The following is a 230,686-nucleotide window of genomic DNA, read 5'->3' on the forward strand; positions in this document are numbered from 1 at the left end:
TTTCCGTGGGCACAACCTCAGCTATCTATAGAAGCGAAGAGCACTTCTATAGAGGATCTTCGGTTTGTGCTGTTCCCACTGGAGTGTCAACCATTTGCTACCTTCGCTGGATAGCGTATCTCTGTTTTAAACAGGTGACAATATCACTTTTTATTGAATCTAAAGCATATTCTAGTTACGCTTTAATTACAAATAATAGTGCATTTTACACAATTTCTATTCACGGACTAAAACTAGCGGATCAAGCGAAATGGGCGATATCCTCGAAAATAATAATATTTTCTTCGTGCGATGTTTCGCTGTCGTAGCATTCCTTGTCCTGTAGGAACAGCACGTGCCTACGGAAAGGGAGACCATTTTGCTTGAGAAGCGAGGCGAAAGTTCTGTTAGATGCCCATTTATATAAAGATCGTTACGACAGAGTCTATGGTTATTCACTAATAAACAATTTTTAAAATTGTGTCAAGCTTTATAAGGAACACACGCTACACTCATAAAAGCCAATGTTTAGCGCTTATTTTTTAAGTGAGAAAGTTGCGTTACTTTTTAACGTATTATGCTCAAATGTCTGAAAGTGATGTTATACGAACGTACGATTGTGTGATAAACTAGAGTAAAGATTTTTTGGCAAAATGTTAGGGAGAGATGATGATGATTGCATACATAAATGGTAAACTAGATACGGTGACTGAAACCACTGCTATTGTTGAAGCGAACGGGGTAGGCTATGAGATTATTTGTGCCAATCCGTTTAAGTTTCAAGATCAGTTAGGTGAGCAGGTGCGTATTTATACGTATCACTACATAAGAGAAGATGCGCAAACTTTATTTGGTTTTTCAAAAGTAGATGAAAAATCCTTATTTGCACGGATTTTAAATGTTTCTGGAATTGGACCCAAAGGTGCTTTATCAATTGTCGCAACTGCTGGTGTACAAGATTTTGTTGTAGCGATTGAAGAGGAAGACGAAAAATTCTTAACGAGCTTTCCTGGTGTAGGAAAAAAGACTGCACGCCAAATGATATTAGACCTTAAAGGAAAGTTAACAATAGAATTTGATGTATCTGCTCAGTCATCTGATCCTAAAACTGTTAAGGTTACAACGGATCAAATAAAAGCACTAGATGAAACGACTGAAGTTCTGAAATCACTAGGATACTCTGATCGAGAAATTAAACAAATTACGCCAAGTTTAAAAGAAGAGGCTTCTAAAAATACGGATGAATTAGTGCGAAAAGGTTTAGCACTACTTATGCAGAATTAATGGGGTGAGAAAATGGAAGAACGTATGATTTCAAGTGAAATACATGAGGAAGACACATCCATCGAATTAAGTCTGCGACCCTCCACATTAGCTCAGTATATTGGCCAACATAAAGCGAAGGAAAACTTAGCCATTTTTATTGAAGCGGCGCGATTACGTAATGAACCTTTGGACCATGTTTTATTATATGGCCCACCAGGATTAGGGAAAACAACGATGGCTTCGATTATTGCAAATGAAATGGGTGTACAATTTCGGACAACTTCTGGGCCAGCAATTGAACGTGCAGGTGATCTAGCTGCAATTTTATCCTCGTTAGAAACTGGGGATGTTCTATTTATTGATGAGATTCATCGTTTACCACGGGCTGTTGAAGAGATACTATATCCAGCGATGGAGGACTTTTGTTTAGATATTGTTATAGGTACAGGTTCTACGGCTCGTTCTGTTCGTTTAGAACTGCCACCATTTACGTTAGTAGGTGCAACAACACGAGCTGGGCTATTAACTGCCCCATTACGTGATCGTTTTGGTGTATTAAGTCGTTTAGAATTTTATGAAACGAATGATTTATGTGAAATTGTTGAGCGAACTGCTTCGATTTTTGAAGTAACAATTGAAAAACAGTCAGCATTAGAGATTGCAAGAAGATCTCGTGGAACGCCGCGAATTGCTAATCGATTGTTAAAGCGGGTGCGTGATATATCTCAAGTTCGTGGAGAATCTGCAATTAGTTTAGCAATAACAAAAGAAGCATTAAAGATGTTGCAGGTTGATCAATCTGGGTTAGATCACATTGATCACAAACTATTAATCGCTATAATTGATTCTTTCCAGGGTGGTCCAGTTGGAATAGATACATTAGCAGCAACAGTTGGAGAGGAATCGCAGACGATTGAAGATGTCTATGAACCATTTTTATTGCAGATGGGCTTTATTCAACGTACACCAAGAGGACGTCTTGCGACACCAAAAGCGTATCAGCATGTTAATCGTGAGGTGCCAAAACCTTGACCGATTTCGGTAAAATGCTTATTGTTATAGGGGTTGCATTAATAATAGTTGGGGTTTTTTCAGGTTTCTTTGGTAAACTACCTGGTGATATTAGCTTTAAGAAAGGTAATTTTTCATTTCACTTCCCAATTGTGACATCTATTATGGTTAGTGTGATTTTGTCGGTTATTTTATTTATTATCAGTAAGTTTCGTTAAGGAGTGCAACATGGAGATAAAAGATTTTGATTTCAATTTACCAGAAGAATTAATAGCACAAACACCATTGAAAGATCGTACGTCATCTCGATTATTAATAATGAATCGAAAAGATCGAAAAATGGAACATAAAAAGTTTGTTGATGTACTAGATTATTTAAATACGGGCGATTGTTTAGTATTAAATGATACAAAAGTACTGCCAGCGCGTTTATTTGGCAGTAAAATTGAAACTGGTGCAAAGATAGAAGTACTATTGCTTCATCAACAAGAGGAAGAAGATGTTTGGGAAGTATTAGTTAAACCAGGGAAAAAGGTCAAAATAGGAACTGAAATAAGTTTTGGAAGTGGGAAATTAACTTGTGTCTGCCTTGATGTAAAAGAGCATGGTGGTCGTATTGTGAAGTTTAACTATCAAGGCATTTTTTTAGAAGTATTAAATGAACTTGGAGAAATGCCACTTCCTCCATATATCAAAGAACAATTACCTGATCAAGACCGCTATCAAACGGTATATGCGCGCGAGCAAGGATCTGCGGCTGCGCCAACAGCTGGCCTGCACTTTACGGAAGATCTTTTAGAAAAAATTAAAGCAAAAGGTATTACGGTTGCTTTCTTAACGTTACATGTTGGTTTGGGTACATTTCGTCCAGTAAGTGTTGATACGGTTGAAGAGCATGATATGCATGCTGAATTTTATCAGATGTCACAAGAAACAGCTGATACGATTAACAATACGAAAAATAATGGTGGTAAAGTAATAGCAGTAGGAACGACATCTACCAGGACGTTAGAAACGATCGCACGCGATTATAACGGTAAACTAGTTGCTGCTAATGGTTGGACGGATATCTTTATTTATCCACCGTACAAATTTCGCGTAGTTGATGGTTTAATTACTAATTTCCATTTGCCAAAATCAACACTTGTTATGTTAGTTAGTGCTTTAGCAGATAGAGATTTTGTATTAGAAGCATATAACGAAGCAGTACGTGAAAAATATCGCTTTTTTAGTTTTGGCGATGCAATGTTAATTCTTTAAATTTTACAACTAGAAAGGAAAAATACAAAACATGGCAGCAATCACATATGAATTAATTAAAACGTGTAAACAAACTGGGGCTAGACTAGGTAAGGTCCATACACCACATGGTTCTTTTGATACACCGATGTTTATGCCAGTCGGCACATTAGCAACTGTTAAGACGATGAGTCCTGAAGAATTAGAAGAGATAGGTTCAAAAATAATACTATCAAACACCTATCATTTATGGCTTCGACCTGGTGAAGATATTATTAAAGAAGCTGGAGGCTTGCATAAATTCATGAATTGGGATAAGGCGATTTTAACCGATTCAGGAGGTTTTCAAGTTTTTAGTTTAAGCGATTTACGTGATATAGAAGAAAAAGGTGTCCATTTCCGCAATCACATTAGTGGAGAGAAATTGTTTCTGTCACCAGAAAAAGCAATGGATATCCAAAATTCCTTAGGTGCGGATATTATGATGGCTTTTGATGAATGTCCACCATATCCAGCAGAACATAAATATATGAAAGATTCAGTGGAACGAACGAGTAGATGGGCCGAGCGATGTCTGGAGGCACATAACCGTCCTGGAGATCAAGGTTTATTTGGTATTATTCAAGGAGGCGAGTATGAGGACCTTCGCCGTTTAAGTGCTAACGACTTAACATCACTTGACTTTCCAGGTTACGCAATTGGTGGACTTTCGGTTGGTGAACCGAAAGATGTGATGAATCGTGTTTTAGACTTCACGACTCCGATGCTGCCAACTGAAAAGCCACGTTATTTGATGGGTGTAGGATCGCCTGATTCTTTAATTGATGGTGCAATTCGAGGAATTGACATGTTTGATTGTGTTTTGCCAACGCGAATCGCTCGTAATGGTACGTGCATGACATCAGAAGGACGAGTTGTTATTCGCAATGCAAAATACGCACGTGATTTCTCGCCAATTGATCCAAATTGTAAGTGTAATACTTGCCGAAACTACTCACGTGCTTATATTCGTCATCTTGTAAAAGCAAATGAAACTTTCGGTTTTAGACTTACTACTTATCATAACCTGTATTTTCTGTTAAACTTAATGGAGCAAGTCCGCGAAGCGATAAAAGAAGATCGTCTTGGTGATTTCAAAGAGAAATTCTTTGAAGATTATGGTTATAATAAACCAAATGCTAAAAACTTTTAAGAAGGAGGGGAATAGATTGGATATAATTGCAACGGTATTTCCATTTATATTGATGTTTGTGATTTTTTATTTTCTTTTGATTCGTCCGCAACAAAAACGACAAAAGAAAGTAAAACAAATGCAAAGCGATCTACAAAAGGGAGACAAAATTATCACGATTGGTGGCATGCACGGTACAGTGTTTGCAATCGATGAAGATACGGTTGTTCTTGAAGTAGATGGAACGAAGCTTACATATGATCGTTCGTCTGTTAGAGATGTAGTCTCACAGATAGAAGCTTAATAATAAAATGCAATAGATTAACGAATAAAGAGGACATGCACAAAGTGCTGTCCTCTTTATTTTTTATTAATTCAACTTTCACAGAGTAAATTTGGCAAATAAGTCTTGCAATCTAAAGTTGACTTAGGCTCTTTTCATAATCATCATTGCGTTTTATCTAACGAACGTGATGGAAAATGGATTCCCTTTCCGGCACAGCCACGTATGTAGCGAGACAGTCTTTTAAAGGGGGTGTCTACTAAAAGATTGTTGTTTATTAGAGACACCCATACACTCCACCATAACGTACTCGCTCCTCAAGTAAAATTGGCTCCCTTTCCACAGGCACGGCTTCAGCTAACTCGGAAGCAAAAAAACGCTTCCGAGTGGATCTTCAGACCATGCTGTTCCTGTAGGACAAGGAAAGCTTCGACAGCGATACATCGTACGAGAAATTGTTTTTTATTTTCGAGGATGTCGCCAATTTCACTTGATACACTAGTTTAGTACACAGTAACATAAAAAGAGCGTAAATTAATTACATGAGACACAGCTATACTCCAAACTTAAAATAGCTAATGATTAGACTTATTTTTTTGGTGAGAAATTTAATTTACTAAGCTTTACGATACATATTAACTCCGAAAATTGCCCCAACTAAACCTGTTACTAAAAACCCAGTATGATAGAAAATCTGTGATAAAGAAAAAACAGTTTGAAGTCCTAAGTATTGGTATAAGAAAATAAATAAAGAAAATCCAAGGCTAGTAAGAATACCAATTAGCCATCCTTTCTCCCCAGCTTTTAACCCAGCAACCCAACCACCAGCAAATAATGCAAGAAAGCTAATAATCGTTGTTGTCCCACTTAGTGTAGATGCTCCCAAAGAAGTAAATCGCAGTAATAAAGATAAAATAAGACTTGCTAATAATAGGATAGCTAATATGACAATCCAGCCATGTAACAGTGCCTTAAACCTTGTATTTACCATAAGTGTCCCTCCTTCGCTTGTCCAAAATTACGTGTTAGTTAAATCTATGCAATAGTTACTAAAAAAGACTTAAATATTTCCGTTTTCTCAGCATATATTGATAGAAAAGCTCTATGTATTAGACAGGTTAAATTACCCTTGGAAAGGGGACAAGCAATGGCTTTTACAATAGCAATTATCATTTTTATCATATGCTACCTATTTATCATTTCGGAAAAAGTTAATCAAGCGTTAATAGCCCTCTCAGGCGGCGTTTTGTTATTGCTTACAAAGGTATATTCATGGGAGGATGCATTCACCAATTACATTGATTGGAATACAATTGCGTTGCTTTTTTCAATGATGGTCTTAGTTTCAGTAACGAAGAAAACGGGATTGTTTACTTATATTGCAATCATATTTGCACAGAAAGTAAATGGTGCTCCAATACCGTTGTTAATAGGGACTGCTGTCTTAACTGCCTTAGGCTCTGCATTACTTGATAATGTAACGACAGTGCTGTTATTTGTTCCAATAATTTTAACATTAACAAAGCTGTTAGAGTTACCGACCTTCCCTTATTTATTAACGATTATTTTGAGTTCTAATATAGGAGGAACGGCTACACTAATTGGAGATCCACCAAATATTATGATTGGTCAGGCAGTTGAACATTTTACGTTTTTATCATTCATTACTAATTTAGGGCCTGTTGTTATTATTTTATTTGTCTGTATGGTTGCGTTTGTTGTGGTGCGATTTAGAAAAGAGTTAATCATGCAACCACATTTAGTAGACAATTTACTAAAAATTAACGCAACTACATACATTAAAAAAAGTCCCATGCTGTATCAATCTATTTCTGTACTTGGTATAACAATTCTCGGATTTCTACTTCATCCAGTATTTCATATTGATCTAACGACTGTTGCAGTTTTTGGTGCCCTACTTTTACTGATGTTAACCGAAAAAGAACTAGAAACAGAAAAAGTATTTCAAGAGATTGAGTGGATTACTTTATTCTTTTTTATTGGATTGTTCATGCTAGTTGGTGGTCTTGAAGAAGTAGGTGCTATTGATGAATTAGCACGATATATTATTTGGGTAACGGAGGGTGACCTGCCTTTAACGGCTATTATACTGCTATGGATATCAGGTTTAATCTCTCAAATTATTAATAACATTCCATTTGTGGCTGCGATGATACCAGTTATTGAAGAGTTTCAAGCGTATGGCATGACAAACGTTGATCCATTATGGTGGTCGCTAGCACTAGGCGCATGTCTAGGTGGTAATGGTACATTAATTGGTGCATCGGCTAATGTTGTCGTAGCTGGATTAGCTGAGGGTGAGGGTGAAAGTATATCCTTTATGCGTTATTTAAAGTATGGTGTACCGTTTGTTTTATTTTCAATGCTTATATCTACACTATATATATATTTACGTTATTTGCGTCCTTTTATCGATTCTTTTTTGTTAGGATAATAACTAGGAAAAAGGTGATATTAAAAGGGGGAATAGACCATCAAGTGAGGACGTGATAATGGTGGAATTTGAGTTAGGAACCTTAATGTTTCGAACATTCTTTATGTATATCGTAGTTGTCATTATCTTCCGTTTGATGGGTAAACGTGAAATTGGTGAGCTAAGTATATTGGATATTGTTGTGTTTATTATGGTGGCAGAAATGGCGGTATTAACAGTCGAGGATACTGATAGGATGTTGGTTGAAGCTTTAATTCCAATGGTGCTTTTATTATTTATTCAACGAACTGTTGCATGGCTATCATTAAAAAACAAACATTTCAGGGATTGGTTTGAAGGGAAAGCCTCTGTAATTATTTCACGTGGCAAAGTGGATGAATATGAAATGAAGAAAAATCGTTATACTTTTGATGATTTATTACAACAACTGAGAGAGAATGGAACGAAGAGTATTCAGGATGTTGCATTTGCAATTTTAGAACCATCAGGTAAATTGTCCATTTTTGAGCATCCGAATCAAGAAGAGGAAAATGGTTTTGTTGTACCGCTTATCATGGATGGTGATATTTTACTAGAAGAATTAGAGAAAATAGATCAAAATGAAGCTTGGCTTATAGCGAAACTAAAACAAAAAGGATATTCTGATATAAAGCAGATATCCTTTTGTTCTTTAGATCAATCAGGCAACTGGTTTGTAGATATTAAAAATGAATATACTAAGAGATAAAACGATTAATAAAGGGGATTTGAGCTAATTCGTCTTTTGTAATAAATCGTAATAAAAAAAGTAAACCAATATATACAACCATAATTGAAAACAAGATAAATAATAATGGGAGCAAGGTAGTTTCGTATCCTGTAAAAACTTGTTTGAAAATAGTTGCTGTGAGCCAAGTTAATCCTAATAAAGCAAACATTTTAAATAGATCAGCTTTAGGAATGCTAAATTGAATTACTTTATATAATGTCGCTAGGTGTAAGAAGGTACCTAGCACAACTCCTACGGTCATCGCGATCGCTGCCCCCATAATACCAAATGCTGGATTTGTTGTTAACATAATTAATATAACAAATTTCACACCTGTACTGATTATATTATTCCACATCGCTTTTTGAGCAAAGTCTAATGCTTGCAAGGTAGCGTTCAATGGAAATTGAATGTATAAAAATAAAAAGAAAGGCGCCATTAGAATTAGAAATCCGCTAGCATTCGTTGACCCGTACATAAAATGTAATATAGGTGAAGCGAACATAGTTAATATAATTGTTGCTATTGCACCGGAAGCAAAGGAAATTCGGATTGCTTGGTGGATGCGATAATGCACTAGGGAATGATTATGTTTTGCTTCTGCTTCACTGATATTTGGAATTAAAGCAACAGCTAATGAATGTGTAATAAAAGTAGGTAAAAATAACAGTGGAATAGCGTAACCAGTTAATGCGCCATATTGTTTGGTTGCTGCGATAGTCCCAATACCTGCAATTGCTAAACTTTGCGATACTAAGATGGGTTCTAAAAAATTTGAGATTGAACCAACTAACCGACTTCCTGTACTAGGTAACGCAATTGATAATAAAGATTTTAATGTATCTTTCCCTGAAGTGATATAGGAAAAAGTAGCATGATGTAACGTGATTCGCTTGTGTCTACGAAACATTCGTAACATGAACATAAGTGAAATGAATTCCCCAATTATGACTGAAATCATGGCCCCACAAGCAGCGAACTCAATGCCATATGGAAGTAATAATCTTATGAAAAATGCAACACAAGAAATACGAATTACCTGTTCAATAACTTGTGCATAACTTTGTGGTTTCATATTTTGCCTTCCTTGAAAATAACCCCGAATAACAGATGAAATTGCACTAATAGGCACCATTGGCGTAATAGCTAGTAACGGATATAATGTTCTTGGGTCTGTTAAAAAGTACTTTGAAATAATGGGTGCACTAATAATCATCCCTATTGTAAAAAATATACTCAATGTACCAGTAATAACGAGTGATATTATAAGGATTTTTTTAATTTGTTTTGTGTTATTATTTGCTTCCGCTTCCGCTACTCGTTTGGAAATTGCGATAGGTAGTCCAAACTGTGATAAAGTATAGATGAGAAACAAGGTTGGTAAGGCCATATTGTAAAGCCCAATACCTTCTTCACCCATTAGCCTAGCTACAACAATTCGATTAACAAAACCTAGTAATCGAGTGATTAGTCCTGCTACTATTAAAATAAGTGTACCTTGTAAAAATGTTTGTTTTGTCATTAGTGACAATCCTACCTTCTCAAAAAAATGAAATTCCTATACAATAATGTATATGCAGGTAGATTGGTCAAGCATGACAAGCAGTTAGATAAATTCCTTAGGAGGTTTTATACATGGCGTTAGTAAAACAAGTAGAAGACTGGAAAAGCTCAATTTTAATGGTCTTAGACAGTAAAGTAGAAGAATTAATTTTAATGGACTATGATAATGCGACGCGAGAAATTGTTTGGAATTGCTTAGTAGAAAAAGTTTGGAAAGGTAATCCTGAAAAACGGTTGTTTCAAATTGTAGAAGATATTTTACATTTAAGTGCGAGTAAATATATGAGTTATTTAACAATGCAATCCTATCAAAATGAAGATTTGATGGCTTCTATCACTGCAATAAGTGAAATGAATGAAGTGAAATAATCAATTATTTAGCGATTTTCGGATTGACATTAGGTGTTCTTCGTTTCATAATATTTTGGTAGTATAGTTTTAAATATATAAATGTAATAGAGTTTAAATGAGTTACGCTATTCTTTCATAAAGTAGTCTTACATAGTTTTTTTAAAAAGAAAGAATAGGGTAGAGGAGGCGCAATTGTCTATGGTAAAACGAGGCAGAATTATTGCCTTTTTTCTGATCGTCTTAGTGTTAGCAGGTACAATTGGGACGACAATAACAGGTGTTACGAAAGATATAAAGTTAGGTTTAGATCTGCAAGGTGGGGTTGAAATTCTTTACGATGTTGAGGCACTCGATGGTGGGGATATAGACACGGCTGATCTTGAAGCCACTGTTGAATCATTGCGTCAACGTGTCGATGTGTTAGGTGTAAGTGAGCCTAATTTCAATATTGAAGAGCCAAATCGGATAAGAGTTCAATTAGCTGGGATCGAAAACGAAGATGAAGCACGTGAATTACTATCCACTTCTGCCCAATTGTCGTTTCGAGATGTCAATGATGTAGAGTATTTAAATGGATCAGACATTGTTGAAGGTAGTGCGAAACAAGATTTCGATGCCACGACAAATCAACCGATTGTAACCGTCCAATTTAAAGATGCTTCCGCATTTGCAGCGGTAACGAGTGAAATTTCTCAAATGTCAGATAATCGTTTAGCAATTTGGATGGATTTTGAAGAAGGCGATTCATTTGAGGAAGAGTCTCAAAAGACAGACCATAAATATATCTCTGCTCCGGCTGTCAGCTATACGATTGATCAACCAAATGTACAAATCGATGGTAGTTTTACAGTTGAATCTGCTAAACAACTTGCAGATATTCTAAATGCTGGCTCACTACCCGTAAAATTAACGGAAGAATATACAACATCTGTAGGTGCTCAATTTGGTTTGCAAGCACTAGATAAAACAATCTTTGCAGGTATGCTCGGGATTGCATCTATCTTTCTATTCATGCTTGTTTATTATCGCTTCCCAGGCTTTATAGCTGTTGTAACATTGAGTATATATATTTATTTAGTATTACTCGTATTTGAATTAATGAATGGTGTATTAACGTTACCTGGTATTGCTGCCTTGATACTCGGGGTAGGTATGGCAGTAGACGCTAACATCATTACCTATGAACGAATGAAAGAAGAATTAAAGCAAGGTAAGTCTATAGGTGCTGCATTTAAATCGGCAAATAGTAATTCACTTTCAACTATTTTTGATGCGAATATTACGACTTTAATTGCAGCAACAGTCCTATTTACATTTGGTACAAGCTCTGTAAAAGGGTTTGCGACTTTATTAATAGTAAGTATAATCTTAAGCTTTATCACTGCAGTTTTTGGTGCGCGATTCTTCTTAGGTCTATGGGTTAAGAGTAAGTTCTTGAATAAGCGTCAAGGCTGGTTTGGTGTTAAGAAATCTGAAATAAAAGACATAGCTGATACAAGCGAAGTGGAGCCGAAAGTTTTTGGTCGTCAAATTGATTTCGTGAAGCATCGCAAAAAGTTTTTTGCGCTCTCAGGTATTTTAGTTATAACTGGTATCGCATGTTTAAGTATTTTTGGATTAAACCTTGGAATTGATTTCGAAAGTGGTTCACGTGTTGAAATTAATGTAGGTGAACCAATTACAATTGAGCAAATTGAACAAGACTTTGAAGCAATTGGAATAGAACCAGAAAACGTTGTTTTATCTGGTAATGCTAATGATATTGCTGTCGCACGTTTTGATACTAAATTGGAACAAGAGACAGTAGCTGACGTTCGAACATACTTTAATGAGACATATGGTTCTGATCCGAATGTAAGTACTGTATCACCTGTTGTAGGTCAAGAATTGGCTAAAAATGCCGTTTTAGCAGTCATAATTGCTTCAATTGGTATCATTATTTATGTAACGATTCGTTTTGAATTTTATTTCGCATTAACAGCGATTCTAGCTCTACTACATGATGCTTTCTTTATACTCGCATTATTCAGTATTACTCAACTAGAATTTGATATAACGATTATTGCTGCAATACTAACGATAGTCGGTTATTCAATTAATGATACAATCGTTACATTTGACCGAATTAGAGAAAATCTTAAAGTGAAGAAGAGAGTACGATCATTTGACGAATTAGCTGAGATCGTCAATAGGAGTTTAATGCAAACATTGGGTAGAAGTATAAATACCGTACTGACTGTTATTATAGCTGCTGTTTTCCTATATATTTTCGGTGCAACTTCGATTACCAACTTCTCATTTGCACTCGTTGTTGGTTTAATCGCTGGTACGTATTCATCACTATTTATTGCCGCTCAAGTATGGTTAATATGGCGTGGTAAGAACATAAAAGAAAACCCAATTGTATATACTGAGAAGAAAAGAAATGATGGTCCACAGGTTTAATAAGTATAGCTCTTCCTAATAAGGAAGAGCTATTTTCAGTACGTTTTATATGTATCAATTTAGGGAAATATACTACTAATTAAATAGAATGAGGTGATAACATGAAAGGACAAACGCATATTATTTTGGCACTTATTTTCGCACTTATTGTTGCTGTTTTTGCAGTTATTAATGTTGCTCCTGTTGAAGTGGATTATCTATTTGGCACTGGACATGCACCATTAGTACTTGTCATTTTGGTATCCGTTTTAATGGGTGGTTTAATTACAAGTGCATTTGGTGTTTTTCGACTAATAAAATATCAAAAACAAGTTCGTTCACTCGAAAAAGAAATTGCAAGTTACAAGACTATTGAGAAAGAAAATGATACGTCCACATTAGATGAGAAAAATGAAGATCAAGATGAAATTAATAACACAATTAACACTTCTAAGGAATAATAAGAAGTAATTGTATTTGAACCCCCTGGCATACTCTTGTATAATAAGTGAGTCAGGGGTGAATTAATGTTACAGAGTCAATCAAAATGGAATTTTACATATAAACAACAGGTTGCAATGTCTGAGGAACTTGCATCATTAAATGTGTCACCTATGATCAAAGGAATGTTAGCTAAACGAGATATTTCTACGAAAGAAGAAGCGGAAGCATTCTTAAATCCAGATTTGAAGCATTTATATGATCCTAGTTTATTAAACGATATTGAAAAAACAAAAATACGCATTGATCAAGCAATTGATCAAGGAGAAAGTATTTTAGTTTTTGGCGATTATGATGCTGATGGTGTAAGTGCTACAGCTGTATTAATTGAGGCATTGCGTGAGGCGGGAGCAATGTGTGATTATTATATTCCGAATCGGTTTACAGAGGGTTATGGACCTAATGAACAGGCTTTTAGAGATGCGAAAGAACAAGGTTTTCAACTTATTATTACCGTGGATACTGGAATTGCAGCAATAGAACCAGCCGCTGTGGCGAAAGAAATTGGGATTGATTTAATTATTACGGATCACCATGAAGTGCAGGAATCACTTCCAGAAGCATATGCGATTGTACATCCTAAATGCTCTGAAAATTACCCATTTAAAGAATTAGCTGGCGTAGGTGTTGCATTTAAATTAGCGGAACATTTATTGGGGTATTTTCCAACACAACTTTTAGACCTCGTTGTGATTGGAACAATTGCAGATTTAGTGCCACTAGTAGATGAAAATCGTATTCTGGCTTATCACGGTCTAAAAGCAATTAGTCAATCAAATCGTCCTGGTATTCAGGCTTTAAAACAAATGTGTAGTATACAAGGTGATATGACGGAAGAGGATATTGGCTTTCTAATTGGCCCTCGAATAAATGCTGTTGGTCGTTTACAAACAGCTTATCCTGCAGTTGAATTGTTAGTGACTGAAGACCAGGCAGAAGCAGAAGAAATTGCAACACAAATTAACGAACTAAATCAAGAGCGGCAACAAATTGTTAAAGAAATTGCCAAAGAAGCAATATTAATGGTTGAAGCTACACCAAATGAGAATAAAAACGTTATTGTTGTTGCGAAAGAAGGATGGAATCAAGGTGTTCTGGGTATTGTAGCCTCGAAACTAGTTCGCACATATCAGCGACCTGCGATTGTATTAACGATTCAACCAGAAGAAGGTTATGCAAAAGGTTCTGCTCGTAGTATTCAAGCATTTAATTTATTTGAAAACGGCATGCGAATAAAGGATCAATTTCTACGGTTTGGTGGACATTCTCAAGCAGCAGGTATGACTCTTTTAAAAGAGAATGTTGATGTCATACGAAATTCACTTAATCAGTTAGCAGAGGAACAACTGCAACCTGAAGATTATAAAGAACAATTAGATATAGAAGACTCTATTGAAATTAATGCAATAGATCTCGAGCTAATTAATGAGTTAAATAAAATAGCGCCATTCGGTATGGCTAATCCAAAGCCATTATTCCATTTGAAGGCTAAACCTGTTGAATTGCGACAAATTGGAAGTGACCAAAATCATTTAAAAGTTTCATTTCGTTCGGATGCTGTTCAATTGGCTGTGATTGGTTTTGGAATGGGTGAATTGTACCCTTCTATTTCAGAACATAGTGAAATAGAAACAGTAGGTTTTTTACAAATAAATGAGTGGAATGGTAAAAAAAGCCCACAACTCATGCTGAAAGACCTGGCAGTAAATGAATGGCAATTATTTGATTATCGTGGTTCCAAATTATGGCCAAAAAAATTGGAACATTTAGATGTCAATCAAACACTTACACTCTCCTTTACTACAAAAGTATCGGAACAGAAAGTTGTAGGAACATATAGCACATTTGAAGAGTTGAGCATACTTGTTGAACAACAAGGTGTGAAAAACTTTAAAAATTTAATTTTATTAGACTTACCAAATCAATTAGATCAATTAGAAGAGGTATTTGCACTTCTTTCACCACAAAATATCTTTGCCTGTTACCATATTGAAGAAGAACATTTTTTACAGTCGTTTCCAACTCGTGAGGACTTTAAATGGTTTTATGGGATGTTAGTAAAAAGGGGCCAATTTAATACAAAGAATGAAATAAATATGTTGAGTAAAAGTAAGGGTTGGAAAATAAATAAAATAGAGTTTATTATAAAGGTGTTTTCTGAGCTAGACTTTGTTAAAATATCAGATGGTGTAATTTATCCTAATAAGCAAGTTGAAAAACGAGATTTAACTGAATCAAATGCTTATCAACAATCAATTAGACAAGCTGAGATGGAAAAAGTATTATACTATTCTAGTTATCGTGAATTAAAGACATGGATGGACAGTCAAATGGAGCAAAATAGCTCCGTTGAGGAGGAAGTAACATATGAATTATAAAGATTATATTACAGTGGTAGATGATTGGCCAAAAGAAGGCGTGCGTTTTAAGGATATTACAACCTTAATGGATAATGGCAAAGCATATAAAGCTGCGGTTGATGAAATCGTTGCTTACGCTAATAAAAAAGATATTGATATAATCGTTGGTCCTGAAGCTAGAGGGTTTATCGTGGGTTGTCCTGTAGCCTATGCTTTAGAGATTGGATTTGCACCGGTTAGAAAAGAAGGTAAATTACCACGTGAAGTAATTAAAGTAAATTATGGTTTAGAATATGGTGAAAATGTACTAACACTTCATAAAGATGCAATCAAACCGGGTCAACGTATACTAATAACAGATGACTTATTAGCTACTGGTGGAACGATTGATGCAACGATTAAGTTGGTAGAACAATTAGGTGGTATCGTAGTCGGATGTGCTTTCCTAATAGAACTAACATACTTAAACGGTCGAGATAAACTAGAGGGTTATGATATACTAACTCTAATGGAATATTAGGGAAGAGTAAGGAATCTACATCATAATATTGTTGTGACGACACATTTTCAATTGAAGCTGTGTGCCATAGCTGAAGCCGTGCCTGTGGAAAGGGAGCCAATTTCACTTGAGAAGCGAGTACGTTACAAAAGCAACAATTTTTTATAAGAAAGGGGTGCCTAATTGGAGGTACTCCTTATTTTCCTAATTAGATGCATAATTTGTTTTATTTTGTCAATTTCATGTTTAAAAAAGTGTCAATGCGAGAGAATTAGGTTAAGGGATTTGAAAACCTTGTATCATTTGGACAAATCTTTTATTATACTATAATAAAGCTTCATGATTTTCGTTCTTATATATTTATATGGAAAATGTCATACTAAATGAACAGAGGCATAAGAGGGTAAAGGTGATAAAATGTCGAAAGAGAATATTTTGACAGCGCAAGATGTAATTGAAAAAGCTGCTCAATATCTTTCAGGTAAAGAGCTTGATTTTATTAGGCGTGCATATGAATATGCTAAAAAGGCACATGAGAACCAATTTAGGAAATCAGGCGAACCATATATTATCCACCCAGTTCAAGTGGCTGGAATTTTAGTTCACTTAGAACTAGATCCCGAAACGATTGCTGGTGGTTTTTTACATGATGTCGTGGAAGATACAGACATAACGATAGAAATGTTGCAAGAAAACTTTAATAATGAAGTTGCAATGTTAGTAGATGGTGTTACAAAATTAGGTAAAATTAAATACAAATCAAAAGAGGCACAGCAAGCAGAAAATCACCGCAAGATGTTCATTGCGATGGCAAAAGATATTCGTGTTATTTTGATAAAATTAGCTGATCGTTTGCATAATATGCGCACTTTAAAACACTTACCTCCCGAGAAACAAAGACGGATTTCAAATGAAACGCTGGAAATCTTCGCACCATTAGCACATCGATTAGGTATATCTGCTATAAAATGGGAACTGGAAGATACAGCTTTGCGCTATTTAAATCCTCAACAGTATTATCGTATTGTCAATTTGATGAAACAAAAGCGACAAGAACGTGAATTTTATATTGAAGAAGTTATGACAGAAGTGCAAAATCAATTAGTTGATATAAGTATTAAAGCTGAATTTTCTGGAAGACCAAAACATTTATATAGTATTTATCGTAAAATGGTATTACAAAATAAACAATTTAATGAGATTTATGATTTACTTGCAGTTCGAATAATTGTCGAGAGTATTAAAGATTGTTATGCCGTTTTAGGAATTATTCACACGTGTTGGAAACCTATGCCAGGGCGTTTTAAAGACTATATCGCTATGCCAAAACCTAATTTATATCAGTCATTACACACAACAGTGATTGGTCCTAAAGGCGCACCGCTAGAAGTGCAAATTCGAACAAAAGAAATGCATGAGATAGCTGAATATGGGATTGCAGCACATTGGGCTTATAAAGAGGGGAAACAAGTAGAGCAAACAAAAGGTAATTCAGAGAAGAAATTAGCTTGGTTTAGAGAGATTTTAGAGTGGCAAACAGAAACACATGATGCAGAAGAATTTATGGAATCACTAAAGGTCGATCTCTTCTCTGATATGGTATATGTTTTTACTCCAAAAGGAGATGTTATTGAACTGCCTGCTGGTTCGGTTCCCATTGATTTTTCCTATAAAATCCATACAGAAGTTGGAAACCAAACGATTGGTGCCCGGATAAACGGAAAAATGGAGCCATTAGATTATCAACTCAAGAATGGAGACATTGTTGAAGTCATCACATCAAAAAATTCATATGGCCCGTCACGTGATTGGGTGAAGATGGCACAAACATCTCAAGCTAAAAACAGAATTAAACAATTTTTCAAGAAACAACAACGAGATGAAAATGTAGTAAAAGGAAAAGAAATGGTTGATAAAGAAGTAAAAGCAACTGGTTTTGCTCTTAAAGATGCCATTACAACAGACAACTTAACTAGAGTTGCAGAACGTTTTAATTTTATAAGTATTGAAGATATGTACGCAGCTGTAGGATACCAAGGAATAACGGCTGCTCAAATTGCAACTCGTTTAACAGAAAAGTTGCGAAAAGAAGAACAAAATCAGGAGTTAGAGCAAATTTTAGAGGGTGCACAGAAAAAAACTGTAAAACAAAAAACTTCTCGTAAAAAAGACTCTGGTGTAAAAGTAGAAGGTATCGATAACTTATTAATACGACTATCAAAATGTTGTAATCCTGTACCAGGCGATAAGATTGTTGGATTTGTTACTAAAGGTCGTGGTGTTTCTGTGCATCGTGTGGATTGTCCTAATATTAAGACAGAGTTAACTGATGAACGTTTACTTTATGTAGAATGGGAAGATAGTAACACGGATATAAAACAATATCACGTTGATTTAGAAATAACTGGGTATGATCGTCGTGGTTTGTTAAATGACGTTTTACAGTCCGTAAACGAAATGCGAACAAATATTACTGCGGTGAACGGAAAGTCTGATCGAAATAAAATGGCAGTGATTCATTTAACTATTTTAATTCATAACTTAGGACATTTACGTAAAATTGTTGATCGATTGAAACAAATAAAAGACGTATATACAGTAGAACGTGTATTGCAATAGTAGTTTTAAAGGAGATATTTTTAATGAAGGCTGTTATTCAAAGGGTCAATCATGCAAACGTATCGGTAAAAGATGAACGAGTTGGAGAAATTGGACGAGGTTTAATGGTCTTACTTGGTGTCACGCACGAGGATACGTTAAAAGATGCAGATTACCTTGTTCAAAAAATTATTCACTTGCGTATTTTTGAAGATGATTCAGAAAAAATGAATCTCTCTGTAAAAGATGTAGAGGGAAGTATATTATCTGTTTCGCAGTTTACCTTATACGGAGATTGTCGAAAAGGTAGAAGACCCAATTTTATGAAAGCGGCTAAACCTGATTACGCAAAAGAGTGTTATGATTATTTTAATCAATCTATTGAAGAAGCTGGAATTCATTTAGAAAGTGGTTTATTTGGTGCCATGATGGATATAGAATTAGTTAATAGTGGTCCTGTTACACTTATATTAGATAGTAAAGAATAAATATAGTAAAAAAGTAGATCTTCCATCAGGAAAAATCTACTTTTTTTGTTTATTCATTAAATGAGTAATATCTTTGCAAACCAGCGATAATACCCTGTGCGATTTTCTTCTGGTAAGAAAGTGTTTGTATTTTTGATTCTTCTTCAACGTTTGATATGAATCCTAATTCCAACAGTAGTGAAGGACGATGATTTGTACGAATTACTTGATAGTCTCCATAATCAACTTGACGATCTTCTGCTACTAATGATTTTAATAATTCTTCATGCACTACATTAGCTAAAGCTTCATCACTATCGTTATAATAGTACGTGCTTATTCCGGCAGCATTTGGATATTGTGGTGTGCTATTATAATGTAAACTTAGAAACATGTCCGCATTCCAATAATTAGAAAAAGCTGCTCTACTTGTAAGTGTGTAATAATGATCATCATCACGCGTTAAATAAACAGTTGCTCCAAGTTGTTCTAGATAGGACTTCACCATTTCAACTGTACGTAACGTGTAATTTTTTTCGTAATTACCACCTGCACCAATTGCTCCAACATCCCTACCCCCATGGCCAGCATCTAGTACAATCACTTTATTTTGGAAAACCGAAGTTACATCTTTTTGAATTGGTGTGACATTTCCAACAACCCATGAAGGAACATAACCGGTTGTGTTATCCCACTCTATCTCAAACCAATCATTCTCGGATCGGATTGCGGAAATCTTTTCACCTTTAGCTAGTGTTGTGAGAATGTCTCCACTAGTAGATGGTTGACTACGAACGTTGGTTACTTGAAATTTTGTCATCAGATTGTTAAAAGTATTCTGCTCTTCAGGAACGCTTGCTGTATTTTCCTCTGTCGTTTCTGTTTCTTCTAGTTGATCAGATTCTTCATCCGTTTCCGATTCAGATAATAGGCTAACATATTCTGCTGAAACCCAAACTGTTTCAGAATTATATGAAAGTGCTATCCACTCTGATTGTTCTTCAATAACTTGGAAGATTTCTCCCGTGTTAACTTGTCCAACTATATCATAGTCTTCGCCAGGTCCACTTCTTAAATTTAGTCCATCAGCCGCAATCTTTACTTCTTGTGCATAGACTATAGATGAACTGGATAGACTAAAAATAAGAAGAAGGAAGAAGAAAAATATATGTTTTTGTCGTAGACGCATGGTGTACCTCCAAAAGTTTGTTAAAAGAATATATTGATAAACGCTATTGCAATTATAATAGAACAACTCTAAAATTACCATAAGGGAGTTAAACTTCATGCGAGTTAATGATAATCAGTCTACTAAATACAATAATGGACTGTTAAATGTGGATTTTCATCGGTTTATTGAACTTGACTCTGTAAGCAATAGTTTAGAAATTGCAGAGGAGTTAGGTATTTCATTAGATGATGTTAAAAAATTAAAAAGAAAATTAAATCGTTCTTGACAAGATAGCTTAGAAACAGTAATATTATAAACAATTCTTACAATTCGTGCGCGTTTATAAAGTGTTATATCCAATGAGGGAAAAAGTAGTTAAGAAATGCGACAAAAGAGAGTGATTCTCCTAGGCTGAAAGGGAATCCGGTTTAGCAACTTAACGAAAGACATTCCTTAGGATTTGTATTGAAAGCGAAGTAAATACAAACGTAGACAGGCGTTAACTGTTTCGAGTGGAAATGTGATGTATTACATTTCAACTAGGGTGGTAACACGGGTTAAACTCTCGTCCCTTCTTTATTGGAGGGACGGGAGTTTATTTATGTTTGAAAATAAGTAATGATTAACAGGGGGTTAAACAAATGATGAATGCGCCAAGAGGAACACAAGATTTATTACCAGGTGTAACCGAACAATGGCAATATGTTGAAGAGAAATTCAAGGAACTTTGTCGTACATATAATTATAAAGAAATTCGCACGCCGATATTTGAACACACAGAATTATTTCAACGGGGTGTTGGTGATACAACCGATATTGTGCAAAAAGAAATGTACACATTTCAAGACCGAGGAGATCGTAGTCTTACACTTAGACCAGAAGGAACCGCATCAGTTGTCAGAGCTTTTGTCCAACATAAATTATTTGGACATGCAACACAGCCGACAAAATTATTTTATGCAGGACCAATGTTCCGTTATGAACGACCACAACAAGGAAGAATGAGACAATTTGTTCAATTTGGTGTAGAAGCACTAGGAAGTGCAAATCCAGCAATTGATGCGGAAGTAATTTCACTTGCAATGTCTGTATATCAACAATTAGGATTACGTTCTTTACGATTGGTTATTAATAGTCTAGGAGATAATGAAAGTAGAACGAGTCATCGTAATGCTTTAATTGAGCACTTTGAACCACATAAAGAAGAGCTTTGTAATGATTGCCAATTACGATTAGAGAAAAATCCATTACGCGTTTTAGATTGTAAAAAGGATAAAGATCATCCGTCGATGGCAACAGCGCCATCTATATTAGATTACTTAAATGATGCATCACGTGATTATTTTGAACAGGTAAAGCAATTTTTAGATCAAATGAATATTGCCTATGTAGTAGATAAAAACTTAGTTAGAGGTTTAGATTATTATAATCATACTGCATTTGAAATTATGAGTGATGCCGATGGTTTTGGAGCAATTACAACCTTATCGGGTGGTGGCCGTTATAACGGTTTAGTCGAAGATTTAGGTGGGCCAGAAACACCTGGTATCGGTTTCGCGTTGAGTGTTGAGCGTTTATTAATGGCTCTTGAAGCAGAAAAACAAAGCTTGCCAATTGATACTAACCTAGAATGTTATGTTGTAACAATGGGTGAAAAGGCAGATCAAAGGGCAACTGGTTTAGTATATGAAATGAGACAAGCTGGGATCCAAGTGGACAAGGATTATCAATCGAAAAAAATGAAAGGTCAATTTAAAACAGCTGATCGTCTGAAAACAAAGTATGTATTAGTATTAGGTGATAATGAATTAGCTGAGAATAATATTAATGTCAAAGATATGACAACAGGTGAACAAGAGACAGTGAAGCTTGATAACGTGATTACACATATACAACAACTAATTACTGGGGGGAAAGTATAATGCAACAGGAGAGACAATTAGCAGGTACGATACGAACAACAGATGTTGGTTCAACGGTATGTCTAAAAGGTTGGGTTCAAAAACGTCGTGATCTTGGTGGGTTAATATTTATTGATTTCCGTGATCGTTCGGGAATAGTACAGATTGTATTTAACCCAACTGTATCTGAACAAGCTTTAACTGTCGCGGAATCAGTTCGAAGTGAATACGTATTAGAGGTTCATGGTGAAGTTGTCGAGCGTGAGGCATCGACGATAAATGATAAATTAAAAACTGGAAAAATCGAAATATTAGTTAATAAAGTGACTATTTTAAATGAATCCAAAAACCCGCCATTTTCCGTTCATGATGATAAAGAAATTGCGGAAGAATTGCGTTTGAAATATCGTTATCTTGATTTGCGCAGAGAATCAATGCAGCAAACATTTCGTCTTCGCCACCAAGCGACGCAAGTTATTCGTCAATTTTTAAATGATGAACAATACTTGGAGATGGAAACACCGATGCTTACAAAGAGTACTCCAGAGGGTGCAAGAGATTATCTCGTACCTAGTCGTGTACATCCAGGGCATTTTTATGCATTACCACAGTCACCACAATTATTCAAACAATTGCTAATGGTAGCAGGGTTTGAACGTTATTTCCAATTTGCGCGCTGTTTCCGTGATGAAGACTTACGTGCAGATCGTCAACCAGAATTCACCCAAATTGATATTGAAACATCATTTATGTCTAGTGATGAAATCATGGAGATGACAGAAAGAATGATGCTAAAATTAATGAAAGAAGTAAAAGGCGTCGATTTGACTTTACCTTTACCTCGAATCCGGTATGAAGAAGCGATGGAACGTTATGGTTCAGATAAACCAGATACACGTTTTGATATGGAACTAGTCGATCTATCTGATTTAGTCAAAACATCTGGGTTTAAGGTATTTGAAGGTGCAATTTCTTCAGGTGGTAAAGTGAGTGCGATTAATGTCAAAGGGCGTGCAAAAGATTATTCTCGTAAGGACATTGATAAATTAACGGATTTCGTTAAGATTTATGGTGCAAAGGGTTTGGCTTGGTTGAAGATAGAAGACAATGTCTTTAAAGGACCAATTGCTAAATTCTTTTCTGAAGCAGAACAAAGCGAGCTAATGGATAGACTTCAGGCAGATAACGATGATTTACTACTTTTTGTTGCGGATAAAAAGGCTATTGTCTATGATAGTCTAGGTGCGCTTCGTATGAAATTAGCAAAGGAATTACAATTGATTGATGAGAACCAGTTTAATTTCTTGTGGGTAACAGATTGGCCATTATTAGAATATGATGAAGCTGCTGGACGTTACTCCGCGGCACATCATCCTTTTACAATGCCTTTTATAGAAGATATTGATAAAATAGAAACGAATCCAGAGCAAGTAAAAGCGCAAGCTTATGATTTAGTGTTAAATGGTTTTGAGTTAGGTGGAGGATCATTACGTATTCATAAGAGAGACATACAAGATAAAATGTTTAAAGTACTAGGTTTCTCGAAAGAAGAGGCTGAATCACAATTTTCTTTCCTTTTAGAAGCACTAGAGTATGGTACTCCACCACATGGTGGTATTGCTTTAGGTTTTGACCGTATTATCATGCTTTTAGCAGGTAAAAACAATTTACGTGATACGATTCTATTTCCTAAAACTGCATCTGCTTCTGACTTATTAACAGATGCCCCTGGTAGTGTTAGCCAAGCACAGCTAGATGAGTTGCAATTACAATTGCAGAAAAAAGCAGAGACAACTAAAAAATAAATTGGAAGAAACTACTTGTTAAAATGCTTGAAATATACTGCTTTTTATGCTAATATATATTTATAAGTTAATAAATAATAAGTAAAAAATGATAGTAATAATCCTGATGTGTTCGTTGAATTATTAATGTTTTGACCGAACATTTATAATTACGGGAGCCGATCGTTTTTATATGGCGTACATGCCTTTTAACTAAAGGACGTATAAGATATAAAACATGGCACCCACCTGCAAATAGGCGGGCTCAAAACTTTTTACAAAGACGGCACAATCGGGATTAAACTATCATACATAAATTAAAAGCATCCTTACCTTCATTAATTGGAGGAGGATGCTTTTTTGTTATCGAGCAACTTGTTCTAAATTACCGTTTTTCTCCATTCTGAATGCTGGAGATGCATTGTCATTTTTATCATCAAACACAACCATTTTTCGTGCTCTGTCCATGATTTGTAAGAAAGCTTGATAATCTGCTTGTACAGTTTCCAATTGTTTTCCTAATAGTTTTACTTCTTTTTGTAGTTGTTGGTTCTCGTTTGATAAATTAGTATTTTCTTCTTGTAGTTTTGCTTCATTATGTTTTGCTCGATTGGAGTAATCAACACTCTTTTTCAATGATCTTAAATAACGAATAACACTATCTAAATCGATTGTCTCTGACTCTCTTGCATAAGAAAAATTCGGCTCTTCCATTGTTGGCTCTGTAATTGATGTGTTGGTTTCCTCTAATGGTATGCTTTCATTCTTCCAAAGCATAGAATGAGTAGGTTGTTTCTGCTCTGTTGCATATTGACGTTTTTTTTCTTTTCTTTGTCTTTTTGCAATTGCAACAGCTTGATCATAACGCTGACGAACTTCTGCATTCCAGCGAAATCCGCAAGCAGCAGATGTGCGATTTAATCTATCTCCTACTTCTTCAAATGCATTTAATTGTGTGCTACCTTCTCGAATATGACGTAAAACGGTTTCTGCGAGTAGCAAATCATCTTCGTGTGACCACGCATCTTGTCTAACTTTTGCCAATTCAATTCACTCCTTTTGATTCGATACTATCTAGTAAATTTGCTTATAAAACTAGTGCTAAAACTAGTTATTTAACTACTAAAAGTGCTTGTTAATAAGAGATCCATATAAAATGGATACTAGTTAAATGCACATTTATAAAGCTGTTTTTACTAGTATGTTCGATTCGGAATAGAATTATACAAGTTATCCTTTTAATTTATCATAGATTTGTTTCAGTGCTCGTTCAAATTTGCTTGTTTGTTTCGGTTGATAATATCTTTTATTCTTAATTTTATCTGGTAGATATTGTTGCTTTACCCAGCCACTTTCATATTGGTGTGGATATTTGTAGTCGACTCCACGACCCAATGTTTTTGCTCCTTGATAATGTGCATCTTTTAAATGATCTGGTATATCACCAGTATCACTATTTCGGATATCTGCCAAAGCTTGATCAAGTGCGGAATAAGCGGAATTTGATTTAGGTGAGAGACAGAGCTCAACTATCGCTACAGATAAAGGAATACGAGCTTCTGGAAATCCTACACGCTCAGCTGCTTGAACAGCAGCTAGTGCTCTAGGGCCAGCTTGCGGGTTAGCAATTCCTATGTCTTCATACGCACAAATAATCATTCTACGGGCGATGCTCTCCAAATCTCCAGCTTCTATTAATCTGCCTAAATAGTGAAGTGCGGCATTGACATCACTACCTCGAATTGATTTTTGGAAAGCTGATAAAACATCATAATGTGCATCACCGTTTTTATCATGAGAGAAACTTTTCTTTTGCATACATGCTTCAGCAACTTCTAATGTTATATCAATAATTTGATCTTTATTAACTGGCGTTGAGTAGGCAGCTAATTCAAGCCCATTTAATGCTGCTCGTAAGTCACCATTTGCTGATTGAGCAAAATGATCAAGGGCTTCGTCTGTAATATCAATTTGCATTGATCCAATTCCGTCCTCTGCGTCACCAAGTGCACGGGTTATGGCTTTTTTAACATCTATTGGTTCTAACTTGGATAATTCAAACAAGTGAACGCGACTTCGAATTGCTGGATTTATTGAATGGTATGGATTGCTTGTTGTACAACCAATTAAAGTAATTAAATTACTTTCTAGATGAGGTAATAGGAAATCTTGTTTCGCTTTATCTAAACGATGTACTTCATCTAAAATTAAAACAAGTTGGCCCGACATTTTAGCTTCCTCAACGGCAATTTCCATGTCTTTTTTTTTATCAATAACTGCGTTTAATACTTTAAAACGAAGGTTCAAACTTTTTGCTAAAGCCATTGCCATCGATGTTTTTCCAGTTCCAGGTGGGCCGAATAGAATCATCGATGATAATCTGTTTGCTTCAATCATCCGCTGAATCATTTTCCCTTTTCCGACTAAATCGGTTTGTCCGATGATGTCATCTATGTGTTTCGGTCGCATACGGAATGCGAGCGGTTGTTTTGCCATTGATGTTAACTCCTTTAATGGATTTAAATACTTGACTTCTTAACTAATAATCGATAGAATTATTTTTTGTTTTCAAACTGTCTATTTAAGAGGGTATCATATTTTCTCTAGCGTACTGATAACGTTTGAAAAATGCAAGGAATATGTCATTCGTGCTATACTAATCTCATAATAGAAGATAAAAAGAATTTTATTTAATAAAAGAATTAATGATGCTATATGCTATCTATGGATAAGTTTTTAGAGTTATTGTTAGTTTGTAAATAGGGAGTGTAAAATATGAAAATTTCGACTAAGGGTCGCTACGGTTTAACAATCATGATCGAGCTAGCCAAAAGGGTTGGAGAAGGTCCAGTTTCTTTAAAAACAATTGCAAATGAAAATAGTCTGTCAGAGCATTATTTAGAACAATTAGTACCACCTTTACGAAATGCAGGTTTAGTAAAGAGTGTTCGTGGTGCATATGGTGGTTATTTACTTGCAAAAGAAGCAAAAGAAATAACAGCTGGAGATATTATTCGTATTTTAGAAGGACCGATTACACCTGTAGAAGGTATAGAAGATGAAGAGCCTGCAAAGCAAGCCTTGTGGATACGTGTTAGAGATGCTGTTAAAGATGTATTAGATACTACTACATTAGAAGATTTGCGAAAACATGGCGATGACGATAGCCACGAACCGCATATGTTTTATATATAAATGACTCGACGTTCTCACCAAAAAAATAAATGATACTCGTTGACTGTTTTACGTTTGAAGCATAGCTGTTTTATTGCTTGAAAGACTTTAAAAAAGCCTGCTTCTAAAAGATTGACGTTTTAAGACTTATTTGCCAGTTTAAACTATAGATAAGGAAAGAAGGCAGACTAATGGATGCAATTTACTTGGATCACGCAGCGACTTCTCCTGTACACCCAGATGTGATACAAGCGATGCTTCCTGTGATGGAACAGACATTTGGAAATCCATCAAGTATTCATCAATTTGGACGAAAGGCTAGACAATTACTAGATGAAGCTAGAAATACAGCAGCACAAAGTATTCAAGCTTCAGAAAAAAACATTATTTTCACAAGTGGTGGAACAGAAGCTGATAATTTAGCTTTACTTGGAACTGCATGGGCAAATAAAGATAAAGGCAAACATATTATTACAACAAAAATAGAGCATCATGCTAATTTGCACGCAGCTGAATCACTAGAAAAACAGGGATTTCATGTCACTTATTTACCTGTGCAACAAACAGGACAAGTAGCGATTGAAGACTTACGTGCTGCTTTAACAGATCAAACCATTTTAGTGTCTATCATGATGGTAAACAATGAGACAGGAGTCATTCAGCCTATTCGCGAGATTGGTGAGATTCTCAAGGAGCATCAAGCTTATTTTCATACTGATGCAGTCCAAGCCTATGGTATTTGTGATATTGATGTGAACGAATTAGGTGTGGATTTGTTAACTGTTTCATCACACAAGGTAAATGGACCTAAAGGTACCGGTTTTCTTTATATAAAAGATGGTGTACGAATAAAAACAATGCAATTTGGAGGCGAACAAGAACGGAAACGTCGACCAGGAACTGAGAATGTCACAAATATTGTTGGTTTTCAAAAAGCAATAGAGTTAATTATTCAAGATAAAAAGCAACGACTGGATGATTATCAAGCTTATAAAGAAACGCTTTTGGGAATGTTAGAAAAAGAAAAAGTACATTATTCTATTAATGGTGAAAATACAGTGACAGTCCCAACAATTGTAAATATAAGCTTTCCAGGAGCTAATGTGGAGTCTTTATTGATGAACTTTGATTTAGCAGGAATTGCGGCTTCGAGTGGTAGTGCTTGTACAGCAGGATCTGTAGAACCTTCGCATGTGTTAGCTGCAATGTATGGTAATGAAGATGAGCGAACAGTAAATTCTATTCGATTTAGCTTTGGTTTAGCTAACGACAAGGAACAAATTGAAGAAGCTGCTACTAAAATAGCAGCTATTGTAAATCGAGTTGTATCATAAAATTAGTAAGGTGGTGAAAGAAATGGAAGATAATAAAAATACACGTGTTGTAGTAGGCATGAGTGGCGGAGTAGATTCATCCGTTACAGCACTTTTACTAAAAGAACAAGGCTATGATGTAGTAGGTATTTTCATGAAAAACTGGGACGATACCGATGAATTTGGTGTTTGCACGGCAACAGAAGATTTCAATGATGTTATTCGTGTCTGTAATCAACTGGATATTCCATATTATGGTGTTAATTTTGAAAAACAATACTGGGATAAAGTATTTACTTACTTCCTAGACGAATATAAAGCTGGACGCACACCAAATCCAGATGTAATGTGTAATAAAGAAATTAAATTTAAAGCATTTCTTGAACACGCGTTATCTCTAGGTGCTGATTATGTGGCAACTGGACATTATGCGCAAGTGAGTAAAGACGGTGATCGAATCGAAATGTTACGTGGTGTTGATTCAAATAAAGATCAAACCTATTTCTTAAATCAATTATCTGCAGATGTTTTAGAGAAAGTAATGTTCCCACTAGGTCACTTACCGAAAAAAGAAGTACGTCGTATTGCAAAAGAGCATGACCTTGCAACAGCAACTAAAAAAGATAGTACGGGTATTTGTTTTATTGGAGAACGAAACTTCAAAGAATTCTTGAGTGAATATTTGCCAGCACAACCAGGATTTATGCGTACCATGAATGGTGTGAATCAAGGGAAACATGAGGGCTTGATGTATTACACTATTGGGCAACGACAAGGATTAGGAATAGGTGGCCCTGGTGGCCCATGGTTTGTAGTCGGAAAAGACCTTAAAGAAAATGTCTTATTTGTAGAGCAAGGGTATGAAAATGATTACCTTTATTCAGATGGATTAGTCGCAACTGACTTAAATTGGATTAATGAAACACCGAAAGAAGCGTTTACTTGTACAGCAAAATTCCGTTATCGTCAAGATGATAGTAAAGTAACGGTAATTCCATTGGCTGATAATAAAGTACGTGTCGTTTTTGATCAAAAAGAACGTGCAATTACGCCTGGACAAGCTGTTGTATTCTATGATGGTGAGGTTTGTCTTGGTGGCGGAACCATTGATGAAATTTTTAAAGATGAAGTAATGTTAGATTACGTTGGCTAATAATTTAAAATACAGAACAGATTAACATTCCTCTGTTCTGTATTTTTCTGTATAATAAAGATAGAGAGAGGGTTTAAATATGGAAGAAACAAATAAGGGTATCCAGTTTATGCAAGAAGGAAAATTTGAAGAAGCAGCTAGTTGTTTTAATAAAGTGATTGAAGAAGCACCGGAAGATCCAGTAGGGTATATCAATTTTGGTAACTTACTATTACATATGAATGATAATGAGAGAGCGGAGCGCTTTTTCGTTAAAGCTATTACATTAGATGAAAAAGCGGGAACTGCATATTATGGTCTTGGTAATCTCTATTTTGAACAAGAGGATCTTAAACGCGCACAAATGAATTATCAAAAGGCAATTGATAGTGGATTAGAAGAAGCTGATGTATATTTCATGCAAGGTTTAACGCTTCAACAACAAGAACATGACAAACTATCACTCGTCTACTTCCAACGGGCGAAAGAATTAAATCCAATAGATGAAGCAATTTTATTTCAATATGGATTAACCTTAGCTCAAACAGATCAATTAGCACTAGCAAAAAGTATGTTTGAAGCGGTATTAGAACTTGATCAGACACATAGTGATGCACATTATAATTTAGGGGTTGCAATTTTATTTGAAGACAAGCCTGAAGAAGCGTTAGTGCACTTATCTAAAGCAGTTGAACTACAACCAGATCATATCTTAGCAATAGATGCTAAATCCAAAGTAGAAATGTTAATCGAACAATCGAATCAATAAATAGCAGAGGGGTATTTTAGTAATGGAGGACAATAACAATAAAGTGGAAGAGAATTATATAAAAGGGGAACTAATTCATATGATTTTCACTAATCATAAAGAACACTTTTCCATTGCTAAAATTAAAGTGCTCCAGACTAATGAAGAGTTCTCTGAAAAAGAGGTTGTCATAAAAGGCTATTTTAATCAACTGAACATGGGTGAACCATATGTCTTTCGTGGGGATTTTATTAAACATAAAAAATTCGGTCTACAGTATCAAGTAGTGCATTACGAACGTTATATTCCAGACACGGAAGAAGGATTAGTTGCTTATTTATCAAGTGAATTATTTCACGGAGTCGGTAAAAAAACGGCCGAACGGATCGTTAAAAAACTTGGTGAAACAGCTGTCTCTAAAATATTGAAAGATCCTAGTCTATTAGATGATATTCGAGGCTTAACGAAGGTTAGAGCAGAGGGACTACATCAAAAATTACAAGAACATCAAGGGTTTGAACACGTTGTTGTTCGCCTCTCTAAATATGGGTTTGGATTAAAAATGGCTCAAAAAATATATCAAGCGTACAAAGATGAAGCGATAAACATTTTAGAATCAAATCCTTATCAATATGTTTTTGATATTGATGGCGTTGGTTTTCAACGTGCAGATGAAGTAGCGAAACAACATAACATTGAAATGAATCATCCGAGTAGAATTCAGGCAGGTTGCATGTTTTGTTTACAAGATTCAACACAGAATGGACATGTTTATCTTCCAATTGGAGAATTAATCGAAGAAGCAAGTCGGTTAATACAAGCGCAACGTTACCAGATAAGTGAAGCGGAAATTCGGACGGAAATTCAAGCTTTAAACGAAGAAAAACAATTAATATTGGAAGAAAATGAAAAAGTATTTCTACCAATTTTATATTATGCTGAAGCAGGATTTACAACGCAACTAAATCGAGTTCTTGAACAAGAAATAGAAGATGAAGTTGTGGAAGCAGAATTATTAAAAATTGTTGGTCAAATTGAAGAAGATGAAGTATTAAGTTATGGCATAGAACAATTTGATGCCATTAAACAAGCTTTAACTGAAAAAGTGATGATTCTTACAGGTGGACCAGGTACGGGTAAAACGACAGTAATTAAAGGTATTATTAAGTCATATGAACAGTTATATGATTTGTCTGCCGATATCGGTAAATATGATAATAAAGCAGATTTCCCATTTGTATTAACAGCTCCAACTGGAAGGGCTGCAAAAAGGATGAATGAATCTACAGGTTTACCCGCTGTTACAATTCATCGATTACTCGGCTGGGATGGAAATGAATCGTTTGAAAAAGACGAAGATAATCAACTTAATGGTAAATTGTTAGTAATTGATGAGTTTTCGATGGTTGATGTCTTTTTAGCCAATCAATTATTTAAAGCAATACCCAAAGCGATGCAAGTGTTAATAGTCGGCGATGAAGATCAATTACCATCAGTAGGTCCAGGACAAGTATTAGCAGACCTACTTGCAAGTGAATTGGTACCTGCAGTTAAATTGGAAGAAGTTTACCGGCAAAAAGAAGGTTCAAAAATTATTCAACTAGCACATGAAATGAAACAAAAAAAATTAACGAAAGATTCACTTCAAAAAGCAAGTGATTTTAACTTTATTGCTTGTAATGAAGGACACGTAGTAGATGTTGTGAAACAAATTGTGACAAAAGCGCATGAAAAGGGTGTTGACCTTAAAGATATTCAGGTACTGGCTCCAATGTATCGATCTCAGGCAGGCATACATCAGTTAAATGAGGAAATTCAAAAATTAGTAAATCCTAAAAGAAAAGATCGGCGTGAGTTAAGAGCAAAAGATGTTACCTTTCGTACTGGAGACAAAGTTATTCAATTGGTTAACCAGGCTGAAGACGGTGTCTTTAATGGAGATATTGGTGAAATAACAGCTATTTTTCAAGAAGATGAAAATGTAGACCAAGTTGAACAAGTAGTCGTCTCATTTGATGAAAAAGATGTCGTTTATGAACGGAAAGATTTATTAAATTTAATGCATGCTTATTGTATTTCAATCCATAAGTCGCAAGGTAGTGAGTTTCCTATTGTTATATTACCTGTTGTTCCAGGTTACCGTCGAATGCTTCGTAAGAATTTATTATACACGGCATTAACGCGTGCGAAACAGTCTCTAATAATTTGTGGTGACAAACAAGCTTTTCTTTATGGTGTGCAAGAAGAAGATACAAACAAACGATATACAACTTTAACTAGTAAATTAAAGCTTATGATAGACCAAGATCAAAAGCTTCAAACAGATACCGAGAATGAAGAGGAAAGTGCTATATCCCCTTATGATTTCTTATAAATAAAATAGAAGACACACCATACAAATCGCTGTATGGTGTGTTTTTATGTTTAAAAGATTGTAACTCAACTTTCCCCTCAAAAATATAAGCGCTAATCGTTGCCTATATTAAGTTTAGCGTATAGCGTTACATTGCTTGAAAGTCTTTAAAAAAGCCCACTTTCTAATAGGTAGTCGCTTATTAGAAAACAACTATAAACTCCGACGTAAACTTTCTTATTTCGCTAGGTCAGCAAATGGTCTCGCTTTCCGTGGGAACAGCACGGACTGAAGATCCACTTAGTAAAGCGACTTTTGCTTTACTAAGTTAGCTGAAGTCGTGCCCACGGAAAGCGAAGTATATTTCCAGAGCGGTATGTCGCACTATCATTATCTATCACATTCGTAAAATGGCTCGCAATAATACTTACGAAAGGAGCACGAAGTCAACTTTAATTTTGGATTGTGAGACTTCTCAAGTTTACCAAGACTTAAATGCCTGTTCCACTCTGAAAAAGTTGAGATTGTAATAATGCTAGTTGAATAAATCACAAATAAAGTGGAAAGAATAGCAGTAACGGTTTATTAGTCAAAAGGAGCGCGGAATAAATGTATTGTCCAAATTGTAAGGGAAAAAACATTGGAAAAATAGGTAATCAACATTATTATTGTTGGAATTGTTTTATTGAACTTACCGTAATGGAAGGTGTTTTTAATATGCATGAAGTCGAGGAGGATGGTTCACTTAGTTCACTTGATGACCTTTTTACGGAGGAAGATAGGAAAACACAATGGTAAACCAATCTCGTTACCCTTTATTAAGGAGATAAATTACGAATGTTCGATCAAAAAAAAGCAATAAAATGGCTCTATCGGATTGTATTTGGTATCTTATTACTCCTGTTCTTCTATTTAATGCTCAAACTATATCCATTCTATCATTCTGTTTTAGTTAGTCTATTGCATATAAGTACACCATTTATAATAGCAAGTATTGTTGCTTTTTTGTTACACCCACTTGTTGAGAAAATACACGCATATCACATACCACGTTGGTTGGCTATCACACTTATCTATCTTCTATTTATCACTAGCTTAGGGTATATTGCATATCATATATTCCCAGCATTTGTATTGCAATTAAAAGATTTACAAAAGAATTTACCTGAATTTATTCATACATATCGTACAACGATTTATCAATTTTATGAAAGTACATCCTTTTTACCAGAAGCATTTCACGATCGGATGGATATGTTTTTTAATCAATTAGAAGAATTTATAACAGGATATGTAACATCTCTCTTAAAAAAAGCTACCAAGATAATGGATTTATTTATTATAATCGCTGTTATTCCAGTCTTGGTATTTTATATGTTAAAAGACTATAAGTTAATAAAAACTGCTACGGTTAAATTGATTCCTGCTAGGTATCGAGAAGATAGTAAAGTTTTAGGTCCTGCGATTAATAAAACGATAGGTGCTTATATTAGAGGACAGTTGCTTGTTTGTTTATTTGTTGGGTTAACAACCTATATTATTTTTCTTATTATAGATATGAATTATCCCATTATATTAGCAAGCTTGATGGGGATAACCAATATCATACCTTACTTCGGTCCTATCATTGGCGCCGTACCAGCGGTAATTCTTGCTTTTACTATGTCTATGAAGCAAGTCATCTATGTCATATTAGGAGTGATTGTTGTCCAACTGATAGAAGGAAATCTACTTTCTCCTTATATTGTTGGTAAGAGTGTTCATCTACATCCGATAATTATAATTTTCGCCTTACTAGTAGGCGGAGAAGTAGCGGGAATAATTGGGATGATTGTGGCTATTCCTTTTGTAACAGTTCTCAAAGTTATTGTTAAGCATATGAAGGAGTTTAGATCTACGGATTGACATATGTTTAATTATTATCTATAATATGCTAGCAAGTAACATGACGTAAATCGTAGAAGATCATTAGTATGTGGCAGACCCATTAAAAGAGAGGAATTTCCTTAGGCTGTAAGAAATTCTAAATGAAGGGCTACAGAAGCTAGTTCAGAGAGCAGTTAATACCTGTCGGTCACACACCGTTATCGTGCTCAAGATGATGAACGTATAGTAGTTCATAATCAGGGTGGTACCGCGATATTCAGCTCTCGTCCCTGCAATTTTTTTGCAGAGACGGGAGCTTTTAGTTTTTTTTTTAGGATACATAGTTAGCTCAAGGAGGTTATTTAATTGAAAACACTAACATCAGCACAAGTCAGACAATTGTTTTTAGATTTTTATGAAGAAAAAGGTCATACGGTGGAGCCTAGTGCATCACTAGTGCCTAAGGAAGATCCAACTTTATTATGGATTAATAGTGGCGTTGCAACATTGAAGAAATATTTTGATGGTCGAGTTATTCCAGATAACCCTAGAATTGTTAACGCACAAAAATCAATTCGGACAAATGATATTGAAAATGTTGGTTTTACAGCACGTCATCACACTTTCTTTGAAATGCTTGGTAACTTTTCAATCGGAAATTACTTTAAACAAGAAGCAATAGAATGGGCATGGGAATTTTTAACGAGTGATAAGTGGATTGGTTTTGATCCTGAAAAATTAGCAGTTACAGTGCACCCTGAAGATGATGAAGCATATGATCTATGGAAAAATAATATCAAACTACCAGAAGAACGTATTATTCGATTAGAAGAGAATTTTTGGGATATCGGTGAAGGTCCAAGTGGTCCTAACACGGAAATATTTTATGATCGTGGTGCAGCTTATGGTAATGATTCAACTGACCCAGAACTATATCCTGGTGGAGAGAATGATCGCTATTTAGAAATATGGAATCTTGTCTTTTCACAATTTAATCACAATCCAGATGATACGTATACACCTTTACCAAAGAAAAACATTGATACAGGTATGGGATTAGAACGTATGGTATGTGTCATTCAAGATGCACCAACTAATTTTGAAACGGATTTATTTTTACCTATTATCAAAAAAGTAGAACAACTGGCTACAGTTAAATATGGCAAAGATGAGTCTATGGATGTTGCCTATAAAGTTATTGCTGATCATATACGTACGGTTACATTTGCAATTGCTGACGGTGCATTACCTTCGAATGAAGGAAGAGGCTATGTATTGAGAAGATTGTTGCGCAGGGCAGTTCGTTTTGCGAAACAGATTGGCATAGAGAAACCATTTATGTATCAATTAGTTGGAACCGTTGGAGAAATTATGCAAGCATTTTACTCCAACGTACAAAGTAAACAAGCATTTATTGAAAATGTTGTAAAAACAGAAGAAGAGCGTTTTCATGAAACATTACATGAAGGTTTGGCAATTCTAGAGAATATTATTGAACTAGAGAAAGGACAAGGAAGCAAAGTCTTTCCTGGAACAGAAGTATTTAGATTGTATGACACATATGGATTTCCAAAAGAGTTAACAGAGGAATATGTAAATGAATTAGGATTTACCATTGATGAAGCAGGTTTTAAAGAAGAAATGGACAAGCAAAGAAGTCGTGCACGTAATGCAAGACAAAAAGTCGATTCGATGCAGGTACAAGATAGTGTATTTAGTGAACTTTCAGCAGAAAGTATTTTTGTTGGTTATGATCATCAAAAAGTAGACACTGTTATTTCAACTATCATCGAGAATAAAGAAGTTGTCACGCAATCAAGTGAGAAAGAAGTATATCTTCTGTTGGATCAAACGCCTTTTTATGCTGAAAGTGGTGGACAAATAGCAGATGTAGGTTGGCTTTATACGGAACAAGCAGAAGCAAAAGTGGAAGGTGTTCAAAAAGCTCCTAAAGGGCAACATTTACATCGAGTAACAGTTACAAAAGGTGTTTTAAGCAGTGGTGACATTGTTAAAGCGATTGTAGATAAACAATCGCGTTCGTCAATCATTAAAAATCATACGGCTACACACCTGTTACATCAGGCTTTAAAAGATGTTCTTGGTGACCATGTTAATCAAGCTGGATCATTAGTTGATACCGATCGTTTACGATTTGATTTTTCACATTTCAGTACAATAACAGATCAAGAAATCGAACAGATTGAAACGATTGTTAATCAAAAAATCTGGGATTCTATACCCGTCTCAATTAAGAGTTATCCAATTGCAGAGGCTAAAGAAATGGGTGCAATGGCCTTATTTGGCGAAAAATATGGTGATATCGTTCGAGTTGTGAAAATTGGTGACTTTAGCATAGAACTTTGTGGAGGAATACATGTCTTAAACACTTCTGAAATAGGTTTGTTTAAACTTACAACAGAAACAGGAATTGGAGCAGGCACACGAAGAATTGAAGCAACAACAGGAAAAGGTGCTTATTCGCATGTTACAAATCAACAACACCATCTTCAAGAAGCGGCTAGCTTATTGAAAGTTTCATTAGATCAAGTACCAAAACGGATTGATGGTTTATTTCAAGAAATTAAAGAGTTACAAAAGGATAAGGATTCTTTAAGTCAAAAGTTATCTAATATCGAGGCGGCATCTATTCTTGATGAAGTTGAACAAGTAAATGGCGTATCATACCTAGTTAAACAAGTGGATGTTTCAGATATCAATCAGTTACGTAGTATGGTAGACGAATTAAAACAAAAGCTTGATTCAGGTATCATATTGTTAGGCGCTGTAAATAATGGAAAAGTACAATTGGCAGCAGGTGTGACGAAGGATCTGATTGACCGTGGTTATCATGCTGGGAAGTTAATTAAAGAAACTGCAACTCGTTGTGGCGGAGGCGGAGGCGGTCGCCCTGACATGGCCCAGGCCGGAGGAAAGAATCCTGAGCAACTGAGTGAGGCATTGGTATATGCTAAACAATATATTTCTTCAATCGAATAGATTGTAATTTTTGGTATAAAAACGATATAATAGAGAAAAGATTAAACAAAGTATGGTATGATGTTTGTGTTTACAATAATATGTAATAGAAAGATTTATAGTGACTGTTTCATTTGAAGAAATGATTAGCTACAAAAAAATGGACACGATAAAAAGGCGGGGTGTTATGTATGGACTCAATGGATAAAACCATGAAATTCAATTTTTCAGAAGAACCCTTAGAAGAGAATGTTAACGAAGTATTATTTACTGTCTATGAGGCATTAAAAGAAAAAGGTTATAATCCAATTAATCAAATCGTTGGCTATTTACTTTCTGGCGATCCGGCGTACATTCCGAGGTATAAAGATGCACGTAATCTAATTAGAAGAATTGAAAGAGACGAACTAATTGAAGAATTAGTAAAGTACTACTTAGTTCAGCACAAAGAGGAGTAACATGAGAAAATTGGGATTAGATGTTGGTTCTAAAACGATCGGTATTGCAGTAAGTGACGCCTTTGGGTGGACAGCCCAAGGTATCACTACATTGTACTGGGATGAGTTAGATTTCAAAACAGTAGAAAAACAGCTTGCAGATCTTATTAAAGAACATAACATAACAGAAGTAATTGTCGGATTACCAAAAAATATGAATGGCTCAATAGGTGAACGTGGAGAAGCTTGTCAACGTTTAGCCTCTTTCATAGAAGAAACGTTTCAGTTAAAAACTTTTATGTGGGATGAACGTTTAACGACAATGGCAGCAGAACGTGTTTTAATTGAAGCTGATATGAGTAGAAAAAAAAGAAAAAAAGTAATTGATAAAATGGCTGCAGTCATGATTCTGCAAGGGTATTTAGACGCCCATCAATAATTGGAGGTATAAAAATGGCATTAGAAGAAAAAGAAAGAATTATAATTCCAGATGAGAAAGGTGAAGAACATTTATTTGAGGTGCTTTTCACGTTTGATGTTGAGGAGAACAAACAATCATATATAGCGGTAGTCCCAGTGAATGAAAATGATGATGATGCCGAAGATGAAGAAGTAGAAGTATTCGCTTTTCGTTATGAAGATAAAAATAATGAAGATGATCTGGCATTATTTCAAATCGAAAGTGATGAAGAATGGGAAATGGTTGAAGAAATGCTTAATACACTTACAGACGATGAGGAATAAGTTTCGATTTGTTAAGGTTAAGCTAGTAGTGTTAATATAATAAAAACAGAAGGAACAAGTTCCTTCTGTTTTTGTGTGTAGTGAACTTTATTTGAAAATAAAATGGAAATAGTGTAGTTATTTGTAGTATAATGTACCGGATGAAAGGGGGATTTGAAGATGTCCACATCTGATAACGAAGAGAAAAAGAAACACACATTAAAAGAAAATCAGCATACACAAGCAAACATAGATGAAGCATTAACAAAAGCTAATAAATCGCGCAGAGAGCGTTTTATTCAAAGATGTCAAGAAGCTAGTTTAGTAAGAAAGATTGTAGCAACGATACTTGTCTTAGTGATAATTTTCTTAGTTGTAGGAGGAATAACTGGATACATATACGTGAGGGATGGACTTGCGCCAGCAGACACAAGTGATGAAACAGTAAAATCTGTTGAGATTCCGTTAGGATCATCACCATCTCAAATAGCAAATGTATTAGAAGAAGAGGGTATTGTTAATAATGCATTAATTTATCGATTTTACGTAAAATTTAATAATGCTGCAGATTTCCAAGCTGGTGAATATCAGTTGTCTCCGTCTATGACATTAGCCCAAGTTACAGAGAAATTACAAACGGGTAATATCATGCAAGAGGCCGTTATTAATGTAACAATTCCAGAAGGTAAAAGTATTGATGAAATAGCAACATTATACGAAAAAAATGCTGGGGTTGATGCAGATGAATTTATTGAAAAAATGCAAGATGAAGATTATATTAGACAGCTAATACAAACATATCCATCGATTTTATCAGAAGATATATTAGACTCTGAAATTCGATATCCATTAGAGGGTTATTTATTTGCTGCAACATATCCATTTTATACAGAAGATCCTTCTATAGACAACATTATAAAAACAATGTTAGAAAAAACGGAACAAGTAGTACTAATGTATCAATCACAGATCAATGAAATGGAAGATTTTTCGATGCACGAAGTTATTACATTAGCATCACTAGTAGAGAAAGAAGCGCGTACAGAAGAAGAGCGTAAAAAAATTGCTGGAGTATTTTATAATCGTCTAGAAAAAGACATGAGGCTAGAAACAGATCCAACTGTCTTGTATGCATTAGGAACACATAAAGACCGTGTTTTATTTGAAGATTTGGAAGTCGAATCACCTTATAATACCTATCGGATAGATGGTTTACCTGTGGGACCTATTTCTAGTTTTGGTGAAAGCTCATTACAAGCAGTAATAGAACCTGAGGTCACAGATTTCTTATTCTTTGTAGCTGATCCAGACGGTGAAATTTATTATGCTGAAACATTTGAAAGACATAAAGAATTAGCAAAAGAACATTTAGACCGAGATCTATAGCTTTAAATGGCGTTAACTGCTTGAGGATTTCTCTAAGTTAGACTATTTTAGATGAGTAAAGGTGGATTTACATTAAATGGATTATGACACGGAGCAATATTTATCCAGTTTACTTGAACCAAAAACGGACTGGGTAAAAAAGCTAGAGATCTATGCTAGTGATAACCATGTTCCGATTATGGAACCTATGGGTATAGCTTTTTTAAAGCAAATCATTCGAATGAAAAAGCCCAGTAAAATACTTGAAATAGGTACAGCAATAGGATACTCTGCTTTGCAAATGGCAAGTGCATATCCTAGTACTACTATTGTTACCATAGAGCGAGATCTACCAAGATATCAAGAAGCAATTGGTAATATTTCAAACTATAGTGATACGAGAACAATTGATTTAGTATACGGTGATGCGCTTGAAATTAGTGGTGAAATAGAAGAAAAAGGAAAGTTTGATCTCTTATTTATCGATGCGGCGAAAGGGCAATATCAACGGTTTTTCGAATTGTATGCGCCTTTTTTAAATCAAGATGGCATTATTATATCTGACAATGTTTTATTTAAAGGAATGGTTGCTAGTGAGAGCAGTCAAAATAAAAGACAACAACGTATTGCAACAAAAATTCGAAGTTATAATGAATGGTTAGTTAACATGCCAACTTACCATACTACAATTGTTCCTATTGGTGATGGAATTGCAATAACAACAAAAAAACAACAAGATATTAAAGGGGATAGTTAAGGTATGAATAATGAAAAACCTATCGTAATAGGTGTAGCGGGTGGATCTGGTTCTGGAAAAACATCTGTAACCCGTTCGATTTGCAAACGTTTTGCGGATAAGACGATTTTAGTTATTGAGCAAGATTATTATTATAAGGATCAATCGCATCTACCCTTTGAAGAACGTTTAGAAACAAATTATGATCACCCACTTGCATTTGATAATGATCTTCTAATCAAACATTTACAACAATTATTAAAACATAATGCTGTGGACAAGCCGATTTACGATTATAAACAACATACGCGTTCTGATCAAGTAGTTTCAGTTGAATCTAAAGAAGTAATTATTTTAGAAGGAATACTTATCTTAGAAGATCCTCGATTATTAGATTTAATGGATATAAAAGTATATGTTGATACCGATGCTGATGTACGAATTATAAGAAGAATGCTCCGTGACATAAAAGAACGTGGTCGTACGATAGATTCTGTCATCGATCAGTATATTAATGTAGTCAGACCGATGCATTTGCAATTTGTTGAACCAACAAAACGCTATGCAGACATTATTATTCCAGAGGGTGGCGAGAATCTTGTTGCGATTGATTTAATGGCGACCAAGATACAAACGATATTGGCTCGTAAGATCGATTAAATTAACCTCTTTAAAAGTTTCATAAGAAATGTATTGAAATATTGCAAAAAATCTGCCATAGTATTGGTTAGTAGTTTTTATTAAACGTTTACTTACGTGTTAAGTTGACATATTCAAGCTACTTGAAGAATAAATATCAATAAGTAATTTGCTATTTAAAAAGGTTTGGAATTAAAAGGAGTGTTTAGAATGGCTGTAGAGAAAAGCTATTATATGACGCAAGAGGGAAAAGAGAAATTAGAAAACGAATTACAAGTGTTAAAAACAGAAAAACGTCAAGAAATTGTTGAACGAATAAAAGAAGCGCGCGATTTTGGAGATCTTTCTGAAAACTCTGAGTATGATGCAGCAAAAGATGAGCAAGCTTTTGTAGAAGCACGTATCGGACATGTTGAGAATATGATTCGACATGCTGTGATTATAGAAAATGATAACCAAAATCCAAATGTTGTTTCACTAGGAAAGACGGTTACGTTTCAAGAATTACCAAATGGTGATGAAGAGACATATACAATTGTTGGTAGTGCTGAGGCTGATCCATTTGAAGGTAAAATATCAAATGATTCACCAATAGCTAAAAGTCTGCTAGGGCATGAAATCGGCGAATCATTAGCTGTTTCTACACCTGCTGGCGATATGAAAGTGAAAATAATAAGCGTTAAATAAGCGAACGACATAATGAATAAGATTTAAGGTCTAGAAGAATAAATAAAAATGTTTCATGCTACTTATTGGCGTGAAACATTTTTTGATAATGGCTTTTTTCGCAAACATTTTTGCATATCAATATACGTAATCGAGAGAAACTCTGTCGTGAGTGTCTTACAACTTTAGACACGCTATGGTAGCAAATGGTCTCCCTTTCCGTGGGCACAACCTAGCTATGCTTTAATTACAAATAATAGAGCATTTTACACATTTTTTTAATTCACGGACTAAAACTAGCGGATCAAGCGAAAGTTCTGTTAGATGCCCATTTATATAAAGATCGTTAAGACAGTGTCCATGGTAATTAAGTCATAACCAACAATCTTTTAGAAAACAGCCGTTTAAAATGGGATTTGATTGCATCACTAGAACATAGTATTAATATAAGGTAAAAAGGGGAGGAACCTACATGTCAGAAGATTTGGATCAATACAGTCGCTTAAATAGATTTGAGAAAAGACGTAAAAATACAAAATGGTTGTCCTATCTTGCTATATTAGGTGTAGTACTCACTATAAGTTTTATTGCGATTATTGTGTTTTCTGGTGGGGATGATAATAATCCAGAAGATACAGTAGCGGATGCAGAGACAACTGAAGATAATGTAACTTCTGAAGCAGATACACAAGAAGCGGCACAAGATCAAGAAGATGAGGAAGCAACCGCTACTGAGCCTGATACTTCAGAGGAAGACCAAATGGAACTAGACGCCGATGTAACAGAAGATGTTAAATTGGAAGAAATAGAATCAGATGGGGAGAATGTGATAAATGCATTTACAGGCAATTGGCAACCCATTCCGACTAATCAAGAAGAACCACATGAAATTGTCTGGGAGAAAAATTCTGAGGATTGGGAAGAAATGATGGCTGCAGCTGGATTAGCCACTGGTCTAACAACTGAGGATATGATTTATTTATGGGTCGCAGGAAATGGTGAACAACAGGTGATTGCAACCTTTTCAAATAGTGAAGAGTCTGAACATTATCGTGTCTTTATAGCGTGGATTGAAAATCAAGGTTGGAAACCAATGCAAGTAGAAGTATTAAACGAAAATGACCAAAAGTATCGTTTTACAAGTTAGAATTAATAGGTACTATCGAAGGAGTGATTGAATATGGTTATAGGGATTATAGGAGCAATGGATCAAGAAATAGATTTATTAAAAAACAGTATGACGATTGTTGAAAAAGAAGAAAAGATAGCAAATTGTTTATTTATTAAAGGTACGCTTGAAGGGAAAAGTGTTGTTGTTCTCCAATCTGGAATAGGAAAAGTGAATGCAGCGATGGCAACGACAATATTACATGAACGCTATCAACCAACCCACATTATAAATACGGGGTCTGCTGGTGGCTTTGATACAGATTTGGATGTTGGTGATCTAGTAATTGGGAATGAGGTAACACACCACGATGTTGACGTTACAGCATTCCAATATGCATATGGACAAGTACCTGGTTTACCAGCAACCTACCATGCTGATCGTTTTTTAATAGAGAAAGTTGAAAAAGCAATGAAACAAATTAGTCATGTAAAAGGTAAACGAGGTCTAATTGGAACAGGAGATTCCTTTATGCAAGATCCAATACGTGTTGGATTGGTTAGAGAAAAATTTCCTTTGTTGATTGCGGCTGAAATGGAAGCAGCAGCGATTGCACAAGTATGTTTCCAATATGATACGCCTTTCGTAATAATAAGAGCTTTATCTGATATTGCCGGTAAAGAATCAGCTGTATCATTTGATGCGTTTTTGGAAAAAGCAGCAAAACACGCTTCGCAATTAATAATGGAAGTTGTTCGAGATATCTAATCATTCCCATGAATTACTAGGCCTTCTACCGCCAAATGCATGTTATTATCAACGTACATTATAGGTGAAGGAGAGACCAAAATGGGGAATGATACAAAAATTATAGATTTTCAACGGTTTTTATTTATTTTACTAATTCTTAGTAGTTATCTATATGCAGGTCTCGTAATAGAGGCATATGTACGACAACAAACAGATCACTTAACATTCTTAAGCATTTTAATTCTTGTATGCTTAGGTGGTGCTTTGTGGTTTCAAATTCTAATTGTGAAAGCTAGGAATGAACAGTAAAAATAGCACTCATATGAGTGCTATTTTACCTTTCCTTTTTATAATATTCATGGAAAACTTTCATTAACGCGCGTTTTTCAATTCGCGATACATAACTTCGTGATATATTTAATTTCTTAGCAATTTCTCTTTGCGTTAATTCATCTTCTTTACTTAAACCATAGCGACTTGTAATAACTTGCTTTTCTCGATTATCTAATATATTTAAGTATTGTTGAATTTTAGCGACTTCCATGTTTAATTGTATAAATTCTACAATATCATCATTTTCAGCTTGTAATATATCAATCAAACTGATCTCATTACCTTCTTTATCTTGCCCGATTGGATCCTGTAATGAAACGTCCTTTTTAGTCTTTTTCAATGCTCTTAAATGCATCAAGATTTCATTTTCAATACAACGTGCAGCATAGGTTGCTAACTTAGTGCCCTTATCCATTGAGAAACTTTCTACTCCCTTAATCAATCCAATGGTACCAATTGAAATTAAATCCTCATTATCCTCACCTGTATTTTCAAATTTCTTAACAATGTGTGCTACCAAACGTAAATTATGTTCGATTAGCATGTTTCTTGCATCTTCATCTCCTTCAAGCATTTTTTTGATTTGAATGGCTTCTTCTTTAGAGTTTAGTGGTTGTGGGAAAGCGTGGTTTTTTACATAAGATACAAAAAAAAGTGCATCCTTCATTATTAAAGCAAGCGCACTTAAAATCGTTGACAAGTATATGCACCTCCATAGCGTTTGGGCTTCTGCCTATATCTTAATCTATGAAGGAAGCATTATAATAGTGTCTGTCCTATATAAATTGCCTACTTAATAATGTAGAATAAGTAAATGTATGTTCTACTTATTAATTGGCAAAGTAATGAATGTAATTAGCGAGTGATCTACGTTCAATTTCTTGCTCAATTAAGCGTATAAATTCTGGACTTAGGTTTAATTCATATGCCTTATAATACGACTCAATTAATAAATCATCTGATAGGTGTTTCATCTTTAGCCCCTCCTAAAGTATTGGATATCCAATATTAAGTCGATTTTTGTATTTCATGAGGAAGAAGTTTAATAATACTTTAACAAATTAAAATGCTTGGTACAAGCGGATAGTTATCTACATAGCCTGTAGATAACTTGTTAGCAATGTGAGAAAAACGTTGAAAAAAGTTGGATTCTAGCTATTTAGTGTGTGCATAAAGTTATCCACAGTTGAAAAAAAGACATTAATTTGTCGAACGATTTATGGGGATTTAAGGGGTTGGAAAGCATATACATATAATTTTATTGCGATTTTCCTAGAATAGTTTTGAAAGAACGTGATAAATTGTTTATGATGAGTAAGTGGAATAGAAAGGTAAATGTAAATTGAGGTGGCAAATAACGTGTTAAAAAATTTTTTACCAAATCAACATGTACAAAATATTTTTGAAATAACTCCAGCCTTACTAAAAGAAAAAGGGATTTCCGGTATTATTACAGATTTAGATAATACCTTAGTGGCTTGGGATGTAGCAGATGCAACACCTGAAATTATCAAGTGGTTTCAAGGAATGGAAGAGAATGATATTAACGTAATGATTATTTCAAATAATAAGGAAGAAAGAGTTCGGATATTTTCTGAGCCTTTAAAAAGACCATTTGTATATAGTGCCAGAAAGCCTATGAAACGTGCTTTTAAAAAAGCTGCCAAGCAGTTAGGTTTGAAAAAAGAAGAAGTTGTGGTAATTGGCGATCAGTTAATGACTGATATACTGGGTGGGAATAGTGCAGGTTTTTATACAATTCTTGTTGTTCCTATTGTGGAAACGGATGGTATGTTAACACGTATTAATCGACAAATGGAACGAAGAATATTAAGTTGGATGCGAAAGAAAGGGATGGTCTCGTGGAAGGAATAGATACAGAACAATTAGATAATGTTTGTCAAGGGTGTGGTGCGCCAATTCAAACTATAAATGAGAACGAAGCGGGTTATGTTCCGCAGTCCGCTTTGGAAAATGATACGATAGTTTGCAAACGTTGCTTCAGGTTGAAACACTATAATGAAGTACAAGACGTTTCGTATACGGATCAAGACTTTGTAGATATGATAAGTCAAATTAGTAAAACAAAAGGATTAATTGTTAAACTGGTTGACGTATTCGACTTTAATGGAAGTTTTATTAAAAGTCTGCAACGTTTGACAGGTGATAATCCGATTATTTTAATAGGAAATAAAGTTGATCTACTACCAAAATCGACTAATATTAGTAAGTTAAGACAATGGATGAAGAAGTCAGCTGCAGATTTGGGACTTGTCGTGCAGGATGTATTTTTAATTTCAGCTTCATCAGGGCAAGGGATGGAACAAGTTAAAAATGCAATTGAATCATACCGAAAAAAACAAGATGTATATGTGGTTGGTAGTACAAATGTTGGGAAATCAACATTTATCAATCGACTAATAAATGAGTCAACTGGTACGAAAGATGCAATAACAACCTCGTATTTTCCTGGGACAACGCTTGGTTTTATTGAAATCCCTTTAGATGATTCAACAGCGTTGTATGACACGCCTGGTGTAATCAATAGAAAACAGCTATCACATTATATGTCTGAATCGGATCTAAAGACAATTACACCAACTAAAGAAATTAAGCCGCGCGTTTATCAGTTAAAAGAAGGACAAACACTATATGTAGGTGGGCTAGCACGATTTGATTTTGTAAAGGGAGAGAAGCAATCATTTGTCTGTTATTTCGCGAACCAATTAACAATTCATCGGACAAAATTAGATAACGCAGATAACCTTTATGAAAAACATCTAGGAGAAATGTTAACACCACCAAGTAAAGAAAGCGTAGAAGAATATCCGCCTTTAAAAGAGCAATCTTTTAAAGTGAAAGATAATAAAACGGATATTGTTTTTCCTGGATTAGGTTGGATTACAGTTACGGGAAATGGAAGTCATGCAACCATAAGTGCACATTCCCCAGACATCATGCCTGTTTCACGTAGAGAGGCACTTATATAGACATTTAGCTTGAAGAAAAGGGGGAGTATGATGAAACTAGGCTTAATTGGTTATCCCATCAAGCATTCTTTATCACCTTGGATCCATCAACAGTTTCTTCAGCAAATAGATAGAAACGGTACGTATGTAATATATGAGACAAAGAGCGAGCAGTTTCAAGAAACGATAAAGAAGATTCAAGAAGATAAGTTGGATGGTTTTAATGTTACCGTTCCGTATAAGCAAACAATTATGACGTATTTAGATGAATTAGACCCCTATGCAGCTGAAATTGGTGCAGTAAATACGGTGGTAATTCAAAATGGTAAATGGATTGGTTATAATACAGATGGAACAGGATATCTTACAGCAATAGAATCACAATTTCCGCGGCTCTTTAATGGGGAGAAGCGTGTTCTTATATTGGGCGCTGGCGGTGCGGCAAGAGGCATATTTTATGCCTTAAGCAGAGCTTCTTTTCACACTGTTGATATTGCCAACCGTACGATAGAAAAAGCGACAGACTTGCTTCCTTTGAATATAACGGATAAAGTAAACTCACGTGCGTTAAGCTTTCAAGAAGCAGAGGAATCTGTACAAGATTACAATTTAATCATCCAAACAACATCTGTTGGAATGAAACCGGCAGTAAAAGAACAAATTATTTCATTGCAGTATGTAAATAAGGATACTGTTGTTAGTGATATTGTTTATCAACCATTAATGACACAATTTCTATCAGAGGCATACCAAATAGGCGCTTCTATCCATCAAGGACATACGATGCTGTTATATCAAGCGAAATTAGCTTTTCAATTATGGAGCGAAAGAGAAGTAACGATTGAGCCTTTACTGACAGGGCTAGAAGACATTTTAAAAGGGAATGAATAACTATGTTAACAGGTAAACAAAAAAGATCTTTACGAGCAAAGGCAAATCCACTACGTGCAATATTCCAAGTGGGAAAAACAGGTGTAAATGAGAACATGATTGTGCAAGTAAATGAAGCATTAGAAAAACGAGAGTTAATAAAAGTAAGTATTCTGCAGAATTGTTCAGAAGATAAAGATGTTGTTGCAGATCAACTTGTTCAAGGTACAGAAGCAGAACTTGTACAAGTGATCGGAAACAATATTGTATTGTACAAAGAATCAGTAGAAAATAAACAGATTGAACTTCCGTAAGGAGAACAAAATGAAAAAAGTAGGCCTTTTAGGTGGAACGTTTGATCCGCCGCATATCGGACATTTGATGATAGCTGAAGAAGCATATACACAGTTAGCACTGGATGAAATTTGGTTTATTCCTTCTTATGAACCGCCACATAAAGAGAAGACAACGACAGATGTATCGCAACGAATTAATATGGTCGAAGAAGCAATTGCAGATAACGATCATTTTTTCCTCGATACGATTGAAGTTGATCGTTTAGGAAAGTCCTACACATTTGACACAATAAAATTGTTGAATGAAAAATATTCAGACATTATGTTTTATTTTATTATTGGCGCGGATATGGTGGAATATTTACCGAAATGGTATCGTATTGATGAGTTAATGGGATTAATTCAATTTGTCGGGGTAAAACGACCTGATTATGTTTTGAAAACAGATTTTCCGATAATTGGATTAAATATTCCGATTATGGATATATCATCAACAATGATTCGTGAAAGAGTAAAAAAAGATCAATCAATTAAATACTTAGTGACCCCAAGCGTGTTACGTGTTATAAAGGAGTTTCATTTGTATGAATCGAACTGAAAGTTTACAAATAGTAAAATCGCATTTAAAGTTACCAAGGTATGAGCATACTATTCGTGTAGCCGATACTGCGATTGCTTTAGCTAAACACTATGGACAGCCAGTTGATAAAATTGAACTTGCTGCAATCTTTCATGATTACGCAAAATATCGTGATCTTGATGAAATGAAGCGATGGATCGAAACGTCAACAACATTGCCAAAAGATTTATTGGAGCATCATACAGAATTATGGCATGGTCCGGTAGGTGCTTTATTAGTAGAGCGTGAAGTTGGGGTAACAGATCGTACTATTTTACAGGCTATTCATTGGCACACAACAGGTAAGGCATTTATGAGTACAATGGAAAAAATTATTTTTTTAGCGGATTATATTGAACCAGGTAGAAAATTTCCTGGAGTTGAAGCGGTTCGTGAACAAGCAAAACAGAATTTAGATTATGCGCTTTTCCTAGCTTTGAAAAATACGATACAACACTTAATAACACATAATCAAAAGATTTATCCAGATACGATTCATGCGTACAATTATCTAAATAGCAAAAATAAACTGGGGGATTAAACTTAATGAATACTGAACAACTAGCACAATTAGCAGCACAAGCTTGTGACGACAAACGAGGTAATGATATTGTTTTATTAAATATGCAACAAGTTTCATCAATGGCGGATTATTTCTTGATCTGTGATGCGAGTAATGAAAGACAAGTACAATCAATTGCAAGAGAAATTAAAGAAAAAGCCGAAGAATTAGAAATTAGTGTAAAACGAATGGAAGGGTTTGACCAAGCCCGATGGATTCTAGTTGATTTAGGAGACGTTGTCTGTCATATTTTCCATAGTGATGAGCGCAACTATTATAACCTTGAGCGACTTTGGGGTGACGCACCACTTGTAGAGACACATCTTACAAAAGAGGGATAAGTAATGTCTTATAATAAAATGTCATATGTATATGACCTGTTAATGGAAGATGCCCCTTATGATGCGTGGCATGCATTTACGACGTATGCATTAAAAAAGTATGGAACGAAAACAAAAAGAATAATTGACTTAGGTTGTGGAACCGGGCAAATTACTTGTCTTCTTTCACAATCTGGTTATGATTTAGTAGGTGTCGATTTAGCCGCTGATATGCTAAGTCATGCCGAGCAAAGAGCAAGTGCAAATAATTTAGATATCCAATGGATTGAACAAGATTTGCGTTCATTGGACGGTTTAAGTCAATTTGATGCCGCTGTTAGCTATTGTGATGTTATTAACTACATCACAACAGAGGAAGAACTAGGGCAAGTGTTCTCCAATGTTGAAGAACTATTGGAACCAAATGGTTTGTTTTTATTCGATGTCCACGCATTGGGATATGTAGAGTCTGAATTAAAAGATCAAGTTTTTTCTGAAATGTATGAAGATATGGGCTATGTTTGGTTCTGTGAGCCAGGTGAACAAATTGGTGAAGTTTTTCATAATCTAACCTTTTTTGTTCAAGATCAAACACAATATGACCGTTTTGATGAAATACATCACCAACGGACTTTTCCGATTCCTACATATGAAAAGTTATTAAAAGAAAGCGGATTTGAAATAAGAGGTTTATATGCTGATTTTGGTTTCGATCCAATTTCAAAAGAAAAGATTGAAGATCAACAACGAATCTTTTTTGTATGCCAAAAGTAGAGAAATTAAAACGCTTATTCATTTTAATAGAATGAATAAACGTTTTTTTTGTTTTTTAATAAAATTGCAGGATAAACAAATCTTTTGTCGAAAATAGGAGTGTGATTTATTTTTAATCAGAATTCCCTCTGTGTTCGATCCCTGTTTATATCTCACTCAAAAAGGAGTTGGAAAATGGTTTATTGGTTAAAAAACAATTGGCTAATTGCCTCTATCATTATTGGTGTAATAGGCTTTGGTTTATGGGAAATAATCGATTCTGTTCAAAAGACTAACACGATCATAAGTACGGCTAAGACGGACTCCGAAATTGAGCCAGAAGCGGAAATAGATATACTCCCCCAGCATACTGAGGAATCCACAAAGCAATTTGTAGATGTAAAAGGAGAAGTGAAGAAACCTGATATGTATGAAATTACTGGAGATAAACGTGTGAAAGAAGTAATTGAAATGGCAGGTGGGTTTACTGACCAAGCTGACATAGAGCAAGTGAACTTAGCCCAAAAAGTAGTGGATGAGATGGTTATAATTGTTCCGAAAATTGGGGAAGAGATAGATTCTATACTAACAACTACAAATGAAACTACTTCATCTAAAATTCCTCTTAATACAGCTACTAAAGAAGAAATTGAAACCCTCCCGGGCATTGGTGGAGTTAAGGCAGATGCAATCTTGCAGTATCGAGAAGAAAATGGTGCTTTTAAATCGATTGAGGATTTACAAGCTATATCTGGAATCGGAGCTAAAACAATTGAAAAACTTGAGGAATTTATTCGAATTCCATAAGTTATTGACGAATGTTCATTTGTTGGATAAACTTTAGAAAAATAAGTGAGTGAGGTATAAATTAATGGAAAGAATTTCATGGGATCAGTATTTTATGGCACAAAGTCACTTAATTGCTTTGCGTAGCACGTGTGAGAGGTTGATGGTAGGAGCAACTATTGTTCGAGATAAACGAATTATTGCAGCTGGATATAACGGTAGCGTTTCAGGAAGTACCCATTGTATAGACGAAGGCTGTTATGTCATTGACGGACATTGCGTACGTACGATTCATGCAGAAATAAACGGATTATTACAGTGTGCAAAATTCGGGGTAGCCACAGATGGTGCTGAAATGTATGTAACGCATTTTCCTTGCTTACAATGTTGTAAGTCCATTATTCAAGGTGGAATTAAGTCTGTTTACTATGCAACAGATTATAAAAATCATCCCTATGCAATTGATCTCTTTCGTGATGCGGGAGTTCATGTTGAAAAGGTTGTATTGGAACAGGTCTCAATTGATCTGGTACCTGGAGAGTAAGTAAATATAAATAGAAAAGAGGGGATCAACTTGTGCGTGGAAAATGGCATCTGATTGCAGTCAGTGCAATCATTGGAATAATTGCGATCACACTTCGATTGCTGTTCCTATATGGTATATTCTTTCTATGGTTATATCTATTGTACAGGAACAAAAGGTTAAGAATTGTACATGTTTTGATCATGTGTAGCACATGTTTCATTTTCTCTTTTTACTATTATCCTGTGAATCAAACTAATATCTCAAGTAATGCAATACTTGATTTCACAGGAACTATTGTCTCAGAGATAGAAACAAAAGCATTAAAAACCTCATTTGTCTTTCGTGATGATCTAACAGATCAAGATCTTCTTGTCACATACTTTAATAATGAAAAGACATCAGTTCACCCTACAACTTGGAAAACTGGTGCCACTTGTCAATTACAAGGATCACCAGAAATACCTCCAGCCAGTAAAAACCCAGGACAATTTAATTATCAAGAGTATCTATATAAACAAAAAATTAACTATTTGATAACGATAGAGCAAAGCAATCTAAATTGTACAGGTTCCTCATTTAAAGACAGACTTTTCACAATTAGAAAAAACATCATAGTTCAAATTGAAGAAAACACAAGCGATTTTACAAGCGGATGGCTCCAAGCGTTATTATTAGGGCAAGACGCGTTGATTGAAGAAAAGACTATAAACGTATTCCAACGATGGGGTTTGTCCCACCTGTTAGCTATATCGGGCTTACATGTAGGTTTAATTAGTGGCTTTGTTTATTTTATCCTGATTAAGACTGGTATGATTACAAAAGAGAAAGCATTTTATCTATTGCTAGCTTTATTGATGGTCTATCCTTTCATTAGTGGAGGAGCACCATCAGTATGGCGAGCAGTATGGATGACGATATTGGGATTCATTATGTTAAAAAATAAGTTTAAAGTAGGATTAATTGATAGTTTAAGTTTTGTTTTCTTTATTTGTGTGGTACTAGATAAACAAATTATTTATCAATTAGGTTTTCAATTTTCTTTTCTTGTAACGCTATCATTGCTATTGTCTAAACATTTGATAACTAGAAGTAACGGAAAAGTAGACCTGTTATTTCGAATTAGTTTTATTAGTTTAGTTAGTGTTTTGCCAATTCAGATAGCTCATTTTTACTTTTTTAACCCATTATCATTGCTACTGAATAGTGTAGTCGTCCCATACTTCTCAGTTGTAGTTATGCCTATTTTATTCCTTATCCTTCTTTCGCTCTATTTCTTTCCGTTTTTGACTACGCTTATCGACTTGCTATTTATGCATGTTCATCAATTTGCTTTATCAATAATAGACTGGATTGATCAAAAAAGTTATTATCCATGGATTGTCGGTGAATTTCCAGTATATTATTTTATTCCCTACTATTTTGGATTACTTTTCTTGTTTATTGCACTAGATAATAAAAAGAAAAGAATCGCCACTTTAAACGGGATCGCTTTAATTTGCTTGATTATTTGGATATCTTGTCGCCCATATATGAATGCAAACGGAACAGTTACGATGCTTGATGTCGGTCAAGGTGATGCAATTATTATTGAATTACCTTATCGAAAAGGAGTAATACTCATAGATGCTGCTGGAACGATGGAAAATGATTTTAAATCGCCATCTGATCGCACGTATCAGCAAGTCATCAAACCATACTTGTACAGCAGAGGTATTGGAAGCATTGATTTAGTTGTACTATCTCATGCTGATCATGATCATATAGGAAGTTTACCTTACTTATTAGATGAATTCCGAGTCCAACAAGTTTTGACAAGTACTTATTTTACCCCTCCTGAGGAATTAGCTAGTGTGTTAAAAAAGGAAGAAATTAATTGGAGTTATATTAACAGTGGTGAGCACTTTATGATTGATCGCCAGCAATTTTATGTGATGCATCCTCAAGTAAATCAGCAATCAAAAAATGATAATTCATTAGTTATTGCATCTGAAATTGGATCTTTAATGTGGCTATTCACTGGTGATATTGGTGAGGATGTAGAAAACATACTCACTAAAAATTATCCGAATGTTAAAGTAGATGTTCTTAAAGTTGCACATCACGGAAGTCTATCCTCAACCTCTACCAACTTTTTACGAACTGTCCGTCCTCAAATTGCATTACTATCGGTTGGAGAAAATAACCGATATAACCATCCACATCAAGATGTTTTAGAACGCTTAACAAAAGAGAAGGTAATAATATACCGAACGGATAAACAAGGAGCGATAGAATATACGTATAAAAATAATGGAGATAGAGGAACATTTTCATCATTCTTACCATAATATATCTTAGGTTCTAACAAATAGAAACGGATGCTTGTTGATTTATTTTGCTATAAAGCAGTGCTTGTGCGTTTTTGTTATGCGTAAATCTTAATAATCTAATTGCTGCCATTTTGATTTAAGACAATTTCCTTTGTTAGCAACAGTTTACATGCCTAGTTTTTAATCATTGGGTCAATCTATACTTGAAAACATCGTTTTAAAGCAGCTGCCTAGGACTGTTTTTAAAACGTTCATATAGATTGCGGAGGGAGTGATGTTCATCGCTTCCTCCTTTTTTCTGAATTTATCGCTTGTTTTCCTTAGCTATTCGCTTTAGGATATAGATATATACTCAACCTTCTCACCCAGAAAATAAGTGCGATCATTGACTGTTCTAGGTTTAACACATAGCTGTTATATTAATTGACAGTCTTTTAAATAGGTCTGCTCGCTAAGAGATTTTGTTTTATTACGAAATAGCTATATATGCTGCCTTAACACATTCGCTATGGAAGCAAATGGCTTCCCTTTCCTTGGGCACAGGAGTGTCATCCACTTGCTTCCTTCGCTAGTTTGAGGATCGAATTGTAATGTAAGATAGAAACATGTGATATGCCTGTCTTTCTTTTCTAAACGTGATTTTTAACGTGCGAAAGAATGCAGTCTCTATGCTAGCGATGGAAATATGCGTAGACTCCAGTGGGAACAGCACGGGCTGAAGATCCACTTAGTAAAGCGATTTATGCTTTACTAAGTTAGCTGAAGCCGTGCCCACGGAAAGCGAAGTATATTTACAGAGCGAGAGCGTTATGTCACATTATCTATCATGTTCGTAAATGTATCGCAATGATGCTTAGGAACGGATCTCAAATTTAATTTCATTTTTGGAGTGGGAGACTTCCTAGTTGTACCATGACTTAAATGCCTGTTTCACTCTGCGAATGTTGAGTATATATAACAATTTAGAGTTATCGGAGTGTGAAAAAGTGGATTATTTTAAAGCAATAGAAACGATAAAAAAAGAGAAATTGCAATCTTTATATGTTTTATATGGGACGGAATCATTCTTGATTGAAGCAATTAATAAGCAGTTAATTTCTGTCGGTTTAGCACCTGAAGATAAAGAATCTAATATAATTCGTTATGACTTAGAAGAAACGACAATCCAAGAGGTAGTAATGGACGCAGAAACATATCCATTTTTTGGAGGAAGAAAAATAATTTTTGCTTATAATCCATTGTTTTTAACGGCTAAGCAAGATAAATCAAATGTAGATCATAATTTAGAAAGTTTACAACAGTATATTGAGCAACCTGTAGATTATTCTACGCTTGTTTTAATTGCACCTTATGAAAAATTAGATGAGCGAAAAAAATTAATAAAATTGTTAAAGAAACAAGCTACAATGGTAGATTGTGAAGAAATAAAAGCTTGGAATGTGGATCGATGGATTGATCATATGGCTAAAACGCTCCATATTAAATTAGAAAAGCCGGTTTATGAATTAATTGTTCGAGAAACAGGGACCAACTTATTAATGTTACAAAAAGAATTAGAGAAATTAGCAATGTATGTTGGTATGAATGGGACAGTAACTGAAACTATTGCAGAAGATTTAGTAGCACATCAAGCAAATACATCAGGATTAAAATTAGTTGATGCAGTAATAGCTAAAGATTTAAACAAAGCGATTCAAATTTTTAAAGATTTAGAAAGAATGAATGAGGAAGTTATTGCGCTAGTTGCTTTATTAGCTTCACAGTTTCGAACACTTTATCATGTTAAAGTTTTAGTGCAAAAAGGCTATGGTCAAAAACAAATGGCCCAATACTTAAAAATACATCCTTATGTCGTAAAGATGTCGATGGAAAGAGAAAAAAAATTCTCACAAAAGATGCTGGAATTTATAATTGACGCATGTGCAACAACAGATGCCCAGATTAAGCAAGGTAAGATTGATAAATCATTAGCGTTTGAATTGTTACTTTACCAATTAATTCAACAAAAGACTAAACAAACTATAAAAACGAATTAAAAAAGCGATCCTTGTTTTAAAAGGGTCGCTTTTTTTGTTGGTCATAAAAAGTAATTAAGCACTAAGCTCATTTACTTTTTTAGTAAGACGTGATTTTTGACGATTACCATTATTTTTATGGACAATGCCTTTTTGAACTGCTTTGTCAATTTTTTTAACTGCACTTTGTAAAGCTGTTTTTGCACTTTCTACATTCTTTTCTGCAACGAAGTTTTCTACTCGTTTAATGTTAGAGCGCATTTCAGTTTTAATTGGTGCATTATGCGCGCGTTTATCATTATTCAAACGTACACGTTTAATTGCTGATTTAATATTAGCCATGATTTCACCTCCAGGTTTTGAGATCCACTATAAATTACTATGGAACAAGAGACATTGTACCAAAGCGCGAGAGATTTTTCAATATAAATATCTAGGATGATGTGATTACGTATTTTTTTTAATGGCTCTGGCAAGTCTATATAGAAAAGGATGGTGAAGAAAATGACGCAATCTCAGGATTGGAAACCTTCTATAAGAACTGACTTAGCGGTAGAAGCAAAGGATATGTATGTAGAAGAGGAAAATGACAAAGAAAAGAAAATTGAAGGTGTGATAATTAAGGAACACAAAGAAAAAGATACACTTGTTACTTATGTGCAAATAGATAAAGCAGGTGCTGAAAAAATTCATAAAAAGGCAGGTAACTATATTACCATTCATACAGAAGGTGTGAAACGGCAAGATAGTCATCTGCAAGAAGAAGCAGCGCAGGTTCTAGCGACGGAGTTATTAAAACTATTAGAACAAACGAACCTTAAAGAGGATGCGACCTGTTTAATTGTAGGATTAGGAAATGGTAATGTAACCCCGGATGCACTTGGACCAATGACGGTAGAGAAGTCGCTTATCACAAGTCATTTATTTGAGCTTCATCCTGAAACTGTAGCAGAGGGGTATCGTTCTGTCTCTTCATTAACTCCAGGTGTAATGGGAGTTACCGGTATTGAAACAAGTGACATTATTGTGGGTATCATTGATAAAATAAAACCAGATTTCGTTATTGCGATTGACGCATTGGCATCACGTTCCATCGAACGCGTTAACGCAACAATTCAAATTTCAGACTCTGGAATTCATCCAGGTTCTGGGGTAGGGAACAAGAGAAAAGAGCTAAGTAAAGAGACATTAGGAATTCCGGTTATAGCTATAGGTGTTCCAACAGTAGTTGATGCTGTAACAATTACGAGTGATACGATTGATTATATGTTAAAACATTTTGGCAGAGAATGGGCTGAAAAAGACAGACCATCCAAAAGTCTTACACCTGCAAATATGAATTTTGGAAACCGGACATTATCTGAAAAAGACATGCCAAAACTAGAAAAAAGAAAAGCGATGTTTGGAATGATAGGCGGACTAAATGAAGAAGAAAAACGCACCTTAATTCAAGAAGTTTTGACACCACTTGGACATAATTTAATGGTTACGCCAAAGGAAGTAGATGGCTATATGAAAGATATGGCACATTTATTAGCATCGGGCATTAATGCAGCATTGCATCAAACTGTAACGATAAGCAATTCTGGTTCCTATACACGTTAATAGAAATGAAATTGGTTCTACTCTCTTAGTATCTATCATAAGTATCTAGTAAACCTGATAGAGAATTAGGAGAGGGAACTATGACTCATATAAAAATAAAATGGAATAACGTACGTAATGCTTTTGTTCAGTATATTAGAAATGGTTCAATTTGGATTGTAATTCTTATCGTCTTGTTTGTTTCGATCGGTTTATTTACAACCGCAAAACCAGCATATCGGATATCATCCACGCTTTTAACATCATGGACAAGCCAAATTAATGGTTCATCATTTCTGTATTTATTGGGGATGGAAAATCAACAATTTATAGATGCCTATCCTTCTGATGTAGAACCAATTAAGTGGAATGATTTTTTATTTGAATTAACAACAAATATAAAACCAAATGATGTAAGAAGTCTATTAGGAAGAGAGTTGCCAGGCTTTTATGCCTTTGATCGAAAAATTATTATTGCGGGTGAAGGAACGGATTATACTGATTTACCAATTGAATCATCTTCACCGCTAGATGTGGTTCTAGAAGAAAGAGATGCAACAATGGATGAAGAAATTCCTAAAAATGAACAAACAGAAGAAGAGCAGAATGAACAAACAATAGAAGGTGAAAAAGTTGTTTTTGTTTATAACACGCATAATCGGGAATCATTTTTACCTCATTTGGATGGTGTGGACGATCCTAACAATGCTTTTCATGATGAAGTAAATATTACAAAAGTAAGTGATCGTTTAGCGGAAAGTTTAGAGGCAAAAGGAATTGGTGCACAAGTTGATCACACGGATTTTATGTCGGTACTAAATAAAAATGATTGGGAATATTGGCAATCTTATGAAGCGTCTAAACCGATTGTAGAAGAAGCATTAGCAGGTAACAAGCAAATTGAATATGTATTTGATTTGCATCGTGATAGTCGAAGAAAAGATGATACGTCAACAACAATAGATGGAGAAACATATGCGAATCTCTTTTTTGTAATTGGTTCAGATTACAGTGGCAATGAAGATAATGTAGCGCTAGCGACAAAACTACATGAGCAACTGGAGGCTACATATCCTGGCTTAAGTAGAGGAGTCACAGAACAAGGTGGAACTGGGAGAAACGGTATTTATAATCAAAATTTAGCGGATAATGCAATTTTAATTGAAGTTGGAGGCGTTGATAATACGATGGAAGAGTTGTACCGTTCAGCCGATGCATTAGCCGATGTCTTTAGTACCTATTATTGGGATACAAATGCTGATGAAGTTAGTAAAAAAACTAATTAATATTATTTTTTACGTAAAGGGGATGTAAACTGATGCGCAAATTGATAGGATTCTTATTGTTGCTTGTTTTTTTCTTATCAGGAATGATTTTGGGAGCACAACAGCCGCATGATGAAATGGTAAATCAAACACAAACAGCTAAAGATGCAGCAGTGATTACTACCATGGCTGACACAGAAATGCCATTACCACAAAACAATACGGAAGTCGTGGATGTTACAACCGAAGACCAGGAAGAACAACCAACTAATATGACGTATCAAGCCGCACAGTCGATAGAAAAGGCTAGCGTCTGGTTTTACAATCAAGTAATTGATGTTGCATATAGTATATCTCAAGTTTTCATTTGAATCACTTGCATGTAGAATTTTGATGAAAACAATTGAATGATTTATCTATCACTGCTATAATCAACCCTAGTATTGTTGCCTGAAAATAGGAGTGAGTGTACATTGTCGAAAGCAAGAGATCAAAAACGTGTAAGAAATTTTTCTATCATTGCACATATCGATCATGGGAAATCAACATTAGCTGATCGAATACTAGAAAAAACAAAAGCATTATCTCAACGTGAAATGAAAGAACAATTTTTAGATGCAATGGATTTAGAGCGTGAACGTGGAATTACAATAAAATTAAATGCAGTACAATTACATTATGAACAAGAAAATGGTGATGAATATTTATTTCATCTGATTGATACACCAGGACATGTCGATTTTACATATGAGGTGTCACGCAGTTTAGCAGCATGTGAAGGTGCAATTCTGGTTGTTGATGCTGCACAGGGTATTGAAGCACAAACATTAGCTAATGTCTATTTAGCAATGGATAATGATTTAGAAATTATTCCAGTAATTAATAAAATTGACTTACCTAGTGCTGACCCGGAACGAGTTAAACAAGAGATTACTGATGTGCTTGGCATTGATGGTAATGAAGCAATACTTGCGAGCGCTAAGTCAGGGATTGGTATCGATGAAATCTTGGAACGAATAGTAGAGAAGATTCCAGCACCAAGTGGAAATGCCGATGAGCCATTAAAAGCATTAATCTTTGACTCATTATATGATTCTTATCGTGGTGTTATCGCGTATGTATGTATTAAAGAGGGTTCAGTTAAAGTAGGCGACACCATTAAAATGATGGCAAATGGAAAAGAATTTGAAGTCAATGATGTAGGTGTGTTTACACCTAAACCAGTTTCTCAAAATGAACTTTCAGTTGGTGATGTTGGATACTTAACGGCATCGATGAAAGAGGTAGGAGACTCACAGGTTGGTGATACGATTACACTTGCTAATAATCCAGCTGAAGTCGCGTTACCTGGTTATCGTCGCTTAAATCCTATGGTGTTTTGTGGATTGTATCCAGTAGAATCTAACAATTATAATGATCTTAGAGAAGCGTTGGAGCGATTAGAATTAAATGATGCATCGTTACAATATGATCCGGAAACCTCGCAAGCATTAGGGTTTGGATTCCGAGCTGGTTTTTTAGGATTATTACACATGGAGATTGTTCAAGAGCGTATCGAACGAGAGTTTAACATTGATCTAATTACAACTGCACCAAGTGTTATTTATCAGGTGCTTTTAAATGATGATACAGAAGCTTCAATTGATAACCCATCAATTATGCCAGATCCACAATCTGTTAAGGAAATACGTGAACCATTTGTAAAGGCGACAGTAATGGTACCCAATGATTACGTTGGTACAGTAATGGAATTATGCCAGAAAAAACGTGGAGACTTTCTTGATATGGAATATCTAGATGATAACCGTGTTAATGTGGTATATGAAATTCCTTTATCCGAAATCGTTTATGACTTTTTCGATTCTTTAAAATCTCAAACAAAAGGTTATGCCTCTTTTGATTATGAGATGATTGGGTATAAAGTATCTAATCTTGTGAAGATGGATATCTGGTTAAATGGTGAAACAATTGATGCACTTTCGTTTATTGTTCATAGAGATTTCTCATTTAATCGAGGAAAGCAAATAGTAGAGAAATTAAAAAAACTAATACCAAGGCAGCAATTTGAAGTGCCAATACAGGCAGCGATAGGAAACAAAATTGTTTCGAGATCTACGATTAAAGCAATGCGTAAAAATGTCCTATCAAAGTGTTACGGTGGAGATATATCGCGTAAAAGAAAATTATTAGAGAAACAAAAAGAAGGTAAAAAGCGCATGAAAATGGTTGGCTCTGTAGAAGTGCCACAAGAAGCATTTATGGCTGTTTTACGTATGGATGAAGATAATTAAAACAAACCCTTGTCATTAATGTGACAAGGGTTTCTAGTTACTATTATCACATCGAATAAGAAGGGGAGAAAGTTAATGGTATCATCGGTATATATCCACATTCCATTTTGTGAAAAGATCTGTCACTATTGTGACTTCACAAAATTCTTTTATGACAAAAAAATGGCGGATGATTATTTAATAGCTTTAGATAAAGAAATGGCGGCTTATATAAAGGAACCTAGGCAAAAGATGAAGACAATATTTGTTGGTGGGGGAACTCCAACTGCTCTTAACACAAATCAATTGAAAGTATTACTTACATCTATTAGTAAATACTTTGAAGTGGAAAGTGTAGAAGAATATACGTTTGAAGCAAATCCGGGTGATTTAGACGAAGAAAAAATAAAGTTGTTAAAAGCATATGGGGTAAATCGAATATCCATGGGAGCACAAGTCTTTGATGATGAACTACTAGAACAATTAGGTAGACTTCATCGCGTTAAAGATGTTTATCAAAATATAGATGCACTTAAAAAACATGGTATTACAAATATAAGTATAGATTTAATTTACAGTCTACCAACACAAACAATGGCAGGATTTGAAAAAACAGTGCAAGAAGCTTTAGCATTTGATTTGCCACATTACTCTTCTTATTCGCTTCAAATTGAACCGAAGACCGTTTTTTATCAACGTTATAAAAAAGGGAAATTAAAAAGACAACCGGAAGAAACAGAAGCGGATATGTATGAACATTTGATTTCACAGATGGAGAAGCATGGTAAAAATCAATATGAAATTAGTAATTTTGCAATTCCTGGCTATGAAAGTAAACATAATTTAACCTATTGGAATAATGATTACTATTTTGGTTTTGGAGCAGGTGCTCATGGGTATTTACCAGGGGAGCGTATTGTTAACTTACGTCCTTTTCCTGCATACTTTAAAAAAGCGAATGAAAACGAATTTCCAGTGCTTCACAGAGAACCAATTGGATTGAAAGAGCAGATCGAAGAAGAGATGTTTTTAGGATTACGCAAACGATCCGGTGTCTCAAAAATTAGCTTTACTGAAAAATATAATCTAGGGATAAATGATTTATATCGTGATGAGTTAGCGCAATTAAAAGCGAAAGAGTGGATAGAAGAAGTGGGAGATCAAGTGAGATTAACACAAATGGGCCAATTATTTGGTAATGAAGTGTTTCAAGAATTCTTACTAGAACAGGAGAAATTCAAGCGAATGCTTCCTGCCAAGTAGGAAGTAATATTTAAAATTTATAAGCATTCATATTGACATTTCCCCCAGCATTTGATAATTTAATAATAGATTTAGCACTCAAGTGCTAAGAGTGCTAACAGAGGTGATCATCGATGTTATCAAAAAGACAATTATTAATTTTACAAGTTATTATTGATGAATTCATCCACACAGCACAACCTATTGGATCTCGAGCTATTTCAAAAATGGAAGAGATAACATATAGTCCAGCAACTATCCGAAATGACATGGCGGATTTAGAAGAATTGGGTTTTATTGAAAAGACCCATTCTTCTTCTGGTAGAGTGCCGTCAGAAAAAGGATATCGTTTTTATGTCGATCATTTATTATCGCCATTTCATTTATCGAAAAGTGACAGAAGTGTTATTTCTCATGCTTTTGCAGAGGAAATGGTTGAATTTGAACAGGTTGTACAAAAATCAGCAAAAGTGCTTTCGGAGTTAACCAATTATACATCCATTATTTTAGGACCCAAGGTATATGAAACAACCTTAAAGCAACTACAAATTATCCATTTGTCATCTAATGTGGCGGTTGCTATTCTAGTCACAAACACGGGTCACGTTGAGCATCGGTCTTTTACGATACCAACGGAAATTAAGCCTAGTGAATTAGAAAAATTGGTCAATATATTAAATGACAGATTAAAAAACGTTCCAATTATTCATCTTTACGAGAAGTTACAATTAGAGTTGCTAAACGTTCTTGATAAGTATATGGATGATTTCGATTCAGCTTTTCAATATTTGAGGGCGGCATTATTTGATGAACAACCTGTTAAACTTTACGTGGGTGGTATCACAAACATTTTGTTACAACCAGAATTTAGGGATGTAGATAAAATCCACTCTTTATATTCGGTCATGGAACAGGAGGATATCATCGCTAATGTTTTACGTTCCAATAAAAACGGAATTCATGTTTCTATTGGACAGGAGAACAAGATGGATGAAATGCAGGACTGTAGTTTGATTACTGCAACCTATACATTAGCTGGAGAACAAATAGGAACAATTGCTTTGTTGGGACCAACTAGGATGGAGTATTCTCGTGTTATTTCACTATTAAATAGTTTATCTAGCCGAATGTCGAGCACATTTCATTCTTGGTTCTAAGTGGAAGTGTATTTTTATCTTAATAAAGATGATACTAATTAGGATCAAGTAATGGAGAAAAGTGCCTTTACTTGTTGATTCTTGGTTGATTAAAATTGAAACCTTAAACTTTATTTCCATGTTTATTCATGATATAGTCAACAAGGTTTCATTTTCAAATGAAATATTAGAGGAGGTGACCATAATGGAAGAGAATAAACAAACAGAAAAACAAGAAGATGACGTAATTGAAAATGCTGATCAAGAAATAATTGATGAAGTAAACCAACCTGATGCTGAAGAAGCAACAAATGAACTAGAGGTCTTACAAAGGGAAAAAGATGAGGTTTATCAAAGGTTATTAAGAGTACAAGCAGAATATGATAACTTCCGTAGACGTACCCAAAAGGAAAAAGAAGCGGATCGTAAATATAGATCGCAATCATTGATTACAGACTTATTACCGATTGTAGACAATTTCGAAAGAGCAATACAAGCGGAAGTGAATAACGAAGCTGCTAAGCAGTTCGTTGATGGAATAAAGATGGTCTATCGTCAATTAAATGATGCTTTGGAAAAAGAGGGCGTTGAAGTTATTGCAACAGTTGGCGAAACATTTGATCCACACTTGCATCAAGGTGTTGTTCAAGTGGAAGATGATCAATATGAATCAAACGTTGTTGTGGAAGAGTTACAAAAGGGATACAAATTAAAAGATCGGATTATTCGTCCGGCAATGGTAAAAGTGAATCAATAATTACATAAGTATTAGAGGAGGAAATAACCATGGGAAAAATTATTGGAATTGATTTAGGTACAACAAATTCATGTGTTGCAGTAATGGAAGGTGGAGAAGCAAAAGTTATCCCGAATCCTGAGGGTAACCGTACAACTCCATCAGTTGTAGCATTTAAAAATGGTGAACGTCAAGTAGGTGAAGTAGCAAAACGACAAGCAATTACGAATCCAAACACGATTCAGTCAGTTAAACGTCACATGGGTACGGATTATAAAGTTGAAGTTGATGGAAAAGAACACACACCTCAAGAAATTTCAGCAATAATCTTACAGTATATTAAGTCATATGCAGAAGATTATCTTGGAGAAACAGTTGAAAAAGCGGTTATTACTGTTCCAGCATATTTTAATGATGCTGAACGTCAAGCAACAAAAGATGCTGGTAAAATAGCAGGTCTTGAAGTAGAACGTATTATTAATGAGCCAACTGCAGCAGCATTATCTTATGGTATCGATAAGTCTGATCAAGATCAGACAGTTCTTGTATACGATCTAGGTGGAGGTACATTTGACGTATCTATTCTAGATATTGGAGAAGGTACATTTGAAGTTGTTGCAACAGCTGGAGATAACCGTCTTGGTGGAGATGATTTTGACGAAGTAGTTATTGATCACTTAGTTGCAGAGTTCAAAAAAGAAAATGGTATTGACCTTTCTAAAGATAAAATGGCTTTACAACGTTTGAAAGATGCTGCTGAAAAAGCTAAAAAAGACTTATCTGGTGTTTCTCAAACGCAAATTTCTTTACCATTTATTACTGCGGGTGAAGCTGGCCCATTACACTTAGAAATGAATTTAACGCGAGCAAAATTCGATGATTTATCATCTGGTCTTGTAGAGCGTACAATGGGACCAACGCGTAAAGCACTTAAAGATGCTGGAATGAAAGCAAGTGAAATCAACAAAGTTATCTTAGTTGGTGGTTCAACACGTATTCCAGCAGTACAAGAGGCAATTAAAAAAGAAACTGGTCAAGATCCATCTAAAGGTGTAAATCCAGATGAAGTAGTTGCATTAGGTGCAGCAATTCAAGCAGGTGTCTTACAAGGTGATGTCAAAGATGTTGTTCTTCTTGATGTTACACCACTATCTTTAGGTATTGAAACAATGGGTAGCGTTACGACTAAATTAATTGAGCGTAATACAACGATTCCTACAAGTCATTCGCAAGTATTCTCAACAGCTGCTGATAACCAAACTGCAGTAGATATTCACGTCCTTCAAGGTGAACGTGAAATGGCTGGCGATAATAAAACACTTGGTCGTTTTCAATTAACAGATATTCCACCAGCACAACGTGGTGTACCACAAATTGAAGTTTCATTTGATATCGATGCGAATGGTATTGTAAACGTGCGTGCCAAAGATTTAGGTACAAATAAAGAACATTCCATTACAATTAAATCTTCATCTGGTCTATCTGATGAGGAAGTTGAACAAATGGTTAGAGATGCAGAAGATAATGCAGAAGATGATAAAAAACGTCGTGAAGAAGTTGAACTTCGTAACGAAGCTGATCAGCTAGTATTCCAAACAGATAAAACAATCAAAGATCTTGGTGATAAAGTATCTGATGAAGAAAAAGAAAAGGCTGAAACAGCTAAAGATGAATTAAAAACTGCATTAGAAGCAGATGATCTAGAAGAAATTAAAACGAAGAAAGATGCATTGGAAGAACAAGTTCAAGCACTTTCTGTTAAATTATATGAGCAAGCTCAAGCAGATGCAGAAGCAGCTCAAGGTGAAGGATCTACTGAGGACGATGTTGTAGATGCTGATTATGAAGAAGTTAATGATGAAGACAAAGATAAAGATGAGGAAGATAAAAATAAATAAGAAACAGATAAGCTAGTAAATGGAAAAGTCAAAGTCAGGTTTTACTTGACTTTGACTTTTCCTCTATATATCCCATGTTAGGAAAATACAGCTATATTGGTACGAAAACAGGTAATAAAAGCTGTGATTTATAAGGGAATACTATTTGCTCTCATAAGAGCATCAATGTTATGATAAAATCTATGCAAAGAAGAGTCGGGAGAGTGATCAGTCAGTGAGTAAAAGAGATTATTATGACGTATTAGGTATCTCAAAAGGTGCTTCAAAAGAAGAGATTAAGAAAGCCTATAGAAAATTAGCACGTAGCTATCATCCAGATGTAAATAAAGAAGAGGGTGCTGCGGATAAGTTTAAAGAAGCTAAAGAAGCTTATGAAGTGTTAAGTAATGAACAAAAACGCGGACAATATGATCAATTTGGTCATACAGGACCTCAAAGTCAAGGATTTGGTGGCGGTGCCGAAGACTTCGGTGGATTTGGTGATATCTTTGATATGTTTTTTGGTGGTGGCGGACGCAGACGTGATCCGAACGCACCAAGACAAGGTTCTGACTTGCAATACACAATGATTTTGGAATTTGAAGAAGCAATTTTCGGTAAAGAAACAGATGTTGAAATTCCAAGAGAGGAAGATTGTGACACGTGTGACGGATCAGGTGCGAAGCCAGGAACTAAGGTGAAAACTTGTTCACACTGTAATGGTTCAGGTCAATTGAATGTTGAACAAAACACACCATTTGGTCGTGTAGTTAATAAACGTGTTTGTAATCAATGTAATGGAACCGGAAAAATAATTCCTGAAAAATGTAAAACATGTAGTGGAGATGGAAAAGTAAAAAATCGTAAAAAAATTCACATCAGCATTCCAGGTGGTATTGATGAGGGGCAACAAATACGTATTTCTGGTCAAGGTGAGCCAGGAGTAAATGGTGGACCTGCAGGTGATCTATACGTTGTTGTACAAGTTAGAAATCATGAATTCTATAAAAGAGATGGAGATCATATCTTTTGTGAGATGCCAATAACTTTTGCTCAAGCAGCACTAGGTGATGAAATTGAAATCCCTACTGTACATGGAAAAGTTAAACTAAAGGTTCCAGCTGGAACACAAACTGGAAAAACATTCCGTCTTAAAGGTAAAGGAGCACCAAATGTCCGAGGGTATGGTCATGGAGATCAACATGTTCAGATGCGCGTAATTACACCTACAAACTTAACGGAGCAACAAAAAGAATTATTGCGTGAATTAAATGAAGCAAGTGGAGATCAACCGGCAGATGAACACGATGATTCATTTTTCCAACGTGTAAAAAGAGCATTTAAGGGCGAATAATACGTATTATGCTTTAAGAATGTTGCGTGTTTGTTAAAAAATCACAAGAAAAGAGTTGATTTTTTGAAGTGGTCTGAATTGTGTATCCATACAACAAATGAAGCAATCGAACCGATTTCAAATATTTTTCATGAAGCAGGTGCTAGTGGCGTAGTTATTGAGGATTCTGAGGACCTGATGAAGGAGAGAAATACGGATTTAGGCGAAATGTATGAACTTAATCCAGATGACTTTCCAAAGGAAGGTGTTATGTTAAAAGCTTACCTTCCTTTTAATAGCTTCTTAGGTGAAACTGTTGCTGAAATTAAAGAGGCAATCAATAATCTATTGATATACAATATTGATTTAGGTTCAAATCATATAACCATGAGTCAAGTAAATGAAGAAGATTGGGCAACTGCTTGGAAGAAGTATTACAAGCCTGTCAAAATTTCTGAAAAGATAACGATAACCCCTACTTGGGAAGATTATAAAGCCGTTTCTACTGATGAAATTATTATAGAATTAGATCCAGGTATGGCATTTGGAACTGGTACACATCCTACAACAGTATTAAGTATTCAAGCATTAGAAAGACATGTGAAGAAAGACAATCTAGTGTTAGATGTCGGTACCGGTTCCGGTGTACTAAGTATTGCAGCGATATTACTTGGAGCAAAACACGTATACGCTTATGATCTAGATGATGTCGCGGTAAAAGTTGCTATCATTAATGCTAAAATTAATAAGGTAGAACATGCTATTGAAGCGAAGCAAAATAATTTATTGGATAATGTTTCACATCAACCGGATATTATTGTCTCTAATATTTTAGCGGAAATTATTATGCGTTTTGAAAAAAAGGCTTATGAAGTTTTAAAGCCAGGAGGAATTTTTATAACTTCTGGAATTATTCAAACAAAAAAACAAGATGTGAAACAAGCCTTACTAGAAGCTGGATTTGAAATCATTGAGATGAATCAAATGGAAGATTGGATTTCAATCATAGCTAAGAAATAGGAAGAGAGCAGGAACATCATATGCAACGTTATTTTGTAACAGCCTCTGGATGGTCAGATGCACATGTAACCATAACAGATGACGCTATCCATCATATTACACGTGTGATGCGTATGGAGATTGGTGATAAGATAATTTGTAACCATTCTGAAGGAAAAGCTGCTATATGTGTAATTAAAACAATATCAGAAGAAAGAATAGTTACTGAGATTGTAGAATGGCAGAACCAAACGGTTGAGTTACCTGTACGTGTTACAATTGCACAGGGCCTACCTAAGGGTGATAAGCTTGAATTAATCTTACAGAAGGGAACTGAGCTTGGCGCAGCAGCGTTCATTCCCTTACAAGCAGAACGTTCAATCGTAAAATGGGACAATAAGAAGGCAAATAAAAAAAATGAACGTTTTAAAAAGATTATAAAGGAAGCTAGTGAACAATCTCATCGTACCTTATTACCTAAGATGGAAAAGGTAGCATCATTACAAGATGTCATTTTGATGAGCGCTAGTTTTGAACATAAACTTGTTGCTTATGAAGAAACAGCTAGGGATTTACCTACAAATAAACTTAGTCATTTTTTAAACCAGATGGCACCATCAGATCAGGTCTTGTTATGTATTGGTCCTGAAGGTGGATTTTCCCAAAAGGAAATAAATGAGCTTCATAATGCTGATTTCCAATCGATTCGACTTGGTCCCCGAATACTACGAACAGAGACTGCAGCACTATACGCTTTAGCGAGCATATCGTATCATTTTGAAGAATTATGATAATAATTACATTCGAAATTTTACTGAAATGTCTACATATTTTCTGCAAGATAAACAGCCTGGCAATTTGTCAGGCTGTTTATTGTTGATTTATTAAGAAAAATTTAAACTATCTAGCAACGTACTTTTCGAATAAAGGAATAAAAGGAAGGACAATAAGAACTGAAAATAGATTGAACAAGACAGATATATGAGCTAATTGCATACTACTTTCATTTGCTAATTGAAGTGCGATTAAGTTGATTAATGGTAATAAAGGTATCGCAATTACAACAGTTATTAAGTTAAATGCTGTATGTGTTAATGCTACAAGTTTTGCTTCTCTTTTTGCTCCGATAGTAGCAATTAGTGACGTAATGCATGTCCCGATATTCGAACCTAATATGATTGCAATTGCGCTAGATAGTGACAAGAGTTGTTGTTCCATCATACTCAGTGTTAATCCAAATGTAGCACTTGAAGATTGAATAATACCACTGATAACAGTCCCAATTACGATACCAATACTAGGAGTTGTATCTGTTAAACTAAGTCCTGCTAGTAATAGATGGTTAGTAGCGACTAATGTTGCTAAAGATTCAAAGCCATCTAAAGAAACGAAAATTGTTGATAGGCCCACAAGGATGCAACCTGAATAGAAGATGTTTTTTTGTGGGAATAAAAGCATGAATACGCCAATAACTAACCAAATTAAAAATGGAAAAGCGTCTCCAAAGACAAGAATTTCTCCAGTTATTGTTGTTCCAATGTTCGCACCAAGAATGATACCGATTGTTTGTCGAAAACTAATTGCCCCAATCGTTACAAAACTGATCGTTATGACTAATACTACAGAACTGCTTTGCAAAAAAAATGTCGCTATCATACCTATTAAAATACTTCCAAAAATATTTTGGGTACCTTTCGTAAGCCAAGCCTCTATTTTTGAGCTCATAAAGAAAGTTAAACCAGTTTGTAACAGGCGCATCCCCATGTAAAACAAGAGTAGAAAGACAGATAACAAAGATAATAATCCCATAATGCAGTCACCTCTAATCTACTATATGGACAAGATGATTTTAACATGCTTCTTACAATTAATTTATTATTTTAAAAAACAAAAGTTGACCTAGAAAAATCCTTATATTATAATACGTGTAAGGCATATGTGAGAACATATGTCGCATTAAACTGTTGAATGCTTCGGAGGGAGGGAAATTAGCATGTCAAATACAACTCGCGTTCGTAAAAACGAGTCTCTTGAAGATGCTCTTCGTCGCTTTAAACGCAGTGTATCAAAATCTGGTACAATGTCAGAATATCGTAAGCGTGAATTTTATGAGAAGCCTAGTGTTCGTCGCAAGAAAAAATCTGAGGCGGCTAGAAAGCGTAAGTAATCTTTGATTGCAAGTAGGGAATGAAAAAGGATTTTTCTTTTGATTTGCCTTTAAAAGAGGGTGTAGAAACGAATGTTATTAACAGAACGTCTCAACCAAGATATGAAAATAGCAATGAAAAGTAGAGATAAAGTTACACTAAGCGTTATTCGCATGGTGAAAGCATCTTTACAGAATGAAGCAATTAAACTTGGGAAAGACATGTTAACAGATGAAGAGGAATTAACCATCTTATCTAGAGAGTTAAAGCAAAGAAATGATTCCCTCCATGAATTTAAAGAAGCTGGAAGAATGGACCTTGTAGAAAAGTTGGAAGTTGAATTAGATGTTTTACAAGTATATATGCCTGAACAGCTATCGAATGAAGAGCTTGAAGAAATCGTTTTGCAAACCATAAAAGAAGTGAATGCTTCTTCAAAAAAAGAAATGGGTAAAGTGATGGGTGCGCTTATGCCGAAAGTAAAAGGTAAAGCAGATGGCACAGAAGTACAGAAATTAGTGCAAAAACACTTAACATAATTACACATTTTGTGATTTTGTGAAGATTTTATAAAGCAAATAATCCCCTATCCGTTTAGTCGTGATAGGGGATTATTTTTATTTTAAATGTTATACTATGTAAAGGCTGTCAAGGACATAAGTTCAAATCGTTAATTCTAATAGAAATACAAATCATTGATTAACAACTTTTTGAAACTTAAGTGTCGCCTAATTCGTATACATAAGTGTGAAGAAAGGGGGGATTTAAGTGAGTGTAGTTAAAACTGTTAGATATAGTATTCTAATTAGTTTACTGTTTTTTATTGTAGGAGCCTTACATACACAAGTTGTAAGTGCAGAAGAAGATGGAGATGGCAAACTGGTTTATGTTATTCCAATTGAAGCTGAAGTAGAGCGTGGTTTGGAAGCGTTCTTACTACGGACGACAACTGAAGCAATTGAAGCTGAAGCGGATCATATTATTTTTGAACTCAACACACCAGGTGGGCGTGTAGATGCTGCAACTAATATAGGTGAAATATTACAAGATTTAGAGATTGAAACAACTTCATTTATAACAGTTCAGGCATTATCAGCAGGTTCTTATATTGCACTCAACACGGATAACATTTATATGAAGCCTCAAGCAACTATGGGAGCTAGTGGCGTGATTAATTCTGATGGGTCTGAAGCTGCCGAAAAAGCGCAGTCAGCATGGTTTGAGTCTATGACTAGTGCTGCAGAATCAAAAGGAAGAGATCCACTCTATGCACAAGCTATGGCAGACAAAGAAATCGAGTTGCCAGAATATAATGCGCCAGCAGGTACTTACTTAACTTTAAGCCCCTCTGACTCAGTAGAAGTTGGCTATGCAGAAGCGGTTGTTAACCACCGTACGGAACTTTTAAGTCAATTAGGTTTATCGAATGCGACAATAGTTGAAATGGAAGTAACTTTTTCTGAAGGAGTGGCCCGATTTCTAACAAATTCAGCAGTTGTACCTATATTACTCTCGCTTGCAAGTATTGGACTAATTGTTGAGTTATTTTCTCCAGGATTTGGTATACCAGGTTCGATAGGTGTTACGTCTCTAATTTTATTTTTCTATGGACACGTAGTGGCTGGATTTGCTGGATATGAAGCGATCATATTATTAATATTAGGTATGGTATTAATTTTTGCGGAAATATTCGTTCCAGGTGGAGTAATTGGATTTCTCGGGGTTGGTGCAGTTGTGGGCTCTTTATACATGTCGACGGATAACGTAGCTCATATGAGTATGAGTATAGTGATTGCATTGGTAGTTGCAATTATTACTGCAACTGTATTGATTAAAACGATAGGTTTAGAAAAAGGATTCTTACGAAAGATAATATTGAATGATGCGACTACTACTGAAAAGGGGTATGTGTCCACTGTTACTAAACTAGAGTTAATTGGTATGGAAGGTACAACAGTGACACCTCTTCGTCCTGCTGGTACAGCACTGATCGGGAACGAACGACTAGATGTTGTATCAGAAGGTGGCTATATCGAAAGTCAACAAAAAGTAAAGGTAGTTACATCAGAGGGTTCAAGAATTGTTGTTAGACAGGTTTAATACAACAAATAATAGGAGGAAGATTATATGTTTATTTTAGGAAGTACAACTTTGGATTCATTGGGTCAATTTGTCCCATTAATCATTATCGGAATTATTATAATTGCAGTAGTGATTCTTTTTACATTTATTCCGGTAATGTTATGGGTAAGTGCGTTAGCTGCTGGTGTTAAAGTAGGTATATTCACACTAATTGGTATGCGTTTACGTCGCGTGGTTCCAGCGCGTGTCATTAATCCATTGATTAAAGCGCATAAGGCTGGTATTAATGTAGATACAAATCAGTTAGAAAGTCATTACTTAGCTGGTGGTAATGTCGACCGTGTAGTTAATGCATTAATTGCTGCACAACGAGCAAATATACCACTTGAATTTGAACGTGCCGCAGCGATTGATTTAGCAGGTCGTGACGTACTAGAAGCAGTTCAGATGAGTGTTAATCCAAAAGTAATAGAAACACCATTTATTGCAGGTATTTCGATGGATGGTATTGAAGTGAAAGCAAAAGCAAGAATAACTGTTCGAGCAAATATTGATCGCCTTGTTGGTGGTGCTGGTGAAGAAACAATTATTGCGCGCGTAGGTGAAGGTATTGTAAGTACGATTGGTAGTTCAGCAAGCCATAGTAAAGTACTAGAAAATCCTGATTCAATCTCTCAAAATGTTTTATCAAAAGGTCTAGATGCAGGTACAGCATTTGAAATACTCTCTATTGATATAGCAGATATTGATATTGGTAAAAACATTGGTGCGATGTTGCAAACAGACCAAGCAGAGGCTGATAAACACATTGCACAGGCTAAAGCAGAAGAACGTCGTGCGATGGCTGTTGCAGAGGAACAAGAAATGTTAGCTCGTGTCCAAGAGATGCGTGCAAAAGTTGTGGAAGCGGAAGCAGATGTTCCACTTGCATTAGCTGAAGCATTACGTTCTGGAAACATGGGTGTAATGGATTACATGAATTACAAAAATATAGACGCAGATACAGATATGCGCGATTCTATTGGTAAATTATCGAAGGATGATTCAGATTCAGAAGAACTATAAGTATCTATTTTGAAAGGAGAGGTCTCATGGATGGCATTTTACCCTTTCTTATGATGTTATTTGCAATTGGTGGAGGTCTAATAAGTTTATTTGGTAAAGATAAAGAAGAAAATAAACCTGTTAGAAGAGCGGAAACAGCGAAACCTATTGCACGTAACGAAGAACGACAAACTTCTAATAAACAAACAACTGCTATGGAGGATTATTCTAATAGTAAACAGGAGCAGTTGGAAAAGTTAAAGTCTAACTTAGATGTTGATCCTAATTTATATAACAAAAATGGAGATGCTAGTGGTAATTCTTTACAAGAAGTAGTGAGATTAGATAAGAAAAGCACACCAAAGAAAAAAAGATCGACAAGAATCTCATTAACAAGAAGTATTTCTAGACAAGGTTTAGCAGAAAGTATTGTTATGGCAGAAGTTCTAGGTGCACCAAGATCTAAAAAGCCGTATCAAAATAAATCATATGTGCGTAATCAAAAGTAAATCGCACTATAAAGAAGAAAAGCCTCACCTTTAAAGGTGAGGCTTTTCTTTGTTCTGATATGATTTCCAACTTCATATGTTTATAGAGGAGGAGGGTGTTTTAATGAATGAGTGGCAGAAACGTGTTGGGAATTGGTTGAGTAATCATCTGCAACTCCCTTCTGATGTTGTATTGGAATTACCTAGAATTACTACAATTGGTCAATTTCATGCTTATGTAGAGAACCATCGTGGTTTAATCGTTTTTACGGATCGGGAATTACAACTAAAGTTGAAAAAAGGGGCTTTAAAAATAACGGGGAGTAAGCTTGTGATTAAAACACTACTACCAGAAGAAATCTTAATAGAAGGCACTATAGATGCAATTATGTTTGTAGAATATAAAGATGAAAATATGAAGTGAAGTTGGAAGTTTTAATTGGGAGGAGAAAAAATGAAACAGGAACAAGGTACTTGGATTCGTGGATATTTAACCATTTATGTAATTGGCAGTAGACCAGAACTTTTCTTAGATTTGTGTGCAAGGAATGAAGTTTATGTTTGGGATATACATAGAATTGACGATCAAACATGTGTTGCTAACGTATTCCTAAAAGATATTTTAAAAATAAAGCATATAAGGAAAAAAACACGATATAAGGTGCAGTTCATAAAAAAAACCGGTCTTCCATTCACTTGGAAGAAACTTAAAAATAGAAAAGCACTTCTATTTGGTTTAATTTTAAGTATTCTTTTTGTATTTTTCCTATCTAATATGGTATGGAAAATTGAAATTGAAGGTGTCAGGCCTGAGATAGAAAAACAAATTAGAACTTCACTTAGATCGAACGGTGTTTATCCTGGTGTGTTGAAATTTTCAGTGGATTCACCAAGCAAGTTGCAACGTTTGGTTTTAGACAACAATCCAGAACTATTGTGGGTTGGTGTCAAAGAAAAGGGGACAACCTACACGTTAGAGGGTGTTGAAAAAACAACTGTGTCTGAACAAGAAGTAAAAAGTCCTAGTAATATTGTTGCGAACAAAAACGGGGTAATTGTTGATATGTATGTATCAAAAGGGAAACCTCTTGTTAAAATAAATGATTTTGTTGAAAAAGGCGACATACTAGTAGCAGGAGACTTAACAACTTTAGATGCTGTAGATGAAGAGAAAGAAGGTGAAGAAAGTGATAAGGAAGGGAAATATCGTATTGCAGCAGAAGCAGAAGTATATGCAAATACATGGTATGAATCGACTATCACGGTACCAATGGATGTTACTTACCAATCCATAACAGGTGAAGTAAATAATAAATATTATCTTGGTGGAAATAACAAGAAGCTTCCAATATGGGGTTTTTTCCAAAAAGAGTACCAAAACTCACAAGTTGAAGAACAACAAAATTCTATTTACTTTTTTCAATGGGAATTACCAATTTATTTATACAAAAAAGAAGTATATCAAGTTGAAGAAGTTGTGGAAAAGAGATCAGTAAAGCAAGCAAGGGAATTAGGAATTAGACAGGCCAAAATTGATTTACAAGAAACAGTAGGACAAGCTGCAGAAATAACAACTGAAAAAATTTTGCATGAAGCTTCCGAGAATGGTAAAGTAAAATTAGAGCTATACTTTACTGTTAAAGAAAATATAGCAAAAATACAAGACCTTTCTCAAGGAGATTAACTTATGTCAGAAACGTTACACTTGATTGATTTAGAAATTAAAGATCCAAACGAAGCGCTTAGTTTATTTGGTGCGGAAGATAAGCATTTAATTCAAATTGAAAACCAATTACAAGTCTCAATTATTACTAGAGGTGAAAAAGTTCGCGTTTCAGGTGATCAGGAGGAAATTTCGTTAATTCAAGAGATACTTGATGCATTATTAAAAGTAATCAGAAAAGGATTAGAAATTTCTGAACGTGATGTTGTGTATGCAGTTGAGTTAGCTAAAAAAGGTAAGATTGATCAATTTGAAACATTATTTGAAGATGAGATTACGAAGAATGCCAAAGGAAAGTCGATTCGGGTTAAAACTTTAGGGCAACGTAATTATGTGAATGCATTAAAGGCTCACGATTTAGTTTTCGGAATTGGTCCTGCCGGTACTGGGAAAACCTACTTAGCAGTGGTAATGGCTGTTCAAGCATTAAAAAGCGGATTAGTTAAACGCATTATTCTATCTCGTCCTGCTGTTGAAGCCGGTGAAAGTTTAGGATTTTTACCAGGTGATTTAAAAGAAAAAGTTGACCCTTATTTAAGGCCATTATATGATTCGTTACATGATGTATTAGGAACTGAACACACAGTTCGCCTGATTGAACGAGGTACCATTGAAATTGCTCCTTTAGCCTATATGCGAGGAAGAACATTAGATGATGCATTTGTGATATTAGATGAGGCACAAAACACAACCCATGCTCAAATGAAAATGTTTCTGACTAGACTAGGATTTGGTTCAAAAATGGTTGTCACTGGGGATATTACACAAGTAGATTTGCCTCGTGGCTCACAATCTGGATTAAAGGCAGTTGAATCGAGATTGAGTGGAGTAAAAGGTATTTCATTTATTTACTTGCAACAGGCTGATGTTGTGCGTCATCCATTAGTTCAGAAAATCATTGATGCATTTGAAGAGTCTTAAAGGTTAATAGTTGTAGAAATGTAGACCCATTAGTGGGTCTTTTTCTGTATATATATTACAAATGTCAATTGCAGGCAAATATATACATGAAGGTGTAATCAGTGTATGATAAAAATAAGAGAAAACATTACCGTTTTGTACAGTTGAAAAGGGGAAAGATAAATGAGAGCTCTTTGGGAGAAACTATGTCGCATTTTTCGAATTCAAAATAAGACAGTACAGATTATATTAACTTTAGTAATTATTGGATCCCTTTTTTTTGTGTTTATGATTTCTAATGTTTATACAGAAACCTATGACATAGAGCGTTTTAGTAATGCAAACGAAACAATTAGAGCGCCAATAACCATAGAAGATGCAAAGGAAACTGAACACAGAAGAAGGGAAGCCGTTCAATCTATAGAGGATAGGTATAGTATTTCTGCAGAAATTACAGAAGAAAGAATTGATTATGTCAAGGAATTATTTGATGCAGTAGGGACCGTATCGGTAAAGTCTTCTGAATCTGATGAAGAAATCCAACAATCAAATGCCGAAACAGTTCAAGATTTAAAACAGTTATTGACGCCTGAAATACTAGACGCTATTACTCAAAATACATTAGTTAATTTGGTTGAAGCTAGTGATAGTGATCGTTCAGTTGCGAAGGAATTATTAATAACTAGCTTATATGATGCTTTCAATGAAGGGATAAGAACGGAGGGAATTGAGGAGACGATTGGTAATCTAAATCAGAAACTAAGGTATTCAAGTTTAAGTAATGATCTACAAACAGCATTAATTGATATCGGAGAATTTGCTATAGTTGAGAACTCATTCTTCTCTGTGAATGAGACAATGGAAGCAGAAAATCAAGCAATAAATAATGTGGAACCTGTTATGATAAGAGCTGGAGAAGTAATTGTACAGGAAGGTCAAACGATAACGAATGAATTATATGAAAAACTGAAATTAGTTGGTTTATTAAATAGTGATCGCAATGTCTTTCCTGTGATAGGTTTATTGATTATAATACTATTATTATTAGGTTTAATTTTCTATGATATGAATGACTTTGCAAAACACCAAACATTAGACCATAGAAAGCTAATTGGTATTTCGCTTATTAGTGTTGGTGTAGTTGGTGTAATGAAGTCAGTCAGTTATTTTGCTACAAATGTAAATCAATTGTTTTTTTTGGTTCCTATTATAACTGGTGTACTTCTTTTAAAATTGTTATTCCGTGAAAAGTCGGCAATTACTTTTGCGCTTGTTTTTTCAGTTATTGGAAGTGTTATATTTAATGGACAAATCCCAGGTTCATTAAATGTGGAAGTCGGGATGTACTTTTTGTTTTCTCAATTAGCAAGTATTATATTTTTAGTGAAAATAAAAGATCGATCAGCAATTTTAAAAGCTAGTATTGGGGCTGCAATTGTAAATATATTAACTGTTCTTTTATTTCTATTTCTGTCTTACGAAAAATATGTTCTTTTGGATTATGTTGTATTTAGTGGGTATGGCTTGTCAGCAGCGTTTATTGCTTGTATATTAACAATTGGTATTTTACCATTTTTTGAATCAGAACTAGGTATCTTATCAGATACTAAGTTATTAACATTAGCTAGTCCAAATCATCCATTACTTCGAAAGATATTAATGGATGCTCCTGGTACGTATCATCATAGTGTTATGGTTGCTAATTTAAGTGAAGCAGCATGTGAGAATATTGGAGCGAATGGTCTTTTAGCAAGAGTTGCGTCGTATTATCATGATTTAGGTAAGACAAAGCACCCCCATTATTTTATTGAGAATCAAATGGGTATTCAAAATCCACATGATTACTTGGATCCAATAGAAAGCGCGGAGATTATTATAGCTCATCCATATGATGGTGCAGAAATGTTGCGGAAACATAAATTACCAAAGGAAATTATTGATATTGCCGAACAACATCACGGTACAACATTATTAAAATATTTCTTTTATAAAGGGAAAGAATCTGGAAAATCGATACAAGAATCGGATTATCGTTATCCAGGACCACGACCACGGACAAAAGAGGCTGCCGTCATTTCGATTTGTGACTCAATTGAAGCGGCAGTTCGCTCAATTCAAGAGCCATCTATGGAAAAAATTGATGAAATGATCACATCCATTATTCAAGAGCGATTATTAGATGGTCAATTAGATGAGAGTTCACTTACTTTTAAAGAGTTAGATGTTATAAAAACCACTGTAAATGAATCATTAAATGGGATATATCATTCAAGAATTCAATATCCTACTGGTAAAAAAACGAAGGAGGCATAAAACATGCATATCGATTTTCATGATGAAACAAATTCTGTAACGGAAGAGTATGTAGATCTAATCCAACAATTATTAACATATGCAGCAAAAGAAGAGGGAGTAACGCAGGAATCAGAGCTTTCTATTAATTTTGTTGATAATCGAGAAATTCAAATTATAAATCGTAATTATCGACAGATTGATCGTCCTACTGACGTTATCTCTTTTGCCTTAGAAGAAATGGGAGAAGGAGAGTTAGAAATTATTGGAGAAGATATTCCACTTATATTAGGTGATATTGTTATTTCTATTGATAAGGCAAAAGAGCAAGCTGAAGAATATAATCATGGCTTAGAAAGAGAATTAGGATTTTTAACTTTGCACGGTTTTCTGCATTTATTAGGCTATGATCATATGAAAGAAGTGGATGAGAAAAAAATGTTTGCAAGACAAGAGGAGCTTTTAAATGGCTTCGGATTATCAAGGAAATAAGCGTAGTAAAATGGGGCTAAAGCATGCAATAAACGGAATAAAATATGCGGTGCGATCAGAAAATAATATGAAGATACATTTCGTAATTCTTTTAATAGTAATAGTCCTTGGAGTGGCTTTTCGACTATCAGGTGTAGAATGGATGCTATTATCTTTAACAATCGGTAGCGTGTTAATTTGTGAGTTGCTTAATACTGCTGTCGAAGATTTATTGGATTATTTAGCACCAGAAATTCATCCAACTGTAGGGAAAATAAAGGATCTCACTGCTGGTGCGGTATTGATTGCAGCTCTAGTATCAATTATTGTTGGATCACTTATTTTCATACCGAAAATATTATCTCTATGGTAACGATTCGTGTACTACTTTTTAAACGATTGTGACCATAAATGACATTTTTCGCGCCTTATGCGATTTGTTGTTGGAATAGCTGTTGATTTTTTATTAAATTAGAGCTTTTGTCGAAAATGTGAAATAAATTCAAATATATAGTAAAATAATTGTAGTAATATTTTTACGGACTAATGGAGGAACAACATGGAAAAAGCATATAAATCTGGTTTTATAACAATAGTAGGTCGGCCGAATGTTGGTAAATCAACATTTATGAATCGCGTTATTGGACAAAAGATCGCAATTATGAGTGACAAAGCACAAACAACTAGAAATACGATTCAAGGTGTTTTAACAGAGAAAGATGCGCAATTTGTATTTATAGATACACCAGGTATTCATAAGCCTAAGCATCGGCTTGGTGACTTTATGGTTAAGATTGCACAAAATACGCTAAATGAAGTTGATATTGTCTTATTTATGATTAATGCGGAGGAAGGTTTTGGAGCAGGAGAGAAGTATATTCTCGATCGTTTAGAAAATGTGGAAAGTCCAGTTTTTTTAATTATTAATAAAATTGATAAAGTACATCCGGATGAATTGTTTTCAATAATCGATAAATATAAGGACAAGTATGACTTTGCGGAGATCGTACCTATATCCGCATTAGAAGGTAATAATGTGGACCATATGCTGGGAGTGCTTAAAAGTTACTTACCTGAAGGACCACAATATTATCCAGAAGATCAAGTAACAGATCATCCGGAGAGATTTATTATTAGTGAGTTAATTCGGGAAAAAGCATTGCAACTAACACGTGAAGAGATTCCGCACTCAATCGCAGTAGTAATTGAGGATATTATAGAAAAAGATGATGAAAAACTACGTATACAAGCTGTAATCATCACGGAAAGAAGTACACAAAAAGGTATTATTATCGGTAAACAAGGCTCGATGTTAAAACAAATTGGTAAAAAGGCGAGAATAGATATTGAAACGTTATTAGGAACAAAAGTTTATCTAGAATTATGGGTAAAAGTTCAAAAGGATTGGCGAAATCGCCCGCAAAGCCTAAAGGAATACGGATTTAGTCAAGATGACTATTAATACATGGTAAATATTTTAACACATGCTTTAATTAGACTGGGCATTCTATTAGTAGGCACATATTTTATTACATTAGAAAGGCGGGGTTTCTTGTGGTCGACATATCTTGGAAAGTATTTAGTCAGACAGGAAACATTGAAACCTATTTATTAATGAAGGAATTGGAAACTGTCTATCATCAAAGTGGAACAGAACCTGATAATGAAGCAATACAAGAATATGATAATCTAATTTAGATTTATATTTTGTAAAGTGATTAACTTTAATGTAATTCGTAATTAATTTGCCTTAGGGGATTGGTGAATATAGTGTTTGAAAAAATAGAAGGTGTTATTTTACGGACACAAGACTATGGTGAAACACATAAGCTTGTTACCATATTTACAAAAGAAAAAGGCAGAGTAACCGCAATCGCCCGTGGTGCTAAAAAAACCAAAAGTAGAATGGCTGCGATAACGCAGCCATTTATTCTTGGGACATTTCTAATGCAGGGTGGTTCAGGGTTAGGAACACTCCAACAGGGAGAAGTTATTCTTTCATATAGGAAGATCAGAGAAGATATTATTAAAACAGCTTATGCAAGTTATATCGCTGAATTAACGAATAAGTTAATTGATGAAAAGATTGCCGATCCATTTATCTATAAACAGTTTGTTCTTAGCCTACAAGCTATAACGGAAGATAAAGATCCAGAGATCATAGCAATGATGTATGAATTAAAACTATACAAAAAGGCTGGTTTTGCTCCGATACTACAACAATGTGCACATTGTGGTCAAAAAAATGATACCTATCCCGCATTTTCTGTACAAGAAGGTGGCCTCATTTGTCAAAGATGTATAATGGTTGATATAGAGGCAATAACAATATCTAGTACAATTGTGAAATTACTACAAATGTTTTCGGTTGTTGATATAGAACGAATTGGAAATATTTCAGTTAAAACTGAAAACAAAAAATTAATGTACGCATTAATGGAAACCTATTATGATCAGTACGGTGGTTATTTTATTAAATCAAAAAAATTCTTGAAGCAATTAGATCTTTTTGCGGATACAGAATAAACCTAGTATAGTTGACAAAAAGCTGAAATTACATTATGATTTCATTATCAATTAGACAAGTTATGCTAAGATAGAGAGTAGTACTTTTATTATATCTGTAAAAGCGAGTCCAGGCCGGTGTAAGCTGGATATAGGTAATTGAAAGGAAGGCACTCTGGAGCATTGTAATAAAAAAGTGGCTATTTGAATTTAAATAGCAAATAGGGTGGAACCGCGGAAATCCCGTCCCTATGTCTCAATATTTTTGAGACATAGGGACGGGATTTTGCGTGTATTTTCAACGTATTCTGTATTTGAGAAATTAATGAGATGGAGGGTAAAATAATGAATGTGCAAGAAATGATTTTAACGTTACAAAAACACTGGTCAGATCAAAATTGTATTCTAATGCAAGCATACGATGTGGAGAAAGGTGCGGGTACAATGTCACCTATGACCTTACTAAGAAGCCTAGGTCCTGAACCTTGGAATGTAGCGTACGTAGAGCCTTCAAGACGTCCTGCAGATGGACGTTACGGACAAAATCCAAATAGACTTTATCAACATCACCAGTTTCAAGTAATTATGAAACCGTCACCTGATAATATTCAAGAACTGTACTTAGAATCACTTGAAAAGTTAGGGATAGATCCACTTAAACATGATATTCGTTTTGTGGAAGACAATTGGGAAAATCCGACACTTGGAGCTGCGGGTCTAGGTTGGGAAGTTTGGTTAGATGGTATGGAGATTACGCAATTTACTTATTTTCAGCAAATTGGTGGAATGGAAGCAAAACCAGTGGCTGTAGAAATTACATATGGTTTGGAACGCCTTGCATCATATATTCAAGATAAAGAGAATGTGTTTGACTTAGAATGGACTGATGGTGTGACAGTTGGAGATATTTTTTATCAACCAGAATTGGAACATTCAAAATATACCTTTGAAGAATCAAATACAGATATGTTGTTTGAACTATTTACAACATATGAACAAGAGGCAAAGCAAACAATGGAAAAGGGATTGGTTTTTCCAGCCTATGATTATGTATTGAAATGCTCACACACATTTAATTTACTAGATGCTAAAGGCGTAATTTCTGTAACGGAAAGAACAGGTTACATCGGACGTGTTCGGAATTTAGCTCGTGCTATTGCTAAACTTTATGTAGAAGAAAGAGAAAAATTAGGTTTTCCAATGTTAAAAAAGGAGGGAAAACAAAATGAAAACAACTAACATATTATTTGAGGTTGGTCTTGAAGAAATGCCAGCGCGTTTTTTAGATGCAACAGAAAAACAATTACAAGATAGTACCGCTAAATGGTTAGCTGCTATTCGATTACCTTATCAAAAAATCACAACATATGTAACACCAAGAAGATTAGCAGTTGTTATAGAACAACTTGCAACGAAACAAGCTGATATAGAAGAAGAGGCAAAAGGTCCAGCAAAAAAAATTGCTCTCGATCAAGAAGGTAACTGGTCAAAAGCGGCGGTCGGGTTCTCAAAAGGTCAAGGAAAAGATTTGGACGAAATTTATTTTAAAGATGTGAACGGAACAGAATATGCTTATGTTACAAAATTTACTGCGGGAAAAAGTGCAAATGCGTTGCTGCCAGATTTTAAAAATGTCATTTTGAATTTAACTTTTCCTAAAAACATGCGTTGGTCTACGGGTTCATTGCGATTTATTAGACCGATTCGTTGGTTAGTAGGTTTAAATGATCAAACGATTATACCGTTTGAAATTGCTGGTGTTTCTTCATCAAATTACTCATTCGGACACCGTTTCTTAGGATCTAAGTTTGAAATTAAGGACACGATGACATATGAAACGCAATTACGCGATCAATATGTAATTGCTAATACTGTAGAGCGTAAACAGATAATTGTCGACCAGATAGCTGATTTAGAAAAAGAACAAAAATGGACAATTCCATTGGATAAAGAATTACTAGAAGAGGTAAGTCATTTAGTTGAATATCCAACTGCATTTTTTGGATCATTCAGTGAAGATTTCTTAACAATTCCCAAAGAAGCATTAATTACTTCAATGAAAGAACATCAACGTTATTTTCCGGTATTAGACCATGAGGGCGAATTGTTACCACATTTTATTGCAGTTCGAAACGGAAATGATCAATATATTGATGTTGTGACAAAAGGAAATGAAAAAGTATTAAACGCTAGACTTTCTGACGCAATGTTCTTTTATCAAGAAGATCAAAAACAGTCAATTGAAAAAAACCTTAAAAAACTTGAGCGAATGGTCTTTCAAGAAAACTTAGGTACTATTGCAGATAAAGTGGGACGAGTTGTTAAGTTAGCTGAAAAAATTACCGATATATTAGAAGTTGATCAAATAACTAAAGAAAACACTTTGCGGGCTGCTAAAATAAGTAAATTTGATCTCGTAACAAATATGGTCAATGAATTTACGAAATTACAAGGAATTATGGGAGAAAAATACGCTACTATATTTGGTGAGAATAAGCGGGTTGCTAAAGCAATTAATGAACATTATATGCCAAGATTTGCAAATGATCACTTGCCATCTTCAACTGAAGGTGCGATTGTTAGTATTGCTGATAAATTAGACACTATAGTAGGTTGTATTTCGGTTGGTATCGTTCCAAGCGGTTCCCAAGACCCTTATGGACTAAGACGTCAAGCGATGGGTATCTTGCAAATTGCACAAGATCAAAAATGGTCCATTTCAATAGATGATTTTATTACAGTTACTGAAAAACTGTACGATACTTTAGAGATCAGAACGGTTTCAAAAGAAGACGCTGATAAAAACATAGCAGAGTTTTTCCGTGGCAGAGCAGCTTATATTTTAAAAGAGGCAGGAATTGAACAAGATATTGTAGAAGCTATTCTTATAAACAAAATAGGAAACATGATGTTTACGATTAAAAAGGCAAAATTATTAACAGTAAAAAGGCAGGAAGCTGAATTTAAATCAGATCAAGAAGCGTTTGTGCGTGTTATAAATTTAGCGAAAAAAGGTAAGGATACCGGCGTGAATTCAGATTTATTTGAAAATGAGCAAGAAAAGCACTTGTACAACGTGTATGAAAAAGTTAAAAGTAATTATCAAAACCAGATGGAATCATTTGAAGCTACTGACGCGATGGAAACCTTATTAGCTTTAACTGAACCGATTCATGACTTTTTTGATCATACAATGGTAATGACTGAAGATATAAAGTTAAAACAGAATCGTATCTCCTTGTTAAATAAAATTGCAGTATTAATACTTCAATTTGCCGATTTAAACCAAATTGAATGGAAACAGCAATTCACATCGTAATTATTTGGAGGGGAAAATGTTAAATAAGCAACTTATATATTTAGTATCTGATTCGGTTGGTGAGACTGCAGAGCAAGTTATAAAAGCAGCATTATCGCAATTTGTTGATGGCGAGAAGTATGAAATTGTAAGAATTCCATATATTGATAATATAACGAAACTTGAATTTGTTCTAAATAAAGCGGCTAGAGATCGAGCAATGATTGGATTTACTCTAATTAATCCAATCTTAAGACAATTTATTAAACAAACATCAATTGAATTGAACTTAGAATCAATTGATATTATAGGGCCCATGCTTGAAGCTATGGAACGTTTTTTTGAGGAGAAACCGAGACTAGAGCCTGGTTTAGTTCATAAATTAGATGAGGCTTATTTTAAAAGAATTGAAGCGATTGAATTTGCTGTAAAATACGATGATGGAAGAGATCCTAGAGGAATTGAACAAGCAGATATCGTACTAATTGGTGTATCTAGAACTTCAAAAACACCATTGTCACAATATTTAGCTCATAAAAGCTATAAAGTAGCGAATGTTCCGATTGTGCCAGAAGTAGAGCCTCCAAAAGAATTATTTGCAATACAATCAAGCAAATGTATTGGTTTGAAAATTAGTCCTCAGAAGTTAAATGATATAAGGAGAGAGCGATTAAAGTCACTTGGATTAGGGGAACAAGCTAGCTATGCAACCCATGAAAGGATTACTTATGAACTCGAGTATTTCCAGGCAATTATCGATCGAATTGGTTGTCCCGTTATTGAAGTATCGAATAAAGCCGTAGAAGAGACAGCAAATGTCATTATTCAATCTCAAACTAACTTATAAGTTGTTTGAGATTGAATCCTTGTGAAAGTATGCAACGAATTAATATACATAAAGGGAAATAACGTAAATGATGATTATAATTATATGTTTTATGCAATAATATAATCAAATAAATAGTATTTTTATTGTATGTGTATTATAATAAATGTTTGCGAAAAAAATATGGGTGTGAAATCCTCTATTTTATTACTTATTGATGCAAATAAAGAAGGAATTTAATTATTTTTGTAGAACATAAACAAATAGTCTCTTTCTTAAATAGTATAAGGCAGTCCAATGCTACGGAAAAGAGATTATGATTAAGTATGCATCATAAGTTTATTCCCCTTGAATTAGAGGTATTATAATAAAAAGTAATAAATTTAGTGATTTTTATTAAAAACATGTCGAATGTTGCAGGATTTTTACGTTTTTTATAGAATTAATAGATGATGGTGATGTATATGTCAGGTCAAATTCCTGAGGAAACAATCGATGAAATAAAAAAAGCCAATGATATTGTGGATGTAATTGGTGAGTATGTATCGCTAAAAAAACAAGGAAAAAACTTTTTTGGTTTATGTCCATTTCATGGGGAAAGCACACCTTCTTTTTCAGTCACACAAGATAAGCAGATTTTTCATTGTTTTGGATGTGGCAAAGGAGGAAATGTTTTAACTTTCGTTATGGAAATAGAAGGATTTTCATTCTATCAAGCACTTCAACAACTAGCAGGAAAAAGTGGTCATGCGTTACCTGAAAATAGTGAGCAACAATCAGATCAAGGAAATAACCAAGAAGACCAAGCTAGTTTGAAAGCATATGAATGGCTCGCTAAATTATACCATCATTTATTACGACATACAAAAGAAGGTAAACAAGGTTATCGTTATTTACAAGAACGCGGGTTTACTGATGAAGTAATCGACACCTTTCAACTTGGTTATTCCCCACAATCACGTGAGGTTATTGTTCAATTTTTAGAAAAGAAAGGGTTTCATCCACAGCAGATGGTTAAAGCTGGTGTATTAACAGCTAATGATGAAAACCAAGTCAGTGATCGTTTTAGAGGAAGAGTTACATTTCCAATTCGTAATCATTTAGGTAAAAGCATAGGGTTCGGTGGAAGAACCATTACTGAACAAGAACCTAAATATTTAAATAGTCCAGAGTCTTCACTTTTTCAAAAAGGTAAACTGCTTTACAACTTTGATTTGGCAAGAAGTGCTATTCGTAAACAAGGACAAGCAGTTTTATTTGAAGGATATATGGATGTAATTGCAGCGCATCAAGCCGGGATATTAAATGGAGTAGCTACCTTAGGTACGTCGATAACAGAGCAACAAGCAAGGCTGTTAAAAAGGTATGTTGAACTCGTTACTATTTGTTATGATGGTGACCGTGCTGGTATAGAAGCATCGTATAAAGCTGCTAAATTATTGCGACATATAGGATGCAATGTAAAGATCGCAAGTATTCCGAATGGTTTGGACCCAGATTCATTTATAAAAATGTATGGTGCTGAACGTTTTCAACAGGAGGTACTTGATGGAAGTAACACATATATGACATTTTTAATGGAGTATATGAAGAAAGATTTCAACCTTAACTTAGAAGGAGATCGCATTCAATATATTGAAAAAGTGATAGATGAAATAGCAACAATTAATCGTCCGATGGAACAAGAACATTATGCGAAGGAGATTGCTAAACAGTTTAGTTTATCACTTGATACAATATTAGATGAAATCCAGCAGCGCAGGAAAAAGTTAGGGATAAAGGATAACCGTAAGGCAACTAGCCATACTAAAAGCACAGAAATATATAAGCGGAAAAATAAATTACTTCCTGCTTTTCATAATGCAGAAAAACAATTGATTGCTTATATGCTATACGATTCTTCAATTGCTGAAAAAGTAAAAGAAGAATTAGGTGCTTCTTTTACTGTGGACTCACATAAAATTATTGTGACACATTTATATGCTTACTATGAAGAAGGTTACGCACCTGATATTAGTCATTTTATCGAAAAAATTATAGATCAGTCGACTAAAAATCATATTGTGGAAATTGCAATGGAACCAACGAATTCAGATATTAGTGATAAAGAAATTAATGATTATATCAGAATTATTCGTGCAGAACAAGAGGATAAGGTAACCATACGAGGTTTGAAAGAAGAACAAAAGAAAGCGGAAATACAACAAGACTTTGTTAAAGCAGCACATATTGGTATGGAGATTATGGAGATTCAAAAAAAACTTAAAAATGCTAGTCATTGATATAGTGAGTTAGTTTGAAAGGAGGGGAACTCATGGCGAATAATAAGCCATCACGTTCAAAAGAAAACGAAAATGAAATGACACTCGAGCAAGTGAAGGAACAGCTATTAGAAATGGGAAAGAAGCGCGGTGTGTTAGCCTATGAAGAGGTTGCAGAGCGTTTAGCCAATTTCGAATTAGAGTCAGAACAAATGGACGAATATTATGAGTATCTAAGTGAACAAGGAATAGAAATAATTGGTGAATCTGAAGAAGATCCTAGTATGAAGGAAATTTCAAAAGTAGAAGAATTTGATTTAAATGATTTGAGTGTCCCTTTAGGTATTAAGATTAATGATCCAGTACGTATGTACTTAAAAGAAATTGGTCGTGTGGACTTATTGTCAGCTAAAGAAGAGATTGGTTTAGCTGAACGTATCGAAAAAGGTGAAGAGGAAGCCAAAAGAAGATTGGCAGAAGCCAACCTAAGATTAGTTGTTAGTATTGCTAAACGTTATGTAGGAAGAGGAATGCTATTTTTAGATCTTATTCAAGAAGGAAATATGGGTCTTATTAAAGCAGTTGAGAAATTTGATCATCGAAAGGGCTTCAAATTCAGTACTTATGCAACTTGGTGGATTCGTCAAGCAATTACAAGAGCAATTGCTGACCAAGCTAGAACAATTCGTATTCCAGTTCATATGGTTGAAACGATTAATAAACTTATTAGAGTACAGCGTCAACTTCTTCAAGATTTTGGACGTGAACCAACTCCGGAAGAAATAGGAGAAGAGATGGAATTGACTCCTGATAAAGTAAGGGAAATTCTTAAAATTGCTCAAGAGCCTGTTTCATTAGAAACCCCTATTGGTGAAGAAGACGACTCGCATTTAGGTGATTTTATAGAAGATCAGGAAGCAACATCACCATCTGATCATGCTGCTTATGAACTATTAAAAGAGCAACTTGAAGATGTATTAGATACATTAACAGATCGAGAAGAAAACGTACTTCGTTTACGTTTTGGACTTGATGATGGTCGTACACGCACGTTAGAAGAAGTTGGCAAGGTCTTCGGCGTTACAAGAGAGAGAATTAGACAAATTGAAGCTAAAGCTTTACGAAAACTGCGTCATCCTAGTCGGAGTAAACGATTAAAAGATTTTCTAGAATAAACACTTTGAAAAATACGCGCAGACGATGAGTTTTCCAATTTATGTTTTGAATATGTTGGAGGTTTCATTGGCTGCGTGTTTTTTTAGCTAGTATTGCTTTTTGTGAGGTGTCTGATAAATGACAGAAGAAGATCGTAAATTAATTATTATTAAAGAAATTAAACATTGGAAAGATTCTCATTTGCTACCAAGTCATTATTGTGACTTTTTATTAGCTCTTTATACAGAGGGTGAATCTGTAACTTTAACCGAAAAGCCTGTTTCTGATCAAATAAATTTGCTTAGTGTAGTTATCATGGCTTTAAATCTGTTTTTATTACCTATTACATTTTATATTTTATATTTTACTCATTTAAACTTCATGATGCAAGTTCTGTTCTCATTTTTTATATTAGCTGTTGCATTTGGTTTTTATGTCGTATCAAAGAATAAACTTAAATTATATATTGTTTATGCGTTAATTATTTTATTAAGTATCATTTTACTAATTTCCGTAACATTAATACATCAAAGCTTTGGTTCTATTTTATTAACCTCGCTTTTAGCAGGTCTACAATGTATTAGTTGGATTTTTATTGGCATCCGTAAAAAAAGTAAGTTTTTAGTTATATTAGGTAGTATTGGAATTGTAATGAGTACACTATTTTATATTTTTTAGATATCAGAATGAATTTTTGTGAGGTAATTATATATGAATGAAAAATTATTATCAAATCGTCTACATATGGTTGCAAGATATTTACCAGCGAAAGCTTATTTTGCTGACATAGGAAGTGATCATGCATATTTGCCATGCTATGTTTGTTCAATTGATCCTACGGCATTTGCAATTGCGGGTGAAATAAATGAGGGACCTTTTCAAAGTGCCAAAAATCAAGTGAAAGCTCTCAACTTAACTAGTCAAATTGAGGTTGTAAAAGGCAACGGTTTAGAGGTAATTGGAAACTATCCCGTTAGGCAAATTGTAATAGCTGGAATGGGTGGGGGCTTAATACGTTCAATATTAGACAGTGGAAAAGATAAATTATCTAAGATTGAACGCATTATTGCGCAACCCAATGTGGATGCTCACCTTGTACGCGAATGGTTTTCCACACATCACTTTCAATTAGTTTCAGAACAGATTGTTAAAGAAGATGGGCATATTTATGAAATACTAATTGCCGATAATGGTGATGGATTAATCGGTTATCAAGATCTTGGCAAAGAATTATTGTTTGGTCCACATCTATTGCGTGAAAAAAACGAAGCTTTTATTGAAAAGTGGGAATCTGAAAAAAACAAACGATTACGTGTAATTGAGCAGATGAAACAAGCTAGAAATATAAATTTTGAAAAAATAGCTTCTTTTAAACAAGAAGTAAAAGAAATCGAGGAGGTTATAGAAGGTGCAGGAGATAATACGTGTCCGTGACATTGTTGAAATTCTTGAGCAATGGGCGCCAAAAAAGTATGCCTATGATTGGGATAATGTCGGTTTACAAATAGGGTCATTGGAGAGTAAAGTCAATAAAGTATTACTTACATTGGATGTTTTAGAAAATGTTGTAGACGAGGCAATCGAAAATGAAGTTAATTTAATAATTGCACATCATCCACTATTATTTAAAGCTTTAAAACAAATCAACACAGATGACGCAGCAGGCCGAATTATCAATAAGTTGTTAAAACATGACATTACTGTTTATGCTGCTCATACGAACTTGGATGTTATTGATGGCGGTGTCAGTGATATGCTTTCAGATCGATTGGAAATTATAAATAGAGAGGTATTAGTGCCGTCAGAACATGGTAAAGCAATTGGGGCAGGGAGAGTTGGTGAATTAAAAGAAACAATATCTCTAAATGACTTTTGTCTAAGGGTTAAAGAAAAATTAGAGATTCCTACTCTTCGTGTTGTTGGAGAGTTAAATAAAAAGGTTAGAAAAATAGCCGTACTGGGTGGCAGCGGGGAAGATTTTATTAATCAAGCGAAGCAGATGGGCGCAGATGTATATGTAACTGGCGATATGACGTTTCATGAGGCACAAGATGCAATGGCAATGGGACTAGCTGTCGTTGATCCTGGACATCATGTAGAAAAGGTAATGATACAAGGTATAAAGACGTATTTAGAAATGAAAACAATTGAAAAATCCCTTGAACTTACTTTCATAGCATCTAGTCAGGATACAGAACCGTTTCAATTTTTATAACAAATAAAGCAGACTACTATTGAATAGTCTGCTTTATTTTTGTGGATTTACTTTTGATTTAAAATGTAACTGAAATTGTACTTGCACAGATTTCTACCATTAGACCTAGACCGTATATTGGCTAATCTTTAGCTACTGACAAGTTTAGCAATTGTTTATAATCTGCATTTCAAATTCCCTTCAAACTATCGATGGAAGTAAATGGTTGTGCCCACGGAAAAAGAGAGCCTTTACTGACGAATCGGGATGAGAAAGTTTTCGTTACTAATAAAGAAAATAACTACCGCTATCACAATAACCTCTTAGGACTATGCGAATATCATCTATTTTTGATCGGCTATGAATTGACCGACGCTTTATGATAAACTTGCATTGTTTTTAAAATAATGTTTCATACAATGTGTAATACTTATATTATAAAGAAGATAGAAAACAAAATAAAAAGATAGGTTTTTGGCAATGTAGGATATATAATGAAATGTAATGTGCATTTTCAGTATATCTAACTTATAATAGATGTACAAAACGATTAGGAAAAACGAGGAGTTAACTTATATGGAAAATCATCAATTTAAACAATACAACTTACAACCGTGGATTGACGGTGTCATTGACAATCTACAATTTAAAGAACCAACCCCAATTCAACAGAAAGTCATTCCAGCAGTATTACGTGGTGAAAGTGTAATTGGTCAATCACATACTGGGTCAGGAAAGACGCATGCATTTTTGTTGCCATTATGTAGTCGCTTAGATGTAAATAAACAAGAGGTGCAAATTGTTATCACTTCACCAACTAGAGAATTAGCAACACAGATTCACAATGAAGTAAAAAAAATTCTTGCTTTTTCAAATCAAGAAGATAAAATCAACGCAAAATTATTTATTGGTGGAACAGATAAAAAAAGAATGATTGAAAAGTTAAAAGGTCAGCAGCCACAAATTGTTGTTGGAACACCCGGAAGAATTTTAGATTTAATTGAAGAAGGTGCTTTAGATATATATACTGCACAAGGTTTTGTAATAGATGAGGCAGATTTAATGTTAGATTTAGGTTTAATTACAGAAATAGATAAGATGCTAGTACGAGCACAAGAATCAATTCAAGTATTAGTTTTTTCAGCTACGATTCCTGAACGATTACATCCTTTTTTAACTAAATATTTACACAATCCATCTTCTTTTCATATTAAAGATCATTTTGCCCCTGAAAAGATTGAACATCGGTTAGTGCCATTACGACATCGTGAGCCAGCTGACGTAATTTATCAAATATCAGAGGTGATTAATCCATATTTAGTTTTGATCTTCACTAATGGTAAAGAGGCGGCCAATAAGCTCTATAAACAATTACAAGAAAAAGGGATTAAAACAGGTTTGATCCATGGTGGTTTACAAGCCCGTGAAAGAAAGCGTGTATTAAAAGAAATTCAATCCTTGCGTTATCAATATATTGTAGCAACTGACTTGGCGGCAAGAGGGATTGACATTAAGGGTATTAGTCATGTTATTAATGCTCAAATGCCAAAAGAGGAAGAATTCTATATTCATCGTGTAGGTCGTACAGCTCGTGCTGGTATGGAAGGGACTGCGATTAATCTTTATGACGATTCGGACGTTAACCTTATTCAGAAGTTAACTAAACGTGGTCTATCTTTTACAACATTCGATATTGTAAAAGGCGAATGGAAAGAAATAAAAGCTTGGAATGAACGTTCACAAAGAAAACAGACAGGTACTACTACTGATCAAGAAGCTTGGAATCGTGTTCGTAAAACGAAAAAAGTAAAACCTGGATACAAAAAGAAAATGAGATATGAGCAACAAAAACTTAAAAAGAGAATTAATCAAAAACAAAATAAACGTTCATAAACCATCTTTCTAATGTGTCGGTTCGAACGTTCGTGTTATGATTAGGTTAGTTTTGAAGAAGAGGTGTTGGAATTGAAATTAGGCTCACACGTATCAATGAGTGGTAAAAAGATGTTATTAGGTTCTAGTGAAGAAGCTGCATCTTATGGTGCTAATACATTTATGATTTATACTGGAGCACCACAAAATACGCGAAGACGTCCAATTGAAGAGTTGAATATCGAAGCAGGGCGAGCACATATGAAAGAAAATGGTATTGAAGAAATTGTTGTGCACGCACCATATATAATTAATTTGGGAAATACTACGAAAAAAGAAACATTTGAACTAGGTGTTACGTTTATGCAAAGTGAGATTGAACGAACGCAAGCTATTGGGGCGAAACAAATTGTTTTACACCCAGGTGCACACGTTGGCGCAGGTGTGGATAGAGGAATCGAACGAATTATTGAGGGTTTAAATGAAGCATTATTAAAAGATCAGGAAGTTCAGGTTGCGTTAGAAACCATGGCCGGAAAAGGTTCTGAAATAGGTAGCAATTTCGAAGAGCTTGCGCGAATCATCGATGGTGTAGATCGAAATGAAAAATTATCTATTTGTTTAGATACATGTCACATTCACGATGCTGGTTATGATATAGTAAATGATTTTGATGGTGTATTAGACAAATTCGATCGAATTATTGGATTAGACCGCTTAAAAGTTATTCATGTAAATGATAGTAAAAATCCAATAGAGGCTCACAAAGATAGACATGAAAACATAGGTTTTGGTTATATAGGCTATGATGCTTTACGATATGTAATCCATCACCCTCAACTGAAACATTTACCGAAAATATTAGAAACACCGTATGTAGGTGAAGATAAGAAAAATAAAAAACCACCATATCAATTTGAAATTGCTATGTTAAAAGAAGCTGAATTTCAAGCAGATCTTAAAGAAAAAATCTTACAACAATAATGTAAAAACGCATTCATATTAGATGAATGCGTTTTTTGTTATTGATTAAACCAAGAATCCACGCCATATTGTTTTGTTATTTGATTAAATAATTGTTGCGCTTGTTGTGCTGTTTCAAGATCAGTTATTTGAGCAAGTTTTTTTAAGAGGACAACTCTATCTGACTTTTCTAGCGGATTTAAATCTGTTTTATGAAGAAATGCAACAATTTTTTCTGCTTGTGTATCCGTAACGTTTACTTGATATTGTTTTGCATAGCTAAGTAATTCTGTTTTAGTAATATTCCTTAACTTTTTTTCAATCATTTGCTTTACAAATGGTTGCATGTTTCATCACCTCTATTTTCGGGTATATTTAACCAATACGATATTATATGTCCTTCCAATGGATATGTGCCGAAATTTAGATTTAAAGCTTAATTAGTTGCAATATAAAACGGAGTAGGATAGCATAACATGCTGTAGTAGAAATTGGATTAACAGGAAAGGTGTGCTTAATAGTTAATGAAAGAGAATAAATGGATTTATCGAGGACTAATATCAGTAATCGCTATTATTTTTATCATCTCATTTAAAGAATATCAAACAAGAATCGACACATTGAAACTAGAAAAACAGGAATTAGAGCAGAAAAATAATCAATTAGAAGCTACAGCTTCATACAATGATAGTGAACCTGCTGACGTAGAAACAGCGAATTATCATAATTGGTCGGAATTGGAAAGCACGGCAGATAATTTTGTTGTAGATAGCGATGGTGAATTCAAAAAATCATGGGGCATATATTTGGCAAATGAAGCGAAAAAATATGAGATTGATCCTTATATCGTATACGAACTTTTAAAAGTAGAGACCGGAAATACATTTGATCCAAGTTTAGTTGGACCAGAAACAAAATATGGTCAAGCTTATGGAATGTCACAATTTATGAAAAACACAGCACCATGGATTGCGGATATGGCTGACTTACCTTATGATGAGGAACTTTTATTTGATCCATACTATTCCATGCAGTTATCTGTTGTATATTTAGACTTCTTGCACCACGAATATGACAATTGGGATGAAGCTTTAACGGCATATCATCGTGGGATGTCTGGAATGGAAACATATAAGGAATCGAATGGTACTGCAAAAAGTGACTATGCGGTCAAAATCCAAACGAAAGCTGAAGAACATAAAACAATTGTTCTTGCTAATTAATAATTTGGAAAAAGTTACAGTGTAATTAAAAGCCGAGTTATTGACAGACTAAAAAGGCACCTCATAAAAGAAAGCGAGGGTCTTAAATGGATCAATACACTCCGGATGAAAAAAAGGAACACATACAAGATGCACCTAAGTTTGGAACAGAGGCCGATACTGATACAATGGGTATCAATCAACAAGGTGCACAAGATACAGGTCAAGTTCATTCGTCTGACTTAATAAATCAGTCGAATGAGAGAGACGAAGAATTTGCAGCGGAATTAACTGCAAACGATTTTAATGAACCGATTGCATCAGAAAAGGTCAATGGAAAATCAGAAGTAGAGGCAAAAACCGGCTTTGGTTGGTTTGCAGTTGTTGCGTCTATACTCTCCTTTTTTCTAATGCCAATATTTTTAAGTGCAATAGGGATAATAGTAGGATTTGTAGCAAAAAGTCGTGGAGCAGATACGTTAGGAAATACTGCAATTATTGCAGGTGCACTTTCCATGATTATCACATTATTTATCGTTCCATTTTTTTAAACATTTAAAGGCTAAGAGGACATTGAATTGTCTTCCATCATAGATGGAAGCATTCTAATACCGCTTAGCCTTTTTTTTGCTAGTAAAAGAGTGTTTATTGCTTGTGTCTACATAGATAGCTTAATTAATTTCTGGTGTATTCCGGTTATTTTAGCTATTTCTATCTTCCATCGGTTAGGGATGTATCTTCTGATGCTTTTCAAAGCACTCTCCGCGTCAAAACTATATGAAATCACCAATGGTTCAATAAGAGAGCTACTAGCTTCTAGTAGCTCTCAAAGTCCATTCACTGTACAAGCTAAAATAGGAATATTTATTGTAGTTAAAATAAAATGTGTTCTTTATTTTGCAGTATAATTAATATATGTAATGAGGAAAAAGATAACTGCCATTTTCTTTTAATTCGTGCACATTTACTTTAGGGTTCAAAGCTTTAAAATCATTAATGTATTGTTCTAAATTCCAATCTAAAGATTGTTCATTAATTTGATCCATAATACTAATAAATGTATCTCCTGCAGTTATCTGGTAAGACACAACTTCAAATTTGAGTTGTTCTTTATTGACAATCACCTTCCTGGTTTTATCATTAGTAAGCGCTAACTCATCTGTGGTATAGTCAATTGGGGAACCAACTTTAAGATCCATAAAGATACTGAAGAGACACAGTATTATAAATGTATAAATCAGCCATTTTCTTAGTGTCATTTCTGGTATGCTCCTTTACTTTTCAAGTTAATTTATTAGATAGTTGAAACTAATGCTTTATTCAATCGTATACTAAATATAGTGAGGGGAAGTGTTACGATGTCAATTTTAGAACTTGATTGGGTAAGTCTAGTGATGGTAGGTTTAGGTACATTATTTTTAATGGGTGAATTGTTAATTAATATGCGAGGTTTCTTTGCATTATTAGGATTTGGATTTATAACTGTTTATTTTTTAACATACCTCGATCCAGGTATGTTTGTTATTATGTTAGTATTTTATTTTATTGGAATCTTACTGATAATAGTTGATGGTAAATTAATAAATGATGGAACACTTGCTACGATCGGAGCTCTTTGTATGATTCTATCTGTAGGCCTAAGTTCTCCCAATTGGACTGCTGGCTTATATGCTGTAATTGGTGTTTTAGTGGGTGGCTTTGGTTCTTTATTCTTTTTAAAAGTTTTTAAAGGTAGAAAGATGTGGAATAAATTAGCCTTACTGGACCAACTAACAGATGACAAAGGGTATAGTACAATGAATAAATCTTATAAGAAATTAATTGGTGAAGAAGGAATTACACTTACTGATATGCGGCCAGTTGGAACAGTGCGCATTAATGGAATAGATTATAGTGCTGTTACGAATGGACAATGGGTGAAAAAGGATACACAGATCGTAGTTACAAAAGTAGATGGTACAAGAATTTTAATTGTTCCCAAATAAAAATAATAAACCAATTATTGCTTTTTAAATTAGAAGCAATAATTTTTTTTGCACTGGAGAGGATAAGTAGTATAGCTTCTTTAAATTAAGTGAAATGCCCTAAAATTTACTTGTAAATCCTATATTTGTCGAATTATAGCTAGCTTTGTGTAAATTTAGTGTAAAGTTTACTTAAAAATCTTTACAATTGACAAGTTGTTCATTAATAATGGTAGAGGTGTTATTTTTATAAATAAAAAAAGATATGAAGGGATGAAAAGTCCAATGGAAATTGATGTGCAATCACTTGTCTTTCTATTTGTTGGTGGATTAGGTATCTTCTTATTAGGTATTAAATATATGGGGGATGGACTACAAAAAATAGCAGGCGAAAGATTAAAAGATATTCTTGATAAATTCACAAGTAATCCATTTATGGGGGTCCTAGCTGGTATAGTCGTAACCATCTTATTGCAAACTAGTACTGGAACAACCGTTTTAACAGTAGGATTAGTTAATGCTGGATTTATGACACTTAGACAATCTATTGGTGTTATTATGGGGGCAAACATCGGTACAACAGTTACTGCGTTTATAATAGGTATTAAAATAGAAGAGTACGCGCTGCCTATATTGGCAGTTGGTGCATTGATGATTTTCTTTCTTAAAAGTAAGAAGGCCGCAAATATTGGACAAGCCATTTTCGGTTTTGGTGCCTTATTTTACGGTTTAGATCTAATGGGGAATGGTTTAGAGCCGCTTCGGGATGTTCAAGCATTTCATGAATTGACCGTTGATATGTCTTCAAATCCTATATTAGGTGTAGTTGTTGGTACATTATTCACGGTAGTTGTTCAAAGTTCAAGTGCTACTATTGGTATTCTACAGAGCTTAATGGCCGAAGGAGCGATAGAGTTGCAGGCGGCATTACCTGTGTTATTCGGTGATAATATCGGTACAACAATTACTGCAATATTAGCATCAATTGGTGCAACTGTAGCAGCAAGACGTGCAGCATTAACACACGTTATCTTTAATATTATCGGAACTGTGCTTGTTCTATTAATTATTGGGCCATATACACAATTTATTGGTTATATACAAGAACAATTAACTTTAAATGCCGAAATGACAATCGCATTTGCACATGGTATATTTAACTTTTCTAATACATTTATTCAATTTCCGTTTATAGGTGGCCTTGCGTATTTGGTAACAAAAATAATACCTGGAGAAGATTCGGTGGTTAAATATCAACCGACACACCTAGATCCGATATTTATTCAACAATCACCTTCAGTTGCTCTTCAACAATCAAAAGAAGAAGTAATTCGTATGGGGCAATATGCACACAAAGGTTTGGAAGAAACAAGTCTGTTTTTAAATAACCACCAGACTAAACATGCTGAAGCAGCATTGCAAGTCGAAAATGCTCTAAATAAATTAGATCGAGAAATAACAGATTATTTAGTTCAGCTATCTAGTTCTTCTTTATCTGATTTCGAAAGTGCTAAACACTCAACCTTAATTGATTCTGTTCGAGATATTGAAAGAATGGGAGATCATTTTGAAAATATAGTCGAGTTAATTCAATATAAGATATCAAATAAAATTAGTTTTACTGCACAAGCACAAATCGATATCAATGAAATGTTTGATTTAACTGTTTTAACTGTGAAACAAGCAATTCAGGCATTAGATAAAGATGATCGAGAAATTGCATTACAAGTAGTACAACAAGAAAACCAAATTGATAAAATGGAAAGAACATTCCGTAAGAAACACATTATTAGATTAAATGAAGGGCTTTGTTCCGGTGCATCTGGTATTGTCTTTGTTGATATTTTAAGTAACTTAGAGCGTATTGGAGATCATTCATTGAACATTGTTGAAGAAGTATTAGGAGAAAAAAGTCCTGAAGCTGTACATTAAAGTGAAGGAGGGGGAAGACCCCTCTTTTTCAATTTTACATAGAGTTTGAAGGCTTACTTGAAAAAAGATAAAGTTTTTCTATGAAAAAGGCTTGAATGATTTAGAAGGACATGCTATATTAATTTTGTTGCGCAAATATTAATACATAAAAAGGTGTTGACAGTTTTTTTTATACATGTTATATTATATATCGTCGCTTGATTGAAATTAACTTTTTCAAAAGCGCATATCACAAACTTTTAATTATTATTCCACAGTAGCTCAGTGGTAGAGCTATCGGCTGTTAACCGATCGGTCGTAGGTTCGAGTCCTACCTGTGGAGCCATTATGGCGGTGTAGCTCAGCTGGCGAGAGCGTACGGTTCATACCCGTGAGGTCGGGGGTTCGATCCCCTCCGCCGCTACCAAATACAATACAATATTTTAAAATGTTTTACTATGGCGGTCGTGGCGAAGGGGTTAACGCACCGGATTGTGATTCCGGCATACGTGGGTTCAATTCCCATCGGTCGCCCCATAAGTAAGGACCCTTAGCTCAGTTGGTTAGAGCTATCGGCTCATAACCGATCGGTCGCAGGTTCGAATCCTGCAGGGTCCACCATCTTTTAAAAGAATAATTTGTTTACGGAGGATTACCCAAGTCTGGCTGAAGGGATTGGTCTTGAAAACCAACAGGGGCTTAATGGCTCGCGGGGGTTCGAATCCCTCATCCTCCTCCATTTTTTCTTTTCTACATAATAAGGCTCGGTAGCTCAGTCGGTAGAGCAACGGACTGAAAATCCGTGTGTCGGCGGTTCGATTCCGTCCCGAGCCATCCTTTAAAACAAGCATTTCTATGCTTGTTTTTTTTATGAATAAATACATAAAATTTTTATATAAAAATTTTATAAAATGACTCATAATAAATAGAAGAGAGAAAATAAAAGGCTAGAAAACCTTGATAATACAGACATTACAGGTAAAAATAGAAGTAATGATGAATAAAGAGGTTTAATAACAATGTAGAAGGTGTATAAATAAGTAGTAAGAATAAAAATGGTTTTATTGTAAATTCTATAAATAAAGCATAAAAGTTGCAAGAATGGAAGACCTTTGGTAACATTAATATATCAGAAAAACGAATATTCTGTGAACGTTTTTCTTACATACTATTATAGGAGGAATTATTTATGGCTAAATTTGAATTACCTGAATTACCTTATGCTTATGATGCATTAGAACCTCATATTGATAAGGAAACAATGAATATTCACCATACGAAGCACCACAATACGTATGTGACTAAACTAAACGCAGCACTAGAAGGACATGCGGATTTACAAGATAAATCAATAGACGTGCTTCTATCTGACTTAGATAACTTACCTGAATCTATCCAAACTGCTGTTCGAAACAACGGTGGCGGTCACTCAAACCACAGCTTGTTCTGGACATTACTTTCACCAAATGGTGGAGGAGAGCCAACTGGCGAATTAGCAACACAAATTAAAGATGCCTTTGGTAGTCTTGAAGCGTTTAAAGAAAAATTTGCAGCAGCTGCAACTGGTCGTTTTGGTTCAGGTTGGGCTTGGTTAATTGTTAAAAATGGTAAACTTGAAATTACTAGCACACCAAACCAAGATACACCAGTAATGGATGGTATATCTCCAATTCTAGGTTTAGATGTTTGGGAGCATGCTTATTATCTTAAATATCAAAACAAACGCCCTGATTATATTGCAGCATTCTGGAATGTTGTTAATTGGGATGAAGTTTCTAAATTATACGAAGCAACTAAATAATAGGTAAGTATTTAGTATAAAAAAACTGAGGGAATATCCTCAGTTTTTTTATTTGTTCTATATTATAGTATTTAACTAATGAAATACCTTACATAATTAATATAAACTATCTAAAACTGCATATCTCCTTGTCAATTGAAAACAATAAGATTTAGAACGAAACAAGGAGAACTGGATATGCAAAAGAAAACAAACATCTTATTAGGTGATATTGAGGTTAACCGAGATTTAAAGCTATTATTAATAATTGGCGGATTGTATGCTCTGGCTACATTCCTTTCCAATACATTTGTGAATATTTACTTATGGAAGCAATCAAATGATTACATAGCTATTGCACAGTATAATGCAGCAGTGTATATTTTGCAGCCAGTTACTTTTATCGTTGCCGGTAGATTAGCTAAAAGAGTAGATCGGGTTATCGTTTTACGGTTAGGAGTTACTGTTTTAGCTCTCTTCTTTATGACAGTTTTGCTAGTTAGTGAAAATGCTGCAACTTATAACATCTTATTGGGTGCCTTGTTAGGCGTTGGATATGGTTTCTATTGGTTAGCGTTTAACGTATTAACATTTGAAATTACGGAACCAGATACACGCGATTTTTTTAATGGGTTTTTGGGTTTAATGCAGTCGTTTGGTGGGATGATTGGTCCAATACTAGCTGGTTACATTATTTCAAATTTAAATAATTCACAAGGTTATACGATTATTTTCTCTATCTCTTTTTTCTTATTTATTTGTGCAGTAATTTGTAGTTTCTTTTTGAAAAGAAGGAAGGCTGCAGGGAAATTCGATTTTAGACGTATTTTATATGAAAGGAAAAACAATAAAAATTGGCGAAATATTCTATATGCGCATACGTTTCAAGGTTTAAGAGAAGGAATATTTGTGTTTGTAATATCAATTTGGGTATTCATTGCTACAGGAAGTGAGCTAGCTTTAGGTACATTTAATCTCATTTTTTCAGGTTGTTCTTTTGTTTGTTACTATGCGGCAACGCGATTAATTAAACCGCATATGCGAAAAAAGTCAATTCTAATTGGCGGGTTAGCACTATATTTTGCGATTTTTCTTATTATATTTAATTTGAACTATCCCATTCTCTTATTGTATGGTGCAATAATTGGTATTGCGTATCCATTATTTACAGTTCCTTATGCTTCTATGACATACGATGTAATTGGGCATGGATGGCAGGCAAAAGAAATGCGAATTGAGTATATTGTGGTTAGAGAGTTATTTTTAAATGTAGGTAGAGTGAGCTCGATTCTGCTATTTATAGTTAGTATCACGTTTTTCCCTGCCGATCAAATTATTCCTTATTTATTAGTGCTATTAGGCAGTGGACATATTGTTGTTTCTTTCTTTATACGAAAGGTATCGTTTCTTCCAACAGGGAAAAATCCTGCAACCCCATTAAAAGATGGTGTAATGAATAATGAAAATAGATAGATAACGTGTTATAATTACTCTAACTGAGTTCGTAATAAAGGGGGAGACATAAATGGGGAAAAAGAAAAAAAGGAAAATGCAACTTCCCTTTCGATTAAATATATTATTCATTTTTGTGTTTGCTTTATTTTCATTATTAATTTTGCAGTTAGGTGTCGTGCAAATTTTAAATGGTGAAGCTGCACAAGATCAAATAAATGAAACTGAAAATACACAAGCTTCAATTTCTGTGCCAAGGGGTCTAATGTATGATCGCTTTGGGAATTTAATTTTAGATAACGAATCAACACGTTCGATTACGTATACCCCACCTAAGAATGGTGACTCTGCTGCAGAACGTTTAGACCTTGCAGAGAAATTAGGTGAATATATTACAATGGAAGAAGAATTTGAAGAGTTAGACAAATTAATTCGAGAAAGAGATAAAAAAGAATATTGGTACATGCTCAATGCTAAAGAGGCAGGTGAGCGATTAACGGAAGAGGAATTAGGATTAGATACAAGTGAACAATATAAAATTACACTCGATAAAATTACAGCTGAAGATTACAACGAGTATGATTGGTCCGATCCAGTTTTATTAAATGTTGTTGCAATAAAAAAAGAATTAGATGCTGCTAGTGAATTTTCGCCACATATTGTTAAAAATGAAAATGTGACGGAAAAAGAGTATGCATTAGTTTCAGAGCATTTGTATGAGCTTACAGGGATTGATGCTTCGATTGATTGGAATCGTGTTTCGAAAGTTGATGATACATTTTCTACTTTTATTGGTGATATTACTTCAACAAATGAAGGCATACCAAGCGAAAATCAAGATTTCTATCTAACTCGTGGATACAGTCGTAATGATCGCGTTGGTAAGAGTGGGTTGGAACAAGAATATGAAAGTGTATTAACTGGACAAAAGGAAATAATAGAATATGTTACAAATAATAACGGTGTTATTGTAGGACAAAATACTGTTATCGATGGAAAGAGTGGCAGTGATCTCATTTTAACTGTAGATATTGAATTACAAAGTGAGTTAGATAAGATTGTTCAAGAAGAGCTAGAAAGCTACTATAATCAAAATCCGAGTGAAAATCGCTATATGGAGGATGCTTTGGTTGCTATGTTAGATCCGCAAACTGGAGATGTTCTTGCGTTATCTGGTGCACACCGCACGGAAGACAATGAATACGTAGATCATTCTTATCGGACGATTTATGATCAACATTTACCTGGTTCTACTATCAAAGGAGCAACTGTGTTAGCTGCTTTAGATTCAGGTGTAATGAGTCCTGGAGAGCAAATTTATGATCGGCCAATTAAAATTGCGAATGACCCTGAAAAAAGTTCTTGGAGTAATAATTTAGGTTATGTAGACGATATAGAAGCGTTAGAACAATCATCAAACGTTTATATGTTTAATGTAGCGATTAGATTAGCGAGTGCAAACTATCAATATGGTGAAAAACTATCAGGCTTTAATTGGGATTCGTTTCAGACATTACGAAATTATTATAATCAATTTGGTTTAGGTGTTGAAACAGGTATTGATTTACCATATGAATCAACTGGTGTAGTCGGAGATCCTGATAATGGGGGACTTCTTTTAGACCTTGCGATTGGCCAATATGATACGTATACAACACTGCAGTTGGCACAATATGTGTCAACTATTGCAAATGATGGCTATCGAGTAAGGCCGCATATTGTTAAAGAAGTAAGGGAATCGAATGCTTCAAAGGACACCTTAGGGCCTGTCATTGAAAGTTTTGACACTGACATACTCAACCGAGTCGTGATGGATGATGCTTATATTGCACGTGTGCAAGAAGGGTTTAAACGTGTCGTATCAGAAGGTACCGCATCAAGTCATTGGGGTAATAATGAATATAAGGTTGCCGCTAAGACAGGGACAGCTCAAAATGAATTCTATGCAGATGGTAATATACAATCTACTTATAACCTTTCATTAGTTGGTTATGCACCATATGATGAACCTGAGGTAGCTTTTGCAATAGTTATTCCAAAAACCGGAACTGGTAATGATCAAAATGGAATTCATCATGAAATTGGTAACCGGATCATTGAAAAATATTTTGAATTGAAAGAAGAACGCGATGAAGCAGGCGTAACTGAAAACTTAAATGAAGAAATAATAGAAGAAAATTAATCAAAGATGTGAGCGGAATTAACGCTCACGTCTTTTTTTTATTTTTGCTGACAAAATAAGAGCTTAATTTACACATTCTTAACATTCAATTAACGGTAAGTTCAAACTTATACGTTATGATTAATTTGTGGCTGAGATAGCCAAGCCTAAAACATATTATAAAACTGTAGGGGGAAACATTACATGAAGAATTTAAGATTAGTTGGATTAGCTTTACTATTAGTATTATCAATTGGTTTACTTGCTGCTTGTGGTTCAAGTGATGAGTCAGGTGCAGAAGAAACAGACGATTCGAATACAGAATCAACTGAAACAGAAGATACTGAAAGTGAATCTGCAGAATTAGAAGGTAGTGTTGTTGTTGATGGTTCTGGAACAGTTTATCCATTAATGGCTAGAATTGCAGAAGAATATATGTTAACAGAACAAGAAGGTGTATCTGTTGAAGTAGGTCGTTCAGGTACAAGTGCTGGATTTGAAAAGTTCTTAGTTGAAGATGGCACAGATTTCAATGATGCTTCTCGCCAAATTAAAGAGGAAGAATCAGCAACTGCTGAGGAGCTTGGTATAGAGGTTCAGGAACTAAAAGTTGCATTAGATGGTTTAACTTTCGTTACGCATCCAGATAATGATTGGGCTTCAGAAATGACAGAAGATGAACTGTTAAGCATCTTCCTTGCTGATGGTGGTGTAACAAACTGGTCTGACATAAATCCAGAATGGCCAGATGAAAAAATAAACACTTATGGACCGAACGAGAATCACGGTACGTATGAATTCTTTTATGAAAATATTCTTGAAGAGGCTGATCTTGTAAGTGATGTTAATCTTCAACAAGAGTATTCTACACTTGTAACATTAGTGGCTGAAGACGTTAACTCTATTGGATTCTTCGGATTTGGTTACTATGTAAACAATCAAGATAAATTACAAGCAGTAAGTGTTGATTTTGGTGATGGACCAGTTGAACCTTCACTTGAAACAATTGCTGAAGATGGGGATTATGCAAACTTTACACGTCCAGTCTTCACGTATTTAAACGTCAACAATGCAAAAGACAAAGCTCAAGTGTTAGATTATGGGATTTATTTAATGAATAATGTAAATACTTTTGCAGGTGAAACAGGATTTGCTCCTATCCCAGATGAAGAAGCACAAGAAAGTATTGATTTCTTAGAAGGACTTAAATAATTAAAATCTAAAAAAACTGCTAATAGAAGAGAGTATCAAATTACTCTCTTCTTATTAGTGGTATTAATAACATATTAAGAGGGGTGTTATGAGTGATGAATGACAGCAATTTAAACAAAGATAATGCTGTTCAAGTGAGAGAATTGATTAATAAAAAAAGGACTACAAGAAGTTTTTCTACTATTGTAGAAAAAGCAATTCCAATCTTACTATTCCTTATTGCAATGATTTCTTTACTAACAACTATTGGTATATTGTTCACGCTATTAACAGAGACAATACACTTTTTTTCTAGAGTATCGATTATTGAGTTCTTTACTGGTACGTTATTAAAACCATTAAGCCAAAATCCAGAGTTTGGTATCCTTCCATTAATTTCAGGTACTATTATTTCATCTGTTATTGCAATGCTTGTAGCAGGCCCGATTGGAATGATGACAGCAATTTATCTGAGTGAATATGCAACTGATCGTGTAAGAAAAACATTAAAACCACTTTTAGAGTTGCTTGCAGGTATTCCAACGATTGTTTATGGGTTCTTTGCATTTACATTTGTTACACCTCTATTAAGAGACTTCATCCCTGGTTTAGAAGCAACTAATGTGCTAAGCCCAGGTATTGTAATGGGAATTATGATTATTCCTATGATTGCATCTTTATCTGAAGATGCAATGAGTTCTGTCCCAAATGCAATGAGAGAAGGGGCACTAGCACTAGGAGCAACAAAGTTAGAAGTCACATTTCGTGTAATTGTACCAGCTGCTTTATCAGGTATTATTGCCTCTTTTGTTTTAGGTATTTCTCGAGCTATAGGAGAAACAATGATATTAACTATTGCCAGTGGAAGTTCCAAAAACTTTACGCTTGATGTAACGCAATCGATGCAAACAATGACAGCATATATTGTTGAAGTTTCTGGTGGAGATGCACCTGCTGGTTCAACTATCTACTATAGTTTATATGCAGTTGCGATGACACTATTTTGCTTTACACTACTAATGAATATTGTCGCAAGATATGTCTCTCGTAAGTTTAGGGAGGAATACTAAATGAAGCATTTAAGTACGAAGCAAGTTGAGAAAAAAATGAAATCTCGGCTCATTTTGAATAATATATTAAAAACAATTTTCTTATTATCTACGTTATTTGGACTTGTCGTTCTTGCTGTTTTAATTATTCGAGTATTAACACAAGGTCTATCTTATATCAATTTGGATTTTTTAACTGGTAAACTATCAACGAGTCCTGATAGAGCTGGTATTATGGGTGCTGTACTTGGTACCTTTTGGTTAATGGCTGTTGTTGTACCTGTAACAATGGTATTAGGTGTCAGTACCGCAATTTATAATGAATTATATGCGAGAAAAGGTCGATTACAGTCGGTAATTCAAACTAATATTTCAAACTTAGCGGGTGTACCTTCTATTGTATATGGGATATTAGGAATGACCATCTTTGTGCGAACTTTAGATTTTGGAAATATAGTTTTAGCAGGTGGGCTAACCATGTCATTGTTAGTATTACCTATTGTAATTGTATCAAGTCAAGAGGCAATTCGTGCTGTTCCAAACCATTTAAGTGAGGCTTCTTTTGGAATGGGTGCAACCAAGTGGCAAACAGTTAAAAATATTATTTTACCAGCTTCATTACCTGGAATATTGACGGGAACAATTTTGGCACTATCGCGTGCAATTGGCGAAACAGCGCCGCTTGTTGTTTTGGGGATACCTGCTTTATTGCTTCCATTCCCTGGAGGTATATTTGACAAGTTTACAGTACTTCCAATGCAAATTTATTATTGGACGCTAGATTCTTCATTGATGGAAGAGTATGCGTATTTAGCATCGGCTACAATTATTGTTTTATTGGTATTGTTATTTATCTTAAACTCTACGGCAATTATAATCAGAAACAAATTTCAGCAAAGATATTAAATATAAGGGGTGAATGAAATGAGTACTGCTACAGAATTGAATAAAAATAATCTAAAATTTGTCTCAAATAAAAATACGCCAGTAAAAACGAAAGAAGTTGCGAATATAGTATATGATACAAAAGATTTAAATTTATGGTATGGTGACACGCAAGCATTAAAAAGTATTGATTTGCCACTATATGAAAAAGAAGTTACTGCCATTATTGGACCATCAGGTTGTGGGAAATCAACCTATCTAAAAACGTTAAATAGAATGGTAGAGTTAGTTCCTAATGTCCGTACATCAGGAACAATTAAATATAGAGGTAAAAATATTCTAGATAAGTCATTTAAGGTGGAAGAATTAAGAACCAATGTTGGAATGGTCTTTCAAAAACCAAATCCATTTCCAAAGTCTATTTATGAGAATATTGCATATGGTCCGAAGATTCATGGCATTCGTAACAAAAAAGTCTTAGATGAAATTGTCGAGAGAAGCCTTCGTGGTGCTTACATTTGGGATGAAGTTAAAGATCGTTTAAAAGATAATGCTTATAGCTTATCAGGTGGACAGCAACAACGTATATGTATAGCGCGCTGTTTAGCGATTGAACCAGATGTTATCTTAATGGATGAGCCAACATCGGCATTAGATCCTAAATCAACATTAAAAGTAGAAGAATTAATTCAAGAGCTGAAAAAAAATTATTCTATCATTATAGTAACGCATAATATGCAGCAGGCAGCCCGTATATCAGATAAAACAGCCTTCCTATTAAATGGAGAATTAGTTGAATATACAGATACGGATACGTTGTTTTCTTTACCTAAAGATAAGCGAACAGAGGATTATATTACAGGAAGATTTGGTTAATATCTGAAAGGTATGGGGGAGGATTTTTATGGTTGCTAGAGAGCAATTCGAAATTGAATTAGATAAAATGAAGCAAAAGGTTATTGATTTGGCCCAAGGAGCAAAGGTACAATTGCAAGATGCTGTTCATGCGCTGTATCAATCAGATACAAGTCTAGCTGCAGAAGTTGTTGAAGCGGATAAACGATTAGATGCAATTGATTTAGATATTAACGAGACTGCGATATTATTAATTGCTCGTCAGCAACCAGTAGCTTCAGATTTAAGGAAGTTAATTGTTGCAATACGTATATCAACAGACTTAGAACGGATGGCAGATAACGCGAAAAATATAGCTCGTTCTACCAAACATTTAGGAGAGAATCATGGTTTAGAGATCCACGAATCATTAGCGGATATGCGTGATGTGGCTTTAAGAATGATTGATTTAGCCATTCATGCATATGAACAAGAAGATATTACGATAGCAAAAAATCTTTCTGAGATGGATGATTTAATTGATGGTATGTATGCTAATGTCTTACAGGAATTATTAGAAGAGACAGCTACAAACCCACAAAAGATTCAATTGATCATGCAAATGGCGTTTTGTGGCCGATTTATAGAAAGGTATGGAGATCACCTAACAAATATTGCAGAAAATATTATGTATCTTGTAAAAGGTGAGTCTTTAGACTTGAATGAATAAAAAACCAGTAGTGTTAAGACAACTGTCTAGACACTACTGGTTTTTAATTTTGATTCGCTATCGTATTTGCTATCTCTTCAGTGGACATATCGCTATTTAATTCAAATTGACCTATTTGTATGCTCGTACCATAATCATTATCAGTTATATATGCAATAAAAGCTTCTTGACTATCAATAATGTTTGCTGCGACTAAATAATTCGCAACTTCTGAAATTGTCATACCAGATTCAATTGATAAGTTATAAGTATCTGTATCTTCCTCTGTTTCTTTTTCAATCACTTCTTCTTGTTCATTCTCCATATCTATCGTGTCGTCTTCCTCCGTAATGGAAGTTGGATCTTCGTTCGTAACGAAATATCCTTGATTTTCTAATTTAGTAATCATTTCTTCTGTACTTAACTCTTTGCTTACAGTTTCTTTATCTTTTTCTAAAAAAAATGTAATACTTAATAAGATTGTAGCTGTTAGTAATCCGAATGTAAATACACGTATGAATGGTTTCATTATAAATGCCTCTATCCTTTAGTTGAGAATTGTCTAACAAGCGAATGGATGTCATACTCACTTAAATTAGTTGATCTTGCAATTTCAGCTGCAGAGTTTCCTGCTAAATGCATTTGCTGTACTCTCCGCATCAAAGGAGTTTGTGTTTGTTTCGGCTTTTGTAGATCAAGTCCGTCCATATCATCTGAAAGCAATTCTTCTTCTAAAATTTTAATTTTTTTCTTCATTTGATACGTCTCTTGTAAAGAAGATAAAGATGTCTGTTCTAATTGATCTTCCAAAAGTTTGAATTTATCGTTCATAAAAAATGAGATAATAAATAATACGATAGCAACGACAAGTAAACTAATAATTGTATATATCACTAAGTTCCCTCCTAATGTTCACTCTATTAGTTATAACACAATTGGTTCTTGAAAAAAAGTACTATAATTTTATTCGAAATCTATAAAGAACCTTGAATTATACGTTTATATTTGGTATTATAGATAAGTCTGAAAATGATATTAAATTTAAGAGTTGTTAGATGAATAGTTTGGAGGGATAATGATGCGCGTAAATATCACACTTGCTTGTACTGAATCAGGTGACCGTAATTATATTACTACAAAAAACAAACGTACAAACCCGGAACGTATAGAAATGAAGAAATATAGCCCGCGTTTGAAAAAACAAACGCTTCACCGCGAAACTAAATAGAAGTTACGTTCTAGCTCTTGCCTAATATTAGGTAAGAGCTTTTCATCTTTTTACTGGCAAAGGAGTGAACCAAACTGGAAACAAAAAAAGAGTTGCGCAATGAAATCAAACAAAAGTTAATGGGTTTATCTAGTAAGGAGAAGACGAGGATTGAGTTACAACTCTATCAAAATTTGTTTAGTAGTACATATTGGATGCAAGCGGAAGTAATTGGTGTAACAATTTCACAGGGAAACGAGTGGGAAACGAGACCAATAATAGAAGCTGGTAAGAAACAAGGCAAAAAGATTGTAGTGCCAAAATGTTTGCCGAATGAATCTAAATTATTATTTTATCACTTAGAATCGTTTGAGCAATTGGAGAAAGTATATTTTGGACTGTTAGAGCCGAATCCTGCTGTATCGATTCAGATTGAATCAAACAAAATAGATTTAATAATTGTTCCTGGATTACTCTTTGACCATTTGAATTATCGAATTGGTCATGGTGGTGGCTATTACGATCGATTTTTAGCTGAATATACTGGAAATACAATATCATTAGCGTGGAAGGAACAAATAATTGAAAGTATTTCTCCAGAGTCATTTGATGTGCCAGTTAATCGTATAATAACGAATTGATTTTCGCGGTTTTTCAAAAGATAAATCATATTTTTTTTATTTCGAGGTAAACTATTCTTGCTGAATATAATTAGGAAGGATGAAGTTATGAGATGAAAAAAATAATAATGATTTGTGCGATGCTATTCGGTGGAGTTATTTTATACAGAAAAAAATATAAAATAATAAATATGCTTTTAACTTTTACGGTTATTCGAAAAGTAATGATCGCTTTGAGTATGCGTATTCCAATTTTACGAAATCACTTGATGCCTAGTATATTTGGGAATGTAAAATAAATTATAGACGAAGGGGGCGTTTCTAATGCAGAAACGTCCCCTTCGTCTATAATTTAATGGTATGATAAAAAGGGAAGAAAGGGTGGTAGAGATGTTTCTAGAAGATACATTTTATCTTTATAAATTAACAGATTACTTCATTCATCAACATGGATTTGATATAGTCTTTATCGATAATAAACATACAGAAGTTTGGTTACAACGAAATAAAAGAAAACAAAATCATGTGATTCGTCTTACTAATCAAGAGTTTGATTGGAAGAATCAATTAAAAATAGATGTAGATCGAACCTCTCATAATGCTAAAAAACTTGCTAAATTATTTTTAGGTAGAAATATTGAAATACATAATGTCTATGTAGCAAAGCAAGCTCCAGTGGATGATTGGGAAATTTTAAAAGAAACAAAAAAGATAAATCAGGGCAAATTTTCAAACCTACACACCTATTATGTAGATGAAGAGAATAGGACAAAAGAAATAGAACTTTTATTCCAGAAAACGGCTGTTGATCCAATCGAACTTAACATACCGCGTAACGTATTAGAAATGGAGCGGATTACACAGTATCTAAAACTATCTATTCTTGGAGAATTTCAACAAATCCAAAACAAATCTACAAAGGTATTTCAATATGCGAAACCAATCTATACATATGTGCTGCTAGTTATTAATGTACTTATGTTTCTATTGTTAGAATTACAAGGCGGAAGCACCTCAACAGATACTTTAATGCGTTACGGTGCAAAGTATAATCCAGCAATATTGGATGGGGAATGGTGGCGAATTATCTCCTCTATGTTTTTACATATTGGTTTCTTACATCTCGTAATGAATATGCTTGCACTACATATTGTTGGTAGTTTAGTTGAACGGATTTATGGTGCAAAACGGTTTTTATTTATATACTTTAGTTCTGGAATTCTAGGTGGCATAACAAGTTTTGCTTTTAGTCCCCAATTAGCTGCAGGCGCATCTGGTGCTATTTTTGGTTTGTTTGGAGCATTATTATTTTTTGGAATACACCATCGTCGAATTTTCTTTCAAACAATGGGATGGAATATAATTGTTATTATTGCATTTAATATTGTATTTGGCTTTGTAGTACAACAAATCGATAATGGAGCTCATATTGGTGGTTTAATCGGTGGTCTTGTTGCATCGGGAATTGTATTCTTTCCAAAGAAAAAAAAGGTCCAACAGCAACTACTGGCCATTTTAGTCTATGTCGGAATACTCATAACGTTGCTTTTATATGGCGTATTTGATACATCTGCACATTATGATCCAACTCTAGAAACCCAAATCGCACAACAACTTATTATAGAAGAAAAATATGAAGAAGTAATACAAGTTACAACTAGTGTAATAAACAATAACCCGATCGATTATTTGGCTGAATTATTATTCCTAAGATCATACGCATATAGTAATTTAGATCAAACGAATAAGGCAATGGATGATTTATTGCATTTGATATCGATTGAACCAAATAAAATACCGGAAGCACATTATAATTTGGCTTTAATTTATATGAATAATAATGAAGCAAATAAGGCCAAAAAGTCACTAGAAAAAGCAATAGATTTAGATCCTACAAATAATTTATTCAGTGACTTGTATCAAGATTGGTTTTCAAATGAATAATTTTGAATAAGTTGTTGCATCTGGCCAGTGTGATCTTGAAATAAAATCCGTAAGTGTGTTCCCTCTTTATCTAAAAGTATTAGTGGAATAAAGCTTTTAGAAGAAGGACTAGACTCATTGAATGGAAGAATATAATTTGCGTATAATCCTTCCCACATTTGACCAATGACTTTTTTTGTTTGAGTTGCTGACAAATTAGGAAAGGCAGTGGTTTCATATTGATAAAGCATATTTAAAGGTATAGATAGATAGTCATCACTATTTAATTGAAAGTGATCAAGTAATTGTTGCCATTTATAATATAATTGTTGATTTGTTGCATGATTTAATGTTTCTTTCCATTCCGTTTGTAAATCGTTTGAAGGTACTTTAAATGCCTCTAAGGGTGTTTGGGGTGAATCAATTACATATAACTCATCATGTGACATAGCCTGAACACTTTTTATCTTATCTTCTGGATAATGTACTTCTGCATGATGAAAAGAGATCGCTTGATAATGACTGCTATCTTCTCCCGTTATTGTTGTTTGTAAATCTATCGTACGTTCTTGTTCCTTCCATTTACTTTTTATAGCTTTCAATTGACCATCAACATATAAAAGAGCAATATCTTGCCTTAGATAAGTTAATTCATCTAATTCGGATGAAGTATGCCAATCTATTGTATAGCTATCTTTTCCTTGTTCCATTAATAATTTTAGTTTTGTTGAAACACTGGAGAAAGTTCTTGAATCATCAATGGGAAAGTATTTTATAGTTGTTTCAGACAGATTATTGAAAAAAATCAATGAACTAAACAGTATTATTGAAATGAAGATAATAAAAATATACCGCCTCATACGTCCTCCAATCTAGTTAACCGAGTTAAGGTTACTTGCTTATTCATATACATATATATGTACAAGCTTTTATTTATATGTATATGCATGATATTTATTTCTTTGTAAAAGCTACTATTAGATGACTAATATATTTACATAGAATGAAGGTGTCGTTATGGACAAGAATAAGGCTTTAAGTAAGTCATTTGCTGATAATGTGGACTATTTACATGATTACCTGGGTGTTGAAAAGAGTTTTGATATTATTCAATTAGATTTACATTATGCTGGTAAGGATATGGCAATGTTCTTGGTCGATGGCTTTGTCAAAGATGACATTATGTTATATCTGATGCGCTTTTTGGCGGATTTAGACGAAGAGAAACTTAAACCAGATCCACTGATTAAACTTTTAAAAACGTATATACCATATGTTGAGTTAGCAACGGTTGATGATTTGATTGAGGCTGGAGATACAGTACTTGGAGGACCAACTGCTTTAGTAATTGAGGGACTCGATAAAATCATCATAATTGATGCCAGAACTTATCCTACTAGAGGACTACAAGAACCAGATTTAGAAAGGGTTGTACGTGGATCAAGAGATGGATACGTTGAAACAATTATTTTTAATACAGCACTGACGAGAAGACGTGTTCGTGATCGTTCATTAAGAATGGCTTATACAAGTATAGGAAGGCGTTCGAAGTCCGATATATGCGTTTGTTATATTGAGGATATTGCAGATCCTGAAAAAGTGAAATTATTACAAGATCACCTTAAAAAGATTGATACAGATGGTCTGCCAATGGCTGAGAAAACAATTGAAGAATATCTGAGTGGTAGACATTGGAATCCATATCCAACCATTCGTTATACGGAACGTCCTGATACGGCTGCAGCACATTTATTTGAAGGTCACATCATTTTGATTATTGATGGTTCGCCAAGTGTAATGATTTTACCAGCCACGTTTTGGCATCATTTACAACATGCAGAGGAATATAGACAAAAACCTTTGGTAGGTGCTTATTTACGTTTTGTACGATTTTTTGCTGTTATTAGTTCTATTTTCGTTTTACCTTTCTACTATTTGATTTCTATGGAACCAGCTTTATTACCAGAACAGCTTGCCTTTTTCGGCCCAAGTGAGGCTGGTGTAATTCCCTTATTACTTCAATTTTTAATAGCTGAGATTGGAATTGATATGCTTCGGATGGCTGCCATTCACACACCAACAACTCTAGCTACTGCATTAGGTCTTGTTGCAGCAATCATGATTGGACAAGTAGCGGTGGAAGTGGGATTGTTTTCAAGTGAGGTCGTTTTATATTTATCAATTGCAGTGATGGGGACATTTGCAACTCCAAGTTATGAGTTAAGTTTAGCAAATAGGCTGGTTCGTATGTTATTACTGCTTACCACGGCAAGTTTTGGTGCAATAGGATACGTTATAGGTGTAACAGGATGGTTAGTGTACCTAATTCGAATGAATACATTTAAAACTGGTTACATGTGGCCTTTCATTCCCTTTTCACCGAAAGCTTTCCTTGATGTACTTATTCGGACACCAGTACCATTAAAAAGTAGAAGACCAACTTTCTTAGACCCACAAGACCCAGATCGATAAAATTGATCTAGGTCTTTTTTTTATTTATTGATATATTGCCATTTAAATTTGTTATAATAAGATAGGTGATTATATGAAAACAATTTATGACATACAGCAATTGTTAAAAAAGTTTGGAACAATTATTTACATCGGTGACCGATTAGCAGATTTAGAATTAATGGAAGCTGAGATAAAAGAGCTGTATCAAGCGCAATGTCTTTCTATTGCAGATTATCAAATGGCGATTTTGTTATTAAGACAAGAAATGGCAAAATTAAAGAATTGAAAGGGTGGTAGCATGAGTGAGCAATTATTAATAGGTGTTGACATTGGTGGAACTACAATAAAAATAGGTGTAATTAAAACAGACGGAAGAATTGTTGAAAAATGGGAAATTAAAACGAATAAAGATGATAACGCTAAAAATATTCCCCTTGATATTTGGACTTCGATTAAGCTAAAACTAAAGAAATTAGATATAGATAAGAAAGCTATACTGGGAATAGGTGTTGGTGCGCCTGGATTTGTTGATGTTAAAACTGGTGAAGTATCTATAGCAGTAAATTTAGGTTGGAAGGACTTTAAATTAGCAGCTATATTAAAAGAATTATCAGAATTACCTGTAATCGTTGATAATGATGCAAATATTGCAGCTGTTGGAGAGAATTGGAAAGGTTCTGGTAGATTAGCAGATAACTTAATTGCGATAACACTAGGAACTGGAGTTGGTGGTGGTATTATTGCAAATGGAAAAGTGATCAATGGTGTTAATGGCACTGCAGGAGAAATTGGACATATTACAGTTGAACCAGGAGGAAGTCCATGTAATTGTGGTAGAAATGGTTGTTTAGAGACAGTGGCATCAGCAACAGGAATTGTTAGACAAGCAAAGAATGCTATCCAGTCTGGTTCAACCACAACTTTAAACGACCGTTCTAAATTAAAAGAGTTGACAGCGAAAGATGTTTTTGAATTAGCTACATCCGGAGATAAGGCGGCACAGGAAATTATTGATAGAGTGACAGATGTTCTTGGATTAGCAATTGCAAATATGGCAACAATGATTAATCCATCTATAATTGTTATAGGAGGAGGCGTTTCAAAAGCGGGAGAAGAATTACTAAAACCACTACGCAGTGCTTTTGAATCGTATACGTTACCTCGTATAGACGAAGCTTGCGAGTTTGTTATTGCAACATTAGGTAATGATGCAGGAATTATAGGTGGAGCTTATTTAGTGAAGCAAGCACAAGAATAAAATAATTATTTTATTTTCTATCAAATTTTCTTCTCAAACAATTTACATTAACATAATATATTAAAATAAATCCGTGTTTTAGGGTTTATTTTTTTAGGTTTTTCTAATAAAATAGGTTATTATTAATTTAATGTAAAAAACATTGAAACCTTTTGTCTTTCAATACGTCTATATATTAAGGGTTTATTAATTTGCACTTGTGGTATATAATATTTAAGTTGAGAATGTAAATTAAACTTTAAAATATAAATAATAGAATATGGCTAGGAGGAAGTTATAAATATGCTTCAAAAAAAATATAATGTACCGCTATACGTAATTGCGAGCTTATTATTTGGTGCAAAGACATATATTGTTTACCGATTTATCTTCAATATTCAATTAGACAATATCATGCAAGAGATCATCTTATTGATTAATCCATTTGTGTCAGCATTTTTAATATTCGCAGTAAGTGTGTGGTTTAAAGAAAAAGTACAAATGAAAATAATTAAATATACGGCACTGATTGGATCACTAATTTTGTACTTTAATCTAGTATTCTATCGGAACTTCTCAGATTTCATTACAATTCCAATGTTATTTCAAGGAAGTAATGCAGCTGATTTAGGAACGAGTGTATTGGCTTTAATGCATCTACCAGATGTTTTGCTATTTCTTGACCTTGGTGTTATTTGGTATCTGAGTAAGAGGTACAGTGGTACATTGTCAGCAGTGTATATTAAACGCAAGAAAATACTTGCGTTGAGTCTATCTCTTGCATTTTTACTAGGTAACTATGTATTAGCAGAGATTGAACGCCCACAATTGTTACAAAGAACTTTTGACCGTGAGTATTTAGTTAAAAATATAGGTATTTTTAATTACCACATCTATGATATTGCACAACAATCCAAGTCACAAGCACAACGGGTATTTGCAGATGGTAATGAATTACCTGAAATTGAAGCTTATATTGAAGAAAATGTTGCAAATCAAGAAGAAAATGAAATGTCGGGTATTGCAGAAGGTAAAAATGTTATTTTTATTTCTTTAGAATCCATTCAAAGTTTTGTGATTAACAACACGTTAAATGGAGAAGAAGTTACTCCATTTCTAAATGACTTAATTGATGAAAGTTATTATTTTGAGAATTTTTACCATCAAACGGAGCAAGGTAAAACGTCAGATTCTGAGTTCTTAGTGGAAACTGGTTTATATCCATTACCTAGTGGTGCTGTTTATTTCACCCATGGTCAAAATGAGTATAATGCGACACCTGAGATTCTAGGAGAAGAAGGTTACACGTCTGCAGTACTACACTCAAATAATAAAAGTTTCTGGAATCGTGATGTAATGTATAATAATATCGGTATTGATCACTATTATGATGTGGATTCATATGAAGTTACTGATGAAAATAAAGTTGGTTGGGGATTAAAGGATAAAGAATTCTTTGAACAATCGATTAAATATTTACAAGCATTAGAAGAGCCATATTATACACGTTTTATTACGTTAACGAATCATTATCCATTTGATTTAGATGAAGAAGATGCTACGATAGATAAATTTGATTCAAATTCAAAAACGTTAAATCAATATTTTCAAACAGTACGTTATACAGACGAAGCTGTTGAAGCCTTTTTTACTGATTTAAAAGAATCTGGTGAGTATGAAAATTCTATTATTGTTCTAATGGGGGATCATTACGGAATTAGTGATTTTCATGATAAAGCAATGGCAGAGTATTTAGATAAAGATGAGATCACACCTTATGACCATATACAGTTACAACGCGTACCACTCTATATTCATATTCCTGGTGAAGATGGAGATGTAGTTTCTGAAATAGGTGGTCAAATAGATATAAAACCAACACTTTTAAATCTATTAGGTATTGATGATAGTGAAGACCTTAGCTTTGGTGTTGATTTATTTGGTGCAGATCGAAAAGACTATGTAGCATTGCGTGATGGAAGCTTTATAAGCGATGAGTATATCTATACGAAAGATCAATGTTTTAATCGCGAAACTGGAGACTTACTTTCAGCAGAAACGTCTAGTCTACTAAGTGAAGATGATAGTGAATCGGAAGTAAGTGCATGTCAACCAATATCAGAGCAAGTTCAAAAAGAATTATCGTATTCAGATCAGATTATTTATGGAGATTTATTCCGTTTTTATGATTTTGGTTACGAAGAGAAAGAGTAATACAAAAATACCTTATCTCAAATGAGATAAGGTATTTTTGTATTACTAACTATTGAAAATAGCTTGTTATAATGGTTGAGATCGATAAAAATCCAAACAATATGGTTGATGAACCTGTCATTAGTGTTGCCGAAATGTTTTTGGATTTTAATTCTCGACAAAGAGCAGATCCACATAGTAATGTTATAATAATTAGTATAAATGCAAGTACCAATTTACTGAACTCCCTTTCGCAAAAATAATGCTTGATAATTTTAATTAAAAGATAGTAATAAATGTCCTTCCACAGTTTAGAATAATATTAGTCGTTTGTCGAGTGTTTATTAAAAATAAATGAAAAAGGTGAATAAAATGCAGATTCATGGTATGTCTTTAGGTCAATTAGGAACAAATTGTTATGTGATTTACAAAGAGAGAGAGGCTATCATTATAGATCCTGGTGGTGATAGTGACATATTACGAGAATGGTTACGAAAAAAAGAGCTAGCACCTAGTGCAATTTTATTAACACATGCTCATTTTGACCATATTGGTGCGGTTGAAAGTATTAGAGGTTTTTATCAGATCCCTATTTACTTACATGAAGCAGAAGAAGATTGGATGGGTGAGCCTCAATTAAATGGTTCTGCCTTATTTCCAGTGGATAATGTTTCTTGTCAACCTGCAGATAATTTGATTACAACAGGTAAGATGAAAATAGGTGACTTTTCTTTTGACGTCATACATACGCCTGGGCATTCACCAGGTGGTGTCTCGTTTATATTCTCAGAGGACAAGATATTAATTTCGGGTGACTGCTTATTTCAAAATGGAATTGGAAGAACAGATTTGCCTGGAGGAAATAGTAAACAATTAATTCAAAGTATTAAAGAAAAACTTTTTACTTTAGACGGACAATTCACTGTTTATCCAGGACATGGTCCAATTACAACAATAGAAGAAGAGCGAATGCATAATCCATTTATATCTTAATTATTCAAATTCGTAGAGTGAAACTGACAAATAGGTCTTTGTATAAGGAAGAAATTTCGAACCTTTTTCGTAAGCATTAAGGTATTTCATCTGACGAACTTGAGAGAAACTGTGACGTAGTTAGACTTTATTACCCGCTACGGAAGTAAATGGTCTCGCTTTCCGTGGGCACAACTTCAGCTATCTATAGAAGCAAAGATCGCTTCTATAGATAGCTGAAGCCGTGCCTGTGGAAAGGGAATCAATTGCACTTGATAAGCGGGTCAGGAAATTCTGTTATGTCGCAGTTGATGATTATTCCGACTTAAATCTTATAGAAAGTAGTTTTTCTAAAAGACTGTCTAGCAATAGTAAAGATCTACTCCAAACATTAAACAGTCAATGATTAGCTCTTATTTTAAGTAATAAGAAAAACCTACCTCTAAAATAGAGGTAGGTATAATACTGGGCTAGCTGGATTCGAACCAACGAATGACGATACCAAAAACCGCTGCCTTACCGCTTGGCTATAGCCCATCAAGTTACATTCGTTATCTTTAACTATTTGCGTGGTTCTTATGCATGAATTTCGTAATGAATTCATTCCTTTAGTATATATCTACTTAATTTTCTATTCCCTGATAATGTAGTAGCTTCAAATTGGTATCGCATTGCATTATTTTCAAGTACATCATAAGTGATTTTGACTATCCCATTTGGAAATTCATATTGAATTACTTCTTTGTCAGGGTTAGAATTATTTTTGTTCCGTTCACTGACTAATGTTTGATAAGCCATTTGATGTAATGTTTCTAACTCGATTTGCTCCATTTGTAATGTAGTCATTTTTGTGTTATTTGCATAGAGGGTAATACCAGTAATAACACTTAATAAAATAATTGCCGCAACAAAGGAGACATAAGGAAATAAAAATCCGCTTTCTGATTGAGTAATTTTAGTAAAAGGTAAATGTTTTTGCATAAATTTCTCCTGTAATTGTTGTTATCGTCACGTGTATTCCATAGCTTAATTCTTCAACAATAAATGTGTGAATGTTTCCAACTAATATTTCATGTCCAGTTTGATTCGTTTGTTTTCTAATCATGTCTTGATAGGAAGAGATTGCGATTTTTTCTCCAGTTTGTTTTGTTACATATATCGTATTCGCTTGTACATAGTTAAAATCATTTTCGTGTATCTCATTACTTAAGAAATGGAAGAATTGTCGGATTGATAATTCATCTGTATAGGATTGCTGATCAATTAAACGATAAATTGTTGGAATTAACGCTAACGTTGTACTGATAATTGCCAGTGAAAACAAGATTGTTACAAGTGTGAAACCTCTCTCATTGCTTTGGATAATAGTACAAGCAGACTTCTTCTGATTGATTTTTAACATTGTCCCATATCGCACATCCTTTCCACAATGGACCTTCTTTTCTAAATATAAGAGTAACTTCTTCATTATTATAAATTCTCTCTTTTTTTACATTTTGGTTTGATATTGAATTAGCTGAGAAGATTTGAAGTTCATCATGTAGAAATGATTGTATATCTCTTTTTTGAAACAAGATATTCTGTTCGATGCTCAATTGCAATATGATTGGTACCAATGTGAAACTTATCATCATTAGAATGCTAAAAGAAGCGAGTAATTCAGTTAAAATAAATCCTTGCTGCTTATTTCTCAATGAGATAACTCCTTCCTTTTCCAAAAGAGAAAGTAATATCATAGCGAGTAGTAGGTGTTATAATTTGAAACCTCCCTGGTTGCTGAATTGTCCCATTAGGTGAAAAAGTTAAGGGCATGGATAATGTGTGTAGTTTTATCTCCCATTCCTCAGGAATAGGACGTTTAATTATAATTTCACCTAAACCGCCACTTCTAATTTCATAATTATGTGATGACGGTTTTATTAGCATGTAGACATTTCCCATAGATGTGATTGATAGTTTTTGCATAAACAGTATGTCACTCTCAAATATTTGATGCCATTGGTTAAATTGATAGTTTTGATAGCTTTTTATGTGGAGATTAGTTCCAATTATAAGTAAAACCGAAAGAATACTTAATACAATAAGTAACTCAACAATTGTAAAGCCACTTTCCTTTCTCACGATCATTTAGTTACAGCAATTGTTTTAAGTTTATGATTAATTGCTTCTCCCTCATCATATACAATTTGTTTCGTTCCATTGGAACAAGTGTCGGATTGGATATATTCTTCATCGACAAGGATAGAAATTGTAGCAGGATAGGCGCCATGATCTATTTTGTAAGATTCCAATTGATTGTCTGTCATCTGGATTAATGCAGCACAACCCTTATTTTGTACAGTTTCATTTTTATCAGCTAAATTAGGTATTAATAAAATTAATAGTGTCGTAATAACCGCTAAAACAATTAGCATTTCAATTAATGTAAATCCTTTTTCATTTCTGATTTTAACCATCTCCTAAATCGTATTTATTAATTGAAACATCGGTAAAAGTAAAGAGAGATAAATAAAAATAATACTTAGAGCCATCACAATAAAAAAGATGGGTTGAATACGTGCAATTATTCTTTTTACTTTAATTTCAATAAGTTCTATTAAAAAATCGGCATACATTTTTAAATCTTTTATTAGCATGTCGTTTGTAACATTTTTTTGGAAAATAGCACTAATGTCATGTTCCAGAAGTGTGCAACTTGGAAGAATAGTTGAGATAGCTTGTCCTCTTTGCAAACCTTGCATTAAAATATCGCAATAGTAACTTAGAAGGGGGAGCTGTTTTTGTTTTGATAGAATTTCAAAACACTCTTTTAAAGATAGTCCAGCTTGTAACAATGAGCTTAAATGTATGGAAAATAGAAAAGTTGTATGTGATTGAATGAATTTTTTTATGAACGGAATACCTTCATAAAATATAAGTTTCGTTTCAATTGCTAGGTTTTTTTTTACTAGTGTCCAATAAATAAAACATAAGCATATGGCAAGAAAACCAAAAGCAAATATAGTAAATAAAACATTGATTAGTCGGATTGAAAATAGTGTTAAATCTGAGGTGTATGTAGTAGATGAGAATAATTGAATAAAAGAAGGATATACAGATGTTTTAATGAAATATAAAAGTAGAATAAACATGATGAATAGAACAAGAGGATACCGCATAGCTTGTTGAAACTTTTGAACCAACGTTAGTTGTTGACTAACTAACTGGATACTTTGTTTTAAGGCTTTTCTAATATCACCATGAGCCATTGCAAAAAACAAAAACGATATAATTTTCGGGTCAAATTTGGCGTGTTCTAATGCTAAAGTAATAGAATTACCTTCTTTTAATGTAACGATAATCTCCTTAGCGTGTTTCTCCCATTTTGGATTCCACTGCATGGCGACTAGAGCATCAAGTAATGTGTAATGATGATCTAATAAACGAGTTAATCGTATTAAAAACTTATTTTGTTCATCTAAAGATAATGCAGTAGATCTCTTAAGGCAAAATGGTTTATGTCTGCTTCGCATATCCGTAGGCAACGGCTTTCCTCCTTAACTGATTAAAAGTATGAAATTCAGGATTTGTTTCATCAGTTGTTCCAGTTATTGCTTTCTGGAGTACTTCTCCATCTAGTAATTCTAAAATGGCTGCTCGAGAAGGAAGTTGACCTTTTGTTAACACTGGAAATAATTCTAAAGCCGCAACAGCAATTAAGTTTTGTTCTAAATCAGTCTGTTTTATGCCCATTTCATTTAATCTATGGATAGTACCAAAGGCATTTTTTGCATGTAATGTAGATAAAACGAGGTGTCCAGTGTAAGCTGCATGAAAAACAAATTGAGCCGTCTTTTCATCACGAATTTCTCCAACCATAAGAATATCAGGATCATGCCGAAGCGCTGCCTTTAACCCAGCTTGATAAGTAATCCCACTTTTTTCATTTACTTGAACTTGAAGTAAGTCTTGAATTTCTTTTTCAATTGGATCTTCTAACGTAATGGTTTGGTAAGATTGTTCTTGTAACAAAGCTTGTAATAAGGCATACAAAGTGGTAGTTTTACCACTTCCTGTCGGGCCAGTGAATAAAATTACACCACTTCGATTGGTAATCCATTTTTTTATACTATTTAATTGATAGGGAAATAGAAATAATTGATTTAATGAAATTGCTTCTTGTTGAGGTAATAAACGGATAGCTAGACTTTCTGAACAATTAACAGGTAATGTCGATAATCGAAGTGATATTGTCTGCTGCTTATAATGAAATGTAATTGCACCATTTTGGGGGCTTCGGGTTTCACCAATATCCATTCCAGCTGTAAACTTATAATAGCTCACTAAAACTTGATATTGTTTTAAATCAATTTCATAATGAAATATGCGTTTTCCGTGAATTCGAAAATATATTTTCACTGTTGAAGTAAAAGGACAAAAATGAATATCGGATGCAGCAAGATCTAAAGCAGCATATAATAATTTATTTGAAAAAATTGCCGCAGGATTCAATAGGTTCACCTCACTTTATAATGTTACTATACAAAGCTATTTTCAATAAAGCAAGAGCGTTTTAAATGTTTCAAAGTACCTAAAAATGAGTTTCTATTCCTATTTAGTTAGGTAATATTTAATTTTGTTTTAGTCGGATTTTGATTTTACATATTGAAAAAACTAACAAATTTTTTTCGTGAAATCGAATTTTTTTACGAATCGTGATATAATGAACGCAAATTTAGTTCGAACAAGGAGTAAATAATGAATAGTATATATTTAATTGGTTTTATGGGAAGCGGAAAAACAACAATTGCTAATAGACTTGGTGCAAAATTACATTTAGCTGTACAGGATACGGACAAAATGATTGAGCTTTATTATCAAATGAAGATAAAAGATATATTTTTGAAATATGGTGAGAAAACTTTTCGTGAATATGAACAAGAGATATTAGGAAAAGTGGAAAAAATTAATTGCATTGTTTCAACGGGTGGAGGTATTATCGAAACGCCTGATAATGTTTTAGAATTAAAAAAAAATCAAACAATATACTTGCAAACGAGTTGGGAAGTTATAATGAATCGGTTGAAGGGTGATACTGGTAGACCGATATGGAATAATCAAGATGTAGATAAACAAGCATTACTACATAAGCGTGAAGGTAAATATATCGAAGCGGCATCGATAATTGTAAATACGGATGGTAAGTCAACGAATCAGATAGTAACAGAAATAATTACGCTTATAGATAAATGATTTTAAGGGCATCCTAGACATAAAACAAAAGAAAGGATAGTTTTTATGTCTGGAACTGAGCTAGTAAAATATTTGACCGAAGAATTCATGAATTATATTGATAAACCTAAAACTGAACGTGAAAAGCAAAGAAAAGCGCGCAAAAAAGAGAAACAAGGCAATCCACCTTTGTCTGATAAATGGTTTGGTTTATTACCTGCTTCCATAAAATTGTGGAAAAACAAAAATAACGAGTAATTATCATACGTTTCCTTCTAATATGCTACTTGAAGTAGATTGACTAATATGAAAGACACCTCCATTAATAATGTCAATTGTGATGCGAGGTTGATACAAATCCTCAATTGCTGCGGATTCTTTTTCAAAATGTACTAGTTGATCAGCAGCATCAGATTGATAAAAGTAATCTAATAGTTTCTTTTCTTCTTGCATGAATTTCCATGATTCAAGTGCCCAATCATGCTGTTTTTCAAGTAGATCTTTTTCTAGATAGTGAATAACACGTTGGTAACTATTCTTCAGGCGAATTAATGGACTCAAGTTATAGCAATAATCAGGTATGGTGTTATGCCAGGAAATTTGATTTATCGTGTCCATTATATTATCAAGCATGGCACCGTTAATCATATGGATACCGATTGATTTGATTTCTTCTCTTTTTTGCTTGCCAATATAACTAATTTTTATATTTAAGATAAGCCATGGTATTAAAGCTGTCTGCTGTTGTACAGCAAGTTGTTGATAGAGTCGAACACTTTTTCCTTGATCTTTTACTAATCGAAAAATTTGCTGCAATCTTGGACTACCAAAGTGAATTATCTCTGCTTCTTTTTCCTCCAATCTGGGATCTGTCAAGAAAGTGATTGATCCAGGATCTCCTTTTTGACCGATTTTTTTTATATATTGCCAATAAAATGGACGATTCATGATGTATTCATCCATTTTATCTGTGAGTTTAATAGCTAATATGCCATCTTTATTCTCCTTTATTGTGCATTGATTAGCGATAAAAAAGTCATGAAGGAAATTATGAAGATTCTCGATTGCCATGTGAATTCTCCTTATCATAAGTTAATTGCGCATCAGAAATAACTGCAGATAAATTGTCCATTTTTATTCTTATTTCTCCATCAGTTTGTGACTCCTTAAAAATTTTTTCCATCTCATTCTCGAGGTTTGTTAATTGTAAATCTGCTAGAATAGCATCCAAATTCCCAATAACGCGTTCAAATAAATGAATTTTTTCATATAATAGTCGTAAAATATGATCCTCAATTGTATTTTTAATGGCAAAATTATAAATTTGTACATCATTCTTTTGACCATAGCGATGAATGCGGCCAATCCGTTGTTCTAAGCGCATCGGGTTCCAAGGCAAATCATAGTTAATCATTTTATTACAAAATTGTAGATTGATTCCTTCACCGCCAGCTTCTGTTGCAATTAATACTTGTACTTTATCTTTAAACAATTGACGCATCCAATCTTTCTTGCCACGTTTGAAGCCACCTCTAAATGGTACAGAAGTAATATCATTTTGTTGTAAGATCCATTGTAGATAGACTTGAGTGGCTCGGTATTCAGTAAATATGATGCATTTTTCGTCTGACTGTTTGATTAATTCAACCACTTTTAATGCTTTCGAATGGTTTGGCAATTCTCCCAGTTGTGTTAAAAAGTCTGTATATTCTTTTACATTTGTACCGTCATTATTTTTTTCTAAACTTTTTTTAATTGAAAGGAAGCAAGCTTCTCGTGAGGAACATAACTCACGTAAATAAGTAATTGCAGAAAAATGTTGTGCTTCCATAGTGATTTTTTTCAACTGTTCATATGCTTGCATCTCTGCATCTGTAAATTCAATTTGGATTGTTTCTACTTTACGTTTTGTCCAATCAATACCCGTATCCTGTCTAAGGTTTCGTACCATTACTTTTTGTACGAGTTGTTTGAGATGTATATCCTGATCAAGATTTTTAATGTTTTTACCGAACTTTTCTGCAAACGTTTGGTAATCTCCTAGAAATCCGGGTTTTAATATAGAGACAAGATTAAAAATGTCACTTAATTTATTTTGAATAGGGGTAGCAGTTAATAACAAGCAATATTTTTTTTGTAAAGAACGAATAAATTGGTAGTTCTTTGTTTGATGATTTTTTAATTTATGTGCTTCATCTACTAATACAAAGTCGTATTTTTGTTGTAGAATAATCTCTCGATGTGGATCTCGTTTTGCTGTATCTATTGAAGTAATTACAATGTTGTCTTGGTCCCATATTGGTCGTTTTCTTGTCGTTACAACCGGAATGTAAAATTTTTGAGTTAATTCCAATGCCCATTGATTAACTAATGAAGCAGGGACAAGAATTAATGCTTTTTTTACTAAACCACGCATCATATATTCTTTTAATATTAGTCCAGCCTCAATCGTCTTACCTAAACCTACCTCATCGGCTAAAATAGCTCTCCCATTCATTTCTTCTACAACTTGTTCAGCACATGCTAATTGATGTGATAAAAAAGTAACGTGTGGTAATAATCTAGGTGCTTGTAATCCAGAAAAATCATGGGTTAAAGTTGTTAATGCTGCTTGATAAGATAAATGGAATAATTCCCATGAGCTAAATGGACCATCAGTTTCTAATTTTTCCTCTAAACGCTCAATAAATTCCATATCTCTTTTTAATTCAATTTCCACGTAAGTCCACCTTCCGAACTATTTTTGATTTATTGCATTTTTCATTCGCCATTACTCTGTAATTATGCTATAATCATGTTAAATTAAAGTAAAAAACGATGTGAATTCTAGTATGTCCAAATTTAATAATTTTACAAGCGAATGAAGATAATAGGAGAGCTCACTAAAATAGTGACGCCGAAGGAGCAAGTATATAATACGAATCTCTCAGGCACAAAAGACTTTTATCTGACGCAACTCTGGAGAATGTTTATCAGTGAATAAACTACCCAAGAAGCAAGTCCATTTAAAAAATGGATGAATCTTTCTGGTACAAGGACAGGGAAATTATCATGAGTATGATAATTTCACCTGTCTTTTTGTTTGTCTAATATAAGATTGAAAGGGGTTTTGAGTGAATGGAAGAATTGAAGAAGACACCATTGTTCTCCGAATATGAAAAATTTAATGCTAAAACAATCGATTTTGGCGGATGGGCATTACCGGTACATTTTACTGGTATTAAAAATGAGCATCATGCAACAAGAAATAATGTCGGATTGTTTGATGTATCGCATATGGGTGAAATACTTGTAGAGGGAAAAGATGCTGAACCTTTCTTACAAATGATGCTAACAAATGATCTCTCAAAATTAACACCAGATCACGCGCGATACACGTTTATGTGTTATCCAGATGGTGGAACAGTGGATGATTTAATTGTTTATCAATTAGCCACAGAGAAGTATTTGTTAGTCGTAAATGCTGCAAATATAGATAAAGATTATAACTGGTTATTGAAACATAAATTTGAACAGGTAACAATCTCGAATCAATCCGATAAATTCATTCAATTAGCTATACAAGGCCCAAAGGCAGAACAAGTGTTACAAAAAATAACAGATACGAAATTATCTGACATTAAATTTTTTGAATTCTCACAAAATGTGTTTTTTAGTGGCATTGAGGAAAAAGCACTCGTAGCAAGAACAGGTTATACGGGTGAAGATGGTTTTGAAATATACATTGGAGTAGAAAGTGGTGTTGCGCTATGGAAAGCAATTATCAAAGCTGGAGAAGATGTGGGAATTCAACCAATTGGACTTGGAGCGAGGGATACATTAAGATTTGAAGCGAATTTAGCTTTATATGGTCAAGAACTGAGTTCAAGCATTTCGCCAATTGAAGCGGGACTTAGCTTTGCAGTTAAAACCAATAAAACAAGCGATTTTATTGGTAAAGAGGTATTATTAAAACAAAAAAATGAAGGTCCACCACGTAAATTAGTAGGATTAGAAATGATCGATAAAGGAATACCACGTCATGGTTACACAGTTTTATGTCAACAGAAAAAAATAGGTTTTATTACGAGTGGAACACAATCACCTACTTTAAATAAAAATATTGGTTTAGCATTAATAGCAACTGACTATGCAAAACAAGGAGACCTTGTAACAGTTCAAATTAGAAAAAAAGAAGTGCAAGCCAAAGTAGTCGCTACACCGTTTTATAAAAGGGGATAAGGGGGAGAAAAAATGGAATTTCGCTATTTACCAATGACGCAAGAGGATAAAGAGGAAATGCTAGCTACAATAGGTGTGGCTACTACAGATGATCTATTTAAAGATATACCTGACCAATTACGTTTAAAGAAAGATCTACAGTTAAAAAAACCTGCAAATGAAGCGCAGTTAATGCAGGAGTTATCTGCTTTAGCAAAGAAAAACGTAAATACGAAGACACACACATCATTTTTAGGTGCTGGTGTTTATGATCATTACATTCCATCTGTAGTTGACCATGTTATATCTAGATCGGAGTTTTACACAGCATACACACCATATCAACCCGAAATTTCGCAAGGAGAACTACAAGCCATTTTTGAATTTCAAACGATGATTTGTGAACTAACTGGTATGGATGTAGCTAATTCTTCGATGTACGATGGACCAACTGCATTAGCGGAAGCAACTAATCTAAGTGCAGCACAAACGAAAAGAAAAAAAGTATTGGTGTCAAAGACCGTCCATCCTGAATCTAGAGCAGTAATAGAAACATATGGCAAAGGACAAGGGATAGAAATTATTGAAATACCCGAAAAAAATGGATTAACGGATCTGGATATGCTTGAGACGTTAGTAGATGAAACTGTAGCAAGTGTTGTGATTCAATATCCAAACTTTTTTGGACAGATTGAGCCGTTAGCTGCTATAAGACAAGTTATTAACGATAGTAAAGCAATGTTTGTCGTATCTAGTAATCCTTTAGCACTAGGTTATTTGACGCCTCCAAGTGCATTTGGTGCTGATATTGTTGTTGGTGATACACAAGTATTTGGAATTCCTGCACAATTTGGTGGTCCGCATTGTGGTTACTTTGCAACTTCCAAGAAGTTAATGCGTAAAGTTCCAGGAAGATTAGTTGGACAGACACTAGATGAGGATGGAAAAGGAGGATTTGTTCTTACACTTCAAGCTCGAGAACAACATATTAGAAGAGATAAAGCAACTTCTAATATTTGTTCAAATCAAGCATTAAATGCATTGGCATCTTCTGTTGCGATGAGCTCATTAGGTAAGAACGGGATTAAGCAGATGGCTTGGCTTAACATGCAAAAAGCGTACTATGCTAAAAAAATTCTTGAACAACAAGGAATAGAGGTTGTCTATCAAGGTGCTTTATTCAATGAATTAGTTATTAATATCAAGCATGATGTTGCAAAAGCAAATCGAGCATTGTTAGCAAAGGGTGTATTAGGAGGATATGATTTATCTCTAGTTGATAAATCTTATAAAGGTTATATGTTACTTGCTGTATCAGAGATGCGTACAAAAGAAGAAATTAATCTGTTTGCTGTGGAAGTAGGTGTAATCATTGCATAATCAAGATTATCCATTAATATTTGAATTAAGTAAGCCAGGTCGAACGAGTCACAGTTTACCTGAGTTAGATGTAGAAGAAACGGATATCGAAGCGTTACTAGATCCTGCATATATTCGGACTACTTCTCCTAATTTGCCAGAACTAAGTGAATTACAGATTATCCGTCACTATACGGGATTATCACGTCGAAATTATGGTGTAGATTCGGGTTTTTATCCACTTGGATCATGTACGATGAAATATAATCCTAAAATGAATGAAGATGTTATACGATTAGAAGGTTTTAGTCATATCCATCCCTATCAAGATCCAGAATCAGTACAAGGAGCTTTAGAGGTTATGTATGATTTGCAAACATCTTTGGCTGAAATTACTGGGATGCATGATGTATCCCTACAACCAGCAGCAGGTGCGCAAGGTGAATGGACGGGTTTAATGATGATCCGGGCATTTCATGAAGGAAACAATGATTTTAACCGGACAAAAGTAATTGTTCCAGATTCAGCACATGGAACAAATCCGGCATCAGCATCTGTGGCAGGATTTGAAGCTGTCACAGTGAAAACAAATGAACGAGGATTAGTAGACCTAGATCATTTGAAAAGTGTTGTAGGTCAGGATACAGCCGCGCTAATGTTAACAAATCCGAATACATTAGGTTTATTTGAAACAGAGATAGTCGAAATGGCACGAATCATTCATGAAGTTGGTGGTCGATTATACTATGATGGTGCAAATTTAAACGCGATAATGGGATATACAAGACCAGGTGATATGGGTTTTGATGTCGTTCATTTAAATTTACACAAAACGTTCACAGGTCCCCATGGCGGTGGTGGACCTGGTTCAGGACCTGTTGGTGTATCTGAAGAGATTGCACGATTTTTACCAAAACCCGTGTTGACAAAACGTGATAGTCAGTATGTGTTAGATTATGATCGTCCACACTCAATAGGAAGAGTGAAGCCGTTTTACGGTAACTTTGGAATCAATGTACGTGCTTATACCTATATAAGGACAATGGGTGCAGAAGGATTGAAAAAGGTCAGTGAATACGCTGTGTTAAATGCTAATTATATGATGCGACGTTTAGAAACGGTATTTAATTTACCTTATTCGCAACATTGTAAGCATGAATTTGTTTTATCAGGTAAAAAACAAAAAAAATTAGGTGTTCGAACATTAGATATAGCTAAACGATTGTTGGACTTTGGCTATCATCCACCAACTATCTATTTTCCTTTAAATGTAGAGGAAGCCATGATGATTGAACCAACTGAAACGGAAGCAAAAGAAACATTAGATGGCTTTATTGATACAATGATAGAAATAGCAGAGGAAATAAAGAGTAATCCGGAACATGTTCAAGATGCGCCACATACAACAATAGTTCGTCGCATGGACGAAACAACAGCAGCTAGAAAACCGATATTAAAATACGAGTTTTAAACGTGAAACCCCCTTCAGATCTGAAGGGGGTTTCCGTATAGTTAATAACTTGCTTTTTTTGATTTTTTAATTTTCCCAGACCATTTTTTAAAACCGCCTTGAAGTTGACTTAAATCGCTATACCCTTTTTTGTGAAGCATTACTGCAGCTCGTCCAGTCCTTGAGCCATTTTGACAATATAGATATATAGCTTGATCTTTACGTAATTCATTCATTCGTTGTTTCAATTGTGTTAGTGGAATATTACGTGCTCCTAAAATATGGCCACCATCAAATTCCTTTGGTTCTCTTACATCGATTAGTTGTGCTTTACGATACCCTTCTCGAAATTCCTCTTCGGAAATCGTTTTTAGTATGCGTCGTTGTTTAAGATATCTATAGACACTAAATAAGATTAGCGCTATTAATATACCAATTAAGATATACAATTCCATTTTACTTCCCCCGTTTTATAAAAGTCATATTCTATTGTACGACAATTATATCATTTTTTCCAAAAAAATTCTTTCATTGATACGAGATATCTAAAAATAGTATAATTGTTTGTGTATTTAAAAAAATTCCTGACAAAGAAAATCGCTTGTGTAGACAGCAAAACTATTGTATCCTTTTTACTATAGGCTTTAAAGGGAATTGAAGAATTGGAGGATTACCATGCCAACACCTAGTATGGAAGATTATATAGAACAAATATATATGTTAATTGATTCAAAAGGTTATGCACGTGTTTCAGATATTGCTGAAGCTCTAGAAGTTCACCCATCCTCCGTTACTAAGATGGTTCAAAAACTTGATAAAGATGAGTACTTAAATTATGAGAAATATAGAGGATTGATTTTAACGCCTCAAGGTAAAAAAATAGGTAAGCGTCTTGTTTATCGACATGAGTTGTTAGAACAATTTTTAGGAATAATTGGCGTAAATAAAGAAAATATTTATCATGATGTAGAAGGAATAGAACATCATTTAAGTTGGAACTCTATTGATCGAATTGGTGATTTAGTCCAATACTTTGAAACAAATCCAACCAGAGCAGAAGAACTAAAGCAATTACATAAAGAGAATGACGAATTATAATTAATTTAAAGCAGAAGGAATTCGTGAATATACGTATTTCTTCTGTTTTTAATTTGGTTAATCTTCTATTATGAACACTACTTTTACACAGTTTTCTGAATATCTTTTTAAAAACAAGAAAATACGAAATGTTGAAACTTAATTGAAACATAATCCGTATATCTTAATATAAGACAATTAAAAAAGGGAGATGTCTACATGCTAGGCGTATTAATTACCACGGCTATATCATTTATATTATATCTTTTCGTTTTGCTTACAATATTAATTACGAAAAAAAATAAAAAGGCCACATTCAAATATGGTGTTTCCATATTTATAATTGGATTTATTTTATTTAGTATCGTTATTTATGCAATCATGCCTGCGATTACAATTCCAAATATGTTATTATCAAATTTACTTGTAGGGGTAATAACGACAGCTTCATTACTTGTTATGATTGGAGAAGTTGGAGGCTACAAAGCACCACAAAATTCAATTATTGGTTTTGTATTTATATTAGTAATAGTTGCACTACCAATTGTTTTTATAGCCGGATTTTTCGCATTGGATGATTCCTATGAATCAATTGACAAAGAAGAACAAGATCAATCAGAACCTTTGAGTAAAGAAGATACACCGATTGCAGTCGCACCAGAATCCGCTAGAAATAAGATGCAGAAAGCAATGAGTGTTGTACCAAATCCTCAATTTTATGATTTAGGTAAATTACAAGTTCAAAAAATTGATGAAGAAATTGTTTATATTGCACCGTTAGAATTCACTGGATTTTGGAAATATATAAGAGGAAATGAAACAGAGGGTTATTTTAAAATATCTGCGACAAATGTTAACGCTCAACCTGAGTTTATGGATAGTAAGATGACCTATACAAACTCAAGTTATTTCAATGACAACGTTAAACGTGTTATTTATAATCAGTATCCACATTATATGCAGAGTGGAGAAGCGCAAATAGAAGTAGATGATCAAGGGAAACCATGGTACGTACAAACGTTGTATCAGCCGATTAAGATTACCAATAAACCAAATATGACTGATCAAAAGGTAGCGGTTGTAGATCCAGTTAATGGTGAAGTATCATTGTATCGAACGAATGATGCGCCAGATTTTATCGAGGGTTCTATTAGTTCAGAAATGGCTGCACTACAAAATGAATACTTTGGAAACTATGTTCATGGTTGGTTTAATAGTCTTTTTGGTAAAAAGGATGTTCGTATTCCGAATGATTCAGGAACAGAGAAAAGTGTCACACCTATTTTTGATGAAACTGGGGAAATGTATTATTTTACTGACATGACTTCTCCAAAAGAAAATATCGATTCCGCATTAGGTTATACATTGATCCATGCACGAACAGGAACATTAACTTATTATAATGGAGATATTAATAATGCGATCATGGATAGTGAAGGGGCAAAACAAATTGTAAATAAAGAGTTTCCAGAAAAAAACTGGGAAGGCTCGATGCCAATTCTATATAATATCGATGGAAATCCAACGTGGATAGTAAATGTATTAGATCCTAATGGGCTATTTAAACATTATGCTTATATAGATGCATCTGATTCTGACTTTGTCGTATTTGGAGATACAGCAGAAGGTACATTAGACGCATATCGTATTGCTTTACAACAAGATCCTGGTAGAGTTGAATCAACTGAAGATGTTGAAGCAGAGCCAAGGAGTGGTGTGGTGTCTCGTGTGCTTGTTATAACAAATGAAACGAGTCAAGTAGTTCAATTTTTATTAGAGGGTGAAGAAACAATCTACAGATTGAATGCGAGTAATCAACCTTTAGCTGTATTTTTACAAGAAGGTGATGAAGTTATAATGCAAGTAAAAGTTCGTGATGAGCAAACAGCAACTGTAGAAGAGATGTCCATAGAAGGTTTAACAGAATAGATTAGAATCACCAGCCGATCATATGAGATGGACTGGTGATTTTTTTGTGTGATATACCTCTTTTGTAACGAAAATTGATTTAAACCGTCTAATAAAATATAGCAAAGAAGGTGAAACCAGTTGCAATGGAATGAAGACGAAATTCGAATTATTTATCGAACTTATTATAAAGATGTTTATCGATTTATTATGTCATTTACGAGATCACAAGAAGATGCTGAAGATTTAACACAAGAAGTGTTCATACGTCTATTCAATACTAGTTCAAAGTATAAAGGTGATGCATCAATGAAAACATGGTTATTCACAATAGCAAAAAATATTTCTATGGATCATTTTCGCAAACAAAGCAGACAATTACAGTTAAAAGACTTTCTGTCGCACATTATTCCTTTTAAAGATAAAAGCACGGAAGAAAAAATAGAAAAGAAAGATGAGTTAGGTCAAGTATACGAAAAATTGAATGAACTTAAACACGGTTATAGAATGGTTATCGTACTCCGGAACATGCAAGGTTTCTCAGTTAAAGAAACGGCAAGTGTTATGAATTGGACTGAGTCAAAAGTGAAAGTGACGTATCATCGAGCGTTAAAGCAACTAAGAACCCTGTTAGAAGATTATGAGCAAGATATAAAGTCTGGAGGTGGGTTATTTGAATCAGAATAAGGAAGAAGAGATATTAAATCGTTTAAAAAAAGAGTATAACAAGATAGAACCAAGAGATGAATTTGGAAGAGAATTAGAAGATAAATTAGTGACAAAGTTTTCTGAAGAGAAAAAGATATTTTGGTATCCTATTTTTGGATTAATAATTACAGCTGGATTATTTTTGATATTATTACTAAATTGGGACGATACAAATCAGAATGCATCAAAACCAGAACAACAACCTAATATAGTTTCAAATGAAGAAATAGAAGAAGCTAATATAGCCGAACCTGAAAATTATACAGAAGAAGCTGTAGTTTACGACCTAAAAGCTATGCTGGAGATGGAAAATGCTATTACACCTACAACATTTCCCATTGATGACCCTAATTATTTAAACGGGTATATTGAAGAGAACACTAGTACCAGTTATAAGATTTTATATTATCAAGTTAATGAGTCTACTGAAATTAATCGTTCTCAATTGGGAAGTCAAGATGAAGAATTAATCGCAACTTTCTCTGCTAAGGATTATGAAGAAGATTCTAATAGTCTAGATGAAGAATTTACCGATAATACTGATTCAATAAATGTTGAGTCTGGAGAAGAGATGACATTAGATCTTGGGTTCGATATATTTGGTAAGTATGCAGAAGATAACTTAAGAGAGAGTGTCAACTGGCAAGAAGGAAGATGGTTTCTACAAGTATCTTCTATGATATCTGACAAGATGGATATTGAGAATATTGCGACGCAAATTGTTGAATTCCTAGAAAGAAAACTTTTACCTGCACCAACTGTTGGATATGTGTTCGTTGCATACGATGAGGGTGGTAATTCGGTCGAAGTTAATATTATTTGGATGAATGATAATGTTGTTTATCAATTAGAAACAACCGAAGTGCCAATAAATGCATTAGATATGGTTGTGTCTGTTGAATAGTTTTTATAGTTCTAAAATAACGCACCTTTTCCTATATATAGAATAAACACATGTTGGAGGTTATCATGAAAATTGATGGTGTTTTTTCAGGAGGAGGCGTCAAAGCTTTTGCCTTTATTGGTGCGTTAGAGGTACTGGAAGAGAAGGGTTTTGCGTTTGAACGTGTAGCCGGAACATCGGCGGGTGGAATCTTAGCGAGCTTGCTTGCAGCAGGATATACCGTGAAAGAAATAAAAAATATGCTAATGGAATTAGATTTAAAGCAATTCATGGATACAAGCATAATGGATAAATGCATGCCTTTTTGGAAAGTATTGTCATTGTATTTTACGATGGGTATTTATAAAGGTGATGCTTTTGAAAAGTGGTTATATCAAAAGTTAGCTGATAAGAATGTATATACCTTTCGTGATCTTCCGAATGATTGTTTAAAAGTAGTTGTTGCAGACCTGTCTTTAGGTAAAATTGTCGTATTACCAGACGACTTACAACGTTTATATGGAATTAAGCCTGACAGTTTTTTAATTGCAACTGCTATTAGAATGAGCGCAAGCCTACCTTATTTTTATCGGCCGAAAAAATTAGTGAATAATAAAAACAAAAAAAGTGTTATTGTTGACGGCGCATTATTAAGTAACACACCGATGTGGATTTTTGATAAAGATCGTTCTATTAGAAAGAGGCCATTATTAGGTATGAATTTAAGTGCGTCCTATGACCAAATCGCAGAGAAAAAAATAACCAATGCATTTAATCTATCACAAGCGTTGGTTACAACAATGCGTTTGGCACATGATGCTAGATATATCTCAAAAAAACATACAGAAGATCTGCTATTCATACCAGTGAAAGAAGTTGATGTGTCTGACTTATCATTGTCTAAAGATGCAAAAATGGATTTAATCCTATTTGGTAGAAAAAGAGCTACGTCATTTTTAACACATTGGCCTAATTAATCATAAAATTAACTATATATTCCGACTTAACGTACATGCGGATCAAATTCAATGGGCTCCCTTTCCTGCTGTGCCCTAAGAAAATAAAGTTTCCAAAGCAGTATGATACGTCGTATTTTCAATCTACTGTGTATTTTTAAAAGTATCTTAGATTATAAAGCAAACAAAAAGAAAAGACTTACCACTAAAATGTGGCTCGATCTTTTCTTTTTTGTTTTTTTCCATCTATTACACGTAAATGTGGCGCATCTGTTTTTTTTGTGTATTTTTTCTTTTTTAATACAGGTTGATTTCTTTTAATAGAATTAGCTGTCGATGCCTTTTTAGTTTGTGGATTTTTATATCTGTTCTTAGATTGTTTAACAGCCTTTTTATATTTTTTAAGATCATCTGTTGTACGTTTACGAAGGATAAAAAAGTAGATTGCACCATAAATTAATGCACCTACACCTGCGATAATGAGTATATTCATAATGAAACCTGTTGGATTCGTTAATAATTTACTTCCTAAACCAATAATAGCAATACCGAGAAGGATATATATCCATATAGAAAACTTATGACGGAACATTTCTTTCACCCTTTCTAGTGTTTTTTAAATCATTTTTGTTTATAGCTAGGCGAATCGTTTCTATCATATATTATTTCCGTAATCTATTAATTATATGCAGATATTATGCTACTTTTTAATAAGATTCAAAAATGAACGTGTTAAAAGTTCTTTAGTCTATTTTACTAAAAAATACAACAAATCACTAGTATTAGATAATTTTTCTTTTGTGATCAAAAAGCATATTGTTAAAAATAATGGTCATCCTACATATAGAGGTGATTATGTTGACAAAAAAACAACAGTTGGAACAAGATAAGAGAGAACAACCAACTTCGATTATTACAAAATCTCTTATGACTGGTTTTATAGGTGGTCTTTTTTGGGGGTTTATGGGATGGTTTGCTAGTTTTTTTAATTTCACATCTGTATCTCCAGCAACATTCATGATTAGGTCCTGGTTAAATCAAGATTGGACAAATGGGTGGTTAGCGGAGTTGCTTGCCATCATTTTAATTGGTGTATTATCTTTAGCAGTAGCAATTATATATTATCTACTGTTAAAGAAATTAAGGGGATTGTGGCCAAGTGCTATATTTGGTGTAGTGTTATGGGGGATAGTTTTTTACGTATTACTGCCGATTTTCCCAAATATATCGGCTCTGAATCAATTGAGCGGTGATACGATTGTCACCACCATCTGCCTATTTTTATTATATGGTATATTCATTGGTTATTCCATTTCTTATGATTATCTTGATACAGTAACAAAGAAAAATATTTAAAAGGAGTCAAAAGTTTGGCTTTAGATTAAACAAAAAAATGGAATTATGATAAACTAGATGAAGAGAATTAACCTAGAAATAGAAGAAGGGAAGGATTTAGCATGGGGAAAGTTGAAAAACTCCGTAGTGTTATGAAAAAAGATAATTTAGGTGCTTTAGTTATTACAAATTCATTTAATATAAGATATATGACCGGTTTTACTGGTACTTCAGGTGTTGTGCTTATTACTGAATCGGAAGCGCTGTTTATTACAGATTTTCGTTATACACAACAAGCTGCGGATGAAGCTCCATTATATGAAATTATTGAACATAAACAAGGTATTATTAAAGAAATTGCTAACCAAGTGAAGTTATTAGGTATAAAGCGTCTTGGATTTGAAAAAACAAATTTAACTTATGCGATTTTTGAAGAATATCAAAAAGCAATTAGTGCTGAGCTAGTTCCTACAGAAGGCTTAGTTGAAAAATTACGTTTGATTAAGACAGATGATGAGATTGCTATTTTAAAGGAAGCTGCTAAAATTGCAGATGCGGCATTTGAGTATATTTTAACTGTTATTAAACCAGGTGTGAGAGAAATTGATATATCAAATGAATTGGAGTTTTTCATGCGTAAACAAGGTGCTATATCATCTAGTTTTGATATTATTGTGGCATCAGGTTTTCGTTCTGCACTCCCGCACGGTGTTGCTTCAGACAAAAAAATTGAGAATGGTGAACTTGTAACATTAGATTTCGGTGCTTTATACAAAGGTTATTGCTCCGATATAACACGTACCGTAGCTGTTGGTGATATATCGGATGAACTACATATAATTTATGATACTGTATTACAAGCACAGTTAAAGGGAGTAGAAGGTATTAAAGCGGGAATAACAGCCAAAGAAGCTGATGCACTTACGAGAGATTACATTACAGAAAAAGGATATGGCAAGTACTTTGGACATTCGACTGGCCATGGTTTAGGATTAGAAGTGCACGAGAGTCCAGGTCTATCGTTTCGCTCAAATGAAATTCTTGAAGAAGGCATGGTCGTTACCGTTGAACCAGGTATTTACGTACCAAATGTTGGCGGTTGTCGTATTGAAGATGATATTATTGTAACGAAAGATGGTAATGTGAGGTTGAATCATTCTTCAAAAGAACTTATTATATTATAAGTTATAAAAAGATAAAGAGATAGTCACTAGGGAGGAAAACAAACAATGATTTCAGTTAATGATTTTAAAACAGGTTTAACAATTGAATTTGATAATAATATTTGGTCAGTTGTAGATTTTCAACACGTAAAACCAGGAAAAGGTGCAGCATTTGTACGTTCGAAATTACGTAATTTACGAAATGGTAACATCCAAGAAAAAACATTCCGTGCAGGAGAAAAAGTAGAAAAAGCACACATTGAAAATAATAAAATGCAGTATTTATATGCTGCTGGTGATGTGCATACTTTTATGGATACACAAACGTATGAGCAAACTGAATTACAAGCTAGTCAAATTGAATATGAATTAAAATTCTTAAAAGAGAATATGGAAGTAAATATTATGAGTTACTTTGAGGAGACAATTGGTGTAGCTTTACCAAACAACGTTGAGCTTAAAGTAATGGAAACAGAACCTGGTATTAAAGGGGATACTGCAAGCGGTGGCACAAAGCCAGCAACGTTAGAAACAGGCTTAAGTGTTCAAGTTCCATTCTTTATAAATGAGGGCGATGTTCTTCTTATTAATACAACCGACGGTAAATATGTCTCACGTGCTTAAATAAAAAGCCACAAAAAAACTGGTATGCAAAACGCATGCCAGTTTTTTTGTGGCTTTTTTTCTATAAATCTCTAGATAAAAATTCAAGTCATATCAGATGAAGACAAGCATAGACTTACTATAAATACAAATGTGTTACTAGAGAAAGAAGTGAGGATATGATAGAAGAGATCATGAGATTATTTCCAGAAATAATGAAACGACAACTCATGACTAAAATTGGTACACGTTGGCGTAGTTTACAAGAAATTAGAGTTAGAATTGAACGCCCAATAGAACTTGTATTTGATACGAATACAGAATGGCTAACAGAAAATGTACCAGCTAAGCAGGATGGCATATTTTTATTAAACCAACTAAGTCAGTTTTCATTGTATCGAATGGAAGAAGAATTAAAACAGGGTTATATCACAATTCGCGGAGGACATCGGGTCGGACTAGCTGGAAAAGTTAATACCTTACATGGTGAAGTTAAAGCAATCAAGGATATTACATCATTTAATATTAGAATTGCAAAAGCAAAAAAGGGTATTGCTGATAACTATATATCCTATTTGTATGACAACAGGTACTTTAATACCTTAATCATAGGAGCACCGCAAACTGGAAAAACAACATTACTTCGGGATATTTCTAGAGTGATTGGTACTGGTTGGGGTGCTGTGAATCCCGTTAAAGTCAGTATTATAGATGAACGATCAGAAATTGCGGGCTGTATAGAAGGAATTGCGCAACATGATATTGGTATTCGTACAGATGTATTGGATGCATGTCCCAAGACTGAAGGCATGATGATGATGATTCGTTCCATGTCTCCAGAAGTTCTGATAGTTGATGAGATAGGAACTAAAAAAGATGTAGAGGCTTTACAGGAGGCCTTACATGCAGGTGTGCGAGTGATTTGTACGGTGCATGGCGAATCACTGGAAGATATACAAAAACGCTCTACGTTTATAGCATTATGGGAGGAACAAGTATTTGATCGTTTTATCTGTTTGGAACGTACTAGTAAACCCGGAGGCGTCCATTCTATTCTCGATTCAACAGGGGCAAATATTGTTAGGAAAAAGGGGTGCCGAACGAATGAAATGGATAGGAGCTCTCCTTCTTTTGGGCGCTACCACGTGGATCGGATTTGAAATAGCACTGCAATTGAACAACCGTCCCAAAGAAATTCGTCAGTTAAAGAGTGCCTTGCAAATAGTAGAAGCGGAAATGGTTTATAGTCAATCACCGTTAGAAGAAGCATTCAGAGTTGTAGCAAAACAAGTCCCTCAACCAGTTTCTTCCTTTTTTCAAGCGGTAAGCCAAGATTTACAATCACAAGCAGTGGATTTCCCTGCTAGCTGGGATAAGCGACTTGCGCTCTTCTTCACTAATGTTTCTTTAGGAGATTATGAAAAAGAGATTATGCACCAATTTGGACAAACGCTGGGACAACACGATATCAAACAACAAACAAAACATATTCAACTTGCTTTTACGCATTTAGAACGTGCTTTAGAAGAAGCACAGGATAATCAGCAAAGATATGGAAAAATGGTGAAAAGTTTAGGTTTTCTTGCTGGATTATTTATCATCTTACTCTTGATTTAGAAAGGAGTAAAATTATGTACCAAGATGCCGCAATTCTTTTTCAAATTGCTGGAATTGGAATCATTGTTGCAATGATTCACACTATCTTAAAACAGATGGGGAAAGAAGAGTATGCACAATTCGCGAGTCTTGTTGGATTTATTATTGTACTGATCGTCGTAATTGATAGCATTGACGAACTATTCCAGCAAATAAAATCCGTATTTTTATTTCAGGGGTAATGGAATGGCTATAATTCAAATTGTAACAATTGCTATCGTAGCAAGTTTGCTAGTTCTTCTAGTTAAAGAACAAAAGCCAACCTTTGCATTTTTAATTGTTTTACTTACTAGTGTGATTATCTTTTTTTTCGTAATTGAATATATAGGAAAGGTAATCGAATTAATTCGAGCATTAAGTAACAAGGCAAACATTGACAATATGTATCTTGAAACAATCTTACAAATTATTGGAATTTCTTATGTTGCTGAATTTGGAGCCCACTTGACTAGAGATGCTGGATTAGAATCGGTAGCAGCGAAAATTGAATTAGCTGGGAAATTACTTATTATTGTTTTGGCAGTACCAATATTAACAGCCGTTATTGAAACTATCCTAAACTTTCTACCGTAATAATGCTAAATAAAAGTGAGGTAAGCACATGAAGGTATATGTGAGAAGAATAGGAGTGGTTATGTTCCTTCTGTTCATATATTACCAATTCTCTGAAACTATACTAGCTACTACAAACCCTACATCAATAGAAGAAAATTCTTTATTGGAAGAAGTCTCAATGGATGAAACAACTAATTATTGGGATCAAATGGTTACAAACTATGGTGAATTTCTGCCTAATATAAAAAATGTTACGTTTCGTGAATTACTACAAAATCAAGATGCATTATCTGTAAAAGATTGGATACAAGCGATTGTTGCTTATCTTGGTTATGAGGTTATACAAAATGGAAAGTTGCTTGGTACGTTAATTATATTAACGATGTTTTCAGCAGTTCTACAGAGTATTCAAACAGCATTCGAATCAAAAACTGTTAGTAAGGTAGCAGATATTGTCGTTATGCTCGTATTATTAATTTTAGCGCTACAAAGTTTTCAACTTGCATCATCTTATGTAAATGAAACAATTATTCAAATGCGCGATTTTATGCTTGCTTTATTACCGTTAATGCTAGGATTAATGGCCTCCTTTGGAAATTTAACCGCTGTTGCCTTTTTTCATCCGGTTGTTGTTGGTTTAATGCACTTTACTGTCGTTCTTGTATCCAAAATTATCTTGCCATTGTTTTTCCTGTCTGCATTACTACAAATGATAAGCACATTAAATGAAGGGTTTCAGGTCACTAAATTAGCGGAGTTATTCAAAAATTTCGGACTAGCTTTATTGGGAATAGTTTTAACCGTATTTTTAAGCGTTGTGTCCGTTCAAGGTGCTACTTCTGCAATACAAGATGGTGTAGCAATGAAAACGACAAAATTTGTTACGAGTAACTTTATTCCCGTTGTTGGCAAGCTTTTTACAGATGCAGCAGACACTGTTCTAGGGGCTTCATTATTGTTGAAAAATGCTGTTGGGTTAGTTGGTTTAATTATATTATTAATGCTTGTCTTATTTCCAGCTATTAAAATCATTGTGATTGCATTGATTTATAAAGTCACAGCAGCAATTTTACAACCTTTAGGTGATGGTCCAATATTAAAATGTATGGATATTATGAGTAAACATATTTTGTATTTATTTGCTGCACTACTCGCAGTATCATTGATGTTTTTTTTAACCATTGTGTTACTCGTAATAGCAAGCAATATTACATTAATGCTTCGTTAAGAGAAAGGACGCTTTCTGTGTCTTCCTTAAAAGACTGGATTACTCAGATCATCGTATTTTTGCTCTTAGTAATGATTATAGAAATGTTAATTCCACAAACCAAGATGAAAAAATACGTTCATACAGTATTATCTCTTTTATTTCTTTTGTTATTTTTACAACCGCTATTTCAATTCTTAAACATGGATATAAAAGAAGCAACAGAACAAGCAATGATGGAATTTGAAGGATCGATGGACGAAAATACATTAGAAAATGAAATTGAATTAAAGAAAAATGAAATACAAGCCTCACAAGATGCATATGTTGTAGAAGAGATACTTGTCCAAATGAAAAAACAAGTGGAAGAGGAGTTGAATAATACTTATGGTGTAACAATTTCTGATATTTCTTTTCAGTTCGATCCAGAGAATAATCACGATATAGAAAACCTAAAAGAAGTGACAGTTTTCTTATTAGAAGATAGCAGCTTAAATCAAGGAGAAGTAGAAGAAATAGTTATTGGAGAACCTGAAGACACAGTGGTTTCAAACGATACCTCAGAAACGAAACGTGATGAAATTAAAACGTTTTTAAATGAAGTATGGGAGTTAGAAGAGGAAACATTAGTTTTGGTATGGGAGGGAGGAACATAGTGGAAAATCCTTTCAACAAAATCTTTAAAAATTTAAAACTTAAAACAGAGGATGGTAAGAAACCAACTAAAATGGGCTATATACTTATACTTGGTCTAGTTGGGATACTTGTTATAATCACAAGTAGTTTATTTCAAGGAGAAACAAATTCGCTTGAACAACCAGGTGAATTAGCACAACAAAAAACAGCTGAAACAGAAGAAGAAACTTTTCTACAAAAGGATACTAAAAGTTCAGATGTAGCTGAAATTGAAACGCAATATGAGACAGACTTAACAGACTTACTTGAAAAAATATCTGGTGTCTCTGCTGTAGAAGTAATGGTGAATCTAGATGCAACAAATGAACAAGTTTATGAAAAGAATTTAATCATAGGTACACAAACAACAGAAGAAACGGATCAAAATGGCGGGGAAAGAAATATTGAAGATACAACGGAAGAGCAACAAATAGTAATTGTTCGACAAGGGGAAGATGAAGTGCCTTTGTTAATACAAACAAAAAAACCAGAAATACGTGGCGTACTAGTTGTAGCAAAAGGTGTTGAACATTTAGAAACAAAACAATGGGTGACAGAAGCTGTTTCCCGCGTGTTAGATGTTCCAATACATCGAATTTCTATTATGCCAAAGAATAATGAGGAGGAATAAAAGATGTTAAAAAAACAAACAGTGTGGTTATTAACAATGCTAAGTTTAATGATTGTGTTAAGTGTATATTATATGAGTTCACCAAGTGAAGGAGAGTTAGCTTTTATTAATGATGAAGCAGACACAGAAGGTGAAATAACAACTGGAAATATCACTGAAGAAACAAGTGAAGAGACTACTTCAGATGATGGCGTAAGCTCTGAAGACATAACTTCAACATCTGATGAATCAGAGATATCTTCCACATCAACAGATGATCTTTTTACTACAATAAGAATGGAATTAGAAGAGACAAGAAGTGGAAGATTAGAACAATTGGAGAATATAGTTGCCTCAAGTGCAGCTTCCACAGAAGAAAAAACGCAAGCTTATGATGAGATGCAAGAGTTAGATAGTATATCATCTAAAGAGTTGATATTAGAAGAGACATTAAAAGCTGATAACGGTTATACGGATGTTCTTGTTCGTACAAAAGATGATAATATAATCGTAACCGTAAAGGCGGATGAATTATCTGAAACAGAAGCAAATGGGATTATGCAAATGGTTCATGATGAGTTTGGTTCAATGAATGTTGAAGTAAAGTTTCAACCCAATAGTTAATATACTGAAAAATAAATAGTCGCCCTTATGGAATAAGCTAATCTTAAATAGGTTAGCTTATTTATTTGTGTTATGATATAACTTAATTAATTGATCATTTTAAAATGAATAGTTGCAGTTTCTTCTGGATTTTCGTAAAATGTTATGGGGAGTTATTAGTACCTGTACATAACCTATATGAATTATTAATGATTACTTGTAAAAGAAGGAGTGTATTATATGTTAAAAATAGAAGATATTCGATCTTTAATCAAAGAAATTGATGGATCATCTATTGATGAGTTCAACTATGAAGCTGATGGAGTAAAATTAAAGCTGAAAAAGAATACAGAAAAAGAAGTAATTGTTGAGAATAAGACGCCTATTAATCAAGTGTCAACCTCATCACATACAATCACGGAGAACGATGGCACTGGCTCAGTACCAATTAACTTTCAAGAGTCTGTAGAAGAGGACCAACAGCGAATAGATGATTATCAGATAAAATCACCAATGGTTGGTACTTTCTATCATTCTTCTTCACCAGACACAGAGGCATTTGTTTCAGTAGGAGACGAAGTAAAAGCAGATAAAGTTGTATGTATAATAGAAGCTATGAAGCTATTTAATGAGATTGAAGCAGATGTTAATGGTGAAATTGTGGAAATTTTAGTTGCGAATGGAGAGCTAGTAGAATATGGGCAACCATTATTCAGAGTAAAGCAGAACTAAGGGGATGATTGCATGATAAAGAAACTTCTAATCGCAAATCGCGGAGAAATTGCAGTGCGGATCATTCGGGCTTGCAAAGAACTTGGAATTGAAACAGTTGCGGTCTATTCTGAAGCAGATCGTGATGCATTACATGTGCAATTTGCTGATGAGGCATACTGTATTGGTCCATACCCGAGTAAGGATAGTTATTTAAATTTCACTAATATTATGAGCGTTGCGACCTTAACAGAGGTTGATGCGATTCATCCTGGTTATGGATTCTTATCAGAAAATGCAGATTTTGCGGAGATATGTGATAAGTGTGGGATAACTTTTGTTGGACCAAGTGTTTATGCGATACAAAAAATGGGAACAAAAGATGTAGCTAGAGAAACAATGGCACAAGCAGGTGTACCAATTGTACCTGGTTCTGATGGAATTATTAAAGATGACAAAGAAGCGATAGATTTGGCAAATAAAATTGGTTACCCTGTTATTATAAAAGCTACTGCTGGCGGAGGCGGTAAAGGAATTCGTGTTGCGCATAACGAATTAGAATTAGTAAAGGGTATTACTATTACACAACAAGAAGCAGAAAAAGCCTTTGGTAACCCAGGCGTGTATATGGAAAAGTTTATCGAAGATTTCTCACATGTTGAAATTCAAATTTTAGCAGATAATTTCGGAAATGTGATACACTTAGGTGAGAGAGATTGTTCTGTGCAGCGTCGTTTACAGAAGTTGATTGAAGAAACGCCTTCGCCTGCTATTACGGATGAGATACGTAAACAGATGGGGGAAGCATCAGTAAAGGCTGCCCGTGCGGTAGATTACTCTGGTGCTGGAACCATTGAGTTTATATTTGATAAAAAAGAACAAAGATTTTATTTCATGGAAATGAATACACGCATACAAGTAGAACACCCAGTTACAGAAATGGTTACCGGTGTGGATTTAATTAAAGAACAGATTAGAGTTGCAAACAATGAAGTGTTGTCATTAAAACAAGAAGAGGTAATTTTTCAAGGATGGGCAATGGAATGTCGGATTAACGCTGAAGATCCATGGAAAAATTTCATGCCATCCCCTGGAAAAATTGAAATGTACCTTCCACCTGGTGGTTTAGGTGTGCGTGTTGATTCTGCTGCTTATCCGGGCTACACAATTTCACCATATTATGATTCGATGATCGCAAAATTAATTACATATGGTGCAACGAGAAAAGAAGCGATGGACCGTATGAAACGTGCTTTAAGTGAATTTATTATCGAAGGTATATCAACTACTATTCCGTTTCATTATAAAATGATGGAGCATCCTGTGTTTGCAGAAGGAGATTTCAATACGAAATTTCTTGAAAAATATACAATTATTGAAAATGAAGAGTCCGATTAACTCTAAAAGGAGTGGATCTTAATGAGTGAGAATACAATGTTAAATGTAAGTGAAGACTCAAGTCTTGGAAAGGTTGAAATAGCACCTGTTGTGATTGAAGTGGTTGCTGGTATTGCAACGATTGAAGTCGGTGGTGTGTCATCAACTCGTGGGAATTTTGCTAGTGGTGTAGTGGAGCGCTTCGGTAAAAAAGCACATGGAAAAGGAATTAAAGTAGAATTGACTGACACTGGTGTCATGATTGATGTTTTTGTGGTTTTGGATTATGGTGTAACGATTCCAGTTGTCGCGCAGAAAATCCAAGAAAACATTCGACAAGCATTAAAGGATATGACTGCACTTGAAATTGATGAAATTAATGTGCATGTAGTTGGCATGCACATGGACTCAACAGAAGAAGCAGGGCAAGCTGAGGAATAATGGATCTAACAGACCCTAAGAGATTTTATAGGTCTCTTAATAGGGTCTTTTTTACTTTATATAATGCTTTTTATTTAGTGCGTATAGCATTTTTTCTTTGTATTCGATATGATGAAGATAAAATGAGTGTAGAATACAAATTTTACAGTTACATGCTAGGTAAATACAAGGAGAATGAATAATGAATCGAAGAACCGCAAGAGAAAAGGCCTTTCAAATTCTTTTCTCAGTTGACAACCAAAATTACAGTCCAGATGAAGCAATGGAACAAGTATTAGAAGAAGAAGCGGAAGTAGCCTCGTCCTTTTTATCAGAAGTGGTATCAGGCGTTCATCAGCATTTAAAAGAAATTGATGAAAAAATTGAGGATCACCTGGAGAATTGGTCGATGAAAAGATTGGCAGCTGTAGAGAAAACGTTATTACGTATTGCTGTTTTTGAAATGTTTTATGAAGTTGATACGCCTCATGGTGTTGCAATTAATGAAGCAATTGAATTAGCTCATGTTTATGGTGACGATAAGTCAGGTAAATTTATTAATGGTGTATTGTCTAAAATGATTAGCTAGGGGGATTTTGCATGACTGCTGAAGTTATTTATGGAAATGTATTAGCTGAAAAGTTACGGATTGATATGAAAGATGAGGTAATTTTGCTAAGGGAACAGGGGATTCAACCAAAACTAACGGTCGTTTTAATTGGTGATGATCCGGCTTCGAAATCCTATGTAAAAGGAAAGCAAAAAGCTTCAGAATTTGTTGGGGTGGAATCGGACTTAATTGAATTACCTGAAAATACAACGGAGAAAACTTTATTGGATCTAATTGATCAACTAAATGCTGATCAAACAATTCATGGCATATTAGTTCAATTGCCACTGCCAGATCAAATTAGAGAGCAATTGGTTATTGAAGCAATTAGTCCAGAAAAAGATGTCGATGGTTTTCATCCGATCAATATTGGTAGAATGTTAACTGGTAAAGACACATTTTTGCCGTGTACGCCATTTGGTATTATTACGATGTTGAAATCGAAAAACATTGAAATGTCTGGAAAAAATGCTGTTGTAATTGGCCGTAGCAATATCGTAGGAAAACCGGTTGGTCAATTGTTGCTGAATGAAAACGCGACAGTAACATATTGCCATTCTCGGACAAAAAACATGGATCAATTTATTAAAGAAGCAGACATTGTAATAGTAGCAGTTGGTATTGCCCATTTCCTTCGTGCAGAAGCTGTTAAACCTGGTGCCGTTGTTATAGACGTAGGTATAAATAGATTAGAAGATGGTTCATTAACTGGAGATGTTGACTTTGAAAATGTCAAAGAGAAGGCATCCTTCATAACACCAGTTCCAAAAGGTGTAGGCCCGATGACTATTACCATGTTACTTCATAATACAATTAAATCCGCAAAAAAAATCTATCACGTTTAATTTGAAATGTAGGTGATTTTATGATAAATGATAATTATTTAACGGTTTCGGCATTAAACCGTTATATTAAACGGAAATTCGAAATGGACAAACATTTAAATGATGTCTGGTTAAAGGGAGAAATATCAAATTTCAAGCATCATAGTCGTGGTCACATGTATTTAACCATTAAAGATGACCAGGCTAGAATAAAAGCTGTCATGTTTGCAGGTTATAATCGCACACTGAAATTTGAACCTGAAGATGGTATGAATGTATTAATTAAGGGCGAAATCAATGTATATGAACCACAGGGCCAATATCAACTATACATTCAACAAATGGAGCCTGATGGTGTGGGTGCATTGTATGTAGCGTTCGAGCAATTAAAGGAGAAATTAACAAAAGAGGGTCTATTCGAGCATGATCGAAAATTGCCGTTACCTTTATATCCAAAACACATTGGAGTTATAACCTCACCTACAGGCGCAGCGGTTCGAGATATATTAATTACATTAAAGAGAAGATATCCGATTGCTAACATTACTATTTTTCCAGCTTTAGTACAAGGTGAAATGGCGCCATCTTCAATTGCCAATGCGCTAGGACAAGCAAACCAATTTAAATCGATAGATGTACTGATAGTAGGACGTGGTGGAGGATCAATTGAGGAACTTTGGGCCTTTAATGAAGAAGTAGTTGCTCGCGCGATTGCTGATTCGATGATTCCAATCATTTCAGCTGTAGGACATGAAACAGATGTAACGATTGCAGATTTTGTAGCGGATGTTCGTGCGGCGACACCAACAGGTGCAGCTGAATTAGCAGTTCCATCGATACAAGAATTAGAAGAAAAGATTAAAACCTGGAAACAGAGCTTAAATAGAATCATGCAACACAACTTGGATCAATCTAATAAACACTTAGAACGACTGAAAAAAAGTTATGCTTTTCGTTATCCAGTTCAATTACTAAACCAAAAAGAGCAAGATTTGGATAAGGTGGTGGAGCGTTTAGCGAAAGCCACGAAGCAAATACAATCAAACGAAAGTAAACGTTATGAACAGCTTATGAAGCGATTGGCATATCAACATCCAGAAGCACAACTGAAGCTTGCAGAAAAACAATTAGTGCAAATTGTAGACAGAAAGAAACGTGCCATGCAAGTTATCTATACCTTGAAAAATCGTCAATTCATAAATGTAGTAGAGAAATTAGAAGTCTTAAGTCCACTACATACTATGAAACGTGGCTATTCTATTGCTTATGGCGATAATGGCACATTGATACAATCAACAAAAGAAATACAACCAGGAGAAGCAATTTCCGTAAAAGTGGTTGACGGCATATTAGATTGTCGTGTCTTGGGAATAAAGGAGGACTTGGAAAATGACTGATAAGGATAAGGAAGTATCTTTTGAACAAGCAATGGAAGATTTAGAGGCAATTGTTGAAAAACTTGAAGAAGGTGAAGTACCTTTAGAAAAGGCAATTCAATACTATCAACAAGGTATGGAACTTTCCAAAGTTTGTAGTGTCAAGTTAACAAATGTGGAGAAACAAATGACCAATATTATTAACGAACAAGGGGATTTAAAAGCTTTTTCGGTACAGGAGGAAGAATAAAGTGAGCGATAAATTAGCGCTGTTTTTATCGGAAAAAGAAAAAATTGTGTCAGAAGAGTTAGTTCGGACAATAACAGAATTATCAATACCAAAACATTTAAAAGATTCCATGCTATATTCGATAAAAGCTGGTGGGAAAAGGCTTCGTCCTTTATTAATGATTGCGAGTACTGAATCCTATCATGGTACAGACCAACAAGTGCTGTCAGTGGCTGTGGCATTGGAAATGGTTCATACGTATTCATTAGTTCATGATGATTTACCAGCAATGGATGATGATGATGTACGAAGAGGCAAACCAACAAATCATCGGGTCTTTGGTGATGCTACTGCAATTTTGGCAGGAGATGCACTATTAACATACAGTTTTGAATTAATTTCTAATGACAATCAATTAACAGATGAGCAAAAAGTATACATATTAAAACGACTAGCAGAAGCAAGTGGTCCAAAAGGAATGGTAGCAGGTCAATCGCTTGATATGGAAGCTGAAGATAGAGCGATCCATTTTGATGAACTGGAAACAATTCACCATTTAAAAACCGGCCAGTTACTAATTTTTGCGATTGAAATTGGTGCTTATATTGGCGGTGCTTCAAATTACCAACTTGAGGCAATAAGAGATTTTGCTTATTATGTCGGCCTTGTTTTTCAAGTACAAGATGATATCTTGGATGTAACAGGGGATCCAAATACGATTGGTAAACCTATTGGGAGTGACGAAACCAATTTAAAGAGTACGTATCCAAAACTACTTGGCTTAAATGGTGCGATTGAAAAGAAAGAGGAATATGTTATAAAAGCAAAAAATGCCCTAAAAACAGCAGATGTACAATCTAGTTTATTGGAAGAATTAATTGATTATTTAAGTGATCGAACTATCTAGTCAATAATTATTGAGTACACGTTAAAAATATGTTATCATACTATTATATGAGGAATGGTGCAGTATTCTAGTCGGTTCTCCGCTTCTGAAGGCGGGCCTAAAAATCCGCCAAAGGGCACATCGATGAAGTTCCTTGTGTCGGCTTGAGGCGCCCAGCCTTGGGTCGGTGCTGGGAGTTAAGGTTGCAGGGCGATCCACAAAGGCATGTGGGCGAGGACCCTGCTTCCGCGGAGGCCCAACTCTGTGGTTAGACTTTAGCCAAAGAATTACCATGGACTGGGGTATGAACCTACGCAATAAGTGGAAGGGTATCTTATTCGTAGCGTAGCCTGCCTTGAGTGGTGTCTGAGGGGATTATTATTGTGAATACAAAAGTCGGAAGGCCACTGACTTATGTATTATTATTTATATGAAATCAGCACTGCAAAAGAGGCTAGGGAGTGGTTAAGAGCTGCTGAGGAAATCTCCTAGACTGTTCCATAAGACGTTTAAAAGGGATTATAGTGCGGACTAAGTGGTAATCCAGTCTAGCTTTTGGAAACAAGGCTAAGATGCTTTTAATGGGGAACCGCCAGAATGGCAACATTCGGTAAGGATCTGGGAAAACCTACTGGACCTAAGCCGCAGTTTTTACCTTTTAAACGACCATTCCAATTACATAGTTGTATATAAAAATGAGGTATAAATAGATGGCGAAATCACAATCGCAAATTAAAAAATCAATAAAATTTAGCATAAGTATTGCCGTTATCACATTTGTGTTAGCGGCTATTTTTTCAGTTATTTCTTCTTCTATATTAGGAGAAGTGATGTGGGTTGTTGGCTTTATTATTGTGTTAATTATTGTATTGATTGGAATTGTTTTTGACATGTTAGGAATAGCAGCAACTGCTGCAGACGAAGTTCCATTTCATGCAATGGCAGCAGAGAAGGTGGACGGCTCAAAAGAAGCGATCTTAATTGTTCGGAATGCTGATCGTTTCGCAAGTTTTTGTAACGATGTAATCGGAGATATATCTGGAGTTATTAGTGGTACAGCTTCTGCAATCGTTGTTTTACAATTAGCTAACGGTTTTGGCCATGGTGATGGTTCTACTTTGCAGATTGTTATATCTGTTATTATGACAAGTTTAGTTGCAGCTCTAACAGTTGGTGGGAAAGCGTTAGGGAAATATTATGGCATTCATTCGTCAACGAAAATCATTTTCTTTGTAGGTAAAGTGATCGCATTTATACAAAACAAGACCAAAATTGAAATTTTGAAAAAAGGTTAGTGACCATATATAAATCAATTTAGGGAGGATTCCCAAATGGATCTTACAAAGATAAAAGATCCTTCTTTTTTAAAGAAGTTGAATAATGAAGAATTAGAAGTATTGGCATCTTTTATTCGTAAATTCCTAATTGAAAAATTGTCAGAAACAGGCGGCCATTTAGGGGCGAATTTAGGCGTTGTTGAATTAACATTAGCTTTACATAAATCTTTTAGTAGCCCTACTGATAAATTAATTTTTGACGTAGGTCACCAGTCCTATATTCATAAAATACTAACAGGGCGTGCGAATCAATTTGAATCGATTAGACAATATAAAGGAATGTCAGGTTTTCCAAAAAGGGCTGAAAGTCATCACGATGTATGGGAATCGGGACACAGTTCAACTTCGTTATCCGCTGCAATGGGTATGACGATTGCACGTGATTTAACAGGTAAGAATTACTTTGTTGTTCCGATTATTGGCGATGGTGCTTTGACAGGTGGTATGGCTTTTGAAGCATTAAACAATATTGGTCATGAACAAAAAAACATGATTGTTATTCTCAATGATAATGAAATGTCTATTGCAAATAATGTTGGTGCACTCCATAATGCGCTAGGACGAATGCGTAGCGCTGGTCAATATAATAAGGTAAAAAAAGAATTAGATTGGATTTTAAAGAAAATTCCAACAGTAGGCGGAAAATTAGCACATACAGCTGAGCGGATTAAAGATAGCATGAAACATTTTGTGATTCCGAGCATGTTTTTTGAAGAATTTGGTTTTACTTATTATGGACCAGTGGACGGACATGACTTTCATGCACTACAGGAAAACATTCAATATGCTAAAAAAACGGAAGGCCCCGTTTTAATCCACGTAATTACCCAAAAAGGTAAAGGGTATCATCCTGCGGAATCAGACGAGAAGGATAAATGGCATGGTGTTGGCCCGTATAAAATTGAATCAGGCGAAAAAATTTTATCTACTAATGTTGCCCCACAATGGAGTGCTGTTGTGAGTGCGACCCTAGAAAAAATTGCTTTGGAGAACAGCAAATTAACAGTTATTACACCCGCAATGGTGTTAGGTTCCAAATTAGAAAATTTTCAACTAAAATACCCTGACCGCCTATTTGATGTTGGTATTGCAGAACAACACGCGACAACAATGGCAGCAGGAATAGCAATACAAGGCATGAAGCCGTTTCTTGCAATTTACTCCACCTTTTTACAACGCGCTTATGATCAAATTTTGCATGACGTTTGTCGTCAAAATTTAAATGTGGTTTTTGGAATTGATCGAGCTGGGTTAGTTGGTGCTGATGGTGAGACACATCAAGGGTTGTTTGATATTTCTTTCTTACGCTCGATGCCAAACATGGTCATTATGATGCCAAAAGATGAAAATGAATGTCAGCATATGGTATATACTGCTCTAGAATATAATGATGGGCCGATAGCGATTCGTTACCCAAGAGGTAACGCAATTGGTGCGTCAGTAGATAACGCGTTACTAGCTATCCCAATTGGTACATGGGAGGTTATAAATGAAGGGGCAGATGCAGTCATCCTAACATTTGGAACAATGATTCAGATGGCGATAGAAGCAAGTAAGACATTAGCAAAGCTTGGAGTGTCTGTTCGTGTCATTAATGCACGATTTATTAAACCACTGGACGAACGTATGCTTCACGATATATTTGAAGAAAAATTGCCGATCCTAACAATTGAAGAAGCCATATTATCTGGTGGTTTTGGAAGCGCGATTCTAGAGTTCGCTGAAACAAATCGTTACACGACTAAACAGATAAAACGAATGGGTATAGAAGATGAATTTATTGAACATGGTAGTGTGGAGTTTTTACTAGCACAAATTGGTTTAACAAAACAAGTGGTAATAGAAGAAATACAACAGTTATTGCCAACTAAACAACAAAGGGTTTAAGTGATGACAATTAAAAAAATCAGATTAGATATATTATTAGTGGAACGTGGTTTAGTTGAAACACGAGAAAAAGCAAAACGTACAATTATGGCTGGATTAGTTTTTAGTGAGCAACAAAGACTTGATAAGCCTGGTGTTAAAGTTAATAGTGATATTTCGGTTACTGTTAAGGGCAAATTGCTTCCTTATGTTGGAAGAGGTGGACTAAAGTTAGAAAAGGCTTTGAAAACTTTTAACCTTTCAGTATATAAGAAAATAATGGTTGATATTGGTTCTTCTACAGGTGGGTTTACAGATTGTGCTTTGCAAAATGGCGCTACATTATGTTACGCAGTTGATGTAGGATACAATCAATTAGATTGGAAATTAAGAAATGATTCAAGAGTTGTGGTAATGGAACGTACTAATTTTCGGTATGTAACACCTGATAAATTTAATAATGGAATGCCAAATTTTGCAACGATAGATGTCTCTTTTATATCATTAAAAATTATTTTGCCAGTTTTAAAAACAATCTTAGCAGATGATAGTGATGTCGTGGCATTAATCAAACCACAATTTGAAGCTGGAAGAGAACAAGTTGGTAAGAAGGGTATCGTTCGAGACAAAACAATTCATAAAGAAGTATTAAATCGAATCCTTCAGTTTGCGCATGAAGAAGGCTTTGGTATAAAAGATTTAACTTTTTCACCAATCACTGGTGGTGACGGTAACATTGAATTTCTTACTCATTTAATATGGAAACCGCAAGAAAAAGCAGGGGAATTGAAATCTAATGTCGAATTTAATTCTATAGTGGAGCAAGTAGTTGGACAAGCTCATGAAATCCATTCAAAAAAATAAATAAGGATATACTATTTTAAAGTGTGAAGCGCTGTGAATTTAAGCTAGTTTCACTATCTTTTTTAGAATGTGGAAAGGAGATACTATGAACAAAGGTCAACGACATATAAAAATTCGTGAACTAATTACAGATCATGACATCGACACACAAGATGAATTGGTTGATGCATTGCGTGGATTAGGTTATAACGTTACGCAAGCTACTGTCTCGCGAGATATAAAAGAATTGCATCTAGTTAAAGTTCCGATGGTTGATGGAAGATATAAATATAGTTTACCCGCTGATCAACGCTTTAACCCTTTAGAGAAGCTAAGACGCTTAATGCGAGATGCTTTTATTAGAATTGATCAAGCAGGTTATTTTTTAGTACTTAAAACGTTACCAGGTAATGCAAATGCGCTCGGCGCTTTAATTGATAATTTAGATTGGTCAGAAATATTAGGAACGATATGTGGAGATGACACGATTTTAATTATTTGCAAAACAGAAGAGCATACCTTTGAAATTCAAGATCGCTTTTTAGAAATGTTATAATTAATAATAAAGTGAGGTGGAAGCTTATGTTAACCGAACTTACTATAAAAGATTTTGCTATTATCGATGAGATTACTATTACCTTTAGAGAAGGATTAACTGTACTGACTGGAGAAACTGGTGCAGGTAAGTCCATCATTATAGATGCGATTCAGTTATTAACAGGTGGAAGAGGATCTGTAGAGTTTGTAAGATATGGTGCAAACAAAGCAACATTAGAAGGGCTATTTACAATTGATGAGCCCTCGCATCCAATATATAAAAAAGGTAAGACATTTGGTATCGAGATTGATACGGATGGAATGATTGTCTTGAATCGGACAATAACTGCTAACGGAAAGAGTATTTGTAGAGTAAATGGAAATTTGGTAACGCTAGCTATTTTAAAAGAATTTGGGAAAACGTTGATTGATATCCATACCCAACACGAAACACAATCGCTTATGGATGTAGACCGACATATTGAGTTATTAGATATGTATAATAAAGAGTCCATAGACGAAGTGAAAGCGGATTATAATATATTATATCAAAAATTACATACACTAAAAAAACGGTATCAAAAATTAAATGATAATGAACAAGAAATGGCTCAAAGATTAGATTTACTCCGATTTCAACTTAATGAATTACAAGAAGCAGATCTTTCTCCAGGAGAGGATGAAACCCTAGAGGAAGAACGAAAAAAATTAATGAACCACGAAAAAATATATAAAGGTGTAAATGAAGCTTATGAAGCTTTAAACGGTGAGCAACGAGCACTTGATTGGTTAGGATTGGCACTTTCTGGATTAGAAACAGCAAGTGAGTATGAAAAAGGATTAGCAGAAAAAAAAGAAGGATTTTCAAATCATTTTTATTTAATTGAAGAATTATCTTATGATTTACGTCATTATTTAGATTCACTCGAATTTGATTCAGAACGTCTCAATTTTTTGGAAAGCCGATTAAACGATATAAGCCGATTAAAGAAAAAATATGGATTTACTGTTGATGATATGTTGGAGTATGCTGCTAAAATTGAGGATGAAATTGATGAAATTCAAGATCGCGATACATCTTTAGGTAAATTAGGGGCAGAAATAGAAGAAATTGGCCAGGATGCACTCGTTGAAGCACGACACCTACATGATTTACGTAGCCAAGCTGCTAAACAGTTAAAGTTAGCAATTCAACAAGAACTACAGGATTTATATTTAGAAAAGGCAACTTTTGAAGTAGACATAAAAACAAAAAAAACGAAACCAAACGAACCAGAATCTAAATCGATACCAGTACAATTAACACCTAATGGTTTTGATATTATCCGATTTTTAATTTCAACCAATCCTGGTGAACCGATTAAAGAAATGAACAAAGTCGCATCAGGTGGTGAATTGTCACGAATTATGTTGGCTTTGAAAAACATTTTCGCTAAACATCAAGGAGCAACTAGTGTGATTTTTGATGAGATTGATACGGGTGTAAGTGGTAGGGTAGCCCAAGCTATAGCAGAAAAAATACATGGAATATCCACAGGATCGCAAGTATTATGTATTACACATCTTCCTCAAGTAGCTGCAATGGCAGATACACATTTATTGATTGAAAAAAATGTTTCAGAACAACGGACTAGTACAACCGTTGATGAGCTTTCAACTGAGTCACGCGTAATGGAAATAGGAAGAATGGTTACAGGTAGTGAACTGACAGAAACATCAAAAGTTCATGCCAGAGAATTAATTGCATTAGCTAATAAAAGTAAGGAATAAAAACCATGTTAAACGAGCATGGTTTTTTTAATACACAAAAATAATGCTTAATACTATCTAAAATAGGAAAACATCTCCCCTATATGAGATCTTTACTGGGTTTAAAAAAGGCTTGCTAAGGTCACATTATAAATACAGAAAAAAATAATTTGGGTTGGGAACGAGGAGAGTGGATAATGAACATGAATAAAATTCGGGCTGCAATAGGATTATTACTCCTTGTTACTTTCCTAAGCATGCCATTTAACCATTTTATACAACAATATGTTGCTATACCGAATCATGTAACAGTGTTTGATGAAACAGGAGAAAATTTAACTATTCCAAAGTTAGGGAATGAAACAACAACTGTTTTGTCTCAGCAAGATGAAGTTTTAGAAGCAATGGACACATCTCAGTTTAAAGCAGTCAATAATGGAGAAAGCTCAATTGTATATGAAGTTGCAGGTATGCCACTTAAAAAGGTCAATGTAGCCGTTTTAGATGATTTTAAAGTAATACCTGGTGGACAATCAGTAGGTGTTAATTTACAAACTTTGGGCGTACTCGTAGTAGGACACCATTTAATCAATACAGATAGTGGCGAAAAGTCGCCGGGTGAAGATGCTGATATTCAAGTTGGCGATATAATTTTGCAAGTGAATGGAAATGAAATAGAAAAAATGGAACAGATGACTCCACTTGTTGATGAAGCGGGAAAAAATAATAAGAAACTAAATGTAAAAATAAAACGTGGTGGTGAAACGCTAGAAAAAAAATTAGCACCAGCGCTTGATAAAAAAGAAAACCAGTATCGAATCGGATTATATATAAGGGATTCGGCAGCAGGTATTGGAACAATGACGTTTTATCATCCAGAATCGAAAAGATATGGCGCTCTAGGTCATGTTATTTCTGATATGGACACCAAAAAACCGATACAAATTCACGATGGTACAATTGTAAAATCTAATATTACGTCGATAAAAAAAGGTGATAATGGCGTGCCAGGAGAGAAGCAAGCAACTTTTAATAGTGATGATACACCTTTGGGTACCATAACAAAAAACACATCATTTGGTGTATTCGGTAAATTAGATAGTAAATTGCAAAAAAGCAAGTGGAATGAACCAATGCCAATCACATTGCCAAATCAAGTGAAAGAAGGTCCGGCTAAAATTTTAACAGTTGTAGAAAATGATTTGGTCGAATCATTTGATGTGGAAATTGTAAACAGTGTCGATCAGCCAAATGCAGCTACCAAAGGAATGATAATAAAGATCACTGATGAAAAACTTTTAGAGAAAACTGGTGGTATTGTACAAGGTATGAGTGGAAGTCCAATAATGCAGGATGGCAAATTAATTGGTGCCGTAACACATGTTTTTGTAAATGATCCCACATCAGGTTACGGAATTCATATCGAATGGATGTTAGAAGAAGCTGGAATAGATATTTACAATAAGCAACAAGAAGCTAGTTAAAGATTAAGCTCTTATTCGTGATAAAGCGATAAGAGTTTTTTTTGAATTTCAGGTTCAAAATTGTTAAAAAGAAGCAGATATATGCTATACTCTGGTTAAAGAATATTCGACAAAACGCAGAATAATACTATTTAAATGACGAAAAATATCGATTTCATAAGAAAACAAGAGTATTTTGAAGTAAATAGAAAAAAACACAAATATTTTTATCTAAAAGAAGGAATTTTCGAACTTGTGTCGAAATTGTAGATGTGAAACAAGATAGGATTAGTCGAAGGAGGAGCAAATATAGTGCAAAAGATTAAGGTTTGTTTAGTAGATGATAACAGAGAGCTAATTGAATTAATGGAGGAATATTTTGAAAGTCAATCAGATATTGAAGTGATTGGTACTGCTTTTAACGGAAAGGAATGTATTAGTTTATTTGATGAGATCGAACCAGATATTGTGGTTCTTGATATTATAATGCCTCATATGGATGGATTAGCTGTTTTAGCGAAATTAAAAGAGATGGATATACCTAAACATCCTAGAGTGATTATGCTCACGGCATTTGGACAGGAAGAAGTAACAACGAAAGCAGTAGATTTAGGGGCATCTTATTTTATTTTAAAACCCTTTGATTTAGATAGTTTAGCTAGCCAAATCAGACAAGTTCATGGTGCACCGACATCAGATAATAAAGCAGTAAAACAAAAATCCAATAAAGAGAACCACAAAAGAGATTTAGAAGCAAATATTACACATATTATACATGAAATTGGTGTTCCAGCTCATATTAAAGGGTATATGTACTTACGAGAAGCAATCACAATGGTCTATAATGACATTGAATTATTGGGTTCTATTACGAAAGTTTTATATCCCGACATTGCTAAGAAATTTAATACTACAGCCTCTCGTGTTGAAAGAGCAATACGACATGCAATCGAAGTAGCATGGAGTCGTGGCAATATCGATTCTATATCATCATTATTTGGTTATACCGTAAATGTCTCTAAAGCAAAACCAACTAATTCAGAATTTATTGCAATGGTAGCTGATCGTCTACGTATCGAACACCGTGCATCTTAAGCGGTTGTATGACAGTTTTTTGACGTATAGTTACGCATAAACAGGGCTATAAACTATGTACGGATACTCACAAGCGTCCTTCTTTGTCGGAATTACTAAATTCCCATAAAGGAGGGCGTTTTTGCATTAAAGGATTTTCTAACAGCATAAGCTTATTGAAAGAGTAAAAAATTATTATCAAGCATATGTTGAAACGATAATTCAGATTTTATTGTAGGATAGAAAGGGGTATTGATCATGCGGGAGATTATATTCGATTATCCAGTGAAAGAATTTACATATAAAGTTATAGGTGAAAGAAAGTTGAAATTTTATATATTTGAATCAGAAAGTTCTCAAAAAAATGGATCGATTATTTTATTTTTTATCGGAGGTAGTTTTAGTAAAGACCCAAACAGTCCAGCTAGGTTTCAGGAGCAAGCTAAATATTTCGCTTCCAAAGGCATGATAACAGCATGCGTTGATTATAGAAATGGCGCTGACGAAGGATTTACTCCAATTCAAGCAATTCAAGATGTTAAATCGGCTGTTCGTTCGGTTAGAGAAAATTATGCTTATTTAGGAGTAGACCCAAATAAAATTGTTGTATGCGGCTCATCTGCAGGTGCATATATATCTGTATCCTCTATTATGTTCAAAGAATTGAATAATGAAACTGATAATCTTAGCACAGACAATGTTCCAAATGCTCTAGTTGTTTTTGCAGGTGGCATGGATGGTGTTGATATAATGAAAAGACGTTACCCTGAATTGCTTGATGAATCGATAGAATTATCTCCCATACACCACATAAAGAAGTGCTTACCAAAAACTATTTGGTTTTGTGGAACTGTGGATATAGATTATGAACAAAACAAAGAATTTATTCAACGTATGGTTGAAAAAGGAAACGAGATAACTTTTATAGAATATGACAAGATGGAACATGGTTTTTTCCATTTTGGAAGAAATAATAATGAATTTTATCAAGATACCATTCAAAAAACAGAAGGATTTTTAAAAGAAATAGAATTTATTTAAATGAACTTATGCTTTTGGGGGTTTATTGGAACGATGGTGTATAATCGCCCTTACGTCATAATAATTTTGAATGAATGTATAAATTCTTCATTTTGCGGTAACTTAACCAAAAAAGGAGGATTTTTATGAAAAAAGTACTATTCTTTTTAGTCGTTTTAAGCTTTTTATTACCTGCTTCTGTATTGGCGGAAGATACGTATACAGTTCAACCTGGAGATTCGATGTGGAGAATTGCGATGAAATATAAGATAGGTGTTACTGAAATTATTGAGGCCAATCCATCTATTGATAATCCAGATCTTATTTACCCGAACCAAAAAATAGCCATACCAATAATTGACGCAATAAAACATACAGAACACTTGGTTATTCAATTAACCAATCAAGAACGAGCAAAAAATGGACTATCTGCTTTACGACCTAACTGGGAGTTGTCACGTGTTGCAAGATATAAGTCTGTGGACATGCTTGATAAGAATTACTTTTCTCATACAAGTCCCACATATGGATCTCCGTTTGCGATGATGGAGAATTTCGGAATATCATACCAAAGAGCAGCAGAAAATATTGCGAGAGGTCAGCGCACGCCACAAGAAGTCGTAACAGCTTGGATGAATAGTCCAGGACATCGCAAAAATATATTAGGTGATTTCACTCATATAGGTGTCGGTTATGTTGAAGACGGAAAATATTGGACTCAAATGTTTATAACCAAATAACATGCAGTAAGACCTTGTACATCATTCAAGGTCTTTTTTTAATATATTTTGCTGTTAAACGTAATATAACAAGATTAATGAAGAAAATATCTTGTTTGTAGTGTTCTAAACAGCTCAACTCAGTAATTCTCGTACATGGTCTTGAATAATCAGAATTTTATTATAACAATTTAATTGAAAGTATGATAATATTTTTAATGACATAGAAAAATATAAATGGAGAGGTTTTAAATATGAAAGTATCGAAATTTGGAGGAAGTTCAGTTGCTAGTGCTTCGCAATTAAAAAAAGTTGCACAAATTATTCAAGCAGATGCAGATAGAAAAGCAATTGTAGTATCAGCACCAGGAAAGAGGTTTTCTGAAGATAATAAAGTAACCGATCTTCTCATTAAACTAGGGGAAGCTTATCTAGCAAATGAGCCGCATCAAAAGCAATTAGATGAAGTTTTATTGCGATTTAGCTCGATTACAACAGAATTAAATTTATCGGATCGTATTCTAGGAGAGATAAAAGATGATATTGCATCCGTTTTTGCTAGTGATTATCAAAAAGAACTTAAATTAGAAGCGATTAAATCAATTGGTGAAGATTCGCTAGCTAAAATACTTAGTGCCTATTTACAATCACTTGGAGTAGAAGCAAGCTATTTAAATCCAAAAGAAGCTGGCATTATCTTAAGTGATGAACCGGGTAGTGCTCAAATTTTAGATGAAAGTTTTGAGCTATTATATAAATTACGTGATCGAAAAGAAATAGTAGTAATTCCTGGCTTTTTTGGCTATACAAAAGAGGGTAAATTAGTTACTTTCTCTCGAGGTGGTTCAGATATTACTGGGTCAATCGTTGCAGCTGGAGTGAAAGCAGATTTGTATGAAAACTTTACCGATGTTGACTCGGTTTATTGCGTTAACCCAACCATTGTTGATAATCCTAAGGAGATTACGTCATTAACGTATAAAGAAATGCGAGAATTATCCTATGCGGGGTTTTCCGTTTTTCATGATGAAGCACTTATACCAGCCTTTAAAGCAAGTATTCCTGTTTGTATTAAAAATACCAATAATCCAGACGGACTTGGGACCATTATTGTTTCACAAAAAGAGCCAAATGGTAATCCGGTTGTAGGGATTGCTAGTGATATTGGTTTCCTAAGTTTATATGTTAGTAAGTATTTGATGAATAGAGAGTTAGGTTTTGGTCGTCGTTTACTGCATATATTAGAAGACGAAGGTATATCTTTTGAGCATACACCATCTGGTATTGATGATTTGTCAGTCATTATTCGTGAGAGTGAGTTATCAGAAGCTAAAGAAGAAAAGATTATTAAACGTATAAAAGATGAATTAGATCCTGATCAAGTCTATATAGAAAGAGATCTTGCATTAATTATGATTGTTGGAGAATCAATGAATAGCTCAGTTGGTATAGCGGCTAAAGCAACAGAAGCATTTTTACGTGCAAATGTTAATTTAGAGATGATTAACCAAGGATCTTCTGAAACGTCAATGATGTTTGGTGTGAAAGAAGAAGGCGTTAAGAGAGCAGTGCAATCATTATATGAAATATTTTTCGTAGAAGAAAATTAAGCTAACAAAAATGACACATTACAGTAATATGTAATGTGTCATTTTTGTTTTAAGCCAGTAGAAGAGGTTTCTTTTGCAAATTCATGGTGTAAAAGCTATGATTACAAATAAGAACAAAGAATAAATTGCGTTGGGTGCATATTTTTTCTAATACTATCCCATACATAACTTGCACGAAAATTGCATGATGTTAGTAAGGAGAGTAAGGAGAGCAATGAGTTTACTCATTACTTAAGGAGGATCAACTTTGGAAATTTTTTCTTATATGGAAAAGTACGACTATGAACAACTTGTTATTTGTCAAGATAAAGAATCTGGTTTGAAAGCGATCATCGCTATTCACGATACAACACTTGGACCTGCTTTGGGTGGGACAAGGATGTGGACTTACGCATCTGAAGGAGCAGCAATTGAAGATGCTCTTCGATTAGCAAAAGGAATGACCTATAAAAACGCTGCGGCAGGTTTAAATCTAGGCGGAGGTAAAACAGTCATAATAGGTGATCCGAAAAAAGATAAAAATGAAGCAATGTTTCGTGCATTCGGGCGTTATATTCAGGGTTTAAATGGTAGATATATTACAGCCGAAGATGTTGGTACAACGGTAGAAGACATGGATATTATTCATGAAGAAACAAATTATGTGGCTGGCATATCACCTGCTTTTGGTTCATCGGGTAATCCTTCGCCAGTAACAGCATATGGCGTTTATAAAGGAATAAAGGCAAGCGCAAAAGAAGTGTTTGGAACAGATATATTAGCAGGAAAAAAAGTTGCCATTCAAGGGGTAGGGAGTGTTGCCTACACACTTTGTGAATATTTACATGATGAGGGAGCACAATTAATTGTTACAGATATAAATGAAGAAGCTGTTCAAAGAGCAGTAGATGCATTTGGTGCTAGAGCTGTTGGACTAGATGAAATTTATTCCGTTGATTGTGATATCTACGCTCCATGTGCGCTAGGAGCAACATTAAATGATCAAACAATACCTAAATTAAATGCAAAAATTGTTGCAGGGGCGGCAAATAATCAACTAGAACTAGACAAGCATGGTGATTTATTACATCAAAAAGGTATTTTATATGCACCTGATTTTGTTATTAATGCTGGAGGTGTAATTAATATAGCCGACGAACTTAACGGTTATAATCGCGAAAGAGCAATGAAACATGTTGATAAGATATATGATAATCTAGAAACGGTTTTTGCTATTTCAAAACGCGACAATATTCCTACTTACATTGCAGCCGAAAGAATGGCAGAGGAAAGAATAGCGAGTTTACGTAATTCTCGAAGTACATTCTTACAAAATGAACATCATGTTATTAGTAGACGTTAACATGAAAAAATAATTAGAAAATGTTTTTCTCAGATTGCTTATCTAAAGTGATTTCTGAGAAAAACACTTTTTAATAAGAAAACATCTAGTTGACCTTTTCTACCTAGAAGAATATTATAGAGAAGAAGGATTCTGATAACTAATTGGTAATGGTCTTCTATTACCTGCTTACATAGAGTGTTTTATTAAAAAAGTTACATTAGGGAGGTTTTTTTATGGCCAAAAATTATGACCTAGTCATACTAGGAGGTGGTACAGGTGGATATGTAGCCGCCATCCGTGCTTCTCAACTAGGATTAAAGACTGCCATTGTCGAAAAGGATAAGCTTGGTGGTACATGTTTACACAAAGGGTGCATCCCTTCAAAAGCATTATTAAGAAGTGCAGAAGTGTATAAACAGACCAAAGATGCAGAACAATTTGGCATTAATACTTCTGATATTAATCTGGACTTTTTGAAAGTGCAAGACCGTAAGCAGCAAATTGTTAATCAATTGCATCAAGGTGTAATCGGACTGATGAAAAAGGGTGCAATCGACATATATGATGGAATAGGTAGAGTTCTTGGTCCTTCTATCTTCTCGCCAACAGCAGGTACTGTTTCTGTAGAGATGAAAGATGGTTCTGATAATGAAATGTTGATCAGTAAGAATTTAATTATTGCAACAGGTTCAAAACCAAAGATTATCAAGGGATTGGAACCAGATGGAACACATATCCTAACTTCAGATGAGGCGTTGAACATGAAGGCATTACCAAAATCAATTATTATAGTTGGTGCAGGGGTTATCGGTGTAGAATGGGCATCCATGCTGGCAGATTTTGATGTGAATGTCACGTTAGTAGAGTATGCCGAACAAATTTTACCGACAGAGGATAACGAAATTGCAAAAGAAATGCAGCGTTTATTAAAGAAAAAAGGTATTAAGATTATGACAAATGCAAAAGTGCTAAGTAAAACAGTAGAAAAAGCTGATAATGTAACAATTCAAGTTAATTACAAAAATGAGCAGATTGTATTAACCGCTGTTCAAATGCTAGTTGCAATTGGAAGAGAACCAAATACAACTCAAATAGGAATAGAAAATACGGATATTCAGTTAGATGCGTCTAGCTCAATTAAAATAAATAAAGATTTTCAAACAAAGGAATCACATATATACGCAATTGGGGATTGTATCGGTGGAATGCAGCTTGCCCATGTTGCGTCACATGAAGGTAAACACGCAGTAGAACACATTGTAGGTAATAAGCCAATTCAACTTGATTATCGGAATATTCCTACATGCATCTATTCAAATCCAGAAGTGGCAAGCGTTGGTTTAACTGAAAAACAGGCGAAAGACGAGGGTTTTCAAGTGAAGTCTGGTAAGGTTAGTTTTAAAGCAATTGGTAAAGCGCTTGTTTACGGTGAGTCAGATGGATTTGTAAAGATAATAGCAGATAAGAAAACAAACGACTTATTAGGTGTTCATATGATAGGACCGCATGTAACAGAGTTAATATCGGAGGCGGGATTAGCCAAAGTTTTAGATGCCACCCCATGGGAAATTGGGGAAACTATTCACCCACATCCGTCTTTAGCTGAAGCCATAGCTGAAGCTGCATTAGATGTAGATGGAGTGAAAATTCATGGATAAGCAAGAAGGAGGAGTTATCATGAGAGAAAACCGTCATATTTCTTTAGGTTTAACAGACGATGAAGTATTTGAGATGTATCGAACTATTTTGTTAGCAAGAAGAATCGATGAACGTATGTGGTTATTAAATCGTGCAGGGAAAATTCCATTTGTGGTCTCATGTCAAGGTCAAGAAGCGCAACAAGTAGGTGCTGCGTTTGCTTTAGATCGTACGAAGGATTATTCAGCTCCGTATTATCGGGATGTTGGTGTAGTCCTAGCGCTTGGCATGACGGCTCGTGACTTGATGTTACAAGCCTTTGCAAAAGCGGAAGACCCTAATTCAGGTGGACGCCAGATGCCAGGTCATTTTGGTCAAAAGAAAAATCGCATGTTAACTAGTTCATCGCCTGTAACGACACAAGTTCCACATGCTGTTGGTATTGCATTAGCAGCTAAAATAGAGAAAAAAGGTATTGTTAGTTTTGTTACGTTAGGAGAGGGTTCTTCAAATCAGGGAGACTTTCATGAAGGTGCGAATTTTGCTAGTGTACAAAAGTTGCCTGTCATTTTAATGGTGGAAAATAATCAGTATGCTATTTCAGTACCATTAAGTAAACAAGTAGCCTGTGAGAAAATATCAGATCGGGCAATTGGATATGGCATGCCAGGTGTAACAGTAGATGGTAATGATCCATTGGCAGTATATCAGGCTGTTAAAGAGGCTGCTGATCGTGCTAGAAATGGTATGGGACCTAGTTTAATTGAAACGTTATCTTATCGATTAACACCACATTCAAGTGATGACGACGATAGTATTTACCGTACGAAAGAAGAAGTAAAAGAGGCAAAGAGTAAAGATGGTGTGCTAACTTTTGCGGTCTATCTACGTGAACAAGGCATTTTAACAGAATCAAAAGAAAAAGAGCTTGAAGAAGAATTAAAACAAATTATAAATGACGCTACAGATTACGCAGAAGCTGCTGCTTATGCAGATCCATCATCAATTTATGATTATGTTTATGAAAAGAAGTAAGGGAGGAGGATTATAATGGCAGTAATATCTTATATCCAAGCAATTACACAGGCATTACAGGAAGAAATGAAACGAGATAGTAAAGTATTTGTTTTAGGGGAAGACATTGGTATAAATGGTGGTGTTTTTCGTGCTACAGCAGGTTTATATGATGAATTTGGAGAAGAGAGAGTTATTGATACACCTCTAGCTGAATCAGCAATTGCTGGTGTTGGAATTGGTGCAGCTATGTATGGGATGCGTCCTGTTGCTGAAATGCAATTTGCTGACTTTATTCTTCCGGCAGTTAACCAAATAATTTCTGAAGCGGCTAAGATTCGTTATCGGTCGAATAATGATTGGAGTTGTCCAATTACAATTCGTGCTCCTTATGGTGGAGGTGTGCATGGCGCATTATATCATTCACAATCTATTGAAGCTATTTTTGCCAATCAGCCAGGTTTAAAAATTGTTATGCCATCTACTCCATATGATGTAAAAGGATTATTGAAAGCTGCAATTCGTGATAACGATCCTGTACTTTTTTTAGAACATAAACGCGCTTACCGGTTAATTAAAGGGGAAGTACCAGAAACAGATTATACTGTTCCAATTGGAAAAGCTGATGTAAAAAGAGAAGGATCAGATATTACAGTTATTACGTATGGCTTATGTATTCATTTTGCATTAGAAGCTGCTGCAAAATTAGCTGAAGAAGGTATTGAAGCACACATATTAGACTTGCGTACTGTATATCCATTAGATCAGGAAGCGATAAAAGAAGCAGCTTCAAAAACTGGAAAAGTATTGTTGGTTACGGAAGATAACAAAGAGGGAAGCATTATAGGTGAAGTAGCTGCAATTATTAGTGAACATTGCTTGTTTGATTTAGATGCACCAATCAAGCGGTTAGCGGGTCCAGATGTTCCAGCTATGCCATATGCCCCTCCATTGGAGAAAGAGTTTATGATTAATTCTGAGAAAGTGGAAGTGGCGATGAGAGAACTTGCATTATTTTAAGAAATGAATAAAAAAGGAGGGGATGCGTTTTGATTCTCGAAAAAATTACAATGCCTCAACTTGGTGAAAGTGTGACAGAAGGAACGGTAAGTAATTGGCTTGTGCAAGTTGGAGACCATGTGGAAAAGTATGACCCGATTGCAGAAGTAATGACAGATAAAGTGAATGCAGAAGTACCGTCTTCTTTTACTGGAACGATTAAAGAATTAGTTGCAGATGAAGAACAAGTATTAGCTATTGGTGAATTAATGTGTTATATCGAAGTAGAAGATAGTGGATCGGAAGTTAAAGATGAGCGGGTACAACAAGATAAAGAGGAAGATCAAATAAGAGCAACACAAACTGATACATCAATGAAAACACGTTATTCTCCTGCTGTTATGCGTTTAGCGCAAGAAAATAATATTGATTTAAACACAGTAAAAGGAAGCGGACGTGGGGGCAGAATAACACGTAAAGATTTGGAAAGAACGATTGCAAATCCATCTCCTACAGATGAATCAACCGTTGAAAAAGAAGTTGAGGAAGTCAGTTCTGTGAAAAATGATGAGAAACTTGCGGTAGAAACAGCAATTGGTGACAAAGAAATTCCGGTAACTGGTATCAGAAAAGCAATAGCGAATAATATGGTTCGTTCTACAACAGAAATACCGCATGCTTGGATGATGATAGAAGTTGATGTTACCAACCTTGTTAAATATCGTGATGCAGAAAAAACAAAATTTAAAGAGAATGAAGGATACAACTTATCCTACTTTGCTTTTTTCCTAAATGCTGTAGCAAAGGCATTAAAAAAATACCCAGAATTGAATAGTTCATGGGCCGGAAATAAAATTATTCAACATAAAGCAATTAATTTATCAATTGCAGTTGCACATGAAAAAGAACTATTTGTACCAGTGATTAAAAATGTTGACGAGAAAAGCATTAAAGGAATAGCAAAAGAAATTCACGCCTTAGCAATGAAAGCACGTAATGGTAATTTAACACAACGAGACATGGAAGGTGGTACCTTTACTGTTAATAATACGGGTTCATTTGGTTCAGTTCAATCTATGGGAGTGATAAACTACCCACAAGCAGCAATATTACAAGTGGAATCAATTGTAAAAAGGCCTATCATTATTGATGATATGTTTGCGGCACGTGATATGGTCAACCTTTGTCTTTCGTTAGATCATCGTATATTAGATGGCGTCATTTCCGGCAAATTCATGTCACATGTTAAAGAGATTTTAGAAAACATATCAGTTGATACAACGCCAATATATTAGTGAAAAATCATCCATATTTCTGGATGATTTTTTTGCGTGAATGAGTATTATACTAATTGTGTACTCTTTTTAACAGAACATGATAGAATAGAGATACTATAGTAAAAGAGGTGTTTTGATGAACAGAATAAAATTAGGTACAAGTGATTTAGAAGTTGGAGAAATATCTTTAGGTTGTATGCGTATGGATGCGCTTTCTAAAAAGGATGCGAGACTAGTTATCGAAAACGCAATGGATCTAGGCGTGAATTTATTTGATCATGCTGATATCTATGGTGGTGGAAAGTCAGAAGAGGTTTTTTCTGATGCAATTGAAATGAACCCGTTAATAAGAGAAAAGATGATCATACAATCAAAATGCGGTATTCGAAATGGTTTTTTTGATTTCTCTAAGGAACATATTACATCTTCAGTTGAAGGAAGTTTAAAACGCTTAAACACAGATTATCTTGATATTCTACTATTACATCGTCCAGACGCTTTAATGGAGCCGGAAGAAGTAGCAGAGACTTTCACGAGGTTGAAAAATAGTGGTAAAGTAAACTATTTTGGTGTTAGTAACCAAAATCCGATGCAGATAGAATTACTAAAGAAGTATTTAAAAGATGATTTAATCATTAATCAGCTTCAACTAAGTATTATGCACACACCAATGATAGATGCTGGTTTAAATGTTAATATGCAACATGATAAAGCAACTGATCGGGAGAACAGTGTTTTAGAGTATTGTCGTTTACACGATATAACTGTACAGGCTTGGTCACCATTCCAATATGGCATGATTAAAGGTGTGTTTGTTGGTAATAAAGACTTTCCAGAAGTGAATGAAAAGATACAAGAAATAGCAGAGAAAAAAGGGGTAACTGATTCAGCGATAGCGATTGCTTGGATTTTACGTCACCCAGCTAAAATTCAACCAGTTGTTGGTACAATGAATCCACAGCGACTAGCTGATATTGAAAAAGCTTCACACATTACTTTAACAAGAGAAGAATGGTATGAGATATATCGTTCAGCAGGAAATGTGTTACCTTAAATACTAATAGAGCCTACTACCATCTACATTTTGGGAGTAGGTTCTTTTTGTTATGCAACTTTGGGAGCTAATCCTAAATTGAAGAGACATCGTACTTCTTTCGTAATAATCGTCAATCTTTTAGAAACCATGGCTAAATCTATTTTTATTCGTGTCAAAATAATGTCCAAATATATGTAAAATAAAACTTTTTAGTCTAATAAACGATATTTCACAGAAACGTCACCTAAGGAAGATCTATTCTATAGTATAATTCGAATAGTTTTCTAACAGAAAATTGAGGATTTGCTTCTATTTTTTGTTAATAGACAAATACATAGAGATAAAAGGACTGGGATGCATGATTAGGAAATGGAAAGAAAAATTCTTAAATAGAGGTATAAGGAGTACATTAATTATTTATTTTAGTATGATTGCTTTAGTTCCAATAATTGTTGTTGGTTTATTTTCTTATAATCAAGCAGCAACATCGCTAGAAAATGAAGTTGGTAATAAAGTAAAAGATTATGCACGAGTTAATATGGAGAAATTAGATCGAACAATGTATGAAAGAGTAAGAGATGTTCAAATAATGGCAACTGCGCCTTCAGTATTAGGTGCTGTAGATAGTAATGATCAAATTGAAAATTATCTAGATCAACAATTAGAAACATTAAGTTATTTCTCTTCTTTGTCTGTTTCGGATAGTGACGGTAATGTGATTAGCCGAAATGGTAGAAGCGAGGAGTTAACAATAGAAAGGGACACAGCGGAATGGAAGGAAGCAATTGAAAATGGTTTATCCTTTTCCGAAGTTGTCTATGATGCTGATCTGGATAGCTATGTAATCGAAATTAATGTTCGAATTGATAAGGGTGAACGCGTCGGAATGATGCAAGCAAAGTTTAATGTTGAACATATTTGGAATGATGTTAATACTATTTCAAGTGAAAATGTCATGGTTGAATTAGTAAATCAAGATGGTGAAAAAGTTGCTGATACTGTTTCTAGTGCAAGTACGGATGTGGAAACAGGGGCTGAAGAAGTTGATCAATCATCTCAAATTTTCACTGAATTAAATGTAGCTACTCCTGGTGATGCAGGGTTTATTAAAGCAAAAGATAGTATAAACAATGACGCAATTATAGGATATGCAAAAAGTGCAGGTTATCAAGATTTTACAGGGTTTAATTGGTCACTAATTGTAAGTGAGCCTACTGCAATAGCCTTAGATTCTATTGAAAAAGTCGGGGAAATCATTTTAATTATCGGTGCTATAACACTTATTATAGTAATTTTATTATCTTTCTTTATTGCTAGAAGTATTGCAAATCCATTAATAACATTACGTAATCGATCGTTAAAGGTTGCTGACGGTGAGTTGAATAAGAAAATAGAGGTCAAAGGACGTGGTGAGGTTCGAGAACTTACTGAAGCAATGAATCAAATGATTGATAACTTGCGAGATACGATTAAGCACACAGGTGATGCATCTAATCGAATTGGTTCACAAAGTAATACATTACAAAAGATAAGTAATGCTATTCAAACGGGTAGTCAGCAATTGACATCTACTATGCAGGAATTAGCTAGTGGATCGGAAGAACAAGCAAATTCATCAACAGATATTGCATCTGCAGAACAACATTTAGATCAGCAAATTAGCAATGTAAAGCAAGAGTCCGAATTATTAGAGAAGTCTTCAGAAAGTGTGTGGAATATTTCTAATGAAGGTACAAAGCAAATGAAAGAATCAATTAATCAAATTGAAGTGATTAATCATGAAGTGAAAAATGCTGTTGACAAGGTTAAAGGTTTAGAAAAACAATCACAAGCGGTATCTGATTTAACAGTAGTAATTAATAACATAACGGAACAGACGAATCTGTTAGCGCTGAATGCAGCGATTGAAGCTGCAAGAGCAGGTGAAGCAGGGAAAGGTTTTTCCGTCGTGGCGGATGAAATTAGGAAGTTAGCTGAACAAGTTAGTCTATCGGCAGTAGACATTGCTGAAGTAATTAATCAAATGCAGAAAGAATCCAAATCTTTAGCTGTCTCTTTGGATGGTGCGTATCAACAAGCTGATAAAGGTGTCACACAAATAAAAGAATCAGCTACGTACTTTTTAACAATTAAAGAGGAAATCATCCAAATGAATAAACGAATTGAGTCAGTTGGAAACAACCTTAAAGGAATTGAAGAAAACAGCAATGAGATAAATGAAGGTATAACCCAAATTGCATCTGTATCAGAAGAGAATGCAGCTAATTTAGAAGAAACATCAGGTTCTATTGCACAACAACAAGCCGCTGTCGATAATCTATCAGAACAAGCCGATATATTACAAAAATTATCAAATGAGTTAAATCAGATGATCGATAAATTTCAAATTGATTAACTAAAAAATAATGCTACGCTCTTCAAAAAGCGTAGCATTATTTTTAGATTAAGCAGTAACATCACGTTTTTGAAAAATAGTAAACGCTAATATTTGAAAAATAACAAAATAAATTAGTAACATGATAATGGAAAAAGGTAATGTCATTGACTCAATTGGTGGTGTACCATCAAAATAAATGCTTAGATTTGTATTAGCAAATAAGATGTATTTCGCCCATTCAAATTTCGTTGCCAATAGCATGGTTGCATTTCCACCAATAAAAAATAAGAATAGCGAAATGCCAATTGCAAATGAATTACTTCGAAATACAGCTGAGATCATAAAGGCCATCGTTGTGATCATTAATAAATCAATCGAATATAATAGGTATTGGCTAATAAGGTGTAGTGCGATATTTTTCTCGATTACTTCACCATTTTGATAGGCTAAGTGTGCAATATCTGTCATAGGAAAGCCGAAAAATAGCATACCCACAAGGCTGGATGTAAGGTAGATAATACCAATCATCATTAGTCCGAAGAGAATAACAGTTATATATTTCGATAGTAAAATTTTCATGCGACTTATTGGTCGAATTAGTAATAGTTTTATTGTTCCACTAGAAAATTCATTAGCGACCATACCTGCTGCAATAATAATGGTGAATAAGCCTGCAAAACTGATAATCGTCTTGGCTTCATCAACAAATGTCCATAGATGAGTTTCTTGATTTGGTGGAATGTTATTTTCAATTCGGTATTCATTAATCGCAATATTTCGTTCGTAAAACATATCCATACGTGCATTAGCATTCGCACCTAATGCCGCTTGATCAGAACTAATTTGTGTTTCAACTGCTTGTTTCCAATTCGTGTCGTGTGCTTGTTCATTTGCTGTTTCAGTATATTTTAATATTCCGGCAAATCCAATTACAAATAGAATCATACATCCTATCATAATTAGGGTGCTCTTTTTACGGATAATTTTTACCCACTCATTTACGACGAGATTTACCATTAATATTGGCTCCTTTCAGAAGTAGAAGTAACCTCTAAAAAACGGTCTTCTAAAGTCTTTGTTAATTGCTTTGTACCGTAAACACTAATTTCAGAATCAATCAGTTTTTTTAGTATGACTGCAATCTCTACTTTTGTTGCTTGAACGGTAAATCCGCCTGTTTGATAGCTTACTTGCCAATTTTCATTTAACCAATTAGAAGCAGTATCTAGCTCGCTTGTTTCAATAAAATGTGTTGTCTTTTCATCAGTAGTAGATGCGTTCATATTGTGAACATCTATTATTTTTCCTTGCTGTATAATTGCTATACGATCACACATCATTTCCATTTCAGCTAATAAGTGGCTAGAAACAATGACACTCATGTTCCTTTCTTTGGTCAAATAGCTTAAGTGCTCTCTAATCTCTCTAATGCCAGCAGGATCTAATCCGTTTGTCGGCTCATCTAATATCAATAGTTTCGGATCATGCAAGAGACATTGAGCCATTCCAAGCCGTTGTCTCATTCCTAAAGAGTAGGTTTTGACCTTGTCATTAATTCGCGTTGATAATCCAACCAAATCAATTACTTCTTTTATCTTTTCTTTCGTAACTTGTTTATGCATCCGGGCATACTGCAATAAATTTTGATAGCCGGATAGATGTTTGTACATTTCAGGGTTTTCTACAATGGCGCCGATTTGCTTTGCGGCATCTTCAAAATTGGTCTTCACACTGTTTCCACAAATTGCAATATCCCCACTGGTGATTTTCATTAAACCTACGATCATACGAATCGTTGTTGTTTTGCCAGCACCATTTGGTCCCAAAAAACCGAAGACTTCACCTTCTTCAACTGTAAGGCTAATGTCGTCAATGATTGTCTTGCGATTTATTATCTTGGTTACATTCTCTAAAGAAAGTACTACTCCCATTATTTCTCCACCTCTACACGTCTTACGATTTCTTTAAACCAATTTAGTACGGATAGACCTTGTTCCTCACGCAAAACTTCGACATTTTCCTGTCCGATTATATCACCATAATGTAGTGCAATAACTTCATCTAATAAAGGCTCGATTTCGATTATTTCATGCGTCGCAATAATGAGTACTTGTTGGTCTAGGTCTACGTATTGCAATAGACTTTTAACAGTAGCTTCGCGAACCATTGGATCTAATCCAGAAAATGGTTCATCTAATAAAATTGCTCCTGTTTCTCGTGCTAAAGCCGTTACAAGTTTTAATCGACCACGGTTCCCTTTGGATAACGTTTTTACCTTTTTCGTTGCATCGAGCTTTAAATCAATCAATAATGCCCGGGCCTTTTCCAAATTAAAATTACTGAATTGACTAGCAACGTAATCTACAGTTTCTTGAACAGTAAATGTCTCATAGAACATATCTAACTCTGTCAAATAAGCAACATCTGCTGCTGTTTTGCGGGTGATAGGCGCTCCATTTAATGTTATAGTACCTTTATTTGGAAAGGAGAGTCCTGTCATCATTTTTAATGTGGTTGATTTCCCGCTACCATTCGGACCTACGAGGCCATAAATTTTACCCTTTTCTAGCGAAAGACTTACATCTTTCAATGCGAATTCCTTTCCATAATGTTTCGTGACGTTGTTCAATTGTAAAGTCACATTAAATCCCCCTATTTAAAAAATGGTGTACTTGGGTTATTATTTCTGTTTGTTTGACCCCAATTTTATTCATTTTATTAATAAAATCTTCGATGATCTCTTCTTGCAGGCTTAATTTTATATCTTCTAGTAATGCATTGTTTTCAATTACAAATGTTCCTTGACCTCTCCTTGTTTCCACAACATTCATCCTTTCTAATTCCCCGTATGCACGTTGGATAGTGTTTGGATTAACTCCCATTTTGACTGCCATATCACGAACCGATGGTAATTTTTCAGGGGATTTTTGTTTTCCTTGTAAAATATCTATAACAACTTGATCAACAATTTGCATGTAAATTGGCTTTGATGACTGAAATTCCTTTGACATGCTTTACACCTCTACCTTCTTAGATAACAATCGTGCTGACAGATAATAGAGCAACCCTGTCAGTAAGAGGTAATAAATAACAGGAATAAGGGGAACCTGTATATTCTCAAATACGATATTCCAAAGTGCACCATCATAGTCCAGAAATGGATTAGAAGTGATAGAGAAGTGATAACGCGTTATTAAATCACTTATCCAGGCTATTTTTAGCAGCAAGGTTTCTAAGATGTTATAAGAAAAGAAAATCAAGATAATAAGTAACCATCTAAAATAGCGCACTTTTGGATAGTTACTTAAACTGTGGTATATCATCCAATAAAGGGTGACCCAGCCGGTTAAATAAAGACCTATTCCGATAGCAAAAAAATATAGAAAGCTACCTAACTGAATAAAAGCGGAAATATCTAATTGTTGATAGACGTCAACTCCAAAAAAATACATGCTAAATGCCAGATATCCAATTAATATAAATTGAAGTAATGCTTGATAGATTATTAACAATAATAATTTGGAGAACAATAAGGTGTAACTTGAACGTGGGCTATATAACCACATTTGATTTTTACCTTCTTTCGTTAAAAAAGAAAGCATCATGCCAGGTATGAATCCAATCATTGAAAAGCCAGCTAATAGAAGTATAGCTAAAGTCCCTGCTGGTTGTTTGGTGTAAGATGAGACGATGACTCCAACTATTAATAGTAAGACTAATAATACAGAAAATGTTAGTAGATTGGATCTAGATAATCGATAATCCTTTTTTAATAACCCTAAAAATGGGTGCATATAATAAAACAACTCCTTGTGTGTTAGTGTACTATTTGAATAGTACACTAATACATAAGGAGTTGCAAGAACTTTTTGAAAGGTGGTTATATGGCTAAATGGTCATTTCTAGTTTCTTTTGTGTTTTGGTATTGCAATGTCATAAAATTCAGTTGTTAATTTTTTGAAGCCTTCGCTTAATTCTTCACCTTTCATCGGTAATCCATGTCCAGTTAAGAGTAATTTTGGCTTTAATTTCGCAAGGGTTTGAACTGACTTTTCTGCATCTTCCCAGTCATGTGTGAAATAAGCAGGAGGTCCATATAGTTTAATAAGTGGTAAAAATATGGCCAAACTTGATTCAGGGTTTTCTGTTGTAACAGCGTCGCCTGCAATTAAAATCTTATCAGTTTCTCGAAATAGCGAAATATGTCCAGGTGTGTGTCCAGGTGTATGGAAATATTTCCAACCATCAAGGAATGGAAGTGTTCCATCCTCAGATAATGTCTTAGCTAAATGTTTTAAATTCACTGCATCAGTAGGAAAGACTGGCGATAATAAAGACAGTAAGCCACCGCCAACAGTTGGATCAGCTGGTGGATACTCACTTGTTCCATCAACAAAGGGCAATTCCTTAGGATGTACATAAACAGATATATCCCAATGCTTAGCTAATTTTTTTGCGGATCCGACATGATCAAAATGAGCATGTGTCAGTATAATAGCTTTTGGTGGAATAGTGTTAAAACGTTTTTCTGCTGCAGCAATAATTCGCTCATGATAATGAGCAATACCGGTATCAATCAGGATCCAATTCTGTTCAGATGGTTTACCAAGCATATAAACATTTGATACTAATGTACGATAAAGTGCAATATCATCAGTAATTTCTTCTGCAATAGCATGTTCCATATTTGCCTCTATATGTGCTGATAGATCGGTATGCTTTTCCATATATATATAGCTACTCCTTTTTTGATTAGTTTGTAAAATCTACGATGTAATTATGCATGTAGCGAAATAAATTAATAGTTATGTTTTGGAAAAACGACGTATCATAACAGCTTTAATTAAAGAAATAGGCAGCGCAATGGAAGAGATGTCTAGTCATACAGAAGACTTAATAAATGTGGCAAAAGACTTAACAGTCGAAGTCAATAGATATAAATTATAAAATAACACATAAAAACACCTTCGTTTAGGACACTTTAAAGTGGTCATAAATGAAGGTGTTTTTATTAAATAGCTCTGTTGATACGTTGACTGCTCGATTTATCAAGTGCATTTAAGCAATTATCTAGATGATCATAACCTCTGAATGAAGACGTGTTATTACTTTTAGACTCTAAGGTCCAAATTGGTGTAAGTGGAATTAAAGCTTCTTCAGAATAGCGCATATAAGGTAAATATACGTAATAGTCTTTGGTATTTAGATTAATTTGATAACCAATATATAATGAATCTGCTTGACCTTTGGTTAGATAAGTTGTCATACTGTCAAAATGATATTTATTAGATAAACGTGGTATTGTACTCTTAAGATTTTCAATTAATTGATTACGCATACATATTTTCATTAAGAACGCCTCCGAATAATTTTATTACTAGGATGGCGTTTTTTGTTAAAGTTTAAACATAACTTAGTCAATATCTTCAAGAAAGTAGGAAATTGGATTATCTATATAGAATTTTGTATCTGGAATCGGCTGGTTATTTTTTGAGAAAATAGTCAATTGATTAATTACTTTCGCTAGATGATCCTTAGTTGCTTCAGAAACGTCATCAAAAGCAACACCGTAGTAAAAAATATCTTGTCCTATTTCGCTTTTCCAAACGAAAGATCCGATGATTTCAAATTCGAATCCATTTAGGGAAAATGTGTATATAATCTTCATATTTGATTGAACTGGTAATTTTAAGGCAGACATTATTTTTAAGCCGCCCAAACTAATATTTTCAATTAATATCTTTGCCATCCCTACATTTATTTTACGATTGTTAATTTCAATAATAGATAGTCCACCTTGTAGATATCCAGGAAAGGATAATCGATAATATTTTCTTCTATCTATTTTAGGTTTAGACACTTTAGTTGATTTTGGAATTGGCAGAAAACCTTTCTTTATCATTTTTTCGAATCCGCTTATTGGTACAGGTTCTGAAAAAAGATACCCTTGTATAAGGTGGCATTCTTTTTGTTTCAGAAGTTGAAGTTGTTCAAAATTCTCTACACCCTCAACTATGACTTTCATATCTAGTGATTTTGCGAGATATAATATACTACTAACTATTGCGGCATCCTTTTTATTTTCATCGAGTATATTTAAGATGAAAATGCGATCAATCTTTAATTCATCAGCATGAAATTCGCGTAAATATTGTAAAGATGCATAGCCAGTGCCAAAGTCGTCAATTGCAATTGAAATACCTATTGCACGTAGTTGTGAAAGTGTATGCTGTACGTTACTTTCATTTTTTAATAACGCACTTTCAGTAATTTCAAATGTTATAAAGTGTGCAGAAATGTCATGTTTCTCTAATTGGCTCTTTACAAATGAAATCAATCCTGGTTTTAAAAATCGATTAGGAGATATATTAATTGAAATAGGGCGTAATATATAATCTTGATCTTTCCATATTTTTAATTGTTCGATCACTTTAGCAATCACCCAATCTCCTATATCATTCATGAGATAGTTTTCTTCAGCTAATGGAATAAATTCAGATGGAGATACTAAACCCCATTCTTTATGATTCCATCGTAATAAAGCTTCAGCGGATTCAATTAATCCAGTAAACGCATTCACTTGAGGTTGATAATAGACCTCGAAATCTTCATTAATAATCGCTTTTCTTAAATCTTGTGAAAGCATATATTTTTTATATGCTGATATATTATTTGAAGATGAATAAAATTGATAGGTATTTTTCCCATTGTTTTTTGCTTGTTTTAATGCAGTATGAGAACTTTCTAAAAGTTTCAATTCTGTATCGCCGTTTTCAGGATAAAAACTAATACCTAAACTTGTTGTTAAATGTAATTGATAATCAAATATGTTGATTTCCTTTTTAATTGTTTGTAATAGTGTATCAGCTAAATTACTTGCTGAATCTATATGTAATGCCTCTGTATCAATAATAATAAAATCGTTACTGACTAATCTAGCAACATAACTAGTAGAAGGTAAGGACGCTGTTAGCTTTTTCGCAACGTTTTTTAAAACCTCATTTCCAATTTGATAGCCTAAGGAGTCATTGATATGAGCGAGACGATCTAAGTCCAGATAAAATAAGGCAAACGGACTTTTTTTATCAATTAGCTCAGCAATTTTTTCGGATAAGCTACGTTGATTTGGTAGGTTAGTTAGAATGTCATGTGATGCATAATAAACTAATTCTTCATGCATCACCATTTCAGAAGTTATGTCAACTATAACTCCAAATAAACGTATTAATTTATTGTCACTATTAAACCACGGAATTGTTTGGTCAAAAACCCATTTTGTTTCACCATCATATGTAATGATTCGATAACGATGTTTAATTGACTTTCCAGTTAATAGATCTTTTTGTCTATTAAAAACGACTTCTTGGTCATCAGGATGAATAGCTGTTTGCCAAATAGTTTCGTCAGCATATAATTCGTCTAGTGACAAATTAAAAATTTTCTCAGCACCTTTTGAAATGAAATTAAGTTTATTGGAAGGGTAATCTTTCATCCAAATCCCCGAGCTTAAATGATCGTAAATTTGTTTGAACCGGTTGTTGATCGTAATGAGTTCTTTTTCTAATTTTTTTTCAACAGTATTATCTTGAATCATACCAAGTAATTTATACGGCTTTTTATCGATATAAATTACTTCAGCTTTTGTTTTTAAGTAACGAATTTCATTGGTTTTACCATGATAAATTCGATACTCAGAAGAATAATTTTCCCCTTTTAGAGCTTGTTGAACTTTTTCCGAAGCTTCGTCAAAATCATCTGGATGAACCAATTGAAAAGGTTTAGTCATCGGTATATGTATAGAATGATCCAGTCCAAAAATATCATAAAAGTAATCAGAACAATATAATTTATCTTCATCTATTAAATATTCCCAACTTGCAATCTTGGCAATTTCTTGAGCATGTATTAAATGCTTCTGATTCGATTCAAGTTGTTTCATTAAGTCTGTTTGGTTTTGATTAGTCACGCTAGCCTCATCATTTGAAAGTTCAATTGTTGATTCATTTGAAAATAAGCGAGTAATAAAGCTACTAAATTTATGATCTTTGATAGCTAATTACCTCCTTTGATTTATGTCAATGTATTATACTATTTTATGACCAATTATGCACTAGTTCGTCTTATAACTACTTAATTCTACAAAAATATTATTAAAAAACGTGTTTTTTGCGGTTACCCGGGAAATACAATTAATTGCTAGTTCTTTTGAAAGTTGTTAAAATAATGTAGACAGTAAAAGTGTACAGATAAACAGAGGAGTTGAAATAGAGTGGATTTTAATTTATTTATGGGAGACATTGTTCAGACAGCTCGTGAGGAAATGAATAATGCTGGTTATCAGGAATTGAAAACTCCTGAGGAAGTGGATCAAGCATTAACAGCTAAAGGGACAACACTTGTAATGATTAATTCAACATGTGGTTGTGCTGGTGGAGTTGCTCGTCCAGCTGCAGCTCATATTGTAGAATCTAATCATCGTCCAGATAATCTAGTAACAGTATTTGCTGGTCAAGATAAAGAGGCAACTGAAAAGGCACGTGCATATTTTAAAGGTTACCAACCTTCATCGCCCTCATTTGCGCTATTAAAGGACGGACAAATTGTAACAATGGTAGAACGTAATAATATTGAAGGTTATACCCCTGAACAAGTTGTTTATCAACTACAAGAAGCTTTTGAGAAAGCTAACTAATACTTTTTTCGCAAATCCCTGTGCTTGTATTTACGAGAACAGGGATTTGCTCTATACTTATGCATTATACTATGTGAAATAGAAATGATTAAGTGGGGAGCAAAAATTGTGAAAATTGGTTACCGAACGATTAAAACTGCTATTGCGACTCCTTTAGCAATTTGGCTTGCAGAACTATTTCAATTAGACAATTTTGTATCAGCAGGAATTATCGCGGTATTATGTATTCAGACAACAAGAAAAAGATCTTTTTTAAGTGCTTGGCATCGTTTTGGATCGTGTCTAATTGCAATGATCTATTCATTTGCTATTTTCGAAACGGTAGGTTATCATCCAATATCTATTGGTATATTATTGTTAGTTTTTATTCCAACAACAATCAAGTTAAACTTAACACCAGGTATCGTTACTAGTTCCGTCATCTTATTACATTTGTATAGTGCTGCCTCTATTACTTGGGAATTAATTTTGAATGAAGTATTATTAATTGCTATTGGAATTGGCTCAGCATTACTTTTAAATTTATACATGCCAAGTTTGGAATCGAAATTACAATCTTTACGCAAAAAGGTGGAGAAAAACTTTCAACAAATTTTGGAAGAAATCGCCATATATCTTCATGAAGGTAAAAAAACCTGGACTGGTAAAGAACTTATTGAAACAGAAAAGTTGTTTCGACAAGCTGATTTATTTGTGTCAAGAGATGCCGAAAATCATTTATTACGAGAAGAACATCCATATAAAGATTACTTTGAAATGCGTAAAAAACAATTTGATTTACTAAAACGAATGTTGCCGGTTATAAGTCAAATGAATGAGTTAACGGAACAAGCTGATCGAATTGGTAGCTTTTTTGATGATCTAGCTGAAGCCGTACAACCTGGAAATAATGCTAAAAAACATTTAGATTCAGTTGATGATTTAAAAAAACAATTTGAAGAAGATGATCTTCCTAAAACGAGAGAAGAATTTGAATCAAGAGCGAATCTATTTCAATTGTTACATGAAATTGAAGAATATTTAGAGATTAAAAAAGCACGTACGCCAGAGAAATTAACGAAAATGTAGTTAAAGACATAATTACATTTTGATTGTAGATACTAGGGGAAACATATAAATGAGGGATTAAAATGAAATTAATCATGCTCACCGTCATTTTGATAGTTTCTCCACTGTGGCCTTTAGGAGAAAATCCGAGTTTGAATGCGCCATTTGTAATCGTTAATAAACAAAGTAATCAATTAGCTTTTGTAAACGAAGGTAAAGTACAAGAAGTTTATCCAGTTGCAACGGGTGCTACAGAGGAATTGACACCAAACGGTATCCATACGATAATTGTTAAAGCAATCGATCCTTATTATCGAAAAAAGGATATTCCTGGTGGTGACCCAAATAATCCACTTGGATCAAGATGGATTGGATTTAATGCAAAAGAGACAGATGGAAGAACGTATGGTATTCATGGAACAAATCAACCGGAATCGATTGGAAAGAATGTTTCTGCTGGGTGTATTCGTATGTTAAATAAAAATGTTGAAAAGCTTTATGAACAAGTCCCTATAGGTACAAAAGTATGGATTTTAAGGTCTGACAAGAATTTTGAAAGTCTTGCAAGAGAAGCAGGAGCGATTAAATAATAAACCAGCCAAGAATATTGGCTGGTTTATTGTTTTAATTTACTAGATATGCTAGCCCCATAGTGAATGTTGATAATACCATAGCAAGAATCATTATATAGACAATTATTTTATTTCGTCTTTGACGTTTTGAGAGTTTTCTTGGTTCGTTTGATACTGTTTTACTCGCCATTTTTTTCCGCCTCCTTCAAACACATTACTACTAAGTATTTTATCGTGAATTAACAAAAGGTACAACCTTTTTCCGTATGTTAAAATTGACAATTGATAATTGGTTCGCTAACGTAATTAGTGAAACTTGTTTTACGATTGAGGAGGAAGTAAATAAAATGGTTAATCAAGATAGACTTATTGAAGAATTTATAACATTAGTACAAATTGATTCAGAAACAAAAGAAGAAAATGAAATAGTTGAGGTTTTAAGAAAGAAATTCACTGATTTAGGCTTAGATGTGGTAGAAGATGATAGTAAAAATAAGACTGGACATGGGGCAGGTAATCTTATTTGCACATTGAAAGGTAATAACGCAACCGACACGGATACGATTTATTTCACATCTCATATGGATACAGTTGTTCCTGGAAAAGGTATTAAGCCATCAATAGTGGATGGTTACATCGTTTCTGATGGTACAACGATACTAGGTGCAGATGATAAAGCAGGTTTAGCTGCAATAATTGAAGCTATACGATTACTTAAAGAGAAAAATATTTCGCATGGTGAAATACAATTTGTGATAACAGCTGGTGAAGAATCTGGCCTAGTTGGTGCTAAAGAGTTGGACACAAATCTTTTAAAAGCCAAGTTTGGCTATGCAATAGATAGTGATGGCGTTGTTGGTGACATTATTGTTGCAGCTCCAACACAAGCTAAAGTTGTTGCGATTGTTAAAGGGAAAACTGCGCACGCAGGTGTAGCGCCAGAAAAAGGTGTTTCTGCAATAACAATTGCATCAAAAGCAATTGCAAAAATGCCTTTAGGAAGAATAGATGACGAAACTACTGCTAATATCGGTCGTTTTGAAGGTGGTCAAAAAACAAATATTGTATGTGATTATGTTGAGATTTTAGCAGAAGCCCGCTCACTTGATCCAGCGAAACTGGAAATACAAGTTCAAAAGATGAAAAATGCTTTTGAGGATGCAGCGACTGAAATGGGCGGTAAAGTAGAAGTTGAAAGTACTATTATGTACCCTGGCTATAAGCAAGTAGATGGGGATCATGTTGTAGAAATTGCTAAGCGTGCAGCTAAACGTATTGGACGTAACAGTACACTGAAAACAAGTGGTGGTGGCAGTGACGCCAATATAATTGCAGGATTTGGTATTCCAACAGTAAATTTAGCTGTTGGGTATGAAAATATTCATACAACAAATGAAAGAATGCCAGTAAAAGATTTAATCAAAGTTACCGAATTTATTGTTTCAATTATCGAAGAAGTAGCAACACCTAGTAAATAAATACTTAAAACGTCTCTCTAAGTATTTGAGGGACGTTTTTTTGTGCTACTACTTTGAACGATAACCAATTAGCCATAATAATAAAGATCGTGTTATAATTAATTTAGAACGAATGTTCTTTTAAAGGGAGAGACCTATGTCTAAATGGTATCCAAAAAATGGAAGAGTAATATTTCATGTAGATATGAATAGTTTTTATGCATCAGTAGAGGCAGCTTATGACACCTCATTAAAAGGGAAACCGCTTGCTATTGCAGGCAACCCGGAAGAACGTCGGGGAATAGTAGTGACGAGTAGCTATGAAGCAAGAGCAAAAGGGGTAAAAACGACAATGCCTTTATGGGAAGCGAAAAAGCTTTGTCCTAATTTAATTGTGATGCGCCCAAATTTTGATCGTTATCGTAAAGCATCAAGTGAAATGTTTAAAATGCTTGCAGCAATTACACCTTGTGTGCAACCAGTATCAATTGATGAAGGGTATATGGATATTACCGAATGTGTTGCCTTGGGGTCGCCTATCGAAATAGCTGAACGCTTACAAAAACAGATTATTGATGAATTAGATATACCTTGCAGTATAGGTATAGCTCCAAATAAATTTTTAGCGAAAATGGCTTCAGATATGAAGAAGCCGATGGGAATTACTGTTTTACGAAAACGTGATTTAGCAACAAAACTTTGGCCACTACCTGTAGATGCAATGCACGGAATTGGTGCTAAAACAGCAGAGAAGTTAAATAAAGTTGATATTATTACCATTAAAGATTTAATTGAAGCTGACACATATAGTCTAAAACGTTTGCTTGGCATTAATGGTGAACGGCTTCAAAATCGTGCTAATGGAATTGATTTAAGGCCTGTTGATCCAGATGCAATTTACGATTTTAAAAGTATTGGTAATTCTGAGACATTACCTGAAGATACAATTGATGATAGAGAAATCCAGAAATTAATCCGAAAACTAGCGCGGAAGGTTTCTGCGAGATTAAAACGAAAAGAAGTAGTCGGACAACACGTACAAATCACGATTCGATTTCATGACCGTAAAACGATTACAAGAAGTCTTAAATTGTCTGAATTTATTGAAGAAGAAGAGACGATTTTTTCTATTAGTAATAATTTGTTTGAAAAGCACTGGAATGGGGATCCAATACGTTTATTAGGAGTAACTGTCCAAGACCTGGTGGATAAGAAAGAAATTAGCCAACAGCTCAATTTATTTACGTATGAGAAAGCGGCATCGAAAGAAAAACTCTTTCAAACAATGGAAAAGTTAACTGAAAGATACGGAGAAAATACGTTTAAAAAAATAAAACAAGTAGAAGATAAAAGCCAACCACGCACAAGCTTTCAAAAAGATTACCTAGATGATTATAAAAAATAAGCACAATTCTCTATTATTAGAAAAAGAATTGTGCTTATTTAGTATGTCGTTTTTTTCTTACTTTTGAATGATTTCCCACTCAAGTAAATCAGCTACAATTTTTGAATTAGGAAAGATAGCTGTTGCTTCTGCTTCTAATTGAGTAATTGCTTCCCCTTGATAACGAGAAGAAATATGGGTTAATAACAACTGGTTGACAGCTCCTGATCGAGCAAGTTCCGCTGCTTGTTTCGTTGTGGAATGGTAATAGTTATATGCCATTTCTTCTTCATCTTGAGCAAAAGTTGCTTCATGAACTAGGACATCACTATCTCTAATAAATGCAGCTATTTCAGTAAAATATCTTGTATCTCCCAAAATGCTCACTATTCGCCCCTTTTTATTAGGGCCAATAAAGTCGGCTCGGTTAATCGTGCTGTTATCAGCTAGGATAGTTGTTTCATTTTCTTTTATTTGTTGATAAATTGGCCCAGGTGGAATTCCTATCGCTTTTAATTTCTCGGCTAAGAGCTCCCCAGATGAATCCTTCTCTACAATTCGGTAGCCATAAGAGTCAATACCATGTTCCAACTTTTTGCAATAAACGTTAAACTTGCTATCTTCAAATAACATGCCTTCTTCAACTTCATGAAAATAAAGCGGATAGCGAAGACGTGTTTGACTAACTTCTAGACTAACAGTGATGTATGCTTCTATGCCCTTTGGCCCGTATATAGTAACAGGAGTTATACCATCTTGAAACGAGCGACTACTAAGAAAACCCTGTAAACCATATATGTGGTCACCATGCAAGTGTGTAATAAAAATTTTATCTATTTTACGCGGTCGGATGTTCGTGTTTAATATTTGATGTTGTGTTGCTTCACCACAATCAAATAACCAAGTTGTGCCTCTTTCTTGCGTAAGGTCTAGTGCGACTGCAGATACGTTGCGTTCTTTAGAAGGAACGCCCGCTCCAGTACCTAAAAATTGTAGTTTCATTCATTACCATCCTCGACTATATTGTTTTGGTGGTTCAAATGTAGTGTTTAAATCATCAATTGCTACATTTGGCCAATACGAATTATGTCTGCACATAGGTCGCATAATTTTCGTTCCAACTGCTAACTGCCTGCTTATTCTAATATATCTTGTTCAAATAATTCTCTTGTCTCAATTGCAACATGGGGTAGGTCGGTAAAAATTGCACGTAACCCTAATTTATAACAGCGCAACATTTGAGCAGATCGATTTATTGTATAGCAAGCCAAATATAAGTCTTTAGATTCTGCTTTAGCTATAAATGCTCGATTTAATAAGCGATATTTAATATGTAAGCCATTAGCACCAAGTTTTTGTGTGAAAGTAAATAATTCCGTCATTCTATTTGAAGTCAATAATGCTGTTGTTACACTTGGATCAATTTTATGCATTTTTTTTATGCTGTTTGGATTAAAACTAGAAATAACTGTTTGATTTATTTTATTGTATTTTTTTAATAAATCATAGACAAGTTTTTCAATGTTCCTATATGCAATGATATTTGTTTTTAATTCTAAATTAAGTAATACTTTTTTATCCATTGACCAATATAAAAAATCTTCAAGTGATAGGATGGATGTATTGACATAATACTCTGAAAACCAAGAGCCAGCATCTAATTTTTGTAACTCCTCGAATGTATAGTCTTGGACAAACCCCGTTCCATTGGTTGTTCGTCTTACGCTTTCATCATGAATTAACACAGGAATATGATCCTTAGTTAATTGAATATCAGTTTCAATTCCATCTGCGTTTTGTTCATAAGCAAGTTGAAATGCCGGCATTGTATTTTCCGGTGCTAGTTTACTAGCTCCACGGTGTGCATAAATAATTGTTTTCACTCTTTTTCACCTCTAGATAAGGTATTCTTTATGATTGTGTTATATTTCTAAAAAAAAGTCAATTTGAAAGTAAGTGATATCTTAAGAAATTGTAAACAAAAACGACAGTAACAATATTATTTTAGGGTTTTTAATCGTCATGAACAAAAAGTGGAAGTAAGGTGGAACAGGCTTTCCAAGCTTAGATGAAAGAAAATTTATTTTGATTTAATTATTTTTTTAGAATCAAGAAGGTATTGATCCTCTTTTTTTAAAAAAATTGTCAAGCAACTGAGCAATTCAAAATAGAGATAAGTTATTGGTTTTCGTAGTAAAGCCAATAAGGCTATTATTTGCAGTAGCGTTCAATAAATAGCATAATTAATAGTAAGAATTCGTGTATACAAGAAAGGGACATAAATGAGAGATTTTTCGAACAAGACGATAATGATTACCGGTGCATCAAGTGGCATTGGGGAAGTTTTAGCACATAGGCTAGCGATGGCTGGTGCAAATCTAATTCTATTGGCACGGTCTGGTGATAAACTAGAGAAGATTAAAATTAAATTAGAACAGGATTATCCGATTACATGTACATATTATATTGTTGATTTATCTAATAAGGTATCTTTGCAATCGTGCTTAGTAAAGATTGAAGCAAACCATCAGACGATTGATGCCATGGTAAATAATGCGGGATTTGGAATTTTTGATGCTGTTCAGGATGCGGATTACCACGATATAGAAAAGATGTTTCAAGTGAATGTGTTAGCTTTAATTGAAGGGATTCGTTATTTTTTACCACATTTTATCAAGAAGAAACAAGGGCATATCATAAATATTGCATCCTTTGCTGGTAAAATTGCTACACCTAAGTCATCTGCATACAGTGCAAGTAAACATGCTGTGTTAGGCTTTAGTAACGCGCTTCGTTTAGAGGTAGAGAAACAAGGTGTACTTGTAACGACGGTTAACCTTGGACCAGTACGGACGAACTTTTTTGATGTAGCTGATCCAACAGGAAATTATCAAGAAAATGTGAAAGATTTTATGATTGAACCAGATCAAGTAGTCGATCAAATTGTCAAAGTACTATTTAGAAAAAAACGAGAAATTAACTTGCCAAGATGGATGGAGTTTGGTAGTCGACTTTATCATATCTTCCCAGGATTAGCTGAACGCTTATTGCGTAATCAGTTCAGTAAAAAATAAGATCGTTGCATTTTTGAACAGAAATTTTTATACTAAGAATATAGACAAAAATGGAGGGTTCTCCGATGAATTTAACGATTACAGAAGAAGCATTAGAAAAATTAATAGTACTAAATAGTGAAAACCAAAAATACTTGTTGCTATTGTATGATAATGATGGCTGTGATTGTAGTGTTAGTGGCATTCCGACAATTCGTTTCACCGATAAAAAGAAAGAAAAAGATAAGGACGTAGCATGTTCTAAATATGACGTTATAGTAGATTCATTCCATGAAATGTTTTTTGAAACAAAAGTAAAACTTGATTTTATCGGGAATGGATTTCGGTTATCAAGTCCAGCAGGAATGTTAAATCCAATTATCTCGATGCAAACAGTAACAAAGGAAGTGCCAGCATGAGTAAAAAACAAGAAGAAAACAGTTTGAAAGATAGATTAGATCCAGCTATAGTTAAAGCTTTACAAGGTAAAAAGGAATTGTTGAAACAAGTAGAAGTGGATAAAATAGAAAAGATACGAAAGCAAAAGATAGCGGACCGAAAAGAACGAGAAGCAAATAAAAGCTTTGAAGAACTTTTAGGAGAAAGTGACTTGAATTGGAAAAAGTTTAAATAAAAAGCATGGGATTAATTATCCCATGCTTTTTATTTATCTGTGGTTTTGATAGGTGGTTGGTCTTGATATCTGTTGTAAAGCTTGATAAGTGGACTCAGACAATGGTGTAGCATTTTTAAGTCTTACGTTATCCAGTAATTGTTTCGTTGAGCTCGCGCCAACTACTGCACTTGCAACGGCCGGTTTATGCAGAACATACTGCAAGGCAGATACAGATAAAGTGTTGGTTTCTTTACTTAATGCATTTGTCATTGCTACTAACTCTTCATAGCTATAATCAAGATAACCATCATTTCCTTTTTGTTTAACAACTTCTTGTGCTTGATCACTTAACATACCTTTTGCTAAAGCACCTCTAGTGACGACGCTGATGTTGTTTTTTTCTAATAGAGCTAATAATTCTTCTTCAGGTCTTCGATCAAACATACTGTATTGCATCATTACCGATACAATCGAAGATCGCTTCACATATTCACGAATAACATTTGGTCTGATTGAAGACATACCATAATAGCGAACGAGGCCTTCTTTTTTAAGTTCTTCAAACGCTTCTATGGTTTCATCAATTGGATCGTCAATCGTTCCTCCATGGAGTTGATAGAGATCAATGTAGTCCGTTTGTAACCTTTGTAAGCTCTTCTTTACTTGTTCTTTGATATATGCCTTAGAAGGATCCCAAAACCATGTACCATCTTCGTTAAGATGATTCCCTACTTTGGTTGCTAAAATAACATCTTCTCTCTTTCCTTTTAATGCTTTACCAACAATTGCTTCATTTTCCGCTTTGTCATATAAATCAGCTGTATCTAAATAGTTAATCCCCTGATCAAGTGCTGCTGTAATAATGTTAGTGGCCTTTTGTTGATTTGTTCCTAAAGACATACAGCCTAAACCTAATTCAGAAACAAATAAATCAGAATTTCCTAATCGGTTTTTTTTCATGAATAATCGTCCTCTCCTTTATAGATAATACAATTGTAAAAAGAAACACAATGAAATACAACTCTTGCAATTGCTATGTTAAAATAAATGAAAGAAAAGTAGTCGAAAGGAGTGCATGACAATGACGAAAAAACTTGAAGAAAAAACGATCCAAACAACAAACATTTTTAATGGAAAAGTGGTAAATCTACAAGTTGATGAGGTAACACTTCCAAATGGAAAGACTTCGAAACGAGAGATTATTAAACATCCTGGTGCGGTTGCAATTATAGCACTAACAGAAGAAAATAAGATTGTCTTTGTTGAACAATATCGTAAACCATTAGAAAAAAGTTTGGTAGAAATACCTGCAGGGAAATTGGAAGAGGGAGAAAAACCAGAAGTAACAGCTTTACGTGAATTAGAAGAGGAGACAGGTTATACAACGGATCAATTAGAACTTGTTACATCTTTTTATTCATCACCAGGTTTTGCTGATGAGCTTTTATATATCTATTTCACAGACAAACTTAAACCAGTAGAAGAGGCAAAATCCTTGGATGAAGATGAATTTGTTGAATTAATGGAATTAACTTTAGAGGAAGCGGAAGCATTAATGGCAGAACAGAAAATTCATGATGCAAAAACAGTATATGCGTTAATGTATCTTAAACAACTATTGAAAAAGTGAGGTTCTCACATGTCGTTACAGACTATATACGTCGACCTACATATACATATAGGACGTGATTATCACAACAAGCCTGTTAAGATAACAGGTTCTAAAACGTTAACACTGACAAATATTTTAATAGAAGCAAGTCGTAAAAAAGGAATTCAATTGATTGGTGTGATTGATTGTCATGTCCCTTCCGTACAGGAGGAATTAGAAGAACTATTAGAAGCAAATAAAGCAGAAGAGATAACAGATGGTGGTATAAGATTTGAAGAGGTTACATTAATTTTAGGTTCTGAAATCGAAGTCTATGATGAAAATTGTCAGGGACCTATTCATGTTCTATGTTTTCTCCCTGACTTGGATAAAATGAAACAGTTCACGGAGTGGTTATCAACTAAAATGACCAATATAAATTTAAGTTCGCAACGGTATTATGGGTCGGCCAAAGATTTACAATATAAAGTAAAAGAATTAGAAGGTTTGTTCATTATAGCGCATGTATTTACGCCATTTAAAAGTCTATATGGTAAAGGTGTTGATCAATCATTAACTGAAGTTTTTGATCCTGACTTAATTGATGGAATCGAATTAGGATTAAGTTCTGATACTGATATGGCTGACACAATTAAAGAATTGCATGCGTATACTTATTTAACTAATTCTGATGCGCACTCTTTAGCAAAAATTGCTAGAGAGTACCAAAAAATTCAAGTAGAAAAACCCAGCTTTAAAGAATTAACGTGGGCCTTGCATCGAGTAGAAAACAGGAAAGTATTAGTGAACTATGGAATGAACCCGCTACTAGGTAAATACCATACGACTGTCTGCAAACTGTGTTTGTCTGATCAAGTAGATGGTACCATTTGTAAAACATGTGGTCATAACGGGATTATAAAAGGTGTTGCGGATCGAATTATGGAATTAAAGGATACAAACGAACACCCTATACACCGTGTTCCGTATGTGCATCAAGTTCCTTTAGAATATATTAAAGGGTTGGGTCCAAAAACAGTTAAAAAGCTTCTTGATACATTTGGTACAGAAATGAATATCATTCACCATGCTTCAGAAGCAGAGTTAACGGAAATTATTACACAACCAATAACGAAGCAAATTTTACAAATGCGTGAAGGAAAACAAAAGGTTAAAGCAGGTGGCGGAGGTAGGTATGGTCAAATTAAATCGGATTAAGAATATTTTAAACAAATAGATAACACAACTATCACATAATGAAAAGGCATTTAAGTCTTGTTATAACTAAAAAGCCACTTAATTCAAAGTTTAAGTTGACTTCGTAATCATCATTATATTTCATCTTACGCACTGGAGAGAAACTCCGTCGTGTCGTAAGTGTCTTACAACTCTAGACACGCTACGGTAGCAAATAGTCTCCCTTGCCGTGGACACAACCTCAGCTATCTATAGAAGCAAAGAGCGCTTCTATAGAGGAGAGGATCTTCAGCCCGTTCCTGCGGAAAGGGAGCCCATTTCACTTGAGGAGCGTGGCAAAAGTTCTTTTAGATGCCCATTTATATAAAGATCCTTACAAATACTTCATGCTGGGGCATAAGTTGAATTATTATTTATACAAAAGAGCGTTAAATTACGAGAGAGTCTATAGTTGTAAAGATTGTGTAGCCATAACAGATATACTTTAAAAATAAAACAGTCAATGACTAGCCTTATTTTTTTGCTGAGCAAGTTGAGTAAGTAATTGGTCTATTTAATAAACACCGCTCATAGATTCTTACTATAGTCACTAGTCTTTATGGTAGGAGTGGAGGGAGTCTATGAATCGCAATAACAATTATGTAATAGTCCATGTAAAAAAATATCGCCTTGTTTATTTTTTTATGCTAGTTTTGTTCTTAATCGGTATAATTTTTGGAGCAGTTATTGTAAACAGTATGGATTTTGTTCAGAAACAAGATCTCTATTTTTATCTTGATCAATTTATGAATCAATTACTAGAAGGGTCAACGGTAGAGAAACAGGAACTTTTTAAAACAACCTTTTCCTATCATTTACAATACCTACTCTTATTTTTTATATTAGGTTTATCTGTTATTGGCGTACCGATTATCTGGATATTAATGTTTATTAAGGGAGTAGTCGTTGGTTTTTCTGTTGGTTTTTTTGTTAATCAATTAGGATGGAAAGGTTTAGTTTTTGCTGCTGCATCTATTGCACCACAAAACTTGTTTGTCATCCCCATTTATTTATTAGCAAGCAGCGTTGCAATGATATTTTCATTAGCTTTATTCCAAAAGCTATTTTCTAGGAGAATACAACAACCAACATTGCGTCCATTCATTCAATATGTTGTCGTGTTTCTATTATTTATTGGAATTGCGGCTATAGCTGCGTTGGTAGAATCAGTTGTGTCTAGCTCTGCGATGAAATTAGTTATTTCATGGCTCTATAATTAAGTTATTATTAAATAATAATGATTATCATTAATAATTTATAATTATTTTAATTGACACGTAACAACTCCCTACTTATAATTGAGAATGTAAGGGAGGTTTCATACATGGAACATCGAATTGATCGAATAAAAAAACATTTACACTCACAGAGCTATAAGCTTACACCACAGCGTGAAGCCACAGTTCGTGTGTTATTAGAGCGAGAAGAAGATCATTTAAGTGCAGAAGATGTTTATTTATTAGTGAAAGAGAAAGCACCCGAAATTGGATTGGCAACTGTATACCGTACACTTGAGTTATTATCCGAACTTAAAATAGTAGATAAAATAAATTTTGGTGATGGTGTTTCCCGTTATGATCTACGTGAAGAAGGTGCTGCACATTTCCACCATCATTTAGTATGTATGGAATGTGGATCTGTTGAAGAAATTATGGATGATTTATTAGAGGATGTAGAAAAAATAGTTGAAAATGATTGGAATTTTAAAGTCAAAGATCACCGTTTAACATTTCATGGTGTTTGTCGGAAATGTCAAGAAGAAGAATTAAAAGCATCCTCCTGAATAGAGCCTTTAGTGCAGAAGGCTTTTTGTTTTGGGCTTTTTTATTTACAGTTAGTCTATTTTTCGTTAATCTAAATATAGTATGTGTATATATTTTCACCAAATTGGCATATCTTGTAGGGAACACGTTTTAAAAATGTGTGAAACAGGTATAGATAGGAGATATGCCAATGAAGACTATAATGCGTTATACGAAGGATACGATGAAACTATTTTTATTATTCATACTTTGTACAACTTTATTCTATTTTGGTTTGCGAGCTATGGAGGTAGAATACCAAAATTATCATCGCTATGATCCGCCAGAAGGAAAAGCTGTAAAAGTGATGCAGCAGGAACAACATGATTGGATTAATCGATTATCAATCTTTTTTCGAATAGGAGAATAGAAATGAAAGATACTGTCGATGACTTTTTTCATTACTTACAAATAGAAAGAGGACTTTCTATTAACACGTTACAATCTTATCGACGAGACATAAAACAATATTGTTCATTTTTAGAAACGGATTGTCAGATAACAGATTGGAAACAGGTTGATCGTAGTCATATATTAAAATACCTTTATAATTTAAAAGACCATGATCGATCGCAAGCAACTATAGCTCGTGCACTCTCATCTATTCGACTATTTCATCAATTTTTAGTTAGAGAATATCAGTTTGTAACTGATGCTAGTTTACATATTGAATCACCAAAGAAGGCTCGAACACTACCAAAAGTTCTTTCAACAAAGGAAATAGATACACTATTAATGATCTCTACAACGGATCCGTTAACGACACGTAATAAAGCAATGTTAGAAATGCTATACGCTACTGGATTAAGAGTATCTGAATTAACTCACTTAAAGGTAACTGATTTACATTTAATGATGGGTTTTGTACGTTGCTTAGGAAAAGGTGGAAAGGAAAGAATTGTACCTTTAGGTGACATCGCAAAAGATGCAATAGAAATTTATTTGACTGATAGTAGAAATCAATTAGTTAAAAATAAAAGTACCGAACAATTATTTGTTAATCATCATGGTAATGCACTATCAAGGCAAGGATTTTGGAAAATTTTAAAAGGAATTGCCAGAGATGTTGGTATTAAGAAAGAAATAACGCCACATACGTTAAGACATTCATTTGCCACACACTTACTTGAAAATGGAGCAGATCTTAGATCCGTGCAGGAAATGTTAGGACATGCTGATATCTCCACTACTCAAATATACACCCACGTTTCTAAAGCAAGGCTAAAGGACGTATATACAAGTTATCATCCAAGAGCTTAATTTAATCAGAAAAACTAGGAGGGCGTAACGATGGCACCATTTAAACGCATATTTTTAATTGTAATGGATTCAGTAGGTATAGGAGAGGCTCCAGACGCGCCACAGTTTGACGATGTCGGTGCAGATACATTAGGTCATATCGCTTCACATATGAATGGCTTAGATATGCCAACCATAGGGAAATTGGGTCTAAGTAATATCCAAGAAGTCGAGGGTATTGATATAGCATCTAAACCTTTAGCACATTATACTAAAATGCAAGAAGCTTCTAATGGAAAAGATACAATGACTGGTCATTGGGAGATGATGGGTTTATTTATTGATCAACCTTTTCAGACGTTTCCAGATGGATTTCCAGATGATTTATTGTCAGAAATTGAAGAACGTACAGGTCATAAAATTATTGGTAATAAACCAGCATCTGGGACAGAGATTTTGGTAGAACTTGGTCAAGAACATATGGATACAGGTGCTCTTATTGTTTATACTTCTGCAGATTCGGTTTTGCAAATCGCAGCCCATGAAGATGTCATACCGATTGAGGAACAATATAGAATTTGCGAAATAGCACGTGAACTAACCAAAAATGATAAATATATGGTAGGACGAATCATCGCACGTCCATTTACAGGTAAGCCGGGTGCTTTTGAACGTACGTCTAATCGCCACGATTATGCATTAAAGCCGTTTGACCGCACAGTGATGAATGAATTACAAGACGCTTCTTTTGACGTGGTAGCGCTTGGTAAGATTTCTGATATCTTTGATGGTGAAGGAGTAACTGAATCTATTAGAACGGATGATAATGATGATGGAATGGAAAAATTTATTCAATCTATGGATAAAGATTTTCAAGGTCTAAGCTTTTTGAATCTAGTTGATTTTGATGCGAAATACGGCCATCGACGTGATCCAAAGGGATACGGTGAAGCTTTAGAAACATTTGATACGCGCTTACCCGAAGTGTTAAACAAATTACGTGAAGATGATCTGTTAATTATTACAGCGGACCACGGGAATGATCCGACGCATCATGGAACAGATCATACGAGAGAATATGTACCTTTATTAGTTCATCATCAAGCAATAGAAGCAGGTAATGCATTACCAATTCGTCAAACTTTTGCAGATATTGGTGCTACTGTGGCTGAAAATTTTGGCATAAAGATGCCTAAATATGGCGATAGTTTTTTGAAAGACATTAAATAAGGGGGATAAAGATGGAGAGAAAACACGTTTTAGAAGCACAAACATTTATACAAGAGAAACTTACGGTACAACCTACAATTGGTTTAATTCTAGGATCAGGATTAGGCGTGTTAGCAGATGAAATAACAGAGGCTGTTTCTATAGCTTATGCAGATATTCCGAATTTTCCAGTATCGACTGTTTCTGGTCATAAAGGTCAACTTGTAATTGGTAATTTAGAAGGGAAACAAGTAATTGCGATGCAAGGACGTTTCCACTTTTACGAAGGATATACGATGGAACAAGTTACTTTTCCAGTTCTTGTGATGAAAGCGTTAGGAATTAAACAATTGTTTGTGACAAATGCTGCGGGTGGAATTAATGAAACCTTTGAACCAGGTGATTTAATGGTAATAGAAGATCACATTAATAATATGGGAACGAATCCTTTAATCGGCCCAAATGATGATCAAATAGGTGACCGTTTTCCTGATATGTCACAAGCTTATAATAGAGAATTAATTGCTCATGCAAAAGAAAGTGCAAAGCGATTAGATTTAAAAGTTCAAACTGGTGTATATGTTGGAAATACTGGACCTTCTTATGAAACTGGTGCGGAAGTGAGAATGTTGCGCTACTTAGGTGGAGATGCTGTAGGTATGTCAACGGTTCCAGAAGTTATTGTGGCAAACCATGCTGGTCTATCAGTTTTAGGGATATCTTGCATTTCTAATATGGCAGCAGGTATTCTAGATCAACCACTTAATCATCAAGAAGTGATGGAAACTACATCAAGAGTTAAACAAGATTTCTTAACTTTTGTAAAAGAAATGGTGAAAAATTTAGTTTAAAATAAGCTTTAGATGTGAGGTGAATAGAATGCGAATGGTTGATGTTATATTGAAAAAACGGAATGGTCATGTGTTAACAAAAGAGGAAATATCCTTTTTTATTAATGGCTATACAGAAGGAACGCTTCCAGATTATCAGGTCTCTGCGTTATTAATGGCAATCTATTACTCTGGAATGACGGAAGAAGAGACAGCAAACTTAACAGAAGCAATGGTAGCTTCAGGTGAAACGATTGATTTGTCTGCAATAGAAGGCCATAAAGTAGATAAGCATTCTACAGGAGGCGTTGGAGATAAAACAACATTTATTGTTGGTCCTTTAGTAGCATCTGTAGGGGTACCCGTTGCTAAAATGTCTGGAAGAGGTCTAGGTCATACAGGAGGAACGTTAGATAAATTAGAATCGATTCCTGGATTCACGATAGAGTTAGACAAAGAAGCTTTTATTGAACAAGTAAATACACATAAATTATCAGTAGCAGGGCAAACAGGTAATTTAGCACCTGCGGATAAGAAACTGTATGCATTACGCGATGTAACTGGAACAGTGGATTCGATTCCATTAATTGCAGGATCAATTATGAGTAAAAAACTAGCATCTGGTGCTGATAGTATTGTGTTAGATGTAAAAACTGGTTCTGGTGCTTTTATGAAAACAATGAAAGAATCACAAGATTTAGCAAGACAAATGGTAACTATCGGAAAACATTTAGGGCGTAATACGATTGCAGTAATAAGTGACATGAACCAACCATTGGGCCATGAAATTGGAAATGCGAATGAAGTGAAGGAAGCCATTGACGTTCTTCTAGGGAAGAATATACCTGATTTGCGTAGATTATCTTTAGAATTAGCAGCACATATGACAGTGTTGGCTGAAGTCTTTGATTCCTATGAAACTGCTTATATAGAATTAGAGAAAAATCTTGATAATGGCAAAGCTTTTCAAGCGTTTCGCTCTTTTGTAGAAGCACAAGGTGGAGATATTAGTGTAATTGATAATCCTGATAAGCTTCCTAAAGCCTCATATGAGATCGAGATAAAAGCAAAAGAAACAGGTTATATCTCTTCAATGGATGCTGAATTAATTGGGATAGCAGCAATGCATTTAGGAGCTGGAAGAGCTACTAAAGAAGATACGATTAATCATGGTGTTGGTATTCGACTTCTTAAAAAATTAGGTGAACACGTTTCAATTGATGAGCCGATTGCTATTTTATTTAGTGATACAAATGTAGCTAGACAGTCAGAAGAAGCCATGCAACAAGCATACACATTATCAGATAAAAAATCTGATGTGGTAGATTTAATTCATGAAGTTATTAAATAATACGAAGTGATACAAGTAAAATAACTACCTCTAAACATAATAGATAACCAAGAAATCACCTGAATTTTAATTCAGGTGATTTTTTGGTTATAAAAATCACTGATTATGGAAAAAATATGAACATTACGTATTTGGAGGTTTACACATGATGAAAAGAACAGTCTTGCTATTAACGATGTTACTATTATTATTTCATTCACAATCAATGGTGACAAATGCAAATGAGAAAGAGAAAGAGAATGAATCAACAACAGATGAATTAGCGCTAGCTAAAACTGCAAGTTCAGCTATATTAATCGAAAGAGATACCGGTAAAATATTTTATGAAAAAAATGCACATGAACAATTACCGCCAGCTAGTATGACGAAAATGATGACACTCATCTTAATAATGGAGGCATTGGATGATGAAAAGATAACATTAACCGAAAAAGTTCGTATTAGTGAATATGCAGCTTCTATGGGTGGATCGCAAATTTTCTTAGAAGAAGGGGAGGAAATGACTGTAGAAGATCTTCTTAAAGGCATTGCAATGGCTTCAGGAAATGATGCTAGTGTTGCTTTAGCTGAACGAATTGCTGGAAGTGAAGCAGCATTTGTAACAATGATGAATCAGAAGGCTAAAGAATTAGGGTTAGAAAATACACGTTTCCAAAATCCGACTGGTTTACCAGCAGAGGATCACTTCTCAACTGCATATGATATGTCAATAATTGCAAAAGATCTTTTGAAACATGAAGAAATCACAACGTACACGAGTGTTTATGAGGATTATTTACGTAAGGGTACAGAAGATGAGTTTTGGTTAGTAAACACAAATAAACTGGTTAAATTTTATGACGGTGTGGACGGATTAAAAACTGGTTATACATCTGAAGCCAAGTATTGTTTAACTGCAACAGCAAAAAAAGATGATATGCGTGTAATTGCAGTTGTACTTGGAGCGGAGTCGACAAAAAATAGAAATCAAGCTGTTACACAAATGTTTGATTATGCTTTCTCACAATATAAAACAGAACAATTGTATGCCGGACAGCAAGCAGTAACGAAAATTTCTATGGTGAAAGCTGATAAAGATGAAGTGGATGTTATTACAGAAGATGCTGTATCAATTGTTTTAGAGAAGGGGGAAAAACAATCGGGAATTGAAACGAATATCAAAATCAATCAAGATATACAGCTCCCTTTAACGAAAGGAAGCGAAATTGGACTATTAGAAGTCAAAAAGGATGGTAAATTATTATCCGAAACCCCGTTACTTCTAAATGAATCACTTCAAGAGGCAAGTGTTTGGAAGTTATTTAAATACTCGATGAAAGAATTGGTGAAAAAAGAGGGATAAGTATCATTTTATTCGAATAAACACTAGTTTTGTCATGTTGCAGGAATTCAATCAAACAAAATAGAAACAAACCAGAGAACAAAGGATTAAGAGGAGGAAAAACAGTGAGCTTGATAACAGATTGGAAAACGAAAGAAAATGTATTGCTGGTAAGACTATCGGGTGAACTAGATCATCATGAAGCAGAACAATTCAAAACAGAATGGCAGACTATGATTAAAGAGACAAATACAGAACATGTCATTATGAACTTAGAACAACTAACCTTCATGGATAGTTCAGGATTAGGAGTTATCCTAGGCAGATATAAGGAAATCAAACAACGAAAAGGAGAAATGGTGGTTTGTTCGATTTCACCTGCTGTAAAACGTTTGTTTGAGTTATCTGGATTGTTTAAGATTATTCGATTGGAAGAAAACGAATCATTTGCATTGCTTCGTTTGGGGGTGGCATCGTGAAGAACGAGATGGATATCAAATTCTCTAGTATTAGTGCAAATGAATCGTTTGCCAGAGTCACTATTGCTGCTTTTGTCTCCCAATTAGATCCAACGCTGGATGAATTAACAGAAATAAAAACAGTGGTTTCAGAAGCTGTTACGAATGCGATCATTCATGGCTATAATCATAATGAGAATGAAACGATTTATATGTCTTGTTCAATTGATGACGATAGAGTAGAACTTGTTATTAGAGATACGGGGATAGGTATTGATGATATTGACCAAGCTATTGAGCCACTTTATACGTCTAAACCAGAATTAGAGCGGTCTGGTATGGGTTTTACGATTATGGAAAATTTCATGGATAAAGTTGAAGTGGAATCATCAAGTGGTCAAGGAACAATAGTGAAATTGATCAAACATTTTAATAAAAGTCGAACCTTATGCAATTAAGGGGATGGACAAAAAATGGAATTAAATAAAACCCATAACGTTAAACAGTTGCGCGACGAAGAGGTAAAAGCATATCTTCGTCTTAGTCAATCGGGAGATCAAAATGCAAAAGATATTTTGGTTGAACGAAATGTAAGGTTGGTTTGGTCTGTTGTTCAACGCTTTATGAATCGTGGATATGATCCAGATGATTTATTTCAAATTGGGTGTATTGGTTTACTAAAATCAATTGATAAATTTGATTTGTCATATGATGTTAGATTTTCAACTTATGCAGTTCCAATGATTATTGGAGAAATTCAACGATTTTTACGTGATGATGGTAGTGTGAAAGTCAGTCGTTCTTTAAAAGAAACGGGTAATAAAATCAGACGAAAAAAAGATGATTTAACGAAAATGTTAGGTAGATCACCTACAATTTCTGAAATTGCAGAAGCACTTGATATATCTGTTGAAGATGTCGTGCATGCCCAAGAAGCTGCCAAAACGCCACACTCTATTCATGAAACAGTTTATGAGAATGATGGAGATCCGATCACACTTCTTGATCAGATTTCTGATCAAGAAACAAATTGGTTTGACAAAATTGCGCTTCAAGAGGTAATACGTGATTTGGATGAACGTGAGAGATTAATTGTTTACTTACGTTATTATCAAGACCAAACACAAGCAGAAGTCGCACGTAGGTTGGGCATTTCTCAGGTACAGGTATCACGATTAGAAAAGAAGATTCTAGACTGGATGAAAAATCAAATTGAGATTTAAAAATAATTTTTAATGAACTGCATGCCAATCGTTAGATAAAATCTAACAGTTGATTGCAGTTTTTTATTGTTTTTAATGCATGATTCTATGCGGAATGTTCCATACTAAAAAGAAGTTTTGGAGGTGTTCACATGCAGGGGATCATTTATTTAAGGATGAAAAAACATTACCAGACAACAGAAAAGAAAAAAATAAAGTTAAGGGATATTGCACATATCTCAGGAAATGAAACAATTGTTGCTACATTAAATCAAACTGTTATATATGAAATAGTAAAAGAAGATTTACAAGTTTGTGTTATAGAGGGATTTACAGTTATTCAAAAATTGCAAGCGTCTTTTCCTGAACTTGATTTACAACTACTAGGTCCAAATCAAACAATTATACATATTTCTAAAAAAGGAAGGTTGCCTCAAGTAACTTTTGTTCTATTAGTTTGGCTCTTATTATTTGTCGGTTCTGCCATGACAATTATGAACTTTCATTATGATGTAAGTATGCAAAGTGTACAACAACGTCTTCATTATTTGTTTACAGGAGAAGAAGAGAAATATCCACTTTGGATGCAGATTCCTTATTCATTAGGACTTGGTCTAGGAATGATTCTATTTTTTAATCATGTTTTTAAAAAGCGTTTTAATGAAGAACCTAGTCCGTTAGAAATAGAAATCTATAAGTATCAACAAGATATAGATCAATATGTTAGTCATTACGAAAATAAATTGAATGATACAAATGATAAATAAACTTATTGATCTATTTATAGGTTTAGGATCTGGATTGATAGTGGGAACAGGCTTCGTCGCATTTTTAACGATGTTAGGAATTATACCAAGGTTAGTTACATTAAGTAAAACAAAGAATTTCTTGCATTATTATGAAATGGCAGTTGTATTAGGGGTTTTTTTTGGTACGTATCTCTCATTTAGCAATTTTACTTTTCATCTTCCAACTGCCATTTTAGTGATTTGGGGATTATTGCATGGCATTTTTATTGGTATGTTAGCCGCAGCATTGACGGAGGTTTTAAACGTTTTCCCTATTTTAGCAAAGAGAATACGAGTCGATCATCAAATTATTTGGCTAATGATGGCTATCGTACTAGGGAAGATTATTGGGTCATTATTTCAATGGCTACTACTGGTTAAGTAAGCAAATTAATCGGACGAAAGGATAATTGCAATGAATACGAAACAAGTTATTATCATTACAGATGGTGATCAATATGCACAACAAGCAATCGATTACATAGCTAAAACTTTAGGTGGCACGTCACTTTCTGAATTTGCAGGTAATCCTAGTGCTTATAAACCAAGAGACATCATTCAGGCAGTTTATCAGGCAAAAAAAAATCCCGTTTTTGTTTTAGTCGATGATGCTGGTGTATTCGGAATAGGATCAGGTGAGGAAACCATATTAGCTTTAGCGAATGATCCGATCATTACTATCTTAGGAGTTGTTGCAGTAGCAGCACATTCAAAAAATATGGAGTGGTCACGTGTGACACTTTCAATAGATCAAGAAGGGCAAATCATAGAGCACGGGGTTGATAAAGAAGGAGTTCCGGTTTCTGAAGTTGGAAGAATCAATGGTGACACGGTCTACATATTGGACCAAATGGATCTTCCTAACGTTATTGCAATTGGCGATATTGGTAAGATGCATGGATATGATGATAAATCAAAGGGTTATCCCATTACTCTAAAGGCTATTGAATTGATTTTAGAAAGAGGGGTTACAATTGAGTAAAAAAAAAGATAAGCAACCAATTATGAAAGATATAAATGAAATTCAAAGTTTTATGAAACAGAAATTAGGAGTTGGCACGTCTTTTGATATTGGTTTTAGAGAAATTATATTATTAAAACAAAAAGTACAATTGTATTATGTAACAGGACTATGTGAAACACCTGTGATTGTAGAGTTACTGAAAAAACTTGTCTCCATTAATGACGAAGAGACAAATAAAAGTCAACTTACTGCAATAATAAAAAATCGTTTAGTTCATCAACAAGTTGAAGAATGTAGAAATTTTGATGATGCGATGACACAACTATTATCTGGATTAATCGTCATCTTTATAGATGGAGAAGATGTTTGTTTTATTGTAGATGTAAGAAGCTATCCCGGAAGAAGCCCTGAAGAACCAGATACAGAAAGAGTTGTTCGCGGCGCTAGAGATGGATATACAGAAAATATTATTGAAAATACAGCCTTAACAAGGCGACGCGTTCGAGATGAGCGGTTACGTAATGAACTTATGCAAGTTGGACAACGGTCTAAAACGGATATCTGTATTTCTTACATTCAAGATATCGCTGATGATGGTTTGGTTAAAAAGATTAAAAAGGAATTGGAGAAAATCGACATAGATGGTTTAGCCATGGCCGATAAAACTGTAGAGGAATATTTGGTGAAACAGGGAGTTAATCCTTTTCCTTTGGTTCGGTATACCGAACGACCAGATGTTGCTGCTATTCATCTATTTGAAGGGCATGTACTAATAATGGTTGACACCTCACCAAGTATGATTATTACACCAACCACATATTTTCATCATGTCCAACATGCAGAGGAATATCGTCAATCCCCGCCAATTGGAACATTTATACGTTGGATACGATTTACTGGAATTCTTGCATCGATCTTCCTTCTACCCTTATGGTACATTTTGGTGATCGAACCACAATTACTACCAGATGCACTATCATTTATTGGACCTAATGATCCAGGAAACATACCAATTATTTTGCAGATTATATTAGCAGACATAGGAGTTGAATTCTTGCGAATGGCGGCCATACATACGCCGACGCCACTATCAACTGCAATGGGATTAATAGCAGCTGTTTTAATTGGGCAAATCGCTATTGATGTTGGTCTTTTTACAGCTGAAGTCATTTTATATGTAGCAATAAGTGCGATAGGTTCATTTGCAACGCCAAGTTATGAACTTAGTATCGCAAACAAAATGATTCGAGTCATTTTACTTATATTTTCTGGGATTTTTGGCGTGAAAGGATTAATAGTTGGATTCTCATTATATGTTATTCTCTTGGCTCATACAAAGTCTTTGAATACACCATACTTATGGCCATTCTTACCGTTTAATGGGAAAGCATTAATGCAAATATTGTTTCGATTTTCAGTTCCACAATCGAAAGAACGACCAAGTATTGTGCATCCAAAGAACAATTATAAACAACCTTAATTCAATTATTTGAATTAAAAAAGTTGAACCCATTCTTAACTTGTGGTAAATTAATTTTATCTAAAAGAAAAAGTAGTTGGGAATGTGTTAGAAATCCCTTCCATTATATGTTATGAATGTTGCTCATTCATCGTATAAACTGGCAAGGGGTTTTTTATTTTATTCAGCTAGATCAAGTCATTATTAGTGTACTTGGCAGAAGAAATAGAACATATTCTCTTTAGGATTGTGGAGGTGTATTGATGCAGGAGCTTAATGATATAGATACTCAAGGTCATTTAACAATCGGAGGAGTAGACACTACATATTTAGCAAAAAAATATGAAACACCTCTTTTTGTATATGATGTTGAAAAAATAAGAGAGAATGCACGTGCCTTTGTTGATACTTTTGCACGCTTAGGTGTAAATGCGCAAGTTGCTTACGCAAGTAAAGCCTTTTCTTCTATTGCAATGTTACAAGTTGCAAAACAGGAGAACTTGAGTTTAGACGTTGTATCACAAGGAGAATTATATACAGCTTTACAAGCTGATTTTCCTACTGAGAAAATTCACATGCACGGTAACAATAAAAATAAAGCTGAATTGGAAATGGCAGTTAAACATAATATCGGTTGTATTGTTATCGACAATTTTTATGAAATTGACTTACTAAAAGAAATATTAGCAAACTATCAAAGTGAAATTGATGTACTTATTCGTGTCACTCCAGGTATTGAGGCACATACCCATGATTATATTCTTACTGGTAACGAAGATTCAAAATTCGGGTTTGATTTAGCAAATGGGCAAGCAGAAGAAGCATTTAAAAAGTTACAAGAAATTGACAGTATGCATGTTAAAGGGCTACACTGTCATATAGGTTCGCAAATATTTGAAACAGATGGATTTGTTATGGCGGTACGTCGATTATTTGAATCATTGGTTAACTGGAAGAAAAGTTATGGCTACAACCCAGAAGTATTAAATTTGGGTGGTGGTTTTGGAATTCGGTATACAGATGAGGATGAACCATTGAAACTCGATGGTTATGTTAATGCCCTTGTTGATGAGATTAAACAACAAGTTGAAAAACATAGTATGGATTTTCCAGAGATATGGATTGAACCAGGTCGTGCGATTGTGGGAAATACTGCAATAACACTTTATACAGTAGGTTCAAAAAAGCAAATTCCTGGCGTGCGTGACTACATTGCAGTCGATGGTGGAATGACAGATAATATTCGACCTGCACTTTATCAAGCCAAGTATGATGCTGTCCTTGCAAATAAAGCGAATGTACCAGCGTCTACCACTGCATCCGTTGCAGGGAAATGTTGTGAATCAGGCGATATGTTGCTATGGGATGTACCATTAGCAAATGCAGAATCAGGCGATATTCTTGCAGTTTTTAGTACAGGTGCGTATGGTTATTCTATGTCAAGTAATTATAATCGTTTTCCAAAAGCAGCTGTAGTATTTATTGAAAACAAGCAAGATAAACTTGTCATTCAGCGCGAGACCTATCAAGAAGTTAGTAAAAATGACTTATCTTACGAATAATTAGGAGGAATAAACATGAAACAAGCAACAATTGATTTTGAAAATGGCGAAAAAATAGTAATTGAAATGTACGAGGAAGCAGCTCCTAATACAGTAGCAAACTTCGAAAAATTAGCAACGAGTGGTTTTTATGATGGTGTTGTATTTCACCGCGTAATACCTGGTTTCGTTGCACAAGGTGGAGATCCAACAGGAACAGGATCAGGTGGACCTGGTTATGCTATTGCTTGTGAAACAGAAGGTAATCCACATAAGCATAAAGCAGGATCATTATCCATGGCTCACGCAGGCAAAGATACTGGTGGAAGTCAATTTTTCTTAGTACATGAGCCACAACCTCATTTAGATGGTGTTCATACTGTGTTTGGACAAGTAATAGAAGGTATGGATGTTGTTTTACGCATTAAACAAGGTGACGCTATGAAAACTGTCACTTTTGCAGAAAAAGAGTAAGTTCTCAAGAGACAAATAATTTTAAAATTCCAAAAAAGATATGATTTCCAGATTACTATGGGAATCATATCTTTTTTTAGTTTCAATTATCGTATCAAAATACTTTCACCTCGATTTTTGAATGTACCGTGTCTATTCGTTTTAATGAAACAGATCTACTTTCCATATTCATTCTCCTTTCTCTTGATTAAATCCAGCGGAGCGCTTAACTTGTAAAACCCAACGTTTTAAAAATTCACTAATTCAATAATGTTATTTTCAAGGTAATCTCTCACGTTATAATTCCAAACTTATGACCAAGGTGTTGATTTTATTGCCAATAACTGCGACAATTAGTAGATTCGTTTTTATTTATGTAGTATGTAACGTATCAAATGGTATCTTATGTTTTTCACGCCTATCAATTTTAACATAAATATCCAATCTAAGGTGAAATAGCTAGGTTACTATATAGGGCTAAACAAATCCCTAAGTTATTAGTATACAGTGATAAAATGAATTGCTTTTTTTAAGTTCAGTCTTTTTTAGTATTAACTAGGTTTTAAATAATGGATATTTTATAACAATTGATATCTAGATCATGACAATCATTGAAAAAAGTAGTATGATCTATATGTACAAAAGAATAATAGCTGTATGTAGATTTAATAACATTCCATTCAGCGCGGATATGATAAAAGTTTTAAGAACTTATTGGAACCTTTTGAGGACCGGTAACGTTATACTATATAATAAGTTCTTATATAATTGAGGGGTATATATGTTAATTCGTTTTAAAAAATCGCTAGAAAAGATTGCAATGGGTCTATTGTCTTTTATGCCAGAGGAAAAAGATGTGAAAAAACTCCAGCAAACAATTAAGGAGTATGAAAACAATAAAAATTGGAATTTATATTTGTGGAAAGAAGAAGATGTTTTAGGAGCAATTGGCATATACGTGGATGAAGAATTAGGTAAAGTTATCATTCAACATATATCAGTTAATCCTTCACACAGAAACATGGGCATAGGTAAGAAAATGGTGAATGGCATTAAGGAACAATACGTGGAGAAATATCAAGTTTGTGCCAATGACTTAACAGAAAACTTTTTAACCAAGTGTGATGCTTAAGGATCTAAAACCAGCTCATTATGAGCTGGTTTTAGTTTTTTTATAGAAAATTAATAGAATAAGGCATTTTTAGTTAGTTGTATATGCTAAGATATATTATGACAAGTGTAAGCACGGCGATATAGTAAAAAAGGGGAAGGATTTTATGCAACAATCCTATCAAGTGAAGTTAGATACTTTTGAGGGTCCGCTGGATCTTCTTTTACATTTAATTAATCAATATGAAATAGATATCTATGATATTCCCGTTTCTAAAATTACAGAGCAATATATGCACTATATACATACAATGCAACGACTTGAATTAAATGTTGCTAGTGAATACTTAGTGATGGCTGCTACGTTATTGGCAATGAAAAGTGCACTTCTCTTACCAAATCAGGAATTAGATCTAGAAGAGGAATATGAAGAGGATCCGCGTGAGGAATTAATGCGCCGGTTAATTGAGTATCGTAAATATAAGGAAGCTGCTAGTCAACTTCAAGATAAAGAATCAGATTTAAGTTATAGTTTTACAAGGCCAGCTCAAGTTATATCGTTTAAGAATAGTCCAGAAAAAGTTATTGCAAAAGGTGAAATGTCTATCTATGATATGCTTGCAGCAATGCAAAAAGTATTTGATCGCAAAAAATGGAATCGCCCATTAGAAACAACAATTCAGCGAACAGAGATACCCATAAAACAGCGAATGGAAGAAGTTATAGCTCAATTGCAAGGTCATAGACTAGGTGTTTCATTTGATACGTTATTTGAGTATCCGTCGCGTTCTCATATAGTTGTGACTTTTATGGCTGTACTAGAGCTAATGAAAAACAAAAAAATTTACTGCAAACAAGAATCGCATTTTGATGCATTGATTATTTATAGCATGGAGGATAACGCGTGAAACTAGCTAATTATAAAGCGATTTTAGAAGGGTTATTATTTGCCACTGGAGATGAAGGATTAAATAAAAAACAAATGAAAGCAGTATTAGAAACAGATGTAGATATAGTCGACGAAATTATTCTCGAATTAATGGATGATTATAATCTCGATGAACGTGGTATTATGCTTGTTGAATCTAAAGGTACGTATCATTTGGCAACGAAACCAGAGCATACAATCTATTATCAAAAGTTACTGGAATCTCCACACACGTCAAAGCTTTCGCAAGCAGCACTTGAAACGTTAGCCATTATTGCTTATAACCAACCAATTACTCGAACAGAAATTGAGGATATACGTGGGGTTAAAAGTGATCGTGGTGTTCAAACGCTTTTGTCTCGAGCATTAATTGAAGAGGTTGGGAGAAAAGATGGAGTTGGAAGGCCAGTAATGTTTGGAACTTCTGTTGATTTCCTTACATATTTCGGATTAAAGTCTATAGAAGAATTACCGCCATTACCAGAAAGTGTGAATGAATCAGATGTGAGTGAAGAAGCGGATTTATTTTTCGAGAATTTTGAAGCAAAGATGAATCAAACGAATGAAGAGAAGTAGCATACAATGTGTTACTTCTTTTTTTATGAGTGCGTGATTGTTAGTGATCACTATGGAGATCACTTTAGCGATCTTTCGAGCGATTAATACTTGTTTTGAAGAGGGTAAAGAAGCTAATGGTACCAAAACTATCCGTTTATCATAGGCTACGGTTGAGGTGATTTGATGGAGAAGAATACAAAAGCTTATATAACTGATTTATTAGAGTGGTCATATGCAGTGGAAGAATTGTTGCATCGAAACGACGATCAACGTCAAGAGCTATCAGGTTGGGATGATTGGAAAATTCAACTAGAAGATGGATTGCGTGAGCAAAGTTTGTCTGAAAAAGAAACCCTGTATTTAAGAGATGAAGCTCAGCGTTTCGCACTTCGTTTAGAGCAGGAATTAAACAACGGAGCGGTTCCAATAGGAAAACATAAGCTACCACCATTACCATATGATTATGATGCACTTGAGCCTTTTATTTCGGAAAAAATAATGCGCTTGCACCACGATCAACATCATAAGTCTTATGTAGATGGATTAAATAAAGCTGAAGTAGCCATTTATCATGGAGAAACTGATAATAAAATGTGGAAGCATTGGTTTAGGGAGCAAGCATTTCATGGATCTGGCCATTATTTGCATACTATTTTTTGGTTTAATATGACACCAAATGGAGGCGGAGAACCACAAGCTAACAGCATACTTGCCAAACAAATAAACAAAGATTTTGGTTCGTTTAAAAAATTTAAACAAATCTTCACAAAAGGCGCAGAGTCTGTTGAAGGAAGTGGTTGGGCGTTGCTTGTATGGTCTCCTCGAGCACAACGATTAGGAATCCAAACACATGAGAAACATCAACATTATGCGTTAGCCGATAGTATTCCATTACTTGTACTTGATGTATGGGAACATGCATATTATCTACAATATGAAAATGATCGCAGTGACTATATTAAAGCGTGGTGGAATGTAATTGATTGGGAAAACGTTAGACAAAGATTTGAAGCAGCTAAACAGATTACCTGGAGGCCATATTAAGTAGATGACGTAATTGTTTCAGGTCATATGCTCGTCCTTTCTGCATAAGATTATAGAGAAAGTATGTAGAGAGGATGTAAAAAATTGAAATCAATGCTGCTAATTATAATAGGTTGTATTTGCTTGTTGACAATCAACCCTAAAACTGTTGAGGCGAATCCTAGTGTAACAGCTCGTAATGCTATTCTTATGGACCAATCGAATGGAGAAATTCTATATGAAAAAGCTGCTGAAGATCCAGAACTGATTGCTAGTATAACGAAAATAATGACAGCAATATTAGCAATTGAATCAGGTAAAATGGAAGATACTGTTACTGTAAGTCGCGAGGCTGCTTACACAGAAGGTTCCTCTATTTATTTGCAAGAAGGAGAGAAAATAAAATTAAAAGATCTTGTTTATGGTTTAATGTTGCGATCAGGAAATGATGCTGCAACAGCAATTGCGGAATATGTTGGTGGTAGTGTAGAAGGATTCTCTTATCTGATGAATGAGAAAGCGACTTGGTTAGGGATGGAACAATCACATTTTGATAATCCGCATGGTTTGGATTCGGAATCACACTTTTCAACTGCATATGATATGGCTTTATTAACCAAACACGCCATGGAAGATGAACAATTTGTGACAATAACTGGTGCGCAATCATATCTTTCCGATCAACGTTCTTATGCTTGGGGAAATAAAAATAAACTACTAACTACTTATTACTCCTATACAATTGGAGGAAAGACTGGTTATACAAAGGCGGCTGGTAGGACACTGGTTTCTGTTGCTAAAAAGAATGATGTCACGTTAATTGTAGTGACTTTAGATGACCCAAATGACTGGCAAGATCATATTCGCTTATTTGATTGGGGATTTGAACAATATAATCTATCATCAAGCACAAGTTCATTGCAAGACCAATTAGCAGTAGGAATGCAAAGTAAAAAACGGGTGAGCTTCATTGAAACTGTTATTACTTTTTTCAATAAAATGGTCGGTGTGATGTAGATGGTCAATTATATCTGGGCTGGTATGTCGATTATAGGAATTATTTATGCAATGATTAACGGAACAATGGATCAAGTGAATGAGGCGATTTTTTCGAGTGCATCAGAAGCAGTAACTTTATCTATAGGTTTAATCAGTGTGCTCGTCTTTTGGTTAGGCTTAATGCGTATTGCAGAGAAGGCTGGCATTTTAAGTAAGCTTTCGACACTCTTCAAACCACTTGTAACGAGGTTATTTCCTGAAATACCTAAAGATCATCCAGCAATGGGTTATATTCTTTCAAATTTCATTGCAAATTTATTTGGACTTGGAAATGCTGCTACCCCAATGGGGATAAAAGCAATGAAGGAAATGAAGTTACTTTCAAATTCTGATAAGGCAAGTCGTTCGATGATCACATTTTTAGTGATTAATACATCAAGTTTAACGCTAATTCCGACAACAGTGATCGCAATTCGAATGCAATATCAATCAACCGCTCCAACAGAAATTGTTGCTACGACTATAATAGCTACACTTGTCACAACATCATTGGCTATTATAATTGATCGACTATTTTATTTGAAAAGGGTGAGTAAAAACAAAAAATGAACACCATTACATTAATCAGTGCATGGATTATACCTAGTATGGTGATGATTGTTTTAATTACCGGTACAGTAAAAAAACTCCCTACATATGAATTATTTGTTGAAGGTGGAAAAGAGGGGATAAAGACAGCAATTTCGTTACTACCATTCTTATTAGGTATGATTGTATCTATTGCTATCTTTCGAAGTTCAGGAGCTTTGGACGCATTTATAAGTTTACTACAACCTGTATTGTTATTTTTAGGTATTCCTAGTGAGATAGCACCTTTAGCCTTCACAAGACCAATATCAGGAACAGCTGCATTAGCAATTACTGCTGATTTAATCAAAATACATGGACCCGATTCGTTTATTGGAAGACTTGCTTCTACGATGCAAGGAAGCACAGATACGACGTTTTATATTATTACTGTTTATTTTGGTGCAGTAGGTATTCATAAAATGGGAGATGCATTAAAAGTTGGACTAATAGCCGATTTTATTGGTATAATAACATCAATTATAGTTGTAACAATTGTATTTTCACAATAAAGCGTTAACGCTACTGTTAACGCTATTGTTTTGTTGCGCTTTTTCTGTCAAAATAAACTATACAAAACCAATTATTAAAAATCGAATGAAATTATGGTGATAATATGTCAAATAATGAAGAACGTTTACAGAAAGTGATTGCACACAGTGGAGTCACTTCTAGAAGAAAAGCTGAAAAACTTATCGAGGATGGTAAAGTAACCGTTAATGGAAAAAAAGTTAAGAAGCTAGGTACGAAAGTAACACCAGACGATAAAGTTGAAGTAGAAGGTTTACCACTTGAAAAGGAACAACATGTCTATTATGTTGTATATAAACCTAGAGGTGTAATTTCTAGTTTGAAAGATGATAAAAATCGAAAGGTACTTACAGATCTAATACCGCACTTAAAAGAACGGGTTTATCCTGTTGGAAGATTAGATTATGATACTTCTGGTATTATTTTGCTGACTAATGATGGAGAATTTACACAGTTATTAATGCATCCAAGTCATGAAATGGATAAAGTTTATGTCGCCAAAATCGAAGGTATCCCGTCAAGAGAAGCGATTAAAGAATTGAGAAATGGTGTTAAATCTGAGGGAGAAGTTTTAAAAGCTATTCATTCTAAAATTTTATCTACTGATGAACAAAAAAATACCGCAATAATGGAACTAGTCTTGCATCAAGGTAAAAATCGTCAAGTAAGAAGGATGTTTGAGGGGATTAATCATCCAGTAAAAAAACTTAAACGAGAGCGTTATGGATTTTTGACGTTGCAAGGTTTACAGCCAGGTGATTACCGTGAATTAACGCCGCACGAAGTCAAACAGCTTCGTAATGAAGCATTACAAACAAAAATAAAAGAGTGACTTTATTATTCTAATTAGTCAAAAGTCAGGTGTTTATTGCGAAATATGTTGAAATAATCACCTTTTTCTTCTAATGACCAAGTTAATAAAGAAGATGCTCTAATTAATGCAAAGGTGCTAGGAAGGGGTATTTGGGATGGATGAAAACAATAAGATACTCGTGGTTGAGGATGAGGAAAGAATTAGACGCTTGTTAAAAATGTATTTAGAAAGAGAAGGGTATATTGTCGAAGAGGCAGATGATGGTTATCGAGGCCTTGAATTAGCAATAGAAGAAGAGTATACATTAATAATATTAGATCTCATGCTTCCTGGACAGGATGGTATTGTAGTTTGTAAAGGTATCCGCGAAAAAAAAGCGACGCCTATCATTATGCTCACAGCCAAAGGAGAAGAAGCAAATCGTATTGAGGGTTTTGAAGTCGGTGCAGATGATTATATTGTTAAACCATTTAGTCCTAGAGAAGTCGTGTTACGAGTAAAAGCTTTGCTGAGAAGATCATCTTCCATACCAGCATCAAATATAGAGAAGGTAACAAAAGATATACTCGAATTTCAACACATTTTGATAGAGAATGATGCGCATCGTGTTTTAGCAGGCGGTATTGAAGTTGGATTAACCCCAAAGGAGTATGAATTGCTCCACTTTTTAGCAACTTCGCCAAATAAAGTCTTTGATCGCGAACAACTATTAAAGGAAGTATGGAAGTACGAATTCTTTGGTGATTTACGCACAGTAGATACACACGTGAAACGATTACGTGAAAAGTTAAACAAGGTATCTAAAGATGCTGCTAAAATGATTGTCACGGTCTGGGGAGTAGGCTACAAATTTGAAGTAGCTGATGAATAATGTTTTGGAGAAGTGTTGTATTTAAACTCTGGGTAACTTTTTTGATTGTTATTTTTGTCGTTTTAGCAATTATCAGTTTTTTTCTACTAGAATTTTTTGAAAGTTACCATGTGAATCAAGCAGAGGAAGAATTATTGGATACTGCTAATAAAGTTTCAACAATTCTTAGTGAGTACGAAGATCAAGAACTTATTGAAAATATGATAGAAACAATTAAAGATCCCGCAAGCCGGATTATTATTGTTGAAGATCAAGAATATAGTTGGATATCTGAAAGTTCGGATGAAACACTTCCTCTTATCACGAGCGAGTGGTTATTCGAAAATGAGGAATACAGAGCTGTATACTTTAGTGATAATGTGGTAAAGAGTGAGACAACACTGCATGACGGTACGAAAGTCTTATTGATAGGTACTAGGTTAAATGACCAAGTTGGAGCAGTTTATGCTTATCAATCAAGTACTGTCGTTGCTGCAACTACAGAACAAACTACGCGTATTATTCTCCTAGCAGCTGCAATTGCCATTGTGTTAATGACTATTTTTGCGTTTTTTCTATCAACACGGATAACAAAGCCATTAATTCAAATGCGTGAAGCTGCGTCTGAATTAACAAAGGGTGAATTTCGTACAAAAGTACCAATTTTAACACATGATGAAATTGGTGAATTGGCTATGGCTTTTAACCGGATGGGAAGACAACTTAATTATCATATTGATGCACTAAGCCAAGAAAAAGAACAGTTATATAGTATTTTACGATCAATGGCTGATGGTGTTATCACATTAAATCGAGTAGCAGACATTATTGTTTCTAATCCACCAGCAGAAAAGTTCTTAAAAGATTGGCGTTACGAGCTAGACATAGAGGATAAAGAAATTTTACCTAATGAAGTAAAAGATCTTATGCAAGAGGTAATAGCAATAGAATCTGAGTCAATGCGTGAAGTATTTATTCAAGGACGAAACTGGGTTATGATCATGTCTCCATTATATGATCAAACTAAAGTACGTGGTGTTGTTGCTGTCATTCGTGATATGACAGAAGAACGAAAAATGGATAAATTACGTGAAGACTTTATTGCAAATGTATCGCATGAATTACGTACACCGATTTCCATGCTACAAGGTTATAGTGAAGCAATTGTCGATGATATTGCTGAATCAAAAGAAGAAAAAAATGAATTAGCACACATTATTCGAGATGAGTCACTACGAATGGGTAGACTCGTTAATGAATTGCTTGATCTTGCACGAATAAAAGCAGGACAAATTCAATTAAACCAAGAACATATAGAAGTAGATCTATACGTTGATCGAATTATTCGAAAGTTCAAAGGTCTTGCTAACGAAAAACACATTTCTTTAAGGTACACTATTACGAATAAAGATTTAATCTTATCTTTTGATCCAGATCGTCTGGAACAAGTCTTAACTAACCTAATTGACAATGCAATTAGTCATACACAAGAACATGGAGAAATTGTTGTTGGTATAGAGGAACAAAAAAAGAAAGTTCTTTTTACTATCATGGATAATGGATCAGGTATTCCTCAAGATGACTTACCATTTGTATTTGAGCGATTTTATAAAGCAGATAAATCAAGACAAAGAAAAGCAGGAAAGAAAGGCACAGGCCTTGGATTAGCTATTGCCAAAAATATCATTGAAGCACATCGAGGTAATATATCGGTTCAAAGTAAACATTCTGAAGGTACCACTTTTTCTTTTGAGCTACCAAAAAGTAAGGATAACGCGTAAAATAATTAAATAATGTGTAATTGGTGTATGTAACATAACAGGGAATCTGGTGTGATACCAGAACTGTCCTCGCAACTGTAAGTACAGACGAAATGAATAAATCCACTGTATCAATTAGTCGGTATGGGAAGGATTCAAAGTAGATAAATGTACGAGTCAGTAGACCTACCAATTTCACTTTATCAATGCTTCGAGGAATGAGCAATTGATTTGTTTTTTTTGTGTGATTTTTTTACCTAATTATGCAAATTATTGTTCAGTCCTCCAAAAAATGGAGGAATTTATAATGAAAAATCACGTAAAGTTGATCATGGCCTTTTTAGTTAGTACACTGATCTTATTAGGTTGTGGCCAAACAGAGACACCAGATGAAACTACTAATGCTAACGAGCAAGCAGTCAATATAGTAATTTCAACAGATAATGGAGAAGAAGTTATTTCTGATGAAACGATTGAAATAGAAGAGAATGAAATATTGATGGACGTATTGGAAGAAAATTATGAAATTGAAGATGTAGATGGCTTTATTACCTCTATAGATGGTGTAGAACAAACAGATGATAAATTTTGGTTGTATGAAGTAAATGATGAAGAAGCTCTTGTTGGTGCAAATGAATATGAATTATCTTCAGGTGATGAAGTTGTTTTTGATTTACATGGAATGGAATAATTAATGAAGCGGACATATCGTTTAACATTAATTGCTGTGTTAGCTTCATTGTGTGTTGTTGGACGAGTTGCTTTTCAGTTTTTACCAAACATACAGCCTGTAACTGCCATTATTATCATTACGGGATTTTTTTTAGGACCAATTTCCGCTTTCTTTTTAGCAGTTATCACTACATATATATCTAATTTGTTCTTAGGTATGGGAATTTGGACGATATGGCAAATAGTTGCATGGTCGTTTATCGGTATTTTCAGTGGATTAATAGGAAAGATACATTTTAAAAAACCTTTTATTCTTTTATTTGTTTATGCACTTTTAGCTGGTCTATTTTTCGGCTTTACATTTGCTTTCACGAACTACGTTATTACAGGAAAGTTTCTAGCTTACTATTTAGCTGGTCTGCCTTTTGATATCTCACACGCTATTGGTAATGTGTTATTCCTGTGTGTATTGTATAAACCACTTTCTCTCATTTTCAAGCGATATTTACAGACATAAATAAACGATAGAGTGTAACCTTTTGTAGGAAGTAACGACTAATATATTAGGACGGGAGGTCTTATAAATGAAGACCACGTTTGAAGATTTATATAATAAGTATCATCAAGATTTGTTTCAGTATATTTTTTATATGGTCAAAGACCAATCTTTGGCTGAAGATCTTATTCAGGAAGTATATATCAAAGTACTAAAGTCATATGATTCGTTTCGGGGTGATAGTACAGAAAAAACGTGGTTATTTTCTATTGCAAGGCACACAACGATGGATTCTTTTAGAAAACAACAACGAAACAAACAACGATTAATAGATTTTTTTAATTTTAATAAACAGGAATCTGATTTTAAAGACCCTTCCGACTTACCTGAAGAGGTTGTTATTCTTGATGAGGATATGAAAAACATTTATTATCAATTAGATCAATGCAGTCTAGGTCAAAAACAGGTCATAATATTGCGCTTTATTCAATCTTTATCGATTCAAGAAACAGCAGATATTATGGGATGGTCAATCAGTAAAGTGAAAACTACACAGCATCGAGCCATAAAAAAAATGCAAAAATTACTACTAGACACTCACATAGAGAGGAGGTAATAATCATGGATCAACAGAGGTTGGATGAAATAGATTTAGAAAAAAAATTAAATAAAATGCCTAAAGTAAAGGATCAACAATCAAAGGAAATCTTGTATAATAAAATCCAACAAGAACTAAATACAACACCAAAATCTAAACAAAACCGATCTTGGGTTATTCCTTCTCTGGCATTAATAGCCGCATTGTCGGTAGTTTTTATTTTTATCCGCAGTACAAATACAACACTGTTTGATAATGCAGATCAAATAGAAAGTAGTGAAGATAGCTTTACTTCACAAGAACAAAATATTTCAGGTGACACAAGTGAAGAAAGTGTCGGTTTAGTTGAAACAGAGGTAAATATAGAAAGTATGTTGTATTATCATGAAATTGAACAGGAACAGACATTCACACTGACTGTAGCTGATCAAAATTATCAATACGCAATCCCAATCACTTTAGTTGACGCTTCGTCAACCGGAGAACCGAATGATTACTACAATCGAATTAATAGTTATGTTGAAGATTTAGTTGAAAGTGTTGGAATAAAAACATTTCCATTTGAAGATATAGTATTTGAGTTTATTGATAACAAGGAACAACTTTTTATGACTGTTCCAAATGCATATCAATTTCCTAATGGTTCTAGTAACGCAATTATGTTTCAACAAATGCTTGATTTTATGTTCACACCGTATGGAATCAGTGAAATTAATGTACAAACAGAATCTGCTGATCCAGTTGATTTAGGTCCATATGGCGTTATAGATAAATTTCCTTTGCGAAAGATAACAAATCAGGTGTACAAAATTTATCAGTACGAAGATCTAGAGAAGTTGCTCATCCCTACAAGTGTTAATGAAATAGTATCGATTAACGAGGCACTAACGCTTATGCAGCTGGATGAAGGGAATTATATCAAAGCACCTATTCCAAAGGATGTGTTTTTTAACGCTGAAGACAATGGTAAGGATGAAATGATTATTTCATTTTCAGAGTCAAATCAATTCTCTAATAATCAGAGAACCGCGTCGATGATCGAAGCAATCCTAATTACCGCAAAAACGTTTGGTTATAGTAGTGTTGTTTTTGATATCCCGATTGATAGTGATGTAGTAGGGGAATACAGGCTTCATGAATCTATTCCTGTACCTGATGGTGTTAATCCACTTGTTTTACATTAATTATTAACACAACTATATTACTTAAAAAACAAGCGGTAATCGATTACTGTTTTGCGTTTGGATTATATTTGATCTATTACCTGACATTGTTTAAAAAGGTCTGCTTTTTTTTTAAAATTGTTGCTTATGACTGAATTAACATAGACTCAGTCGTAACTGCCATGTTGATTTCCGCTTCAGGCAGTCGCTTTCCGCGGGCAAGTCTGCAGCTAACTTCGAAAAGCAAAGAGCACTTTCCGAAGTGGATCTTCAGATCTTGCTTTTCCCGCAGGACTTTGAATTTACTTCCTGAACCCACACCGCACGAAGAAAATCGAACTATATTTTCAAGGATCGACTGCCTTACGCTACAATCAATCATCATAATGTGAGAAGCTGTTGTCATAAGCACAATAAAACTTTATCACCAGCAGATAATATATTAATTTTAATCTCTATCCAGCGAAGGAAGTAAATGGAGGAGACTCCTGTGGAAACAGCACAAGTGGATCTTCGACTGTGCCCACGGAAAGCGAATCAATATACTGACGTAGCGGGTGAGAGTCTTCTCTTACGACAGCGTTTCTCTCATGTAGGTCAGATGGAATTCAGATGATTTCGAAAGAGGCGTGGAGTCAATTTCTATTTTGGATTGTGAGAAATCCTTGTTATACCAAGACTTAAGTACCTGTTTTACACTGTGAAAGTTGAGTTATAAAGTAATTCAAACTAAAAAGTGAAGGAGCCATTTGATAGTGGTTCCTTCACTTTTTGAATAATAACAAACTATTTTTCATATTTGAAAGGGTCACGATCAAATGATTCTTGAGCAATTTTGATCGAGTCAGTCGGGCAACCTTCATGTGCGTCCAACATATCCTCTTCTAATATTTCTGGTATTTTAACGTTCCCTGTATTATCATCTAAGAGAACGTAGGCAATCCCCTCATCATCATAATCATATATATCAGGAGCTGCTGCCCCACATGCACCGCAGGCAATGCATGTATCTTTATCCACTATTGTATAATGAGCCATGCTAACTCTCCCTTCTTGCTCTTTCATGTTTTATTAGTAAAGTATATCTATTTTTACTATTTTACGTTCAATTACTTGTTTTTGCAATGACGGTACAAGTGGAGATAATGAATAACTACTTTACTATTTTTAAAAAAGGAGTTAAAAGCTATGTTTAGAGCAATTTTACTAGATTGTATAGCACGTATAAGTATGGAACGGAGTACAGCTTCGATTTTTCATCTCTTGGTTGGTAAGCGCTCAATACAAACGTTGCAAGATTCTAAACTCTATCAAATTACACCTTATTTTGGTGTTTGCAAACATTTGGAAAGAAAGTACTTTGAGGATGAAATTAAAGCTTTAGTAACTGAAAATTATGTTACATTGGACAATCAAAATAATGCGCATATCACCCAAAGTGGTGAGGTATATTTAAAAGGCAAATTAGAAAACTATCCAATTAAACAATTAAATGGTCTTATTTTTGATCGAATGAGTGATTTATTCTGGTTAAGATTGCAATTATGGATTCAAACTTATACGAATATGTCTCGCAAGAAGGGGTACTTTGTTGCAATTACGGAACATAAAGAGGTGCAAACATGGGTAAAGAAACATTATCACATCCATAGAGATGAAAGTGATCAATGGTTAACTGGTATACATCACGAATTGTCTAGCTTTCTTAAAAGTATTAATCCGGATTTAGCGCAATTATTTGTTGATCGATTAACGGGTTATCAAAAGATTGGTTTAACTATGAACCAATTAGCAAGAAAATATCAAACAACGCCTGTCGATATTCATTTATACTTAACTGGTACCATACATCAATTACTAACCTATCTGCATGAACGAGAAAACCAATTAAAATATTTACCGACATTTTATTACTTTACACAGATATCAAAGAAATTTATTACGAATTCAGCAGAAAAAACATACCACTTAATAAAAAAAGGGTTTGACGTTGAACAAATAGCGCGAATTAGACAACTAAAAGTAAATACGATAGAAGATCATATCGTTGAAATTGCTTATATTGAGCCGGAATTTTCAATAAATCCGTATGTAGATCAAGAGTCAGTTACAATTATACTCACTGCTATTAGGAGTAATAAGACAGCAAAGTTAAAACAAATCAAAGAATTAGCTGGAAACAATTTTAGCTATTTTCAGATTCGCCTCGTATTAACGTATTCTGATTTTCCACAGAAGGAGGGTTTATTAAAATGAATCAACTAGAGCGGATCTTGCAAGATTATTTTGGGTTTAATGCATTTAGAACTGGACAAAAAGAAATTATTGAAGATGTCTTAGCAGGTAATAATGTATTAGGCGTATTGCCTACAGGATCGGGAAAATCCATTTGTTATCAGATTCCAGCAATTAAGGGAAATGATACCGTTATTGTCGTATCCCCTCTGCTATCTCTTATGTCAGATCAAGTAAAACAGTTAAAGGCTAAAGGTTTTAAAAAGGTTATCGCAATAAACAGTTTTGTTGACTATACGGAGAGACATTTTTTATTTGACCAGCTGGATTCATATAAATTAATTTATCTTTCACCAGAAATGTTACAAAATAATCGTTTATTAGATCGATTAAAAAGGATAAAAATATCTTTGTTTGTTATTGATGAAGCACATTGTATCTCTCAATGGGGTCATGAATTTAGACCTGATTACCTTAAATTGAATCCTGTTATAGAAGCGTTAAATAATCCTCCAATATTAGCTTTAAGTGCAACAGCTACACCGGAAGTTCAAAAAGATATTGCTAAACAATTAAATAATGTGCCATTAAATAAACATATTTATCCAATGGATCGAGACAATATTGCGTTTACTGTTCAGGCATTACAATCAAAACAAGAAAAAGTAAGTTATTTAAAGCAATTATTAGGAAAGTTTCCGGTTCCAACTATGATCTATTTTTCAAGTAAAAAAGAAGCTGAATTTGTTGCAAGTCAATTAGGGGATAGTTTACAAGAACTTCGTGTTGCATTTTATCATGGTGGTATGGAACAAGTAGATCGTATTTTAATTCAACAACAATTTATGGAGAATCAGTTAGATGTGATCTGTTGTACCAGTGCATTTGGAATGGGGATTGATAAATCAAATGTACGTTTAGTAGTGCATTATCATATACCTACCCAAATTGAATCATTCATACAGGAAGTAGGCAGGGCAGGGAGAGATGGAATGTCTAGTGTCAGTCTGGTATTGTACGCACCTTTTGATGATATTTTACCAAAGCGTTTAATTGAATCTGAATTACCTACAACGGAACAAATCCCTACAATTATAAATAGACTTGATTCACTAGCAAGATCAGACAAGAAAGTTGACTTAGGTAGTCCGTTATTAATAGAGGAGTTTCAAATAAACGAAACACAATGGCGATTTTTACATTATCAACTAGAAAAACATGATATGATTAAAGAAGATCAAATTTTGCCGATATATGATAAGAAGGCAGAAATTTTGGAAGCAATAAATCAAAGAATTATTGAAAGAACGTACTATAAATTAAATAAATTAGATGAAATATTAACCTGGGTAACCGGCGTAACTTGTAGAAGAGAACAATTATATCAAGCATTTCAACCTGATAGTTCAGAAGCGAAATACTTTTGCTGTGATTACTGTGATTTTACATTTAATAAATGGGAACCAATCGTTGAAGCAAAGCAACTTGTAGAAAGTAGTTGGGAAATAGAATTAGCAAATTTGTTCTTGCTAGAGGGGAAGTAAATGAAAGATAGACAAGCAGCAATTATTGCAAGTATGACTAGTAAACAAGTTAGACAACCAGTTTACATATCACAGGGACTTTTACTATTTATAAGTGTAATCATTGCTTGGTTTATTCATGGTTCATTTGCATTTTTTCCAGCACTGTTTGAAGGCTCAGCCACTGAAATTATCTATTATGGTCTATTTTCAGGTATTATTGTCGTGGCAATTGACATTTTTATGTACCAAACCCTATCTAAACGTTATTGGGATGATGGTGGAATTAACGAAAAAATATTTGAAGGAAGTAATATCTATCAAATTATTATCCTAACAATGTTTGTTGCTATAACAGAAGAGGTATTGTTTCGTGGTGTGTTGCAGTCCAGTATTGGTTATATTGCAACGAGTTTGCTATTTGCGTTTATTCATATCCGATATTTATTCAAGCCCGTTTTATTTATTAGCGTTGTTATGCTAAGTTTCTATATTGGTTTTTTATTCGAGGTTACAAATAACCTTAGTGTAACGATTATGACACATTTTATTATTGATTTCAGTTTAGCTTTATATTTACGTTTTTTTAGGAGGGGTTATAGATGAGTGACTACAGAGAAGATCAAGCAATGAGACTACGCGAGCAAATGCAACAAATTCAACGTGACTCTACTGCTAAGGAACAGCCAATTACTACTCCTGAAAAATTAGAGGAAGATGAGCCAAACATTGATATTTTAGATTTGCCACCACGTAGTTATGTGCATGCTGATAAAAAAACAAAAACGAAATGGAAAATCAATTTTCTGTTTATACGTTTTTTAGTTGTCTTATTCATTGTTATTGTAGGATTAGTTTTAACCTATCAGGTATGGGGAGAAGAGTGGTTTAGATCAATAAATGATGAGAATACGGTATATTCACTTCCTGTAGGAGAAAAAGTTACCGTTATTCCAATTAATCAGGAATTATCTAACGAAGTGACTATTGCGGTAGCTAAAGAAACCAATGAGAATGAACTTGTAGAAGTTACTGGAAGATACTATCTTGTAACGGAAAGTGATACGCTAATTTTAATTGCAGAAAAATATTATCAATCAACAAACGTTGTCAGTTCTTTACGTGAATTTAATGAACTAGATTCAAATATCGTAACACCAGGTCAGAAAATTTTCTTACCTAATGAAAAAGAACTAAAGATTTTAGAATAAAAAATCTTTAGTTCTTTTTATTGATTACGCAACTTTCGGAAAGTGAAACGGGCATTTAAGTCTTGGTATAACTCGTGATCATTTTATTTTGTGAATTATATAGAGATTTATCTAAAAGAATTGTTTTTTATCTTTTTCGTCAATTAATATTTGAGCCGCTTCTCTAAAACGTTGCGAATGGACAATTTCTCTTTCGCGTAAAAACTTTAAGCTGTCGTTTAATTGTGGATCATCCGAAACATTAATAATCCATTGGTATGTGGCGCGTGCCTTTTCTTCAGCCGCGATGTCTTCATATATATCTGCAATTGGATCACCTTTTGCTTGAATGTAGGAGGCAGTCCATGGTGCGCCTGCAGCATTTTGATAATATAACGCACTATCGTGATTCACATAATGAGCGGCCAAACCAGCTTCTTTCATTTGTTCTGGGGTAGCATCTTTGGTCAATTTATAAATCATTGTTGCAATCATTTCTAAATGCGCGAATTCCTCGGTACCAATATCATTTAATAGACCAACTACTTTATTTGGAATTGTATAACGCTGGTTGAGGTATCGCAACGCAGCGGATAATTCTCCATCTGCACCCCCATATTGCTCGATAAGATATTTGGCTAAACGTGGATTACATTCTGTTACGCGTACAGGATACTGCAGTTTTTTTTCATAATACCACAATGTGATTTCCTCCTTTTACACTTGCCAAGGCCATGGGGCATTATCCCAATTCCAAGGATAACCAGAATAGCTTTTACCGAAATGCATGAGTGGACCAAACTGTTTTTCGAATTGTTTTTTTAACTTTTTACTTTCAAGTGTACATTGATTAAATTGTTGAATGGCTTCTAAATCTTCGGGATGTGTATCTAAATATAAATTAAGTTCAACTAGAACAAAGTCAACTGCTTGAATTTCTTCTAAGAGATCGTAGTATTGTTGAGGCATTTGTTTAGGCGTGCTCATGTTTTTCCCTCTCTTTCTTAGGTGGATAAGGATCAAATAGTGCTGGCCATAAAGTGCCGGCAAAAAGTGCTTCACGTGCTGTAGGATATTGTGCAAGATTAGGCGGTTGAAATCCCATGTACAAATGGGGAGGTGTCGAATAACTCTTTCTAACAATGGGAGGGCAAGGGTCTAACGGACTAATATATGGATAATAATACTTCGTGTTTGTATAATTCATCTTAAAGCCTCCTTTTTAAAAAAATAACTATGGTAGAATATATGGCATATAAGCACGTCCTATGTGTATAATGATATATATTAGTTCTTTTCGAACAATAACTGGAATCAATAATGAATAAAAAATGAGGTGTTTGATGTGTTTGTAAGAAGTGCAATGAAATCAATTCATCAATGTTTTACGGTATCCCCAAATGAATCAGTGAAAACAGCATTAAATCTAATGAATAATAACAGTATTCAAGCGATGCCTGTAGTTGATGAGGATAAAATTTTCAAAGGAATGATCTCAAAACAAGATATTTATCAGGCCTTTTTTCAAGAAGATTTAGAACGAACTGAATTTTTAGAATCGAAGATAGTAGCAGATATTTTAACACAGCATGATTTATATATTTCTGAGGACGAGGTATTCGAGAATACACTAACAACGTTTAAAGGTTTTCCGATATTAGCTGTTGTTAATGAGCAAAAGAAATTTCTTGGTATAATCAGTCGTTTTGATGTGATTGAACAATTTGAAAGTGTTTTTGGAATGAAGAAACCGGGTGTTCGAATTGCATTCACTTCTGAAGAATCATCAGGCCGCTTTGCTAGATTAGCAGACATCTTAAAACAGCTACATGCTAATATTATATCTATTACAACCTTTGATGAAACAGATAAATTAGCAAGACGAATTGTTTTAAAAGTGAATGAAGATGTTGATGCGAATAAACTAAAGAGTAAGCTTGAAAGAGCAGGGTTTCGTGTATTAGATATTAAAAATATGTAAATCTTGATTTATAGTAATTTGTTTGCTTTCAATCAAGTTATAACTACTATATAATATACATAATTTCAAGTAGGGTACTTTTAAATAAATAAAAGTACCTTATTTGATACCAATCAATTTCTGTTGTTTATTTATATGGGTTGGTATTCGTTACAAAATCGTATACAATAGCATATTATGATATAAATTACGTATTACAATATAAAGGTAGCTAATAAGGGGGGTAATTAACATGCGTTTAGAACGACTTTCTTCTGATCAATTTAAAATATTTCTAACTTTTGATGATTTGGTTGATAGAGGTTTAACAAAAGAAGACCTATGGAGAGATTTACCTAAAATGCAGGCTTTGTTCCACGATATGATGTATGAAGCTAGTGATGAATTGGGTTTTGAATTAGAAGGTGTATTATTAGTGCAAGTTCACGTAATGCAAGCACAGGGTATGTTAATTATCGTAACACAAAGTCAAATTGAGGATGAAGAAGACGAAGAAGATTTTATAGAAATGAAGGTAACGTTGGACGAAAGTAAAGAATTAATTTTTCTATTCCAATCGTTTGAAGATTTGATTCAATTAGCGATACATTTAGATCAAGTTGGAATAACAGGCGGTACTGTATATTCATTTGAAGGAAATTATTATATGGAATTAACAGATGAAGAAGTATTAGATGTGAATCGAGAACATATTATTGCGATTTTGTCTGAGTTTGCTTCACCAAGTATCCTAACATCACATCGTTTAATCGAGTACGGTAATACAATCATGTCACAAGATGCAGTAAAGCAATTAACCAAATACTTTGCCAAGTAAAACAGAAATGACTGCTAGGGGGATTTATTATGCAAGAAGAGCAAGCTATTATTATTGGGGCAGGACCCTGTGGTATGTCAGCAGCTATTGCATTACAAAACAAAGGTATAGAACCGTTATTAATTGAAAAGGGCAATGTCGTCAATGCGATCTATCATTACCCAACGCATCAAACGTTTTTTAGCTCCAGTGATCGATTGGAAATTGGAGAGATACCGTTTATTACAGAATATAAAAAACCTGTTCGTAATCAAGCGCTAGCCTATTATCGTGAGGTAGCAAAAAGAAGAGACTTACGTGTAAATAGCTATGAACGCGTAGTAAAGGTGCTGCGCCAAAGTGACGATTTTCTCCTATATACAGAGACGAATACCGGATTAAAAAATGTATACAAAACACATTCCGTAATCGTAGCAACTGGTTACTATGATCAGCCAAATTTATTGGGTATAAAAGGGGAAGAACTTTCCCATGTTAGTCATTACTTTAAGGAAAGCCATCCATATTACAATAAAAACGTTGTCGTCATCGGTGGGAAAAATTCGGCCGTTGATGCAGCGTTAGAGTTACATAATGCTGGCGCTCATATCACAGTACTTTATCGAGGTAGTGATTACTCTAATAGCATTAAGCCGTGGATCTTACCTGAATTTGTTTCATTAGCAAATAAAGGAACGATAACAATGGAATTTAATGCTACCATTACTGAAATTAAGGAAAAAACTGTTGACTATAGCGTGGATAATCAATCGAAACAAGTAAAAGCCGATTTTGTCTTTGCTATGACTGGTTACCAACCTGATCAATCTTTTTTGAAAGAAATGAATATCGAAGTAGATGATGAAACAGGCAGACCTTCATTTAATCAGGAAACAATGGAAACCAATGTGGATAATATCTATATTGCAGGTGTAATTGTAGCCGGGTTTAATAACAATGAAATCTTTATTGAAAACGGACGATTTCATGGACCGCTTATCGCTGAAGCTATAGCAAAAAAGTAATGAATTATTTTCAATAAAAAAGCAGCACTACTGTGCTGTTTTTTTATGCTTCAAATATTGTTTCTAACCGATCTGGTGAACAATTGGATTCAAGTAATAGGAGCAACTTGATTCTTGCTTTTTGACCGGATAGTCCTTTAGCGAATAAAACACCTGCATTTTTTAATTGTTTTCCACCACCTGGATAATCATAAGTAGGTTGAACAACTCCTTTAAAACTTCGCGATACTAAAACAACAGGCACATTATTTTTTATAAGTTGTTCTATAGAATCAACTATGGCTGGTGGAACATTTCCTTGACCAAATCCCTCAATAACTAATCCATCTAATGATGTTGCGGTAATTGCATTAAATAATGTTTGATCAATACCAGCATATACTTTAATTAAAGGAACGTTTTTCGTTATAGATTCTACTTGATACGTTTCAAGTGAAATCCATTTATGATAAAAATAAACTTTTTGTTTTGTCAGCATACCTATTGGACCGAATTGTGGACTTTTAAAAGTTGCAATATTACTTGTTGATGTTTTTGTTGCA

Annotated in this window: 240 protein-coding genes, 7 tRNA genes, 1 other RNA gene, 1 pseudogene, 2 riboswitches and 2 other annotated features (1 of these 253 cut by a window edge); of the genes and pseudogenes, 206 read left to right on the forward strand and 43 right to left on the reverse strand. The window is 34.4% G+C overall.

Annotation, left to right across the window (positions count from 1 at the left end; translation table 11 throughout):
• Nucleotides 1–651 precede the first annotated feature (651 nt).
• From ruvA to yajC, 6 genes are read left to right on the forward strand one after another with little or no spacing between them, the layout of a single operon-like run.
• Complete coding sequence (gene ruvA, locus D2K60_RS05945; RefSeq protein ID WP_117169119.1) at nucleotides 652–1,263, forward strand: Holliday junction branch migration protein RuvA; 612 nt, start codon at nucleotides 652–654, stop codon at nucleotides 1,261–1,263.
• A gap of 12 nt (nucleotides 1,264–1,275) precedes the next feature.
• A complete protein-coding gene (gene ruvB / locus D2K60_RS05950) occupies nucleotides 1,276–2,277 on the forward strand; it encodes a Holliday junction branch migration DNA helicase RuvB (protein WP_117169120.1) in 1,002 nt (333 codons plus the stop codon).
• Nucleotides 2,274–2,474, forward strand: a complete 201-nt coding sequence (locus tag D2K60_RS05955; RefSeq protein ID WP_117169121.1) for a DUF2905 domain-containing protein — start codon at nucleotides 2,274–2,276, stop codon at nucleotides 2,472–2,474. Before ruvB ends, D2K60_RS05955 begins: the two co-directional genes overlap by 4 nt.
• Before the next feature lie 10 nt (nucleotides 2,475–2,484).
• On the forward strand, nucleotides 2,485–3,516 hold the full coding sequence (queA, locus tag D2K60_RS05960) for a tRNA preQ1(34) S-adenosylmethionine ribosyltransferase-isomerase QueA (protein WP_117169122.1): 1,032 nt from the start codon (nucleotides 2,485–2,487) through the stop codon (nucleotides 3,514–3,516).
• A 31-nt stretch (nucleotides 3,517–3,547) separates the two neighbouring features.
• Nucleotides 3,548–4,687, forward strand: coding sequence for a tRNA guanosine(34) transglycosylase Tgt (tgt, locus tag D2K60_RS05965; protein ID WP_117169123.1), 1,140 nt, complete (start codon nucleotides 3,548–3,550; stop codon nucleotides 4,685–4,687).
• A gap of 16 nt (nucleotides 4,688–4,703) precedes the next feature.
• A complete protein-coding gene (gene yajC / locus D2K60_RS05970) occupies nucleotides 4,704–4,970 on the forward strand; it encodes a preprotein translocase subunit YajC (protein WP_117169124.1) in 267 nt (88 codons plus the stop codon).
• Between the two features lie 595 nt (nucleotides 4,971–5,565).
• On the opposite strand, the gene D2K60_RS05975 is transcribed toward yajC, so the two are convergent.
• Complete coding sequence (locus D2K60_RS05975; RefSeq protein ID WP_117169125.1) at nucleotides 5,566–5,940, reverse strand: TIGR04086 family membrane protein; 375 nt, start codon at nucleotides 5,938–5,940, stop codon at nucleotides 5,566–5,568.
• Nucleotides 5,941–6,096: 156 nt separating this feature from the next.
• Between D2K60_RS05975 and D2K60_RS05980 the strand changes: the two genes are divergently transcribed.
• Entirely contained in the window at nucleotides 6,097–7,404 is a 1,308-nt protein-coding gene (locus D2K60_RS05980) for an ArsB/NhaD family transporter (protein ID WP_117169126.1), read from the forward strand.
• 58 nt (nucleotides 7,405–7,462) lie between these two features.
• Complete coding sequence (locus D2K60_RS05985; RefSeq protein WP_117169127.1) at nucleotides 7,463–8,131, forward strand: DUF421 domain-containing protein; 669 nt, start codon at nucleotides 7,463–7,465, stop codon at nucleotides 8,129–8,131.
• Here D2K60_RS05985 and spoVB read toward each other — a convergent pair.
• On the reverse strand, nucleotides 8,121–9,674 hold the full coding sequence (spoVB, locus tag D2K60_RS05990; protein WP_117169128.1) for a stage V sporulation protein B: 1,554 nt from the start codon (nucleotides 9,672–9,674) through the stop codon (nucleotides 8,121–8,123). The two genes, D2K60_RS05985 and spoVB, sit on opposite strands and share 11 nt — an antisense overlap.
• Before the next feature lie 113 nt (nucleotides 9,675–9,787).
• On the opposite strand from spoVB, the gene D2K60_RS05995 reads away from it, so the two are divergent.
• The 7 genes from D2K60_RS05995 to dtd all read left to right on the forward strand — a co-directional run bounded on the left by D2K60_RS05995 (nucleotide 9,788) and on the right by dtd (nucleotide 18,936).
• Nucleotides 9,788–10,084: a post-transcriptional regulator gene (locus D2K60_RS05995; protein ID WP_117169129.1), complete on the forward strand. Its 297-nt coding sequence runs from the start codon at nucleotides 9,788–9,790 to the stop codon at nucleotides 10,082–10,084.
• Nucleotides 10,085–10,264: 180 nt separating this feature from the next.
• Nucleotides 10,265–12,511, forward strand: coding sequence for a protein translocase subunit SecDF (gene secDF, locus D2K60_RS06000; protein WP_117169130.1), 2,247 nt, complete (start codon nucleotides 10,265–10,267; stop codon nucleotides 12,509–12,511).
• 101 nt (nucleotides 12,512–12,612) lie between these two features.
• Nucleotides 12,613–12,951, forward strand: coding sequence for a LapA family protein (locus D2K60_RS06005; RefSeq protein ID WP_117169131.1), 339 nt, complete (start codon nucleotides 12,613–12,615; stop codon nucleotides 12,949–12,951).
• A gap of 66 nt (nucleotides 12,952–13,017) precedes the next feature.
• Nucleotides 13,018–15,369 carry a single-stranded-DNA-specific exonuclease RecJ gene (gene recJ / locus D2K60_RS06010; protein WP_117169132.1) on the forward strand — a complete coding sequence of 784 codons (2,352 nt, stop codon included), beginning with the start codon at nucleotides 13,018–13,020 and terminating at the stop codon, nucleotides 15,367–15,369.
• Nucleotides 15,359–15,871 carry an adenine phosphoribosyltransferase gene (locus tag D2K60_RS06015; RefSeq protein WP_117169133.1) on the forward strand — a complete coding sequence of 171 codons (513 nt, stop codon included), beginning with the start codon at nucleotides 15,359–15,361 and terminating at the stop codon, nucleotides 15,869–15,871. The genes recJ and D2K60_RS06015 overlap by 11 nt, the downstream gene beginning before the upstream one ends.
• A 396-nt stretch (nucleotides 15,872–16,267) precedes the next feature.
• The gene (locus tag D2K60_RS06020; protein ID WP_117169134.1) at nucleotides 16,268–18,469 is read left to right on the forward strand and encodes a RelA/SpoT family protein; all 2,202 of its coding nucleotides are present in this window, start codon (nucleotides 16,268–16,270) and stop codon (nucleotides 18,467–18,469) included.
• A gap of 23 nt (nucleotides 18,470–18,492) precedes the next feature.
• Nucleotides 18,493–18,936, forward strand: coding sequence for a D-aminoacyl-tRNA deacylase (gene dtd, locus D2K60_RS06025; protein ID WP_117169135.1), 444 nt, complete (start codon nucleotides 18,493–18,495; stop codon nucleotides 18,934–18,936).
• A 49-nt stretch (nucleotides 18,937–18,985) separates the two neighbouring features.
• On the opposite strand, the gene D2K60_RS06030 is transcribed toward dtd, so the two are convergent.
• On the reverse strand, nucleotides 18,986–20,104 hold the full coding sequence (locus tag D2K60_RS06030) for an N-acetylmuramoyl-L-alanine amidase family protein (RefSeq protein WP_162880721.1): 1,119 nt from the start codon (nucleotides 20,102–20,104) through the stop codon (nucleotides 18,986–18,988).
• Nucleotides 20,105–20,201: 97 nt separating this feature from the next.
• Here D2K60_RS06030 and D2K60_RS20610 point away from each other — a divergent pair, with 97 nt between their 5' ends.
• From D2K60_RS20610 to ssrS, 4 genes are all read left to right on the forward strand, one after another.
• Nucleotides 20,202–20,372 carry a hypothetical protein gene (locus D2K60_RS20610; RefSeq protein WP_162880722.1) on the forward strand — a complete coding sequence of 57 codons (171 nt, stop codon included), beginning with the start codon at nucleotides 20,202–20,204 and terminating at the stop codon, nucleotides 20,370–20,372.
• 64 nt (nucleotides 20,373–20,436) lie between these two features.
• Nucleotides 20,437–20,662 (forward strand) — a binding site (T-box leader).
• A gap of 65 nt (nucleotides 20,663–20,727) precedes the next feature.
• Nucleotides 20,728–22,008 (forward strand): histidine--tRNA ligase, encoded by a 1,281-nt coding sequence (gene hisS / locus D2K60_RS06035; RefSeq protein ID WP_240335267.1) that lies wholly within the window; start codon nucleotides 20,728–20,730, stop codon nucleotides 22,006–22,008.
• Nucleotides 22,008–23,792 carry an aspartate--tRNA ligase gene (gene aspS / locus D2K60_RS06040; RefSeq protein ID WP_117169137.1) on the forward strand — a complete coding sequence of 595 codons (1,785 nt, stop codon included), beginning with the start codon at nucleotides 22,008–22,010 and terminating at the stop codon, nucleotides 23,790–23,792. The genes hisS and aspS overlap by 1 nt, the downstream gene beginning before the upstream one ends.
• 97 nt (nucleotides 23,793–23,889) lie before the next feature.
• A non-coding RNA gene (gene ssrS, locus D2K60_RS06045) (6S RNA) lies at nucleotides 23,890–24,074 on the forward strand.
• A gap of 60 nt (nucleotides 24,075–24,134) precedes the next feature.
• Here ssrS and D2K60_RS06050 read toward each other — a convergent pair.
• A complete protein-coding gene (locus tag D2K60_RS06050; protein WP_117169138.1) occupies nucleotides 24,135–24,815 on the reverse strand; it encodes an RsfA family transcriptional regulator in 681 nt (226 codons plus the stop codon).
• 186 nt (nucleotides 24,816–25,001) lie between these two features.
• The gene (locus D2K60_RS06055; protein WP_117169139.1) at nucleotides 25,002–26,267 is read right to left on the reverse strand and encodes a replication-associated recombination protein A; all 1,266 of its coding nucleotides are present in this window, start codon (nucleotides 26,265–26,267) and stop codon (nucleotides 25,002–25,004) included.
• A 279-nt stretch (nucleotides 26,268–26,546) separates the two neighbouring features.
• Here D2K60_RS06055 and cymR point away from each other — a divergent pair, with 279 nt between their 5' ends.
• From cymR to D2K60_RS06145, 18 genes are all read left to right on the forward strand, one after another.
• A complete protein-coding gene (gene cymR / locus D2K60_RS06060) occupies nucleotides 26,547–26,966 on the forward strand; it encodes a cysteine metabolism transcriptional regulator CymR (RefSeq protein ID WP_117169140.1) in 420 nt (139 codons plus the stop codon).
• A gap of 170 nt (nucleotides 26,967–27,136) precedes the next feature.
• Complete coding sequence (locus D2K60_RS06065; RefSeq protein ID WP_117169141.1) at nucleotides 27,137–28,279, forward strand: cysteine desulfurase family protein; 1,143 nt, start codon at nucleotides 27,137–27,139, stop codon at nucleotides 28,277–28,279.
• A 22-nt stretch (nucleotides 28,280–28,301) separates the two neighbouring features.
• A complete protein-coding gene (gene mnmA / locus D2K60_RS06070; RefSeq protein WP_117169142.1) occupies nucleotides 28,302–29,411 on the forward strand; it encodes a tRNA 2-thiouridine(34) synthase MnmA in 1,110 nt (369 codons plus the stop codon).
• 79 nt (nucleotides 29,412–29,490) lie between these two features.
• Nucleotides 29,491–30,159 carry a tetratricopeptide repeat protein gene (locus D2K60_RS06075; RefSeq protein WP_117169143.1) on the forward strand — a complete coding sequence of 223 codons (669 nt, stop codon included), beginning with the start codon at nucleotides 29,491–29,493 and terminating at the stop codon, nucleotides 30,157–30,159.
• A 22-nt stretch (nucleotides 30,160–30,181) separates the two neighbouring features.
• Entirely contained in the window at nucleotides 30,182–32,512 is a 2,331-nt protein-coding gene (gene recD2, locus D2K60_RS06080) for an SF1B family DNA helicase RecD2 (RefSeq protein WP_117169144.1), read from the forward strand.
• 588 nt (nucleotides 32,513–33,100) lie between these two features.
• The gene (locus D2K60_RS06085) at nucleotides 33,101–33,289 is read left to right on the forward strand and encodes a hypothetical protein (RefSeq protein WP_117169145.1); all 189 of its coding nucleotides are present in this window, start codon (nucleotides 33,101–33,103) and stop codon (nucleotides 33,287–33,289) included.
• A gap of 39 nt (nucleotides 33,290–33,328) precedes the next feature.
• Entirely contained in the window at nucleotides 33,329–34,396 is a 1,068-nt protein-coding gene (locus D2K60_RS06090) for an AI-2E family transporter (protein ID WP_117169146.1), read from the forward strand.
• 327 nt (nucleotides 34,397–34,723) lie between these two features.
• Nucleotides 34,724–37,357: an alanine--tRNA ligase gene (gene alaS, locus D2K60_RS06095; RefSeq protein WP_117169147.1), complete on the forward strand. Its 2,634-nt coding sequence runs from the start codon at nucleotides 34,724–34,726 to the stop codon at nucleotides 37,355–37,357.
• Nucleotides 37,358–37,527: 170 nt separating this feature from the next.
• Nucleotides 37,528–37,794 carry an IreB family regulatory phosphoprotein gene (locus tag D2K60_RS06100; RefSeq protein WP_112181434.1) on the forward strand — a complete coding sequence of 89 codons (267 nt, stop codon included), beginning with the start codon at nucleotides 37,528–37,530 and terminating at the stop codon, nucleotides 37,792–37,794.
• A 1-nt stretch (nucleotide 37,795) separates the two neighbouring features.
• Complete coding sequence (gene ruvX, locus D2K60_RS06105) at nucleotides 37,796–38,212, forward strand: Holliday junction resolvase RuvX (RefSeq protein ID WP_117169148.1); 417 nt, start codon at nucleotides 37,796–37,798, stop codon at nucleotides 38,210–38,212.
• 14 nt (nucleotides 38,213–38,226) lie between these two features.
• Nucleotides 38,227–38,517: a DUF1292 domain-containing protein gene (locus tag D2K60_RS06110; protein ID WP_117169149.1), complete on the forward strand. Its 291-nt coding sequence runs from the start codon at nucleotides 38,227–38,229 to the stop codon at nucleotides 38,515–38,517.
• 159 nt (nucleotides 38,518–38,676) lie between these two features.
• Nucleotides 38,677–39,882 (forward strand): endolytic transglycosylase MltG, encoded by a 1,206-nt coding sequence (gene mltG / locus D2K60_RS06115; RefSeq protein ID WP_117169150.1) that lies wholly within the window; start codon nucleotides 38,677–38,679, stop codon nucleotides 39,880–39,882.
• Between the two features lie 76 nt (nucleotides 39,883–39,958).
• A complete protein-coding gene (locus tag D2K60_RS06120; RefSeq protein ID WP_117169151.1) occupies nucleotides 39,959–40,618 on the forward strand; it encodes an O-methyltransferase in 660 nt (219 codons plus the stop codon).
• Between the two features lie 3 nt (nucleotides 40,619–40,621).
• Nucleotides 40,622–41,257: a uridine kinase gene (gene udk / locus D2K60_RS06125; RefSeq protein WP_117169152.1), complete on the forward strand. Its 636-nt coding sequence runs from the start codon at nucleotides 40,622–40,624 to the stop codon at nucleotides 41,255–41,257.
• Between the two features lie 189 nt (nucleotides 41,258–41,446).
• A complete protein-coding gene (gene greA, locus D2K60_RS06130) occupies nucleotides 41,447–41,923 on the forward strand; it encodes a transcription elongation factor GreA (protein ID WP_117169153.1) in 477 nt (158 codons plus the stop codon).
• A gap of 451 nt (nucleotides 41,924–42,374) precedes the next feature.
• Complete coding sequence (locus D2K60_RS06135; RefSeq protein ID WP_117169154.1) at nucleotides 42,375–43,049, forward strand: YrrS family protein; 675 nt, start codon at nucleotides 42,375–42,377, stop codon at nucleotides 43,047–43,049.
• A gap of 33 nt (nucleotides 43,050–43,082) precedes the next feature.
• Nucleotides 43,083–43,778, forward strand: coding sequence for a 5'-methylthioadenosine/S-adenosylhomocysteine nucleosidase (gene mtnN, locus D2K60_RS06140; protein WP_117169155.1), 696 nt, complete (start codon nucleotides 43,083–43,085; stop codon nucleotides 43,776–43,778).
• Nucleotides 43,779–43,859: 81 nt separating this feature from the next.
• Nucleotides 43,860–44,069, forward strand: a complete 210-nt coding sequence (locus D2K60_RS06145) for a YrhC family protein (protein ID WP_162880723.1) — start codon at nucleotides 43,860–43,862, stop codon at nucleotides 44,067–44,069.
• A gap of 25 nt (nucleotides 44,070–44,094) precedes the next feature.
• Here D2K60_RS06145 and sigK read toward each other — a convergent pair whose 3' ends face one another.
• Both sigK and sda read right to left on the reverse strand, forming a co-directional pair.
• The gene (sigK, locus tag D2K60_RS06150) at nucleotides 44,095–44,793 is read right to left on the reverse strand and encodes an RNA polymerase sporulation sigma factor SigK (RefSeq protein WP_117169157.1); all 699 of its coding nucleotides are present in this window, start codon (nucleotides 44,791–44,793) and stop codon (nucleotides 44,095–44,097) included.
• 130 nt (nucleotides 44,794–44,923) lie between these two features.
• Nucleotides 44,924–45,067, reverse strand: coding sequence for a sporulation histidine kinase inhibitor Sda (gene sda / locus D2K60_RS06155; RefSeq protein WP_117169158.1), 144 nt, complete (start codon nucleotides 45,065–45,067; stop codon nucleotides 44,924–44,926).
• 385 nt (nucleotides 45,068–45,452) lie between these two features.
• Between sda and D2K60_RS06160 the strand changes: the two genes are divergently transcribed.
• The 12 genes and pseudogenes from D2K60_RS06160 to holA all read left to right on the forward strand — a co-directional run bounded on the left by D2K60_RS06160 (nucleotide 45,453) and on the right by holA (nucleotide 56,139).
• Entirely contained in the window at nucleotides 45,453–45,968 is a 516-nt protein-coding gene (locus D2K60_RS06160; RefSeq protein ID WP_117169159.1) for a YqeG family HAD IIIA-type phosphatase, read from the forward strand.
• The gene (yqeH, locus tag D2K60_RS06165; RefSeq protein WP_117170338.1) at nucleotides 45,965–47,083 is read left to right on the forward strand and encodes a ribosome biogenesis GTPase YqeH; all 1,119 of its coding nucleotides are present in this window, start codon (nucleotides 45,965–45,967) and stop codon (nucleotides 47,081–47,083) included. The genes D2K60_RS06160 and yqeH overlap by 4 nt, the downstream gene beginning before the upstream one ends.
• 30 nt (nucleotides 47,084–47,113) lie before the next feature.
• On the forward strand, nucleotides 47,114–47,953 hold the full coding sequence (gene aroE, locus D2K60_RS06170) for a shikimate dehydrogenase (RefSeq protein ID WP_117169160.1): 840 nt from the start codon (nucleotides 47,114–47,116) through the stop codon (nucleotides 47,951–47,953).
• Nucleotides 47,954–47,955: 2 nt separating this feature from the next.
• Nucleotides 47,956–48,246: a ribosome assembly RNA-binding protein YhbY gene (yhbY, locus tag D2K60_RS06175; protein WP_117169161.1), complete on the forward strand. Its 291-nt coding sequence runs from the start codon at nucleotides 47,956–47,958 to the stop codon at nucleotides 48,244–48,246.
• Between the two features lie 10 nt (nucleotides 48,247–48,256).
• Nucleotides 48,257–48,826 (forward strand): nicotinate-nucleotide adenylyltransferase, encoded by a 570-nt coding sequence (locus tag D2K60_RS06180; RefSeq protein WP_117169162.1) that lies wholly within the window; start codon nucleotides 48,257–48,259, stop codon nucleotides 48,824–48,826.
• The gene (yqeK, locus tag D2K60_RS06185) at nucleotides 48,813–49,388 is read left to right on the forward strand and encodes a bis(5'-nucleosyl)-tetraphosphatase (symmetrical) YqeK (RefSeq protein WP_117169163.1); all 576 of its coding nucleotides are present in this window, start codon (nucleotides 48,813–48,815) and stop codon (nucleotides 49,386–49,388) included. The genes D2K60_RS06180 and yqeK overlap by 14 nt, the downstream gene beginning before the upstream one ends.
• A 5-nt stretch (nucleotides 49,389–49,393) precedes the next feature.
• On the forward strand, nucleotides 49,394–49,750 hold the full coding sequence (rsfS, locus tag D2K60_RS06190) for a ribosome silencing factor (protein ID WP_117169164.1): 357 nt from the start codon (nucleotides 49,394–49,396) through the stop codon (nucleotides 49,748–49,750).
• A gap of 3 nt (nucleotides 49,751–49,753) precedes the next feature.
• Nucleotides 49,754–50,503 (forward strand): class I SAM-dependent DNA methyltransferase, encoded by a 750-nt coding sequence (locus D2K60_RS06195; RefSeq protein WP_117169165.1) that lies wholly within the window; start codon nucleotides 49,754–49,756, stop codon nucleotides 50,501–50,503.
• Between the two features lie 174 nt (nucleotides 50,504–50,677).
• On the forward strand, nucleotides 50,678–51,289 hold the full coding sequence (locus D2K60_RS06200) for a helix-hairpin-helix domain-containing protein (RefSeq protein ID WP_117169166.1): 612 nt from the start codon (nucleotides 50,678–50,680) through the stop codon (nucleotides 51,287–51,289).
• A gap of 64 nt (nucleotides 51,290–51,353) precedes the next feature.
• Nucleotides 51,354–51,797 (forward strand): annotated as a pseudogene (locus tag D2K60_RS06205) (ComE operon protein 2); the annotation flags it as partial.
• Nucleotides 51,798–51,844: 47 nt separating this feature from the next.
• A complete protein-coding gene (locus tag D2K60_RS06210; RefSeq protein ID WP_117169168.1) occupies nucleotides 51,845–54,121 on the forward strand; it encodes a DNA internalization-related competence protein ComEC/Rec2 in 2,277 nt (758 codons plus the stop codon).
• Between the two features lie 968 nt (nucleotides 54,122–55,089).
• Nucleotides 55,090–56,139, forward strand: a complete 1,050-nt coding sequence (gene holA, locus D2K60_RS06215; RefSeq protein WP_240335268.1) for a DNA polymerase III subunit delta — start codon at nucleotides 55,090–55,092, stop codon at nucleotides 56,137–56,139.
• Between the two features lie 54 nt (nucleotides 56,140–56,193).
• On the opposite strand, the gene rpsT is transcribed toward holA, so the two are convergent.
• Nucleotides 56,194–56,460, reverse strand: a complete 267-nt coding sequence (gene rpsT / locus D2K60_RS06220; RefSeq protein ID WP_117169169.1) for a 30S ribosomal protein S20 — start codon at nucleotides 56,458–56,460, stop codon at nucleotides 56,194–56,196.
• A gap of 162 nt (nucleotides 56,461–56,622) precedes the next feature.
• Here rpsT and gpr point away from each other — a divergent pair, with 162 nt between their 5' ends.
• The 11 genes from gpr (at nucleotide 56,623) to D2K60_RS06275 (ending at nucleotide 69,351) form a co-directional block, all read left to right on the forward strand.
• On the forward strand, nucleotides 56,623–57,723 hold the full coding sequence (gpr, locus tag D2K60_RS06225) for a GPR endopeptidase (protein ID WP_117169170.1): 1,101 nt from the start codon (nucleotides 56,623–56,625) through the stop codon (nucleotides 57,721–57,723).
• A gap of 80 nt (nucleotides 57,724–57,803) precedes the next feature.
• Nucleotides 57,804–58,988, forward strand: a complete 1,185-nt coding sequence (gene spoIIP / locus D2K60_RS06230) for a stage II sporulation protein P (RefSeq protein WP_117169171.1) — start codon at nucleotides 57,804–57,806, stop codon at nucleotides 58,986–58,988.
• A gap of 32 nt (nucleotides 58,989–59,020) precedes the next feature.
• Nucleotides 59,021–59,338 (forward strand): hypothetical protein, encoded by a 318-nt coding sequence (locus tag D2K60_RS06235; protein WP_117169172.1) that lies wholly within the window; start codon nucleotides 59,021–59,023, stop codon nucleotides 59,336–59,338.
• A gap of 102 nt (nucleotides 59,339–59,440) precedes the next feature.
• Entirely contained in the window at nucleotides 59,441–61,258 is a 1,818-nt protein-coding gene (gene lepA, locus D2K60_RS06240) for a translation elongation factor 4 (RefSeq protein WP_117169173.1), read from the forward strand.
• A gap of 75 nt (nucleotides 61,259–61,333) precedes the next feature.
• Nucleotides 61,334–62,500, forward strand: a complete 1,167-nt coding sequence (gene hemW, locus D2K60_RS06245) for a radical SAM family heme chaperone HemW (RefSeq protein ID WP_117169174.1) — start codon at nucleotides 61,334–61,336, stop codon at nucleotides 62,498–62,500.
• Between the two features lie 113 nt (nucleotides 62,501–62,613).
• Entirely contained in the window at nucleotides 62,614–63,636 is a 1,023-nt protein-coding gene (hrcA, locus tag D2K60_RS06250; protein ID WP_117169175.1) for a heat-inducible transcriptional repressor HrcA, read from the forward strand.
• 184 nt (nucleotides 63,637–63,820) lie between these two features.
• On the forward strand, nucleotides 63,821–64,372 hold the full coding sequence (gene grpE / locus D2K60_RS06255; protein ID WP_117169176.1) for a nucleotide exchange factor GrpE: 552 nt from the start codon (nucleotides 63,821–63,823) through the stop codon (nucleotides 64,370–64,372).
• A 29-nt stretch (nucleotides 64,373–64,401) separates the two neighbouring features.
• Nucleotides 64,402–66,249 carry a molecular chaperone DnaK gene (gene dnaK / locus D2K60_RS06260; RefSeq protein ID WP_117169177.1) on the forward strand — a complete coding sequence of 616 codons (1,848 nt, stop codon included), beginning with the start codon at nucleotides 64,402–64,404 and terminating at the stop codon, nucleotides 66,247–66,249.
• 214 nt (nucleotides 66,250–66,463) lie between these two features.
• Complete coding sequence (gene dnaJ, locus D2K60_RS06265) at nucleotides 66,464–67,582, forward strand: molecular chaperone DnaJ (protein WP_117169178.1); 1,119 nt, start codon at nucleotides 66,464–66,466, stop codon at nucleotides 67,580–67,582.
• A 63-nt stretch (nucleotides 67,583–67,645) separates the two neighbouring features.
• A complete protein-coding gene (prmA, locus tag D2K60_RS06270; RefSeq protein WP_117169179.1) occupies nucleotides 67,646–68,581 on the forward strand; it encodes a 50S ribosomal protein L11 methyltransferase in 936 nt (311 codons plus the stop codon).
• 20 nt (nucleotides 68,582–68,601) lie between these two features.
• Nucleotides 68,602–69,351, forward strand: a complete 750-nt coding sequence (locus tag D2K60_RS06275; RefSeq protein ID WP_117169180.1) for a 16S rRNA (uracil(1498)-N(3))-methyltransferase — start codon at nucleotides 68,602–68,604, stop codon at nucleotides 69,349–69,351.
• Between the two features lie 109 nt (nucleotides 69,352–69,460).
• On the opposite strand, the gene D2K60_RS06280 is transcribed toward D2K60_RS06275, so the two are convergent.
• Nucleotides 69,461–70,369 (reverse strand): Na/Pi symporter, encoded by a 909-nt coding sequence (locus D2K60_RS06280; RefSeq protein WP_117169181.1) that lies wholly within the window; start codon nucleotides 70,367–70,369, stop codon nucleotides 69,461–69,463.
• Between the two features lie 184 nt (nucleotides 70,370–70,553).
• Between D2K60_RS06280 and rpsU the strand changes: the two genes are divergently transcribed.
• The 24 genes from rpsU (at nucleotide 70,554) to D2K60_RS06400 (ending at nucleotide 94,802) form a co-directional block, all read left to right on the forward strand.
• Complete coding sequence (rpsU, locus tag D2K60_RS06285) at nucleotides 70,554–70,727, forward strand: 30S ribosomal protein S21 (RefSeq protein WP_062319095.1); 174 nt, start codon at nucleotides 70,554–70,556, stop codon at nucleotides 70,725–70,727.
• Between the two features lie 72 nt (nucleotides 70,728–70,799).
• Nucleotides 70,800–71,246 carry a GatB/YqeY domain-containing protein gene (locus D2K60_RS06290; protein ID WP_117169182.1) on the forward strand — a complete coding sequence of 149 codons (447 nt, stop codon included), beginning with the start codon at nucleotides 70,800–70,802 and terminating at the stop codon, nucleotides 71,244–71,246.
• 229 nt (nucleotides 71,247–71,475) lie between these two features.
• On the forward strand, nucleotides 71,476–72,807 hold the full coding sequence (locus tag D2K60_RS06295; protein ID WP_117169183.1) for an NfeD family protein: 1,332 nt from the start codon (nucleotides 71,476–71,478) through the stop codon (nucleotides 72,805–72,807).
• 27 nt (nucleotides 72,808–72,834) lie between these two features.
• Nucleotides 72,835–73,854 carry a flotillin-like protein FloA gene (gene floA / locus D2K60_RS06300; RefSeq protein ID WP_117169184.1) on the forward strand — a complete coding sequence of 340 codons (1,020 nt, stop codon included), beginning with the start codon at nucleotides 72,835–72,837 and terminating at the stop codon, nucleotides 73,852–73,854.
• A 26-nt stretch (nucleotides 73,855–73,880) separates the two neighbouring features.
• Nucleotides 73,881–74,342, forward strand: coding sequence for a hypothetical protein (locus D2K60_RS06305; RefSeq protein WP_117169185.1), 462 nt, complete (start codon nucleotides 73,881–73,883; stop codon nucleotides 74,340–74,342).
• A 103-nt stretch (nucleotides 74,343–74,445) separates the two neighbouring features.
• A complete protein-coding gene (gene yqfC / locus D2K60_RS06310) occupies nucleotides 74,446–74,745 on the forward strand; it encodes a sporulation protein YqfC (RefSeq protein ID WP_117169186.1) in 300 nt (99 codons plus the stop codon).
• Nucleotides 74,746–74,775: 30 nt separating this feature from the next.
• Nucleotides 74,776–76,005, forward strand: coding sequence for a sporulation protein YqfD (gene yqfD, locus D2K60_RS06315; RefSeq protein ID WP_117169187.1), 1,230 nt, complete (start codon nucleotides 74,776–74,778; stop codon nucleotides 76,003–76,005).
• 3 nt (nucleotides 76,006–76,008) lie between these two features.
• The gene (locus tag D2K60_RS06320; RefSeq protein ID WP_117169188.1) at nucleotides 76,009–76,965 is read left to right on the forward strand and encodes a PhoH family protein; all 957 of its coding nucleotides are present in this window, start codon (nucleotides 76,009–76,011) and stop codon (nucleotides 76,963–76,965) included.
• 162 nt (nucleotides 76,966–77,127) lie between these two features.
• Entirely contained in the window at nucleotides 77,128–79,257 is a 2,130-nt protein-coding gene (locus tag D2K60_RS06325) for an HD family phosphohydrolase (protein WP_117169189.1), read from the forward strand.
• A gap of 3 nt (nucleotides 79,258–79,260) precedes the next feature.
• Nucleotides 79,261–79,728 (forward strand): rRNA maturation RNase YbeY, encoded by a 468-nt coding sequence (gene ybeY / locus D2K60_RS06330; RefSeq protein WP_117169190.1) that lies wholly within the window; start codon nucleotides 79,261–79,263, stop codon nucleotides 79,726–79,728.
• On the forward strand, nucleotides 79,703–80,080 hold the full coding sequence (locus D2K60_RS06335; RefSeq protein ID WP_117169191.1) for a diacylglycerol kinase family protein: 378 nt from the start codon (nucleotides 79,703–79,705) through the stop codon (nucleotides 80,078–80,080). The genes ybeY and D2K60_RS06335 overlap by 26 nt, the downstream gene beginning before the upstream one ends.
• A 186-nt stretch (nucleotides 80,081–80,266) precedes the next feature.
• A complete protein-coding gene (era, locus tag D2K60_RS06340; protein ID WP_117169192.1) occupies nucleotides 80,267–81,169 on the forward strand; it encodes a GTPase Era in 903 nt (300 codons plus the stop codon).
• Nucleotides 81,170–81,261: 92 nt separating this feature from the next.
• On the forward strand, nucleotides 81,262–81,405 hold the full coding sequence (locus D2K60_RS06345; RefSeq protein ID WP_117169193.1) for a YqzL family protein: 144 nt from the start codon (nucleotides 81,262–81,264) through the stop codon (nucleotides 81,403–81,405).
• A 72-nt stretch (nucleotides 81,406–81,477) separates the two neighbouring features.
• Nucleotides 81,478–82,233, forward strand: a complete 756-nt coding sequence (gene recO / locus D2K60_RS06350) for a DNA repair protein RecO (protein WP_117169194.1) — start codon at nucleotides 81,478–81,480, stop codon at nucleotides 82,231–82,233.
• Between the two features lie 58 nt (nucleotides 82,234–82,291).
• Nucleotides 82,292–82,466 (forward strand) — a binding site (T-box leader).
• Between the two features lie 91 nt (nucleotides 82,467–82,557).
• Nucleotides 82,558–83,451 carry a glycine--tRNA ligase subunit alpha gene (gene glyQ / locus D2K60_RS06355; protein ID WP_117169195.1) on the forward strand — a complete coding sequence of 298 codons (894 nt, stop codon included), beginning with the start codon at nucleotides 82,558–82,560 and terminating at the stop codon, nucleotides 83,449–83,451.
• Nucleotides 83,438–85,531 carry a glycine--tRNA ligase subunit beta gene (gene glyS / locus D2K60_RS06360; protein WP_117169196.1) on the forward strand — a complete coding sequence of 698 codons (2,094 nt, stop codon included), beginning with the start codon at nucleotides 83,438–83,440 and terminating at the stop codon, nucleotides 85,529–85,531. Before glyQ ends, glyS begins: the two co-directional genes overlap by 14 nt.
• 16 nt (nucleotides 85,532–85,547) lie before the next feature.
• Nucleotides 85,548–86,357, forward strand: coding sequence for a pyruvate, water dikinase regulatory protein (locus tag D2K60_RS06365; protein WP_117169197.1), 810 nt, complete (start codon nucleotides 85,548–85,550; stop codon nucleotides 86,355–86,357).
• A gap of 443 nt (nucleotides 86,358–86,800) precedes the next feature.
• Nucleotides 86,801–88,618 carry a DNA primase gene (dnaG, locus tag D2K60_RS06370; RefSeq protein ID WP_117169198.1) on the forward strand — a complete coding sequence of 606 codons (1,818 nt, stop codon included), beginning with the start codon at nucleotides 86,801–86,803 and terminating at the stop codon, nucleotides 88,616–88,618.
• A 32-nt stretch (nucleotides 88,619–88,650) separates the two neighbouring features.
• On the forward strand, nucleotides 88,651–89,772 hold the full coding sequence (rpoD, locus tag D2K60_RS06375; RefSeq protein WP_117169199.1) for an RNA polymerase sigma factor RpoD: 1,122 nt from the start codon (nucleotides 88,651–88,653) through the stop codon (nucleotides 89,770–89,772).
• Between the two features lie 118 nt (nucleotides 89,773–89,890).
• Nucleotides 89,891–90,430 (forward strand): hypothetical protein, encoded by a 540-nt coding sequence (locus D2K60_RS06380; RefSeq protein ID WP_117169200.1) that lies wholly within the window; start codon nucleotides 89,891–89,893, stop codon nucleotides 90,428–90,430.
• 33 nt (nucleotides 90,431–90,463) lie between these two features.
• Nucleotides 90,464–91,186: a tRNA (adenine(22)-N(1))-methyltransferase gene (locus D2K60_RS06385; protein ID WP_117169201.1), complete on the forward strand. Its 723-nt coding sequence runs from the start codon at nucleotides 90,464–90,466 to the stop codon at nucleotides 91,184–91,186.
• Nucleotides 91,161–91,967: a Nif3-like dinuclear metal center hexameric protein gene (locus D2K60_RS06390; RefSeq protein WP_117169202.1), complete on the forward strand. Its 807-nt coding sequence runs from the start codon at nucleotides 91,161–91,163 to the stop codon at nucleotides 91,965–91,967. Before D2K60_RS06385 ends, D2K60_RS06390 begins: the two co-directional genes overlap by 26 nt.
• Before the next feature lie 555 nt (nucleotides 91,968–92,522).
• Nucleotides 92,523–93,839 carry a DEAD/DEAH box helicase gene (locus D2K60_RS06395; RefSeq protein ID WP_117169203.1) on the forward strand — a complete coding sequence of 439 codons (1,317 nt, stop codon included), beginning with the start codon at nucleotides 92,523–92,525 and terminating at the stop codon, nucleotides 93,837–93,839.
• Between the two features lie 72 nt (nucleotides 93,840–93,911).
• Entirely contained in the window at nucleotides 93,912–94,802 is an 891-nt protein-coding gene (locus D2K60_RS06400; RefSeq protein ID WP_117169204.1) for a deoxyribonuclease IV, read from the forward strand.
• A gap of 38 nt (nucleotides 94,803–94,840) precedes the next feature.
• Here the strand turns inward: D2K60_RS06400 and D2K60_RS06405 are convergent, their stop codons facing one another.
• Entirely contained in the window at nucleotides 94,841–95,128 is a 288-nt protein-coding gene (locus D2K60_RS06405; RefSeq protein WP_117169205.1) for a DUF2624 domain-containing protein, read from the reverse strand.
• Nucleotides 95,129–95,305: 177 nt separating this feature from the next.
• On the opposite strand from D2K60_RS06405, the gene D2K60_RS06410 reads away from it, so the two are divergent.
• Together D2K60_RS06410 and D2K60_RS06415 are read left to right on the forward strand one after the other, a co-directional pair.
• Nucleotides 95,306–96,004 carry a transglycosylase SLT domain-containing protein gene (locus D2K60_RS06410; RefSeq protein ID WP_117169206.1) on the forward strand — a complete coding sequence of 233 codons (699 nt, stop codon included), beginning with the start codon at nucleotides 95,306–95,308 and terminating at the stop codon, nucleotides 96,002–96,004.
• Between the two features lie 86 nt (nucleotides 96,005–96,090).
• Nucleotides 96,091–96,534: a DUF4190 domain-containing protein gene (locus D2K60_RS06415; RefSeq protein WP_117169207.1), complete on the forward strand. Its 444-nt coding sequence runs from the start codon at nucleotides 96,091–96,093 to the stop codon at nucleotides 96,532–96,534.
• Nucleotides 96,535–96,891: 357 nt separating this feature from the next.
• Here D2K60_RS06415 and D2K60_RS06425 read toward each other — a convergent pair whose 3' ends face one another.
• Nucleotides 96,892–97,242 (reverse strand): hypothetical protein, encoded by a 351-nt coding sequence (locus D2K60_RS06425; protein ID WP_117169209.1) that lies wholly within the window; start codon nucleotides 97,240–97,242, stop codon nucleotides 96,892–96,894.
• Nucleotides 97,243–97,341: 99 nt separating this feature from the next.
• Here D2K60_RS06425 and D2K60_RS06430 point away from each other — a divergent pair, with 99 nt between their 5' ends.
• The 16 genes from D2K60_RS06430 to phoU all read left to right on the forward strand — a co-directional run bounded on the left by D2K60_RS06430 (nucleotide 97,342) and on the right by phoU (nucleotide 109,940).
• Nucleotides 97,342–97,968, forward strand: coding sequence for an NfeD family protein (locus D2K60_RS06430; RefSeq protein ID WP_117169210.1), 627 nt, complete (start codon nucleotides 97,342–97,344; stop codon nucleotides 97,966–97,968).
• A 264-nt stretch (nucleotides 97,969–98,232) separates the two neighbouring features.
• The gene (locus D2K60_RS06435) at nucleotides 98,233–99,879 is read left to right on the forward strand and encodes a Na/Pi cotransporter family protein (RefSeq protein ID WP_117169211.1); all 1,647 of its coding nucleotides are present in this window, start codon (nucleotides 98,233–98,235) and stop codon (nucleotides 99,877–99,879) included.
• Nucleotides 99,880–100,129: 250 nt separating this feature from the next.
• Nucleotides 100,130–100,204 (forward strand) — tRNA-Asn (locus D2K60_RS06440).
• Nucleotides 100,205–100,208: 4 nt separating this feature from the next.
• A tRNA-Met gene (locus D2K60_RS06445) sits at nucleotides 100,209–100,285 on the forward strand.
• 34 nt (nucleotides 100,286–100,319) lie between these two features.
• Nucleotides 100,320–100,395, forward strand: a tRNA-His gene (locus tag D2K60_RS06450).
• 7 nt (nucleotides 100,396–100,402) lie between these two features.
• Nucleotides 100,403–100,479, forward strand: a tRNA-Ile gene (locus D2K60_RS06455).
• A 25-nt stretch (nucleotides 100,480–100,504) separates the two neighbouring features.
• Nucleotides 100,505–100,597 (forward strand) — tRNA-Ser (locus tag D2K60_RS06460).
• 22 nt (nucleotides 100,598–100,619) lie between these two features.
• Nucleotides 100,620–100,692: transfer RNA gene (locus D2K60_RS06465), tRNA-Phe, on the forward strand.
• A 355-nt stretch (nucleotides 100,693–101,047) separates the two neighbouring features.
• Nucleotides 101,048–101,659 (forward strand): superoxide dismutase, encoded by a 612-nt coding sequence (locus tag D2K60_RS06470; RefSeq protein WP_117169212.1) that lies wholly within the window; start codon nucleotides 101,048–101,050, stop codon nucleotides 101,657–101,659.
• A gap of 177 nt (nucleotides 101,660–101,836) precedes the next feature.
• On the forward strand, nucleotides 101,837–103,111 hold the full coding sequence (locus tag D2K60_RS06475) for an MFS transporter (RefSeq protein WP_117169213.1): 1,275 nt from the start codon (nucleotides 101,837–101,839) through the stop codon (nucleotides 103,109–103,111).
• Between the two features lie 52 nt (nucleotides 103,112–103,163).
• Entirely contained in the window at nucleotides 103,164–105,272 is a 2,109-nt protein-coding gene (locus D2K60_RS06480; RefSeq protein WP_117169214.1) for a peptidoglycan D,D-transpeptidase FtsI family protein, read from the forward strand.
• Nucleotides 105,273–105,455: 183 nt separating this feature from the next.
• Entirely contained in the window at nucleotides 105,456–106,463 is a 1,008-nt protein-coding gene (locus tag D2K60_RS06485; RefSeq protein WP_117169215.1) for a PstS family phosphate ABC transporter substrate-binding protein, read from the forward strand.
• 95 nt (nucleotides 106,464–106,558) lie between these two features.
• Entirely contained in the window at nucleotides 106,559–107,512 is a 954-nt protein-coding gene (gene pstC, locus D2K60_RS06490; RefSeq protein WP_117170340.1) for a phosphate ABC transporter permease subunit PstC, read from the forward strand.
• Nucleotides 107,513–108,397: a phosphate ABC transporter permease PstA gene (gene pstA, locus D2K60_RS06495; RefSeq protein WP_117169216.1), complete on the forward strand. Its 885-nt coding sequence runs from the start codon at nucleotides 107,513–107,515 to the stop codon at nucleotides 108,395–108,397.
• A gap of 18 nt (nucleotides 108,398–108,415) precedes the next feature.
• Complete coding sequence (pstB, locus tag D2K60_RS06500; RefSeq protein ID WP_117169217.1) at nucleotides 108,416–109,252, forward strand: phosphate ABC transporter ATP-binding protein PstB; 837 nt, start codon at nucleotides 108,416–108,418, stop codon at nucleotides 109,250–109,252.
• A gap of 28 nt (nucleotides 109,253–109,280) precedes the next feature.
• The gene (gene phoU / locus D2K60_RS06505) at nucleotides 109,281–109,940 is read left to right on the forward strand and encodes a phosphate signaling complex protein PhoU (RefSeq protein ID WP_117169218.1); all 660 of its coding nucleotides are present in this window, start codon (nucleotides 109,281–109,283) and stop codon (nucleotides 109,938–109,940) included.
• 43 nt (nucleotides 109,941–109,983) lie between these two features.
• On the opposite strand, the gene D2K60_RS06510 is transcribed toward phoU, so the two are convergent.
• Together D2K60_RS06510 and D2K60_RS06515 are read right to left on the reverse strand one after the other, a co-directional pair.
• Complete coding sequence (locus D2K60_RS06510; protein ID WP_117169219.1) at nucleotides 109,984–110,448, reverse strand: endolytic transglycosylase MltG; 465 nt, start codon at nucleotides 110,446–110,448, stop codon at nucleotides 109,984–109,986.
• A gap of 11 nt (nucleotides 110,449–110,459) precedes the next feature.
• The gene (locus tag D2K60_RS06515) at nucleotides 110,460–110,813 is read right to left on the reverse strand and encodes a hypothetical protein (RefSeq protein ID WP_117169220.1); all 354 of its coding nucleotides are present in this window, start codon (nucleotides 110,811–110,813) and stop codon (nucleotides 110,460–110,462) included.
• A gap of 184 nt (nucleotides 110,814–110,997) precedes the next feature.
• On the opposite strand from D2K60_RS06515, the gene rpmG reads away from it, so the two are divergent.
• From rpmG to D2K60_RS06535, 3 genes are all read left to right on the forward strand, one after another.
• Nucleotides 110,998–111,147, forward strand: coding sequence for a 50S ribosomal protein L33 (gene rpmG / locus D2K60_RS06520; RefSeq protein WP_117169221.1), 150 nt, complete (start codon nucleotides 110,998–111,000; stop codon nucleotides 111,145–111,147).
• Nucleotides 111,148–111,239: 92 nt separating this feature from the next.
• On the forward strand, nucleotides 111,240–111,767 hold the full coding sequence (locus D2K60_RS06525; protein WP_240335269.1) for a 5-formyltetrahydrofolate cyclo-ligase: 528 nt from the start codon (nucleotides 111,240–111,242) through the stop codon (nucleotides 111,765–111,767).
• A 369-nt stretch (nucleotides 111,768–112,136) separates the two neighbouring features.
• A complete protein-coding gene (locus D2K60_RS06535; protein WP_162880724.1) occupies nucleotides 112,137–113,690 on the forward strand; it encodes a rhomboid family intramembrane serine protease in 1,554 nt (517 codons plus the stop codon).
• On the opposite strand, the gene D2K60_RS06540 is transcribed toward D2K60_RS06535, so the two are convergent.
• Nucleotides 113,666–114,529, reverse strand: coding sequence for a hypothetical protein (locus D2K60_RS06540; protein ID WP_117169224.1), 864 nt, complete (start codon nucleotides 114,527–114,529; stop codon nucleotides 113,666–113,668). The two genes, D2K60_RS06535 and D2K60_RS06540, sit on opposite strands and share 25 nt — an antisense overlap.
• Before the next feature lie 157 nt (nucleotides 114,530–114,686).
• Here D2K60_RS06540 and D2K60_RS06545 point away from each other — a divergent pair, with 157 nt between their 5' ends.
• The 4 genes from D2K60_RS06545 to D2K60_RS06560 all read left to right on the forward strand — a co-directional run bounded on the left by D2K60_RS06545 (nucleotide 114,687) and on the right by D2K60_RS06560 (nucleotide 119,574).
• On the forward strand, nucleotides 114,687–116,141 hold the full coding sequence (locus D2K60_RS06545; RefSeq protein WP_117169225.1) for a spore germination protein: 1,455 nt from the start codon (nucleotides 114,687–114,689) through the stop codon (nucleotides 116,139–116,141).
• Between the two features lie 73 nt (nucleotides 116,142–116,214).
• Nucleotides 116,215–116,409: a YqgQ family protein gene (locus D2K60_RS06550; protein WP_117169226.1), complete on the forward strand. Its 195-nt coding sequence runs from the start codon at nucleotides 116,215–116,217 to the stop codon at nucleotides 116,407–116,409.
• 12 nt (nucleotides 116,410–116,421) lie between these two features.
• A complete protein-coding gene (locus D2K60_RS06555; protein ID WP_117169227.1) occupies nucleotides 116,422–117,381 on the forward strand; it encodes an ROK family glucokinase in 960 nt (319 codons plus the stop codon).
• Nucleotides 117,382–117,663: 282 nt separating this feature from the next.
• Nucleotides 117,664–119,574: an LTA synthase family protein gene (locus D2K60_RS06560; protein ID WP_117169228.1), complete on the forward strand. Its 1,911-nt coding sequence runs from the start codon at nucleotides 117,664–117,666 to the stop codon at nucleotides 119,572–119,574.
• A gap of 49 nt (nucleotides 119,575–119,623) precedes the next feature.
• Here D2K60_RS06560 and D2K60_RS21275 read toward each other — a convergent pair whose 3' ends face one another.
• Nucleotides 119,624–119,788: a DUF2759 family protein gene (locus tag D2K60_RS21275; RefSeq protein WP_162880725.1), complete on the reverse strand. Its 165-nt coding sequence runs from the start codon at nucleotides 119,786–119,788 to the stop codon at nucleotides 119,624–119,626.
• A gap of 137 nt (nucleotides 119,789–119,925) precedes the next feature.
• On the opposite strand from D2K60_RS21275, the gene D2K60_RS06570 reads away from it, so the two are divergent.
• Entirely contained in the window at nucleotides 119,926–120,546 is a 621-nt protein-coding gene (locus tag D2K60_RS06570) for an MBL fold metallo-hydrolase (protein ID WP_117169230.1), read from the forward strand.
• 444 nt (nucleotides 120,547–120,990) lie between these two features.
• Here D2K60_RS06570 and D2K60_RS06575 read toward each other — a convergent pair.
• The 7 genes from D2K60_RS06575 to comGA all read right to left on the reverse strand — a co-directional run bounded on the left by D2K60_RS06575 (nucleotide 120,991) and on the right by comGA (nucleotide 125,016).
• Nucleotides 120,991–121,062 (reverse strand) — tRNA-Gln (locus D2K60_RS06575).
• A gap of 63 nt (nucleotides 121,063–121,125) precedes the next feature.
• Nucleotides 121,126–121,506, reverse strand: coding sequence for a hypothetical protein (locus D2K60_RS06580; RefSeq protein WP_117169231.1), 381 nt, complete (start codon nucleotides 121,504–121,506; stop codon nucleotides 121,126–121,128).
• Nucleotides 121,481–121,993, reverse strand: a complete 513-nt coding sequence (gene comGF, locus D2K60_RS06585) for a competence type IV pilus minor pilin ComGF (protein ID WP_117169232.1) — start codon at nucleotides 121,991–121,993, stop codon at nucleotides 121,481–121,483. The genes D2K60_RS06580 and comGF overlap by 26 nt, the downstream gene beginning before the upstream one ends.
• A 215-nt stretch (nucleotides 121,994–122,208) precedes the next feature.
• Nucleotides 122,209–122,652, reverse strand: coding sequence for a competence type IV pilus minor pilin ComGD (gene comGD / locus D2K60_RS06590; RefSeq protein WP_117169233.1), 444 nt, complete (start codon nucleotides 122,650–122,652; stop codon nucleotides 122,209–122,211).
• Nucleotides 122,649–122,981 carry a competence type IV pilus major pilin ComGC gene (gene comGC / locus D2K60_RS06595; RefSeq protein WP_117169234.1) on the reverse strand — a complete coding sequence of 111 codons (333 nt, stop codon included), beginning with the start codon at nucleotides 122,979–122,981 and terminating at the stop codon, nucleotides 122,649–122,651. Before comGC ends, comGD begins: the two co-directional genes overlap by 4 nt.
• 3 nt (nucleotides 122,982–122,984) lie before the next feature.
• Nucleotides 122,985–124,049 (reverse strand): type II secretion system F family protein, encoded by a 1,065-nt coding sequence (locus D2K60_RS06600; RefSeq protein ID WP_117169235.1) that lies wholly within the window; start codon nucleotides 124,047–124,049, stop codon nucleotides 122,985–122,987.
• The gene (gene comGA, locus D2K60_RS06605; RefSeq protein WP_117169236.1) at nucleotides 124,021–125,016 is read right to left on the reverse strand and encodes a competence type IV pilus ATPase ComGA; all 996 of its coding nucleotides are present in this window, start codon (nucleotides 125,014–125,016) and stop codon (nucleotides 124,021–124,023) included. Before comGA ends, D2K60_RS06600 begins: the two co-directional genes overlap by 29 nt.
• 246 nt (nucleotides 125,017–125,262) lie before the next feature.
• Between comGA and D2K60_RS06610 the strand changes: the two genes are divergently transcribed.
• Nucleotides 125,263–125,757, forward strand: a complete 495-nt coding sequence (locus tag D2K60_RS06610) for a shikimate kinase (RefSeq protein WP_117169237.1) — start codon at nucleotides 125,263–125,265, stop codon at nucleotides 125,755–125,757.
• A gap of 45 nt (nucleotides 125,758–125,802) precedes the next feature.
• Nucleotides 125,803–125,994: a YqzE family protein gene (locus tag D2K60_RS06615; protein WP_117169238.1), complete on the forward strand. Its 192-nt coding sequence runs from the start codon at nucleotides 125,803–125,805 to the stop codon at nucleotides 125,992–125,994.
• Nucleotides 125,995–125,997: 3 nt separating this feature from the next.
• Here D2K60_RS06615 and D2K60_RS06620 read toward each other — a convergent pair whose 3' ends face one another.
• Both D2K60_RS06620 and D2K60_RS06625 read right to left on the reverse strand, forming a co-directional pair.
• Entirely contained in the window at nucleotides 125,998–126,807 is an 810-nt protein-coding gene (locus tag D2K60_RS06620) for a YqhG family protein (protein WP_162880726.1), read from the reverse strand.
• On the reverse strand, nucleotides 126,785–128,455 hold the full coding sequence (locus D2K60_RS06625; RefSeq protein ID WP_420818811.1) for a DEAD/DEAH box helicase: 1,671 nt from the start codon (nucleotides 128,453–128,455) through the stop codon (nucleotides 126,785–126,787). Before D2K60_RS06625 ends, D2K60_RS06620 begins: the two co-directional genes overlap by 23 nt.
• A gap of 141 nt (nucleotides 128,456–128,596) precedes the next feature.
• Nucleotides 128,597–128,689: riboswitch (glycine riboswitch) on the forward strand.
• Nucleotides 128,690–128,853: 164 nt separating this feature from the next.
• Here D2K60_RS06625 and gcvT point away from each other — a divergent pair.
• Genes gcvT through gcvPB form a run of 3 tightly spaced genes read left to right on the forward strand, consistent with a single transcriptional unit; the run spans nucleotide 128,854 to nucleotide 132,766 of the window.
• Entirely contained in the window at nucleotides 128,854–129,957 is a 1,104-nt protein-coding gene (gcvT, locus tag D2K60_RS06630) for a glycine cleavage system aminomethyltransferase GcvT (protein ID WP_117169240.1), read from the forward strand.
• A gap of 12 nt (nucleotides 129,958–129,969) precedes the next feature.
• Nucleotides 129,970–131,316, forward strand: a complete 1,347-nt coding sequence (gcvPA, locus tag D2K60_RS06635; protein WP_117169241.1) for an aminomethyl-transferring glycine dehydrogenase subunit GcvPA — start codon at nucleotides 129,970–129,972, stop codon at nucleotides 131,314–131,316.
• Nucleotides 131,309–132,766 carry an aminomethyl-transferring glycine dehydrogenase subunit GcvPB gene (gcvPB, locus tag D2K60_RS06640; protein ID WP_117169242.1) on the forward strand — a complete coding sequence of 486 codons (1,458 nt, stop codon included), beginning with the start codon at nucleotides 131,309–131,311 and terminating at the stop codon, nucleotides 132,764–132,766. The genes gcvPA and gcvPB overlap by 8 nt, the downstream gene beginning before the upstream one ends.
• A gap of 41 nt (nucleotides 132,767–132,807) precedes the next feature.
• Here gcvPB and D2K60_RS06645 read toward each other — a convergent pair whose 3' ends face one another.
• Nucleotides 132,808–133,200 (reverse strand): rhodanese-like domain-containing protein, encoded by a 393-nt coding sequence (locus D2K60_RS06645; RefSeq protein WP_205418587.1) that lies wholly within the window; start codon nucleotides 133,198–133,200, stop codon nucleotides 132,808–132,810.
• 220 nt (nucleotides 133,201–133,420) lie between these two features.
• On the opposite strand from D2K60_RS06645, the gene mntR reads away from it, so the two are divergent.
• From mntR to D2K60_RS06670, 5 genes are all read left to right on the forward strand, one after another.
• Entirely contained in the window at nucleotides 133,421–133,843 is a 423-nt protein-coding gene (gene mntR, locus D2K60_RS06650; protein ID WP_117169243.1) for a transcriptional regulator MntR, read from the forward strand.
• 198 nt (nucleotides 133,844–134,041) lie between these two features.
• Entirely contained in the window at nucleotides 134,042–135,751 is a 1,710-nt protein-coding gene (locus tag D2K60_RS06655) for a DUF2304 domain-containing protein (RefSeq protein WP_117169244.1), read from the forward strand.
• A gap of 120 nt (nucleotides 135,752–135,871) precedes the next feature.
• Nucleotides 135,872–136,417 (forward strand): RNA polymerase sigma factor, encoded by a 546-nt coding sequence (locus tag D2K60_RS06660; RefSeq protein WP_117169245.1) that lies wholly within the window; start codon nucleotides 135,872–135,874, stop codon nucleotides 136,415–136,417.
• Nucleotides 136,404–137,342 carry a hypothetical protein gene (locus D2K60_RS06665; protein ID WP_117169246.1) on the forward strand — a complete coding sequence of 313 codons (939 nt, stop codon included), beginning with the start codon at nucleotides 136,404–136,406 and terminating at the stop codon, nucleotides 137,340–137,342. Before D2K60_RS06660 ends, D2K60_RS06665 begins: the two co-directional genes overlap by 14 nt.
• Before the next feature lie 65 nt (nucleotides 137,343–137,407).
• On the forward strand, nucleotides 137,408–138,298 hold the full coding sequence (locus tag D2K60_RS06670) for a patatin-like phospholipase family protein (protein WP_117169247.1): 891 nt from the start codon (nucleotides 137,408–137,410) through the stop codon (nucleotides 138,296–138,298).
• 184 nt (nucleotides 138,299–138,482) lie between these two features.
• Here D2K60_RS06670 and D2K60_RS06675 read toward each other — a convergent pair whose 3' ends face one another.
• A complete protein-coding gene (locus tag D2K60_RS06675) occupies nucleotides 138,483–138,869 on the reverse strand; it encodes an SA1362 family protein (protein WP_117169248.1) in 387 nt (128 codons plus the stop codon).
• Between the two features lie 263 nt (nucleotides 138,870–139,132).
• Here D2K60_RS06675 and D2K60_RS06680 point away from each other — a divergent pair, with 263 nt between their 5' ends.
• The 36 genes from D2K60_RS06680 (at nucleotide 139,133) to D2K60_RS06855 (ending at nucleotide 175,018) form a co-directional block, all read left to right on the forward strand.
• Nucleotides 139,133–139,633, forward strand: a complete 501-nt coding sequence (locus D2K60_RS06680) for a YqhR family membrane protein (RefSeq protein ID WP_117169249.1) — start codon at nucleotides 139,133–139,135, stop codon at nucleotides 139,631–139,633.
• A 101-nt stretch (nucleotides 139,634–139,734) separates the two neighbouring features.
• Nucleotides 139,735–140,796: a M24 family metallopeptidase gene (locus D2K60_RS06685; protein ID WP_117169250.1), complete on the forward strand. Its 1,062-nt coding sequence runs from the start codon at nucleotides 139,735–139,737 to the stop codon at nucleotides 140,794–140,796.
• Nucleotides 140,797–140,841: 45 nt separating this feature from the next.
• Nucleotides 140,842–141,399, forward strand: coding sequence for an elongation factor P (efp, locus tag D2K60_RS06690; RefSeq protein ID WP_117169251.1), 558 nt, complete (start codon nucleotides 140,842–140,844; stop codon nucleotides 141,397–141,399).
• A gap of 161 nt (nucleotides 141,400–141,560) precedes the next feature.
• Complete coding sequence (gene spoIIIAA / locus D2K60_RS06695) at nucleotides 141,561–142,538, forward strand: stage III sporulation protein AA (protein ID WP_117170344.1); 978 nt, start codon at nucleotides 141,561–141,563, stop codon at nucleotides 142,536–142,538.
• Nucleotides 142,483–142,995, forward strand: coding sequence for a stage III sporulation protein SpoIIIAB (gene spoIIIAB / locus D2K60_RS06700; RefSeq protein WP_117169252.1), 513 nt, complete (start codon nucleotides 142,483–142,485; stop codon nucleotides 142,993–142,995). The genes spoIIIAA and spoIIIAB overlap by 56 nt, the downstream gene beginning before the upstream one ends.
• 14 nt (nucleotides 142,996–143,009) lie before the next feature.
• Nucleotides 143,010–143,216: a stage III sporulation protein AC gene (gene spoIIIAC / locus D2K60_RS06705; protein WP_117169253.1), complete on the forward strand. Its 207-nt coding sequence runs from the start codon at nucleotides 143,010–143,012 to the stop codon at nucleotides 143,214–143,216.
• Between the two features lie 4 nt (nucleotides 143,217–143,220).
• The gene (gene spoIIIAD, locus D2K60_RS06710; protein WP_117169254.1) at nucleotides 143,221–143,607 is read left to right on the forward strand and encodes a stage III sporulation protein AD; all 387 of its coding nucleotides are present in this window, start codon (nucleotides 143,221–143,223) and stop codon (nucleotides 143,605–143,607) included.
• Between the two features lie 28 nt (nucleotides 143,608–143,635).
• Entirely contained in the window at nucleotides 143,636–144,817 is a 1,182-nt protein-coding gene (gene spoIIIAE, locus D2K60_RS06715) for a stage III sporulation protein AE (RefSeq protein WP_117169255.1), read from the forward strand.
• 17 nt (nucleotides 144,818–144,834) lie between these two features.
• Nucleotides 144,835–145,452 (forward strand): stage III sporulation protein AF, encoded by a 618-nt coding sequence (gene spoIIIAF, locus D2K60_RS06720; protein WP_162880727.1) that lies wholly within the window; start codon nucleotides 144,835–144,837, stop codon nucleotides 145,450–145,452.
• Nucleotides 145,452–146,102: a stage III sporulation protein AG gene (spoIIIAG, locus tag D2K60_RS06725; protein ID WP_338048357.1), complete on the forward strand. Its 651-nt coding sequence runs from the start codon at nucleotides 145,452–145,454 to the stop codon at nucleotides 146,100–146,102. The genes spoIIIAF and spoIIIAG overlap by 1 nt, the downstream gene beginning before the upstream one ends.
• A 3-nt stretch (nucleotides 146,103–146,105) precedes the next feature.
• Nucleotides 146,106–146,705, forward strand: coding sequence for a SpoIIIAH-like family protein (locus D2K60_RS06730; RefSeq protein WP_117169257.1), 600 nt, complete (start codon nucleotides 146,106–146,108; stop codon nucleotides 146,703–146,705).
• Between the two features lie 219 nt (nucleotides 146,706–146,924).
• A complete protein-coding gene (accB, locus tag D2K60_RS06735) occupies nucleotides 146,925–147,416 on the forward strand; it encodes an acetyl-CoA carboxylase biotin carboxyl carrier protein (protein WP_117169258.1) in 492 nt (163 codons plus the stop codon).
• A 12-nt stretch (nucleotides 147,417–147,428) separates the two neighbouring features.
• On the forward strand, nucleotides 147,429–148,793 hold the full coding sequence (gene accC / locus D2K60_RS06740; protein WP_117169259.1) for an acetyl-CoA carboxylase biotin carboxylase subunit: 1,365 nt from the start codon (nucleotides 147,429–147,431) through the stop codon (nucleotides 148,791–148,793).
• Nucleotides 148,794–148,814: 21 nt separating this feature from the next.
• Nucleotides 148,815–149,213 carry an Asp23/Gls24 family envelope stress response protein gene (locus tag D2K60_RS06745; protein ID WP_117169260.1) on the forward strand — a complete coding sequence of 133 codons (399 nt, stop codon included), beginning with the start codon at nucleotides 148,815–148,817 and terminating at the stop codon, nucleotides 149,211–149,213.
• Nucleotides 149,214–149,394: 181 nt separating this feature from the next.
• Nucleotides 149,395–149,781 (forward strand): transcription antitermination factor NusB, encoded by a 387-nt coding sequence (nusB, locus tag D2K60_RS06750; RefSeq protein WP_117169261.1) that lies wholly within the window; start codon nucleotides 149,395–149,397, stop codon nucleotides 149,779–149,781.
• Nucleotides 149,782–149,792: 11 nt separating this feature from the next.
• Nucleotides 149,793–150,647 carry a bifunctional methylenetetrahydrofolate dehydrogenase/methenyltetrahydrofolate cyclohydrolase FolD gene (gene folD / locus D2K60_RS06755; RefSeq protein ID WP_117169262.1) on the forward strand — a complete coding sequence of 285 codons (855 nt, stop codon included), beginning with the start codon at nucleotides 149,793–149,795 and terminating at the stop codon, nucleotides 150,645–150,647.
• Between the two features lie 20 nt (nucleotides 150,648–150,667).
• On the forward strand, nucleotides 150,668–152,023 hold the full coding sequence (gene xseA, locus D2K60_RS06760; RefSeq protein WP_338048358.1) for an exodeoxyribonuclease VII large subunit: 1,356 nt from the start codon (nucleotides 150,668–150,670) through the stop codon (nucleotides 152,021–152,023).
• Nucleotides 152,016–152,252, forward strand: coding sequence for an exodeoxyribonuclease VII small subunit (gene xseB, locus D2K60_RS06765; protein ID WP_117169263.1), 237 nt, complete (start codon nucleotides 152,016–152,018; stop codon nucleotides 152,250–152,252). The genes xseA and xseB overlap by 8 nt, the downstream gene beginning before the upstream one ends.
• 1 nt (nucleotide 152,253) lies before the next feature.
• The gene (locus D2K60_RS06770; RefSeq protein WP_117169264.1) at nucleotides 152,254–153,138 is read left to right on the forward strand and encodes a polyprenyl synthetase family protein; all 885 of its coding nucleotides are present in this window, start codon (nucleotides 152,254–152,256) and stop codon (nucleotides 153,136–153,138) included.
• 689 nt (nucleotides 153,139–153,827) lie between these two features.
• Nucleotides 153,828–154,412, forward strand: a complete 585-nt coding sequence (locus D2K60_RS06775; RefSeq protein ID WP_117169265.1) for a hypothetical protein — start codon at nucleotides 153,828–153,830, stop codon at nucleotides 154,410–154,412.
• Nucleotides 154,413–154,448: 36 nt separating this feature from the next.
• A complete protein-coding gene (gene dxs / locus D2K60_RS06780) occupies nucleotides 154,449–156,341 on the forward strand; it encodes a 1-deoxy-D-xylulose-5-phosphate synthase (protein WP_117169266.1) in 1,893 nt (630 codons plus the stop codon).
• A gap of 3 nt (nucleotides 156,342–156,344) precedes the next feature.
• Nucleotides 156,345–157,184: a TlyA family RNA methyltransferase gene (locus tag D2K60_RS06785; RefSeq protein ID WP_117169267.1), complete on the forward strand. Its 840-nt coding sequence runs from the start codon at nucleotides 156,345–156,347 to the stop codon at nucleotides 157,182–157,184.
• 85 nt (nucleotides 157,185–157,269) lie between these two features.
• Nucleotides 157,270–157,719 (forward strand): transcriptional regulator AhrC/ArgR, encoded by a 450-nt coding sequence (ahrC, locus tag D2K60_RS06790; RefSeq protein ID WP_117169268.1) that lies wholly within the window; start codon nucleotides 157,270–157,272, stop codon nucleotides 157,717–157,719.
• 26 nt (nucleotides 157,720–157,745) lie between these two features.
• Entirely contained in the window at nucleotides 157,746–159,470 is a 1,725-nt protein-coding gene (gene recN / locus D2K60_RS06795; protein WP_117169269.1) for a DNA repair protein RecN, read from the forward strand.
• Nucleotides 159,471–159,646: 176 nt separating this feature from the next.
• A complete protein-coding gene (spoIVB, locus tag D2K60_RS06800; protein WP_117169270.1) occupies nucleotides 159,647–160,933 on the forward strand; it encodes a SpoIVB peptidase in 1,287 nt (428 codons plus the stop codon).
• Between the two features lie 291 nt (nucleotides 160,934–161,224).
• Nucleotides 161,225–162,007 carry a sporulation transcription factor Spo0A gene (spo0A, locus tag D2K60_RS06805; protein ID WP_117169271.1) on the forward strand — a complete coding sequence of 261 codons (783 nt, stop codon included), beginning with the start codon at nucleotides 161,225–161,227 and terminating at the stop codon, nucleotides 162,005–162,007.
• 237 nt (nucleotides 162,008–162,244) lie between these two features.
• A complete protein-coding gene (locus tag D2K60_RS06810; RefSeq protein ID WP_117169272.1) occupies nucleotides 162,245–163,027 on the forward strand; it encodes an alpha/beta hydrolase in 783 nt (260 codons plus the stop codon).
• 125 nt (nucleotides 163,028–163,152) lie between these two features.
• Nucleotides 163,153–163,746 carry a SafA/ExsA family spore coat assembly protein gene (gene safA / locus D2K60_RS06815; protein WP_117169273.1) on the forward strand — a complete coding sequence of 198 codons (594 nt, stop codon included), beginning with the start codon at nucleotides 163,153–163,155 and terminating at the stop codon, nucleotides 163,744–163,746.
• Between the two features lie 233 nt (nucleotides 163,747–163,979).
• Nucleotides 163,980–165,335 (forward strand): aspartate kinase, encoded by a 1,356-nt coding sequence (locus D2K60_RS06820; RefSeq protein WP_117169274.1) that lies wholly within the window; start codon nucleotides 163,980–163,982, stop codon nucleotides 165,333–165,335.
• 265 nt (nucleotides 165,336–165,600) lie between these two features.
• The gene (locus D2K60_RS06825) at nucleotides 165,601–166,677 is read left to right on the forward strand and encodes a Leu/Phe/Val dehydrogenase (protein ID WP_162880781.1); all 1,077 of its coding nucleotides are present in this window, start codon (nucleotides 165,601–165,603) and stop codon (nucleotides 166,675–166,677) included.
• Nucleotides 166,678–166,892: 215 nt separating this feature from the next.
• Entirely contained in the window at nucleotides 166,893–168,317 is a 1,425-nt protein-coding gene (lpdA, locus tag D2K60_RS06830) for a dihydrolipoyl dehydrogenase (protein ID WP_117169276.1), read from the forward strand.
• A 19-nt stretch (nucleotides 168,318–168,336) separates the two neighbouring features.
• On the forward strand, nucleotides 168,337–169,332 hold the full coding sequence (locus tag D2K60_RS06835) for a thiamine pyrophosphate-dependent dehydrogenase E1 component subunit alpha (protein ID WP_117170347.1): 996 nt from the start codon (nucleotides 168,337–168,339) through the stop codon (nucleotides 169,330–169,332).
• 15 nt (nucleotides 169,333–169,347) lie between these two features.
• Nucleotides 169,348–170,331: an alpha-ketoacid dehydrogenase subunit beta gene (locus D2K60_RS06840; protein ID WP_117169277.1), complete on the forward strand. Its 984-nt coding sequence runs from the start codon at nucleotides 169,348–169,350 to the stop codon at nucleotides 170,329–170,331.
• Between the two features lie 29 nt (nucleotides 170,332–170,360).
• On the forward strand, nucleotides 170,361–171,605 hold the full coding sequence (locus D2K60_RS06845; RefSeq protein WP_117169278.1) for a dihydrolipoamide acetyltransferase family protein: 1,245 nt from the start codon (nucleotides 170,361–170,363) through the stop codon (nucleotides 171,603–171,605).
• A gap of 118 nt (nucleotides 171,606–171,723) precedes the next feature.
• A complete protein-coding gene (locus D2K60_RS06850) occupies nucleotides 171,724–172,641 on the forward strand; it encodes an aldo/keto reductase (RefSeq protein ID WP_117169279.1) in 918 nt (305 codons plus the stop codon).
• 340 nt (nucleotides 172,642–172,981) lie between these two features.
• The gene (locus D2K60_RS06855) at nucleotides 172,982–175,018 is read left to right on the forward strand and encodes a methyl-accepting chemotaxis protein (RefSeq protein WP_117169280.1); all 2,037 of its coding nucleotides are present in this window, start codon (nucleotides 172,982–172,984) and stop codon (nucleotides 175,016–175,018) included.
• A 48-nt stretch (nucleotides 175,019–175,066) separates the two neighbouring features.
• On the opposite strand, the gene D2K60_RS06860 is transcribed toward D2K60_RS06855, so the two are convergent.
• From D2K60_RS06860 to D2K60_RS06885, 6 genes are all read right to left on the reverse strand, one after another.
• A complete protein-coding gene (locus D2K60_RS06860) occupies nucleotides 175,067–176,017 on the reverse strand; it encodes an ABC transporter permease (RefSeq protein ID WP_117169281.1) in 951 nt (316 codons plus the stop codon).
• Entirely contained in the window at nucleotides 176,017–176,931 is a 915-nt protein-coding gene (locus D2K60_RS06865) for an ABC transporter ATP-binding protein (protein ID WP_117169282.1), read from the reverse strand. Before D2K60_RS06865 ends, D2K60_RS06860 begins: the two co-directional genes overlap by 1 nt.
• Nucleotides 176,931–177,641 (reverse strand): ABC transporter ATP-binding protein, encoded by a 711-nt coding sequence (locus tag D2K60_RS06870; protein WP_117169283.1) that lies wholly within the window; start codon nucleotides 177,639–177,641, stop codon nucleotides 176,931–176,933. The genes D2K60_RS06865 and D2K60_RS06870 overlap by 1 nt, the downstream gene beginning before the upstream one ends.
• A gap of 1 nt (nucleotide 177,642) precedes the next feature.
• Complete coding sequence (locus tag D2K60_RS21105; RefSeq protein ID WP_117169284.1) at nucleotides 177,643–178,011, reverse strand: GntR family transcriptional regulator; 369 nt, start codon at nucleotides 178,009–178,011, stop codon at nucleotides 177,643–177,645.
• A 3-nt stretch (nucleotides 178,012–178,014) separates the two neighbouring features.
• Complete coding sequence (locus tag D2K60_RS06880; RefSeq protein WP_117169285.1) at nucleotides 178,015–178,794, reverse strand: hypothetical protein; 780 nt, start codon at nucleotides 178,792–178,794, stop codon at nucleotides 178,015–178,017.
• A 108-nt stretch (nucleotides 178,795–178,902) separates the two neighbouring features.
• Nucleotides 178,903–179,727, reverse strand: coding sequence for an MBL fold metallo-hydrolase (locus tag D2K60_RS06885; protein ID WP_117169286.1), 825 nt, complete (start codon nucleotides 179,725–179,727; stop codon nucleotides 178,903–178,905).
• An 85-nt stretch (nucleotides 179,728–179,812) separates the two neighbouring features.
• On the opposite strand from D2K60_RS06885, the gene D2K60_RS21110 reads away from it, so the two are divergent.
• Nucleotides 179,813–179,947 carry a hypothetical protein gene (locus tag D2K60_RS21110; protein WP_275896243.1) on the forward strand — a complete coding sequence of 45 codons (135 nt, stop codon included), beginning with the start codon at nucleotides 179,813–179,815 and terminating at the stop codon, nucleotides 179,945–179,947.
• Between the two features lie 64 nt (nucleotides 179,948–180,011).
• On the opposite strand, the gene D2K60_RS06890 is transcribed toward D2K60_RS21110, so the two are convergent.
• Together D2K60_RS06890 and D2K60_RS06895 are read right to left on the reverse strand one after the other, a co-directional pair.
• Nucleotides 180,012–180,350 carry a DUF5634 family protein gene (locus D2K60_RS06890; RefSeq protein WP_117169287.1) on the reverse strand — a complete coding sequence of 113 codons (339 nt, stop codon included), beginning with the start codon at nucleotides 180,348–180,350 and terminating at the stop codon, nucleotides 180,012–180,014.
• Nucleotides 180,351–180,413: 63 nt separating this feature from the next.
• A complete protein-coding gene (locus D2K60_RS06895; RefSeq protein WP_117169288.1) occupies nucleotides 180,414–182,966 on the reverse strand; it encodes an EAL domain-containing protein in 2,553 nt (850 codons plus the stop codon).
• Between the two features lie 321 nt (nucleotides 182,967–183,287).
• Here D2K60_RS06895 and D2K60_RS06900 point away from each other — a divergent pair, with 321 nt between their 5' ends.
• The 3 genes from D2K60_RS06900 (at nucleotide 183,288) to D2K60_RS06910 (ending at nucleotide 185,329) form a co-directional block, all read left to right on the forward strand.
• Nucleotides 183,288–183,692: a BrxA/BrxB family bacilliredoxin gene (locus tag D2K60_RS06900; RefSeq protein ID WP_117170348.1), complete on the forward strand. Its 405-nt coding sequence runs from the start codon at nucleotides 183,288–183,290 to the stop codon at nucleotides 183,690–183,692.
• A 105-nt stretch (nucleotides 183,693–183,797) separates the two neighbouring features.
• Nucleotides 183,798–184,760 (forward strand): aromatic acid exporter family protein, encoded by a 963-nt coding sequence (locus D2K60_RS06905; RefSeq protein ID WP_117170349.1) that lies wholly within the window; start codon nucleotides 183,798–183,800, stop codon nucleotides 184,758–184,760.
• 62 nt (nucleotides 184,761–184,822) lie between these two features.
• Nucleotides 184,823–185,329 carry a L,D-transpeptidase gene (locus D2K60_RS06910; protein ID WP_117169289.1) on the forward strand — a complete coding sequence of 169 codons (507 nt, stop codon included), beginning with the start codon at nucleotides 184,823–184,825 and terminating at the stop codon, nucleotides 185,327–185,329.
• Between the two features lie 34 nt (nucleotides 185,330–185,363).
• On the opposite strand, the gene prli42 is transcribed toward D2K60_RS06910, so the two are convergent.
• Nucleotides 185,364–185,501 carry a stressosome-associated protein Prli42 gene (gene prli42 / locus D2K60_RS21115; RefSeq protein WP_162880729.1) on the reverse strand — a complete coding sequence of 46 codons (138 nt, stop codon included), beginning with the start codon at nucleotides 185,499–185,501 and terminating at the stop codon, nucleotides 185,364–185,366.
• A gap of 157 nt (nucleotides 185,502–185,658) precedes the next feature.
• On the opposite strand from prli42, the gene D2K60_RS06915 reads away from it, so the two are divergent.
• Together D2K60_RS06915 and D2K60_RS06920 are read left to right on the forward strand one after the other, a co-directional pair.
• On the forward strand, nucleotides 185,659–186,789 hold the full coding sequence (locus tag D2K60_RS06915) for a M20/M25/M40 family metallo-hydrolase (protein ID WP_117169290.1): 1,131 nt from the start codon (nucleotides 185,659–185,661) through the stop codon (nucleotides 186,787–186,789).
• Nucleotides 186,790–186,925: 136 nt separating this feature from the next.
• The gene (locus tag D2K60_RS06920; RefSeq protein WP_117169291.1) at nucleotides 186,926–188,173 is read left to right on the forward strand and encodes a DNA polymerase IV; all 1,248 of its coding nucleotides are present in this window, start codon (nucleotides 186,926–186,928) and stop codon (nucleotides 188,171–188,173) included.
• 57 nt (nucleotides 188,174–188,230) lie between these two features.
• Here D2K60_RS06920 and rnz read toward each other — a convergent pair whose 3' ends face one another.
• Nucleotides 188,231–189,154, reverse strand: a complete 924-nt coding sequence (gene rnz / locus D2K60_RS06925; protein ID WP_117169292.1) for a ribonuclease Z — start codon at nucleotides 189,152–189,154, stop codon at nucleotides 188,231–188,233.
• 134 nt (nucleotides 189,155–189,288) lie between these two features.
• On the reverse strand, nucleotides 189,289–190,035 hold the full coding sequence (locus D2K60_RS06930; protein ID WP_117169293.1) for a glycerophosphodiester phosphodiesterase: 747 nt from the start codon (nucleotides 190,033–190,035) through the stop codon (nucleotides 189,289–189,291).
• Between the two features lie 399 nt (nucleotides 190,036–190,434).
• Between D2K60_RS06930 and D2K60_RS06935 the strand changes: the two genes are divergently transcribed.
• From D2K60_RS06935 to D2K60_RS06945, 3 genes are all read left to right on the forward strand, one after another.
• Nucleotides 190,435–191,226 (forward strand): SDR family NAD(P)-dependent oxidoreductase, encoded by a 792-nt coding sequence (locus D2K60_RS06935; protein ID WP_117169294.1) that lies wholly within the window; start codon nucleotides 190,435–190,437, stop codon nucleotides 191,224–191,226.
• 65 nt (nucleotides 191,227–191,291) lie between these two features.
• Nucleotides 191,292–191,624, forward strand: coding sequence for an iron-sulfur cluster biosynthesis family protein (locus D2K60_RS06940; protein ID WP_162880730.1), 333 nt, complete (start codon nucleotides 191,292–191,294; stop codon nucleotides 191,622–191,624).
• The gene (locus D2K60_RS06945; protein WP_117169296.1) at nucleotides 191,621–191,839 is read left to right on the forward strand and encodes a YqkE family protein; all 219 of its coding nucleotides are present in this window, start codon (nucleotides 191,621–191,623) and stop codon (nucleotides 191,837–191,839) included. Before D2K60_RS06940 ends, D2K60_RS06945 begins: the two co-directional genes overlap by 4 nt.
• Before the next feature lie 33 nt (nucleotides 191,840–191,872).
• Here the strand turns inward: D2K60_RS06945 and D2K60_RS06950 are convergent, their stop codons facing one another.
• Nucleotides 191,873–192,781: an aldo/keto reductase gene (locus D2K60_RS06950; protein WP_117169297.1), complete on the reverse strand. Its 909-nt coding sequence runs from the start codon at nucleotides 192,779–192,781 to the stop codon at nucleotides 191,873–191,875.
• A 121-nt stretch (nucleotides 192,782–192,902) separates the two neighbouring features.
• On the opposite strand from D2K60_RS06950, the gene D2K60_RS06955 reads away from it, so the two are divergent.
• The 34 genes from D2K60_RS06955 (at nucleotide 192,903) to D2K60_RS21120 (ending at nucleotide 222,010) form a co-directional block, all read left to right on the forward strand.
• The gene (locus D2K60_RS06955; RefSeq protein WP_117169298.1) at nucleotides 192,903–193,451 is read left to right on the forward strand and encodes an NUDIX hydrolase; all 549 of its coding nucleotides are present in this window, start codon (nucleotides 192,903–192,905) and stop codon (nucleotides 193,449–193,451) included.
• 9 nt (nucleotides 193,452–193,460) lie between these two features.
• Entirely contained in the window at nucleotides 193,461–194,630 is a 1,170-nt protein-coding gene (locus D2K60_RS06960) for an endonuclease Q family protein (protein ID WP_117169299.1), read from the forward strand.
• Nucleotides 194,631–195,229: 599 nt separating this feature from the next.
• Nucleotides 195,230–195,868: a stage II sporulation protein M gene (spoIIM, locus tag D2K60_RS06965; protein WP_117169300.1), complete on the forward strand. Its 639-nt coding sequence runs from the start codon at nucleotides 195,230–195,232 to the stop codon at nucleotides 195,866–195,868.
• Nucleotides 195,869–195,972: 104 nt separating this feature from the next.
• Nucleotides 195,973–196,431 carry a ferric iron uptake transcriptional regulator gene (gene fur, locus D2K60_RS06970; RefSeq protein ID WP_117169301.1) on the forward strand — a complete coding sequence of 153 codons (459 nt, stop codon included), beginning with the start codon at nucleotides 195,973–195,975 and terminating at the stop codon, nucleotides 196,429–196,431.
• Nucleotides 196,432–196,601: 170 nt separating this feature from the next.
• Complete coding sequence (locus tag D2K60_RS06975; protein ID WP_117169302.1) at nucleotides 196,602–196,820, forward strand: YqzK family protein; 219 nt, start codon at nucleotides 196,602–196,604, stop codon at nucleotides 196,818–196,820.
• 2 nt (nucleotides 196,821–196,822) lie between these two features.
• Nucleotides 196,823–197,710, forward strand: a complete 888-nt coding sequence (gene xerD, locus D2K60_RS06980; RefSeq protein ID WP_117169303.1) for a site-specific tyrosine recombinase XerD — start codon at nucleotides 196,823–196,825, stop codon at nucleotides 197,708–197,710.
• 30 nt (nucleotides 197,711–197,740) lie between these two features.
• Nucleotides 197,741–198,919: a phosphopentomutase gene (gene deoB, locus D2K60_RS06985; protein WP_117169304.1), complete on the forward strand. Its 1,179-nt coding sequence runs from the start codon at nucleotides 197,741–197,743 to the stop codon at nucleotides 198,917–198,919.
• Nucleotides 198,920–198,930: 11 nt separating this feature from the next.
• A complete protein-coding gene (locus D2K60_RS06990) occupies nucleotides 198,931–199,749 on the forward strand; it encodes a purine-nucleoside phosphorylase (protein ID WP_117169305.1) in 819 nt (272 codons plus the stop codon).
• 28 nt (nucleotides 199,750–199,777) lie between these two features.
• Entirely contained in the window at nucleotides 199,778–201,079 is a 1,302-nt protein-coding gene (locus D2K60_RS06995) for a pyrimidine-nucleoside phosphorylase (protein WP_117169306.1), read from the forward strand.
• 148 nt (nucleotides 201,080–201,227) lie between these two features.
• Nucleotides 201,228–202,421: a D-alanyl-D-alanine carboxypeptidase family protein gene (locus D2K60_RS07000; RefSeq protein WP_117170350.1), complete on the forward strand. Its 1,194-nt coding sequence runs from the start codon at nucleotides 201,228–201,230 to the stop codon at nucleotides 202,419–202,421.
• 104 nt (nucleotides 202,422–202,525) lie between these two features.
• Nucleotides 202,526–202,879: an anti-sigma F factor antagonist gene (spoIIAA, locus tag D2K60_RS07005; RefSeq protein WP_117169307.1), complete on the forward strand. Its 354-nt coding sequence runs from the start codon at nucleotides 202,526–202,528 to the stop codon at nucleotides 202,877–202,879.
• Nucleotides 202,876–203,316, forward strand: a complete 441-nt coding sequence (spoIIAB, locus tag D2K60_RS07010) for an anti-sigma F factor (RefSeq protein WP_117169308.1) — start codon at nucleotides 202,876–202,878, stop codon at nucleotides 203,314–203,316. Before spoIIAA ends, spoIIAB begins: the two co-directional genes overlap by 4 nt.
• 15 nt (nucleotides 203,317–203,331) lie before the next feature.
• The gene (sigF, locus tag D2K60_RS07015; RefSeq protein ID WP_117169309.1) at nucleotides 203,332–204,081 is read left to right on the forward strand and encodes an RNA polymerase sporulation sigma factor SigF; all 750 of its coding nucleotides are present in this window, start codon (nucleotides 203,332–203,334) and stop codon (nucleotides 204,079–204,081) included.
• Between the two features lie 131 nt (nucleotides 204,082–204,212).
• The gene (locus D2K60_RS07020; RefSeq protein ID WP_117169310.1) at nucleotides 204,213–204,827 is read left to right on the forward strand and encodes a stage V sporulation protein AA; all 615 of its coding nucleotides are present in this window, start codon (nucleotides 204,213–204,215) and stop codon (nucleotides 204,825–204,827) included.
• Entirely contained in the window at nucleotides 204,817–205,233 is a 417-nt protein-coding gene (locus D2K60_RS07025) for a stage V sporulation protein AB (protein WP_240335271.1), read from the forward strand. The genes D2K60_RS07020 and D2K60_RS07025 overlap by 11 nt, the downstream gene beginning before the upstream one ends.
• 30 nt (nucleotides 205,234–205,263) lie before the next feature.
• The gene (gene spoVAEA / locus D2K60_RS07030; RefSeq protein ID WP_117169312.1) at nucleotides 205,264–205,830 is read left to right on the forward strand and encodes a stage V sporulation protein SpoVABEA; all 567 of its coding nucleotides are present in this window, start codon (nucleotides 205,264–205,266) and stop codon (nucleotides 205,828–205,830) included.
• 22 nt (nucleotides 205,831–205,852) lie between these two features.
• Nucleotides 205,853–207,292 (forward strand): spore germination protein, encoded by a 1,440-nt coding sequence (locus D2K60_RS07035; protein ID WP_117170351.1) that lies wholly within the window; start codon nucleotides 205,853–205,855, stop codon nucleotides 207,290–207,292.
• 242 nt (nucleotides 207,293–207,534) lie between these two features.
• Nucleotides 207,535–208,833, forward strand: coding sequence for a diaminopimelate decarboxylase (gene lysA / locus D2K60_RS07040; protein WP_117169313.1), 1,299 nt, complete (start codon nucleotides 207,535–207,537; stop codon nucleotides 208,831–208,833).
• A gap of 15 nt (nucleotides 208,834–208,848) precedes the next feature.
• A complete protein-coding gene (locus tag D2K60_RS07045; protein ID WP_117169314.1) occupies nucleotides 208,849–209,286 on the forward strand; it encodes a peptidylprolyl isomerase in 438 nt (145 codons plus the stop codon).
• A gap of 760 nt (nucleotides 209,287–210,046) precedes the next feature.
• Complete coding sequence (locus tag D2K60_RS07050; RefSeq protein WP_117169315.1) at nucleotides 210,047–210,397, forward strand: GNAT family N-acetyltransferase; 351 nt, start codon at nucleotides 210,047–210,049, stop codon at nucleotides 210,395–210,397.
• A gap of 145 nt (nucleotides 210,398–210,542) precedes the next feature.
• Nucleotides 210,543–211,283 (forward strand): segregation/condensation protein A, encoded by a 741-nt coding sequence (locus D2K60_RS07055; protein ID WP_117169316.1) that lies wholly within the window; start codon nucleotides 210,543–210,545, stop codon nucleotides 211,281–211,283.
• Entirely contained in the window at nucleotides 211,280–211,879 is a 600-nt protein-coding gene (scpB, locus tag D2K60_RS07060; RefSeq protein WP_117169317.1) for an SMC-Scp complex subunit ScpB, read from the forward strand. The genes D2K60_RS07055 and scpB overlap by 4 nt, the downstream gene beginning before the upstream one ends.
• A 165-nt stretch (nucleotides 211,880–212,044) precedes the next feature.
• Entirely contained in the window at nucleotides 212,045–212,905 is an 861-nt protein-coding gene (locus tag D2K60_RS07065) for a superoxide dismutase (RefSeq protein ID WP_117169318.1), read from the forward strand.
• Between the two features lie 93 nt (nucleotides 212,906–212,998).
• Complete coding sequence (locus D2K60_RS07070) at nucleotides 212,999–213,901, forward strand: D-alanyl-D-alanine carboxypeptidase family protein (protein ID WP_117170352.1); 903 nt, start codon at nucleotides 212,999–213,001, stop codon at nucleotides 213,899–213,901.
• On the forward strand, nucleotides 213,902–214,492 hold the full coding sequence (locus tag D2K60_RS07075; protein WP_117169319.1) for a nucleoside recognition domain-containing protein: 591 nt from the start codon (nucleotides 213,902–213,904) through the stop codon (nucleotides 214,490–214,492).
• On the forward strand, nucleotides 214,489–215,022 hold the full coding sequence (locus D2K60_RS07080) for a spore maturation protein (protein WP_117169320.1): 534 nt from the start codon (nucleotides 214,489–214,491) through the stop codon (nucleotides 215,020–215,022). The genes D2K60_RS07075 and D2K60_RS07080 overlap by 4 nt, the downstream gene beginning before the upstream one ends.
• 104 nt (nucleotides 215,023–215,126) lie before the next feature.
• Nucleotides 215,127–215,873, forward strand: coding sequence for a pseudouridine synthase (locus D2K60_RS07085; RefSeq protein ID WP_117169321.1), 747 nt, complete (start codon nucleotides 215,127–215,129; stop codon nucleotides 215,871–215,873).
• A 136-nt stretch (nucleotides 215,874–216,009) separates the two neighbouring features.
• Nucleotides 216,010–216,726, forward strand: coding sequence for a response regulator transcription factor (locus tag D2K60_RS07090; protein WP_117169322.1), 717 nt, complete (start codon nucleotides 216,010–216,012; stop codon nucleotides 216,724–216,726).
• Nucleotides 216,726–218,486, forward strand: coding sequence for an ATP-binding protein (locus D2K60_RS07095; RefSeq protein ID WP_117169323.1), 1,761 nt, complete (start codon nucleotides 216,726–216,728; stop codon nucleotides 218,484–218,486). Before D2K60_RS07090 ends, D2K60_RS07095 begins: the two co-directional genes overlap by 1 nt.
• Before the next feature lie 4 nt (nucleotides 218,487–218,490).
• A riboswitch (cobalamin riboswitch) is annotated at nucleotides 218,491–218,673 on the forward strand.
• 99 nt (nucleotides 218,674–218,772) lie between these two features.
• Nucleotides 218,773–219,156 carry a DUF4430 domain-containing protein gene (locus tag D2K60_RS07100; protein ID WP_240335272.1) on the forward strand — a complete coding sequence of 128 codons (384 nt, stop codon included), beginning with the start codon at nucleotides 218,773–218,775 and terminating at the stop codon, nucleotides 219,154–219,156.
• A 3-nt stretch (nucleotides 219,157–219,159) separates the two neighbouring features.
• The gene (locus D2K60_RS07105; RefSeq protein WP_117169324.1) at nucleotides 219,160–219,654 is read left to right on the forward strand and encodes an ECF transporter S component; all 495 of its coding nucleotides are present in this window, start codon (nucleotides 219,160–219,162) and stop codon (nucleotides 219,652–219,654) included.
• Nucleotides 219,655–219,721: 67 nt separating this feature from the next.
• The gene (locus D2K60_RS07110) at nucleotides 219,722–220,249 is read left to right on the forward strand and encodes a sigma-70 family RNA polymerase sigma factor (protein ID WP_117169325.1); all 528 of its coding nucleotides are present in this window, start codon (nucleotides 219,722–219,724) and stop codon (nucleotides 220,247–220,249) included.
• A gap of 5 nt (nucleotides 220,250–220,254) precedes the next feature.
• Nucleotides 220,255–221,415 (forward strand): hypothetical protein, encoded by a 1,161-nt coding sequence (locus D2K60_RS07115; RefSeq protein ID WP_117169326.1) that lies wholly within the window; start codon nucleotides 220,255–220,257, stop codon nucleotides 221,413–221,415.
• Nucleotides 221,416–221,884: 469 nt separating this feature from the next.
• Nucleotides 221,885–222,010 (forward strand): hypothetical protein, encoded by a 126-nt coding sequence (locus D2K60_RS21120; RefSeq protein ID WP_275896244.1) that lies wholly within the window; start codon nucleotides 221,885–221,887, stop codon nucleotides 222,008–222,010.
• Nucleotides 222,011–222,180: 170 nt separating this feature from the next.
• On the opposite strand, the gene D2K60_RS07120 is transcribed toward D2K60_RS21120, so the two are convergent.
• Nucleotides 222,181–222,432, reverse strand: coding sequence for a ferredoxin (locus tag D2K60_RS07120; protein WP_117169327.1), 252 nt, complete (start codon nucleotides 222,430–222,432; stop codon nucleotides 222,181–222,183).
• A 150-nt stretch (nucleotides 222,433–222,582) separates the two neighbouring features.
• Here D2K60_RS07120 and D2K60_RS07125 point away from each other — a divergent pair, with 150 nt between their 5' ends.
• From D2K60_RS07125 to D2K60_RS07140, 4 genes are read left to right on the forward strand one after another with little or no spacing between them, the layout of a single operon-like run.
• Nucleotides 222,583–223,650, forward strand: a complete 1,068-nt coding sequence (locus D2K60_RS07125) for a YpbB family protein (RefSeq protein ID WP_117169328.1) — start codon at nucleotides 222,583–222,585, stop codon at nucleotides 223,648–223,650.
• The gene (locus tag D2K60_RS07130) at nucleotides 223,647–225,173 is read left to right on the forward strand and encodes a RecQ family ATP-dependent DNA helicase (RefSeq protein WP_117169329.1); all 1,527 of its coding nucleotides are present in this window, start codon (nucleotides 223,647–223,649) and stop codon (nucleotides 225,171–225,173) included. Before D2K60_RS07125 ends, D2K60_RS07130 begins: the two co-directional genes overlap by 4 nt.
• Nucleotides 225,174–225,758: a CPBP family intramembrane glutamic endopeptidase gene (locus tag D2K60_RS07135; protein ID WP_117169330.1), complete on the forward strand. Its 585-nt coding sequence runs from the start codon at nucleotides 225,174–225,176 to the stop codon at nucleotides 225,756–225,758.
• Nucleotides 225,755–226,363: a LysM peptidoglycan-binding domain-containing protein gene (locus D2K60_RS07140; RefSeq protein WP_117169331.1), complete on the forward strand. Its 609-nt coding sequence runs from the start codon at nucleotides 225,755–225,757 to the stop codon at nucleotides 226,361–226,363. Before D2K60_RS07135 ends, D2K60_RS07140 begins: the two co-directional genes overlap by 4 nt.
• 111 nt (nucleotides 226,364–226,474) lie before the next feature.
• Here the strand turns inward: D2K60_RS07140 and D2K60_RS07145 are convergent, their stop codons facing one another.
• The 3 genes from D2K60_RS07145 to D2K60_RS07155 are packed head-to-tail and all read right to left on the reverse strand — an operon-like array spanning nucleotide 226,475 to nucleotide 227,549.
• Nucleotides 226,475–227,044, reverse strand: a complete 570-nt coding sequence (locus D2K60_RS07145; protein WP_117169332.1) for a manganese catalase family protein — start codon at nucleotides 227,042–227,044, stop codon at nucleotides 226,475–226,477.
• A gap of 15 nt (nucleotides 227,045–227,059) precedes the next feature.
• The gene (locus tag D2K60_RS07150) at nucleotides 227,060–227,329 is read right to left on the reverse strand and encodes a spore coat protein CotJB (RefSeq protein WP_117169333.1); all 270 of its coding nucleotides are present in this window, start codon (nucleotides 227,327–227,329) and stop codon (nucleotides 227,060–227,062) included.
• Nucleotides 227,316–227,549 carry a spore coat associated protein CotJA gene (locus D2K60_RS07155; RefSeq protein WP_117169334.1) on the reverse strand — a complete coding sequence of 78 codons (234 nt, stop codon included), beginning with the start codon at nucleotides 227,547–227,549 and terminating at the stop codon, nucleotides 227,316–227,318. The genes D2K60_RS07150 and D2K60_RS07155 overlap by 14 nt, the downstream gene beginning before the upstream one ends.
• Before the next feature lie 138 nt (nucleotides 227,550–227,687).
• Here D2K60_RS07155 and D2K60_RS07160 point away from each other — a divergent pair, with 138 nt between their 5' ends.
• From D2K60_RS07160 to D2K60_RS07170, 3 genes are all read left to right on the forward strand, one after another.
• On the forward strand, nucleotides 227,688–228,323 hold the full coding sequence (locus tag D2K60_RS07160) for a CBS domain-containing protein (protein ID WP_117169335.1): 636 nt from the start codon (nucleotides 227,688–227,690) through the stop codon (nucleotides 228,321–228,323).
• 232 nt (nucleotides 228,324–228,555) lie between these two features.
• Nucleotides 228,556–229,140, forward strand: coding sequence for a genetic competence negative regulator (locus D2K60_RS07165; RefSeq protein WP_117169336.1), 585 nt, complete (start codon nucleotides 228,556–228,558; stop codon nucleotides 229,138–229,140).
• Nucleotides 229,141–229,169: 29 nt separating this feature from the next.
• Nucleotides 229,170–230,144, forward strand: coding sequence for a YpdA family putative bacillithiol disulfide reductase (locus tag D2K60_RS07170; RefSeq protein ID WP_117169337.1), 975 nt, complete (start codon nucleotides 229,170–229,172; stop codon nucleotides 230,142–230,144).
• A 43-nt stretch (nucleotides 230,145–230,187) separates the two neighbouring features.
• Here the strand turns inward: D2K60_RS07170 and D2K60_RS07175 are convergent, their stop codons facing one another.
• Nucleotides 230,188–230,686, reverse strand: the 3' portion of a protein-coding gene (locus tag D2K60_RS07175; protein WP_117169338.1) for an asparaginase. It continues 473 nt past the right edge of the window; the window shows 499 of its 972 coding nt (coding positions 474–972); its start codon lies off the right edge, out of view; the stop codon is at nucleotides 230,188–230,190.

The organism is Paraliobacillus sediminis (genome assembly GCF_003426055.1).

Coding starts and splice junctions, on each gene's coding strand:
- ruvA (WP_117169119.1), top strand. CDS start 652: ATGATTGCATACATAAATGGTAAACTAGATACGGTGACTGAAACCACT.
- ruvB (WP_117169120.1), top strand. CDS start 1,276: ATGGAAGAACGTATGATTTCAAGTGAAATACATGAGGAAGACACATCC.
- queA (WP_117169122.1), top strand. CDS start 2,485: ATGGAGATAAAAGATTTTGATTTCAATTTACCAGAAGAATTAATAGCA.
- tgt (WP_117169123.1), top strand. CDS start 3,548: ATGGCAGCAATCACATATGAATTAATTAAAACGTGTAAACAAACTGGG.
- D2K60_RS05975 (WP_117169125.1), bottom strand. CDS start 5,940: ATGGTAAATACAAGGTTTAAGGCACTGTTACATGGCTGGATTGTCATA.
- D2K60_RS05980 (WP_117169126.1), top strand. CDS start 6,097: ATGGCTTTTACAATAGCAATTATCATTTTTATCATATGCTACCTATTT.
- D2K60_RS05985 (WP_117169127.1), top strand. CDS start 7,463: ATGGTGGAATTTGAGTTAGGAACCTTAATGTTTCGAACATTCTTTATG.
- spoVB (WP_117169128.1), bottom strand. CDS start 9,674: ATGACAAAACAAACATTTTTACAAGGTACACTTATTTTAATAGTAGCA.
- D2K60_RS05995 (WP_117169129.1), top strand. CDS start 9,788: ATGGCGTTAGTAAAACAAGTAGAAGACTGGAAAAGCTCAATTTTAATG.
- secDF (WP_117169130.1), top strand. CDS start 10,265: ATGGTAAAACGAGGCAGAATTATTGCCTTTTTTCTGATCGTCTTAGTG.
- D2K60_RS06005 (WP_117169131.1), top strand. CDS start 12,613: ATGAAAGGACAAACGCATATTATTTTGGCACTTATTTTCGCACTTATT.
- recJ (WP_117169132.1), top strand. CDS start 13,018: ATGTTACAGAGTCAATCAAAATGGAATTTTACATATAAACAACAGGTT.
- D2K60_RS06015 (WP_117169133.1), top strand. CDS start 15,359: ATGAATTATAAAGATTATATTACAGTGGTAGATGATTGGCCAAAAGAA.
- D2K60_RS06020 (WP_117169134.1), top strand. CDS start 16,268: ATGTCGAAAGAGAATATTTTGACAGCGCAAGATGTAATTGAAAAAGCT.
- dtd (WP_117169135.1), top strand. CDS start 18,493: ATGAAGGCTGTTATTCAAAGGGTCAATCATGCAAACGTATCGGTAAAA.
- D2K60_RS06030 (WP_162880721.1), bottom strand. CDS start 20,104: ATGCGTCTACGACAAAAACATATATTTTTCTTCTTCCTTCTTCTTATT.
- D2K60_RS20610 (WP_162880722.1), top strand. CDS start 20,202: ATGCGAGTTAATGATAATCAGTCTACTAAATACAATAATGGACTGTTA.
- hisS (WP_240335267.1), top strand. CDS start 20,728: ATGATGAATGCGCCAAGAGGAACACAAGATTTATTACCAGGTGTAACC.
- aspS (WP_117169137.1), top strand. CDS start 22,008: ATGCAACAGGAGAGACAATTAGCAGGTACGATACGAACAACAGATGTT.
- D2K60_RS06055 (WP_117169139.1), bottom strand. CDS start 26,267: ATGGCAAAACAACCGCTCGCATTCCGTATGCGACCGAAACACATAGAT.
- cymR (WP_117169140.1), top strand. CDS start 26,547: ATGAAAATTTCGACTAAGGGTCGCTACGGTTTAACAATCATGATCGAG.
- D2K60_RS06065 (WP_117169141.1), top strand. CDS start 27,137: ATGGATGCAATTTACTTGGATCACGCAGCGACTTCTCCTGTACACCCA.
- mnmA (WP_117169142.1), top strand. CDS start 28,302: ATGGAAGATAATAAAAATACACGTGTTGTAGTAGGCATGAGTGGCGGA.
- D2K60_RS06075 (WP_117169143.1), top strand. CDS start 29,491: ATGGAAGAAACAAATAAGGGTATCCAGTTTATGCAAGAAGGAAAATTT.
- recD2 (WP_117169144.1), top strand. CDS start 30,182: ATGGAGGACAATAACAATAAAGTGGAAGAGAATTATATAAAAGGGGAA.
- D2K60_RS06085 (WP_117169145.1), top strand. CDS start 33,101: ATGTATTGTCCAAATTGTAAGGGAAAAAACATTGGAAAAATAGGTAAT.
- D2K60_RS06090 (WP_117169146.1), top strand. CDS start 33,329: ATGTTCGATCAAAAAAAAGCAATAAAATGGCTCTATCGGATTGTATTT.
- D2K60_RS06100 (WP_112181434.1), top strand. CDS start 37,528: ATGGACTCAATGGATAAAACCATGAAATTCAATTTTTCAGAAGAACCC.
- ruvX (WP_117169148.1), top strand. CDS start 37,796: ATGAGAAAATTGGGATTAGATGTTGGTTCTAAAACGATCGGTATTGCA.
- D2K60_RS06110 (WP_117169149.1), top strand. CDS start 38,227: ATGGCATTAGAAGAAAAAGAAAGAATTATAATTCCAGATGAGAAAGGT.
- mltG (WP_117169150.1), top strand. CDS start 38,677: ATGTCCACATCTGATAACGAAGAGAAAAAGAAACACACATTAAAAGAA.
- D2K60_RS06120 (WP_117169151.1), top strand. CDS start 39,959: ATGGATTATGACACGGAGCAATATTTATCCAGTTTACTTGAACCAAAA.
- udk (WP_117169152.1), top strand. CDS start 40,622: ATGAATAATGAAAAACCTATCGTAATAGGTGTAGCGGGTGGATCTGGT.
- greA (WP_117169153.1), top strand. CDS start 41,447: ATGGCTGTAGAGAAAAGCTATTATATGACGCAAGAGGGAAAAGAGAAA.
- D2K60_RS06135 (WP_117169154.1), top strand. CDS start 42,375: ATGTCAGAAGATTTGGATCAATACAGTCGCTTAAATAGATTTGAGAAA.
- mtnN (WP_117169155.1), top strand. CDS start 43,083: ATGGTTATAGGGATTATAGGAGCAATGGATCAAGAAATAGATTTATTA.
- D2K60_RS06145 (WP_162880723.1), top strand. CDS start 43,860: ATGGGGAATGATACAAAAATTATAGATTTTCAACGGTTTTTATTTATT.
- sda (WP_117169158.1), bottom strand. CDS start 45,067: ATGAAACACCTATCAGATGATTTATTAATTGAGTCGTATTATAAGGCA.
- aroE (WP_117169160.1), top strand. CDS start 47,114: ATGAAACTAGGCTTAATTGGTTATCCCATCAAGCATTCTTTATCACCT.
- yhbY (WP_117169161.1), top strand. CDS start 47,956: ATGTTAACAGGTAAACAAAAAAGATCTTTACGAGCAAAGGCAAATCCA.
- D2K60_RS06180 (WP_117169162.1), top strand. CDS start 48,257: ATGAAAAAAGTAGGCCTTTTAGGTGGAACGTTTGATCCGCCGCATATC.
- yqeK (WP_117169163.1), top strand. CDS start 48,813: ATGAATCGAACTGAAAGTTTACAAATAGTAAAATCGCATTTAAAGTTA.
- rsfS (WP_117169164.1), top strand. CDS start 49,394: ATGAATACTGAACAACTAGCACAATTAGCAGCACAAGCTTGTGACGAC.
- D2K60_RS06195 (WP_117169165.1), top strand. CDS start 49,754: ATGTCTTATAATAAAATGTCATATGTATATGACCTGTTAATGGAAGAT.
- D2K60_RS06200 (WP_117169166.1), top strand. CDS start 50,678: ATGGTTTATTGGTTAAAAAACAATTGGCTAATTGCCTCTATCATTATT.
- rpsT (WP_117169169.1), bottom strand. CDS start 56,460: ATGGCTAATATTAAATCAGCAATTAAACGTGTACGTTTGAATAATGAT.
- gpr (WP_117169170.1), top strand. CDS start 56,623: ATGACGCAATCTCAGGATTGGAAACCTTCTATAAGAACTGACTTAGCG.
- spoIIP (WP_117169171.1), top strand. CDS start 57,804: ATGACTCATATAAAAATAAAATGGAATAACGTACGTAATGCTTTTGTT.
- D2K60_RS06235 (WP_117169172.1), top strand. CDS start 59,021: ATGCGCAAATTGATAGGATTCTTATTGTTGCTTGTTTTTTTCTTATCA.
- hemW (WP_117169174.1), top strand. CDS start 61,334: ATGGTATCATCGGTATATATCCACATTCCATTTTGTGAAAAGATCTGT.
- hrcA (WP_117169175.1), top strand. CDS start 62,614: ATGTTATCAAAAAGACAATTATTAATTTTACAAGTTATTATTGATGAA.
- grpE (WP_117169176.1), top strand. CDS start 63,821: ATGGAAGAGAATAAACAAACAGAAAAACAAGAAGATGACGTAATTGAA.
- dnaK (WP_117169177.1), top strand. CDS start 64,402: ATGGGAAAAATTATTGGAATTGATTTAGGTACAACAAATTCATGTGTT.
- D2K60_RS06275 (WP_117169180.1), top strand. CDS start 68,602: ATGCAACGTTATTTTGTAACAGCCTCTGGATGGTCAGATGCACATGTA.
- D2K60_RS06280 (WP_117169181.1), bottom strand. CDS start 70,369: ATGGGATTATTATCTTTGTTATCTGTCTTTCTACTCTTGTTTTACATG.
- rpsU (WP_062319095.1), top strand. CDS start 70,554: ATGTCAAATACAACTCGCGTTCGTAAAAACGAGTCTCTTGAAGATGCT.
- D2K60_RS06290 (WP_117169182.1), top strand. CDS start 70,800: ATGTTATTAACAGAACGTCTCAACCAAGATATGAAAATAGCAATGAAA.
- floA (WP_117169184.1), top strand. CDS start 72,835: ATGTTTATTTTAGGAAGTACAACTTTGGATTCATTGGGTCAATTTGTC.
- D2K60_RS06305 (WP_117169185.1), top strand. CDS start 73,881: ATGGATGGCATTTTACCCTTTCTTATGATGTTATTTGCAATTGGTGGA.
- yqfC (WP_117169186.1), top strand. CDS start 74,446: ATGAATGAGTGGCAGAAACGTGTTGGGAATTGGTTGAGTAATCATCTG.
- yqfD (WP_117169187.1), top strand. CDS start 74,776: ATGAAACAGGAACAAGGTACTTGGATTCGTGGATATTTAACCATTTAT.
- D2K60_RS06320 (WP_117169188.1), top strand. CDS start 76,009: ATGTCAGAAACGTTACACTTGATTGATTTAGAAATTAAAGATCCAAAC.
- D2K60_RS06325 (WP_117169189.1), top strand. CDS start 77,128: ATGAGAGCTCTTTGGGAGAAACTATGTCGCATTTTTCGAATTCAAAAT.
- ybeY (WP_117169190.1), top strand. CDS start 79,261: ATGCATATCGATTTTCATGATGAAACAAATTCTGTAACGGAAGAGTAT.
- D2K60_RS06335 (WP_117169191.1), top strand. CDS start 79,703: ATGGCTTCGGATTATCAAGGAAATAAGCGTAGTAAAATGGGGCTAAAG.
- era (WP_117169192.1), top strand. CDS start 80,267: ATGGAAAAAGCATATAAATCTGGTTTTATAACAATAGTAGGTCGGCCG.
- glyQ (WP_117169195.1), top strand. CDS start 82,558: ATGAATGTGCAAGAAATGATTTTAACGTTACAAAAACACTGGTCAGAT.
- glyS (WP_117169196.1), top strand. CDS start 83,438: ATGAAAACAACTAACATATTATTTGAGGTTGGTCTTGAAGAAATGCCA.
- D2K60_RS06365 (WP_117169197.1), top strand. CDS start 85,548: ATGTTAAATAAGCAACTTATATATTTAGTATCTGATTCGGTTGGTGAG.
- dnaG (WP_117169198.1), top strand. CDS start 86,801: ATGTCAGGTCAAATTCCTGAGGAAACAATCGATGAAATAAAAAAAGCC.
- rpoD (WP_117169199.1), top strand. CDS start 88,651: ATGGCGAATAATAAGCCATCACGTTCAAAAGAAAACGAAAATGAAATG.
- D2K60_RS06380 (WP_117169200.1), top strand. CDS start 89,891: ATGACAGAAGAAGATCGTAAATTAATTATTATTAAAGAAATTAAACAT.
- D2K60_RS06385 (WP_117169201.1), top strand. CDS start 90,464: ATGAATGAAAAATTATTATCAAATCGTCTACATATGGTTGCAAGATAT.
- D2K60_RS06395 (WP_117169203.1), top strand. CDS start 92,523: ATGGAAAATCATCAATTTAAACAATACAACTTACAACCGTGGATTGAC.
- D2K60_RS06405 (WP_117169205.1), bottom strand. CDS start 95,128: ATGCAACCATTTGTAAAGCAAATGATTGAAAAAAAGTTAAGGAATATT.
- D2K60_RS06410 (WP_117169206.1), top strand. CDS start 95,306: ATGAAAGAGAATAAATGGATTTATCGAGGACTAATATCAGTAATCGCT.
- D2K60_RS06415 (WP_117169207.1), top strand. CDS start 96,091: ATGGATCAATACACTCCGGATGAAAAAAAGGAACACATACAAGATGCA.
- D2K60_RS06425 (WP_117169209.1), bottom strand. CDS start 97,242: ATGACACTAAGAAAATGGCTGATTTATACATTTATAATACTGTGTCTC.
- D2K60_RS06430 (WP_117169210.1), top strand. CDS start 97,342: ATGTCAATTTTAGAACTTGATTGGGTAAGTCTAGTGATGGTAGGTTTA.
- D2K60_RS06435 (WP_117169211.1), top strand. CDS start 98,233: ATGGAAATTGATGTGCAATCACTTGTCTTTCTATTTGTTGGTGGATTA.
- D2K60_RS06470 (WP_117169212.1), top strand. CDS start 101,048: ATGGCTAAATTTGAATTACCTGAATTACCTTATGCTTATGATGCATTA.
- D2K60_RS06475 (WP_117169213.1), top strand. CDS start 101,837: ATGCAAAAGAAAACAAACATCTTATTAGGTGATATTGAGGTTAACCGA.
- D2K60_RS06480 (WP_117169214.1), top strand. CDS start 103,164: ATGGGGAAAAAGAAAAAAAGGAAAATGCAACTTCCCTTTCGATTAAAT.
- D2K60_RS06485 (WP_117169215.1), top strand. CDS start 105,456: ATGAAGAATTTAAGATTAGTTGGATTAGCTTTACTATTAGTATTATCA.
- pstC (WP_117170340.1), top strand. CDS start 106,559: ATGAATGACAGCAATTTAAACAAAGATAATGCTGTTCAAGTGAGAGAA.
- pstA (WP_117169216.1), top strand. CDS start 107,513: ATGAAGCATTTAAGTACGAAGCAAGTTGAGAAAAAAATGAAATCTCGG.
- pstB (WP_117169217.1), top strand. CDS start 108,416: ATGAGTACTGCTACAGAATTGAATAAAAATAATCTAAAATTTGTCTCA.
- phoU (WP_117169218.1), top strand. CDS start 109,281: ATGGTTGCTAGAGAGCAATTCGAAATTGAATTAGATAAAATGAAGCAA.
- D2K60_RS06510 (WP_117169219.1), bottom strand. CDS start 110,448: ATGAAACCATTCATACGTGTATTTACATTCGGATTACTAACAGCTACA.
- rpmG (WP_117169221.1), top strand. CDS start 110,998: ATGCGCGTAAATATCACACTTGCTTGTACTGAATCAGGTGACCGTAAT.
- D2K60_RS06535 (WP_162880724.1), top strand. CDS start 112,137: ATGTTTCTAGAAGATACATTTTATCTTTATAAATTAACAGATTACTTC.
- D2K60_RS06540 (WP_117169224.1), bottom strand. CDS start 114,529: ATGAGGCGGTATATTTTTATTATCTTCATTTCAATAATACTGTTTAGT.
- D2K60_RS06545 (WP_117169225.1), top strand. CDS start 114,687: ATGGACAAGAATAAGGCTTTAAGTAAGTCATTTGCTGATAATGTGGAC.
- D2K60_RS06550 (WP_117169226.1), top strand. CDS start 116,215: ATGAAAACAATTTATGACATACAGCAATTGTTAAAAAAGTTTGGAACA.
- D2K60_RS06555 (WP_117169227.1), top strand. CDS start 116,422: ATGAGTGAGCAATTATTAATAGGTGTTGACATTGGTGGAACTACAATA.
- D2K60_RS06560 (WP_117169228.1), top strand. CDS start 117,664: ATGCTTCAAAAAAAATATAATGTACCGCTATACGTAATTGCGAGCTTA.
- D2K60_RS06570 (WP_117169230.1), top strand. CDS start 119,926: ATGCAGATTCATGGTATGTCTTTAGGTCAATTAGGAACAAATTGTTAT.
- D2K60_RS06580 (WP_117169231.1), bottom strand. CDS start 121,506: ATGCAAAAACATTTACCTTTTACTAAAATTACTCAATCAGAAAGCGGA.
- comGF (WP_117169232.1), bottom strand. CDS start 121,993: ATGAAGAAGTTACTCTTATATTTAGAAAAGAAGGTCCATTGTGGAAAG.
- comGD (WP_117169233.1), bottom strand. CDS start 122,652: ATGATCGTGAGAAAGGAAAGTGGCTTTACAATTGTTGAGTTACTTATT.
- comGC (WP_117169234.1), bottom strand. CDS start 122,981: ATGGTTAAAATCAGAAATGAAAAAGGATTTACATTAATTGAAATGCTA.
- D2K60_RS06610 (WP_117169237.1), top strand. CDS start 125,263: ATGAATAGTATATATTTAATTGGTTTTATGGGAAGCGGAAAAACAACA.
- D2K60_RS06615 (WP_117169238.1), top strand. CDS start 125,803: ATGTCTGGAACTGAGCTAGTAAAATATTTGACCGAAGAATTCATGAAT.
- D2K60_RS06620 (WP_162880726.1), bottom strand. CDS start 126,807: ATGGCAATCGAGAATCTTCATAATTTCCTTCATGACTTTTTTATCGCT.
- gcvT (WP_117169240.1), top strand. CDS start 128,854: ATGGAAGAATTGAAGAAGACACCATTGTTCTCCGAATATGAAAAATTT.
- gcvPA (WP_117169241.1), top strand. CDS start 129,970: ATGGAATTTCGCTATTTACCAATGACGCAAGAGGATAAAGAGGAAATG.
- D2K60_RS06645 (WP_205418587.1), bottom strand. CDS start 133,200: ATGGAATTGTATATCTTAATTGGTATATTAATAGCGCTAATCTTATTT.
- mntR (WP_117169243.1), top strand. CDS start 133,421: ATGCCAACACCTAGTATGGAAGATTATATAGAACAAATATATATGTTA.
- D2K60_RS06655 (WP_117169244.1), top strand. CDS start 134,042: ATGCTAGGCGTATTAATTACCACGGCTATATCATTTATATTATATCTT.
- D2K60_RS06670 (WP_117169247.1), top strand. CDS start 137,408: ATGAAAATTGATGGTGTTTTTTCAGGAGGAGGCGTCAAAGCTTTTGCC.
- D2K60_RS06675 (WP_117169248.1), bottom strand. CDS start 138,869: ATGTTCCGTCATAAGTTTTCTATATGGATATATATCCTTCTCGGTATT.
- D2K60_RS06680 (WP_117169249.1), top strand. CDS start 139,133: ATGTTGACAAAAAAACAACAGTTGGAACAAGATAAGAGAGAACAACCA.
- D2K60_RS06685 (WP_117169250.1), top strand. CDS start 139,735: ATGGGGAAAGTTGAAAAACTCCGTAGTGTTATGAAAAAAGATAATTTA.
- efp (WP_117169251.1), top strand. CDS start 140,842: ATGATTTCAGTTAATGATTTTAAAACAGGTTTAACAATTGAATTTGAT.
- spoIIIAB (WP_117169252.1), top strand. CDS start 142,483: ATGAAATGGATAGGAGCTCTCCTTCTTTTGGGCGCTACCACGTGGATC.
- spoIIIAC (WP_117169253.1), top strand. CDS start 143,010: ATGTACCAAGATGCCGCAATTCTTTTTCAAATTGCTGGAATTGGAATC.
- spoIIIAD (WP_117169254.1), top strand. CDS start 143,221: ATGGCTATAATTCAAATTGTAACAATTGCTATCGTAGCAAGTTTGCTA.
- spoIIIAE (WP_117169255.1), top strand. CDS start 143,636: ATGAAGGTATATGTGAGAAGAATAGGAGTGGTTATGTTCCTTCTGTTC.
- D2K60_RS06730 (WP_117169257.1), top strand. CDS start 146,106: ATGTTAAAAAAACAAACAGTGTGGTTATTAACAATGCTAAGTTTAATG.
- accB (WP_117169258.1), top strand. CDS start 146,925: ATGTTAAAAATAGAAGATATTCGATCTTTAATCAAAGAAATTGATGGA.
- accC (WP_117169259.1), top strand. CDS start 147,429: ATGATAAAGAAACTTCTAATCGCAAATCGCGGAGAAATTGCAGTGCGG.
- D2K60_RS06745 (WP_117169260.1), top strand. CDS start 148,815: ATGAGTGAGAATACAATGTTAAATGTAAGTGAAGACTCAAGTCTTGGA.
- nusB (WP_117169261.1), top strand. CDS start 149,395: ATGAATCGAAGAACCGCAAGAGAAAAGGCCTTTCAAATTCTTTTCTCA.
- folD (WP_117169262.1), top strand. CDS start 149,793: ATGACTGCTGAAGTTATTTATGGAAATGTATTAGCTGAAAAGTTACGG.
- xseA (WP_338048358.1), top strand. CDS start 150,668: ATGATAAATGATAATTATTTAACGGTTTCGGCATTAAACCGTTATATT.
- xseB (WP_117169263.1), top strand. CDS start 152,016: ATGACTGATAAGGATAAGGAAGTATCTTTTGAACAAGCAATGGAAGAT.
- D2K60_RS06775 (WP_117169265.1), top strand. CDS start 153,828: ATGGCGAAATCACAATCGCAAATTAAAAAATCAATAAAATTTAGCATA.
- dxs (WP_117169266.1), top strand. CDS start 154,449: ATGGATCTTACAAAGATAAAAGATCCTTCTTTTTTAAAGAAGTTGAAT.
- D2K60_RS06785 (WP_117169267.1), top strand. CDS start 156,345: ATGACAATTAAAAAAATCAGATTAGATATATTATTAGTGGAACGTGGT.
- ahrC (WP_117169268.1), top strand. CDS start 157,270: ATGAACAAAGGTCAACGACATATAAAAATTCGTGAACTAATTACAGAT.
- recN (WP_117169269.1), top strand. CDS start 157,746: ATGTTAACCGAACTTACTATAAAAGATTTTGCTATTATCGATGAGATT.
- spoIVB (WP_117169270.1), top strand. CDS start 159,647: ATGAACATGAATAAAATTCGGGCTGCAATAGGATTATTACTCCTTGTT.
- D2K60_RS06810 (WP_117169272.1), top strand. CDS start 162,245: ATGCGGGAGATTATATTCGATTATCCAGTGAAAGAATTTACATATAAA.
- safA (WP_117169273.1), top strand. CDS start 163,153: ATGAAAAAAGTACTATTCTTTTTAGTCGTTTTAAGCTTTTTATTACCT.
- D2K60_RS06820 (WP_117169274.1), top strand. CDS start 163,980: ATGAAAGTATCGAAATTTGGAGGAAGTTCAGTTGCTAGTGCTTCGCAA.
- D2K60_RS06825 (WP_162880781.1), top strand. CDS start 165,601: ATGGAAAAGTACGACTATGAACAACTTGTTATTTGTCAAGATAAAGAA.
- lpdA (WP_117169276.1), top strand. CDS start 166,893: ATGGCCAAAAATTATGACCTAGTCATACTAGGAGGTGGTACAGGTGGA.
- D2K60_RS06835 (WP_117170347.1), top strand. CDS start 168,337: ATGAGAGAAAACCGTCATATTTCTTTAGGTTTAACAGACGATGAAGTA.
- D2K60_RS06840 (WP_117169277.1), top strand. CDS start 169,348: ATGGCAGTAATATCTTATATCCAAGCAATTACACAGGCATTACAGGAA.
- D2K60_RS06850 (WP_117169279.1), top strand. CDS start 171,724: ATGAACAGAATAAAATTAGGTACAAGTGATTTAGAAGTTGGAGAAATA.
- D2K60_RS06855 (WP_117169280.1), top strand. CDS start 172,982: ATGATTAGGAAATGGAAAGAAAAATTCTTAAATAGAGGTATAAGGAGT.
- D2K60_RS06860 (WP_117169281.1), bottom strand. CDS start 176,017: ATGGTAAATCTCGTCGTAAATGAGTGGGTAAAAATTATCCGTAAAAAG.
- D2K60_RS06865 (WP_117169282.1), bottom strand. CDS start 176,931: ATGGGAGTAGTACTTTCTTTAGAGAATGTAACCAAGATAATAAATCGC.
- D2K60_RS21105 (WP_117169284.1), bottom strand. CDS start 178,011: ATGTCAAAGGAATTTCAGTCATCAAAGCCAATTTACATGCAAATTGTT.
- D2K60_RS06880 (WP_117169285.1), bottom strand. CDS start 178,794: ATGCACCCATTTTTAGGGTTATTAAAAAAGGATTATCGATTATCTAGA.
- D2K60_RS06885 (WP_117169286.1), bottom strand. CDS start 179,727: ATGGAAAAGCATACCGATCTATCAGCACATATAGAGGCAAATATGGAA.
- D2K60_RS06890 (WP_117169287.1), bottom strand. CDS start 180,350: ATGAAAATATGTATGCGTAATCAATTAATTGAAAATCTTAAGAGTACA.
- D2K60_RS06900 (WP_117170348.1), top strand. CDS start 183,288: ATGGGAGACATTGTTCAGACAGCTCGTGAGGAAATGAATAATGCTGGT.
- D2K60_RS06910 (WP_117169289.1), top strand. CDS start 184,823: ATGAAATTAATCATGCTCACCGTCATTTTGATAGTTTCTCCACTGTGG.
- prli42 (WP_162880729.1), bottom strand. CDS start 185,501: ATGGCGAGTAAAACAGTATCAAACGAACCAAGAAAACTCTCAAAACGT.
- D2K60_RS06915 (WP_117169290.1), top strand. CDS start 185,659: ATGGTTAATCAAGATAGACTTATTGAAGAATTTATAACATTAGTACAA.
- D2K60_RS06920 (WP_117169291.1), top strand. CDS start 186,926: ATGTCTAAATGGTATCCAAAAAATGGAAGAGTAATATTTCATGTAGAT.
- rnz (WP_117169292.1), bottom strand. CDS start 189,154: ATGAAACTACAATTTTTAGGTACTGGAGCGGGCGTTCCTTCTAAAGAA.
- D2K60_RS06935 (WP_117169294.1), top strand. CDS start 190,435: ATGAGAGATTTTTCGAACAAGACGATAATGATTACCGGTGCATCAAGT.
- D2K60_RS06940 (WP_162880730.1), top strand. CDS start 191,292: ATGAATTTAACGATTACAGAAGAAGCATTAGAAAAATTAATAGTACTA.
- D2K60_RS06945 (WP_117169296.1), top strand. CDS start 191,621: ATGAGTAAAAAACAAGAAGAAAACAGTTTGAAAGATAGATTAGATCCA.
- D2K60_RS06950 (WP_117169297.1), bottom strand. CDS start 192,781: ATGAAAAAAAACCGATTAGGAAATTCTGATTTATTTGTTTCTGAATTA.
- D2K60_RS06955 (WP_117169298.1), top strand. CDS start 192,903: ATGACGAAAAAACTTGAAGAAAAAACGATCCAAACAACAAACATTTTT.
- D2K60_RS06960 (WP_117169299.1), top strand. CDS start 193,461: ATGTCGTTACAGACTATATACGTCGACCTACATATACATATAGGACGT.
- spoIIM (WP_117169300.1), top strand. CDS start 195,230: ATGAATCGCAATAACAATTATGTAATAGTCCATGTAAAAAAATATCGC.
- fur (WP_117169301.1), top strand. CDS start 195,973: ATGGAACATCGAATTGATCGAATAAAAAAACATTTACACTCACAGAGC.
- D2K60_RS06975 (WP_117169302.1), top strand. CDS start 196,602: ATGAAGACTATAATGCGTTATACGAAGGATACGATGAAACTATTTTTA.
- xerD (WP_117169303.1), top strand. CDS start 196,823: ATGAAAGATACTGTCGATGACTTTTTTCATTACTTACAAATAGAAAGA.
- deoB (WP_117169304.1), top strand. CDS start 197,741: ATGGCACCATTTAAACGCATATTTTTAATTGTAATGGATTCAGTAGGT.
- D2K60_RS06990 (WP_117169305.1), top strand. CDS start 198,931: ATGGAGAGAAAACACGTTTTAGAAGCACAAACATTTATACAAGAGAAA.
- D2K60_RS06995 (WP_117169306.1), top strand. CDS start 199,778: ATGCGAATGGTTGATGTTATATTGAAAAAACGGAATGGTCATGTGTTA.
- D2K60_RS07000 (WP_117170350.1), top strand. CDS start 201,228: ATGAAAAGAACAGTCTTGCTATTAACGATGTTACTATTATTATTTCAT.
- sigF (WP_117169309.1), top strand. CDS start 203,332: ATGGAATTAAATAAAACCCATAACGTTAAACAGTTGCGCGACGAAGAG.
- D2K60_RS07020 (WP_117169310.1), top strand. CDS start 204,213: ATGCAGGGGATCATTTATTTAAGGATGAAAAAACATTACCAGACAACA.
- D2K60_RS07025 (WP_240335271.1), top strand. CDS start 204,817: ATGATAAATAAACTTATTGATCTATTTATAGGTTTAGGATCTGGATTG.
- spoVAEA (WP_117169312.1), top strand. CDS start 205,264: ATGAATACGAAACAAGTTATTATCATTACAGATGGTGATCAATATGCA.
- D2K60_RS07035 (WP_117170351.1), top strand. CDS start 205,853: ATGAAAGATATAAATGAAATTCAAAGTTTTATGAAACAGAAATTAGGA.
- lysA (WP_117169313.1), top strand. CDS start 207,535: ATGCAGGAGCTTAATGATATAGATACTCAAGGTCATTTAACAATCGGA.
- D2K60_RS07045 (WP_117169314.1), top strand. CDS start 208,849: ATGAAACAAGCAACAATTGATTTTGAAAATGGCGAAAAAATAGTAATT.
- D2K60_RS07050 (WP_117169315.1), top strand. CDS start 210,047: ATGTTAATTCGTTTTAAAAAATCGCTAGAAAAGATTGCAATGGGTCTA.
- D2K60_RS07055 (WP_117169316.1), top strand. CDS start 210,543: ATGCAACAATCCTATCAAGTGAAGTTAGATACTTTTGAGGGTCCGCTG.
- D2K60_RS07065 (WP_117169318.1), top strand. CDS start 212,045: ATGGAGAAGAATACAAAAGCTTATATAACTGATTTATTAGAGTGGTCA.
- D2K60_RS07070 (WP_117170352.1), top strand. CDS start 212,999: ATGCTGCTAATTATAATAGGTTGTATTTGCTTGTTGACAATCAACCCT.
- D2K60_RS07075 (WP_117169319.1), top strand. CDS start 213,902: ATGGTCAATTATATCTGGGCTGGTATGTCGATTATAGGAATTATTTAT.
- D2K60_RS07080 (WP_117169320.1), top strand. CDS start 214,489: ATGAACACCATTACATTAATCAGTGCATGGATTATACCTAGTATGGTG.
- D2K60_RS07085 (WP_117169321.1), top strand. CDS start 215,127: ATGTCAAATAATGAAGAACGTTTACAGAAAGTGATTGCACACAGTGGA.
- D2K60_RS07090 (WP_117169322.1), top strand. CDS start 216,010: ATGGATGAAAACAATAAGATACTCGTGGTTGAGGATGAGGAAAGAATT.
- D2K60_RS07095 (WP_117169323.1), top strand. CDS start 216,726: ATGTTTTGGAGAAGTGTTGTATTTAAACTCTGGGTAACTTTTTTGATT.
- D2K60_RS07100 (WP_240335272.1), top strand. CDS start 218,773: ATGAAAAATCACGTAAAGTTGATCATGGCCTTTTTAGTTAGTACACTG.
- D2K60_RS07105 (WP_117169324.1), top strand. CDS start 219,160: ATGAAGCGGACATATCGTTTAACATTAATTGCTGTGTTAGCTTCATTG.
- D2K60_RS07110 (WP_117169325.1), top strand. CDS start 219,722: ATGAAGACCACGTTTGAAGATTTATATAATAAGTATCATCAAGATTTG.
- D2K60_RS07115 (WP_117169326.1), top strand. CDS start 220,255: ATGGATCAACAGAGGTTGGATGAAATAGATTTAGAAAAAAAATTAAAT.
- D2K60_RS07120 (WP_117169327.1), bottom strand. CDS start 222,432: ATGGCTCATTATACAATAGTGGATAAAGATACATGCATTGCCTGCGGT.
- D2K60_RS07125 (WP_117169328.1), top strand. CDS start 222,583: ATGTTTAGAGCAATTTTACTAGATTGTATAGCACGTATAAGTATGGAA.
- D2K60_RS07130 (WP_117169329.1), top strand. CDS start 223,647: ATGAATCAACTAGAGCGGATCTTGCAAGATTATTTTGGGTTTAATGCA.
- D2K60_RS07135 (WP_117169330.1), top strand. CDS start 225,174: ATGAAAGATAGACAAGCAGCAATTATTGCAAGTATGACTAGTAAACAA.
- D2K60_RS07140 (WP_117169331.1), top strand. CDS start 225,755: ATGAGTGACTACAGAGAAGATCAAGCAATGAGACTACGCGAGCAAATG.
- D2K60_RS07150 (WP_117169333.1), bottom strand. CDS start 227,329: ATGAGCACGCCTAAACAAATGCCTCAACAATACTACGATCTCTTAGAA.
- D2K60_RS07155 (WP_117169334.1), bottom strand. CDS start 227,549: ATGAATTATACAAACACGAAGTATTATTATCCATATATTAGTCCGTTA.
- D2K60_RS07165 (WP_117169336.1), top strand. CDS start 228,556: ATGCGTTTAGAACGACTTTCTTCTGATCAATTTAAAATATTTCTAACT.
- D2K60_RS07170 (WP_117169337.1), top strand. CDS start 229,170: ATGCAAGAAGAGCAAGCTATTATTATTGGGGCAGGACCCTGTGGTATG.